Annotated in this window: 212 protein-coding genes, 15 tRNA genes, 2 rRNA genes, 3 pseudogenes, 2 riboswitches and 1 other annotated feature (2 of these 235 cut by a window edge); of the genes and pseudogenes, 179 read left to right on the forward strand and 53 right to left on the reverse strand. The window is 45.5% G+C overall.

Features of this window, described 5'->3' with window-relative positions; genetic code table 11:
- The 18 genes from cydC to ACQW03_RS15455 form a co-directional block, all read left to right on the forward strand.
- A protein-coding gene (gene cydC / locus ACQW03_RS15370; RefSeq protein ID WP_076294301.1) for a thiol reductant ABC exporter subunit CydC crosses the window boundary here: on the forward strand, nucleotides 1-365 show its 3' portion. 1,402 nt of this gene lie to the left of the window's left edge; 365 of the gene's 1,767 nt are visible here — the last part of the coding sequence; its start codon lies off the left edge, out of view; the stop codon is at nucleotides 363-365.
- 227 nt (nucleotides 366-592) lie between these two features.
- Nucleotides 593-1,009, forward strand: coding sequence for a cupredoxin domain-containing protein (locus ACQW03_RS15375; RefSeq protein ID WP_076294300.1), 417 nt, complete (start codon nucleotides 593-595; stop codon nucleotides 1,007-1,009).
- 455 nt (nucleotides 1,010-1,464) lie between these two features.
- Nucleotides 1,465-2,478, forward strand: coding sequence for an ABC transporter permease (locus ACQW03_RS15380; RefSeq protein ID WP_071643015.1), 1,014 nt, complete (start codon nucleotides 1,465-1,467; stop codon nucleotides 2,476-2,478).
- A gap of 15 nt (nucleotides 2,479-2,493) precedes the next feature.
- Nucleotides 2,494-3,396: a carbohydrate ABC transporter permease gene (locus tag ACQW03_RS15385; protein ID WP_076294299.1), complete on the forward strand. Its 903-nt coding sequence runs from the start codon at nucleotides 2,494-2,496 to the stop codon at nucleotides 3,394-3,396.
- Nucleotides 3,397-3,470: 74 nt separating this feature from the next.
- On the forward strand, nucleotides 3,471-5,165 hold the full coding sequence (locus tag ACQW03_RS15390; protein WP_076294298.1) for an ABC transporter substrate-binding protein: 1,695 nt from the start codon (nucleotides 3,471-3,473) through the stop codon (nucleotides 5,163-5,165).
- Nucleotides 5,166-5,269: 104 nt separating this feature from the next.
- Entirely contained in the window at nucleotides 5,270-7,750 is a 2,481-nt protein-coding gene (locus ACQW03_RS15395; RefSeq protein ID WP_441950462.1) for a glycoside hydrolase family 95 protein, read from the forward strand.
- Nucleotides 7,747-9,093, forward strand: a complete 1,347-nt coding sequence (locus ACQW03_RS15400) for a GH1 family beta-glucosidase (protein ID WP_441950464.1) — start codon at nucleotides 7,747-7,749, stop codon at nucleotides 9,091-9,093. Before ACQW03_RS15395 ends, ACQW03_RS15400 begins: the two co-directional genes overlap by 4 nt.
- A gap of 224 nt (nucleotides 9,094-9,317) precedes the next feature.
- Nucleotides 9,318-9,566 carry a hypothetical protein gene (locus ACQW03_RS15405; protein ID WP_441950466.1) on the forward strand — a complete coding sequence of 83 codons (249 nt, stop codon included), beginning with the start codon at nucleotides 9,318-9,320 and terminating at the stop codon, nucleotides 9,564-9,566.
- A gap of 344 nt (nucleotides 9,567-9,910) precedes the next feature.
- Entirely contained in the window at nucleotides 9,911-10,894 is a 984-nt protein-coding gene (gene cyoA / locus ACQW03_RS15410) for a ubiquinol oxidase subunit II (protein WP_071643006.1), read from the forward strand.
- Nucleotides 10,895-10,919: 25 nt separating this feature from the next.
- Nucleotides 10,920-12,896 carry a cbb3-type cytochrome c oxidase subunit I gene (locus tag ACQW03_RS15415; RefSeq protein WP_013311982.1) on the forward strand — a complete coding sequence of 659 codons (1,977 nt, stop codon included), beginning with the start codon at nucleotides 10,920-10,922 and terminating at the stop codon, nucleotides 12,894-12,896.
- Entirely contained in the window at nucleotides 12,896-13,504 is a 609-nt protein-coding gene (gene cyoC, locus ACQW03_RS15420; protein WP_071643004.1) for a cytochrome o ubiquinol oxidase subunit III, read from the forward strand. The genes ACQW03_RS15415 and cyoC overlap by 1 nt, the downstream gene beginning before the upstream one ends.
- Nucleotides 13,505-13,840 (forward strand): cytochrome o ubiquinol oxidase subunit IV, encoded by a 336-nt coding sequence (cyoD, locus tag ACQW03_RS15425; protein WP_013311980.1) that lies wholly within the window; start codon nucleotides 13,505-13,507, stop codon nucleotides 13,838-13,840. It begins immediately after the preceding gene.
- Nucleotides 13,841-14,043: 203 nt separating this feature from the next.
- Nucleotides 14,044-15,165, forward strand: coding sequence for an NADH:flavin oxidoreductase (locus ACQW03_RS15430; RefSeq protein ID WP_071643002.1), 1,122 nt, complete (start codon nucleotides 14,044-14,046; stop codon nucleotides 15,163-15,165).
- A gap of 158 nt (nucleotides 15,166-15,323) precedes the next feature.
- Complete coding sequence (locus tag ACQW03_RS15435; RefSeq protein ID WP_007432172.1) at nucleotides 15,324-15,692, forward strand: ArsR/SmtB family transcription factor; 369 nt, start codon at nucleotides 15,324-15,326, stop codon at nucleotides 15,690-15,692.
- A 188-nt stretch (nucleotides 15,693-15,880) separates the two neighbouring features.
- Nucleotides 15,881-18,322, forward strand: a complete 2,442-nt coding sequence (locus ACQW03_RS15440; protein WP_441950471.1) for a heavy metal translocating P-type ATPase — start codon at nucleotides 15,881-15,883, stop codon at nucleotides 18,320-18,322.
- A gap of 304 nt (nucleotides 18,323-18,626) precedes the next feature.
- Nucleotides 18,627-20,078 (forward strand): PEP-utilizing protein, encoded by a 1,452-nt coding sequence (locus ACQW03_RS15445; RefSeq protein ID WP_441950473.1) that lies wholly within the window; start codon nucleotides 18,627-18,629, stop codon nucleotides 20,076-20,078.
- Between the two features lie 157 nt (nucleotides 20,079-20,235).
- A complete protein-coding gene (locus ACQW03_RS15450) occupies nucleotides 20,236-20,433 on the forward strand; it encodes a hypothetical protein (protein WP_441950475.1) in 198 nt (65 codons plus the stop codon).
- Nucleotides 20,434-20,507: 74 nt separating this feature from the next.
- Complete coding sequence (locus ACQW03_RS15455; RefSeq protein WP_441952408.1) at nucleotides 20,508-22,490, forward strand: heavy metal translocating P-type ATPase; 1,983 nt, start codon at nucleotides 20,508-20,510, stop codon at nucleotides 22,488-22,490.
- Between the two features lie 146 nt (nucleotides 22,491-22,636).
- Here ACQW03_RS15455 and ACQW03_RS15460 read toward each other — a convergent pair whose 3' ends face one another.
- Together ACQW03_RS15460 and ACQW03_RS15465 are read right to left on the reverse strand one after the other, a co-directional pair.
- The gene (locus tag ACQW03_RS15460) at nucleotides 22,637-24,160 is read right to left on the reverse strand and encodes a DHA2 family efflux MFS transporter permease subunit (RefSeq protein ID WP_220030207.1); all 1,524 of its coding nucleotides are present in this window, start codon (nucleotides 24,158-24,160) and stop codon (nucleotides 22,637-22,639) included.
- A 9-nt stretch (nucleotides 24,161-24,169) separates the two neighbouring features.
- Nucleotides 24,170-24,805, reverse strand: a complete 636-nt coding sequence (locus tag ACQW03_RS15465; RefSeq protein ID WP_028541823.1) for an HlyD family efflux transporter periplasmic adaptor subunit — start codon at nucleotides 24,803-24,805, stop codon at nucleotides 24,170-24,172.
- A 133-nt stretch (nucleotides 24,806-24,938) separates the two neighbouring features.
- Between ACQW03_RS15465 and ACQW03_RS15470 the strand changes: the two genes are divergently transcribed.
- Both ACQW03_RS15470 and ACQW03_RS15475 read left to right on the forward strand, forming a co-directional pair.
- The gene (locus tag ACQW03_RS15470; protein WP_076294290.1) at nucleotides 24,939-25,493 is read left to right on the forward strand and encodes an NAD(P)H-dependent oxidoreductase; all 555 of its coding nucleotides are present in this window, start codon (nucleotides 24,939-24,941) and stop codon (nucleotides 25,491-25,493) included.
- 10 nt (nucleotides 25,494-25,503) lie between these two features.
- Nucleotides 25,504-25,965 (forward strand): hypothetical protein, encoded by a 462-nt coding sequence (locus ACQW03_RS15475; RefSeq protein ID WP_441950478.1) that lies wholly within the window; start codon nucleotides 25,504-25,506, stop codon nucleotides 25,963-25,965.
- A gap of 81 nt (nucleotides 25,966-26,046) precedes the next feature.
- Here ACQW03_RS15475 and ACQW03_RS15480 read toward each other — a convergent pair whose 3' ends face one another.
- Nucleotides 26,047-26,778, reverse strand: a complete 732-nt coding sequence (locus ACQW03_RS15480) for a ZIP family metal transporter (RefSeq protein WP_023990317.1) — start codon at nucleotides 26,776-26,778, stop codon at nucleotides 26,047-26,049.
- A 281-nt stretch (nucleotides 26,779-27,059) separates the two neighbouring features.
- Between ACQW03_RS15480 and trxB the strand changes: the two genes are divergently transcribed.
- The 5 genes from trxB (at nucleotide 27,060) to ACQW03_RS15505 (ending at nucleotide 32,901) form a co-directional block, all read left to right on the forward strand.
- Nucleotides 27,060-28,001 carry a thioredoxin-disulfide reductase gene (trxB, locus tag ACQW03_RS15485; RefSeq protein WP_023990316.1) on the forward strand — a complete coding sequence of 314 codons (942 nt, stop codon included), beginning with the start codon at nucleotides 27,060-27,062 and terminating at the stop codon, nucleotides 27,999-28,001.
- 57 nt (nucleotides 28,002-28,058) lie between these two features.
- Nucleotides 28,059-28,289 (forward strand): glutaredoxin family protein, encoded by a 231-nt coding sequence (locus ACQW03_RS15490; RefSeq protein ID WP_007432162.1) that lies wholly within the window; start codon nucleotides 28,059-28,061, stop codon nucleotides 28,287-28,289.
- 362 nt (nucleotides 28,290-28,651) lie between these two features.
- Nucleotides 28,652-30,541, forward strand: coding sequence for a beta-glucoside-specific PTS transporter subunit IIABC (locus ACQW03_RS15495; RefSeq protein WP_441950481.1), 1,890 nt, complete (start codon nucleotides 28,652-28,654; stop codon nucleotides 30,539-30,541).
- A 50-nt stretch (nucleotides 30,542-30,591) separates the two neighbouring features.
- The gene (gene licT, locus ACQW03_RS15500; protein WP_071644400.1) at nucleotides 30,592-31,428 is read left to right on the forward strand and encodes a BglG family transcription antiterminator LicT; all 837 of its coding nucleotides are present in this window, start codon (nucleotides 30,592-30,594) and stop codon (nucleotides 31,426-31,428) included.
- Between the two features lie 15 nt (nucleotides 31,429-31,443).
- A complete protein-coding gene (locus ACQW03_RS15505; RefSeq protein ID WP_220030204.1) occupies nucleotides 31,444-32,901 on the forward strand; it encodes a glycoside hydrolase family 1 protein in 1,458 nt (485 codons plus the stop codon).
- A gap of 71 nt (nucleotides 32,902-32,972) precedes the next feature.
- On the opposite strand, the gene ACQW03_RS15510 is transcribed toward ACQW03_RS15505, so the two are convergent.
- Nucleotides 32,973-34,145 carry an ROK family transcriptional regulator gene (locus tag ACQW03_RS15510; RefSeq protein WP_071642981.1) on the reverse strand — a complete coding sequence of 391 codons (1,173 nt, stop codon included), beginning with the start codon at nucleotides 34,143-34,145 and terminating at the stop codon, nucleotides 32,973-32,975.
- 134 nt (nucleotides 34,146-34,279) lie between these two features.
- Here ACQW03_RS15510 and xylA point away from each other — a divergent pair, with 134 nt between their 5' ends.
- Nucleotides 34,280-35,596 (forward strand): xylose isomerase, encoded by a 1,317-nt coding sequence (xylA, locus tag ACQW03_RS15515; RefSeq protein ID WP_071642979.1) that lies wholly within the window; start codon nucleotides 34,280-34,282, stop codon nucleotides 35,594-35,596.
- A 180-nt stretch (nucleotides 35,597-35,776) separates the two neighbouring features.
- Nucleotides 35,777-37,300: a xylulokinase gene (xylB, locus tag ACQW03_RS15520; protein WP_441950485.1), complete on the forward strand. Its 1,524-nt coding sequence runs from the start codon at nucleotides 35,777-35,779 to the stop codon at nucleotides 37,298-37,300.
- A gap of 89 nt (nucleotides 37,301-37,389) precedes the next feature.
- Here xylB and ACQW03_RS15525 read toward each other — a convergent pair whose 3' ends face one another.
- Genes ACQW03_RS15525 through ACQW03_RS15535 form a run of 3 tightly spaced genes read right to left on the reverse strand, consistent with a single transcriptional unit; the run spans nucleotide 37,390 to nucleotide 39,847 of the window.
- Entirely contained in the window at nucleotides 37,390-37,566 is a 177-nt protein-coding gene (locus tag ACQW03_RS15525) for a FeoB-associated Cys-rich membrane protein (protein WP_441950487.1), read from the reverse strand.
- 35 nt (nucleotides 37,567-37,601) lie between these two features.
- Nucleotides 37,602-39,611, reverse strand: a complete 2,010-nt coding sequence (gene feoB / locus ACQW03_RS15530) for a ferrous iron transport protein B (RefSeq protein WP_076294288.1) — start codon at nucleotides 39,609-39,611, stop codon at nucleotides 37,602-37,604.
- On the reverse strand, nucleotides 39,602-39,847 hold the full coding sequence (locus ACQW03_RS15535) for a FeoA family protein (RefSeq protein WP_016820309.1): 246 nt from the start codon (nucleotides 39,845-39,847) through the stop codon (nucleotides 39,602-39,604). Before ACQW03_RS15535 ends, feoB begins: the two co-directional genes overlap by 10 nt.
- A gap of 280 nt (nucleotides 39,848-40,127) precedes the next feature.
- Here ACQW03_RS15535 and ACQW03_RS15540 point away from each other — a divergent pair, with 280 nt between their 5' ends.
- Together ACQW03_RS15540 and ACQW03_RS15545 are read left to right on the forward strand one after the other, a co-directional pair.
- Nucleotides 40,128-41,255, forward strand: coding sequence for a transglutaminase domain-containing protein (locus tag ACQW03_RS15540; RefSeq protein ID WP_441950490.1), 1,128 nt, complete (start codon nucleotides 40,128-40,130; stop codon nucleotides 41,253-41,255).
- Between the two features lie 47 nt (nucleotides 41,256-41,302).
- Complete coding sequence (locus ACQW03_RS15545; protein ID WP_441950492.1) at nucleotides 41,303-42,670, forward strand: MFS transporter; 1,368 nt, start codon at nucleotides 41,303-41,305, stop codon at nucleotides 42,668-42,670.
- A gap of 117 nt (nucleotides 42,671-42,787) precedes the next feature.
- Here ACQW03_RS15545 and ACQW03_RS15550 read toward each other — a convergent pair whose 3' ends face one another.
- The 4 genes from ACQW03_RS15550 to ACQW03_RS15565 form a co-directional block, all read right to left on the reverse strand.
- The gene (locus tag ACQW03_RS15550) at nucleotides 42,788-44,254 is read right to left on the reverse strand and encodes an amino acid permease (RefSeq protein ID WP_071642967.1); all 1,467 of its coding nucleotides are present in this window, start codon (nucleotides 44,252-44,254) and stop codon (nucleotides 42,788-42,790) included.
- Between the two features lie 134 nt (nucleotides 44,255-44,388).
- Nucleotides 44,389-44,591: riboswitch (Lysine riboswitch) on the reverse strand.
- Nucleotides 44,592-44,712: 121 nt separating this feature from the next.
- A complete protein-coding gene (locus tag ACQW03_RS15555) occupies nucleotides 44,713-45,846 on the reverse strand; it encodes a virulence factor (protein WP_264454534.1) in 1,134 nt (377 codons plus the stop codon).
- 393 nt (nucleotides 45,847-46,239) lie between these two features.
- Nucleotides 46,240-47,460, reverse strand: a complete 1,221-nt coding sequence (locus ACQW03_RS15560; RefSeq protein WP_441950495.1) for an MFS transporter — start codon at nucleotides 47,458-47,460, stop codon at nucleotides 46,240-46,242.
- 90 nt (nucleotides 47,461-47,550) lie between these two features.
- Nucleotides 47,551-48,105 carry a MarR family winged helix-turn-helix transcriptional regulator gene (locus ACQW03_RS15565; protein ID WP_071642963.1) on the reverse strand — a complete coding sequence of 185 codons (555 nt, stop codon included), beginning with the start codon at nucleotides 48,103-48,105 and terminating at the stop codon, nucleotides 47,551-47,553.
- 351 nt (nucleotides 48,106-48,456) lie between these two features.
- On the opposite strand from ACQW03_RS15565, the gene ACQW03_RS15570 reads away from it, so the two are divergent.
- The 4 genes from ACQW03_RS15570 to ACQW03_RS15585 all read left to right on the forward strand — a co-directional run bounded on the left by ACQW03_RS15570 (nucleotide 48,457) and on the right by ACQW03_RS15585 (nucleotide 52,170).
- Nucleotides 48,457-49,803, forward strand: a complete 1,347-nt coding sequence (locus tag ACQW03_RS15570) for a cytochrome ubiquinol oxidase subunit I (RefSeq protein ID WP_071642961.1) — start codon at nucleotides 48,457-48,459, stop codon at nucleotides 49,801-49,803.
- Nucleotides 49,800-50,831 (forward strand): cytochrome d ubiquinol oxidase subunit II, encoded by a 1,032-nt coding sequence (locus tag ACQW03_RS15575; RefSeq protein WP_023990300.1) that lies wholly within the window; start codon nucleotides 49,800-49,802, stop codon nucleotides 50,829-50,831. Before ACQW03_RS15570 ends, ACQW03_RS15575 begins: the two co-directional genes overlap by 4 nt.
- A 6-nt stretch (nucleotides 50,832-50,837) precedes the next feature.
- The gene (cydS, locus tag ACQW03_RS15580) at nucleotides 50,838-50,948 is read left to right on the forward strand and encodes a cytochrome bd oxidase small subunit CydS (RefSeq protein WP_007432143.1); all 111 of its coding nucleotides are present in this window, start codon (nucleotides 50,838-50,840) and stop codon (nucleotides 50,946-50,948) included.
- A 211-nt stretch (nucleotides 50,949-51,159) separates the two neighbouring features.
- Entirely contained in the window at nucleotides 51,160-52,170 is a 1,011-nt protein-coding gene (locus tag ACQW03_RS15585) for an MBL fold metallo-hydrolase (protein ID WP_076294284.1), read from the forward strand.
- A 219-nt stretch (nucleotides 52,171-52,389) separates the two neighbouring features.
- Here the strand turns inward: ACQW03_RS15585 and isdG are convergent, their stop codons facing one another.
- From isdG to ACQW03_RS15605, 4 genes are read right to left on the reverse strand one after another with little or no spacing between them, the layout of a single operon-like run.
- Nucleotides 52,390-52,740: a heme oxygenase gene (gene isdG / locus ACQW03_RS15590; protein ID WP_023990297.1), complete on the reverse strand. Its 351-nt coding sequence runs from the start codon at nucleotides 52,738-52,740 to the stop codon at nucleotides 52,390-52,392.
- A 1-nt stretch (nucleotide 52,741) separates the two neighbouring features.
- On the reverse strand, nucleotides 52,742-53,533 hold the full coding sequence (locus ACQW03_RS15595; RefSeq protein WP_441950499.1) for an ABC transporter ATP-binding protein: 792 nt from the start codon (nucleotides 53,531-53,533) through the stop codon (nucleotides 52,742-52,744).
- Nucleotides 53,530-54,528: a FecCD family ABC transporter permease gene (locus ACQW03_RS15600; RefSeq protein ID WP_179085951.1), complete on the reverse strand. Its 999-nt coding sequence runs from the start codon at nucleotides 54,526-54,528 to the stop codon at nucleotides 53,530-53,532. The genes ACQW03_RS15595 and ACQW03_RS15600 overlap by 4 nt, the downstream gene beginning before the upstream one ends.
- A gap of 9 nt (nucleotides 54,529-54,537) precedes the next feature.
- On the reverse strand, nucleotides 54,538-55,518 hold the full coding sequence (locus tag ACQW03_RS15605; RefSeq protein ID WP_071642954.1) for an ABC transporter substrate-binding protein: 981 nt from the start codon (nucleotides 55,516-55,518) through the stop codon (nucleotides 54,538-54,540).
- A 399-nt stretch (nucleotides 55,519-55,917) separates the two neighbouring features.
- On the opposite strand from ACQW03_RS15605, the gene isdC reads away from it, so the two are divergent.
- From isdC to ACQW03_RS15645, 8 genes are all read left to right on the forward strand, one after another.
- The gene (isdC, locus tag ACQW03_RS15610; RefSeq protein ID WP_053326093.1) at nucleotides 55,918-56,433 is read left to right on the forward strand and encodes a heme uptake protein IsdC; all 516 of its coding nucleotides are present in this window, start codon (nucleotides 55,918-55,920) and stop codon (nucleotides 56,431-56,433) included.
- A gap of 72 nt (nucleotides 56,434-56,505) precedes the next feature.
- On the forward strand, nucleotides 56,506-56,973 hold the full coding sequence (locus tag ACQW03_RS15615) for an NEAT domain-containing protein (RefSeq protein ID WP_441950503.1): 468 nt from the start codon (nucleotides 56,506-56,508) through the stop codon (nucleotides 56,971-56,973).
- A gap of 32 nt (nucleotides 56,974-57,005) precedes the next feature.
- A complete protein-coding gene (locus tag ACQW03_RS15620) occupies nucleotides 57,006-57,503 on the forward strand; it encodes an NEAT domain-containing protein (RefSeq protein ID WP_441950505.1) in 498 nt (165 codons plus the stop codon).
- 98 nt (nucleotides 57,504-57,601) lie between these two features.
- A complete protein-coding gene (locus tag ACQW03_RS15625; protein WP_441950507.1) occupies nucleotides 57,602-61,585 on the forward strand; it encodes an NEAT domain-containing protein in 3,984 nt (1,327 codons plus the stop codon).
- Nucleotides 61,586-61,865: 280 nt separating this feature from the next.
- Nucleotides 61,866-62,825, forward strand: a complete 960-nt coding sequence (gene isdE, locus ACQW03_RS15630; RefSeq protein ID WP_076294279.1) for a heme ABC transporter substrate-binding protein IsdE — start codon at nucleotides 61,866-61,868, stop codon at nucleotides 62,823-62,825.
- 14 nt (nucleotides 62,826-62,839) lie between these two features.
- On the forward strand, nucleotides 62,840-63,823 hold the full coding sequence (locus tag ACQW03_RS15635; protein WP_104495658.1) for a FecCD family ABC transporter permease: 984 nt from the start codon (nucleotides 62,840-62,842) through the stop codon (nucleotides 63,821-63,823).
- A complete protein-coding gene (locus ACQW03_RS15640) occupies nucleotides 63,813-64,592 on the forward strand; it encodes an ABC transporter ATP-binding protein (protein WP_441950510.1) in 780 nt (259 codons plus the stop codon). The genes ACQW03_RS15635 and ACQW03_RS15640 overlap by 11 nt, the downstream gene beginning before the upstream one ends.
- A 279-nt stretch (nucleotides 64,593-64,871) precedes the next feature.
- Nucleotides 64,872-66,500 (forward strand): ABC-F family ATP-binding cassette domain-containing protein, encoded by a 1,629-nt coding sequence (locus tag ACQW03_RS15645; RefSeq protein WP_441950512.1) that lies wholly within the window; start codon nucleotides 64,872-64,874, stop codon nucleotides 66,498-66,500.
- A 181-nt stretch (nucleotides 66,501-66,681) separates the two neighbouring features.
- Here the strand turns inward: ACQW03_RS15645 and ACQW03_RS15650 are convergent, their stop codons facing one another.
- Nucleotides 66,682-66,867 (reverse strand): hypothetical protein, encoded by a 186-nt coding sequence (locus tag ACQW03_RS15650; RefSeq protein ID WP_013311941.1) that lies wholly within the window; start codon nucleotides 66,865-66,867, stop codon nucleotides 66,682-66,684.
- 410 nt (nucleotides 66,868-67,277) lie between these two features.
- Between ACQW03_RS15650 and ACQW03_RS15655 the strand changes: the two genes are divergently transcribed.
- Nucleotides 67,278-68,147, forward strand: a complete 870-nt coding sequence (locus ACQW03_RS15655) for a cation diffusion facilitator family transporter (protein WP_028541844.1) — start codon at nucleotides 67,278-67,280, stop codon at nucleotides 68,145-68,147.
- A 191-nt stretch (nucleotides 68,148-68,338) separates the two neighbouring features.
- Entirely contained in the window at nucleotides 68,339-69,505 is a 1,167-nt protein-coding gene (locus ACQW03_RS15660; protein ID WP_076294277.1) for a C40 family peptidase, read from the forward strand.
- Between the two features lie 121 nt (nucleotides 69,506-69,626).
- On the opposite strand, the gene ACQW03_RS15665 is transcribed toward ACQW03_RS15660, so the two are convergent.
- The gene (locus ACQW03_RS15665) at nucleotides 69,627-69,794 is read right to left on the reverse strand and encodes a DUF1328 domain-containing protein (RefSeq protein WP_023990280.1); all 168 of its coding nucleotides are present in this window, start codon (nucleotides 69,792-69,794) and stop codon (nucleotides 69,627-69,629) included.
- A gap of 260 nt (nucleotides 69,795-70,054) precedes the next feature.
- On the opposite strand from ACQW03_RS15665, the gene ACQW03_RS15670 reads away from it, so the two are divergent.
- The 11 genes from ACQW03_RS15670 (at nucleotide 70,055) to ACQW03_RS15720 (ending at nucleotide 82,101) form a co-directional block, all read left to right on the forward strand.
- Nucleotides 70,055-70,576 (forward strand): DUF948 domain-containing protein, encoded by a 522-nt coding sequence (locus ACQW03_RS15670; protein WP_071642941.1) that lies wholly within the window; start codon nucleotides 70,055-70,057, stop codon nucleotides 70,574-70,576.
- A gap of 51 nt (nucleotides 70,577-70,627) precedes the next feature.
- Complete coding sequence (locus ACQW03_RS15675; protein WP_441950516.1) at nucleotides 70,628-71,146, forward strand: hypothetical protein; 519 nt, start codon at nucleotides 70,628-70,630, stop codon at nucleotides 71,144-71,146.
- A gap of 96 nt (nucleotides 71,147-71,242) precedes the next feature.
- On the forward strand, nucleotides 71,243-71,584 hold the full coding sequence (locus tag ACQW03_RS15680) for a general stress protein (protein ID WP_023990277.1): 342 nt from the start codon (nucleotides 71,243-71,245) through the stop codon (nucleotides 71,582-71,584).
- Nucleotides 71,585-71,819: 235 nt separating this feature from the next.
- Entirely contained in the window at nucleotides 71,820-73,001 is a 1,182-nt protein-coding gene (locus ACQW03_RS15685) for a PP2C family protein-serine/threonine phosphatase (protein WP_071642937.1), read from the forward strand.
- Complete coding sequence (locus ACQW03_RS15690) at nucleotides 72,985-76,704, forward strand: response regulator (RefSeq protein ID WP_441950519.1); 3,720 nt, start codon at nucleotides 72,985-72,987, stop codon at nucleotides 76,702-76,704. Before ACQW03_RS15685 ends, ACQW03_RS15690 begins: the two co-directional genes overlap by 17 nt.
- Before the next feature lie 78 nt (nucleotides 76,705-76,782).
- A complete protein-coding gene (locus ACQW03_RS15695) occupies nucleotides 76,783-77,652 on the forward strand; it encodes a CheR family methyltransferase (RefSeq protein ID WP_023990274.1) in 870 nt (289 codons plus the stop codon).
- 19 nt (nucleotides 77,653-77,671) lie between these two features.
- A complete protein-coding gene (locus tag ACQW03_RS15700) occupies nucleotides 77,672-79,342 on the forward strand; it encodes a response regulator (protein WP_441950521.1) in 1,671 nt (556 codons plus the stop codon).
- A gap of 99 nt (nucleotides 79,343-79,441) precedes the next feature.
- A complete protein-coding gene (locus tag ACQW03_RS15705; protein WP_023990272.1) occupies nucleotides 79,442-79,780 on the forward strand; it encodes an STAS domain-containing protein in 339 nt (112 codons plus the stop codon).
- An 18-nt stretch (nucleotides 79,781-79,798) separates the two neighbouring features.
- The gene (gene rsbW / locus ACQW03_RS15710; RefSeq protein ID WP_023990271.1) at nucleotides 79,799-80,251 is read left to right on the forward strand and encodes an anti-sigma B factor RsbW; all 453 of its coding nucleotides are present in this window, start codon (nucleotides 79,799-79,801) and stop codon (nucleotides 80,249-80,251) included.
- On the forward strand, nucleotides 80,248-81,021 hold the full coding sequence (locus ACQW03_RS15715; protein WP_441950524.1) for a sigma-70 family RNA polymerase sigma factor: 774 nt from the start codon (nucleotides 80,248-80,250) through the stop codon (nucleotides 81,019-81,021). Before rsbW ends, ACQW03_RS15715 begins: the two co-directional genes overlap by 4 nt.
- A 120-nt stretch (nucleotides 81,022-81,141) precedes the next feature.
- The gene (locus ACQW03_RS15720; RefSeq protein WP_076294273.1) at nucleotides 81,142-82,101 is read left to right on the forward strand and encodes a magnesium transporter CorA family protein; all 960 of its coding nucleotides are present in this window, start codon (nucleotides 81,142-81,144) and stop codon (nucleotides 82,099-82,101) included.
- Between the two features lie 115 nt (nucleotides 82,102-82,216).
- On the opposite strand, the gene ACQW03_RS15725 is transcribed toward ACQW03_RS15720, so the two are convergent.
- From ACQW03_RS15725 to ACQW03_RS15740, 4 genes are all read right to left on the reverse strand, one after another.
- Complete coding sequence (locus ACQW03_RS15725; protein WP_071642929.1) at nucleotides 82,217-82,693, reverse strand: DUF5665 domain-containing protein; 477 nt, start codon at nucleotides 82,691-82,693, stop codon at nucleotides 82,217-82,219.
- Between the two features lie 93 nt (nucleotides 82,694-82,786).
- On the reverse strand, nucleotides 82,787-83,188 hold the full coding sequence (locus tag ACQW03_RS15730; RefSeq protein ID WP_071642928.1) for a YtxH domain-containing protein: 402 nt from the start codon (nucleotides 83,186-83,188) through the stop codon (nucleotides 82,787-82,789).
- Nucleotides 83,189-83,230: 42 nt separating this feature from the next.
- The gene (locus tag ACQW03_RS15735) at nucleotides 83,231-83,488 is read right to left on the reverse strand and encodes a GlsB/YeaQ/YmgE family stress response membrane protein (RefSeq protein WP_013311925.1); all 258 of its coding nucleotides are present in this window, start codon (nucleotides 83,486-83,488) and stop codon (nucleotides 83,231-83,233) included.
- 136 nt (nucleotides 83,489-83,624) lie between these two features.
- Nucleotides 83,625-84,329, reverse strand: coding sequence for a phosphatase PAP2 family protein (locus ACQW03_RS15740; protein ID WP_220030188.1), 705 nt, complete (start codon nucleotides 84,327-84,329; stop codon nucleotides 83,625-83,627).
- A gap of 232 nt (nucleotides 84,330-84,561) precedes the next feature.
- On the opposite strand from ACQW03_RS15740, the gene ACQW03_RS15745 reads away from it, so the two are divergent.
- On the forward strand, nucleotides 84,562-85,281 hold the full coding sequence (locus tag ACQW03_RS15745) for a pirin family protein (protein WP_071642924.1): 720 nt from the start codon (nucleotides 84,562-84,564) through the stop codon (nucleotides 85,279-85,281).
- Nucleotides 85,282-85,473: 192 nt separating this feature from the next.
- On the opposite strand, the gene ACQW03_RS15750 is transcribed toward ACQW03_RS15745, so the two are convergent.
- Nucleotides 85,474-85,701: a DUF1128 domain-containing protein gene (locus tag ACQW03_RS15750; protein ID WP_013373034.1), complete on the reverse strand. Its 228-nt coding sequence runs from the start codon at nucleotides 85,699-85,701 to the stop codon at nucleotides 85,474-85,476.
- 120 nt (nucleotides 85,702-85,821) lie between these two features.
- On the opposite strand from ACQW03_RS15750, the gene yyaC reads away from it, so the two are divergent.
- Entirely contained in the window at nucleotides 85,822-86,412 is a 591-nt protein-coding gene (yyaC, locus tag ACQW03_RS15755; RefSeq protein ID WP_076294339.1) for a spore protease YyaC, read from the forward strand.
- Between the two features lie 89 nt (nucleotides 86,413-86,501).
- Entirely contained in the window at nucleotides 86,502-87,296 is a 795-nt protein-coding gene (locus tag ACQW03_RS15760) for an alpha/beta fold hydrolase (RefSeq protein WP_076294270.1), read from the forward strand.
- Between the two features lie 96 nt (nucleotides 87,297-87,392).
- On the opposite strand, the gene ACQW03_RS15765 is transcribed toward ACQW03_RS15760, so the two are convergent.
- Nucleotides 87,393-87,959 (reverse strand): pyridoxamine 5'-phosphate oxidase family protein, encoded by a 567-nt coding sequence (locus tag ACQW03_RS15765; RefSeq protein WP_441950529.1) that lies wholly within the window; start codon nucleotides 87,957-87,959, stop codon nucleotides 87,393-87,395.
- 397 nt (nucleotides 87,960-88,356) lie between these two features.
- Between ACQW03_RS15765 and ACQW03_RS15770 the strand changes: the two genes are divergently transcribed.
- A complete protein-coding gene (locus ACQW03_RS15770; RefSeq protein ID WP_071558261.1) occupies nucleotides 88,357-89,013 on the forward strand; it encodes a DUF6483 family protein in 657 nt (218 codons plus the stop codon).
- On the forward strand, nucleotides 89,000-90,214 hold the full coding sequence (locus ACQW03_RS15775; RefSeq protein ID WP_071558262.1) for a class I SAM-dependent methyltransferase: 1,215 nt from the start codon (nucleotides 89,000-89,002) through the stop codon (nucleotides 90,212-90,214). The genes ACQW03_RS15770 and ACQW03_RS15775 overlap by 14 nt, the downstream gene beginning before the upstream one ends.
- A gap of 74 nt (nucleotides 90,215-90,288) precedes the next feature.
- On the opposite strand, the gene ACQW03_RS15780 is transcribed toward ACQW03_RS15775, so the two are convergent.
- Nucleotides 90,289-90,612: a dehydrogenase gene (locus ACQW03_RS15780; protein ID WP_441950532.1), complete on the reverse strand. Its 324-nt coding sequence runs from the start codon at nucleotides 90,610-90,612 to the stop codon at nucleotides 90,289-90,291.
- Between the two features lie 144 nt (nucleotides 90,613-90,756).
- Between ACQW03_RS15780 and ACQW03_RS15785 the strand changes: the two genes are divergently transcribed.
- The 32 genes from ACQW03_RS15785 to ACQW03_RS15940 all read left to right on the forward strand — a co-directional run bounded on the left by ACQW03_RS15785 (nucleotide 90,757) and on the right by ACQW03_RS15940 (nucleotide 110,917).
- Nucleotides 90,757-91,371, forward strand: a complete 615-nt coding sequence (locus ACQW03_RS15785; RefSeq protein ID WP_069290373.1) for a DedA family protein — start codon at nucleotides 90,757-90,759, stop codon at nucleotides 91,369-91,371.
- Between the two features lies 1 nt (nucleotide 91,372).
- Nucleotides 91,373-91,942: a thioredoxin family protein gene (locus ACQW03_RS15790; protein WP_013311914.1), complete on the forward strand. Its 570-nt coding sequence runs from the start codon at nucleotides 91,373-91,375 to the stop codon at nucleotides 91,940-91,942.
- Between the two features lie 3 nt (nucleotides 91,943-91,945).
- The gene (locus ACQW03_RS15795; RefSeq protein WP_023990259.1) at nucleotides 91,946-92,575 is read left to right on the forward strand and encodes an MBL fold metallo-hydrolase; all 630 of its coding nucleotides are present in this window, start codon (nucleotides 91,946-91,948) and stop codon (nucleotides 92,573-92,575) included.
- A gap of 243 nt (nucleotides 92,576-92,818) precedes the next feature.
- On the forward strand, nucleotides 92,819-93,028 hold the full coding sequence (locus ACQW03_RS15800; protein WP_061831453.1) for a hypothetical protein: 210 nt from the start codon (nucleotides 92,819-92,821) through the stop codon (nucleotides 93,026-93,028).
- An 80-nt stretch (nucleotides 93,029-93,108) separates the two neighbouring features.
- Entirely contained in the window at nucleotides 93,109-93,498 is a 390-nt protein-coding gene (locus tag ACQW03_RS15805; RefSeq protein ID WP_013311911.1) for a hypothetical protein, read from the forward strand.
- A gap of 368 nt (nucleotides 93,499-93,866) precedes the next feature.
- Nucleotides 93,867-94,154: an Asp-tRNA(Asn)/Glu-tRNA(Gln) amidotransferase subunit GatC gene (gene gatC, locus ACQW03_RS15810; RefSeq protein ID WP_013311910.1), complete on the forward strand. Its 288-nt coding sequence runs from the start codon at nucleotides 93,867-93,869 to the stop codon at nucleotides 94,152-94,154.
- A 27-nt stretch (nucleotides 94,155-94,181) separates the two neighbouring features.
- The gene (gatA, locus tag ACQW03_RS15815) at nucleotides 94,182-95,639 is read left to right on the forward strand and encodes an Asp-tRNA(Asn)/Glu-tRNA(Gln) amidotransferase subunit GatA (protein WP_023990257.1); all 1,458 of its coding nucleotides are present in this window, start codon (nucleotides 94,182-94,184) and stop codon (nucleotides 95,637-95,639) included.
- A 26-nt stretch (nucleotides 95,640-95,665) separates the two neighbouring features.
- Nucleotides 95,666-97,111, forward strand: coding sequence for an Asp-tRNA(Asn)/Glu-tRNA(Gln) amidotransferase subunit GatB (gatB, locus tag ACQW03_RS15820; protein WP_013311908.1), 1,446 nt, complete (start codon nucleotides 95,666-95,668; stop codon nucleotides 97,109-97,111).
- A 130-nt stretch (nucleotides 97,112-97,241) separates the two neighbouring features.
- Nucleotides 97,242-97,703: a GNAT family N-acetyltransferase gene (locus ACQW03_RS15825; protein WP_076294267.1), complete on the forward strand. Its 462-nt coding sequence runs from the start codon at nucleotides 97,242-97,244 to the stop codon at nucleotides 97,701-97,703.
- Between the two features lie 98 nt (nucleotides 97,704-97,801).
- Nucleotides 97,802-98,515: an MgtC/SapB family protein gene (locus ACQW03_RS15830; protein WP_441950537.1), complete on the forward strand. Its 714-nt coding sequence runs from the start codon at nucleotides 97,802-97,804 to the stop codon at nucleotides 98,513-98,515.
- Between the two features lie 82 nt (nucleotides 98,516-98,597).
- On the forward strand, nucleotides 98,598-99,251 hold the full coding sequence (locus ACQW03_RS15835) for a hypothetical protein (protein ID WP_441950539.1): 654 nt from the start codon (nucleotides 98,598-98,600) through the stop codon (nucleotides 99,249-99,251).
- Between the two features lie 7 nt (nucleotides 99,252-99,258).
- Nucleotides 99,259-100,662: a DUF4097 family beta strand repeat-containing protein gene (locus tag ACQW03_RS15840; protein WP_441950541.1), complete on the forward strand. Its 1,404-nt coding sequence runs from the start codon at nucleotides 99,259-99,261 to the stop codon at nucleotides 100,660-100,662.
- A 108-nt stretch (nucleotides 100,663-100,770) separates the two neighbouring features.
- Nucleotides 100,771-101,202, forward strand: a complete 432-nt coding sequence (locus ACQW03_RS15845; protein ID WP_013311903.1) for a Fur family transcriptional regulator — start codon at nucleotides 100,771-100,773, stop codon at nucleotides 101,200-101,202.
- 186 nt (nucleotides 101,203-101,388) lie between these two features.
- Nucleotides 101,389-103,107 carry a glycosyl hydrolase family 18 protein gene (locus ACQW03_RS15850; RefSeq protein ID WP_441950543.1) on the forward strand — a complete coding sequence of 573 codons (1,719 nt, stop codon included), beginning with the start codon at nucleotides 101,389-101,391 and terminating at the stop codon, nucleotides 103,105-103,107.
- A 112-nt stretch (nucleotides 103,108-103,219) separates the two neighbouring features.
- Nucleotides 103,220-104,098 (forward strand): nucleotidyltransferase-like protein, encoded by an 879-nt coding sequence (locus ACQW03_RS15855; RefSeq protein ID WP_250270198.1) that lies wholly within the window; start codon nucleotides 103,220-103,222, stop codon nucleotides 104,096-104,098.
- 455 nt (nucleotides 104,099-104,553) lie between these two features.
- Nucleotides 104,554-106,110, forward strand: a 16S ribosomal RNA gene (locus tag ACQW03_RS15860).
- A gap of 403 nt (nucleotides 106,111-106,513) precedes the next feature.
- A 23S ribosomal RNA gene (locus tag ACQW03_RS15865) occupies nucleotides 106,514-109,439 on the forward strand.
- Together the 16S and 23S rRNA genes with 15 tRNA genes alongside form the textbook arrangement of a ribosomal RNA operon.
- 67 nt (nucleotides 109,440-109,506) lie before the next feature.
- A tRNA-Asn gene (locus ACQW03_RS15870) sits at nucleotides 109,507-109,582 on the forward strand.
- Between the two features lie 3 nt (nucleotides 109,583-109,585).
- A tRNA-Ser gene (locus ACQW03_RS15875) sits at nucleotides 109,586-109,677 on the forward strand.
- Between the two features lie 17 nt (nucleotides 109,678-109,694).
- Nucleotides 109,695-109,766: transfer RNA gene (locus ACQW03_RS15880), tRNA-Glu, on the forward strand.
- Between the two features lie 68 nt (nucleotides 109,767-109,834).
- A tRNA-Val gene (locus tag ACQW03_RS15885) sits at nucleotides 109,835-109,910 on the forward strand.
- 26 nt (nucleotides 109,911-109,936) lie between these two features.
- A tRNA-Met gene (locus ACQW03_RS15890) sits at nucleotides 109,937-110,013 on the forward strand.
- Between the two features lie 15 nt (nucleotides 110,014-110,028).
- Nucleotides 110,029-110,105, forward strand: a tRNA-Asp gene (locus ACQW03_RS15895).
- A gap of 37 nt (nucleotides 110,106-110,142) precedes the next feature.
- Nucleotides 110,143-110,215 (forward strand) — tRNA-Phe (locus ACQW03_RS15900).
- Between the two features lie 22 nt (nucleotides 110,216-110,237).
- Nucleotides 110,238-110,313 (forward strand) — tRNA-Thr (locus ACQW03_RS15905).
- A 6-nt stretch (nucleotides 110,314-110,319) separates the two neighbouring features.
- A tRNA-Tyr gene (locus ACQW03_RS15910) sits at nucleotides 110,320-110,405 on the forward strand.
- A gap of 7 nt (nucleotides 110,406-110,412) precedes the next feature.
- Nucleotides 110,413-110,486: transfer RNA gene (locus ACQW03_RS15915), tRNA-Trp, on the forward strand.
- Between the two features lie 17 nt (nucleotides 110,487-110,503).
- Nucleotides 110,504-110,576: transfer RNA gene (locus ACQW03_RS15920), tRNA-His, on the forward strand.
- Between the two features lie 10 nt (nucleotides 110,577-110,586).
- Nucleotides 110,587-110,661: transfer RNA gene (locus tag ACQW03_RS15925), tRNA-Gln, on the forward strand.
- A 7-nt stretch (nucleotides 110,662-110,668) separates the two neighbouring features.
- Nucleotides 110,669-110,740 (forward strand) — tRNA-Gly (locus ACQW03_RS15930).
- Between the two features lie 12 nt (nucleotides 110,741-110,752).
- A tRNA-Cys gene (locus ACQW03_RS15935) sits at nucleotides 110,753-110,827 on the forward strand.
- 11 nt (nucleotides 110,828-110,838) lie between these two features.
- Nucleotides 110,839-110,917, forward strand: a tRNA-Leu gene (locus ACQW03_RS15940).
- A 257-nt stretch (nucleotides 110,918-111,174) separates the two neighbouring features.
- On the opposite strand, the gene ACQW03_RS15945 is transcribed toward ACQW03_RS15940, so the two are convergent.
- The gene (locus tag ACQW03_RS15945) at nucleotides 111,175-111,672 is read right to left on the reverse strand and encodes a tyrosine-type recombinase/integrase (protein ID WP_441950546.1); all 498 of its coding nucleotides are present in this window, start codon (nucleotides 111,670-111,672) and stop codon (nucleotides 111,175-111,177) included.
- Between the two features lie 668 nt (nucleotides 111,673-112,340).
- Here ACQW03_RS15945 and ACQW03_RS15950 point away from each other — a divergent pair.
- From ACQW03_RS15950 to ACQW03_RS15970, 5 genes are all read left to right on the forward strand, one after another.
- A complete protein-coding gene (locus tag ACQW03_RS15950; protein ID WP_441950548.1) occupies nucleotides 112,341-112,862 on the forward strand; it encodes a MarR family transcriptional regulator in 522 nt (173 codons plus the stop codon).
- The gene (sufC, locus tag ACQW03_RS15955; protein ID WP_023990247.1) at nucleotides 112,843-113,619 is read left to right on the forward strand and encodes a Fe-S cluster assembly ATPase SufC; all 777 of its coding nucleotides are present in this window, start codon (nucleotides 112,843-112,845) and stop codon (nucleotides 113,617-113,619) included. The genes ACQW03_RS15950 and sufC overlap by 20 nt, the downstream gene beginning before the upstream one ends.
- A gap of 23 nt (nucleotides 113,620-113,642) precedes the next feature.
- The gene (sufD, locus tag ACQW03_RS15960; protein ID WP_441950550.1) at nucleotides 113,643-114,950 is read left to right on the forward strand and encodes a Fe-S cluster assembly protein SufD; all 1,308 of its coding nucleotides are present in this window, start codon (nucleotides 113,643-113,645) and stop codon (nucleotides 114,948-114,950) included.
- Nucleotides 114,951-114,993: 43 nt separating this feature from the next.
- Complete coding sequence (sufB, locus tag ACQW03_RS15965) at nucleotides 114,994-116,391, forward strand: Fe-S cluster assembly protein SufB (RefSeq protein ID WP_441950552.1); 1,398 nt, start codon at nucleotides 114,994-114,996, stop codon at nucleotides 116,389-116,391.
- 321 nt (nucleotides 116,392-116,712) lie between these two features.
- Nucleotides 116,713-116,952, forward strand: coding sequence for a NifU family protein (locus ACQW03_RS15970; RefSeq protein ID WP_013373004.1), 240 nt, complete (start codon nucleotides 116,713-116,715; stop codon nucleotides 116,950-116,952).
- A 46-nt stretch (nucleotides 116,953-116,998) separates the two neighbouring features.
- On the opposite strand, the pseudogene ACQW03_RS15975 reads toward ACQW03_RS15970, so the two are convergent.
- Nucleotides 116,999-117,100 (reverse strand): annotated as a pseudogene (locus tag ACQW03_RS15975) (ParA family protein); the annotation flags it as partial.
- A 236-nt stretch (nucleotides 117,101-117,336) separates the two neighbouring features.
- On the opposite strand from ACQW03_RS15975, the gene ACQW03_RS15980 reads away from it, so the two are divergent.
- From ACQW03_RS15980 to ACQW03_RS16020, 9 genes are all read left to right on the forward strand, one after another.
- Nucleotides 117,337-117,888 (forward strand): TetR/AcrR family transcriptional regulator, encoded by a 552-nt coding sequence (locus ACQW03_RS15980; protein ID WP_071642898.1) that lies wholly within the window; start codon nucleotides 117,337-117,339, stop codon nucleotides 117,886-117,888.
- 151 nt (nucleotides 117,889-118,039) lie between these two features.
- Nucleotides 118,040-119,263: an MFS transporter gene (locus ACQW03_RS15985; protein WP_220030183.1), complete on the forward strand. Its 1,224-nt coding sequence runs from the start codon at nucleotides 118,040-118,042 to the stop codon at nucleotides 119,261-119,263.
- 130 nt (nucleotides 119,264-119,393) lie between these two features.
- Nucleotides 119,394-119,705: a LiaF transmembrane domain-containing protein gene (locus tag ACQW03_RS15990; protein WP_013311898.1), complete on the forward strand. Its 312-nt coding sequence runs from the start codon at nucleotides 119,394-119,396 to the stop codon at nucleotides 119,703-119,705.
- 85 nt (nucleotides 119,706-119,790) lie between these two features.
- Complete coding sequence (locus ACQW03_RS15995) at nucleotides 119,791-120,462, forward strand: PspA/IM30 family protein (RefSeq protein ID WP_076294257.1); 672 nt, start codon at nucleotides 119,791-119,793, stop codon at nucleotides 120,460-120,462.
- Between the two features lie 7 nt (nucleotides 120,463-120,469).
- The gene (locus ACQW03_RS16000; protein WP_013311896.1) at nucleotides 120,470-120,958 is read left to right on the forward strand and encodes a PspC domain-containing protein; all 489 of its coding nucleotides are present in this window, start codon (nucleotides 120,470-120,472) and stop codon (nucleotides 120,956-120,958) included.
- Nucleotides 120,958-121,662 carry a PspA/IM30 family protein gene (locus tag ACQW03_RS16005; RefSeq protein ID WP_023990238.1) on the forward strand — a complete coding sequence of 235 codons (705 nt, stop codon included), beginning with the start codon at nucleotides 120,958-120,960 and terminating at the stop codon, nucleotides 121,660-121,662. The genes ACQW03_RS16000 and ACQW03_RS16005 overlap by 1 nt, the downstream gene beginning before the upstream one ends.
- Before the next feature lie 148 nt (nucleotides 121,663-121,810).
- Entirely contained in the window at nucleotides 121,811-122,458 is a 648-nt protein-coding gene (gene liaF / locus ACQW03_RS16010) for a cell wall-active antibiotics response protein LiaF (protein WP_076294256.1), read from the forward strand.
- A 16-nt stretch (nucleotides 122,459-122,474) separates the two neighbouring features.
- A complete protein-coding gene (locus tag ACQW03_RS16015; RefSeq protein ID WP_023990236.1) occupies nucleotides 122,475-123,554 on the forward strand; it encodes a sensor histidine kinase in 1,080 nt (359 codons plus the stop codon).
- The gene (locus ACQW03_RS16020; protein WP_013372995.1) at nucleotides 123,532-124,182 is read left to right on the forward strand and encodes a response regulator; all 651 of its coding nucleotides are present in this window, start codon (nucleotides 123,532-123,534) and stop codon (nucleotides 124,180-124,182) included. The genes ACQW03_RS16015 and ACQW03_RS16020 overlap by 23 nt, the downstream gene beginning before the upstream one ends.
- A gap of 77 nt (nucleotides 124,183-124,259) precedes the next feature.
- Here the strand turns inward: ACQW03_RS16020 and ACQW03_RS16025 are convergent, their stop codons facing one another.
- Complete coding sequence (locus ACQW03_RS16025; protein WP_441950557.1) at nucleotides 124,260-124,724, reverse strand: hypothetical protein; 465 nt, start codon at nucleotides 124,722-124,724, stop codon at nucleotides 124,260-124,262.
- A 247-nt stretch (nucleotides 124,725-124,971) separates the two neighbouring features.
- Between ACQW03_RS16025 and ACQW03_RS16030 the strand changes: the two genes are divergently transcribed.
- The 3 genes from ACQW03_RS16030 to ACQW03_RS16040 all read left to right on the forward strand — a co-directional run bounded on the left by ACQW03_RS16030 (nucleotide 124,972) and on the right by ACQW03_RS16040 (nucleotide 129,369).
- On the forward strand, nucleotides 124,972-125,736 hold the full coding sequence (locus ACQW03_RS16030; protein ID WP_441950559.1) for a YwmB family TATA-box binding protein: 765 nt from the start codon (nucleotides 124,972-124,974) through the stop codon (nucleotides 125,734-125,736).
- Nucleotides 125,737-125,923: 187 nt separating this feature from the next.
- The gene (zwf, locus tag ACQW03_RS16035; RefSeq protein ID WP_220030181.1) at nucleotides 125,924-127,480 is read left to right on the forward strand and encodes a glucose-6-phosphate dehydrogenase; all 1,557 of its coding nucleotides are present in this window, start codon (nucleotides 125,924-125,926) and stop codon (nucleotides 127,478-127,480) included.
- A gap of 308 nt (nucleotides 127,481-127,788) precedes the next feature.
- Entirely contained in the window at nucleotides 127,789-129,369 is a 1,581-nt protein-coding gene (locus ACQW03_RS16040; protein ID WP_013311888.1) for a peptide chain release factor 3, read from the forward strand.
- A gap of 151 nt (nucleotides 129,370-129,520) precedes the next feature.
- On the opposite strand, the gene ACQW03_RS16045 is transcribed toward ACQW03_RS16040, so the two are convergent.
- Entirely contained in the window at nucleotides 129,521-129,754 is a 234-nt protein-coding gene (locus tag ACQW03_RS16045; protein WP_016819939.1) for a small acid-soluble spore protein SspI, read from the reverse strand.
- Between the two features lie 160 nt (nucleotides 129,755-129,914).
- Here ACQW03_RS16045 and ACQW03_RS16050 point away from each other — a divergent pair.
- From ACQW03_RS16050 to yunB, 18 genes and pseudogenes are all read left to right on the forward strand, one after another.
- Nucleotides 129,915-130,580, forward strand: a pseudogene (locus ACQW03_RS16050) (potassium channel family protein); the annotation flags it as partial.
- A 77-nt stretch (nucleotides 130,581-130,657) separates the two neighbouring features.
- Nucleotides 130,658-131,446, forward strand: a complete 789-nt coding sequence (locus ACQW03_RS16055) for a TrmH family RNA methyltransferase (RefSeq protein ID WP_441950562.1) — start codon at nucleotides 130,658-130,660, stop codon at nucleotides 131,444-131,446.
- 934 nt (nucleotides 131,447-132,380) lie between these two features.
- Nucleotides 132,381-133,817 (forward strand): 6-phospho-beta-glucosidase, encoded by a 1,437-nt coding sequence (locus ACQW03_RS16060; RefSeq protein ID WP_441950564.1) that lies wholly within the window; start codon nucleotides 132,381-132,383, stop codon nucleotides 133,815-133,817.
- Nucleotides 133,818-134,093: 276 nt separating this feature from the next.
- Nucleotides 134,094-134,924 (forward strand): BglG family transcription antiterminator LicT, encoded by an 831-nt coding sequence (licT, locus tag ACQW03_RS16065; protein ID WP_023990227.1) that lies wholly within the window; start codon nucleotides 134,094-134,096, stop codon nucleotides 134,922-134,924.
- 251 nt (nucleotides 134,925-135,175) lie between these two features.
- Entirely contained in the window at nucleotides 135,176-137,065 is a 1,890-nt protein-coding gene (locus ACQW03_RS16070; protein ID WP_441950567.1) for a beta-glucoside-specific PTS transporter subunit IIABC, read from the forward strand.
- Between the two features lie 219 nt (nucleotides 137,066-137,284).
- A complete protein-coding gene (locus tag ACQW03_RS16075) occupies nucleotides 137,285-138,775 on the forward strand; it encodes an alanine/glycine:cation symporter family protein (RefSeq protein WP_441950568.1) in 1,491 nt (496 codons plus the stop codon).
- 185 nt (nucleotides 138,776-138,960) lie between these two features.
- Nucleotides 138,961-139,566: a bifunctional transcriptional activator/DNA repair enzyme AdaA gene (locus tag ACQW03_RS16080; RefSeq protein ID WP_441950570.1), complete on the forward strand. Its 606-nt coding sequence runs from the start codon at nucleotides 138,961-138,963 to the stop codon at nucleotides 139,564-139,566.
- Nucleotides 139,547-140,089, forward strand: coding sequence for a methylated-DNA--[protein]-cysteine S-methyltransferase (locus ACQW03_RS16085; RefSeq protein WP_441950572.1), 543 nt, complete (start codon nucleotides 139,547-139,549; stop codon nucleotides 140,087-140,089). The genes ACQW03_RS16080 and ACQW03_RS16085 overlap by 20 nt, the downstream gene beginning before the upstream one ends.
- On the forward strand, nucleotides 140,079-140,894 hold the full coding sequence (locus tag ACQW03_RS16090; RefSeq protein ID WP_071642878.1) for an SPL family radical SAM protein: 816 nt from the start codon (nucleotides 140,079-140,081) through the stop codon (nucleotides 140,892-140,894). Before ACQW03_RS16085 ends, ACQW03_RS16090 begins: the two co-directional genes overlap by 11 nt.
- Nucleotides 140,895-140,956: 62 nt before the next feature.
- On the forward strand, nucleotides 140,957-141,574 hold the full coding sequence (locus ACQW03_RS16095) for a DNA-3-methyladenine glycosylase family protein (protein WP_441950575.1): 618 nt from the start codon (nucleotides 140,957-140,959) through the stop codon (nucleotides 141,572-141,574).
- 19 nt (nucleotides 141,575-141,593) lie between these two features.
- Nucleotides 141,594-142,283, forward strand: coding sequence for a DNA alkylation repair protein (locus tag ACQW03_RS16100; RefSeq protein WP_441950577.1), 690 nt, complete (start codon nucleotides 141,594-141,596; stop codon nucleotides 142,281-142,283).
- 69 nt (nucleotides 142,284-142,352) lie between these two features.
- Entirely contained in the window at nucleotides 142,353-143,945 is a 1,593-nt protein-coding gene (locus ACQW03_RS16105; RefSeq protein WP_441950579.1) for a response regulator transcription factor, read from the forward strand.
- Nucleotides 143,946-143,968: 23 nt separating this feature from the next.
- Nucleotides 143,969-145,825 (forward strand): histidine kinase, encoded by a 1,857-nt coding sequence (locus tag ACQW03_RS16110; protein WP_441950581.1) that lies wholly within the window; start codon nucleotides 143,969-143,971, stop codon nucleotides 145,823-145,825.
- Between the two features lie 99 nt (nucleotides 145,826-145,924).
- Entirely contained in the window at nucleotides 145,925-147,289 is a 1,365-nt protein-coding gene (locus tag ACQW03_RS16115; RefSeq protein WP_441950583.1) for an ABC transporter substrate-binding protein, read from the forward strand.
- Between the two features lie 32 nt (nucleotides 147,290-147,321).
- A complete protein-coding gene (locus ACQW03_RS16120; protein ID WP_028541413.1) occupies nucleotides 147,322-148,224 on the forward strand; it encodes a carbohydrate ABC transporter permease in 903 nt (300 codons plus the stop codon).
- 2 nt (nucleotides 148,225-148,226) lie between these two features.
- Nucleotides 148,227-149,063: a carbohydrate ABC transporter permease gene (locus ACQW03_RS16125; protein WP_028541414.1), complete on the forward strand. Its 837-nt coding sequence runs from the start codon at nucleotides 148,227-148,229 to the stop codon at nucleotides 149,061-149,063.
- Nucleotides 149,064-149,146: 83 nt separating this feature from the next.
- Nucleotides 149,147-150,079 carry an aldo/keto reductase gene (locus ACQW03_RS16130; protein ID WP_441950586.1) on the forward strand — a complete coding sequence of 311 codons (933 nt, stop codon included), beginning with the start codon at nucleotides 149,147-149,149 and terminating at the stop codon, nucleotides 150,077-150,079.
- Nucleotides 150,080-150,205: 126 nt separating this feature from the next.
- A complete protein-coding gene (gene yunB, locus ACQW03_RS16135; protein WP_071642865.1) occupies nucleotides 150,206-151,015 on the forward strand; it encodes a sporulation protein YunB in 810 nt (269 codons plus the stop codon).
- Between the two features lie 46 nt (nucleotides 151,016-151,061).
- Here the strand turns inward: yunB and ACQW03_RS16140 are convergent, their stop codons facing one another.
- Entirely contained in the window at nucleotides 151,062-152,168 is a 1,107-nt protein-coding gene (locus ACQW03_RS16140; protein WP_441950588.1) for a M23 family metallopeptidase, read from the reverse strand.
- Nucleotides 152,169-152,416: 248 nt separating this feature from the next.
- Here ACQW03_RS16140 and lipA point away from each other — a divergent pair, with 248 nt between their 5' ends.
- Together lipA and ACQW03_RS16150 are read left to right on the forward strand one after the other, a co-directional pair.
- A complete protein-coding gene (gene lipA, locus ACQW03_RS16145) occupies nucleotides 152,417-153,319 on the forward strand; it encodes a lipoyl synthase (RefSeq protein ID WP_023990211.1) in 903 nt (300 codons plus the stop codon).
- Nucleotides 153,320-153,343: 24 nt separating this feature from the next.
- Nucleotides 153,344-154,258 (forward strand): YutD-like domain-containing protein, encoded by a 915-nt coding sequence (locus ACQW03_RS16150; RefSeq protein ID WP_441950590.1) that lies wholly within the window; start codon nucleotides 153,344-153,346, stop codon nucleotides 154,256-154,258.
- Between the two features lie 58 nt (nucleotides 154,259-154,316).
- Here the strand turns inward: ACQW03_RS16150 and ACQW03_RS16155 are convergent, their stop codons facing one another.
- Nucleotides 154,317-155,120 carry an NAD kinase gene (locus tag ACQW03_RS16155; protein ID WP_013372943.1) on the reverse strand — a complete coding sequence of 268 codons (804 nt, stop codon included), beginning with the start codon at nucleotides 155,118-155,120 and terminating at the stop codon, nucleotides 154,317-154,319.
- A 66-nt stretch (nucleotides 155,121-155,186) separates the two neighbouring features.
- Nucleotides 155,187-156,485 (reverse strand): sporulation integral membrane protein YlbJ, encoded by a 1,299-nt coding sequence (gene ylbJ / locus ACQW03_RS16160; RefSeq protein ID WP_441950593.1) that lies wholly within the window; start codon nucleotides 156,483-156,485, stop codon nucleotides 155,187-155,189.
- A 412-nt stretch (nucleotides 156,486-156,897) separates the two neighbouring features.
- On the opposite strand from ylbJ, the gene ACQW03_RS16165 reads away from it, so the two are divergent.
- Complete coding sequence (locus ACQW03_RS16165) at nucleotides 156,898-157,275, forward strand: globin domain-containing protein (protein WP_023990208.1); 378 nt, start codon at nucleotides 156,898-156,900, stop codon at nucleotides 157,273-157,275.
- A gap of 42 nt (nucleotides 157,276-157,317) precedes the next feature.
- Nucleotides 157,318-158,028: a DUF2225 domain-containing protein gene (locus tag ACQW03_RS16170; protein ID WP_023990207.1), complete on the forward strand. Its 711-nt coding sequence runs from the start codon at nucleotides 157,318-157,320 to the stop codon at nucleotides 158,026-158,028.
- Nucleotides 158,029-158,120: 92 nt separating this feature from the next.
- Here the strand turns inward: ACQW03_RS16170 and ACQW03_RS16175 are convergent, their stop codons facing one another.
- On the reverse strand, nucleotides 158,121-158,357 hold the full coding sequence (locus tag ACQW03_RS16175) for a hypothetical protein (RefSeq protein WP_023990206.1): 237 nt from the start codon (nucleotides 158,355-158,357) through the stop codon (nucleotides 158,121-158,123).
- Entirely contained in the window at nucleotides 158,354-158,524 is a 171-nt protein-coding gene (locus tag ACQW03_RS16180) for a YycC family protein (RefSeq protein WP_014277894.1), read from the reverse strand. The genes ACQW03_RS16175 and ACQW03_RS16180 overlap by 4 nt, the downstream gene beginning before the upstream one ends.
- Before the next feature lie 97 nt (nucleotides 158,525-158,621).
- Here ACQW03_RS16180 and ACQW03_RS16185 point away from each other — a divergent pair, with 97 nt between their 5' ends.
- Nucleotides 158,622-160,409, forward strand: coding sequence for a M3 family oligoendopeptidase (locus ACQW03_RS16185; protein ID WP_441950596.1), 1,788 nt, complete (start codon nucleotides 158,622-158,624; stop codon nucleotides 160,407-160,409).
- Nucleotides 160,410-160,671: 262 nt separating this feature from the next.
- On the forward strand, nucleotides 160,672-161,073 hold the full coding sequence (locus ACQW03_RS16190) for a hypothetical protein (RefSeq protein WP_013311862.1): 402 nt from the start codon (nucleotides 160,672-160,674) through the stop codon (nucleotides 161,071-161,073).
- A 124-nt stretch (nucleotides 161,074-161,197) separates the two neighbouring features.
- On the opposite strand, the gene ACQW03_RS16195 is transcribed toward ACQW03_RS16190, so the two are convergent.
- Nucleotides 161,198-161,434 (reverse strand): alpha/beta-type small acid-soluble spore protein, encoded by a 237-nt coding sequence (locus tag ACQW03_RS16195; protein ID WP_013311861.1) that lies wholly within the window; start codon nucleotides 161,432-161,434, stop codon nucleotides 161,198-161,200.
- A gap of 90 nt (nucleotides 161,435-161,524) precedes the next feature.
- Nucleotides 161,525-162,490, reverse strand: coding sequence for an aldose 1-epimerase (locus ACQW03_RS16200; protein ID WP_441950599.1), 966 nt, complete (start codon nucleotides 162,488-162,490; stop codon nucleotides 161,525-161,527).
- A 141-nt stretch (nucleotides 162,491-162,631) separates the two neighbouring features.
- Nucleotides 162,632-162,890: a binding site (T-box leader), on the forward strand.
- 53 nt (nucleotides 162,891-162,943) lie between these two features.
- Between ACQW03_RS16200 and trpS the strand changes: the two genes are divergently transcribed.
- Entirely contained in the window at nucleotides 162,944-163,933 is a 990-nt protein-coding gene (gene trpS / locus ACQW03_RS16205; RefSeq protein ID WP_441950601.1) for a tryptophan--tRNA ligase, read from the forward strand.
- A 42-nt stretch (nucleotides 163,934-163,975) separates the two neighbouring features.
- On the opposite strand, the gene ACQW03_RS16210 is transcribed toward trpS, so the two are convergent.
- On the reverse strand, nucleotides 163,976-164,143 hold the full coding sequence (locus tag ACQW03_RS16210) for a hypothetical protein (protein ID WP_007431986.1): 168 nt from the start codon (nucleotides 164,141-164,143) through the stop codon (nucleotides 163,976-163,978).
- 121 nt (nucleotides 164,144-164,264) lie between these two features.
- Between ACQW03_RS16210 and ACQW03_RS16215 the strand changes: the two genes are divergently transcribed.
- On the forward strand, nucleotides 164,265-164,486 hold the full coding sequence (locus ACQW03_RS16215) for an alpha/beta-type small acid-soluble spore protein (protein ID WP_013311857.1): 222 nt from the start codon (nucleotides 164,265-164,267) through the stop codon (nucleotides 164,484-164,486).
- Between the two features lie 252 nt (nucleotides 164,487-164,738).
- On the opposite strand, the gene ACQW03_RS16220 is transcribed toward ACQW03_RS16215, so the two are convergent.
- Nucleotides 164,739-165,722 carry a metal-dependent hydrolase gene (locus tag ACQW03_RS16220; protein WP_071642853.1) on the reverse strand — a complete coding sequence of 328 codons (984 nt, stop codon included), beginning with the start codon at nucleotides 165,720-165,722 and terminating at the stop codon, nucleotides 164,739-164,741.
- Between the two features lie 203 nt (nucleotides 165,723-165,925).
- On the opposite strand from ACQW03_RS16220, the gene cyoE reads away from it, so the two are divergent.
- On the forward strand, nucleotides 165,926-166,870 hold the full coding sequence (gene cyoE / locus ACQW03_RS16225; protein ID WP_307353209.1) for a heme o synthase: 945 nt from the start codon (nucleotides 165,926-165,928) through the stop codon (nucleotides 166,868-166,870).
- Between the two features lie 88 nt (nucleotides 166,871-166,958).
- On the opposite strand, the gene ACQW03_RS16230 is transcribed toward cyoE, so the two are convergent.
- Both ACQW03_RS16230 and ACQW03_RS16235 read right to left on the reverse strand, forming a co-directional pair.
- Nucleotides 166,959-167,303, reverse strand: a complete 345-nt coding sequence (locus ACQW03_RS16230; protein ID WP_025723602.1) for a toprim domain-containing protein — start codon at nucleotides 167,301-167,303, stop codon at nucleotides 166,959-166,961.
- 405 nt (nucleotides 167,304-167,708) lie between these two features.
- A complete protein-coding gene (locus ACQW03_RS16235; RefSeq protein WP_441950605.1) occupies nucleotides 167,709-168,881 on the reverse strand; it encodes an MFS transporter in 1,173 nt (390 codons plus the stop codon).
- Nucleotides 168,882-169,104: 223 nt separating this feature from the next.
- Between ACQW03_RS16235 and ACQW03_RS16240 the strand changes: the two genes are divergently transcribed.
- From ACQW03_RS16240 to ACQW03_RS16270, 7 genes are all read left to right on the forward strand, one after another.
- Nucleotides 169,105-169,587: a hypothetical protein gene (locus tag ACQW03_RS16240; protein ID WP_441950607.1), complete on the forward strand. Its 483-nt coding sequence runs from the start codon at nucleotides 169,105-169,107 to the stop codon at nucleotides 169,585-169,587.
- Between the two features lie 16 nt (nucleotides 169,588-169,603).
- Entirely contained in the window at nucleotides 169,604-170,755 is a 1,152-nt protein-coding gene (locus ACQW03_RS16245; protein WP_441950609.1) for a transglutaminase domain-containing protein, read from the forward strand.
- Nucleotides 170,756-170,775: 20 nt separating this feature from the next.
- Nucleotides 170,776-172,848 (forward strand): peptidoglycan D,D-transpeptidase FtsI family protein, encoded by a 2,073-nt coding sequence (locus tag ACQW03_RS16250; RefSeq protein ID WP_441950611.1) that lies wholly within the window; start codon nucleotides 170,776-170,778, stop codon nucleotides 172,846-172,848.
- A gap of 509 nt (nucleotides 172,849-173,357) precedes the next feature.
- A complete protein-coding gene (locus tag ACQW03_RS16255) occupies nucleotides 173,358-173,807 on the forward strand; it encodes a hypothetical protein (RefSeq protein WP_340959596.1) in 450 nt (149 codons plus the stop codon).
- A 451-nt stretch (nucleotides 173,808-174,258) separates the two neighbouring features.
- Nucleotides 174,259-174,807, forward strand: a complete 549-nt coding sequence (locus ACQW03_RS16260) for a hypothetical protein (protein WP_340959595.1) — start codon at nucleotides 174,259-174,261, stop codon at nucleotides 174,805-174,807.
- A gap of 486 nt (nucleotides 174,808-175,293) precedes the next feature.
- Nucleotides 175,294-175,668 carry a hypothetical protein gene (locus tag ACQW03_RS16265; RefSeq protein ID WP_322156977.1) on the forward strand — a complete coding sequence of 125 codons (375 nt, stop codon included), beginning with the start codon at nucleotides 175,294-175,296 and terminating at the stop codon, nucleotides 175,666-175,668.
- A gap of 22 nt (nucleotides 175,669-175,690) precedes the next feature.
- Nucleotides 175,691-175,858 carry a hypothetical protein gene (locus ACQW03_RS16270; protein ID WP_322156976.1) on the forward strand — a complete coding sequence of 56 codons (168 nt, stop codon included), beginning with the start codon at nucleotides 175,691-175,693 and terminating at the stop codon, nucleotides 175,856-175,858.
- 11 nt (nucleotides 175,859-175,869) lie between these two features.
- On the opposite strand, the gene ACQW03_RS16275 is transcribed toward ACQW03_RS16270, so the two are convergent.
- The gene (locus ACQW03_RS16275) at nucleotides 175,870-176,181 is read right to left on the reverse strand and encodes a hypothetical protein (RefSeq protein ID WP_340959594.1); all 312 of its coding nucleotides are present in this window, start codon (nucleotides 176,179-176,181) and stop codon (nucleotides 175,870-175,872) included.
- An 844-nt stretch (nucleotides 176,182-177,025) separates the two neighbouring features.
- Between ACQW03_RS16275 and ACQW03_RS16280 the strand changes: the two genes are divergently transcribed.
- From ACQW03_RS16280 to ACQW03_RS16300, 5 genes are all read left to right on the forward strand, one after another.
- A complete protein-coding gene (locus ACQW03_RS16280) occupies nucleotides 177,026-179,320 on the forward strand; it encodes a glycoside hydrolase domain-containing protein (RefSeq protein WP_340959592.1) in 2,295 nt (764 codons plus the stop codon).
- Between the two features lie 202 nt (nucleotides 179,321-179,522).
- Complete coding sequence (locus ACQW03_RS16285; protein ID WP_441950616.1) at nucleotides 179,523-181,601, forward strand: peptidoglycan D,D-transpeptidase FtsI family protein; 2,079 nt, start codon at nucleotides 179,523-179,525, stop codon at nucleotides 181,599-181,601.
- Between the two features lie 82 nt (nucleotides 181,602-181,683).
- Complete coding sequence (locus ACQW03_RS16290; RefSeq protein ID WP_023990191.1) at nucleotides 181,684-182,433, forward strand: Cof-type HAD-IIB family hydrolase; 750 nt, start codon at nucleotides 181,684-181,686, stop codon at nucleotides 182,431-182,433.
- A gap of 51 nt (nucleotides 182,434-182,484) precedes the next feature.
- Complete coding sequence (locus ACQW03_RS16295) at nucleotides 182,485-182,964, forward strand: DUF456 domain-containing protein (protein ID WP_028541425.1); 480 nt, start codon at nucleotides 182,485-182,487, stop codon at nucleotides 182,962-182,964.
- A gap of 138 nt (nucleotides 182,965-183,102) precedes the next feature.
- Nucleotides 183,103-184,737, forward strand: coding sequence for a putative polysaccharide biosynthesis protein (locus ACQW03_RS16300; protein ID WP_023990189.1), 1,635 nt, complete (start codon nucleotides 183,103-183,105; stop codon nucleotides 184,735-184,737).
- 17 nt (nucleotides 184,738-184,754) lie between these two features.
- On the opposite strand, the gene ACQW03_RS16305 is transcribed toward ACQW03_RS16300, so the two are convergent.
- The gene (locus ACQW03_RS16305; protein WP_441950619.1) at nucleotides 184,755-186,044 is read right to left on the reverse strand and encodes a DUF2515 family protein; all 1,290 of its coding nucleotides are present in this window, start codon (nucleotides 186,042-186,044) and stop codon (nucleotides 184,755-184,757) included.
- 236 nt (nucleotides 186,045-186,280) lie between these two features.
- On the opposite strand from ACQW03_RS16305, the gene ACQW03_RS16310 reads away from it, so the two are divergent.
- The 8 genes from ACQW03_RS16310 (at nucleotide 186,281) to ACQW03_RS16345 (ending at nucleotide 194,317) form a co-directional block, all read left to right on the forward strand.
- Nucleotides 186,281-186,625 (forward strand): thioredoxin family protein, encoded by a 345-nt coding sequence (locus tag ACQW03_RS16310; protein ID WP_441950621.1) that lies wholly within the window; start codon nucleotides 186,281-186,283, stop codon nucleotides 186,623-186,625.
- A 173-nt stretch (nucleotides 186,626-186,798) separates the two neighbouring features.
- On the forward strand, nucleotides 186,799-187,728 hold the full coding sequence (locus ACQW03_RS16315; RefSeq protein WP_441950623.1) for a COX15/CtaA family protein: 930 nt from the start codon (nucleotides 186,799-186,801) through the stop codon (nucleotides 187,726-187,728).
- A gap of 129 nt (nucleotides 187,729-187,857) precedes the next feature.
- Nucleotides 187,858-189,624 carry a UbiD family decarboxylase gene (locus tag ACQW03_RS16320; protein WP_441950625.1) on the forward strand — a complete coding sequence of 589 codons (1,767 nt, stop codon included), beginning with the start codon at nucleotides 187,858-187,860 and terminating at the stop codon, nucleotides 189,622-189,624.
- Between the two features lie 51 nt (nucleotides 189,625-189,675).
- Nucleotides 189,676-190,401 (forward strand): Cthe_2314 family HEPN domain-containing protein, encoded by a 726-nt coding sequence (locus ACQW03_RS16325; protein ID WP_025723590.1) that lies wholly within the window; start codon nucleotides 189,676-189,678, stop codon nucleotides 190,399-190,401.
- A 125-nt stretch (nucleotides 190,402-190,526) separates the two neighbouring features.
- Nucleotides 190,527-190,666, forward strand: a riboswitch (SAM riboswitch).
- Nucleotides 190,667-190,804: 138 nt separating this feature from the next.
- Nucleotides 190,805-191,827 carry a methionine ABC transporter ATP-binding protein gene (locus ACQW03_RS16330; RefSeq protein ID WP_258297079.1) on the forward strand — a complete coding sequence of 341 codons (1,023 nt, stop codon included), beginning with the start codon at nucleotides 190,805-190,807 and terminating at the stop codon, nucleotides 191,825-191,827.
- Entirely contained in the window at nucleotides 191,824-192,492 is a 669-nt protein-coding gene (locus ACQW03_RS16335) for a methionine ABC transporter permease (protein ID WP_025723588.1), read from the forward strand. The genes ACQW03_RS16330 and ACQW03_RS16335 overlap by 4 nt, the downstream gene beginning before the upstream one ends.
- 74 nt (nucleotides 192,493-192,566) lie before the next feature.
- Entirely contained in the window at nucleotides 192,567-193,409 is an 843-nt protein-coding gene (locus tag ACQW03_RS16340; RefSeq protein WP_023990181.1) for a MetQ/NlpA family ABC transporter substrate-binding protein, read from the forward strand.
- Nucleotides 193,410-193,552: 143 nt separating this feature from the next.
- Nucleotides 193,553-194,317, forward strand: coding sequence for an SDR family oxidoreductase (locus ACQW03_RS16345; protein WP_023990180.1), 765 nt, complete (start codon nucleotides 193,553-193,555; stop codon nucleotides 194,315-194,317).
- A 92-nt stretch (nucleotides 194,318-194,409) separates the two neighbouring features.
- Here ACQW03_RS16345 and ACQW03_RS16350 read toward each other — a convergent pair whose 3' ends face one another.
- The gene (locus ACQW03_RS16350; RefSeq protein ID WP_013311836.1) at nucleotides 194,410-194,655 is read right to left on the reverse strand and encodes a NifU family protein; all 246 of its coding nucleotides are present in this window, start codon (nucleotides 194,653-194,655) and stop codon (nucleotides 194,410-194,412) included.
- 87 nt (nucleotides 194,656-194,742) lie between these two features.
- On the opposite strand from ACQW03_RS16350, the gene ACQW03_RS16355 reads away from it, so the two are divergent.
- A complete protein-coding gene (locus ACQW03_RS16355; protein WP_023990179.1) occupies nucleotides 194,743-195,000 on the forward strand; it encodes a YuzB family protein in 258 nt (85 codons plus the stop codon).
- A 118-nt stretch (nucleotides 195,001-195,118) separates the two neighbouring features.
- Here ACQW03_RS16355 and ACQW03_RS16360 read toward each other — a convergent pair whose 3' ends face one another.
- Together ACQW03_RS16360 and mqnE are read right to left on the reverse strand one after the other, a co-directional pair.
- The gene (locus tag ACQW03_RS16360; protein ID WP_023990178.1) at nucleotides 195,119-196,186 is read right to left on the reverse strand and encodes an NAD(P)/FAD-dependent oxidoreductase; all 1,068 of its coding nucleotides are present in this window, start codon (nucleotides 196,184-196,186) and stop codon (nucleotides 195,119-195,121) included.
- A 203-nt stretch (nucleotides 196,187-196,389) separates the two neighbouring features.
- Entirely contained in the window at nucleotides 196,390-197,496 is a 1,107-nt protein-coding gene (gene mqnE, locus ACQW03_RS16365; protein WP_023990177.1) for an aminofutalosine synthase MqnE, read from the reverse strand.
- Between the two features lie 372 nt (nucleotides 197,497-197,868).
- On the opposite strand from mqnE, the gene ACQW03_RS16370 reads away from it, so the two are divergent.
- From ACQW03_RS16370 to ACQW03_RS16395, 6 genes are all read left to right on the forward strand, one after another.
- Entirely contained in the window at nucleotides 197,869-198,228 is a 360-nt protein-coding gene (locus ACQW03_RS16370; protein ID WP_013311832.1) for a HesB/IscA family protein, read from the forward strand.
- A 493-nt stretch (nucleotides 198,229-198,721) separates the two neighbouring features.
- Nucleotides 198,722-200,026 carry a radical SAM/SPASM domain-containing protein gene (locus ACQW03_RS16375; protein ID WP_220030159.1) on the forward strand — a complete coding sequence of 435 codons (1,305 nt, stop codon included), beginning with the start codon at nucleotides 198,722-198,724 and terminating at the stop codon, nucleotides 200,024-200,026.
- A 258-nt stretch (nucleotides 200,027-200,284) separates the two neighbouring features.
- Entirely contained in the window at nucleotides 200,285-200,893 is a 609-nt protein-coding gene (locus tag ACQW03_RS16380) for a LuxR C-terminal-related transcriptional regulator (protein ID WP_441950632.1), read from the forward strand.
- A 76-nt stretch (nucleotides 200,894-200,969) separates the two neighbouring features.
- Nucleotides 200,970-202,706: an ABC transporter ATP-binding protein gene (locus ACQW03_RS16385; protein WP_441950634.1), complete on the forward strand. Its 1,737-nt coding sequence runs from the start codon at nucleotides 200,970-200,972 to the stop codon at nucleotides 202,704-202,706.
- Nucleotides 202,707-203,114: 408 nt separating this feature from the next.
- Nucleotides 203,115-204,689 carry a sigma-70 family RNA polymerase sigma factor gene (locus ACQW03_RS16390; protein ID WP_441950636.1) on the forward strand — a complete coding sequence of 525 codons (1,575 nt, stop codon included), beginning with the start codon at nucleotides 203,115-203,117 and terminating at the stop codon, nucleotides 204,687-204,689.
- 501 nt (nucleotides 204,690-205,190) lie between these two features.
- Nucleotides 205,191-205,634 carry a ferritin-like domain-containing protein gene (locus ACQW03_RS16395; protein ID WP_048481564.1) on the forward strand — a complete coding sequence of 148 codons (444 nt, stop codon included), beginning with the start codon at nucleotides 205,191-205,193 and terminating at the stop codon, nucleotides 205,632-205,634.
- Nucleotides 205,635-205,654: 20 nt separating this feature from the next.
- Here ACQW03_RS16395 and ACQW03_RS16400 read toward each other — a convergent pair whose 3' ends face one another.
- The 3 genes and pseudogenes from ACQW03_RS16400 to ACQW03_RS16410 all read right to left on the reverse strand — a co-directional run bounded on the left by ACQW03_RS16400 (nucleotide 205,655) and on the right by ACQW03_RS16410 (nucleotide 207,602).
- Entirely contained in the window at nucleotides 205,655-206,362 is a 708-nt protein-coding gene (locus ACQW03_RS16400; RefSeq protein WP_071642818.1) for a DUF421 domain-containing protein, read from the reverse strand.
- An 86-nt stretch (nucleotides 206,363-206,448) separates the two neighbouring features.
- Nucleotides 206,449-206,574 (reverse strand): annotated as a pseudogene (locus ACQW03_RS16405) (IS110 family transposase); the annotation flags it as partial.
- A gap of 149 nt (nucleotides 206,575-206,723) precedes the next feature.
- A complete protein-coding gene (locus tag ACQW03_RS16410; protein WP_071642816.1) occupies nucleotides 206,724-207,602 on the reverse strand; it encodes a LysR family transcriptional regulator in 879 nt (292 codons plus the stop codon).
- Between the two features lie 148 nt (nucleotides 207,603-207,750).
- On the opposite strand from ACQW03_RS16410, the gene ACQW03_RS16415 reads away from it, so the two are divergent.
- The 6 genes from ACQW03_RS16415 to ACQW03_RS16440 all read left to right on the forward strand — a co-directional run bounded on the left by ACQW03_RS16415 (nucleotide 207,751) and on the right by ACQW03_RS16440 (nucleotide 212,984).
- On the forward strand, nucleotides 207,751-208,668 hold the full coding sequence (locus tag ACQW03_RS16415; protein WP_441950638.1) for a DMT family transporter: 918 nt from the start codon (nucleotides 207,751-207,753) through the stop codon (nucleotides 208,666-208,668).
- Between the two features lie 641 nt (nucleotides 208,669-209,309).
- Nucleotides 209,310-211,076, forward strand: a complete 1,767-nt coding sequence (locus tag ACQW03_RS16420) for an RICIN domain-containing protein (protein WP_441950640.1) — start codon at nucleotides 209,310-209,312, stop codon at nucleotides 211,074-211,076.
- A gap of 263 nt (nucleotides 211,077-211,339) precedes the next feature.
- Nucleotides 211,340-211,684, forward strand: coding sequence for a YkvA family protein (locus ACQW03_RS16425; protein WP_013311822.1), 345 nt, complete (start codon nucleotides 211,340-211,342; stop codon nucleotides 211,682-211,684).
- Between the two features lie 30 nt (nucleotides 211,685-211,714).
- Nucleotides 211,715-212,041, forward strand: coding sequence for a hypothetical protein (locus ACQW03_RS16430; RefSeq protein WP_023990166.1), 327 nt, complete (start codon nucleotides 211,715-211,717; stop codon nucleotides 212,039-212,041).
- 18 nt (nucleotides 212,042-212,059) lie between these two features.
- Entirely contained in the window at nucleotides 212,060-212,350 is a 291-nt protein-coding gene (locus tag ACQW03_RS16435) for a hypothetical protein (protein WP_071642810.1), read from the forward strand.
- Between the two features lie 313 nt (nucleotides 212,351-212,663).
- Nucleotides 212,664-212,984: a hypothetical protein gene (locus tag ACQW03_RS16440; protein WP_023990165.1), complete on the forward strand. Its 321-nt coding sequence runs from the start codon at nucleotides 212,664-212,666 to the stop codon at nucleotides 212,982-212,984.
- Between the two features lie 158 nt (nucleotides 212,985-213,142).
- Here ACQW03_RS16440 and ACQW03_RS16445 read toward each other — a convergent pair whose 3' ends face one another.
- The 3 genes from ACQW03_RS16445 to ACQW03_RS16455 form a co-directional block, all read right to left on the reverse strand.
- The gene (locus ACQW03_RS16445; protein WP_441950643.1) at nucleotides 213,143-214,000 is read right to left on the reverse strand and encodes a 1,4-dihydroxy-6-naphthoate synthase; all 858 of its coding nucleotides are present in this window, start codon (nucleotides 213,998-214,000) and stop codon (nucleotides 213,143-213,145) included.
- Nucleotides 214,001-214,663, reverse strand: coding sequence for a futalosine hydrolase (locus ACQW03_RS16450; protein ID WP_104497964.1), 663 nt, complete (start codon nucleotides 214,661-214,663; stop codon nucleotides 214,001-214,003).
- A 200-nt stretch (nucleotides 214,664-214,863) separates the two neighbouring features.
- Nucleotides 214,864-215,109, reverse strand: a complete 246-nt coding sequence (locus ACQW03_RS16455; protein ID WP_007431922.1) for a hypothetical protein — start codon at nucleotides 215,107-215,109, stop codon at nucleotides 214,864-214,866.
- A gap of 307 nt (nucleotides 215,110-215,416) precedes the next feature.
- Here ACQW03_RS16455 and ppk1 point away from each other — a divergent pair, with 307 nt between their 5' ends.
- Nucleotides 215,417-217,525, forward strand: coding sequence for a polyphosphate kinase 1 (gene ppk1, locus ACQW03_RS16460; RefSeq protein ID WP_023990162.1), 2,109 nt, complete (start codon nucleotides 215,417-215,419; stop codon nucleotides 217,523-217,525).
- Here ppk1 and ACQW03_RS16465 read toward each other — a convergent pair.
- Nucleotides 217,485-219,020 (reverse strand): Ppx/GppA phosphatase family protein, encoded by a 1,536-nt coding sequence (locus ACQW03_RS16465; protein ID WP_441950646.1) that lies wholly within the window; start codon nucleotides 219,018-219,020, stop codon nucleotides 217,485-217,487. The two genes, ppk1 and ACQW03_RS16465, sit on opposite strands and share 41 nt — an antisense overlap.
- A 217-nt stretch (nucleotides 219,021-219,237) precedes the next feature.
- On the opposite strand from ACQW03_RS16465, the gene ACQW03_RS16470 reads away from it, so the two are divergent.
- Complete coding sequence (locus ACQW03_RS16470) at nucleotides 219,238-219,894, forward strand: YheC/YheD family protein (RefSeq protein WP_076294225.1); 657 nt, start codon at nucleotides 219,238-219,240, stop codon at nucleotides 219,892-219,894.
- A gap of 281 nt (nucleotides 219,895-220,175) precedes the next feature.
- Nucleotides 220,176-220,319 (forward strand): sporulation histidine kinase inhibitor Sda, encoded by a 144-nt coding sequence (locus ACQW03_RS16475; protein WP_007431918.1) that lies wholly within the window; start codon nucleotides 220,176-220,178, stop codon nucleotides 220,317-220,319.
- A gap of 160 nt (nucleotides 220,320-220,479) precedes the next feature.
- Here the strand turns inward: ACQW03_RS16475 and ACQW03_RS16480 are convergent, their stop codons facing one another.
- Nucleotides 220,480-221,484: an NAD(P)/FAD-dependent oxidoreductase gene (locus ACQW03_RS16480; RefSeq protein WP_441950649.1), complete on the reverse strand. Its 1,005-nt coding sequence runs from the start codon at nucleotides 221,482-221,484 to the stop codon at nucleotides 220,480-220,482.
- Between the two features lie 236 nt (nucleotides 221,485-221,720).
- On the opposite strand from ACQW03_RS16480, the gene ACQW03_RS16485 reads away from it, so the two are divergent.
- The 4 genes from ACQW03_RS16485 (at nucleotide 221,721) to ACQW03_RS16500 (ending at nucleotide 226,129) form a co-directional block, all read left to right on the forward strand.
- Complete coding sequence (locus ACQW03_RS16485; protein WP_025724040.1) at nucleotides 221,721-222,911, forward strand: NAD(P)/FAD-dependent oxidoreductase; 1,191 nt, start codon at nucleotides 221,721-221,723, stop codon at nucleotides 222,909-222,911.
- Between the two features lie 136 nt (nucleotides 222,912-223,047).
- On the forward strand, nucleotides 223,048-223,554 hold the full coding sequence (locus ACQW03_RS16490; protein WP_076294223.1) for a MarR family winged helix-turn-helix transcriptional regulator: 507 nt from the start codon (nucleotides 223,048-223,050) through the stop codon (nucleotides 223,552-223,554).
- A gap of 113 nt (nucleotides 223,555-223,667) precedes the next feature.
- On the forward strand, nucleotides 223,668-225,005 hold the full coding sequence (locus ACQW03_RS16495; RefSeq protein WP_076294222.1) for an HlyD family secretion protein: 1,338 nt from the start codon (nucleotides 223,668-223,670) through the stop codon (nucleotides 225,003-225,005).
- Nucleotides 225,002-226,129, forward strand: a complete 1,128-nt coding sequence (locus tag ACQW03_RS16500) for an ABC transporter permease (protein WP_441950652.1) — start codon at nucleotides 225,002-225,004, stop codon at nucleotides 226,127-226,129. The genes ACQW03_RS16495 and ACQW03_RS16500 overlap by 4 nt, the downstream gene beginning before the upstream one ends.
- Nucleotides 226,130-226,218: 89 nt before the next feature.
- Here ACQW03_RS16500 and hemQ read toward each other — a convergent pair whose 3' ends face one another.
- A complete protein-coding gene (gene hemQ / locus ACQW03_RS16505) occupies nucleotides 226,219-226,998 on the reverse strand; it encodes a hydrogen peroxide-dependent heme synthase (protein WP_023990152.1) in 780 nt (259 codons plus the stop codon).
- 344 nt (nucleotides 226,999-227,342) lie between these two features.
- Between hemQ and ACQW03_RS16510 the strand changes: the two genes are divergently transcribed.
- The 4 genes from ACQW03_RS16510 to uvrC form a co-directional block, all read left to right on the forward strand.
- Nucleotides 227,343-228,860, forward strand: a complete 1,518-nt coding sequence (locus ACQW03_RS16510; protein ID WP_441950655.1) for a helicase DnaB — start codon at nucleotides 227,343-227,345, stop codon at nucleotides 228,858-228,860.
- Nucleotides 228,861-229,105: 245 nt separating this feature from the next.
- Nucleotides 229,106-230,053, forward strand: coding sequence for a primosomal protein DnaI (dnaI, locus tag ACQW03_RS16515; RefSeq protein WP_025724035.1), 948 nt, complete (start codon nucleotides 229,106-229,108; stop codon nucleotides 230,051-230,053).
- Nucleotides 230,054-230,177: 124 nt separating this feature from the next.
- On the forward strand, nucleotides 230,178-230,495 hold the full coding sequence (gene trxA / locus ACQW03_RS16520) for a thioredoxin (RefSeq protein WP_010347861.1): 318 nt from the start codon (nucleotides 230,178-230,180) through the stop codon (nucleotides 230,493-230,495).
- 160 nt (nucleotides 230,496-230,655) lie between these two features.
- Nucleotides 230,656-230,686, forward strand: partial view of an excinuclease ABC subunit UvrC gene (gene uvrC / locus ACQW03_RS16525; protein WP_220030151.1) — the 5' end (the start) only. The gene runs 2,054 nt beyond the window's last position; only the first 31 of its 2,085 coding nucleotides appear in the window; the start codon lies at nucleotides 230,656-230,658; its stop codon lies off the right edge, out of view.

The following is a 230,686-nucleotide window of genomic DNA, read 5'->3' on the forward strand; positions in this document are numbered from 1 at the left end:
TTGATTCTTTGCCGGAGGGCTACGATACCCGAATGCAGGAGACGGGTCTTCGTTTTTCCGGTGGAGAAAAACAGCGAATTGCACTGGCGCGGATTTTGCTGCAAAATCACCCGATTGTTTTACTGGATGAGCCGACAGTGGGGCTTGACCCGCTGACAGAGCATGAACTTATGCAGACGATGTTTCGTGTGCTGGAGGGCAAAACATTGATCTGGATCACGCATCATCTGACGGGGATGGAGCATATGGACGAGGTGATCTTTATGGAACAGGGCACCATTTCCATGCGGGGCAGTCATGCACAGCTGTGGCAGGAGCAGCCCCGATACCGCAACCTGTATGAGCTGGATCATCCGAGTCTGTGAAATAGGAACAGATTGAGCCTCAATACAATAATTCTACCATCAGGGGCCGGCGCTGATTAAGCTTTTATTCCCGCATGTAAAAATAGTGATGATCCTCACCGTGTCGGATGATATGATTCATCTAATAGAAGCTTTGAAACGAGGTATTTAAAATTTTGATTAACTTTTATATACTGGTTAGAGTTGATGCGTCACATGCAGACATTCAACTGGAGAGGCTGATATGAATGAAAACACTTATCTCTAAGCATTGGCATTTGATGCTGATTGGTTTTGTAGCCCTGAGCATGGGCGGGTTTGTCTTATTTTATTTTCAGGGGAGCGTGTCGTCGTTTCCGGCCGTTCAACCTAAACAAGCTCAGGAAGAGCCAGACAAGACCAAATATGAGATTGTTACAGTGGGTGTAAAAGGGGACGGTTTCTATCCTAAAAATATTGAAGTGAAAGCCGGCGTTCCAACCAAAATCAATTTCAAGAAAATTACATCCTTTACTTGCATTGATGAAGTGCAGTCGTTGAAGATCGGAATGGACGTTTACCTGGATCACGAAAATAATTATTTTACCGTCAAGGACTTGAAGCCAGGGGTATATGAGTATAATTGTGGCATGTACATGTACTACGGGACGATCACAGTAAAATAAATCAAAATAGCTTTCTAGCACATTGATACTAGAAAGCTATTTTTTTCCCTTTAATCATTTAGGTTAATTGCGACAGTGTGCATATATACCATCATCCACCTGTGGTGCAATATGCATTATCCTTTATCCTTTACCTCTGATCAGCTTACATTGCTGATCTTTTGTTTTTTACAAGACTTCTATCAGAAAATTTACATGAGAACGGAGTAGGCGGAATGGTGTTGGACAAGCGAAGCGGTCGCCTTTGTCCCCGGATTTCTACCTTTGGTTGCTTATTCAAGAAATCCGGGGACAACAGCGATGGGAAGCACCATCCGCATGCGTAGTGGCACGAATGTAATTTTTTTCATCCCATATATCTAATTTTGAACTGATTTTTCTCCTAATTCGTCGGGTATCCGCTTCCAAGCCAGCAAAGTATGATAATAGTATCTAGAGATGAGGAGGAGCTTGTTATGGGATCTTCAACTGAAACCGCTTCCAACGATAGTGCTGTGATTCCTGAATCCAACCGGGGAAGACCACGCAAGGCTCGCGGCCCGAAGCCTGAACGTGGTGGAAAAGGCTTGTGGGACAGTGTGAAGCAGCAAAAATATCTTTATTTTATGTCCATTCCTTTCGTCATATGGGTGTTTGTTTTCAGCTATCTTCCGCTCTGGGGCTGGACGATGGCGTTTCAAAATTATAAGCCAGCCAAATCTTTTTCGGACCAGAAATGGGTAGGGCTGAATAACTTTATCGAGCTATTTCAGGATGAACGATTTTATCTGGTATTACGCAATACGCTAGCGATGAGCCTGATGGGGATTGTATTTGGTTTTGTCGTACCGATCTTCTTTGCAATTCTGTTAAATGAGCTGCGTGGTATGCTGTTCAAACGGTTTGTGCAGACAATATCCTACCTCCCGCATTTTGTATCCTGGGTAGTTGTAGCCGGTTTGGTCACCAAGATGCTGTCCATTGACGGAGGCATTGTCAACGATATATTAGTATCGCTTCATATTGTGGATGAACCAATTCAGTTCATGGCAAAGGGGAGCTGGTTCTGGTACATTGTAACCGCTTCCGATATATGGAAAGAGACGGGCTGGAATACGATTATTTATTTAGCTGCAATCACCGGAATTGATCAAGAACAGTATGAAGCATCGCGCGTGGATGGAGCGAGCCGCTGGAGACAGATGTGGCATATTACACTTCCGGGTATCCGCTCGACGATTGCGGTTCTGTTCATTATGGCGATTGGGCATCTGGTGAGCAACGGTTTTGAAAAGCAGTTTTTGCTTGGCAACAGTCTCGTGACGGATTATTCCGAGGTGCTGGATCTGTACGCGCTCAATTACGGGATTAATTTGGGTCGCTTCTCTTATGGGACGGCAATTGGTATTTTTAACTCGCTGGTTAGCATTTTGTTGTTGTTTACGGCGAACGGTATATTCAAAAAATTGACCAAAGAAAGCATCATGTAAGGAGGGAGAAGCGAAATGACGAATAAGGCATTTAATGCTACCCGGTCTGAGAAGCTGTTTGACCTGTTCAATTATATCCTCATGGCTCTGATCGTGGTGTTGACGCTGTACCCGTTTCTGAACGTACTTGCGATTTCCCTGAACAATTCAACGGACACGGTTCGCGGGGGTATTTATATATGGCCCCGCCAATTTACGCTCGAAAATTACAAAACGATTTTCCAGTACGATGGCCTTCTTCAGGGACTGCAAGTATCTATTCTTCGTACTTTGGTTGGGACGGTACTCGGGTTAATCTGTGCGTCTATGCTTGCTTTTACATTGAGTCGGGTCGAGTTTCGTGCTCGTAAGTTTATTTCTACGTTTTTGGCGTTGACGATGTACTTTTCTGGCGGGATGGTGCCCGTGTTTATTTTGATGCGGGATTTGCATCTGCTGGGTTCGTTTTGGGTGTACATTTTTCCAAGCTTAATTAGCGCATTTAACGTGTTTGTCATTCGTTCCTTTATGGACGGTTTGCCGTATGCGTTGCAGGAGTCTGCCAAACTCGATGGGGCGAATGATTTTACGATTTACTGGAAAATTATTTTGCCGCTATGCAAACCAGTATTGGCAACGATTGCTCTTTTTCTGGCAGTAGGTCAGTGGAATGCTTGGTTTGATACGTATTTGTATAATGGTGGGGCGCCGCAATGGACGACGCTGCAGTATGAGCTGATGAAGATACTGCAAAGTACGCAGCAAGGCGGCTCCAGTATGACGAATAGTAACGATATGGCTAAGCAAATGGCCCAAATTTCACCAGAGTCGATTAAAATGGCAATTACAATTACGGTTACACTTCCCATTCTGATGGTATATCCGTTCCTGCAAAAGTATTTTGTAGGCGGGATGACACTGGGGGCAGTGAAATCATAACAGCCGGGTTTCCGGTCGTAAAATAGCAGTTATTTGCAGGAGAAGTCATCATAGGAATATAGGAGGATTTATATATGAAAAAACACTGGTCTAGATTTGCACTGATTCCCTTGCTCGCGGTGTCCCTTACCGCACTCGCAGGTTGTGGAGGAAGCGATAAAACAGCGAAGGAAGGCACATCCAGCGGCACAGACCCAATTACGTTTAGCTTCTTCGGAGCAGATACAAGCCCGCAATGGAATGGAATGAAGGATGAAATAGGCAAGGAAATCACCAAGAAAACAGGTGTAACCTTGAATGCGGAATTTGATGTCAGCGGTGGAGGCGGAGATGACCGAATCGCTTTGATGGCAGCAAGTGGAGAATACCCGGACTTGGTTTCTCCTAAAGCGAATATTAACAAGCTTGTGGATGCGGGGGCCATGATTGATCTGACAGATCTGATCAACGATCATGCACCCAATCTCAAAAAGCTATATGGACCCTATATGGATCGGTTGAAATACAGTAATAAAGATCAAGCCATCTATGTCCTTCCTACGTATGCAGGGGTGGGACAGGAGAATTTTGACGCCACGGGGGGATTTGAAATCCAGCATAAGGTGCTCAAGGAATTAGGCTATCCAAAGGTAAGAACGCTACAGGATTATGAAAACGTACTCAAAACCTATGTAGCCAAGCATCCAACAATTAATGGTAAAAAAACAATCCCACTCACGTTGGATGCAGACGACTGGAGAATTATGATTACCGTAACGAATCCTGCCTTCCAGACGACTGGAGCGCCGGATGATGGTGAATATTTTATTGATCCCAAAACATTTGAAGCCAAGCTTCATTACAAACGTTCGGAGGAAAAGGAATACTTCCGTTGGTTGAACCACATGTACAATGAAGGACTGCTCGATAAAGATTCGTTTGTGCAAAAAAGTGATCAATACAAATCCAAAATTGCTAGCGGTCGTGTCCTCGGTCTGATCGACCAGGAGTGGGGGTATCAGGATGCCGAAAATGCGTTAAAGGCCTCAGGCAAGGCCGATTCCAGCTATGCGCATTTTCCAGTTACACTTTCGGAGGAATACAAGGATAGTTCCTTTCAGGATACGGGCTTCGCATCCGGTTATGGTGTAGGTATTACGGAAAATTGCAAGGACCCGGTGCGGGCCATTAAATTCCTTGATTATTTAGCTTCTGATGAAGGACAGGTGCTAGTGAACTGGGGGATCGAGGGCAAGCATTATGAGATCAAAGATGGCAAACGTGTCATTCCGGCTGATGTGCTGGAGCAAAAAACGAACAATGCAACCAACTTCAGCAAATCCACGGGTATAGATTTGTACACGCTCATCAGCGGACACTATGGTGACGGCGTGAAGGACCCTACGGGTAACTACTACACAGCCAAATTCCCAGAACAAATTATCGCGGCTTATTCGGGGCCGGAGAAAGAATCCCTTAAAGCATATGGCGTAAAAACGTGGAAAGAACTGTTCCCAGACAAAAAAGAATTTGATGTAAAGCCTTGGGGCGCAGCCTATAACCTGACAACGGACAATGAATCGAACTATAACGTTACATTCAAAAAAACGACAGACATTATCCGCAAACGTATACCGGAAGCTATTTTAGCACCAGCTTCCAATTTTGATACGGTATACGACAACATGATTAAAGAACTGGATGCCGCCGGAGCTGTCCAAATGGAACAGCAATACACGCAACTGGTGAAGGACAGAGTGGAGTTATGGAGTGGCAAGGCTTCTAAATAGCTGACTGCTTTTAACGAATTTTTGAATGCCGGAATGACAGAGCGCTTGTCCTTGTGGTCCATATGGGATTAGCGCTCTGTTGATCTTGATAGGGAGGGTTTGATATGACGAAAGGCGAAAGATCACAGTCCCTGCGTTTATGGTATCGCCAGCCTGCTGAGGTATGGGAGGAGGCATTGCCGGTCGGCAATGGACGGCTGGGAGCTATGGTATTTGGCGGAATCAGAGAGGAGCATTTGCAATTAAACGAGGATACGCTCTGGTCCGGATTTCCCAGAGACGGTGTTCAGTATGATGCATTGCGATATTTGCAGCCTGTCAGAAAGCTGATTGCAGATGGAAAATACAAGGAAGCGGAACAACTGATTAATGCGAATATGCTAGGTCGCGATACGGAAGCCTATCAGCCTTTGGGAGATTTGTGGATTACGCAGGAGGGCCTAGGGGAAATTGCGCATTATGAACGGGAACTGGATTTGCTGACCGGAACGGCAGCGGTCACTTTTCAGAGTGATGGAGTCTGCTATACCCGTGAAGTTATCGCCAGTGCGCCAGATGGAGTCATTATGGTGTCACTGACTGCGAATAAGCTTGGGAAGATCCATGCATCCGTGCGCATCACTTCCCTCCATCCTTGTGAAGACGAGGTTGGAGAGGATATACATTTTGGTGATTCATCCAAATGGGATAGCGATAAGGAGGACGATCCTTCCGAGGAGCCGTCCGGAGACTTTATTACGTTGACTGGACGAGCGCCCAGTCATGTGGAATCTAGTTATCACGGCGATCATCCACAGTCTGTCGTTTATGAAAATAATTTGGGGATGGCTTTTGCAGTTCAGGCGAGGGTTATTCCCGAGGGAGGAACCTTGACGGAGGGTGTTGATGGAGAACTGATCATCTCGGGAGCGGATAAAATCACGGTGTATTTGGCAGCAACTACCGGATTTAAGGGATTTCACGCTATGCCGAATAGTGATGCAACGGAATCAGCAGAAGCATGTCAAGTCATTTTAGACGGAGCAATTTCGCAGGGAAGTGAGCAGCTGCGGCAACGCCATGAACAGGATCATCGTAAGCTGTTTGACCGCGTTGCATTAGAACTGGGAGGTGATACTCTAACCGACGACTGCGTTCTACCGACCGATCTGCGATTAGAACGTTATCAGAAAGGTCAGGCCGACCCGGGGCTGGAGGTGCTGTTATTTCAGTATGGCCGCTATTTGCTCATGGGCAGCTCGCGTCCGGGGAGTCAGCCTGCCAATCTTCAGGGCATCTGGAATGACCAGGTGCAGCCGCCGTGGAACAGTAATTATACAACCAATATTAATACTCAGATGAACTATTGGCCCGCAGAGGTATGCAATCTTGCCGAGTGCCATGAACCATTGCTGCACATGATTGGAGAAGTTGCCCGTACAGGCCGGAGGGTAGCCTCCATCAATTATGGTACTCAAGGATGGGCAGCTCATCACAATGTAGATGTGTGGAGATACGCGGGACCTTCAGGGGGCCATGCCAGTTGGGCGTTTTGGCCGCTTGGGGGTGTATGGCTAACTGCTCACCTATGGGAGCGCTATCTGTTTACCCTGGATACAGCCTATCTGGCAGAACAAGCTTATCCCCTCATGAAGGGGGCGGCAGCCTTTTGCATGGACTGGCTCGTGGAAGGCCCGGAGGGTCAGCTTGTGACGTCCCCATCCACATCACCTGAAAATAAATTCAAAACGCCAGACGGCGAGGATTGCAGTATATCTATGGGCTCCACCATGGATATGACGCTGATTCGGGAGCTGTTGAGTAACTGTATTCAAGCTGCAGACCAGCTGGAATTAGACGATGAGTTCCGCACCCGCTGCGAGGAGACACGGGACAGGTTGATGCCCTATCAAATTGGCCGTCACGGTCAGTTACAGGAATGGTTTGTCGATTTTGAGGAAGCGGAGCCTGGACATCGACATGTTTCGCATCTATATGGGTTATATCCCGGTCGACAAATTCACATCCGTGATACCCCGGAACTGGCTGAGGCGGCCCGCATATCACTGCGTCGACGGCTTGATCACGGTGGTGGGCATACCGGATGGAGCTGTGCCTGGTTAATTAACCTGTACGCTCGGCTGGAAGATGGCGACGCCGCACATCGGTATGTTCGCACGTTGCTGTCGCGATCGACCTATCCTAATTTATTTGATGCTCACCCGCCTTTTCAGATCGACGGTAATTTTGGTGCGACGGCGGGGATCGCAGAAATGCTGCTACAAAGCCGTCCGGGAGAGCTGACGTTACTGCCTGCCCTGCCTACGGCATGGCCGGAGGGACGGGTTAGTGGATTGAAGGGACATGGCGGGATGACGGTCGGCATGGAATGGTCCGGTTCCCGGCTTGTCCGCGCTGAACTGGTCACATCCATCTCAGCAGGAAGCTGCACGATTCGGAGCGCACATCCGTTTAGTGCAGATGCTCGTCAGGCTCTGCCTGATCCTGAGCACGGAGGATTCATTTTGTCATGGATTTTTACCAAAGAGCAGGAAATAACGAACGGACATACGATTATAATTGAAGGAGAGGAAGAGACAATATGACCATTTTTCAATTTCCGCAGGACTTTATGTGGGGGACCGCGACGGCAGCCTATCAAATCGAGGGAGCATATGAGGAGGATGGGAGAGGTTTATCGATCTGGGATACCTTTGCCCATACGCCTGGCAAAGTATTCAACGGTGATAATGGCAATGTAGCTTGTGACAGCTATCATCGCTACGAGGAAGATATCCGCCTAATGAAGGAGCTGGGCATTCGTACATACCGTTTTTCAGTGTCCTGGCCGCGTATATTTCCAAATGGTGACGGTGAAGTCAATCAGGAAGGATTGGACTATTATCATCGCGTAGTCGATTTGTTGAACGAAAATGGGATTGAACCGTTTTGTACACTGTACCATTGGGATCTGCCTCAAGCGCTTCAGGATGCTGGAGGCTGGGAGAATCGTCGCACGATTCAAGCATTTGTCCAGTTTGCAGAAACGATGTTCCGCGAGTTTCACGGTAAAATACACCATTGGCTAACATTCAATGAACCGTGGTGCATCGCCTTTTTATCCAATATGCTGGGTGTTCATGCCCCGGGTCTGACAAATCTTCAGACAGCCATTGATGTAGGACATCATCTACTAGTTGCGCATGGTCTTTCTGTGCGCCGTTTCCGCGAGCTGGGCACCAGTGGTCAGATCGGTATCGCTCCCAATGTCTCCTGGGCTGTTCCTTACAGCACATCTGAGGAAGATAAAGCCGCTTGTGCGCGCACCATTTCCCTGCACAGTGACTGGTTTCTTCAACCTATTTATCAAGGCTCGTATCCTCAGTTTTTGGTAGACTGGTTTGCGGAGCAGGGAGCCACCGTGCCTATTCAGGATGGGGATATGGATATTATCGGCGAGCCTATTGATATGATCGGTATCAATTACTATGCTATGTCAGTTAATCGTTTTAATCCTGAAGCCGGTTTTCTTCAATCTGAAGAAATCAATATGGGGTTACCTGTAACGGATATCGGCTGGCCAGTGGAGTCGCGTGGGCTGTACGAGGTACTGCATTATTTGCAAAAATACGGTAACCTCGATATTTATATCACAGAGAATGGGGCTTGCATCAACGATGATGTCGTGAATGGCAAGGTTCAGGATGACCGTCGCATTTCGTATATGCAGCAGCATTTGGTGCAGGTACACCGGGCTATTCATGATGGCCTTCATGTCAAAGGATATATGGCATGGTCACTTATGGACAATTTTGAGTGGGCAGAGGGATATAATATGAGATTTGGCATGATTCATGTCGATTTCCGCACACAGGTCCGCACCCCAAAGGATAGTTACTATTGGTATCGAAATGTAGTAAGTAATAACTGGTTGGAGACCAGACGTTAAACGATAAACGAAGAGATGTTTTGTAAATAAGGCAGATTTAGGCCTGTCTCTGCTCCCTTTTGTTTGAACACTGGGTCTTTCGGGGTAATAATAGTCAAGATATGCAGAGGGTTGTTTCAGGTATGTAGAGACCAAAGGGAATAAAGAAGCAAGATATGTGCATACTGACAAAAATACCGGACGAGGGCGCTAAAAATTATTTTAGACCGAAGGGAGTGGAGGGTATGGCTGCAAATTTTAGGAAATCAGGATCAACTGACAGGCAAATGAGCCGGACGGTATCTGTTATCGCTTGGATCGCCTGTATTGCAGGTATTATCCTTATTTTGCTTGATATAGGGAATTTAACAGATCGAAATATATATTTAATGACAGGTATTGGCTGCGTTGTTGCCGGGATTTTTATTTTTCTGGTTGGGAAATCATTTGTCATTGCCCGCAAGAAGGAAGACCAGGAAAACGGCCGCAGTTAATAAATTTAAAAATGATTTAAAGCAAATATATACCGAAAACAACAATGTGGGGCTTCGAGCAGTGTAGGATGATAACTGTAAGGAGTCCCGCATTTTTCTTTAATATAACTTCTTTAAGATATACAAATAACGTTTTTATTATGTCATCTTTGTATTAATAAGAAATTTTGAATTTGCAAGAGAAATTTTATTTTTAGAGATGTTTTTCACAAAAAACGGACAAATAATCGACAATTCTGTTAACAATAAAAAAAGTGGCCACTTTTCTGCTATCTTATATAGGGGCAACATTACAGGAGTTCGTAAAGTGTTGAGTAATTTATTATTAAGGAGAGGGGAACAACATGAACAAAAAACCAAAAGCGATTATTGCGTTGGTTTTGACCGTGCTCACGGTAGCATTGCTCATTTGGACGTGTTTTTATGCTGGCGGAAAATACGTTGTTTTCGATCCGAAAGGACCCATTGGGCAAGCACAAAAAGAGCTGATCATTCTTACAACGGCATTGTCTGCGCTAATAATTGTACCGGTCATGATTTTGACTTTCTTCATCATTTGGCGGTATCGTGATACACCGACAAACAAGGTGAAGTATCAACCCCACTGGGATGACAGCAAAAAGCTGGAGACTACATGGTGGGCTATTCCAATTATCGTTATCTGTATTATTGCGGTCATTACTGCAAGATATACCTACTTGCTGGAGCCTTCCAAGCCGTTGGCAAGTACGCAAAAGCCAGTAACCATTCAAGTGACTTCACTGGACTGGAAATGGCTCTTTATGTACCCAGAGGAAGGTATAGCTACAGTTAACCAAGTTCACATTCCTAAAGGTGTTCCAGTCCGTTTTGAACTGACTGCTGACGCACCGATGAACTCGTTCTGGATTCCGCAATTGGGCGGACAAATCTACACCATGTCAGGCATGGCTATGAAACTGCATTTGCAGGCCGATCACGAAGGAACTTACTTTGGTTCGGGTGCAAACTTTAGCGGTGAGCATTTTGGACAAATGCGTTTTGATGTAGAGGTCCAGTCGGATGAAGAGTATAAAAACTGGGTCGCTGATATCAAGAAGCAGTCTAAGCCGCTGACGAAAGACGGCTATTTGGCGCTTGCAAAACCAGGTTTGTCCCAGCCTGATGAGTATTCTTCGATTCCAGATGGCTTGTTCAAAGACATTGTTAACAAGTATGTAGTGGAGGGTGCTTCTAACCCACATGCTGGGCATGGTGAAGCTACATCCACAGAAGGTTCTTCTCAGTCCGGCACAGAAGATCATGCGGCAATGGACATGAGTCATATGAATATGAGCGGACACAATTAAATGATTATAGGGAAGGAGGCCCCCAATGCTTGACAAAATAAAAGAGTTTGCATCCACTTTCTTCGTTACTGGAGACCCGATGATCTATGGAGCGGACGTCTCCATCGCATTAGCGACGATCGGGATCGTGTTTGTGCTCACTTATTTCAAAAAATGGGGCTGGCTTTGGAAAAACTGGTTGACTACTGTTGACCATAAAAAAGTCGGTATTATGTATATTCTTGCGGCCATCTTGATGTTATTCCGCGGAGGCGTGGATGCATTATTGATGCGTGTTCAACTGGCTACACCGGATGTTACACTTCTGCATCCTGAGCATTACAACCAGATTTTCACAACTCACGGCACGATCATGATCCTGTTTATGGCGATGCCGTTGATGTTTGGTTTGTTTAACATTGCCGTACCACTTCAAATTGGTGCGCGCGACGTTGCGTTCCCTTTCCTGAACGCATTGAGCTTCTGGCTTTTCTTTATGGGAGCGATGTTGTTCAACCTGTCCTTCGTTATCGGTGGTTCGCCAGATGCAGGTTGGTTGAGTTATCCACCGCTTTCAGAACTGCAATTTAGTCCCGGCGTTGGTCAGAACTTCTATATCTGGGGTATTCAGATTTCGGGTATAGGTTCATTGGCTACGGGGATCAACTTTATTGTTACTATCATTAAAATGCGTGCACCTGGTATGACTTGGATGAAAATGCCTGTCTTTACGTGGTCCGTATTTTCGTCATGTGTTATTATCATTTTCGCGTTTCCAATTCTGACGGTTACTTTAGCCTTGCTATTCCTTGACCGCTTTGGAGGAGGACACTTCTTTACGCTTGATTTTGGCGGTAACCCGATGATGTATATCAACTTGATCTGGATGTGGGGTCACCCTGAGGTATACATTGTAGTTTTGCCTGCCTTCGGTATTTATTCAGAGGTCATCAGTGTATTCTCCAAAAAGAAATTGTTTGGATACAAGTCGATGGTTTACGCCATGTTCATTATTGCGATCTTGTCCTTCTTCACCTGGGCGCATCACTTCTTCACGATGGGATCAGGCGCAGATGTTAATGCATTCTTTGCGATTTCGACGATGGTTATCGCAATACCAACAGGGGTTAAAGTATTTAACTGGTTGTTCACGATGTATCGGGGTAAGATTACGTTCAAGACCCCTATGATGTGGTCAATTGCTTTTATTCCGAACTTCTTGATTGCTGGTTTGACGGGCGTCATGTTGTCTGTAGCGCCTGCTGACTTCCAGTTCCATAACAGTTACTTCCTGATCGCTCACTTTCACTCCGCTCTGATTGGTGGTGTAGTGTTCGGTTACTTGGCAGGTCTGTACTATTGGTGGCCTAAAATGTTCGGTTTCACATTACCTGAAACGCCTGGTAAATGGGCTTTCTGGTTCTGGAACATCGGTTTCTATGTATGTTTTATTCCGCAATATTCTCTCGGTCTGATGGGGATGACGCGTCGTCTGAGCACTTATGGCTGGGATACCGGCTGGCAGCCGCTTAACCTCGTTTCGACCGTTGGGGCATTCCTGATGGGGATTGGTTTCTTGTTCCAGGTTCTTCAAATTCTTCTGGGCATCAAGAATTACCGCAAGCTGAAGGATACAACAGGCGATCCTTGGGGTGGCCATACGTTGGAATGGTCGATTCCTTCACCTGCACCGGAATACAATTTTGCTACCATTCCACAAGTAGAAGAACGTGATGACTGGTGGGCAGAAAAAGATAAACGTGCAAAAGGTATTTTCAGAAAGCAACCGCCAATTGAAGCGATTCATATGCCGAAGAACTCGGCAATTCCATTCATTATGTCGGTATTCTTTTTCATTGCAGGTTTCGGATTCGTATTCGGATGGTCGTTCTTCTATATTCCAGGGCTGATCGGTGTGGCAATTTGTATGATTTGCCGTTCGTTCTTCTCCTATGATGGCGACTACTATATCCCTGCGGATGAAGTAAAACGCACGGAAGCGGCAATAAGGGGGTCTGTATAATGGCACAAGCTACAGCACACCAAAGCCATGATCATGACCACGGGCATCACGATCCGCAAGAATTGAAGATGCTTGGTTTTTGGATCTTCCTTGTAACGGACGTAATCCTGTTCAGTACCTTGTTCGCAACCTTCGTCGTCCTTCGGAACAACACAGCCGGAGGACCGGGTGGCGCAGAGCTGTTTAACATGACGGGCGTTATTATTGAAACGTTCCTCTTGCTCACGAGCAGCTTCACAAGTGGTCTGGCTGTGTTGGCCATGAACAAAGGAAGCATGAAGGGATTAATCAACTGGTTAATCGTGACGGCGATCCTGGGTCTTGGTTTTATCGGTTTTGAGGTTTACGAGTTTGTTGAGTTGGTACACGAAGGAGCCAATTTTGGAACCAGCGCGTTCTTGTCGGCATTCTTCACTTTGGTCGGAACGCACGGACTTCACGTTTCGTTAGGTCTGGTTTGGATGATTGGACTCATGTTCCAGTTGAAAAAACGCGGGCTTACACCAGAGACGAAGGGGAAAGTTTCGGCATTGAGCTTGTACTGGCACTTTTTGGACGCTGTCTGGATCTTCTTGCTGACAGTCGTCTATTTGATGGGGGTGATGTAGATGGCACAGCATCAAACAGGAGCGGGTTCTCATGGTCATGATGATTCTCACGGTTCAGTGAAATCCTATGTTATCGGGTTTATTCTGTCCATCGTACTGACCATCATTCCTCTCGGTGTGGTTATGAATCATATGTTGAGCCGCACTTCGACCATGGTTGTTATTTTAGCCGCGGCAGTGCTGCAATTTCTGGTTCAGCTTTTCTTCTTCATGCACATTCGTGAGAGCAATGGACCACGCTGGAATGTCATGACTTTGATTTTCGGGGTAGTTATCCTGTTGACCGTTGTTGGTGGCTCTGTATGGATTATGGAATACAACATGGTAGCACACTAATAAGTCAGGATTTTTGCAAAATCACTCATGTACAAACGAATTAGGAAAGAGGAAGCGGACTTAGAGCCGCTTCTTCTTTTTTTGTGTAGCTTATTAAAATTAAAACTGTGGCTTCTTGAACTCAAGTTTACATATGTGTAAAATGGAATTGTATAACAGTAGAGTGAAAACGATAATACTAGTGGAGAGCGGAGGAAAAATTAATGAACACAGAATTACTGTTTAAACCTTTTAAGGCAGGTAATTTATCTCTTCCCAATCGGATTGTTATGGCGCCTATGACACGGAATTTTTCTCCTCAAGGTATTCCAGGGCCTGAAGTGGCCGCGTATTATCGTCGCCGTGCGGAAAATGCAGTTGGATTGATTATTACGGAGGGCACTGCTATTAATCATCCTGCAGCTGTGGAGCACACAAGTATTCCTAATTTTTATGGAGAGGGATTAGAGGGATGGGCCAAGGTAGTTGAGGAGGTTCATGCGGTAGGTGGCAAGATTATACCGCAGCTCTGGCATGTGGGTACGGCTCGTAAAATAGGTGCAGATAATCAACCGAATCCCGAGGCATTGCCTGTCGGTCCGTCCGGAATTTCTCCCGCCGGCGAAAAGGTGGTTGAGCCATTGACGGAGGCTGAGATTGCGGATATTATCTCCGCTTATGCTCAGGCCGCTGCCGATGCCCAGCGAGTGGGCTTCGACGGCATTGAGCTTCATGGAGCACATGGCTATTTAATTGATCAATTTTTCTGGGACAAAACCAATAAGCGTACCGATCAATACGGAGGCAATTTGGTCCAGCGTACTCGGTTTGCGGTGGAGGTCATTGAGGCTTGTCGTCGTGCAGTAGGGCCGAATTTCCCAATTGTATTGCGATTCTCCCAGTGGAAGATGTACCATTATGAAGAAAAGCTGGCACAGACACCACAGGAACTTGAACAGTTTCTCACTCCATTAGTGAAGGCAGGGGTGGATGTATTCCATTGCTCAAGCCGCCGTTTTTGGGAACCGGAATTTGAAGGGTCTGATCTAAATTTGGCAGCTTGGACCAAAAAGATAACAGGCAAGCCAGTGATTACTGTAGGCTCGATTGGTTTGGAGAAGGCCTTTTTGAGTGATTTGGAAAATAATAATCGTCAAACCGATCAATCCAGTAATGTAGAGGCAAGATTAGAACAACTCGTGGGGCAAGTAGAACGAGAGGAAGCTGATCTGGTTGCGGTTGGGCGTGCTTTGTTGGTTGATCCAGCGTTTGCGGTGAAGTTACGTGATCAACAAATAAATGAAATTATTCCTTACAGTGATGAAGTATTAAAAACGTTGAATTAAGCTTTATTAAGCTCTAAGTAGTGTAAAGCTAAAGCGTTAGGCAAGCATTGAGACTTGGAAGTTTTCTGTTGCAGGGCAAGCTGTAATATAAGCTATTCGTAAACTCTACGAATTTGCTATAATAGAAGCATCAAGTCGAAATACACGGGGTGAAAAGGATGAATTCTGAAACGGAAGCTTTGGATTGCGAGCCGGCTTGTCACGGTTCAGATCAGGAAATCGAGCGCATAAAATCTTCCCTTGTTGAGGATTCCATCGCATACAAAATGTCGGAGCTGTTTAAAGCACTGGGTGACCCGACACGAATCAAGTTGATTTATGCCCTGGCACAAAAAGAATTGTGTGTTCATGATCTGACCCAGGTGTTGAACATGGGGCAATCTGCGGTATCCCACCAGCTTCGTTATTTGCGCAACCTGCGTATTGTCAAACGACGCAAGGAAGGCAAGACGGTGTTTTATTCACTGGATGATAATCATGTGGAGCAGATCTTTTTGCAAACCCATCAGCACATATCACATCAATGATTTTTTGGAATAAAACAACAGTAGGGCGCCAAGTGATTGGCGCTCTTTTGACGTTTGTCCGTTAAAGGCGATTTTTTTGTTAAAAAGGGCTAGAGTCATTGACTTTTGACCCTGATCCTGAATATAATGACCTTAACAAATAATATATGAACAGTTGCTCATATATAGTTAATTGGAGGCCAATGATTATGGATGCTCTAAAAAGAACGGAACGGCATGAATGGATTTTGGAAGGTTTGGATTGCGCCAACTGTGCTCTCAAGATTGAAAATGGAGTCAGTAAAATAGAAGGGGTCCTGGATTGCTCGGTCAATTTTGTTACGAAAACGTTGACGATGACCACAAGTTCGGATCAAAAAGAAGAGGTTTTTCGCCAGACGGAACGGAAGGTTCACAGACTTGAGCCACATGTTCGGATGGTGGTAAAAAGTGCCCGTGGTCGTCTGCGTGAAGACAGCCGAAGCAATGCTGGTGCAGTACAGTCAGACAGCACAGAGGATTGTGCATGCAGTCATGAGCATGATGGTAAAGGTGAAGGGCATACACACGAGATCGGGCAACATGCGGCTCACAGCCACGCTGGTCATCATCATGGAGCACATAATAAGCAAGCCCACACGCACGATGGACACGACCACGGCGATCATGCACACGAGCATCACAACCACCATGCAGAGCACGAACATGGTGAAGCCACCCACGCTCATTCACATTCTCATGGAGATGATAGCCACGCTGGGCATACGCATGATCACGGTACGGACGGTATGCGCCGCATGATTGCGCGTTTGGCTTTTGGTGCGGTCATTGCGGCTGTTGCCTGGTGGTTACCAGTCGAAGGCGTAGGCAAGCTGGCCCTATTTTTATTGGCATATATCATCGTTGGCGGTGATGTTGTCTTGCAGGCTGCACGCAGTCTGGTGCGTGGAATGGCCTTTGACGAATACTTCCTGATGACGCTGGCTACTGTGGGTGCATTTGCGATTGGGGAATACCCGGAAGGCGTAGCTGTCATGTTCTTTTATCAAATCGGAGAGCTGTTTCAAGGCATTGCAGTTAACCGTTCACGTAAATCCATCAGTGATCTGATGGATATTAGACCAGACTATGCCAACCTGAAGACGGCTGAGTCCGTACGGAGAGTGTCCCCAGAAGACGTTCGCATTGGGGATTTGATTGTAATTAAGCCGGGCGAGAAGATCCCGCTGGACGGTAAGGTTATAGATGGTAAATCGCATGTGGATACCTCTGCGTTGACTGGTGAATCGGTGCCTCGTACTGTAGAGCCGGGAAGCAGTGTGTTGAGTGGATTTATCAATACGAACGGACTTCTAACGGTAGAGGTTAGCAAAGAATTTAGTGAATCTGCGGTCTCTAAAATTTTGGAATTAGTGCAAAATGCGAGTGCCAAAAAAGCGCCGACTGAAAAGTTTATCACGAAATTTTCCAGATACTATACTCCAGTAGTGGTTATTGTAGCGCTGTTGTTGGCGGTTGTTCCACCGCTTGCTGTGCCAGGTGCACAATTTGCAGATTGGATATATCGTGCGCTTGTTTTCCTCGTTATTTCTTGTCCTTGTGCACTAGTGGTATCCATTCCACTGGGCTTCTTTGGGGGAATCGGTGCAGCCTCCCGTTCAGGTATTCTGATCAAGGGCGGGAACTATCTTGAAGCTCTGAATCATGTGAAATACGCTGTTTTTGATAAAACAGGTACACTCACCAAGGGTGTTTTCCGTGTAACAGGGATTTATCCTGCCGGAGATTATACAAACGAAACCCTGCTCGAAACCGCCGCTTTGGCGGAGCTGCATTCCACACACCCTATTGCTACGTCTTTGCGTGAATCCTATGGTAAAGAGCTCAGAGCAGACCGGGTTCTGCAATATAGTGAAATATCCGGTCACGGGATTCAGGCACAAATAGATGGTCGTCTGGTATCGGCCGGGAACGCCAAGCTGATGGAGCGGGAGCATGTGGCTTTTAACACGGCGCAGCAAGCAGGGACGCTGGATGAAGGAACGGTCGTACATGTGGCTGTAGACGGAACGTATGCTGGGTGCATTCTGATTTCAGATGAGGTTAAGGAAGACGCAGCCCAAACGGTTGCTTCACTGAAAAAGTTGGGTGTGGTGAAAACCATCATGCTGACGGGTGACAATCGGACAGTTGCCGAGGCTGTAGGACGACAGCTGGGTATGGATGAAGTACGGGCAGAGCTGTTACCTCAGCACAAAGCTGAAGCCATCGAGCAGTTGTCCGCAAGTAAAAAAACGAGCGACAAAATTTTGTTCGTAGGCGATGGGATTAATGATACACCCGTACTGGCGCTGGCAGATGTCGGTGTAGCGATGGGCGGTTTGGGATCGGATGCTGCGATTGAGGCGGCAGATATCGTAATCATGAACGACGAGCCTTCAAGGCTGGTTACGGCGATCCATATCGCCAAGCGCACACGTCGTATCGTATGGCAAAACATTATATTTGCGCTAGGTGTCAAAACTGTGTTTCTTACGCTGGGAGCATTCGGTATTGCTACTATGTGGGAGGCTGTATTTTCCGATGTAGGTGTAACATTGCTAGCCGTATTGAATGTGATGCGTGTATTGAAGGTTCGTTCTTACGAGTAAATAATAAACACCCTCGGGTAACATCGGATGTAGGCATCCTGTGAAGACCGGGGGTGTTTATTTTATAGGTTCCTTTTTCGAGTGGTCTTGTGCCAGCAGTACAGAGATTTATTTTGGGATGTAGGGTGGTTGTGCCGAAATGTATAAATGTGTGGCGTGCCTAATACGTTAAGGTAGGGGCTTTACAGGTAAGGCCCATGTAAGATTCGGTTGCTCCATAATGAGTAAGCGTTTTCTTTGTTTGGAGGGGTACTCGAATTCGTGTGTGCCAACTTGCTGACGGAAGAAAGGATGGATTAATGGCATGGAGGCTAAACTGATGCATGTATTCGCAGAGCTGTTGGTTGGCAAAAATAGCCGGGATCTCAAAGTTCCAGAGTCGGGTACGGAGGCTGCTGCACAGAGATTGGCTATGGAGACGCTAAGGGCAGGCATCCATGAAGTATCTGCTACGCAGGAGGAAGATCCGTTGGGCTGGCTGGTTGGTTTAGCTGAGCAGGGCGTAATCAGTCGAGCGGAGGCTTTGATGGCTGCGAATCCGGCATTACTTTGGGAAACGATGCTGAATAACGGCAACGATATTGGGGAAGCAATGGGCACACTCCTAAAATGGAGCGATGAATACAGGCGCACCTCCATACGGATTTATGCCGATGCTCCTGCAAGTTTGAGTCGCATAAGTACAGAGACAGCATCAGAAATAAGCAGTTTTGACGGTTATAGTCTTCTGCATGGTCCCTTGTCACAGGCATCTGGCCGCGTGGGAGAATTATGCTATGCCTATCTGGAGGTAGCAGAGTCTGGACAGACGATTCATGCCCCTGACGGGGAGCCCGATCCCATCCTTATTCCCGGTTCACGTGCATCTGACACGTACAAAACCTTTAACCAGGCATCTGGCCTGCCTGGATTGTGTGAGCATTTGTCTCGCCGAATTATTAGTTTGCTGGAAACAGAATATGAAGGCTTATTCGAGTCTTTGAACGGATCACCACTCACTATAGCCCTAATTGAGCAGAATAATGCAGTGGGTATTGGAAGCCTGCAAGATATGCAGCTGGAGGCATTACTGCGTGCGGCGTTGCGGAGCGTGCGGCAGGGGGGAGAACCCAATCTGGAGATTATAGTGCGCAATCCGGCTGACGTGGACGAATTCCGGGCAACCCGAGACTGGATTGACGGCGTTGCGGAGCAGACCTTATGCGGACGTCTTCGGTGTATTCCATATCGGGTAGGCGTGCTTTTGACAGTTGATCCATCTTTGGTGCCTAACGTAAGCCAAACAGGGAACAGGCCAGCCGCACGGTCGGGGGAGTCAGCCAACCCCAATAACATGTCCGAAGTGGGTGCGCGACAGATCAAGCAGGTGGCTCAAGCTGCAGATCTGGCACGTTTTTCCGATACGATCATTTTAGAAGTCATACCAACTCCATCCGATGACATTAGGGCTGAGAATCAGTTGATTCCATCCGGTGTCGATGGTCATGTGAATACTAGTGATACGATAAAATGCATTATGGAGGCTGTTCGGCGTGTAAAGCCCGAGCTTCCTTTATGGGTAGCAATAGATGAAATTAACCAGTCTCTAGATGGGATTTCGATTTGGGAGAATGAGCTGACGGGGGTCATTTGCTCGGACACAGCAGTTCCCGCTGCACGCCTTGCGGCTGCGCGTTTGGAACTGCAACAGCCCGCAGATCGTCAGCACACTTCAGGAACTGCACACAACCATGCGTGGAAGTTTCCTTTAGCCTGAAGATAACCCGAATTCTTGTAATAGAGGATTTTGCAAAAATCCAATAAGCGACTTTCAATGAACAATATATAGATCTAAATGGTCTAGTTCGTCTATATCTTGCACTTTGGAGCGACGGGAATTGAATTTTGCAAATCCTGAATAGGATGCTTTAAATATGGAGGATACCTGCGGTGTTTGCGCGGGTATCTTTTTTTATTTAGGCCATTACTGGTTTACAAGTGGAAAAGAAAAGGTATATAATAAAACAAAAGTTTTGCTAAACCAAAATAATTGTATAGATGCAAAAATGATTATCATTCTCATTGCCAAACATGCTGCTTCGGGCTTCCCGAAGCAGCATGTGCTATTTTAAGGCACTTAACAATGGATATCATTCTCAATGAGATGCTAGTACAAGGAACAAAATATGGAAAGGAACGTGACATGATGCAAGCTGCTCAACGATTACAAGATACATTGTCTTCCTCTAACCGAACCCTTTCAAAAAACAGTGGCAGCGGACGACCCGGTCCGAATCGCAAGCCGCAATTTCAGCTTAAAAGCATGCTGAAAAACAAGGAGATGCAAGCTGCTCTAGGTAGTGGATTGCTAATGCTAATGGCATGGGGGATTTCACATTGGTGGCAATGGCTATCGGTCATTCTGTATGTGGTGTCTTATGCCCTTGGGGGCTGGTCCAAAGCCAGAGAAGGGGTCGAAACACTGATCCGAGAACATGATCTGGATGTTAATCTGCTCATGATCTCTGCCTCCCTAGGAGCTGCGGCCATTGGCTATTGGAATGAAGGAGCCATGCTGATCTTTATTTTTGCACTCAGCGGTGCGCTGGAGAGCTATACCACCGAGCGTAGTAGTAAGGATATTTCTGAGCTTATGGCGTTGAAGCCGGAAACGGCTTTGCGCTTGTCTCGCGAGGGGACGGAAACGGTCGGCATTGAGCAGCTGTTGCCAGGCGACCTGCTGCTGGTGAAGCCGGGCGAACTGATTCCGGCCGACGGCCGAATCTCCAAGGGCGTTTCGGCAGTGAATCAGGCATCTATTACCGGGGAATCTGTTCCGGTAAATAAGGTGGAAGGTGACGAAGTATATGCTGGCACCATTAATGGGGAAGGTGTGCTATATGTAGAGGTTAGTCAGTCCTCGGAGGACACTTTATTTTCAAAAATCATTCGTATGGTGGAAGAGGCCCAGACCGAAGTTCCCGATTCCCAGCGGTTTATTAAAACGTTCGAATCGGTGTACGCCCGAATTGTTGTTGCTGTCACGCTGATCGTCATTGCTGGTGCACCTATAGCATTAGGCTGGACGTGGGCAGCAGCGTTCTACAAGGCTATGGTGTTCCTCGTCGTGGCCTCACCCTGTGCGCTCGTGTCATCCATTATGCCAGTGATGCTATCGGCCATTTCTAACCGTGCCCGACGGGGCATCCTGTTCAAAGGTGGTGCACATGTGGAGAATATGGCATCGACTTCTGTTGTTGCTTTTGACAAAACAGGCACGTTAACGATGGGATCACCTGTCGTCACGGATTGGATTACCGCCGCAGAATACGATGCCGATGAGCTACTGCACATTGTCGCTACAATTGAAAGTTATTCTTTGCATCCGCTGGCGCGAGCAATTGTAGCCAAAGCCGAAGCTGAATTGGGACAGAGAGAGCTTCTCACAGCCGAGCAAGTGCAGGCACTCACCGGATGGGGGATGGAAGGCATCATAGGCGGGGTGAAGTGGAAAATCGGTCGTACAAATGTACTGGATGGATCTGGTCCTCTGGCAGAGCCACAGTGGATGGAGAGTCGGGCCCGACTGGAAGCTGAGGGCAAGACCGTGTCCATTATCCTCGCGGATGATCGGATTGCCGGGATGCTGGCACTACGCGACGAGCTGCGTCCGCAGGCCCAAGAGTCCGTGAAACGCCTGCAAGCTCAGGGGATCCGGGTCGTCATGCTGACCGGAGACCGCCCAGAAACGGCTGCTGTGATCGCGGAGCAGGCTGGAGTCGACGCCGTATATGCTGGCTTAATGCCGGAGGACAAAGTCAGCCATATTCGCATGCTGCGGGAGCAGTACGGGCATGTCGTCATGGTCGGCGACGGTGTGAATGACGCTCCAGCGTTGACTGCGGCAACCGTAGGACTAGGCATGGGGATGCATGGCAGCGGAGCAGCGCTAGAGGTCGCTGACGTGGTATTGATGAACGATGGAATCGAGGAGATCGCTCCGACGATAGCACTGGCGCGCAAGGCGCAGCGGGTGGTCAAACAAAATATGATCTTCGCGGTAAGTGTCATTTTGCTGCTTGTGATCAGCAACTTTGTGCAAGATATAGCCCTGCCATTTGGGGTGATTGGGCATGAAGGCAGCACATTACTTGTCATTTTGAATGGCCTGCGCTTATTGCGGTCATAGGACTAATAATCACAAGATGACAAACAGGAAGGAGCATTCATACCTCTTAAAATCCAAGGGGGTGAATGCTCCTTCTTTTACAGTACCAGCCTATCTGTCTGAAAGGCAAGTTCATCTCATACCTCTAGTTCGCCAACGCTGTACGTCTATCTTCGGCGCGGCGTAGACCGTCGCAAGAACAAGGAAAACAATAGCCCCGCTAGTGCAATCCCTGTAGCAATGATGAAGGCATCATTAATGCCATGGATCGTCGATTCCGTAACAGCACTTCGGTACACCTGTTGTAGCGCCAACGCTGAACCACTTTCTGTTGAAACGCCCGCCGTTTGCGCGAGGGTTTGTCCCAACTGTGCTACTCCTTCGGTTAAAGGGACATTGGCGGTGGTAGCGACATTCGCATAATCTGCTACATGAATCGTGGACCGGCTACTCATCACAGTTATGAGCCAAGCGGTACCGATAGACCCAGCAATTTGCCGCACTGTATTGGACATGGCTGTACCATGGCTGCCGAGATGGGGAGGCAGCTGGTTTAACCCTTCCGTCTGGACGGACATCATCAACAATGACATTCCGAAGCTGCGAATCGTATAGATGATCATAATATGTCCGTAGGTGGTGGCATCGGTCAGCAGACTGAATTCCCATGTCGTGACTGCCGTAATGATCAATCCAATGATCGCCAACGGCCTTGCGCCTATACGGTCAAATACTGCCCCTGATATCGGTGACATCACACCCATCAGCAGTGCACCCGGCAACAGCAACAGACCGGATTGCAGCGGTGTAAAACCGCGTATATTTTGCAAATAGATCGGCAGCAGCAGCATCCCGCCGAACATTGTCATGTTGACGGTAGCCCCGACTAAGGTCGATACGGTGAAAATATCATATTTAAATACACGGAACTCCAGCATCGGCTGTATCATGTTCAGCTCACGCACGATAAACATTACAATAAACACAACCCCGGCAGCGAGTGTAAGTATTACCGTATTGCTACTCCAGCCTTTGTCTCCAGCCGAACTAAAGCCATAGAGCAGAAAGCCAAACCCAAGGGTGGAGAAGATGGTTCCCAACAGGTCAAAGTTAGGTTTTGTTAGCTTGGATACATTTTTTAGCCAGCGTATGGCAAACAGAATATCAATGACCGCCAGCGGAATAACAAGTAAAAATAGCAGCCGCCAGCTGTAATGCTCCACAATATAGCCGGATAAAGTCGGTCCAATCGCCGGGGCAAACATCATGGCGATTCCCATGGTACCCATGGCAGCGCCCCGTTTTTCCGGAGGAAACACAGTCAGGAACACGTTCATGACCACAGGCATGATGATGCCCGCTCCGCTGGCCTGGATAACGCGTCCAACCAGCATAGGCGCAAAGCCGGTACTGGCAGCACAGACGACAGACCCGGCAGTAAATAACCCCATCGCGGATATGAACAGCGCACGTGTTCCGAATGACTCAATCAGAAAAGCGGTGATTGGAATCAAAATCCCGTTGGTTAGCATATATCCGGTGGATAGCCATTGAACAGTCGTTGCAGATACATTGAAATCATTCATCAAGTGTGGAATGGCCACGTTAAGCAGCGTTTGATTCAAAATCGAAATGAAGGCGCCTAGCAGCAGCACGGACAGAATACGTCCGACGGACATTTTTTGATCCATGACAGCCTCCTACTTGTGAACTCTGATGGTCGCACTCATTCCCGGGATAATACCCAGCCCCTTGTAACCTTGAATGGAAATATTGACAGGCACGACCTGTGTTACCTTGGTATAGTTGGCAGTGGTATTGGAAGTGGGCAGTAGTGAAAAAGTCGATGCGGTCGCCAGACCTATCTTTTCGAGTTTACCGCTCAGGGACGTATCCGGGTAAGCATCAATATATACATCCACGGTCTGTCCTACTTGAAGATCTTGTACAGCCGTTTCGTCTATATTGGCGGTAATCCATAAATTGTTTAGATCAAAAGCCTTCGCTAAAGGCGTGCCTGCCCCAACAATCGAGTTATTGACCGCAGATTGCTGCACGATGGTACCATCAGTTGGAATCGTAACGCTAATTCGGCTTCCGCCTCCTTCTACATTCCCAAGCGTGCTTCCAGCGGTGTAGGTTTTACCAACTTCAGCATTCCAGCCTGTGAGTTTACCCGCGCTTGGAGAGGCAACGGTAACCGCTTGTCCGCTCACTTGGGCATTATCGGTTTTTATGTAGTTTGCGGATTGATTGTAGTAATAGGCGGCGGCTCCACCTCCTGCCAGAATAATGATAATAACTAGCAGGTTGACTAATATGGCGCGTGAATTCATGTGTAACATGCCTCCCTAGTTCTTGGATTTTCAAAGTATGCGTCAAATGATTCATAATATTCAGATGGATTTTGGGCAAGGTTAAGAGCGCATGCGAAAAGGATGATTTTGCTGACAAAGGATGATGCGCATAATGACTACCAGAATCATGATTGTATATGACAGTGAAAATGGGCATACCGAACGTCTCGCTCGTTCCATCGCAGAAGGCGCGCGCCTTGAGCACACGGAAGTGTTGCTAAAGCATGTGAACGAGGCCGATGTGAATGAGCTAGTGAATGTGGACGCGATTATATGGGGTTGCCCGGGCCATTTTGGTACCATTAGCAGCGGTCTGAAAAGCTGGATTGATAAGCTGGGGTATCTGTGGGCACAGGGCAAGCTGGTGGATAAAATCGGCGCTGTGTTTTGCACAACCGCTACCGTTCATGGTGGATTGGAATCCACGCTTCTGAATTTGATTACTCCGATGCTTCATCAAGGCATGATTATTGTAGGACTGCCCGCTAATATTACGGAAAATGCGTTATACGGCTCCTATTACGGCGTAGGGATAACATGTCCGGTGGAGACAGACCCCAATGGACCGCCTAATTTTCCAACGGGTGATGATCTTGCACTAGGTCGCTCTTTGGGCAAACGGGTCGCTGAGATAGCGGGACGGTACCGTAGCGCTGAAAGAGAATAGGAGGCCGCCGATGACCATTGCTTTTATCGTAGTAGCTGCGGTTGCCTTTATTTTTTTGCTGGTATTTAATACGAAGATGACGCGCAAGTCCTCTCCCAAGACTCACCCCACCGAAGAGGATACACGGCAAAGAAGCAAACGCCCTTATCCTGTACAGGTGGAACCCGAGGTGCGTGAATTGACAGATCATACGCGAGAGATGCAGCATAAAAATCTCGACGTCGAAGAACACCATGCCGAGGAGCATCGCAATATGCCTGATATCCAGACGGATAAGAAGGTGGAAAAGGATCGCGAGAACATCAAAGATGCTTACGAAGATCAGGATTATCGTGCGGCTTTACGTGGTTTTGCTGGAAAAGACGAAGAAAAGGATGGACGTTCCCAAATATCCAATGGAGAGAAGGAGACTCACAAAAGTGAGGACGAGCAGTACCGTGAAGCACTGCGCTCCATGAACCAAAAAAAATGAGGTATCTTTATTTGAACATGCCAAAAAGGCTACTTATCTGTCTGGATTACAGGCAGAAGGCAGCCTTTTTGTGTTGCTCGGCTATAGCCATTCGGTTAGCCCAATCATCGTAATTAAGCCGAGAATAAAAGAGAATGTGGCGATCCGCTGATTGCCATCCCCGTGACTCTCGGGAATCAGTTCCTTGTAGACGATAAACATCATGGCTCCGGCGGCAAAAGCAAGCCCATAAGGTACCAGTCCGTTCACCCAGCTGCTCAAATAAAAGCCGATCAGACTCGTTATGATTTCCACGGCTCCAGTGAGGGTGGCAATGCCCAATGCCTTGAAACGGCCGATGTTTTGATTCACAAGAAATAGTGCTACGATAAAGCCTTCCGGGGCATTTTGCAGGCCGATAGAGAAGGCGATCAGATTGCCGAGATTGTGAGTCTCACTCGCATAGCTGACTCCAACGGAAAGCCCTTCTGGCAAATTGTGCAATGTAATAGCTGCGATAATGAGAAAAGATTTGGACTCCAGATGAAAGGTCTTGGAGTCTGGGTCCTCCAAATCCGCATGGGGAATGTACATTTCCATCACCAGTAATACGAGACAGCCGAGCAGGATTCCCGCAGTCAGCACGAACCAATTGGAATGCTGGATCGCTTCGGGAATCAGGTTATATACGGATGCAGAGGTCATAATTCCTGCGGCATAAGCCAACAGAACATCGCGAAGCCGATGCGTGATATTACGCATAAATAGTATGGGCACGGCGCCGAGTCCAGTGGACAGGGCAGAAATAAAGCTACCTACAAAAACGTCATTCATAATCGGGATAATCCCTCCATACCTGATTTATCTTTATGCTTCGCTTCATGAAAACTTCATTTGACTGTTTACAGCTATTTCCGCATAATGAAATTAGGATTTAGAATCAGTCTAAGTCATAAGAGGCTACAAAACAAGTGATTCGTTTTTGTAATATCCGGGTGTCCACATTTTGGGATAAGCTTCTGGCGGAATTACTTTTAGAGTATATGCATCTGCCCAGCGCCCGGTTCCGAAAACTCGTTATATAATACTTATGATATTTTAGGAGGAACCAAGATATGTACAAGTCCATTATAATAGGTACTGGCCCTGCCGGTTTGACTGCTGCAATTTATCTGGCACGCGCTAACATGAGCCCACTGGTGATCGAAGGACCACAGCCAGGCGGACAATTAACCACGACTACGGAAGTCGAAAATTTCCCAGGTTTTCCTGAAGGAATCATGGGGCCCGATTTGATGGATAATATGCGTAAGCAAGCGGAGCGTTTTGGCGCTGAATTCCGCACAGGTTGGGTAAACAAGGTAGACACAACTGCTCGTCCATTTACATTGGATGTAGAAGGTTTGGGTGAACTGGTTACCGATACACTGATTATTTCCACAGGGGCGACTGCCAAATATCTGGGTATTCCCGGTGAACAGGATAATATCGGACGTGGCGTAAGCACTTGCGCAACATGCGACGGCTTCTTTTTCCGTGGCAAAGAAATTGTTGTCATCGGCGGTGGAGACTCTGCATTGGAAGAAGCCAATTTCCTGACTCGTTTTGCTTCCAAAGTAACGTTGGTGCATCGTCGTGAAGAAATGCGCGCCTCCAAGATTATGCAGGATCGTGCTCGTGCGAACAACAAAATTGAATGGGCGCTTAATCGTACTCCTGTAGAAGTGATCGCTGACGAGAACGGAGTCACTGGCTTGAAAGTGCTGAATAATGCAACAGGCGAAGAGGAGATCATTACAGTTAGCGGCGTATTCGTGGCGATTGGTCATCATCCGAATACAGGCTTCCTCGAGGGGCAAATTACAACGGATGCGAACGGTTATATCGTCGTAAATCCGGGTACTTCTGAAACAAACGTGCCAGGCGTATTCGCTTGTGGCGACGTACAGGATACACGCTACAGACAAGCAATTACCGCAGCAGGTAGTGGCTGCATGGCTGCTATGGACAGCGAGAAATACATCGAAAGCCTGGAGCACAGCGCACTGGCCCTGTAATATTCCGTTTAAGTATGAATAAATATGATTAACAAATTAAATGATGAGGTGATATTCATGGAAAAAGCAATTGTATACACATCGACAAACTGCCCGCATTGCCGTCAAGTAAAAAGCTACTTGAGTGAAAAAGGCGTGGAGTACGAAGAACGCAACATTGAAACCAATGAAGCTTTTGCTCAAGAGGTTTGGGATATGGGCATTCGTGCCGTTCCATTGACTTTGATCGGGGAAGAACGTATTTCCGGTATGAACAAAACCAAGTTTGAAAAAGTGTTGAACGCTTAATCCAACCTAACAGCAGATGACGGTCCTATGATCGCCATATGGTTTAATAAGACCCTCATTGCAGTTACATGCTGCGATGGGGGTCTTTTTACTTCTTTTTACAAAGTGAGAATTTTGTCGAAAAGTATTGCATCTGTAGATAATCGGTGCTATATTTTAATTGTAAGCGCTTAAAACCCGGGTTGCTTTTATGTAACAATTCATCAATACCATCAATTATGACTTCTAATTAACTAAATAGCACAATATCCAATAAAGGCGTGTTACTGTTCGGCAGGCAAGACCTAGATTGGGTAGGATATTTTTCCCTACCCTTTTTAGGTCTTTTTTTGTTCCTTATTTTAAGAAGGTAGGTGTAACTCATGAATTATAAAGATATCGCACAAGCCATTTTTAACAAAGTGGGCGGGAACGATAATATTAACAGTGTCATTCATTGCTCTACTCGATTGCGGATGACGCTTCGTAAGCCGGAATTGGCACAAACAGATGAAATTAAAGCTTTGGACGGAGTTATGGGAGCCGTGAATAGCGGTGGACAATATCAGGTCATTATAGGAAATGATGTAGGCTATGTCTACAATGAGCTAGTCAAATTGCTGGACCCGAATCAATCGTCTTCCGATGAAACCGAAAAAGTGAAGATGGATCGAAGCTTTAAGGGATTGTTCAATAGTTTTGCGAGTATGATTGCAGGTATTTTCCAGCCCATTATTCCGGCCATTGCTGCATCAGGGATGTTAAAAGCACTGCTCTTGCTATGCACAGTAACCGGAATCATGAGCAAGGAAAGCCAAACATATATGATCCTAAGTGTAATCTCGGATGCGGCATTTTATTTTCTGCCTATGCTGCTGGCTTTCTCCAGCGCGCAGAAATTCAAGACTAATCCATTCGTATCCGTACTCCTAGGGGGTGTGCTAATTCATCCGAACTTAATCAGTTTGCTAGGAGGTGAGAAAGCTGTCACATTTGCGGGCCTGCCCGTAGCATCGGTACAATACGCTACTTCCGTTATTCCTATTATTTTGACCATATGGCTTATGTCATACATTGAGAAATTTGCTGATAAAATCTCTCCCGGACCTGTGAAAATATTTCTAAAACCATTAATCGTCATTCTGATTGTCGCACCTGTTTCTCTCATTGCCTTAGGACCTCTAGGTACGTATTTGGGCTTAGGTATGTCCAACGGTGTATTCTGGATTCAGGAACGAATCGGCTGGCTTACAGTCGTATTGATGTCTATCGTGATGCCGCTAATCGTCATGTTCGGCATGCACAAAGTATTCTATCCTATTATTTTTGCTGCGCTGGCTTCACCAGGATATGAAACATTGGTACTGGTTGCCATGTTGGCTTCCAATATGGCCCAAGGCGCGGGTGCATTTGCCGTCTCGCTGAAAACGAAAGATCCCAAGTTCAAACAAATTGCTTTGTCCGCAGGTATTTCAGGGGTATTCGGCATTACGGAACCCGCTTTGTATGGCGTACATTTACGCCTGAAAAAAACACTGTTCGCCTGTATGATTGGAGCCGGGGTTGCCGGGCTATTTGCAGGTCTTATGAATTTAAAAGCTTATGCAGCTGTGGGTCCAGGTTTTGCATCACTGCCGATGTTTATCAGTGAAGATCACTCTAACCTGGTATATGCGCTTATTACGATGGCCATTTCGATCATTGTGACGTTTATTGCAGTCTATGTGATCGGCTTTCAAGATACGGTTACCGAACCGGCTAAAATAGAAACTCGCCCCGAGCCTGCTAAAGCACAAAACATAAGTAAAAGCTTCAAATCTAAAACCGTTATTTTCGCACCTGTGGAGGGCACCGTAATTCCCTTACAGCAGGTCAAAGATGAAGCATTCTCTCAGGAAGCGATGGGCAAAGGGATGGCTATTCAACCAAGTAGCGGAAAAGTGGTTGCACCTTTTGACGGCATCGTAATAAATGTATTCCGTACCAAGCATTCCATAGCCTTAAAATCAGTTGAAGGCGTAGAGCTGCTCATTCACATCGGTTTGGATACCGTTAAGCTGAAAGGCCAGCATTTTACTGTGCATGTACAGGAAGGGGACGAAATTAAGCATGGACAACTTCTGATTGAATTTGAACTTGAAGCTATACAAAGGGCGGGGTATGATACGATAACTCCGATTATTGTGACCAACACGGCGGACTATCTGGAAATCATGGGTCATGAAAGTTCAGAAAAGACAGGGCCGGAGAAGCCTCTAATTACTGTACTTTAACATTGTGTTTGTTGGGGGAATCAAGCCTGGAAAGTGAGATGTCGCTGGATATGAAAGTAATTAAAGTTCTCAATACGAGTATTGTTCTTGCCAAACGTGAGGATCACAAAGAAATTATCGTGATGGGGAAAGGGATCGGCTTTAAAAGCAAACCTGGTGACTTCGTCGATGAGAACGAGATTGAAAAGATATATGTACTTGAAAATGAAAGCATGTCTTCCGATCTGACAGCGCTAATGAAGGAAACACCCAAAGAGTATTTGATTCTGGCAGACGAAATCATATCTTATGCCAAAAATGCATTATCCAGTCACTTGAGTGAGCATTTATATGTATCCCTGACAGACCATCTGTATATGGCGACCAAACGATTTAAAGAAAATATAAAGATTCAGAATCGGATGCTGTGGGAGGTCAAAAAGTTTTATCCGGAAGAGTTCGGTATCGGCTTGTATGCGCTCACCTTGATTGAAAAGCGTATCGGTCTAGATCTGCCTGAGGAAGAAGCGGCGAATATTGCCTTTCATTTGGTTAATGCTCAACAGACCGATAACAATATGAACCAGGTTTTATTGATGACCAATACGGTCAAAGACATTTTGAACATCATTAAACTGCATTACCAAATCGAACTGGATACCCACAGCATCAACTATTCGCGTTTTCTAACGCACCTTCAATTTTTTGTTCAGAGATTACTCGAACATAAAATGTTGGATTCTCAAGATCCAGAATTAATGAGCCAAATTGTGAACAAGTACCCTGAAGAAGAGAAGTGTGCGTTATCGATTCAACAATATATTGAAGCCAAATTCGAACTTTTGATCCCGGATGAAGAACTTATGTATCTGATCATTCACTTAAAACGAGTCATAAGCAGAAATTAAGAGGAGGAGCTAGAGATGACAGAAATAAAAAGAACATTTCCGAAAGGCTTTTTATGGGGAGGAGCGATAGCCGCAAATCAGGTAGAGGGCGCCTGGAATGTCGATGGTAAAGGGATATCTACAGCAGATATGGCTATTTACAAAAAGAATGTGAGCAAAGCTGATTATAAAAAACACAATTCAATGACTGAGGAACATATCCAAAAGGCGATGCAGGACACGTCAGATCATGATTATCCCAAACGTCAGGGAATTGATTTTTATCACCGCTATCCCGAAGATTTAGCATTGTTTGGTGAAATGGGATTTAAAACGTTGCGAGTTTCTATTGCTTGGACGCGTATTTTCCCCAACGGAGATGAGGACAAGCCCAACGAGGCTGGACTGCAATTTTATGATCGGCTGTTTGATGAAATGCATAAAAACGGGATAGAGCCACTTGTCACCCTGTCCCATTACGAAATGCCGATGTATCTTGTAAACCATTACGGGGGCTGGACCCAACGGAAAGTTGTAGATTTCTTTATCCATTTTTGTAAGACTGTATTTAAAAGATACCAAAACAAAGTAAAGCACTGGATCACTTTTAATGAAATAGATAGTATTGTGCGCCATCCGTTTACGAGCGGTGGTATTTTACCAGAGCGCTTTGAAAATGTAGAGCTAGCGGTTTATCAGGGTCTGCATCATCAATTTATAGCTAGTGCTCTGGCCGTAAAATACTGCCACGAAATCATTCCGGATTCTAAAATCGGCTGTATGTTAACCCGGCTAACGACGTATCCGCACACCTGTAATCCGCAGGATATTTTGGCAGCATTTAAAGATAATCAGTTCAACTATTTTTTTACGGATGTACAGGTTCGTGGAGCGTATCCCCATTATATGAAACGCTTCTTCCGTGAAAAGGAAATCGTGATTGAAAAGCTCGAGGGTGACGATGAAATTTTGAGAACGCATCCGGTGGATTTTATTTCCTTTAGTTACTATATGTCGTTGGTTGCTAGTGCGTATAGTGAAGGCATGGAAAAAGTCAGTGGCAATACGATTGGCGGCGTTAAAAATCCTTATCTGGAAACGAGTGATTGGGGCTGGCAGGTTGACCCGGTCGGCTTGAGACTCTCTCTGAATGAGCTGTACAGCCGCTATGAAGTGCCATTGTTCATTGTAGAAAATGGTTTGGGGGCATACGACAAGTTGGAGGAAGATGGTAGTATTCAGGATGATTACCGTATTGATTACTTCCGTGCACATTTTGAACAAATGCATGAAGCGATTCTAGACGGGGTTGAACTCATGGGCTACACCAGCTGGGGAGCGATCGACTTGGTCAGTTATTCCTCATCTGAAATGGAAAAAAGATACGGATTTATATATGTGGACAAAGACAATGACGGTAATGGGACACTTGAAAGAAAACGAAAAAAGAGTTTCTACTGGTATAAGGATGTTATCTCCAATAACGGGTTGTAAGAAGGGGATTTTCCAAAATCCCGAGAAAAGTGGGCGTACAGGAACCTAAGTGTTCCCGTACGCTTCTTTTCTTATAAGGATACGCGCACACGCCCGAGAAAAGGAGCGGTTGCTGCATAAGCGGCACCTAGCATCGTCGAACGGCTGCCAAGCGTGGAGAAACGAATCTGTAGTTGCCGACGGTGATAGGGCAGAGCACGTTCGTCAATCACTTCACGCATACTTTGCTCCAACCAGGGTCTGGCTTCCGCCAGTGGACCGCCGATGATAAGCATTCCGGGGTTGAGGCTGTTCACAATGTTGGTAACACCCACACCCAGATATCGCCCAATATCACCAAGGACGCTTAATGTACTCGCTTCACCTTGCTGAGCAAACGGCAGTAATTCCGCTGTATTATGTGCAGGCAGTTTCAATGTGGATGCTACATACGCCTTCTCCGAAGCATAGAGCTCCCAGCAGCCGCGACTACCGCAGGAGCAGAGCCGTCCGTTCCAATCAATGGTCATATGACCCGTCTCTCCGGCGTACCCCCAAGCTCCTTGATACGGTTTGCCGTCAATAATAATCCCGGCCCCGATCCCGGACCCTGCACTGATGTAGACCAGATCCCGCACCAGCTGTCGGTGATTACCGTCCATCCCATAGTACAACTCGCCCTGTGCGCCGACGTTGGCTTCGTTATCCACTACGACGGGCAGACCTAGCTCGGCCTCAAGTTGCTGCCGCAGCGGAACCTCTTCCCAGCCCAGATTGGGTGCGAACAAAACGGTTCCGGTTTCATCCACCATACCTGGTACCCCCAGCCCAATACCGACGATACCATGAGGGGAGGGAGGAGTGAGCTGCATGAGCTCCTGAACGAGCTTTCGAATCTGTTTCATGATAAAGGCAGGATCATGCTGGGTTAGGGCAAGGGTAAGCTCAGTTTCAATGGTACCTGCCAGATCGGTCAGGGCGCCTCTAATGTACTGTACGCTCACCTCGATACCGAATACAAAGCCTGCACGGCTGTTGAACAGCAGCATTAAAGGCTTACGCCCGCCGCTGGATTCCCCTAATCCCGTCTCATACACAAGTCCATCGGTGATGAGCTCTGCCACCAGATTGGAAACGGTGGCCTTGTTTAATCCAGTTTGACTGGATAACTGTGCCCGAGATAACGGAGCATGAAGGCGAATACGCTCCAGCACAATGGATTTATTCAGCTTTTTGACAAGCGCCTGATCGCCAGTGACATTCATGGTTAATTCACTTCCTGTTGGTGTGATTCCTGATATTATATCATAAAAACAAACTTAGTTTAAGCAATAGACAAAGTCTTTTGGCTGTGTTAGAATCATTTTTGTAAACGTTTACTACAAAGGAGGAACTTATAATGGCTTATTTCGAACAGGTATCTAAAATTAACTTTGAGGGCAAGCAATCCGACAATCCTTTTGCATTCAAATTTTATAATCCTCAGGAAATTGTAGCGGGAAAAACAATGGAGGAGCATTTGCGTTTTAGCATGGCCTATTGGCATACACTGGTTGCAGGCGGCTCCGATCCTTTTGGTTTGGAGACAGCGGAACGTCCATGGTCCAAGTTTAAAGGACTGGATTTGGCGAAGGCACGTGTGGAAGCTGCCTTTGAATTGCTGGATAAGCTGAATTTACCTTATTTTGCTTTCCACGATGTGGACATTGCACCAGAAGGCGCTTCATTGAAGGAATTTTACAACAATCTGGACACTATCGTGGACCTGATTGAGGAACAAATGAAAGCTACGGGGAAAAAATTGCTGTGGAACACAGCAAACATGTTTAGCAATCCACGCTATATGCATGGAGCTGCATCGACTTGCAATGCAGATGTGTACGCACACGCAGCTGCTCAGATTAAAAAGGGACTTGAAGTAGGTAAACGTCTGGGCGCAGATAACTATGTTTTCTGGGGAGGCCGTGAAGGTTACGAAACACTGCTGAACACGGACTTGAAGCTGGAGCAGGACAATTTGGGACGGATGTTCCATATGGCTGTAGACTATGCGCATGAAATTGGCTTTGACGCTCAATTTCTGATTGAGCCAAAACCGAAGGAGCCAACAAAACATCAGTATGATTTTGATGCGGCGACAACGATTGCCTTCCTGCAAAAATATGATCTGGATAAGCATTTCAAGCTTAATCTGGAAGCTAATCATGCAACTTTGGCGGGTCACACTTTTGATCATGAAGTACGTGTAGCACGGATTAACGGCATGCTGGGATCACTGGATGCAAATCAGGGAGATTTACTTCTGGGATGGGATACGGATGAATTCCCGCTTGATCTGTATGATGCCACACTGACTATGTATGAAGTGCTGCAAAATGAAGGCTTGGGCCGCGGTGGCATCAACTTTGATGCCAAGGTGCGCAGAGCATCATTTGAGCCAGAAGACTTGTTCCTTGCACACATCGCAGGTATGGACACGTATGCGAAGGGACTGAAGGTAGCCGCCAAACTGATCGAGGATCGTGTGTTTGAAGACTTTATTGAGAAGCGCTATAGCAGCTTTAAAGAAGGTATTGGAGCAGACATCGTATCCGGAAAAGCAACACTTGCTTCTCTGGCTGAATATGCTCTGGCGAACGAAACACCACGCAAAAACGTATCCGGTCGTCAAGAATATCTGAAAGCAACATTAAATCAATACATTTTGGCTGACTAATGCCTGAACATATATATGTGAGGATTTTGCAAAAATCCCATAAGCGACTTCCAATGAACAAGTTATAGATCGAAATGGTTTAGTTCGTCTATATCTTGCACTTCGGAGCGACTGGAATCGAATTTTGCAAAATCCTGATGTAATAAGGGCTGTGCCGATAACAGGGAAGGAGGAACTCCAATGCAGGAAAAGCTAAATCAGGAGCAGGAACGCTATGTCATCGGCGTAGATTTGGGCACGAGCGCGGTCAAGACGGTGCTGGTTAACCGCAAGGGGCAGGTAGCTTATGAAACCTCCCAGTCTTATCCGCTCCATCAGCCGAAGGCAGGGTATAGCGAACAGCATCCCGAGGACTGGGTCAGTGGCACGTTAGCAGCACTGAAACAGCTTGTGGAGAAGGCCGGAATCGGCGGTACGGATGCCGTAGACGGCATTAGCTTTTCGGGACAGATGCACGGGCTTGTGCTGACTGACAAGGAAGGCAAGGTGCTTCGTCCCGCTATTTTGTGGAATGACACACGTACAACAGCACAATGCCGTCGTATTGAAGAACAGCTTGGACCTGAGCTGCTGCGCATCGCACGTAATCGCGCACTAGAAGGTTTCACGCTGCCCAAGCTGCTGTGGGTGCAGGAGCATGAGCCAGATGTGCTGGCCCGTGCGGCCCATTTTATGCTGCCCAAGGATTATGTACGCTATTGTCTGACAGGAGAGCTGGCGATGGAGTATTCGGATGCGGCGGGCACGCTGCTGCTGGATATTGCGAACAAGCAGTGGAGCAAAGAGATCGCTGCTGCGTTTGATCTACCATTATCGCTGTTCCCACCGCTGGTGGAATCCTTTGATCAGACGGGTACACTGTTGCCGGAGATTGCGGAGCAGAGCGGACTTGCGCCTGAAACGAAGGTGTTTGCAGGTGGTGCGGACAATGCATGTGGCGCGATTGGCGCCGGTATTTTGAGTGAAGGCCGCACCCTGTGCAGCATCGGTACTTCAGGGGTTGTACTTTCTTATGAGGAACGCAAGGATATTGATGTGCAGGGACGAGCGCATTTTTTCAATCATAGTGAGCAGGATGCTTATTATATTATGGGGGTTACGCTCGCGGCCGGGTACAGCTTGACTTGGTTTAAGGATACCTTTGCACCAGAGCATTCTTTTGATGCACTGTTGGCAGATGTAAACTCTATTGAGCCGGGCAGCCAAGGGTTGCTGTTCACGCCTTATATCGTCGGCGAACGTACACCTCATCCGGATGCAACCATTCGAGGCAGCTTTATCGGGATGGATGCGGGGCATAAGCTTGCGCATTTTACACGGGCGGTACTGGAGGGAATTACGTTTTCTCTCAAGGAATCCATTGATATTCTCAGAGGAACGGGTAAAACGGTGAATGAAGTGATTTCCATCGGCGGCGGTGCGCGTAATGAGGCATGGCTGCAAATGCAGGCAGATATTTTTAACGCGGATATCATTAAGCTGGAGAGCGAGCAGGGACCTGCCTTGGGAGCGGCCATGCTGGCTGCTTATGGTAGTGGCTGGTTTGAATCTCTGCAAGCGTGTGCTGAAGCTTTTCTGCGTGAAGCAGCGAGATATTCACCGAACCCGGAACGTGTGGCACGGTATGAAGGCCTATACGAGCTATACCGTGAAGTTTACTTGCACACGCGAGAGCTAAGTGAGCATTTGGCAGTATATCGGTGAATACGGTGAGCTTTAAGCGTAAAATAAAAAGCGGCTTCGGGTGTAAGAAACCCCCGGAGCCGCTTTTTTCATGTGATGATGAGTTTGAATTAAATACTTTTCTTGATTTTTGCATGATCTTCATTCATAGAACTCCCGGCACAGCCAGGACATGACTTGCTCGACGAACACCCCGCACAGGCGCCTTGACGGCTTTTTCGCAAAAATCGTACCAGCACCCACGCACTATAACCGAGGATCAAAAGTAAAATGATGATATTGATCATGGAATCCACTTCCTTCTATTTACTGTGGGCCTGACTTAACCCCAACCTAATAATCTGCCACATTGATAGATTAAGACGGCGATGATATATGCGACGGTCAAAGGATAGATTACAGAAAATGCGGTCCAACGCCACGAAAGGGTTTCTTTACGAATGACCGCTACCGTAGCCAGACACGGAACATACAACAGAATGAACACCATAAAGCTAAAAGAAGCAAGCGGTGTAAAGGCCTGTCTGACTTGTAGTTCAAGTCCCTGCATATCAGGAACGTGGTAAATAATATTCATCGTTGATACGACAACTTCCTTGGCCATAAAGCCCGTGAGCAGGGAAGCACCTGCTTGCCAGGTGCCAAAACCGAGAGGGGCCAGTAATGGAGCGAACCAACCTCCAACGGTGGCAAGCAGGCTGTCATCCATGTCTGCCCCGAAGCCCTGCGGACCAAAATTGGACAAGAGCCAGATGCCAACGGAACCTGCAAGAATAATGGTTCCGGCTTTACGGACGAAGCCTTTGACCTTCTCCCATGTGCTGCGGAATAGTGTAAGAGCCTGCGGCACTCGATAGGGAGGAAGTTCCACGATGAAGAGGGAGGGCTCACCCGACAAAATGGATACTTTGGAAAAAATTTTGGCAAGTATAAGTGAAACGATGATTCCTAACACATACATCAGCATGATGATGCTTGCCGCATGTGTTGGGAAAAACACACCCGCAAACAACGCATATACCGGCAGGCGGGCCGAACACGACATAAAGGGCACCAGCAACGTTGTAATGAGACGTTCTCTGGGCTGTTCAATGGTGCGTGCCGCCATAATCGCAGGGACATTGCAGCCAAATCCGATGATGAAGGGAATGAAGCTTTTCCCGTTCAAGCCTACGGCTTGCATTAGGCGATCCATTAGTATCGTGACCCGTGCCATATATCCGGAGTCTTCGATCACTGAAATTATCAGAAATAAAATAGCAATTTGAGGCAGAAAAACAAGCACACCCCCGACTCCAGCAACGATGCCGTCCACGACTAGACTTTGCGTAAAAGCGGACGCGTTCAAGTGAACGAGTAACTCAGAAATCCAAGTGCTGAGTGTCCCTGAAAAAAATCCATCCAGCATATCTGAAAGGATCGTACCCGCCCAATCGAAGGTGAACTTGAAGGTAGCGTACATCAGCAGCAAAAAGATCGGAATCCCCAGATATCGGTGAGTTAATAGTGAATCCAGCCTATCCGTCAAGCTGTGCGGTCTGAGTTTGGAGGTGTCGAGTGCCTTGGTGCACAGATCAGCAATCCATGCGGTTCGTACAGAACGAATATGCTGAGCAGGGGTGATGGCATGGCCTTCACCGACAAGTTCTTCCTCGCAACGGTGGATGCGAGCAGTTACTTGTTCACGCTGTACCTCATTCGTCATCCATTCCATGACCACAGGATTGTTTTCCAGACATTGCAGTGCGGCCCACCGCAGTTGCGGCACAGGTGCATTTGGCAGCAAGTTGCAAATATCCGTAATGGCAGCTTCAACGACAGGACCGTAGTCCAATTGAAAAGCATTGGATGTACGTCTTACCTCCCGAAGAGAAGCGAGCATTTGCTTACTTCCACTGCCTGTACGCGCCACCATAGGAATGATGGGGACGTTCAATTGATCGGCTAACAATTCCTTGTTTACGCGAAGACCCGTGGCATCGGCTACGTCAGTCATGTTTAAGCCAAGTACAAGCGGACGGCCATACTCCAGTAGTTGTACGGTCAGATAGAGATTGCGCTGGAGCTGGGAGGCATCCACGATGTTGATCAGGGCCGTAGGAGGTTCTTCCAGCAAATATCGGGTTGCGACACCTTCATCCAACGAAAGAGGGAGTAAAGAATAGGCGCCCGGCAAATCCACCAATACGGCGGACTTGTCACGCAGGATTCCTGTTTTCTTTTCCACTGTGACGCCGGACCAGTTTCCTACTTCTGCATACGTACGAGTCAGCTTGTTGAATAATGAGGTTTTTCCTGTGTTGGGATTACCGAATAGAGCGATCATGTCCATGTTGGAACAACCTCCAGTTGTTTCACCTGATTTTGGCGGAGGCCGACCAGCTGGCCGTTGCATTCAATGACGATAGGACCGCCCAATAAACTGATTTTCTTTAACCGTATGATGGAACCTTCGTTGATGCCCATATCTGTTAAACGGCGGCGCAATGAGGGATGAAGAGGGGCAAGAGATTGCAAACGCACAGTCTGACCCAGTGGCGTACGAAGGAGTGAGATACATTCTGGCATGGTACTCAGCCTTTCTGATCTAGAATGAGAATCAATATCATTTACTTCCGATGCCAGTACCATATCATGAGGAAACCTAGATTGCTGTGATAAAACTCTCTGCGAACGACAAGTCTGCTCGTTGTCCCATCTGTTATATAGGCGAGTATGATGTCACAACCTGTCTTGAACTGCACCCTTACTCGTCTGCAACCGACAAAACTAGAGCGTTTGGGGCAACTGTTTTTATGGTAAGATATAGCTGTTTACAACTATGCTAAGAAGGGCAGGAACGCTCTGTATGAACAGAAAAATCGGGGTTAGGCTTGTAAAATGTCTGGTTGCGGGTGCAGCGCTGGCTGTGTTGCTGCCGCAGGCTGTGGAGTGGGGCAGCAATGTGTATGCGGCATCGACCAAGCCGGCTCCATCCGTATCATCGCAGCAGCTTCAGAACAAGCTTTTACAGGCAATGGCTACGCGGAGTGAAACGCTGACCTTTACATATCAAGGGCGAGTGAACGGTCTCAAGCAACAATTACAGACGGCCATCCAACAGGCCATGGAGAGCGATCCGTATGTGAATTATACGATCAAAAGCTACGCATTCAGCTATACAGGCACAACGACCTCCGCTCAGGTTACGATTCGTTTAAGCTACCGGGAGACGAAGGAACAGACAGCATATGTGGATAGCACAGTTAAAGCAGTGCTGGGGGATATTATTACGAAGGGAATGACGAATCATGAGAAGGTAAAGGCCATTCATGATTGGATCGTCGTTCGCCTGAAGTATGATGAAACACAGCAAAAGTACACAGCCTATGATGGCCTAAAAACGGGAAGCACGGTCTGTCAGGGTTATTCACTGCTGGCCTATAAAATGCTGGAACGTGCAGGCATTACGAACCGGATTGTGGAAGGAAGAGCAGGGGGCCAGCTGCATGCCTGGAATCTTGTTTTATTAGATGGTCGATGGTATCACATGGATACGACATGGGATGATCCAACCCCGGATCGCGCGAACGAGGTAAGCACTTCATATTATCTGTTGACGGATACCGAAATGCGGCGGGATCACTCATGGGTTAAGCCGTATCCTCAGGCGAATACATCGTATCGTGAAACCTTATCAGCACTGATGGCTACCGGAGGATCAAAGGCTGCTGTGTATCAAAAACTGTACAATACCCTCGAATATCCGCTGCAAGACGGCAAGGGTCTGGTTAAAACATCCGCCGACATTAAGGAACAGGTGCGTAAGATTGTAAATAAGGGAGGGACAACACTTACCTTTGCCTATCAGGGAACGGAGCGAAGTCTCAAGGAGGATTTACAATCCTTATATCAACTCGGTTTGAAATCGATTTCTTATCAAATTACGGATCTAGGAAGTACCGGCAATCTTCGTGTAACCCTGAAATGGACCTAATCATCTTGCTGTAAAAAGCTACATTAACAAAGGAGTATTCTATTTATATGCACAAGCGTTCCTTTACCTACTTGCTTGGCACGCAGACTATGTCCAATGCGGCCGACATTCTTTACATTATGGCACTTGTGTCTCTGGTTTTTCATGAAACGGACTCGATCTTCTCTTCGGTACTCGTCCCGTTGCTGCGAATGGGGGCACAGATGATCAGCGGCTTTTTAGCACCGCTCATTTTGGTCCGATTCCAGCTTCCTTTTATTTTATTCGTTTCTCAGTTCGGGCAATTGGCTTTCTTTGCTGTTCTGCTGGGCCACTTGTGGTCAGCGGGTACGGAGCCGATATGGGTGATGGTGTTTACGTTGGTGGCAGCCATGTCCTTTCTGGACGGATGGACCACGCCTGCGCGTAATGCGCTGATTCCCCGCCTTGCGTCTGGGGAAGGACTCATGCGGGCAAATAGTCTGGTATCGGTCAGCGATCAGACGGTGCAATTAGCGGGGTGGGGGCTTAGTGGTGTGCTCGTAGCCATGCTAGGCTCAGAAAAAACACTACTGGTGGCTGGCGGGCTGTATATGGTAGCAATGATCTTCACCAGCCTGATTCGAGATCCACTAGAGGGCAAAGCCCATTATTTGCTGCAACCTGGAACAAAGGTGCGAGGTGGAGATGTCTCAGTTACCGAAGCTGTATCTGAGTCCGGGCAAGGGCATCATGACTTGCCTCCTGCACAGTTGGAAGATACACTGTATGGCCCGGAATCAGAGAGCCCCGCACTACCTCCCAAACGTAAAAAGGAAATACTCCGTGAAGGCTGGAGCCTCATCGGAGCCAGTCGCAGACTGAAAGCTCTTATTTTTATGGATATGATTGACCTTCTAGGGGGTTCGGTTTGGGTAGGCGCGTTCACACTTGCTTTCGCTCAGCAGGTTTTGCACAAGAGCGAGGCATGGTGGGGATACATCAATGCAGCGTATTTTGCAGGAGCGATTGGCGGCGGCATCGTTGTCCTCGCTTGCGTCAAGCATTTGCAGCGCAGACTGCTGCCCGCCATGCTGGCGGGGATGGTAGGCTACGGGCTGCTGACAGCGTGGTATGCACTGAACACATTACCGCCGCTGACGCTGCTTATCGTGTTGTTGATGGGACTACCTGCGGAAATGTCCGTCGTATCCCGCCGCACGATGATGCAAATGAGTGTGTCCGTACATGATTTGCCCAAGGTGCTGTCTGCCCAGGCCACACTGACAAGTTTGACCTTTTGTATATCGCTGCTGTTAATGGGCTGGATTGCAGATCATCTGGGCATCGTTAATTTGTACTTGTTTTCTGCAGTGCTGACGCTGATTGCTGTTATATACGGTATTTTTAGTCGTCGTGCCTTATCCATGTCTTTGTCAGCTTCTTCTTCCAAATAAACAGAAAAAGCCCGTCTCCGGGCATATACAGGTGAAAATGCGGATAAACGGTCTTGGACCAGGTTTACCAGCGTGTTTTCCCTGATATGTGGAGACGGGCTTTTTTACTGTTTTCTATTATTTATCCGAAGAAGCATCCGGACTCAAATCACATTCTTTTAACGGAACGATTTTAGTACGTTTGATCCATTTGTAGCCGAGCCACAGCAGAAGGAACAGCGGCACACTCATATACGTAGCGATCATCGTTTTCCAATCAATTTCCTGTCCGGTGAAGGCATCCGCCCCTTGCCCGATAATGACAATGATACACAGAGCGAAGGCGAACAACGGCCCAAACGGGAACCAGCGGGCTTTGTATGGCAGCTCACTCAGACTGTGACCCTGTGCAGTAAAGGCACGGCGGAAACGATAATGGCTGACCGCAATCCCGACCCACGTAATAAATCCGCACATTCCGGAGGCATTCAGCAGCCAGTTATAGACTACACCGTCTCCATACAGAGAGGCGAGAAAGGCCAGCATACCGACAGCGGTCGTGATCAGCAGCGCGTTCATAGGAATACCGCGTCTATTGATACGTCCGAGGAAACGCGGGGCTTTACCTTCCCGTGCCAAAGCGTACAGTACCCGAGTCGCCGCGTACATACCCGAGTTACCTGCCGACAATACGGAAGTCAAAATAACGGCGTTCATAACAGAAGCAGCAATCGCAAGCCCTGCTTTTTCAAATACGAGCGTGAACGGGCTGACCCCGATGTCACTGATATCTCCCCGCAGCAGATTCGGATTGGTGTACGGAATGATCAATCCAATCACGAGAATCGCCAGAATATAAAAGAACAGGATGCGCCAAAAGATTTGACGGATGGCGCGCGGCACATTTTCACGCGGATTTTCGCTCTCTCCAGCGGCTACCCCAATCAGCTCCGTTCCCTGAAAGGAAAAGCCCGCTGCCATGAATACGCCCAATACAGCAAAGAATCCGCCATGGAACGGGGCGTCTCCTACCGTGAAGTTGGCAAAGCCGATCGCAGGACCACCCATAATGCCAAAGATCATCAGCACACCTACAGTCAAAAAGATGACCACGGTCACAATTTTAATCATGGCGAACCAGTATTCAGACTCACCGTAGCCTTTAACGGTCAACGCGTTGAGCGCGAAGATTACGGCTAGGAATAACAGACTCCACCAGGCAGAGTGGCTTTCCGGGAACCAATATTTGATGAGCACGGTCGCTGCTGCCAATTCGGCAGCAATCGTCACCGCCCAGTTGTACCAGAAGTTCCAGCCCATGGCGAAACCAAAAGCCGGATCGACGAAGCGACCTGCATAGGTGTTAAAAGAGCCAGATTCAGGCATAAATGTAGCCAACTCACCAAGGCTGGTCATGAGGAAGTAGACCATGAGACCAACTGCTGCATAAGCCAGCAGGGCACCACCGGGTCCAGCTTCGGCAACCGCGCCTCCACTGGCGAGGAACAGGCCTGTTCCGATAGAGCCGCCGAGGGCGATCATCGTCATATGGCGGGCTTTGAGACTTTTACGCAAGGTTGCGTCAGGTGTTGCTTTGTGTTGCACGTTCAAACACTCCTTCATGAAATTGTATTTCATGTCAGGGCAAGAGCCAGAAGGAGGGGGAGTATATAAATCAAAAAACCGCAGGGAATACGCCTGCGGTCTTGTCTATGCATTCCGCACCATACCTTCTTCTATAACAAGATAGCTCAACACACGTGTCTGTGTTAGGACAACGTGTGACAGTTCTGCTCCTTTCGGTTAGCAGCCCCAGCATTCGGAGTATTTACAAAGAGTCAGCTCCGCATACTTCGGCGGGTGTACCTTTCCACTGGAATCTCAGACGGCTCTTATCGTCTCCTCCAGTGTACTGATTACATCCGCGACCTCTACCTCATCATAAAACAGGGTTGATGAGGTGTATGACATGATATTTTATTGTATAGCGAACTACAGTATATCGTACCTGTACATCTTCTGACAATCGACAATTTTTTGAAAATCACTCGTAGAATCTTAAATTAAGAGTTCCGCTTGGCCATCTGCTGCCAAACTGTGCCCGCGGCTTGTTCGCCTGATTCGATGCGCTCCAACGCCATTTTGGCTTGCAGACTGACCTCGAATTCGGGATCATCAACAGCCTTCTCCAGCGCATCACGCGCATCCTCGGTTCCAACCTCGTATAAAAAACGTGCCGCCCGCCAGCGCACCAACTTGCTGCTATCCGACAGGGCTCCGATCATTGCGCTGGTAGCGACCGGGTCGCCGATGTCCGACAACGTGTCGCCTGCGGTGCGGCGTACTGCCGCTGAAGGATCGCGCAGCGCCTCGGCTAGCAGATCCATCGCCTCCGGTGAGCGAATATCGCCCAGATAGACGACGCCCAGCCGCCGCAGCTGCATTTTGTCGTCATGCAGCGCTTGCCGGATTAGCGGCAAATGCTCGGGCGTCGGTTCCAGCCGATCCAGCGCAGCGTAGCGTGTGCGCCAATCCTCGTGCTGCAGGGCCTGCCCCAGCTCGGCATCGCTCCACTCGCGGCGTTCCTCTACGAATTCGCTGTTGTTTGCGCCGTGGGCAATCGCCTGTTGGATAATCTGCTCCAGCCGCTCTTGTGGAAAGGCTGCCTCCAATTCCTGCTCGACCTCGCGTGCAATGTCCGGCAGTTCACCATAGCGGACGCCGTAATCACTCAGCTTGCGTTCCTTAATCAGCGTTGCACTCGCTACACGGGTAACGGCTTGCACAAAGCGATCGGACAAGGAAATTCGTTCCTCCTGCTGCCCCGTCTTGACTCGAATTTGCATAGGAATGCCGCGAAAAAATTGCACAAAGACCTGTGCCTCGCCAAATGCTTCTCCGGAGGTTTCCTCAGGCAAATCCCAATTGGCGTCAGCGCCTTCCTCGCCTAGCCGATCCCGGACTTGACCCAAAATGGTGGACCAGTCTGCATTCCCTTTGCGGTCAAGGGCAACAAAGTCGGTCGTGTGAAACACGCTTTTGACCCCTTCAATGCCCAACATGCGCCGGATAAATGGGGGAGCGGAACGCTCATTGTCCCGTGTATATGTTCTGCGGATACCCGCTTCCAGTCGCTCATCCAGATGCAGCATCATGGTGTTCGGACTGGGAGTTGGCTCGATAGATGTTATTTTCATAGCTCAGTACAGCCTCCTGTTCAAAAGTTCTCCATATATAGCTTATCTGTATTGTAACTCATTCTGCGAATGTCTCCAAAGAGAAGTTCGTGTTTCCGAGGAAAACACAATGACATATCTCACACTAATTCATGTAAACATGGCTGATGAATATGGAGGTTTTTTTAATAAAAACAGGATGCTATATTTACTGAATTGGAAAGTTACTATGACGCCACTGCGCAGTCGGATGGTGCTTCCCATCGCCACCGCCCCCGGATTTCTGGAATAAAGTCTATGATCAGGGTAGAAATCCGGGGACAAAAGCGACCGCTTCGCTTGTACAGCACCATTCCGCCTACTCCGTTTTTATGTGAATTTTAGAGTTCGTTATATATAGTTTTATGCACTCCGCTACAATGAATCATTCTGCTTTTGACGAATGAGCAGAGAGGCGATAAAGCCCACAGACAGAACAGCTGCCAGCAGCATAAATGTAGTTGTCTGATTACCGCCATTATCTATCAAGCGAATGGAAAGCACAGGAGCTAGACTTGTACCGGCAAACAGGATGAAGGTATATAGTGAGACAGCTATAGCTCTCGCTGCACCGCCGAGCTGGCCGACGATTGCTATGAGTGAAGGAACACTCAGGGCAATGCCGCTTACAAAACATACACTCAACACGACGATAGCTATGAGAGAGTGTGTCATTCCCATCAGCGCCAAACTCAGAATGGAAAGAATAAGGGCTGTACGTAATATAAGGTGCACACCATATTTCTGGGCTAGCTTTCCGGCGAATGGTGAAAGGAGCATGCCGATGATACCAGCGGATCTGACATAAAGCATCTGTCGGCTATTCAGGCCAAATTCAGGGCCGCCAAGATAGCTACCCAAAACCGTATACATGCTCACAAAGGACATCAGGAGAACAAAAGCAACCGTATAGCTTAACCATAAAGGATACGAGCGCAGAACGGTCCCTAACTGACTGAAAGCTGACCAAATACGAACACCTCGTTGAGGGGAGGGGGTTTTAGGCAGGAAAAAAAGGACGATTAGGAAGGTAATTGCATATAAAATGCCTAGCATCCGAAATACCGTATTCCACCCCATTTGTTCGCTAATGACAATACTAAATACCTGACCAGCGATGCCTGCTACTAGAAAACCGGTGCTGATAAAGCCGATAGCCGTTACCCGTTTTTCGGTCGGGAACATATCGACAGCGTATGCAAGAGCAACGGGAGAAAAGGTGGCCGCAGCTAAACCCTGAAGTAAGCGCAGTGTAACTAATACAGAATATTGACTGGTTAAGCCGATGGATAACGAAATAATCGTTAATGCGAGCAGTCCGGTGACGATAACCTGCTTTCGTCCAAAGCGGTCAGACAATCCACCATAAACAAGACATCCCACCGCAAAGCCTAAGGAAAAGATACTGCCCGGCAGGGCTCCTTCAGCAAGCGTTTTTCCAAACACTTTAGCAAAAAGAGGGACCAAAGGGATTGTCACATACAGGCTGGACATAACTGCAACCGCTGACCAGCATAGGATTACAGTCATCCATGCATAAGGGAGAGCCACATTTTCTTTCTGTATAACGGTATGATTGGTTCGTAATTTACTCATCAGTTGAACACTCCTTGATCATAAAATAAGCAGCTTGTTGATACGCGCAATTAATTATATTAGATAACCTAATTATATGTTTAAAAAAATTTATCTGCCCACCCCCAATCTGCTTTCCATATGATGATGGATTTTTTCTATAATCCGCGAAAAAACGACCTGCTCCTCTGGCTCCAAAATACTCGCTAGAGAAGCACAGGAAGACCAAAATACAGGAAGCACCTGCTGTACAAGATGAGTCCCCGCTTCTGTAATGCGTACGTGAATTTTGCGTCGATCTGTAGAATTATGTTCTCTGATAATCCATCCTCGTTGCTCTGTCCAGTCCAAGATTGATGTAACAGATGCACGACGGATTCCTAGACGGTCGGCAATCATAGAGGGGCTCATCTGAGCCTGAGATTGGTGCAGTGTCAACAGCAACAACAGATCTAGCTTACTCTCTGTGAGGCCGTAGGCAGATAGATCTAGATCGATCGCGTCCAGCACGTTATCACCCGTCCACAGCAAGAAGAGACCAATGCGGGCAAGTTGTCGGTCCGTTCCTGCAAGGGCAGTTTGATCCATTAACTCCAGATAAGGTTCTGGACCCAGACGTGGAAGGGGTTGCTGGACGGTGTCCCCCTTACTTTGTTTTGGTGGCATAAGTTCACTCTTTTCATATAATTAGGTTATCTAACTATATATCAATATAACGTATTGAAATGCATAAGACAATATCTAAAAAGAAATACGGCTACATTCAATGCAGAAGCAGGGTTAAAACTCGGAAGAATGAACCAAACTGTGAATAGGTTACCAAAATGCGCCAATAGATAAGTGAAGGAGGCGTTCCTATGTTCCGCAAGCAGGAAAGAACGCTCATTATTGTATGTATAGTAATTGCGGCCATTATGCTATATGCCGTAATTAAAAGCATAGCTCGCTTGACTCCTTAGTTGGTAATCCAGAGTGATCCGCGATGTTTAAAATGTGAAATGAAGGAGTGAAACCCATTTGTCTTCATTGGACCCTGTATTGCTAAGCCGGATGCTGACCGGAATTACCCTGTTTGTTCATATCGTATTTGCATCCATCGGCGTTGGCGTACCCTTAATGATTGCACTAGCAGAATGGCGTGGGCTGCGAACCGGTGATCCGCATTATACACTGCTGGCCCGACGGTGGGCGCGAGGGTTTGTCATTACCGTTGCCGTGGGTGTCGTTACAGGCACCTCCATTGGTCTACAGCTCAGCTTGCTTTGGCCCACCTTTATGCGGGTGGCTGGACAAGCGATTGCGCTGCCTCTGTTTTTGGAGACGTTTGCTTTTTTCATCGAAGCTATATTCCTGGGCATCTACTTGTATACCTGGGATCGGTTTAAAAGTAAATATTTTCACCTGATGCTGCTCATCCCGGTAGCGATTGCCTCATCTGCTTCAGCGGTTTTTATTACGACTGTGAACTCGTTCATGAACCAACCTCAAGGCTTTACACTCAAAAATGGAGTCATGACTGATATTCATCCCATCCAGGCCATGCTAAATCCGGCTACCCCGACCAAAGTTTCTCATGTACTGGCTTCTTCGTATACATTGAGCGCTGGGGTGCTGATGGGACTGGCTGCTTACAGTATGCTGAGGGGACGTAATCACTCTTATTTCAAAAAGGCGCTGAAGCTGACTGCCACCTGTACCATTGTGTTTGCCATCAGTACCGTGATGATTGGAGACGCATCCGGTAAATTTCTGGCGAAATATCAGCCAGAGAAGCTGGCAGCCGCCGAATGGCATTTTGATACGATGACGCACGCGCCCTTCGTATATGGCGGATATATGGATAAGAACGGTGAAATCAAGTATGCGCTGAAAGTGCCTTATGCACTTAGTGTGTTGGCCGGGAACCTGCCCAGTACGGAGGTCAAGGGCTTAAATGATTATCCCGTAGATCAGCGTCCGCCACTGTCTATCCATTATATGTTTGACCTCAAAATCACCACAGGGGTGCTGATTCTCGTCATTCCGCTGTTATATCTGATCCGCAAGCGTTTGCCAGGTCGCAAACCATACCCCAGATGGCTGCTGTTGGCGCTCATTCTGGTGGGGCCGATGGCGATGGTAGCTATTGAGCTCGGATGGATGTTTGCGGAGGTCGGTAGACAGCCGTGGATTTTACGCGGATATATGAAGGTCTCCGAAGCAGCGACCACTTCTACGAGTGTCGGGTGGATGCTGGTGTTGTTTGTTATTTTGTATCTGGTGTTGTGTTTCTCGGCCATTAAGGTACTCAGCAAGCTATTCCGCAATAAGGATGCGGTGGAAGAGATAAGGCAGCTGGGCCTGGAAGGGGCTGAAGGCAAGTGAGCTATGAGATTGTAGGTATCGCCATTTTGTGGACGTTCCTGTTCGGATATTTGCTTGTGGCATCCATTGATTTTGGTGCAGGGTTTTTCAGCTTTTACAGTGTGTTAACAGGCCACCAGAACAAAATCCACAATATCATTCAACGGTATCTGTCCCCGGTGTGGGAGGTAACAAACGTATTTCTCATCTTTTTTGTGGTGGGATTAAACGGGTTCTTCCCGGATGCGGCATATTACTATGGTACGGCGTTACTCGTTCCCGGCAGTATTGCGATTGTGCTTCTTGCCATCCGAGGAGTGTATTATGCATACAATACGTATGGGCATTCCGGTAAGAATAATATCGTCTACATGGCGTTGTACGGTGCGACAGGATTGCTGATTCCGGCGGCACTGTCCACAGTTCTCGCTATTTCGGAGGGCGGCATTATTGTAGAAAACAGCACAGGTGTTCATCTGCAATGGGGCCAGCTATTAAGCAACCCCTACACGTGGGCGGTTATTATTCTGGCGCTGGTGAGTGTATTGTATATCTCGGCGATGTTTTTGTCCTTTTATGCCAAAAGAGCGGGGGACAAGGTTGCTTTCGAAATCGTTCGAGGATACGCGTTGCTTTGGAGTGCTCCTACGATTTTGGCGAGTCTGCTCGCATTTTTTCAGATTAACAAACAAAATCCAGATCATTTTACCAATATGCTGAACATAGCCTGGATGTTTGTTGCATCCTTCATATGCTTTGCAGGAGCAGTTTATCTGGTATGGCAGCGGCGGCATCTGGGGGTTTCATTCATATTGGTGATGCTGCAATTTGCATTTGCCTGGTATGGCTACGGCCGCTCGCATCTCCCGTATGTTCTGTATCCCTACATTAATGTCTACGACAGCTTTACAAATTCTACGATGGCGTATGCATTGATTACGGCGTTTGTTGCGGGTCTGCTGGTGCTGATCCCTTCGCTGATCCTGATATTAAGATTGTTTCTGTTCGATGCAAAATATGTGCGCGGACATGAAGGGAAGAAAGGGTGAGTTAAAGTGGCTGCATTCGAGCATTTTACGATTATGTACGAGTCACCTATCATTATTGTCGTGGCGATTGTGTTTTTGTTTATTTATTCGGCACGCTTTAAAAATCCACAAGACTGACAACAACAGGTGGAACAGGCCTTCCTGATTGATCCGGGAGGTCTGTTTTTGCTGTATTATCGCAGAATTTCCTTTACAGACGTGATTGAATTATACTTTACATATATCAGGATGTTGCATCATTTTATGTTCACACTCGAGTGACAATATATAGTTAAATTGAACCGCTGCGTTTTTTGGAGAAAGGGTTCATCAGGGAGGGAGCTGCATCATGCCCAAAGTTCGTTTTAACAATATGGATCAAGTAAATACCGATAAAACAATCAAGCAATTCAGACAATGGCGGCAGGAGCGACGCAGCAAAATAAAGGATTATACGTTCGTTGTGCCAAACCATCCCCCGGAGCTGGAGTTTCTGCATAGCAATCGGGAGATGGCGACAGCCACCTGGGTGGGACATTCCACCTTTTTCATCCAGTATCTTGGGCTGAATATCGTCACCGATCCGGTATGGGCAGAGCGTATGGCTTTTGATAAAAGGTTGGCTCCGCCTGGCATTCGTATTCAGGATGTACCACCACTGGACATCATTCTGCTGTCTCATTCACATTATGATCATTTACATTTAGAATCGTTGCGGAAATTATACCGTGCAGATACGCTGATGCTCGTACCCACGGGGTTAAAGGCGAAAATGAACCGCAAAGGTTTTCGTAACTGTCATGAGCTGCAATGGTGGGAGCATTTTACGGTAGGAGGGGTACGATTTACGTTTGTTCCAGCCCAGCATTGGACACGACGCACGCCGTTTGATACGAATACTTCACATTGGGGTGGATACGTTCTGCAAAATGAGCAGCAGGTGATTGGCTCTGCCACGTCCGTCACGGAATCTCATCCTCATTCGAATACAGATTCAGAGCATACACCGACGTTGTATTTTGTGGGAGACACTGGATATTTTCGTGGGTTTAAGGAGATTGGCGAGCGCTTTGCCATTGACCTGACCTTTATGCCGATTGGTGCGTATGAACCGGAATGGTTCATGACCTCGCAGCATGTGACACCGGAGGAGGCATTGCAAGGGTTTGTAGATTGCGGCGCAGATCAGATGATTCCAATGCACTACGGAGCCTTCAAGCTAGCGGATGATACGCCAAGAGAGGCGCTGGATCGTCTCGAAGCGGAGCGTGATCGTATGGGTATTGCGAAGGAACGCATTCATGTTCTGGGGCACGGAGAGACGCTGAAAATTGGACGTCGCTGCTCAACTACAATTTGAGGAATTCGACATAATCCTTATATAAGAGGATTTTGCAAAACTCCAATAAGCAACTTCCAATGAATAAGATATAGATCGAAATGGTTTAGTTCGTCTATATCTTGTACTTCGGAGCGACTGGAATCGAATTTTGCAAAATCCTGATAAACAAAGCGACTCTGCGGACAAATGATGTTGTCTGCGGAGTCGCTTTTTTTGTTTTTAGGCTGTGATGCAGGATTAAACTGCTTCCGTATCACTCGCCAAAGAGGAATCGCTGTTGGCGATGGGATGACGAACGATTTTAACTTCATAGAACGTGATTTTATTTTCAATAATATAGTCTGGAATCTGCCGATGGCTATGGGATTCGCGGAACGCTTCGCTTTTCGTCCAGCCTTGGAAGTTCTCTTTTTCTTTCCAGCGTGTACTGATCGTTACTTCCTCATAATCCTTCGTGTTTTCAGTTAGCAACACTTCCAGACCGAGAAAACCTTCCATTTTTTCAACTTTTCCTTCTTTGTTAAATCTTTCGATGAGTAGATGTGCATTGCCCGGTGTGATTTTAGATGTATTTGTAACGATAACCATATTAAATTCCTCCTGAATGATGTGGTATGGTCGGTATAATAACCGGATAGCCATTCTCAAATTTGATGGTAGCGTTCATTTCATAAATGTCGCGAAGAAAAGCAGACGTCAAAATCTCACGGGGTTCGCCGGCAACGGCGATGCGTCCCTTTTTAAGCGCAATCATATGATGACAATAGGCCGCAGCTTGCTGCAAATCATGCAGTACCATAACAATCGTCAAACTGGACTCGTGATTGATACGCCGCAGCATATCCATAACTTCAAATTGGTGGGCGATATCCAGAAAAGTGGTCGGTTCATCGAGCAAAAGAATATTCGTTTGTTGGGCCAAGGCCATTGCAATTCGTGCTTTTTGTTGTTCACCTCCCGATAGAGTATGGAACATCCGATCTGCATAGGGCTGGATGCCCGTGATCTTCATGACATGGTCCACGATTTGCTGGTCCTGTCCGGTATGGCGTACCCTCAAGCCCTTGGCATGAGGAGATCTTCCGTAAGCGACCAGCTCGCGGACCGTCAATAACGGCAGCATATCCTTCATTTGCGGTAGCATTGTAATCGTCTGGGCAAAATCACGTCGTTTGTATTCCTGCACGGGCTTGCCCAGGACGGAAACCTGACCCTGATCCTGCTTGAGCAGCCGGGTCATAATCCGCAAAAGCGTGGACTTGCCTGAACCGTTAGGTCCGACGATCGCAGTGAGCTGACCAGCGGGCAAGGTGATATTCACATCGTCCAGCTTGAAATACCCACGTTGTAAGGAGATATGCTCACCCTGAATGGCTGTCATCCAAAATTCCCCCGTTTCTTGAGCAGGATTAAGAAGAACGGTGCCCCGATGACGGCCAGCAAAATACCGACAGGCAGTTCAATCGGGTCAAACCAGGATCGCGCCACCGTATCTGCGAGAACAACCAGTGTCCCGCCGCCCACAATGGAAAGGGGAAGGAGGAAACGATAATCTTCCCCGATTAGCAGCCGTATGACGTGGGGAACAACCAGTCCTACAAAGCCGATCAACCCGGCTACACTGACCGCCGTACCGGCGAGCAGGGCAGAGAGCAAGATAATGAGCATACGTTGAAGCTCCACTCTCTGGCCCAGCAGCTGTGCTGAATCGTCGCCCAGCAGCAGCAAATTAGCTGGTTTAATCGCAAACAGAGAGGCGATTAAGCCAATAATGGCGTAAGGCGCCATGAACTCTAAATGATGCCAGCTTCTTCCGTTTAATCCGCCGGATAGCCAAGGAAGAACGGCCTGTACGCGGTCGCTGTACATGACCATTACACCGTTGGTGAGTGCGCCCAGCAGCGCGTTGATCGCAACGCCAGCGAGCACAATTTTAACAGGCGATGCCCCTCGGTCCCAAGCCAGCAGATAAATGATGATTGCGCTCAGAAAGGCTCCCAAAAAGGCGGTTATCGGAAGAAGGTAGCTGAGCTGTGGAAGCATCACCATCGTAATGACGGCGGCAAGTCCACCTCCAGCCGATACACCAATAATGCCAGGGTCAGCCAATGGATTTTTCATGACACCTTGAAGAAGTGCTCCGGAAGCTGCGAGACAAGCTCCTACCAGTAAACCTACTAATACTCTGGGTAGCCGGAGATCCATCAGGATCGTGCGATATGTAGATTCATCATTATGTAGCAAAACATGATTAATTTCTTGAAGTGGAATCGATACCGAACCGTAGGCCAGACCGTACACAGAGACGGCCAGCAGTAGAATCGGAAGGGTGATCCAGGCGATGGTGCGTCTTCTGGCGCGCTGTAGTTTGTTCATCTCCATCGCCTATTTCGCCGGATACAGCTTTTGATGCATCAAATCCAGCGCTTTAGTGACACGTGTGCCCGGATTCGTACCGAACAGATCTGAAGGTAAAACCTCGACCTGATTGTTTTTGACTGCTCGGATCCCGTTCCAAGCTGCATTTTCCTGCATTTCCTTTATAAATGCGGCTTTAACATCTTCCGTATTGCCATGGGTCATGATAAAGATGTAGTCAGGGTCAGCCTGTATGATGCGTTCTGTGTTCAGCTGCGCATATTGCGGGAAATTCTGCAGGCCCGGAAAATCAGAGGCGATGTTAGAGCCACCCGCAGCTTCCAGAATGTTTCCACTTAGTGAATTTGGCAGTGCCGCCATATACGTAGCCGGGGCTCCGTAGACTAGCAACACCTTCGGTTTGGAGGCAGAAGCAGTTTCCTTTTGCAGCTTAGCTACTTGTTGGTCAATTTGCTGGTTCAGCTTCACGGCCTGAGCCTGCTTTTGCAGTAATTGTCCGAACAGCGTAATTTGCGACTGAATATCGTGAACTGAATTGGCTCCCGTCAGCAGCAGCTGTGAACCGACTCCTTCAATGGCTGGAATGTCTTTTTCATTCATAGGATAATTGCCTAGCACGACATCCGGTTTGAGCATCGTAATTTTCTCCAGATCGACTTCATGAGTGGAGCCTACTTGCTGAACGTTCTCAGCAGCAGGAACGACGGCAGGTCCATTGGAGTTGGGTCTGCCCACGGCAGTTCCACCCAATGCGTATATGATATCCAGATCGCCATTGCTGAGCGCAATGATATGTTGTGGGGCCTTTTGAAACGCTAACGTCCGTTTTGAAAAATCAATAACTTGAATCGCCGCACCGCTTGGCGTGCCAGAAGTGGCAGATACGGATGCACTGGTTGGTTTGTGATCTGCGGTCGAGGCACCATTACTACATCCGGTAACTGCCAATAAAAGCGCTGCGGACGACCACAACACATAAGATTTCATGTTATTCCTCCTGCAATTTTCGAGTTAAACAATAATGATAATCATTTTCATTTATGTATAAGAGAATGATAATGAATATCACTGGGGATTGTCAATTGAAAAAAGCGAATTTTTAAATAAATTTTGAACTAAAAATAAGAGGTAGCTATTCTACTTATAGAAGAAGGAACCACAAATTTTTCTTAAAAAATAGCATATATCAAGGGATTATGTACATGCAAATACATATTGACATTTTCGAAAAGTGTAAGATATATTGGTGATGGGTTTACTTTATTTTGCGAAATTCTGGAATAGAAAGGTGGGAAGACACGGCTCAAAAAGAGCTATTTTTTTTAATTATCAATTGAGAATGATAATCAATTACTTAAATTCTCGTGGGGAGGGACTGCTGTCAAAATGAAGAAGGGGTATTCTGCAATTATTGCTGTGTTTCTGCTGGTGAGTGTGCTGAGCTTTTGGCCAACTTCGTCATCTGTAGTAGCCGCTGCGGCTTCTCCAAAATTGGCGGATGGTACATACACGCTCAAATACAATATTCTCAAGGCAGAAAATGATTCAGTGTCCATGGCTAATGATTATTTTGAAAAACCAGCTAAGTTGTATGTAAAAAAAGGTCAAATGACCATGCAAATTAAGCTGAATCATAGCGAATGGACAACCGGGTTTAAAGTAGATTACAAAGGCAAAATCATCGATACAAAGGTCATCCATAAGGATGCCAAAACCGATACCCGCACCGTACAATTTCCAATTACGAGTGTGAACAGCCCGCTAATCTCTAAAATTCATGTTACTGTCCCTGCGTATAACTACGATCATGACTATACGATCCGCTTCGCTTTTGATTCCAAAAGCGTCAAAAAAGTAACAGCCGTTCAGCCCGCGAAATCAACTAAATCTTCCAAGAAGTAAATTCAAGTTATCTTTATCGTTCATAAAATCAACATAAATTCAAGCATAAAAAATTGAGGAGTGTGTGTAGATATGAATATGGTAATGAATCGCTTTGAGCAATTTTCTTTTAAGAAGGTATTCGTCGCATTGATCATGACAGCGCTTGTTTTTGCACTCGTTGCTCCATTCTCAGCTAAAGCGGCAGCAGCCGACGGCACGTATAACGTAGACTATACCGTTCTGAAGGATCAAACCAATGAGACTTCTCGATTGGATAGCTACCTGACGAAGCCTGCTCAGGTTACAGTAGCTAATGGCAAAAATGTCGTTCGTCTGACTGTGAAAAGCAGTAATCTGATTACAACGTTCAAAGTAGAGCAAAATGGCGTACTGCAAGATGCGACTGTAGTAAGCACAGATACTGCTAGCAACACTCGTGTAGTGGAATTCGAAGTTGCTGATCTGAATGCAAAAGTAAATGCTTACGCTGAAATCACAATTCCAGTAATCGGCTACACAGGCAAGTACGATGTACAACTGCGATTCGACGAAATCTAATCCAAAATAAAACGTAAAAGGAGATTAAAAACATGAACATGATTATGAATCGTATGGAAAAATTGTCTTTGAAAAAAGTAATGCTTACTGTGCTGATGGCAGCGCTTGTTTTTGTGGTACTAGCTCCATTTTCTTCCAATAAAGCGAACGCGGCTTTGCCTAATGGAACGTATCAATTGCCTTATACCGTTTATAAAGATGGAACCACTCAGCCATCTTACATGGATACAAATGGTTATGTGAAAAAACCAGCCACACTGATTGTTACGAATGGTCAATATAAAGTGAGAGTAGCTATTACCAAAAGTGCTTGGGTTACTGAATTCAAAACTCAACAAAACGGTCAGTATGTGAATGGGACTGTAGTAAGCACATCAGGGGATACAAGAATAGTCGAATTCCCTGTAACTAGCCCGTCTCAAAAATTGAACGTTAAACTGCATGTAAGTGTGCCTGCAGAATACACGGGTGGTATTCCGTACGATCACGACTATGTTGTTCAATTCCAATTCGACGACAGCGATATTTAAGACTTCTTTTTGAAAATATAATTTTGAATTGAATACTCATTTGGAGCTTAGTTTCAAAGCTCCAAATGAGTATATTTTAAGTAGGGGGATACATCACCTTGAAAAGCCGATTTAACAAATTTATAACGACATTTGCTGCTGTTCTAATGTTGTTTTCTTTATTTTCACCGTACGTAGGAGCAACACCTGAGGGTGAGTCTACATCGTCGAATTTGCCCGATTCAAGCACTACAGTCACTAGTGCTACTTATGCTACTTATGAAATTCCAGTAGAAGTACCCAGCACATATGCTGAGCCTACCAATGTTATAACCACCACCGATGCGACCTATGCAGATGGAGAATACCTGATTGATTACAAACCTTTAAGAAAGACGGTCAGCGGTAGCACCGGAGATTCGAGTTTCAAAACAAACTATACCTTTCCAGGAGACTTGATCATTAAAGATGGAAAATACCATTTTTCATTTAGGTTTGCGGAAACTCAAGGTCTATCGAAATTTTTAGTAGAACAAAACGGGGAGACAGTTCCCGCAAAAATAGAGGTGGATTCTGGAAAAACTTCCGGGACTGTAAGCTTCGATGTTTATGATTTTCATCAAAATGTAAATACGGAGTTTGGGTTTAATAGCAGTTCTCCATGGTATGTAGATACCGATCCGGACCGTTCAGTGAAGGAATGGATTGAGTTTGATCCTTCCAGTTTGAGACTTAAAAACTCAACAGAGAATCCAACGGTTCCACCTGTAACACCACCGGTAACGCCTCCTAATACAGGAGAAAAACTTTCTGATTTGGATTTTGCTCTTTTGAAAGATGGAACCAATGAAAAGTCTATGATGAATGGGTATACGGAGAAACCAGGCTCTCTAATTGAGCGTGGAGGTAAACAATATGCCCAGTTTACATTAAAGAACAGCAAACAGATTGATGGTTTCAAGGTAGAGCAAAATGGAGTGTTAACCGACACCTCTGTTGTAAGTGAAGATCAAACTGCGAATACACGTATGATCGAGTTTGAAGTAAAAGATCTGCCTGCCAAGCTCAACGCATGGGTAAGCGTCAACTGGCCTGAGCTGGGCTACGTGCATACTTATAATGTAGATCTTCAAATGGCTTCTATACCCGCTCCATCAGATTTGGCAGATGGAACGTACTCGATTAACTTTAACGCGCTGCACGCCACAAAAGATCAGCCATCAGCCATGGCACAGTATCTGTTGTCTCCGGCGACTTTGACGGTAGCGAAGGGACAAAAAGAAGTTTCCTTCACCATTAAAGACAGCACTACAGTAACGGAATTCAAAACAGAACAAAATGGAACGTTGACGGATGCGGATATTGTAAGTGAGGACAAGACAGCTAATATGCGTGTTGTGAAATTCAAAGTAGCAGATTTGGACGCTATTCTGAATGCACAGGTACATGTGAGCACGACCTATCCAGGTGGGGTTTATGAAATGGATCATAAACTTCGTCTTCAGTTCGATAAAAACAGTATCTCGGGATCAGACAATGGTTCATCTCCAGTAACGTCAAATCTGGACTTCACGCTGTTAAAAGACGGTTCGAGTGAAAAGTCCATGATGGATGGATATACGGAGAAACCAGGCGTTTTGATTGAACGTGAAGGCAAGAGGTATGTTCGTTTTACTTTGAAAAACAGCAAGCAAATTGACGGCTTTAAAGTAGAACAAAACGGAGTATTGACGAATACGACCGTAGTAAGTGAAGACAAAGCTGCGAATACACGAGTTATTGAATTTGAAGTAAAAGAAGTACCTGCCAAGCTAAACGCATGGGTAAGCATCAACTGGCCTGAGTTCAACTATGTGGAAACATATAATGTCGATCTCCAATTAGGAACGGCAACATCCCCGGTTGATCCTGAGACGCCAGGTACACCAGGTACGCCCGGAAAGGTTATAGCCGATGGAACGTATTCGATCCAGTTCAATGCACTGCACGCAACAAAAGATCAAAAATCGGCAATGGCGCAATATTTATTATCTCCGGCAACACTGACGGTATCGAAAGGCAACTATGAAGCTTCCTTCACAATCAAAGACAGCGCCACAGTGACGGAGTTCAAAACAGAACAAAACGGAACGTTAACAGATGCAGATATCGTAAGCGTGGACAAGAAAGCGGACACACGTGTTGTGAAATTCAAAGTGGCCGATTTGGACGCTATTATGAATGCACAGGTACATGTGAGCACGACCTATCCAGGTGGGGTTTATGAGATGGACCATAAGCTTCGTCTTCAATTTGACCTCAGCAGCATTGCGGCAAAAGGAACAGATGGCGGCACAACTCCCGTGACTGAAAACGGCAGATACAGCATTGATTTCTCCGTACTCAAAAATGGAAGCAATGAATTATCTGTGATGGATGGCTATATGCAGAAACCAGCCACGCTGTTAAGACAGTCCGGTAAAAATGTGATTCAGATTAAAATGGACAAGAGCAGCTGGATTAAAACGTTCAAAGTAAATGGTGCAGAGGCTCAGGTTGTCGATCAATCGAGCTCCGCAGATACAAGAACAGTACAATTCGAAGTACCAAATCTGTCGGATAAAGTGACAGTGAATACGCATGTTATCGTACCTGGATTGGATTTGGGTGGCATCCCTTATGACCACGTATATGATGTGCAGTATCAATTCGAGCCTGCTACCATTCGCAGCTTTGTCGAGCCTTCCTCTTCGGGTGCAGCTGATCCCATTGTTAAATTGGATTTCGACAAGCTTGCCAATGGTAAATATGCTTTGAAATTCAGTATCATTTTGTCTGATGGTTCCACAGGAGTGGATTCTCCGGCTCAACGCTTCATCACTGACGAATCGGCGCAATTGGTCGTGGAAGGCGACAAACGGTTTGTAGGTCTAAAGCTGCAAAACAGTAATGAAGTGAAGGCGCTACGCATTTGGGACAACGCAAGCGGGGACTATCGAGACGCAGAAGTGACCCAGGAAGATGCAGCAAGCAATACGAAGCACGTTCGGTTTAGTGTGAATGACTTTAAAAACAATGTAAAAGGCCAATTGGTTGTCTATGAAGCCCCTAAAGTGGCAACTGCCACTCCGATGGTCTTTAAGACTGAGGATCGGGTGGAGAAGGTCTACGATTTTGAATTTAAATTTAACACCAGTGATGTTTCTTACTACAACGAAACTAAAGCAGACGAAGTAGAGCAAGGGAAAAACAACTTAGCGGATGGAGAGTACAGTGCGAACTTCCGTGTGCTGGCGAACGGAACGGACAAGGATTCTCTAGTGGCTCCTTTTGTACAGAGTCTAGCGAAATTGATTGTGAAAAATGGGAAGGTTCAGGCTCATGTAACCGTTACGGACAACCAGGCTTTGAAGCTATTCCAAACGGATTTTGAAGGCCGTTATGCCAATCCGACGATTATGGGTTCGGACACCAAAGGTGACACGCACACTATTGCATTCGAAGTGCCTGATCTGGATAAAAAGTTGAGCGTGTACACACAGGTATATCTGCCTGAGAAATACATTCTAAATGAGAAATTCGGCGGACAGATTCAATTTGACCGTGCATCGCTAAAAGGTGAGGGAGTCAATGCGGCTACAACTGCAACCGCAACTGAACCGATAGTAGCTTCTACGGACAAGGTAGCAGAACCGACCACACCTGTGGCAGAAAAAAAATCAGTAGTTGAGCAACCGGCTCAAACGGCTTCCGAGAAGCAATACACGATTAATTACAACGTATTTAAAGACAAAACGAGTGAAGCTTCCGTTATGGACGGTTATCTCGACAAACCAGCTACACTGATTGAAAAGGGAGACAAGCGCTATATTCAAGTGACTTTGAAAAATAGCTCCTGGATGCCAGCCCTCCAAGTGGAGCAAAACGGTACCCTGAAAGATGTAGAAGTGATCTCGACATCCGGCGATACACGTGTCGTTCAATTCGAGGTAGGGGACTTGTCCCAGAAAATCAGTGCTTACACACACGTCATTGTGCCTGGCTTGGTCCTTGGCGGAGTGCCGTATGATCACTGGTATACAGTTCAGTTTCAATTTGATGAAGCAAGCCTGAAAGCGAAGTAGCCTCAGGTTGTGACATTCATGAAGCACGAATAACAGCAAAGTTTGTATGCGAGCAAGTCTTGGTGCCCCGGCGTCAAGACTTGTCAGCATTTACATACCCGAGGAATTTGCAAAAATCCAATAAGCGACTTCTAATGAACAATATGTAGATCGAAATGGTCTAATTCGTCTAGATATTGCACCTTGGAGCGACTGGAATCGAATTTTGCAAAATAAGGATCCCGAAAAGTTGGGGTTCCTAATGTTGTTCTATATTTTGAATTGAGGTGACTGGATTTCCATGAAACGGTATATAGCATGGGCTCAAGGAAGATCGTTTTGTTTGTATATGTTAATCGGCATCGTGATCTTGTTGCTGGCTGGGTGTTCGGGAGGAGCACAGGCTGGACAGAATCAGAGCGATGGTTCGAAATCAGCGGCAACATCTAATACAACCGGAAAGTCGTCTGATGGTAAAGCTCAAGCTCCTCGTATTGTGGCAACTACGGTAGCCATTGCGGAAATCACGGATGCGCTGGGCCTGGATTTGGCAGGCAAGCCGACAAGCACAAAAGTGCTGCCTGACCGTTACAAGGATGTGCCTGATGTGGGTAATCCGATGAGTCCTGATATGGAAAAAGTGATGTCACTGAAGCCGACGGACGTACTGTCGGTAACGACACTGAAATATGATCTGGAGCCTAAATTTAAAGATTTGAAAATTAATGCCGAATTTTTGAATTTTGAAAGTCTCACGAATATGCAAAAAGAGATTCAAAAGCTGGGAGACACGTTTGGCAAAGCCGATAAGGCCAAAGAGATTAATGGAGCTTTGGATGCCAAAGTAGCTGAGATTCAACAAAAAATCAAAGGGAAGAAATCCCCTAAAGTATTGATTTTGCTGGGAGTACCGGGAAGCTATCTGGTGGCTACCGAGCATTCCTATATCGGGGATCTGGTCAAAATTGCAGGAGGAACAAATGTGGTTCAGGGCGAGAAGGTGGAGTTCATTGCCCACAATACCGAAGCCTTGCAGCAATCCAACCCCGATATCATTTTGCGCGCTGCACACGGGATGCCGGATGAAGTAGTGAAAATGTTCGATGAAGAGTTTAAAACTAACGATATCTGGAAGCATTTCAACGCTGTGAAAAATGGGCATGTCTATGATCTGCCTGAACCGTTGTTTGGCACAACAGGGAATTTAGCGGCAAACTCGGCGCTGGATGAGCTGATGAAAATGCTGTATCCTTCGAATTAAAGGAAGCTGATGACATGTCCAAAAAAGTATGGAGCCTTATTGTTGTAATTGTCTTGCTCGTCGGCGTTATGCTGTATTCAGCGATGACAGGCAGTCTCAAGGTGAATTTGAGTCAGTTGGTGGCCGGATTGTGGACAGGTGTAGATGATCAGGTGAATGTGGTCAAGGACCTGAGACTACCGAGAATTTTCGTGTCCGTGATGGCAGGTGCAGCACTTGCAGTAGCGGGTGTTTTGCTGCAAGCCGTCATGAAAAACCCACTGGCGGATGCAGGGGTTATCGGCATTTCTTCGGGAGCGGCATTGATCTCGCTGATTGCGGTGACGGTCTTTCCTGCGCTTTATTTCTGGATGCCATTCTTTTCATTTATTGGCGGGGCGTTAGCCTGTCTAATGGTTTATGGTTTTTCATGGAAATCCGGCTTGCATCCGATTCGTCTCATTCTGATCGGGGTGGCTGTGAACGCCATTTTTTCTGGACTAGGTCAGTCGTTTAACTATCGAGGCAGTTATGCAGTCACTAGCATTAATCAGGTTACCACTTCAACCTTGTCTATGAAAAAATGGGTAGATGTCGAGGTTATTGTGACCTATGGCGGGATTGGGCTAATTTTAGCCATGCTCGTGTTCTCTTGGTGCAATTTCTTGTCCCTTCAAGATAAAACAGCTAAAAATCTGGGATTCAATGTAACGCGTGCACGACTTTTGATTTCTGTGATTGCAGTGCTGCTTGCAGCAACGGCTACAGCCATCGCGGGAGTGATTGCCTTTATCGGCCTGCTCGTTCCGCATTGTGCCCGCTACCTAGTTGGCTCGGATCATAAGTGGTTGATTCCATTTTCCGCCTTATGCGGCGGCTTGCTGCTGCTGCTCGCGGATACACTGGGGCGGACGGTGCTTGCTCCCAATGAAATCCCAGCTTCTATTATTATGGCCGTCATTGGCGGGCCGTTCCTGATATTCCTGATCAGAAAGGCGGATCGCACCTATGGACATTAAGGATATAACCTTCTCATATGATCGGAAAACAGATCGTCTGCATGCTATTAATGCTGTTATTGAGTCGGGACGGATTACGACCATTATTGGTCCCAACGGATGCGGCAAATCGACGCTGCTCAGCGTGATGTCCAACAATGCTGTTCCCCGCTTGGGCCAGGTGATTCTGGACGGCAAGGGGATAGCCCACTACAAGCCCAAGGAACTGGCCCGTCAACTGGCGGTAGTCCATCAGCAGAACGAGGCACCTTCCGACTTGACAGTAGAAAAGCTCGTCAGCTTCGGCAGGTTGCCGCATAAGAACATGTTCACAGCGAGACGTGACGAGGATGAGGAGGCGATTGAGTGGGCAATAGCCTGCACTAACCTGAACGAACGTAGAACTCGCACGTTGGATCAGCTCTCAGGAGGAGAACGGCAGCGTGTATGGATTGCAATGGCCTTGGCACAGCGGACGCCAATTTTATTTTTGGATGAGCCGACCACCTATTTGGATATGTACTACCAGCTTGAAATTTTAGAACTCATTCGGCAGTTAAACCAGGAACATGGACTGACAATTGTGATGGTGTTGCATGATATCAACCAGGCTATTCGGTATAGCGATGTGATGATTGCCATGAAGGAAGGGCGTATTATAGCGAACGGCCCACCTACAGAGGTCGTTACATCTGAACTGATCCAGGCGGTCTATGACGTGGAGGTCGTAATCAAACAGGATGATGAAGCCGGCATGTACCTCATTCCGATAGGTGTCGGGGTTTCCTGACATTTACAAGCGTGCAGAACGTCAATGCTGCGACTTAACACGTCTTTCCTCGTGGTATCTTAACGAATTTAAAACATGAAAATGGTTCTGGTCCATGTGTTTGTCAGGTGACAATGGTGGAGACAGAAGCATTTTTTATTTTATTTATAAGATATTGGATGAGATTCAGGGGCGGTTATACTTATACTACGGTTCGAATCCGATCTTTTGTGTGTTATACTATTGCCGTCGGTAATTTTGTGTTTAGCACTTTACTAATGATAAGGATGGTATGCTTATATGATCAGTACAAGCGGCGTAACGCTTCGTTATGGTAAACGCCCACTTTTTGAAGACGTAAATATCAAATTTACTCCTGGGAACTGCTACGGCCTGATTGGGGCGAATGGCGCGGGTAAATCCACCTTTTTGAAAATTCTTTCCGGTGAAATCGAAGCCAATTCAGGCGAGGTTCACATGACACCGGGCGAACGGATGGCAGTGCTCAAGCAGAACCATTATGAATACGATGAATTCCCAGTTCTGGAAACCGTTATTATGGGCCATACGCGTCTGTATGAAATCATGAAGGAAAAAGATACTTTGTATGCCAAAACGGAATTTACCGAAGCGGACGGCCTACGTGCTGGGGAGCTTGAAGGTGAATTTGCGGAGCTGAACGGATGGGATGCCGAGCCGGATGCAGCTTCCTTGCTGATCGGTCTTGGTATTTCCCGCGACCTGCATGACAAGAACATGTCTGAGCTGAGTGGTAATGACAAGGTACGTGTTCTCCTGGCTCAAGCGTTGTTTGGTCGTCCGAACAATTTGCTGCTCGATGAGCCTACCAACCATTTGGACCTCGAATCCATTCAATGGCTGGAAAATTTCTTGATGGACTATGAAGGCACCGTCATCGTCGTATCCCATGATCGTCACTTCCTGAACAAGGTATGTACGCATATTGCGGATATTGATTTTGGCAAAATCCAGATGTACGTCGGCAACTACGACTTCTGGTACGAGTCCAGCCAGCTTGCGCTTGCCTTGACTCGTGATGCCAACAAGAAAAAGGAAGAGAAGATCAAGGAACTGCAAGCCTTTATTCAGCGCTTTTCCGCGAATGCTTCCAAGTCCAAACAGGCTACTTCACGTAAAAAACAACTGGATAAAATTACGTTGGATGACATCCGTCCATCGAACCGTAAATATCCTTTCCTGAACTTCAAGCCTGAACGCGAAGCAGGCAAACAACTCCTGACAGTAGACCGCCTCAGTAAAACCGTTGAAGGCGAGCAAGTGCTGAATGAGTTCAGTCTGGTTGTGAACAAAGGCGATAAAATCGCGTTTGTTGGCCCGAACGGCATGCCTAAATCGACGCTCTTCCAGGTGTTGATGAACGAGATCGAAGCAGATAGCGGAGAATTCTCTTGGGGGATTACAACTAGCCAGGCTTATTTCCCGAAAGATAATTCCACCTATTTTGAAGGTGTGGATATGAATCTTGTGGAATGGCTGCGTCAATATTCCAAGGATCAGGACGAAACGTTCCTGCGCGGCTTCTTGGGACGTATGCTTTTTTCTGGAGAAGAAGCGCTTAAGAAAGCAAGTGTGCTGTCCGGGGGCGAAAAGGTTCGCTGTATGCTGGCGAAAATGATGCTGAACGGTGCCAATGTGCTGTTGCTGGAAGAACCGACCAATCACTTGGATCTGGAGTCCATCACAGCGCTGAACAATGGTCTGATTGATTTTGACGGTACTATATTGTTCACATCCCATGACCACCAGTTTATTCAAACTATTGCAAATCGAATCGTGGAAATTACACCAAACGGCGTAATCGACCGTACGATGAGCTATGATGAATACTTGGAAAATGAAGAAATCGCGAAATTGCGTGAACGTATGTATCCGGTAGAAATCGGCTAGAATCCAAACCGGCTAACTTCAACAACTAGATAAACGAAAGAGGAGCTCCTTTAGGCCATTGATATGGTCGGGAGACTCCTCTTTTTTCGTTTGTGCCATGACCCATAGCTTACTCGGTTCCGGAGTGAGGTAAGATAGACCTCGTCCGATTTTGCGTACTATATATATACTATGGGGTGGCTTATGATCCGCCTGTACGACGGCGTTGGTTGTTCGGCTTCTTCGTATTTTGGCTTTTCAGTGTTTTGGCGGAACCGCCTTGAAAGCCGCCCTGCTGTGAAGCGCCGGACTGCTGTTTTTTTTGTGCCAGCTTTTCCCGAATGGCATCTGCGAGATTAACTTTACGTGGTTCATTAGCATCGCTCATGAATAAATTCCTCCTGTTGCCGCCAGATTCATGTCAATCATGCTGGATTGAATAAAAACGCGGCTGTGTCCTCATTTTATACGTTTTTAAAAGAAGGGACAAGGGCAACAATGATAACACACATCTGGGGTGGGGTGGAAGAGAAAACCTCTGTTTTTTGCGTGAAGGAAAAAATGTTTTGTATAACCTACAGGAATGGGGCCTGGCAATACTTTTTCGTTGTTACTACAGCGATGCAGAGCGGAAAGACTGTTTCTCTAGACCCACACAAAGTTCGTCTGCTATCCTGAAAATAACAGTTAACCAAAGAAAATTGTTATTATTCAGGGCAGCAACGCTGCTATTTTTATTTTTGGGCCCGGTAAGATCGTTCTGCTGGGAACTATATATTTGAAGGAGTGTCCTGCGTTGTGGTAAATGTCTATGAAGAGATACGAAAAGGTGAGCGCGGGGCGTGGGTGAGCATTGCTGCTTATCTCTTGCTGTCCGCCTTTAAGCTGATTAGCGGATATATATTTGCTTCTAGCGCGTTGCGGGCAGATGGCTTCAATAATGTCACCGATATTGTAGTGTCGGTTGCTGTACTGGTTGGACTGAGAATTTCCCAAAAGCCACCGGACTCTGACCATGCCTATGGACATTTTCGGGCAGAAACGATCGCGGCGCTGCTGGCGTCCTTTATTATGGCTGTCGTCGGTTTGCAGGTGCTTATTGATGGGATCGGGAGCATTTTCAAGGGCGGAAAGCAAATACCGGATATCACCTCCGCGGGTGTAGCTGTGATTTGTGCAGTGATTATGCTGGGAGTGTACCTTTACAATAACAGACTGGCACGGCAAATTAACAATAAGGCTTTGCTGGCAGCGGCCAAGGATAATCTATCGGATGCACTTGTCAGTGTTGGGGCAGCAGTTGGCATTATCGGCGCACAGTTCGGCCTACCCTGGCTGGATACTGTAGCTGCGATTGCGGTAGGATTTATCATTTGTAAAACAGCGTGGGATATTTTTAAGGATTCCACGCACAGCTTGACCGATGGATTTGATGAGCAAGAGCTGTCTGACTTACGGAGTACGATTGCCTGTATACCTGGAGTAGAGGGGATTCGGGACGTTAAGGCACGTGTACACGGCAATCATGCGCTGGTGGATGTGGTCATTGAGGTCAATCCGCAACTCAGCCTGATTGAAGGGCATCGAATCAGCGACCGGATTGAGGAACGTCTGCAAGAGGTTCATAATACGATGCATGTCCATGTCCATGTAGAACCCAAATTATAGATTAATTATTGAATAATTAGTGTTAAAAGTGACTTTAGACCTATATGCAAAAGGCGTATACGCTTCCTTTTGTGACGTTTGGATTATATCTCTCTTCCTGCTGCTTTTACTATAATGAAGGCATGTCCGGCTATATTCGTCGGAATTGGATATGCTCTTCAAATTCGTAAAAACAGCCAGGAGGTGCAACATTGAGAAGACGCGTGATGGGAATGCTCATGACGTCAGCCGCGCTGTTGGCAGCAATTCATGTAGCGCCGGGTCAGGTTGACGCAGCGGCATCAACAGCATCCACAGGACAGAAGGCAGTTATTCAGGCGGCTGTAAAGCTTAGGTCCGGTCCTTCGACTACAGGGGATGTAGTCAGCTTTATGAAGCAGGGAGAGGCCGTAACGGTATTGGAGAAAACAAACAGCTATTGGTATAAGATCAAGACTTCTGATGGAGTAACCGGATATACTAGCAGCTCCGACAAGTACATAAAAGTTGGCGCTACCAGCGTCGCTGCTGCTGTCACCTCATCTGCCAGCCGTAAACCGGAAGCCGCAGAGTCAGTTAAAAATGTTTCAGCTAAAGAGGCTGTAGCCTCAGTGAATAGTTCTGCCGGTCAAACGAAAGCCACGATTCAAACGTCCGTTCGTTTGCGGGCGGAGGCATCCACTTCTTCCGAGGTTTTGGGCTATTTGAATGCAGGGGATGTCGTTACGATTACCGATCCAAGTAATGCCTATTGGTTCAAGGTTACCAATGCTGATGGTACGATAGGCTACGTCAGCTCGTCTCCACAGTATATTCGTATTGGTGAGGGCGTCGTTGTGCAGCAGCCTGTGTCTGCTCCGGTGACAACCACTCCTGATACTACCGCAATACCTGTGACAGCATCTCCTGCGTCAACTATGAACATGTTTTCCGGTGATGCAGCGGCTGCAATAGAGCAGGTTATTAACACGGGGATGACTTATCTCGGAACTCCATATGAATATGGTTCGGATCGTAACAGTACGGCTACTTTTGATTGCTCGGCATTTACCCGTCAAATTTTCCGTCAGGCTGTAGGTATCCAGCTTCCGGCAGATTCTCGTTCACAGGGTGAGTGGATCAAGCAAAATAGTCAGCCGAATACGGACATGACTACGCTGAAGCGTGGCGACTTACTCTTCTTTACAAATTATAATGCATCTTCCGGGGCGTACACGTCCTTGGATAATTCCTCCCAAACGATTACACACGTAGCTGTATATTTGGGAGACAACAAGCTTCTCCATACGTTTTCTGTAGCGGGTGGCGGTGTAAAAGTTACGGATTTCAGCAAGCCTTGGCAGGACCGTTTCCTGTTTGGGGGTAGCGTGATTCAATAAAAGCGCCGTTAACCGTAAAAAAACTGCATCAAAAAAGGATGTTCCACAGCCCTGTTGACCAGGGTGGGAACATCCTTTTTTGATAAACATTTATTGCTTTTGTACAGCTATCATCCGATAACTATGAAACCCGTCTTCTTCCGGTAAAGAGTGAAATGACGAACAACACCAGAAATATCACAAATAATATTTTAGCAATTGTAGCAGCTATGGACACGACGATACCAAAAAAACCTAAGATTCCGGCGATCACAGCAAAAATTAAGAATAAAGCGGACCATTTTAGCATGTTCTGTATCCTCCTTTAATTGTATATAATGTGGCATACTCACGCCCCGATAGAGCGTGGTTGCAGATGACGGTGACTTCTATAGATTACTCGTGGCTGTGCCATCGTTATATGTTGTTTTAAACGGTGCGAGAGTCCGTGAATCATAACGTTTGGAGCGGAGAAGAAGCCAGCCTGGACGTTGTTTCGTGTCTGAATCTAAAGGGTAACTATGCAGTAATCATAAACATCATCGTGAAAGACGAAAGAGAGGTTACGCCATGTTAACACAGGTCAGCATTTTTATTATTGCTATCGCATTTGCAGTTCTCGTTATTTTCCTCATTAAAACGTTAAAAGCAGCACAAGGCTCACTGGATAAGGTGACTCAAACCTTACAGGATGTACAAAAAACGGTAGATGAACTGAGTTATGAAGTAAAACAAACGGTTCGACATGCGAATGACATCACCGCAGATGTTGATCATAAATTGAAACAAGTGGAGCCAGTGATGGAATCGGTTAGAAACTTGGGAGAGGTACTCAGCGAAGTGACGCTGGCTGCCAAGCAAGCTTCAACAGCGTTAATGACACGGTTTCAGAAATCGCAAAGCGCTGCGAGTAATACTTCCAGAACGGATAACGCGATTAACGCAACGACACCGAATAGACCTTTGACCGCAACGGAGCGGACGGTTCAGAGCTACAATGCGACTTATGAGGAGCCAGCGACCAAGCCGGGTAAAAACTGGTTGGGTTATGTAGACATCGCTGCTGGGGTGTGGCAGAAAATGCGTCAGTAGCATAGTGGCTGAACCGTAAACTACAGGAAATTCATTGAAAGGGTGAGATTTATGATGAAGACGTTATTACTAGCTGCTGGTTTGCTCACTCCCTTTTCCGGACAGGATATGGTTCAGCAAACCGTTTCCCCGCAAACAGCGGGGCATATGGTTAGGACTGTGCAGACGATACCCGCTCCACATGCTGTACCAGCAGATTTTCATACCTTAAACGGCATATCTTTGGATGATACACGTGCCGATGTATTGAAAAAGCTGGGCAGGCCACTACGAGTCAAAAAGGATACGCTGCTGCTTTCTACAGAATACCAATATCCAGATGTTGTAGTTGGTATGCGTGAGGACGTCGTTTCTTATGTGCATGTAGACCCTGCTGCCGGTCGAATCAAGGTAAATGATGAGTGGTTGCCGCTGCAACGGAAAACGCTGGATCAGGCGCTGGGTGGCTCGCAATTCACGGCGGAAGACGGAGAGGTCTATGTACGCGGACAACGTGCAATCAAAGTATTTATGGATGAGACGTCTGATAAACCTAAGTATGTCGAGTTTTTTGATGAAACGGAATGGTAATTGATATTTCCGAGGCGTGACATAACATGGAAGTTTCAAATGGATGTGTGAAGTGTAATAGTCAGAGAAGTCAATCCTTAAAGGAGCGTGAGAAACATGAATCAGACCAATCATAAATCTTATGCCAAAGTGGTAGATAACGGTGTACAAGCCGTTGAAGCAGTAAATGAGTTGCGTAACACGGGCTATCGTTATGAGGATGTGTTCGTGCTCGCTCATGATCAGGATCGGACAGATCGTATTGCTGATACGGTGGATGCTAAGGAAATCGGGATTAAGGAAGAGGGCGTTTTCGACTCATTAGCCAACTTGTTCCGTTCCCGCGGCGATGAGCTTCGCGCTAAAATTACTTCCTTGGGATTTACAGATACCGAAGCTGACTTTTATGAAAAAGAACTGGATCAGGGTAAAGTGCTGGTCATTGCTAAAAAAGCGTGATATTGCTGTTCGCCATAAAAGCAGAGTGGCATTAGATTCGAAAAAGAGGATGTTGACCGCAGCACAAGTGTTTCGCGGGTCCTCCAAAAACATAGATAAGGAATGGGGTTCCAGCCTCATTCCTTATCTATGTTTTTGGAATGCCTTCTTACGGAAACACTACTTCTAATGAACAAGGGTGTTGCCGTTTAAGCAGGTATAGTATAATACATGAGTTACAGATAAGGAGAGGCCAATGAGAATTCTAATTGTTGACGATAACCCGACGAATGTCATTATTATTCGTGAAATACTGAAAAAAGAAAATTATCGGGATGTGATCTCTGCTAGCTCGGCCGCAGAAATGTTGGAGCATCTGGGAATCGGTGATCGTACCATTAGTCTTCGACCCCGTCCTTCAGACATTGATTTGGTGCTGCTGGACATGATGATGCCTGAAATGGACGGCATTGAAGCTTGCAGTATTGTGCAGGAATATGAGCATTTAAAAGATATCCCGATTATTATGGTAACGGCAGTAGGCGATTCCAAAAAATTGGCCGAAGCTCTGGATGTGGGAGCCGTCGATTATGTCACGAAGCCGATCAACAAGGTAGAGCTAATGGCGCGAATCCGGTCTGCTTTGCGTCTCAAACAGGAGAAGGACTGGCATAAGGATCGGGATCAGCGAATTCAGGATGAGTTGAAGCTGGCCGCGATGGTACAGCAGGCGGTGCTTAGTCCTGCCATTCAGGACCCGGTGCTGCAAGTGAATGCGCTCTATCAGCCTTCCTTTGAACTGGCAGGGGATTTATATTCATGGTATCCGTTAGGGGAGGGAAGATATGCCATCATTTTGCTTGATATGATGGGGCATGGCATTTCTTCCTCGTTGTTCTGCATGTTCATTGCGTCTGTACTTAAGGATACGGTGACCACATATGTGGAGCCTGAGAAAGTCATACAAGAGCTGAATCGTCGTTTTAATCAACTGGATCTGGGCAAGCAGCTGGTACAGTATTATTTTACGGCGATTTATATGGTGATTGATACCCGTTCACGGCGAATTGACTATGTAAATGCGGGACATCCTCCCGGTTTGCTGTTCAACCAGGATGGAAGCATTACCAAATTTGACCGTGCATGTAGCCCGGTTGGTTTGTTTGATAAGATTGATGCAGAAATGCACACAATTTATTATGAAGGAACTGGACATATCGCTTTGTATACGGATGGCTTGCTGGAAGCGGTGGAAGGTGAATATGAGGAGCAGTTGGAGTATCTGACTGAGTGTCTACGTAAGTATGAGGATTGGAATGAAGAAGCGATGCTGGATGCATTTTTTCGTAATGAAGCGCCACAGGATCGCGATGATGATAAGTGCTTGATCTGGATTTCATTGAAAGAGGGAGAGAGCTTGCATGAAAATCAGAAATAAACTGCTGATCGGCTTTGGATCGCTTATGGCGATCCTCCTTGTGCTGACGCTAATCAGCTATGACCGTATGGGGAGCCTGAATGAGCAGCTGAATCAGGTTTACCAGGACCGATATGTGAAGGTCCGGAAAACAACGGCTATTCGTGGTCAGGTGAATGATATGGCCAAAGTTATGGCCAACCTGCTTTTAAATCCGGGCTCCTCTGTCGGCGAGGCCAAACGTGAGCTCGATGATATTTCCGCTACTGGAACGAAAGTGCTGGCAAGTCTGCAAACAAACTCAGGCACCAGTGAAGAGCAGCAGCAGGTTGATCGGGTAGCCGTCGCCTGGAATGAATTTCTAAGTTACGAACAAAGGTTAGTTTCCTTGTTGGGACAAGATCGTATTGATGAGGCTAACGCTTTCCGAAACAGTACTGGTTTGCCTGCTCAAGAGGAGGCAATGGACAGCATTAATGCCCTTGCCGTTTTTCAGGATCGGGAGATTGATAACGACATGAAGCAAGCCAATCAGGCCTATGAGGAATCTGTGCAGATTACCACAATTCTGATGGCCGCCGGTCTGATCATGGGCTTACTGGTTATTTTGTGGGTGCTCCCAAGCATTGCCAAAGGTCTAAATATCGTTAATCTCATGATTAATGGTTTTGGCAAGGGAAAGTACAGGGCCATCAGCCGAATGAGTGTTGCCTCCAAAGATGAAATCGGTGAAGTCGCTCGTGTATTTCAACAAATGGCCGGAGACTTGGAAGAAAAGCGGAAATTCGAGCATTCCGTCCTTCAAACGCAGAAGGATCAAACTTGGCTTAATGCCAATACTGCTCGGGTGACTGAGCTGTTCCGCGGTGTGAATTCACTGGAGCAGGTTGCTCAGATGTTCATTAGTGAGTTTACGCCCATCTTGGGAGGCAGCTATGGAGCTATCTATTTGCAAGGAAAAGATGTAGAAGACAACCGTTTTAAGTTATACGGCTCCTATGCAAAGGTGACTGGCGAAAATTCGATTAGGGACGTTATCCATGTGGGCGAAGGATTACTCGGACAATGTGTTCTGGATCGTAAGCCGATCTTGATTACAGAGGCTCCTGACGGATATTTGTCCATAGGCTCTGCCTTAGGAGAAAGTAAGCCAGTGGGAATTATGATCTTCCCTATTTTGTTCGAGGATGAGTGCATCGGTGCTATAGAAATAGCGTCACTGGATCGCTTCAGTGATCTGGAAACGAAGCTGTTTGCTCAATTAGTAGAGAGCTTGGGAATCATTCTGAACAATATCAAGGGACGGATGCGTGTAGAGCAATTGTTGCGCGAATCCCAGGCACTTACTGAGGAATTGCAATGCCAGTCCGAGGAGCTACAAACTCAGCAAGAGGAACTCAAGCGCTCCAACGAAAATTTGGAGGAGCAAACAGAGGAGCTCAAGCGTTCAGAGGAATTGTTACAGCGTCAACAGGAAGAATTGGAGCATTTTAATACTGAACTGATTGCCAAAACTAGAGCGCTAGAAGAACAAGTTCGAGAAGTGGAAGAAAAGAACGACGAGATTGAACATGCACGAGCTCAGTTGGAACAACAGGCAATGCAGCTAGGAATTACTAGCAAATACAAATCCGAGTTTTTGGCTAATATGTCTCATGAGCTGCGTACTCCGCTAAATAGCTTGCTTATTCTTTCTCAGCTCTTGTCTGAGAACAAGGAAGGCAATCTCAAGCCAAAGCAGGTGGAATATGCACAAACCATTTATATGTCAGGCGCGGATTTGTTGAAAATGATTGATGAAATTCTGGATTTATCCAAAGTGGACGCTGGAAAAATGGATATTAACCATGAAGCGGTCCATTTGAAGGAACTGCAACTGTTTGTGGAGCAGAATTTTGCTCCGGTCGCAGCCAAACGTGAGCTTCACCTGCATACCGAAATCGAAGAGAACTTGCCAGATGCCATTATCAGTGACGGTTATCGTCTCAAACAAATTTTACGTAATTTGCTGTCTAATGCCTTCAAGTTCACCATGGAAGGTTCTATTCGTTTCATTGTATCTCGGGCAAACGGAGAGCAGCTTCCTGGTCTGCTAAATCCACGAAGATCCTATCTGGCTTTATCTGTGCGTGATACGGGCATTGGGATTGCTTCCGATAAAACGGATCTGATCTTCGAGGCCTTCCAGCAGGTAGATGGTACAACCAGCCGGAAATACGGGGGGACAGGACTAGGTCTGTCGATCAGCCGCGAGCTTTCCAGATTGTTGGGCGGCGTTATTACGGTGGAATCCGAGCAGGGACAGGGCAGTTGCTTCACACTGTATTTGCCGGAACAAACGCCAACGGCTGAGGATATGGATTCTCATTCGAGAGAGGAATTTAACGGTGCGGATGTGAATTCGGATTTTGAAAATGTCGCAGCCTCGGTAGAAACGGACCTTCCCATGATTATGCCTGCTAAACGGTTGCCATTATATCAGATGCCTTCGAAAAACAAAGTGGAGGACATTATACATCCGGGGGACGACCGAAACGAGATTACCTCGCAGGATAAAGTGTTGCTGATTATTGAGGATGATATTAATTTTGCTAATATTTTGTACGATATGGCCCGTAGCCGGGGCTTTAAGGCACTGATCGCTCTCCAAGGAGACGATGGGCTCAACATGGCTCAGTCTTATTTGCCGGACGCTATTATACTAGATATTCAATTACCTGTAATGGATGGCTGGTCCATTTTGGGTGAGCTAAAAGGAAATTCATCGACACGTCATATTCCAGTGCATGTTATTTCGGTCATAGATGATGTGAAGCAGGGCTTAATGATGGGCGCGATTGCCTATCTCAAAAAGCCTTCCTCGAAGGAAAGTCTGGATAAGGCATTTTCACATATTAAATCGTATACGGACCAAATGGTCAAACGTCTCCTTGTGGTTGAAGATGATGATAATCAGCGTAAATCCATTATTGAGCTGATCGATCATGATGATGTTGCTATTACGGCGGTATCGACAGGTCAGGAAGCACTGCATGAGCTGGCTATCCAGCGGTATGACTGCATGGTACTGGATCTGATGCTGAGCGACATGACTGGTTTTGAACTGCTGGATCGTATTCGAGAGAACGAGCAGCTAACTGACCTGCCGATTATTATTTATACAGGCAAAGATCTGGATAACAAAGAAGAAACGCAACTTCGCAAATATGCAGAGTCTATTATTATTAAGGATGTTAAATCGCCGGAACGGCTTTTAGACGAAACAACGTTGTTCTTGCATCGTGTAGAGGCGAATCTTCCTGAGGATAAACGCAAAATTTTGCAGAAGCTATACAACAAGGAAGAGCTGTTTGAAGGTAAAAAAATACTGTTGGTAGACGATGATATTCGCAATGTATTTGCTCTGTCCAGTGTGCTGGAAAGCTATCGTATGGAGGTTACCTTTGCGGAAAATGGAAGAGAAGCACTGGAACTGCTGGAACAGACACCTGATTTTGATCTGGTGCTGATGGATATGATGATGCCAGAAATGGATGGATATGAAGCGATGCGACGTATCCGGCTAATGCCACAATTCGAGAAGTTGCCTATTATTGCCCTGACAGCCAAGGCCATGAAGGATGATCGTTCCAAGTGTATTGAGGCAGGCGCTTCCGATTATGTAAAAAAACCGATTCAAACCGAACAGCTTTTATCATTAATGCGGGTGTGGTTGTATTCGTAACCCAAAAAATGGGTAATATAAATCGACACATGATTGGAGCGGCACAGGCAAAACCTATTTAGGAATTGGAGAGAGATTATGACATCTAAGGATATGGCGGATAATGCTGCTAATGAAGTGAAATCGAATGATACTGAGCGGGAATTGATTGAGATTGAGCTGTTGCTGGAAGGCATACATCGGCTGTACGGCTACGATTTTCGTAACTACGCTCTGCCATCGATTAAGCGGCGTGTTTATTATCATGCGCAGTCCGAGAATGTAAGCACGATATCAGGACTTCAGGAGAAGGTGCTGCATGATCGCAGCGCCTTCGATAGACTGGTACAAAGCCTTTCTATTCCGGTGACCGAGATGTTCCGTGACCCGGAGCTGTTTCTGAATTTCAGGCAGAAAATCATTCCTATTTTGCGAACGTATCCGTACATTCGAATATGGCATGCAGGTTGCTCCACTGGTGAGGAAGTATATTCTATGGCGATCTTGCTGCATGAAGAAGGCTTATATGATAAGGCCCGCATTTATGCGACGGATATGAATAACCTGTCTTTACAGCAGGCGAAGGAAGGCGTATACGGGATCGACCGAATGAAGCTGTATACCAAAAATTATTTGGAGTCCGGGGGCACACAATCGTTCTCTGAATATTATACAGCCAAGTATGATTCAGTGATGTTTCATCCTTTTTTACGGAAAAATATTATTTTTGCGGAGCACAACTTAGCGACGGACCGGTCCTTTAACGAGTTCAATGTTATTTTTTGCCGGAATGTCATGATCTATTTTAACGACGAACTTCGCAACCACGTACATGGGTTGTTTTATGATAGCTTGAGTCATTTTGGTGTGTTGGTGCTTGGGGCCAAGGAATCCATACATTTTACCGATTATAGTGATTCCTACGAGCCGCTGGACCGGATAGAAAAAATTTACCGGAAGATTAAATAGAGATGCTTAGGAGGATTCCATGGGGCTTCATGAACCGATTCATATATTGCTGGTAGATGACAGACCTGAGAACCTGCTCGCTCTTGAGGCGGTGCTGGAGAGTGAACAATATAATTTGGTAAAGGCCACATCCGGGGAAGAAGCGCTGCGATGTCTATTAAAAGATGAATTTGCAATCGTAGTCCTGGATGTACAGATGCCGGGTATGGATGGAATTGAGACCGCAAAGTTAATCAAGGCCAGAGAGAAAACGAAGGATATTCCAATTATCTTTATTTCAGCTAACAGCAAGGAAGCGGAGCATTTATTTGCGGGGTATTCAGCGGGTGGTATTGATTATATGGTGAAGCCGTTCATCCCTCAAATTCTCAAGTCCAAAATTGAAGGCTTTGTACAAATGTATCTGACAAACAAGCGCTTGAAGACACAGTCCATGCTGCTTCATCAGAAGACCCAGCAGCTGGAGAAGATGAACAGCGAACTGATTGCCGCCAAGGAGGCAGCAGAGATTGCTGCCAATGCCAAAACGGAATTTCTGGCGATGATGAGCCATGAAATCCGCACACCTATGAACGGCGTCATTGGCATGATTGATTTGCTGATGGAGACGGAGCTGCAAAGTGACCAACAGGAATATGCCGATATTATCCGTCGTAGTGCAGACGCGCTGGTGGCAGTCATTAATGATATTCTGGACTTCACTAAGCTGGAGTCAGGCAAAATGGAGGTAGAGGAATATCCTTTTGATCTGGTTTCCTGTATCAAGGAAGTTTTCAGCCTATTTACGGTAGAGGTGAACCGAAAGAACTTGGAACTGGTTTATTTTCTCGATGAACAGATGCCTCCTGTGTTATATGGAGATATGGGGAGATTGCGTCAAGTACTGATTAACCTGGTATCCAATGCCGTCAAATTTACAGACCAGGGTGGGGTGTATGTCTTCGCATCTGTGAAAGAGCGTAGAGATAACGGACTTACCGTTGAGTTTTCTGTGAAGGATACAGGCATTGGTATTGATCCTGCTAAGGTTGGAAGACTGTTTCAGCCCTTTTCCCAACTGGATTCTTCAATGACGCGTAAATATGGTGGTACCGGGTTAGGACTCGCCATTTGTAAAACCTTGGTGAATATGATGGGCGGAGATATCCGTGTAGATACGAGCGGAGAACAGGGTGTGACGTTTCATTTTACAATGAAGCTTGGCTTTGCTCACGAGAATGAACTGGAGGGGGAGTCCAACCACGATTGGGAAATTCCACATCAGGAATCTCCAAGCCGTAAACCTGTACTGGTCGTAGATGATCATCCGATTAACCAGAAGCTGATGGTAAATATACTGGATAAGCTCGGTTTAGCTTCAGATGTGGCAGCAGATGGGCAACAGGCGCTTGATATGGTCATGGCGAATCAGGACTATGATTATATCTTTATGGACTTACAGATGCCTGTGATGGACGGTCTAGAGTGTACGGGTAGAGTGCGTGAGCAATTGGCGGGAAGATCCCAACCTGCCATTATTGCCATGACGGCTAACGTCATGGAGGGTATTCAGCCTCGATGTATTGAAGCTGGGATGAACGATTATATTAGTAAGCCCGTTAAAATCAGCAGTGTAAAACAGGCGTTGCTACGGCATTCTCCAGACCATTTTCCAATGCAGTCGGGTAAAGATCAAATCAATGAAGCTTAGATGGTGGTATTTGGTAGTGTTTAAAAAGTTATACCGTGATTCAAATGCTCGTATAATGGGTTAGTATGTAGGGAAATCTTTTTTCGGGAGAGTAGGCCTATGAATACAAATAAAAATGAGAAGTTTAATGCAATTACAGAAACAACCGATGGCGTAAATACCGTTTATCTGAGTGGAGAGTTGGATCTTTCGGTAGCACCTGATTTTCGTCTGGTGATGGAGCCTTTGGTGGGGGAGTCCAGCCAAGATTTGATTATTAACTTGAGAGACCTTAAATACATTGACAGCACGGGTATTGGTATCTTGTTATCCATTTTAAAAGCAAGGCATGGGATGGAGTCCCGCTTTGCTGTTCAAGAGGTACCGCCTCAAATTCAAAAGCTGTTTGATATGACTGGTATTGCCAAATTCTTTGTCCCCCAGGAGAATTCCCAATAGGAAAGGAAAGAAAAAGAAATGAATGCTCAAATTCAAAAAGTAGTTCTTAATTTGCCGGCAACTGCTGACTTTGTTGATATTGTAAGATTAAATTTATACGGTATTGCCGCGAAAATGGGATTCTCTTATGAGGATATTGAAGACATGAAAGTGGCTGTATCGGAAGCCTGTAATAACTCTGTCCTTTATGCATATGGTCATGAGGGGGGAGTCGTGGAAGTAATATTCGAATTTGATGAAGTTTCGTTGTCCATTCGTGTCAAAGATGAAGGGGAGAGCTTTGAACGTGTGGAGGACCCGTCCCGCATCGCATCCTTGCATGACAAGGAGTTGAATGATGCACAGATAGGCGGATTAGGCTTTTATCTCATGCAGGCGCTTATGGACGATGTCCATATCTTGAATGAGACAGGAAAAGGCACCGAAGTGGTGCTTGTAAAGCGACTGACCAGAAGTGAGGAAAGAGTATGAATGAAAAGGTAACTCCCCCGGAGTCGATGGATGAAGCCGTTGGTCTAATCTGGGAGTACCAGCAAACAAAAGATAACGAGATTGCTACCGTGCTGATCCGTAAGTATGAGCCGATGGTCAAGATGGCTGCCGGGAAGATCTCCCGTAACCGTCCGGACTTATACGAGGATTTATATCAGACCGGTCAGATGGCTTTGATACGTCTGCTTCAGCAATACGATATCAGCTTGGGTATCCCATTTGAACCGTACGCTATGAAAAGTATGCTGGGACATATGAAAAATTATTTGCGCGACAAATCCTGGTACATCCAGGTTCCTCGCCGCATTAAAGAAAAGGGTGCGCTTGTTCAACATGCTATTGATGAACTGACCGTTAAATTGGAACGCTCACCCAATGTGGACGAGATTGCGACCTATTTGGATCTTACCGTGGAAGAAACGGTTGAGGTGCTTGCTGGTCGTGAGTGCTATCACTATGTTTCACTGGACTCGCCTTTATCCCAGGAAGAGAGTGCAGCTACGTTAGGCGAGCTCATTAGCTCGGATGCTAACGATTATGACACTGTGGAAAAACGAATGGATTTGCAGCAGGCTTTAAGCCAACTGAAGGAGCAGGAACAAAAGGTGCTTCTTCTGGCATTTCAGGACGGTCAATCTCAACGTGCGATTGCACAGACGTTGGGCGTATCGCAGATGAGCGTTTCCCGTATTCAGAAGCGGGCAACGGAAAAGCTGAAGCAGATTATGTCTAATTCCTCTATTTCATGAGTAGATGGCAGATTATATGGCTTAAAATATTTGACGTCACATCGTAAGGACACGTTATTCCGATATAGGAAGCGTGTCCTTTTTATAAAGCGAAAAAGGTTGGGAGGAAGGTTGGAATCCATGACTGCATTTGAACAGATTTCTTCCTTTCGTGGAGGATGGGAATGGTGGGACATCAGTGCTGAGAATTGGCAAGATTCGGTCATACAGCACTTGAAGGAGAAGCTCCCAGAAGTCTCAGAATGGCTGGACAAGGTAGAGGACATTCCATCCAGCTTTATATCTGTGCGTTTTCCAGATGGCAATCAGCCCTTAATGTACGGGTCGCTGATCTACTCCGTTCAGGAGGAGATCGACAGTCAGCGCAATTGCAACAAGTTTTATTTTCTGGTCCTAAATCAGAAGTTAGTGACGTTAAATTTGGATCAAAATACCCGTGAAATTATGCACACAGCGGAACGTCAAAAAATGCTGGAACAGTGTGAGGATGCAGCTGACGGCATGTTTGTATTGGCGAGAGCCGTGCTTCATTATTTTCATACAGGTATGGATAAGTTCGAGATCAACCTGAGAAAACTGGAAGAGGACATGGAAATAAGGAATGCTCGGACGCTGATGGATTCTATATTGAATGCACGTTTCGAGCTGTTGTATTGGAGCAATATGTTCATTCCTTTTTCAGAGCTGGTAACGGCTTCTCGGGAGGCATATCTGGATAAACTGGAGGAGAATCGCTTTTTTAAGCAGTTACTTTACCGTGTTACTCGGATGGAAGGACTTTTCCTGCATTATGAAAAGGAAATCGACACATTGATCTCCATTGACGACGCCATTTCTGCATTTAGGGGGAATGAGATTACAAAGACGCTCACCATTGTCACCGCCGTATTTACACCAGCAACTGTAGTGGGCGCTATATGGGGCATGAACTTTGAAAATCTGCCTTGGATTAAAACAGGCTGGGGTTTTACCACCGTGATTATTGCCACATTGCTAAGTATGGCGGGAATGTACGGCTGGCTGATGATGAAGGGGTGGACAGGAGACTTATTGAAAGCTAACAAGCGCAACAAATTGTAGCGGCTGACTACATCTGTTTTATTTTACAAATAAAAAACGATCCATCGTAACTGGAGGCTCTTTGAGGAGTCTATTACCGGTTACGATGGATCGTTTTTAAATGAGATAGGGACAATTACTTAGTACCTTGGCTCATTTTGATATATCCTAATAATTCGGCGATGAAATCTCCGATGACCGGAAGATTTAATTGTACCAGGAAACTGAGCAACCAAGCGAGCAAGGCGAGTATGACCACTGTACCCAGCGTAAGGCCGAGACCACGTGCAATCCCTGCGGTCAGATTGCTCATAATTCTTCTTTTAGTGCTGGAGTAGTTCTCCAGAATATCTTTAAACTCTGCTCTTTCAAGCGTATCTGCTATTTGATCTAAGCGTTTGTTAAGCCGCTTAACCTCATGGCGCAGCTCAAAAGGATGCTCATTTACATCAAAGTCTCTCTCCTGATCATGCGTTTTAACATGATCAGGAGTGGAAGAAGCCTGCTTGGATGAAACCTCATCTGGCTGATCTTGAGCCTGTAGGGGATGAAAGGTTCTTTTGTTGTTCGCGGAAAGATCATCTCCATAGGAGTTTGGCTTGCTCATTGTCATCCCAGCCTTTCTATCATTTAAAAACAGCCAGCTTCTTGCATGCTGGCTGTTCAGTGTCTAGGGCTTATTTTTTTTCATCTGAATGTGTAACTATTAGGAATTAGCATTCAATTGTTTCTGTGTATCCTTGGCCGCCTGAGCCGTTGCATCCATAACTTCTTTATCCGCTTTGGCCGCTTCATTAGCGACATCGGCAGAAGCTTTGGTAACGCTGGAAACGATATTGTCTTTGCTCTCAGCTACCGTTTTGGCTACATCTGCTGTTTTGGTGGAAACGGTTTTGGCCAAATCTGTCGCTTTGCTGCTAACTACAGATGCCACATCCTTTGTTTTATCGGAGACAACTGTAATTTTATCAGACAGATCACTACGCAAATCACGACCCGGCTTCGGCGCGAACAGCAGGGCTGCGGCAGCACCAATCAAACCTCCAATAAATAAACCTTTTGCAAAACCTGAAGTACCTGCCATATTTTGATTGTCAATGTTACTCATGTTATATCACTCCTCTTATAGAATAAAAAATATATATAAATGTTAGGTAGCCCTTCTTAATAGCCTGGACACAAGTCCGAGCAAGAACACGAACAATGCGGTTCCGAGTATGGCTGGAATGACTGCAAAATCTCCGATGACCGGGCCCCAGTCTCCCAATAGCATGACACCTAGCCAAGCTCCTACAAATCCAGCAATCATAGAGCCCGCAATGCCGCCAGGCATTTCATGACCAGCCAGTGCATCGCCAATCAATCCGATAATAATAGCCATTACAATACTTAGTACAATTCCCCACACAAGGATCGCCTCCCTTATCCTAAGTTCACAAAATCATAACGTTTTTGATGATACTGAGCTTCGATATTGCTGTGCCTTGCTTACTTCGTATATAAACGTCGTGACCCGGAGTGAAACAAAAAGCCGTCTCGGACATTTACCGGTGGGGAGTGGAAGGATGCTGCATACGCGCTCGCCAATAGATCACAGGAACGGTAAACACCAGCCAAATAATACCTGCAATATAGCCACCCACAATATCTGTAGGAAAGTGAACACCTAGATATACGCGGCTTAGTCCAATCAGGAGAATCAGTAGTGCACCAAGAACGCACGGAAGAAAGAGCGAGCGCCCACGAATCTTTCGTTCTATGGCCCAAATGGCAAATATCATTCCGTAAAATCCCATGGAAATCATCGCATGACCGCTGGGAAAACTGTAGCCCCCGGCTTCAACCAAATGTTGAAGTGACGGGCGTTCCCGTTGCAAAATTTCTTTAATTAGCGTATTCAGCACCCACATCGCCGTAAAGCTGCTTAGGATCGCAAAGGAATAAGCTTTTGAGCGAAGACTGACCCAACACAAGGTGGCAGCACCGAGGGCGATGATCAACGACATGCGGAATGAACCGAAAGATGTAATGAATACAGCGATGGTTAACAGTTGGTAACGAGCAGCTGCTGTGTCTGGAAAAACGACATTCTGTATGCGTTCATCCCAATATAGAAAAGGAGCTGTGCCAATCCATTTCACAGAGTAGGCGATGAGAAGCAACACAGCGATCATGATAATAGATGCATACAGACTACGACGCAAATAGCTTGGTAGGAACCGGGATGATTGGGGTTCATGGGATAGCATATGTAATAAATCTCCTCCTTATGGCTGTGATAGACTCAATTTTTCGTACTATTAACTTAACTAATAATGAACTTAAGAGCAAAACCCGACGGAGACGACAGGCTGATTGAGGCATTTAAGCCCGGGGTAAAGGGATCGTATCACAGCGTTTGTAAATGCCAGGGCCGGAAGTGGGATAGTCATTACAAAGCAAGGCTGCTTTACGGAACTGGAATCCATGGAGGTGTTAAGGATGATTAAAATAGTGACATCGGCAGAAAGACATACCTCAAATAAAGGATGGATTCATAGTGAGTTTAGCTTTTCGTTTGCCGATTATGAAGATCCGAGCAATGCTCATTTTGGTTGTATGCTAGCCCATAATGATAACGAGCTTGAACCGCAGCAAGGCTTCAAAAGACATCCGCATCACGATTTGGAAATCGTCACCTATGTAATTGAAGGCCAACTGCATCATAGCGACAGCTTGGGACATGAGCAGGATTTGAAAAGCGGCTCGATACAGGTTCTGAGTGCAGGCACGGGAATTGAGCATGAAGAGCGAAATACTGGGGATGAAAGACCGGTTCGCTTTTTGCAAATGTGGTTTTTACCTGAGAGCCCTGACATTCAGCCTTCTTATCAGGTGCAAAGATTCAAGCACAGTGAACGTCTAAATCGGCTTCAGCCTGTTGTGTCTGGTTCAGAAGTGGAGGGGGCGTTATCCATCGCGCAGGATATAAATCTGTATCTGAGCAGATTGGAAAAAGGACAGCAGCTTGAATATCCGCAGCAAGAGGAGCGCCGCACCCACATTTATGTAGTTAGCGGTCATGTAGAAGTTACATGCCAGGATGGGGATTTTCAGTTAGGGCCTGGTGATGCCGCGCGAATTCAAAAAAGCTGTACATTAAAGATACTAGCTACAGGTAATGAGGATATATCTGAACTGGTGTTAGCGGATTTGCCTTGAAGCATCCTTAAGTGAAGAAGTGTATGAAAATGCATATATGCAATCGAAAAAATAAAGCTCGTATCCCGTTGCACGTCTGTTGAGACGACCGGAGATACGAGCTTTATTTATGCTGACAGGGCCACTATCATGAAGGCTGTTGCTCATGATGATAGGTTGTAATACAGCTAAGCTGTCTTCCTATAAGCTAATTCAGGAGGATTTTCGCAATCTGCCCAGTTCAGAAACAATAGCTTCAACTTCTGAAATGCTCAGGTTAGGCTTGCTTATCACCATATCATAGACATCATGAATGTCCTCGTATTGCTCCAGCGAGAAAGCAGAAGCCTGCATAGCAGCACCACTTGCCATACGGAGCTTGGTTTTAATACCTTCAATCATATACTCAATGTTGGCATGAGACGGTACAGACAAATCCATCGTTAATTTTCCATCCTTTCATAACAGGGGAAGTTGCCTGTATTGTATCATGTTTTTGTTGTAGAATGTACTGAAAGCCAGATTACCGATATACAACCGAATCAAGGAGGATGGACAAAGTTGTCTTTGTATAATCGAGCTTCCGCACCCGGTCGCTTGTCCTTAGAACATAATGTAAAGAAAACAGATCGCGATGGACTCGCGCCGTTTTTTCGAGAAATTCATCATCAGCATGCTATAGATAAGTTGACTTTTGTTTGCATCGGTACAGATCGTTCGTCGGGTGATTCACTTGGGCCACTAGTAGGCACCATGCTCAAGGAGCAAGGCTTTCCGCACGTGATTGGCACAATGACGGAGCCCTGTGACGCAGATCATCTGGTTTCATACTTGGAGTGCATTCCCCAAGATCATCATGTGATCGCCATAGATGCTTGTCTTGGACAGCACGGCTCAACGGGAATGTTTCTTGTTGCGCGTGAACCGCTAACTCCTGCGCGATCGGTGGGGCTGTCTCTGCCGTCTGTTGGTCATTATAGTGTTGCAGCGATTGTGAATGAGCGCAGCCCCAAACCCTATTGGACACTCCAAATGACGTCGCTTCACTTGGTCATGACAATGGCTGCGTATATTGCTAATGCGGCGGCTTATGAATTTGGTTTGAAAACAGCTTCGCAAGATTTTCCAGAGGGTTACCGTTTCAGATATTGATGGTCTGCTTAATAATATACATCAGCATTGTTCTACTTAATAATATATTCAGCTCCAATAGATTATATACAGAGAAGGAAGGGTTCCATATGGAAAAGGTATTATGCGAAGGAACGACGATCTGCTATGCCGAACAGGGAAAAGGAGATCCGATCATTTTATTGCACGGATTTTGCGGAAGCTCCTCCTACTGGGATGAGGTTGTTCCATTGCTATCCCCAAGCTATCGTTGTATTGTTCCAGACTTGCGTGGACACGGACGCAGCGATGCTCCACTAGGAGCCTATACTATTGATCAAATGGCGGATGATGTGCTTAAACTTCAAGAACAATTGGACATCCCTCAGGCTGCCTGGTTTGGTCACTCCCTAGGAGGCTATCTAGCCCTTTCGGCAGTGCAGAGACATGCAGAGCGCCTTACAGCCTTTGGACTGATTCATTCCACAGCTTATGCAGATACGGACGAAGGTAAAGAAAAGCGGAATAAGGCTGTATCCACCATCCAAACGGAGGGGATTACGACCTTTGTAGATGGACTTGTACCGGGGCTATTTGCTCCTGATCATGTGGAGTCGATGTCCACCCAATTACTGAAAGTCAAAGAAATTGGCTACAAAACACCACCACAAGGAGCCGTAGGAGCATCACTGGCTATGCGCGAGCGTACTGATCGTCGGGATGTATTGTCGGCTTCTGCATTGCCAGCCCTTTTAGTAGCGGGTGAGCAGGATCAGGCGGTTCCTCCAGCGCGGACGTTTACAACAGATCGGGCCGGAGTAACTCAGGTTACCCTACCGGAAGCAGGTCACATGAGCCTGTTCGAAGCACCGGAGTTATTAGCGAACGCTATCTTGACATTTTTAGAGCAGAACTTGAAAAAATAGACTAAGGGAAGCCCAAAAAACCGGAACCGTCTGAGGCGATAATCAGAAGGTCCCGGTTTTTTTGTGTAGTCAATTATTTTAAGGTGTGTAAGGTGTCTAATTTATGTTGCTTTTGTTAAAGGCAAACGCTGTCGGCAAACCGTCAATACTCTCCAAATTTTTCTCATAGGCATACTTTTTAAGTGCTTCTTCTCCCATCTGAATCGAGACTTCCTTCAGCTTTTCCCGTTCGTTCTCGTATGTCATGAAGGGAACCGCAAAACCACATGAATTCTGCACCATGTGAACGTCCACAACCATGATTTGTCTTGCACCGGGAAGCGGATTGAAGAGTGGGTACAGCTCATTCCATTGCTTAGTATCAGGCAGCGCGACTGTACCAGTGCCATAGAGCTTTAATACACTGGGAGCGCCCTCAAATGCACAAAACATGATTGTTACCCGTCCGTTCTCGATAATGTGGGCGCTTGTCTCGTTGCCGCTTCCCGCCAAGTCGAGATAGGCTACCCTCTGGGCCGATAGAATACGAAAGGAATCATATCCCTTGGGGGAAAGGTTAACATGCCCTGTCTTGGATAGCGGTGCTGATCCTACAAAGAAAATGTACTGCCGCTGTATAAACTCTTGATGTTCCGGTAATATCGAGCTAAATTGTTTACCCAAACTCCATCATCCTTTCTCACAAAAACATTCATATAAATTTTGTTTCTAAGGAAAATAACTACTATGAATTCTTTTATGAAATGTTTAAATATACTGATTATATTTTTGTTTCGTATGAAACAAAAATATCACGACACTAACAAAGAAGCAATATTGATTTTAAAAAAAGTCGTCATTCGCTATTCACATGATTTGCTACAAAGTACTGTACCGTAGGAATTTCACTGCCATACATGAGCATTCTGACTACCTGATCATTGAGGTTATTAACTGAGGGTGAAGGTTACAAGTGGTATTTCTGCATGGTGGGGCATTTGGCTTTTAGACAAGGATGTCATACAATCAGAAGACAGAGTTTCTGGTTGTCTAGGCATTGGGATGAAAGGAAGGGAACGGCTTGCTTAGAAAAGATTATTTGCTCAGTATGATGGAAGAATTGACATCCGCAGTAGCATCGGTGCTCGGTCTAAGGCGTGAAAATAAACACGTCGAAGCGCTACAACAGCTAGATGACCTGCTCAACAAGCAGTTTCGTCTTCGTTCAGATCTGCTCAGACGATTGCCGCCGGAACAAATTATTGAGCTTTTCCGATTGGGCCCTGGAATTGAAGCAGACAAGCTCCAACAGGTGGCTCGCATTTTAGAGGAAGAAGCCGTGATTTACCTGGAAACCAGTAGAACAGACGAGGGCATACGAATCTTGATGAAATCTCTTCATTTATATTTGTACAGCGATTTGAATGGCGCGACTCGTAATCTGCAGGTCCTGCCTGAACGAATAGCGTGTATCGTGCAACTGGTGCATGAATATGAGCTTCCCCCTGAAACCAGCAAGCTGTTGGCTGTTCATTACGAGCGGGAAAACAGGCTGGACGAAGCCGCCGATGTCTGGTTTGGATTGGCATGGGAGCAGCCAGAGCTGCTAGCGGAAGCGGAGACGTTTTATAGTCAATTACTGGATAAGACCAATGCAGAGCTGGAGCTGGGTGGAATTTCACGCCAGGAAGTCACCGAGGGTTTGACTGAGATCACCCAATTACATGAAAGAAAGTGAGATGTACCTTTTGGATTCACTGCGCGAACTTATATACCAATTGACCACGGGAGGATCCCTCATAACAGCGACGCTGAGTCAGCTTCGCAAACGGGAGGATGCTTCTTTTACTAAAGTGCAAATCAAACCTGTAGAATTGAAAAACAAGCTGCATTACCAGTTTGCTTTTCATTATAGCAACAAAGTCATTCATGAAAATCTGACCCCTGACGAAGCTAATGAGCGTATGACTGCCTTGTTTGAGGATACGTTCCGCCAAGGACTTTTATGCGCCAAGGATGCAGACTACCAAGTGCTGATCAGTAAAAAATATAAAGTATCCATTCTGACAAAGTCACCGAGCAAAAGTAAAGCCGACCTGTCTCATAATCGCAAAAAGCAATATGTGCTCGAAGAAGGGGAACGAATTCCTTTCCTGATTGAGCTGGGGATAATGAATGAGGATGGTAAGGTACTGGCCCGCAAGTATGATAAGTTTCGTCAAATTAATCGGTTTCTCGAAATGGTGCAGGATGTATTGCCTAGCCTTCCGGTAGGCCGCCCATTGACGATTGTGGATTTTGGCTGTGGCAAATCGTATTTGACCTTTGCGCTGTATCACTATTTGGCTGTACAGCAAAAGCGACCATTGCAGATCGTTGGTTTGGACTTGAAGGCAGATGTCATTGAAACCTGTAATGTTCTGGCTCAAAAGCTGCAATATCGACAGTTGGAGTTTCTGGTCGGTGATATCGCAGACTATAACGAACTGGAACAGGTGGATATGGTTGTTACCTTGCACGCTTGTGATACAGCAACGGATGCGGCGCTGGAAAAGGCCGTCCGCTGGGGAGCTTCCGTCATTTTGTCGGTTCCGTGTTGCCAGCATGAGCTGTTCAGCCAACTGGAAAATCCGGTATTGGAGCCGTTGCTTTCCCATGGTATTTTAAAGGAGCGTTTTTCAGCACTGGCAACGGATGGAATCCGGGCCAAACTGCTGGATATGATGGGATATCGGACACAGCTGTTGGAATTTATCGACATGGAGCATACACCTAAAAATATTCTGATTCGTGCCGTCAAAGGGCAAGCGGGAGAACAATCCGTTCTGTGGCGTGAATATACAGCATTTCGGGATTTTATTCATGCTAATCCTTATTTAGAACGCGCTTGTGCGGATTTGCTTCCCGAAGGAGCGGGGAAGAAGCAGACACACAGCTAGGAATATAGTAAAAGTGGAGCCACTGCGGGGTGGCTCCACTTTTTTTGTAGTTCACAGTTGCAGTACGCAAACATCTATCCGCCATAGGCACTTCTAAAAGCGGTGCACAAAACATCGCGATCCACCTTCCACAATGCCGCGAGTTCCTCGCTGACATCTTCGTCCCACCAGTCACATAGTAGTTTGCGGTTACTATGGTTTTCCGCAATCCAGATAAGGTGTCCGACGACCTTGCGGCAGTATAGGTCCTCGCCCTGCTTGACCAGATCAGGAGCAATGTGAACAGGCAGACGTTTGCAGGTTCGATACAACTCTTTGATACATGCGCGGCGGATACCACGAGCTGTGGGTAAACGGGATTGTGAATTGTCATGTTTGGGGAATTTGCCGGGAGGCATATTGTACCCCCTCCTCTCTCTCTCAACTTATGCGGGCAGAGGGGGCGGGGTCACTGACCTCCCTATTTGGGCGAAGTGGCGACTTGTTCTGCCGCTGTGATACACTAATGAAAATAGAGAAGCAGGCAGGGAGTGGGAAGAGAGATGGACCAAATATCTAGTATCATTAATTATTTGTTTGAGATCATTCGTAGTCTTGGGTATTTTGGTATTATGCTAGGCTTGATGGTTGAGGTCATTCCAAGCGAAATTGTCCTCGCTTATGGTGGCTTTTTGGTATCCTCGGGTCATATTAATTTTTTTGGCGCAGTCGTTTTTGGAACGATTGGCGGGGTGCTGGCCCAGTTGTTCATTTACTGGATTGGGCGCTATGGCGGCAGACCGGTATTAGATAAGTATGGGAAATACATACTTATCAAAAAAAGTCATGTCGACCATGCTGAAGCCTGGTTTAACAAATACGGCACAGGGGTCATTTTCACAGCTCGCTTTATTCCTGTTGTGCGTCATGCCATCTCAATCCCTGCCGGGTTGGCTCGAATGAACGTATGGCGCTTTATTATTTTGACAACGCTAGCGATTATACCTTGGTCTGTTTTGTTTATATATTTAGGTATGCTGCTAGGAGACAAGTGGGAGCAAATTGACGAAGTGGCAGCGCCTTACATCAAACCGATTTTGCTGGTTGCCCTTGCACTCTTGATCATTTATTTTGTTATCAAATGGATTTTGTCCAAAAACAAAAAAGGAAGTGTATAACATGAGCCGTACTAATGTATCGCAATACTTCGGAAAGGGCTTAAGCCCTGAACAGTTTATGGAGGGCATGGAAAAGAACAAAGAAGCCTTCCGCTCTGGGTACGATCAGTTTGTGTGGAATCGCGAAGAGGATCGAGAGTATTTTGAAAGCTTGAACCATCGGGATGATCTGCGTGTGCTTATTTTGGCTGCCGACTGGTGTGGGGATGTGGTGCGCAATGTGCCAGTTGTGTTCCGCGCGCTGGAGAATAGCGGGATTCCGACCGAAGTATTAATCTTGGAAAACCATCAGGCGCTGATGGATGACTTCCTGACAATGGGCGGACGTGCTGTTCCGATTGTGATTTTTGCGGATACAGGAGGTCACGTACTTGGCCACTGGGGACCACGCCCTGCACATGTCCAACAAATTATGATCGGATTCAAACGTGAAAACCCAGATCGGGAAGCTGATGATTATCAAGAAAAAATCGCAGTTGCTCGTAAAGAAATGGCTGAAAAATATGGGGAGGGAACCGAGGTCCATCCTGTGATTGTTCAGGAATTACGCGAGCTGATCTCAGGATTTTAACTTATGACGTTATCTATTCGCAGCTTTAATCTCGGTCCTCTCCAAACAAATGCTTATTTGCTTCAAGGGGATGATCCGCAGCGCGCCGTTATTATTGATCCGGGGATGAATCCGGGTCCTTTGCTTAGAGCTATCGAGCCACTGACCATTGAAGCTATCCTGCTGACTCATGCCCATTTTGACCATATCGGTGGAGTAGAGGAGATTCGCAATACCAAAGGCTGCCCGGTTTATCTGCACGCCTTGGAGCAAGACTGGCTCACATCTCCTAAGCTGAATGGTTCCTTGATGTGGCCAGAGGCATCCCCTCCGATCTCGACAGAACCCGCCGAATATGATTTGGCAGAAGGTCAGCAATTGAACCTGATCGGGCACACGTTCCGGGTTTTCCATACACCGGGCCATTCACCCGGAAGTGTCAGCTTTTTGTGCGGCAAAGATCTTTTTTCCGGGGACGTGCTATTCCGTCAGGGCGTCGGACGCACGGATCTGACGGGTGGCCGGGAACGGGATCTATACGATTCTATTCAGAACAAATTGTTTCCGCTCGGAGATGACGTTACAGTCTATTCCGGTCACGGTCCCAAAACGTCCATCGGTTATGAGAAAGCTAATAATCCGTATATCCGGTAAATGTGATAAACGTTTTCTGTAGGGGCAAAATCAAAGGTATGACAGGTTTTGCCCCATTTCGACAACAAATTATAAATTATGTATAGACAAAGGTTTTTATTTTTGTTAACATAAATTTATTAAAGTTACATACTAAACTCGCGAAGCACGCAAGCTGTGGATGAATCCCGGTTTGCGTTCTTTTTTTTGCCCATTAAGAGGATAAAGAGGCATGAGGCCGTCAGATCACAAGGGGGAGCAAGAATGAAAAGAAAACATATATACGGGGTACAACGTGAGATTGGAGGTAGTTTCCGTGTTCCCAATATAATAGATATTGAAGATTCTGTGGTAGGTTCCGAGCCGAAGATCATAACTTGGAAAAAGGTGAAACGACGGGGCGGAATCCCTTCACAAAACTGGCATGTGAGGCTGAATGAACACAGGCTGGGACGTGGAGACGGTCGATTATGAAGATACATAGATGATATAGACAAGCTACTTTTTTTTTAGTAGACTTAGCAGATAAGTTCAGACAAACGGGGGGGCTAACGATGCATCATTTAGGAGCTAGAATTATGATCGTCGCGGATGCTTTTGAGCAGAATCTTCCTGTGGGCGAACATGGTTATATCATTGCTTACGACCGTAATGCGGACAATGCTTTTGACTATGTCATTCGCGTACCGAAGGTGAACCGCAATTTTTTTGTACCATCCGGGGACATCGAGCTGGAAGAGAGTATTCTCAAGCTGGAAGCCGAGCGGATTGAGCGTGAAGCGCTGATAGATTACGCCCTTGCTACTCATAATGAGAAACTGTTCAAGCATGTAATGAACGGTGGTCTTGATTCGGTAGAGACTGAAGAGGAAGAAGAAACCGCGGCAGAGTTGTTGTCACAGGCTGATTTTATCAGACAAGTCAATTTGCGTGCTTGGATATAGGAGTCGGCTACTGCCGACTCTTTTTAAAAATATATAATGGGCACAATCTCAGCTCCTATAGTTTTCTCGAAAGAGCACCGAGAGGTGCTTTTTTTATATTCTTTTAGCAACATTTACCTCATTGATGTACAGTTTGCTTCTGTACCGCGTCAAAGATTGAATTGTAAAGGGTTCTATCCTATAATTAAAAACGTTATTTCGAAGTTCGGTGCAGCATTTTTTAATATCAGGATTTTGCAAAATTCGATTCCAGTTGCTCCGAAGTGCAAGATATAGATGAACTAAACCATTTTGATCTATATCTTGCTCATTGGAGGTCGCTTATTGGATTTTTTGCAAAATCCTCATATACATGAGGAGGGTTTTGTATGAACATTTCTACGGAAGATGTCCGTCACGTAGCCAAGCTGTCCAGGTTGAATCTGACCGCGGCTGAGGAAGAAACGATGACAGGACAATTAAACGCCATTCTCCATTATGCGGAGAAGCTGAATGAGCTGGATACGGAGCAGGTAAAACCGACCACTCATGTGCTGCACGTCAGCAATGTCATGCGAGACGACGAAGTTCGCGAAAGTTTGACACATGAGCAAGTGATGCGCAATGCACCTGAAGAAGAAGACGGACAGTTTAAGGTTCCTGCTGTTCTGGAATAGATCTCATATTTGAAAGGAGGATGCAAATTGAGCTTGTTCAATAACACATTGCCCGAGATACATAACAAGCTGCATCAAAAGGAAATTTCCGTGAGTGATCTGGTGGGACACGCTCTGGAGACAATTGGTGCGCGGGAAGACAAGATCAGAGCTTATATTACCGTTGACGAGGAACAGGCCCGTGCATCCGCACGTCAGCTGGATGATCAGCTGATTTCCGGAGAGGAAAGAGGGTTGTTGTTTGGTCTGCCGGTTGGTATTAAGGATAATATTGTGACAGAAGGGCTGCGTACAACATGTGGCAGTCAGTTTTTGAAAAATTTTGATCCCGTTTACGATGCCACAGTTGTTAGCAAGTTGCGCGCAGCGCAAACTGTGACACTCGGTAAAATGAACATGGACGAATTCGCCATGGGCGGCTCTAACGAGAACTCCAGCTTTTTCCCTGCACGTAACCCTTGGGATTTAGAACGTGTTCCCGGCGGTTCCAGTGGCGGCTCGGCTGCGGCTGTTGCAGCGGGTGAGGCTTATTTCACGCTTGGTTCGGATACAGGTGGTTCCATTCGCCAGCCCGCTTCTTACTGCGGTGTAGTTGGCCTGAAACCAACCTATGGTCTAGTATCCCGTTTTGGACTGGTGGCTTTTGCCTCCTCTTTAGACCAAATTGGACCCATTACTAAAAATGTTCAGGATTCGGCCTATGTCCTGCAAGCCATTGCAGGTTATGACCAGAAGGACTCCACTTCTGCAAAGGTAGACATTCCTGATTATTTGAACGCTTTAACCGGGGATGTAAAAGGACTTCGTATCGCTGTGCCTAAAGAGTATCTTGGTGAGGGCGTCGATCCTCAGGTCAAGGAAAAGGTGCTGGATGCACTGAAAACGCTGGAAGGACTGGGTGCTGTATGGGAAGAAGTGTCTCTCCCTCACACAGAATATGCGGTAGCTACATATTATCTGCTGGCTTCATCCGAAGCGTCATCCAATCTGGCCCGTTTTGACGGCGTGCGCTATGGTGTGCGTTCTGACAATCCGGACAACCTGCTTGATCTATACCATCAGTCCCGCACGCAGGGTTTTGGTCCCGAGGTGAAGCGTCGAATTATGCTGGGTACCTATGCACTCAGCTCCGGGTACTACGATGCTTATTATTTGAAAGCTCAAAAAGTGCGCACACTGATTAAACAGGATTTTGATCGTGTATTTGAACAATATGATGTGATTATCGGACCTACTGCACCGACAACTGCTTTCAAAATCGGCTCGCAAGTGGACGATCCATTAACAATGTATTTGAACGATATTTTGACGATTCCGGTAAGTTTGGCTGGTGTGCCAGCCATCAGCATTCCGTGTGGTCTTGCGGATGGAATGCCAGTCGGACTACAAATTATCGGAAAAGCCTTTGACGAGTCTTCCGTGCTACGCGTAGCTCATGCTTTTGAACAAAATACCGAATTTCACAAGCAGCGTCCGCAGCTGTAATTTGCCAAAAAGGAGGGAACCTATTCATGTCTACAACTACATCCAAGTATGAGACGGTCATCGGACTTGAAGTGCACGTGGAATTGCACACGAAGTCTAAAATATTTTGTGGATGCTCAACTTCCTTCGGAGCACCACCCAACTCTCATACATGTCCGGTCTGTCTCGGTCATCCAGGGGTGCTGCCGGTATTGAACCGTCAGGCCGTTGATTATGCGATGAAAGCAGCAATGGCGCTGAATTGCACCATTGCTGATGTGAGCAAGTTTGACCGCAAGAACTATTTTTACCCCGATTCACCTAAGGCTTACCAAATCTCACAATACGATCAACCCATTGGCGAAAATGGCTGGATTGATATTGAAGTGAATGGTGAGACAAAGCGTATCGGTATTACCCGACTGCATCTGGAAGAGGACGCAGGGAAATTAACCCATGTTGATGGTGGCTATGCGTCTTTGGTCGATTTTAACCGGGTCGGTACACCATTGGTCGAAATCGTTTCGGAGCCGGAAATATCTTCGCCGGAAGAAGCCAAGGCCTATCTGGAAAAAATACGTGCCATTATGCAGTATTGTGACGTATCCGATGTGAAGATGGAGGAAGGATCACTCCGCTGCGACGCGAATATCAGTCTTCGTCCGCATGGACAAAAAGAGCTGGGAACTAAAGCGGAACTGAAAAATATGAACTCCTTCCGTGGCGTACAGCGTGGACTGGAATATGAACAGTTCCGGCAGGAACAGACGCTGGACGAAGGCGGAACGATTGTACAGGAGACACGTCGTTGGGATGAAGCGCAAGGTAAAACTTTATCCATGCGTGGTAAGGAACAGGCTCATGACTATCGTTATTTCCCGGACCCGGATCTTGTTACACTGCATATAGATGAGGAATGGAAAGAACGCATCCGTGCTTCGATTCCTGAATTGCCTGACCAGCGTAAAGCACGCTACACTTCGGAATATGGATTACCTGAGTATGATGCCCAGGTGATTACGTCCTCCAAGCCATTGGCCGATTTGTTCGAGGATAGCCTTCAATTCACTAAGGATGCCAAAGCAGTATCCAACTGGATTATGGGGGATTTACTCGGTTATTTGAACAGTGCCGGTGTGGAGCTATCGCAGGTTAAATTGACCGGACGGGGCTTGGGTGAAATGATCGGACTGCTGGAGAAGGGAACGATCAATAGCAAAATCGCTAAAACGGTCTTCAAGGAAATGCTGGAAAGTGATAAACTGCCACAGCAAATTGTTGAAGAAAAAGGGCTTGTACAAATCAGTGATGAGGGTGCAATCCTGACGATTGTCGAACAAGTTGTAGCAGCTAACCCGCAATCGGTCGAAGATTACAAAGCTGGCAAGCAAAAGGCCATCGGCTTCCTAGTCGGTCAAGTGATGAAGGAGAGCAAGGGGAAGGCAAACCCTGGCCTTGCTAATAAGTTGCTGACGGAAGTGCTGAACCGCTAATGGCATAGATTTGACAGGGGCTTGTCTTTTAGGGACAGGCCCCTTTTGCATAGACGCTGAGAACGGTTAGCGCGAACAAGCTTTAGAATCCTGATGGCATTTTATGAGTTTCCTTAGGAGGGAAAACAGCATGGTTACCCTATGTTCATTGCAAGATGATGATATCGTCAGTCAGATATGGCGTCTACAGCACGTTGCCTATAGGTTGGAGGCAGAGCTGATTGGGTTTGATGAGATTCCTCCACTGATGGATACATTGGATACGCTGAGAAGCTGTGGAGAGTCTTTTTATGGGTGGCTGGAGGACGGTGAATTGCTAGGAGCACTGGCTGTGCAGTCTGAGTCGCCCGATTCGCTTACCCTTACACGCATGATGGTTCACCCGGATCATTTTCGTAAAGGCATTGGAGACTCTTTAATGAAGCATGTTTTGAATGAATATCAAAATATCCCTTTGTTTATCGTCTCTACAGGAACTTTAAATACTCCTGCGGTGACATTATATCGAAAACATGGCTTTCGCCCCGTATCTGCGGCCGAAGTCGCTCCAGGCGTGGAATTAACCACCTACCATCTGCATAAGGTGGAATAGCATTGAGATATCATTAAATTGTCATTGAAAATGCACATAAGCCCACAAATCGCATACCCGGAGTGGGAAATACGACATAACCGGGAGGAGAGACTCGAATGAATAATCCGTGGATTATAGACGATTCACATATCATTTTACGGCTTTTACTGTCCTTGCTTCTCGGTGGATTCATTGGCTTTGAACGCGAACGTTCCAATCACGCAGCTGGTTTGAGGACTCATATTATGGTCAGCCTTGGCTCGACGCTGATTATGCTACTCTCCATTTACGGCTTTGCCGATTTTATTAAAGAAGCTAATGTACGCATAGATCCCGCTCGTTTGGCTACGGCTGTGATCACTGGCGTAGGCTTTTTGGGTGCAGGGACGATTATGTTCACAGGTAAATCCATTACCGGCCTAACGACTGCGGCTTCCATTTGGGTCGTGGCTGCTATTGGCCTTGGGGTGGGAGCAGGCTTTTATTTCCCGTCTATAGCGGCGACAGTGCTCGTATTTTTAAATTTATGGGTGTTTAACAAAGTTGAACTTCGGTATATGCGTGGACGCAAGCGTCATCTTATTACATTGTACGGATTGTCCTCTCACGGACTGCTAGAGCAGATTTCGACTTATTTAGAGCAAGAAAAAGTGGAAATACGTAAAATAATGATTAAAGAACATGAAAATGTCCCATTTCACGAATTACACCCAGATCGGCAGAGTATGGAGGTTTCCCTAGAGGTGCTGGCCCGTCATGATTTTAATCCCGTACGTATTGCAGCTGATTTACGACAATGGGAAGATATAGCTGCTGTCTCCGTTGAGTAATGGTCTACCTTTTTTTAACAGTTACTCTTAAATCCGATTGGGGTACTATGTAAGCATCGAAGTATTTTCAGCGGAGCCACGCATGGGATTCAAAGGGGAGGATGGCATGAACTCGGAACAACCGTTACCGTCTGGAGAGGCTGGACAGCTACAAGCATCGGAACAGCGGGAACAGCCCAGACAGGGGAAACGTCTAAAATACGCTAAATTTCGCAAAGTGATTGCTATTATCATGGCGGCATTGTTACCCGGACTGGGACATCTTTTTTTAGGGCTGTTTATTAGGGGGCTTAGTTTTATTGTATTGCTCCTGCTAGATATTTTTGCGATGTTGTATGTTTCCTCTGACGGCTTGAGGATCAACATTCCATTACTTATTTTGCTTGGATTGTTCATACCCGTTTTATATTTTTATAATGTATATGATGTCTTACAGTCAGCAGATTACATGGTTCGTTATCGGCGTAAGCCAGATCGTTATGCACGAATGGATGCTAGAGGCCAGCAAAGTAGTCCTTTTTATGCATGGGAGAGAGGCTTTGCTTTTGCTGTGCTGATGGTGGCTGGCGGTGGGCTTATGATTTTGTTTCGCATGAAACCTCGCTGGTTGAGTAATTTCTTTGAGGATTATGGATTCCTTACGCTGGCCATTTTATTAATGATGATCGGTTTATTCCTTTTTCTAAGGGAAGCCCTTCTGACCTTTAAGCGTAAAAAGTTGAAAGAAAGAGGGTGAAGCTGGCGTGCACCGCAAAATAAGAGTCGGGCGCTACACCTCTTCGCTTCTGTTGATGGCTGTAGGCATTTTGCTTATTGTAGATGTGTTTCAAAATACTGAATATATGCTTCAGCTCCTCGTTTGGTGGCCCGTAATCTTTGTGCTTTGGGGACTGGAGTATCTGATTTTTTTTGCCGTGTACTATCGGAAAGAAGGCAAGTCTGACAACGGAAGGCGATTCAGACCTGACTTAAAGGGGATTCTGTCCGCTTTGGTAGTGGCAGCCTCGGTTTTTATCGTGACCCAGCAAAATCATTATATGTATCTGTGGAACCGGGTCAGTCTCAATCTGACGTCAGCCTCTATGGATTTTAGCCAGGCTAAAGAGAATCGGTATGATATGGGTGGTATGCTGGTACCTGTAACTATGCAGACGTCCGATTTAGTAGTTGATTCGGTTAATGGTGATGTAACACTGATCAGACGGCCTGTGTCCAATATAGAGGTACGAGGGACTCTATGGGTGGATCAAGCGCCTGCTGCCGAAGCGGACAAGATTGCTCAAGCTTCTTCACTGACTTCTACCGACGGCAAGACTATCCAGATTCGTCCGGAGGCAAAGTCGTACGGAGCATCAAGCAAACGTCAGCCCCGTGTGAACATGCTGATCACCGTGCCGGAGGACCGGCGGTTCAATGTGCAGATTAGAACCTCCAACGGGAATATTTCCTTGAATGGAGTTGATGCTATTGACAGCATTCGGCTCGAGAGCGGTAATGGAAATCTCACCGTTAATGACGCTATCGGCAATGTCAAGGGAGGCACGCTGAACGGTCAGGTTAAATTGCATCGGATTTCTGGAGATGTGGATGTGCGCACGAACCGTGGCGACATGCAAGCAGGCGATATTGAAGGAGCTGTGACACTGCACACTATGGTAGGTGATATTCAGCTCGCTCGTTCGGAAGGGGACATCACCGTAGATACTCAGAATGGCGACATGAATGTGCTGAATTCTACAGCCAAGCTGAATGCAAATTCGCTTAATGGCTCTATCAAAGTGCATAGCGAGCAGATAGGCGGAGATTGGAAAATATACAGTGCTGTCGGTGATATCGTATTGGATCTTCCGTCGAATGGAGATTTTCAGTTAGAGGGTTCAAGCAGTTATGGTAATCTTCAATCCGATTTTCCATTTAAAATAGACAGTAAAAGTATTTCAGGCCAAAACGGGACAGGCAAGTATGCGATCAACGTAGAGGGCAACAGTAATTTAACCATTAAAAAGTTACTGTTGCCGTCGTTACCCGACTTGGATGATTCCGGGGGTACGACTGCGCCCGATACATCTGAAAGCTCTCCGGCTGAACCCGGAGCTTCTGAGACAGATACCTCTATAGGAACATCCGGTGACAATGCGGCGCGTTGACAAGAAACTTGAGTAGACCGTACAATGTGAGTAGGTTTAGAAGTGAATTGTAAATAGATGCGTGGTAATTGATAGGATCGTAAGTAAGGGATAAGGCGGTGGACATATATGGCAGCACGCGTCCAGCATGCTTTGGAACTTCTGAAGAAGACAGGTGTACGCATAACACCCCAGCGTCATGCCATATTAAACTATTTAATGGAAACTATGGGGCACCCGACTGCAGATGAAATATATCGAGCGCTTGAGTCCAAGTTTCCAAGTATGAGTGTGGCTACGGTTTATAATAACTTAAAGATGTTTATAGAAGCGGGTATGGTACATGAGTTGACCTATGGAGATAACGCCAGTCGTTATGATGCCAATATTTCGGAGCACTATCACATCATTTGCGAAAAATGCGGAAAGATTGAAGATTTCAGTTATCCGTATTTGGCCGATGTGGAACGCCATGCCGCGTTGGAAACAGGCTTCGAGGTGCATGGACATCGTATGGAGTTACACGGAGTATGCAAAGCTTGTAGTAACAAACAAACGTAACGAAACAAGGAATAGAAGTTTTTTTGTGCGGTATGTATATATTGTAATGGATTGGAAACGTGAGGAATTCCCCATAAGCGGGGATTTACCGCGTTTTTTTGTTTAAATCACTTTATTTTTGTTTTAAGTAATCTGTTGAGGTTACAAAATACGGAAATTCAAAGTTCATACAATGGAGGTTCAATATTGGCCAGAAATCATTCCAGACGCCGCCGTAAACGTTCACGATTCAAAGGAGCGGCAAGCTTGCTATTATTTGCAGCGATTATATGTGCAATTACTGTCGTATGGTTTGGTAATCCCCTTCACGAGAAACCCGATTGGCAGGGCAGTGTCCGTCCTATTTTTATGCAGGGAAAGTTGACTGGGTATGAAGCTCAGAGCTCCGGCAAGAACATGCTGATGCCGCTTAAATTGGTACAAAGTAAAATTGATCCTACGGTTCGCTACGAGGATGACAGCCAAACCGTCATTATGGCGACGAGACAAAACCTGCTCCATATGAAGGTTTCGAAGGCACAAGGGGAACTGAATGGTAAAACATATGCGCTGAGCGCAACCCCTCAGGTAATCAGTGGAGAGGTATATATCCCGATAGAGGCTGTACGTGAAGTATACGGCGTTTCTATACACGAAGACCCTGTGACTGGTGCTGTCATCCTAATGAAGGCTGGAGAGAAGGTCAGGCTGGGGAGTGTGGAAAAGAAGGATGGCTCACAGGATGCTAGAATCGCCTTACGTAAAGAAGCCTCTAGCCTATCTTTCATTTTGACAGATATATCTCAACGGACGAAGGTGCGTATTTGGTCCAAACAGGGCGATTGGTATTTTGTTCAGTTAGACAATGGTTATGCGGGATACATTAAGTCAGACCATGTTGCTGAAGGAGAAGAGCTTGTGATCCCTTCGGTTAAGGACGATTTGTCCATCTCGGAAAAACATTGGGAGGATAGATCGGTAAACCTCGCTTGGGAAGCTGTCTATAATCGCAAGCCCGATCCTTCCAAGTTTGATCCTATGCCTGGAGTAAACGTGGTGAGCCCTACGTGGTTCAGTGTCGTCGATCATGAAGGCACTGTAGAAAGCAAGGCAGATCCTGCCTATGTCAGTTGGGCACATCGCAAGGGGATGGAGGTTTGGGGCTTGTTGAGCAACAGCTTTAATCCCGAATTAACAACAGAAGCTTTGTCCACCTTTGAACGTCGAAAGTCGATTGTAGATCAGATGATTTCACTAGCCCTAGAAAATGATCTGGACGGTATTAATATTGACTTTGAAAATGTTCATACGAAGGATGGCCCAAATGTCACCCAATTTTTGCGGGAACTTAAACCGATGGCTCGGGAACACGATTTGATACTGTCCATTGATGTAACGCCTAAATCTCAAAGTGAGATGTGGTCAGCTTTTTTAGATCGAAAATCATTAGGCACCATCACAGATTACCTCATGGTAATGGCATATGATGAACATTGGGCGGCTAGTCCAAAGGCTGGTTCTGTCGCCTCGCTACCATGGACGGAAGCGTCAATTAAGCGAATTATTCAGGAAGATGAAGTGCCGCCTCAAAAAGTGGTTTTAGGTATTCCATTATATACTCGCGTGTGGTCCGAGACTCCCAAAGAAGGGAAGATTAAAGTCACCTCCAAATCACTTGGTATGGAGGCAGCAGCGGATATCATAGACAAATTTAAGTTGAAGCCTAAGTTTAGAGCTTCCGAAGGTCAAAATTATGTTGAGTATACAGAAGATGGTGTGGTCAAAAAGATTTGGCTGGAGGATCAGGTATCTCTGGAGGCAAGAGTAGAACTTGCCAAATCGCTGAAGCTCGGAGGAATTGGTGTGTGGAATCGAACTTTTGCTGATGCACACGCTTGGGTAATACTGAAAAAAATAAGTGAATAAGATAAAAATTTATACAATTGAAGAAGGAAGTCTCTTATTTATGTAGAAATGATCACATGTATCCAAATATCCAATTTGCGGTCATAGCCGCCTTGCAGATATGGAGGGAGAAGTGCAGCTAACCAAATTAAACCTGATGTATGATGAATTGTTGCAGGAAGATTCGATAGGTGTTATTTCGTACAGAAAGCCGGGAGAGTATTTTCACGGTTCGATGTTGTATGACTTTGATGAACTCATTCTAATTATTGGAGAAGGCACCAAGCCAGTTCGTTCTATTCAACACTTATTTATGAATGGATTAAGATGCCAAGTGTTGTACGCAACGCTCAGTTGTCTGAAGGAATGGATTATCGCTGGTGAACAAGCCAACATTATAGATTATGTGCTAGAAGGTCGTATTGTCTGGGAACGGGATGACAGGGTCCGTCTTTTAAGACAGGAAATTGTTGATTTTAACGATCCACTGCGGGAGCAGAAGCGATTTCATGAGTTCTCCCGCTTTCTGGTCAATTACGTTCATGGTAAAAGAGCGGTGCGAGAAGGGCGGATCATTGATGCTTATCAAAGTGTTCTGAAAGCATTGGATCATTGGGCATCTATTGAACTCATTGAACGGGGGATTTATCCAAAGATTCACTTATGGGTTCAGGTACAGCCACTGGATCGAACGATTGACAAATTGTATAACGAACTCACATTAAGTACGGAAACCTTGGAACAACGGGTTGAACTAGTACTGCTTGCTTGTGAATTTTCAGTTATGTCAAAAATGGAGGAGTGCTCATCTCCGCTATTCCGTATATTAGGCAGCAGACGGGAACCTTGGTCTATAAATGAACTTATTAACCATCCTGAGCTAAAGAATCTCCAATTGGATCTTACCGTCGTGCTCCGTAAACTGGTATATCGTTCACTTATTAGAGAAACAGCCGCAGGGGATTTTAGGGAGCGTGGACAAAATCGTGAACTGCGTTACTCCCTTATTTGATGTGCAGGGGTTGATTTGTCCGGAAGAAAGGTTGTTAAACCGACTTTTCTTCCTTTTTTTTGTAGGTGATTTAGTATTTATAGATAGTTAAAAAATATAAACTATCAATTTAGGTTGACGAGTATATAAAATATGTGATAAGTTATATCTCGCCCCATTAAGCAGCATGAATAATTTTGAACTGTTTAAAGCAGGATAAACGTGTTGCATCAAGCGGAAAAATGAATTTTCAAAAAAAAGCTTGACGAAAAATGAGGTTATGTGTTACATTATTTAAGTCGCCGCTGAGACGCGGTGGTGAAACAAAGCGAGACATTATGCAGGTTTGATCTTTGAAAACTGAACAACGAGTGAGTAAAACGATTTTGTTCGCAAAATCAAACAAGAGATATTTTTATCTCGTCAGTTTCAAAATGAGCTTATCGCTCTTTCTATAAACCAACTTCGGTTGGTCTTTAATGGAGAGTTTGATCCTGGCTCAGGACGAACGCTGGCGGCGTGCCTAATACATGCAAGTCGAGCGGGGTTGATTAGAAGCTTGCTTCTAATCAACCTAGCGGCGGACGGGTGAGTAACACGTAGGCAACCTGCCCACAAGACAGGGATAACTACCGGAAACGGTAGCTAATACCCGATACATCCTTTTCCTGCATGGGAGAAGGAGGAAAGACGGAGCAATCTGTCACTTGTGGATGGGCCTGCGGCGCATTAGCTAGTTGGTGGGGTAAAGGCCTACCAAGGCGACGATGCGTAGCCGACCTGAGAGGGTGATCGGCCACACTGGGACTGAGACACGGCCCAGACTCCTACGGGAGGCAGCAGTAGGGAATCTTCCGCAATGGGCGAAAGCCTGACGGAGCAACGCCGCGTGAGTGATGAAGGTTTTCGGATCGTAAAGCTCTGTTGCCAGGGAAGAACGTCTTGTAGAGTAACTGCTACAAGAGTGACGGTACCTGAGAAGAAAGCCCCGGCTAACTACGTGCCAGCAGCCGCGGTAATACGTAGGGGGCAAGCGTTGTCCGGAATTATTGGGCGTAAAGCGCGCGCAGGCGGCTCTTTAAGTCTGGTGTTTAATCCCGAGGCTCAACTTCGGGTCGCACTGGAAACTGGGGAGCTTGAGTGCAGAAGAGGAGAGTGGAATTCCACGTGTAGCGGTGAAATGCGTAGATATGTGGAGGAACACCAGTGGCGAAGGCGACTCTCTGGGCTGTAACTGACGCTGAGGCGCGAAAGCGTGGGGAGCAAACAGGATTAGATACCCTGGTAGTCCACGCCGTAAACGATGAATGCTAGGTGTTAGGGGTTTCGATACCCTTGGTGCCGAAGTTAACACATTAAGCATTCCGCCTGGGGAGTACGGTCGCAAGACTGAAACTCAAAGGAATTGACGGGGACCCGCACAAGCAGTGGAGTATGTGGTTTAATTCGAAGCAACGCGAAGAACCTTACCAGGTCTTGACATCCCTCTGACCGGTCTAGAGATAGACCCTTTCCTTCGGGACAGAGGAGACAGGTGGTGCATGGTTGTCGTCAGCTCGTGTCGTGAGATGTTGGGTTAAGTCCCGCAACGAGCGCAACCCTTATGCTTAGTTGCCAGCAGGTCAAGCTGGGCACTCTAAGCAGACTGCCGGTGACAAACCGGAGGAAGGTGGGGATGACGTCAAATCATCATGCCCCTTATGACCTGGGCTACACACGTACTACAATGGCCGGTACAACGGGAAGCGAAATCGCGAGGTGGAGCCAATCCTAGAAAAGCCGGTCTCAGTTCGGATTGTAGGCTGCAACTCGCCTACATGAAGTCGGAATTGCTAGTAATCGCGGATCAGCATGCCGCGGTGAATACGTTCCCGGGTCTTGTACACACCGCCCGTCACACCACGAGAGTTTACAACACCCGAAGTCGGTGGGGTAACCCGCAAGGGAGCCAGCCGCCGAAGGTGGGGTAGATGATTGGGGTGAAGTCGTAACAAGGTAGCCGTATCGGAAGGTGCGGCTGGATCACCTCCTTTCTATGGAGAATCGTTTCCTGCAACGGAAACATTCAAATAAGCAGGTACATGTACCTGCGACCGGATATTCAATTCGGTTCATCACGTTCGTGTGAATGAAATGAATATCCTTAACTTACTCACTCGTTGCTCAGTTTTGAGAGCTCAAACTCTCAAGCTTCGACGAATGTTTCATTCACACATCCGTGTGGAACCGAAATATTCATCGGGTTTCGCTTCGAAGAAGCGAATTGTACCTTGAAAACTGGATACCGAAACGAAATTGCGTTTTAGAATATTCCTTTAAGCTGATCTTGTGTAAACAAGTGAAATAAAGGTAGCAGGTAAGGAAAGATATTTTGCCTTTAGCAAAAATCATTCTTTATCGAACATCGACATTTTCTTTCTTTGAAAGAAAAGTCTAGGTTAAGCTACAAAGAGCACACGGAGGATGCCTAGGCGCCAGGAGCCGACGAAGGACGTGGCGAACAACGATAAGGCCTCGGGGAGCTGTAAGCAAGCTTTGATCCGGGGATGTCCGAATGGGGAAACCCGGCTGTCTTCATCGACAGTCACTTTCTGCTGAATACATAGGCAGAATAGAGGCAGACCAGGGGAACTGAAACATCTAAGTACCCTGAGGAAGAGAAAACAATAGTGATTCCGTCAGTAGCGGCGAGCGAACGCGGATTAGCCCAAACCAAGGAGCTTGCTCCTTGGGGTTGTGGGACGTCTCACATGGAGTTACAAAGGAACCGGTTAGATGAAGAGGTCTGGAAAGGCCCGCCAGAGAAGGTAAAAGCCCTGTAATTCAAAACTTGTTCTCTCCGAGACGGATCCCGAGTAGTGCGGGGCACGTGAAACCCCGTATGAATCCGGCAGGACCATCTGCCAAGGCTAAATACTCCCTGGCGACCGATAGTGAAGCAGTACCGTGAGGGAAAGGTGAAAAGCACCCCGGAAGGGGAGTGAAATAGATCCTGAAACCGTGTGCTTACAAGAAGTCAGAGCCCGATCTATGGGTGATGGCGTGCCTTTTGTAGAATGAACCGGCGAGTTACGTTCCCGTGCAAGGTTAAGGTGAAGAGCTGAAGCCGCAGCGAAAGCGAGTCTGAATAGGGCGAATGAGTACGTGGACGTAGACCCGAAACCGGGTGATCTACCCCTGTCCAGGGTGAAGGTGCGGTAACACGCACTGGAGGCCCGAACCCACGCATGTTGAAAAATGCGGGGATGAGGTGGGGGTAGCGGAGAAATTCCAATCGAACCCGGAGATAGCTGGTTCTCCCCGAAATAGCTTTAGGGCTAGCCTCGGAAAAAAGAATCGTGGAGGTAGAGCACTGATTGGGTGCGGGGCCCGCAAGGGTTACCAAGCTCAGTCAAACTCCGAATGCCATGGATTTAGTTCCGGGAGTCAGACAGTGAGTGCTAAGATCCATTGTCGAAAGGGAAACAGCCCAGACCATCAGCTAAGGTCCCCAAGTGTGTGTTAAGTGGGAAAGGATGTGGAGTTGCACAGACAACCAGGATGTTGGCTTAGAAGCAGCCACCATTGAAAGAGTGCGTAATAGCTCACTGGTCGAGTGACTCTGCGCCGAAAATGTAACGGGGCTAAACACACCACCGAAGCTATGGCTTGATGCTTGCATCAGGGGTAGGGGAGCGTTGAATGCGGGTTGAAGGTGTACCGTAAGGAGCGCTGGACTGCATTCAAGTGAGAATGCCGGTATGAGTAACGAAAAGATCTGTGAGAATCAGATCCGCCGAAAGCCTAAGGGTTCCTGAGGAAGGTTCGTCCGCTCAGGGTAAGTCGGGACCTAAGGCGAGGCCGATAGGCGTAGTCGAAGGACAACAGGTCGAAATTCCTGTACCACCGTAATCCGTTATGAGCGATGGGGTGACGCAGTAGGGTAGTGACGCGGACTGATGGATGTCCGTCTAAGCAGTGAGGCTGGTGTGTAGGCAAATCCGCACATCGTAAGGCTGGGCTGTGATGGGGAGCGAAAATTGTAGTAGCGAAGGTCATGATCTCAGACTGCCAAGAAAAGCCTCTAGCCAGGAGAAGGTGCCCGTACCGCAAACCGACACAGGTAGGCGAGAAGAGAATTCTAAGGCGCGCGGAAGAACTCTCGTTAAGGAACTCGGCAAAATGACCCCGTAACTTCGGGAGAAGGGGTGCCTCGGTAGGGTGAATAGCCCGAGGGGGCCGCAGTGAAAAGGCCCAAGCGACTGTTTAGCAAAAACACAGGTCTGTGCGAAGCCGCAAGGCGAAGTATACGGGCTGACGCCTGCCCGGTGCTGGAAGGTTAAGGGGAGTGGTAAGCCCTTCGGGCGAAGCTATGAACCGAAGCCCCAGTAAACGGCGGCCGTAACTATAACGGTCCTAAGGTAGCGAAATTCCTTGTCAGGTAAATTCTGACCCGCACGAATGGCGTAACGACTTGGGCGCTGTCTCAACGAGAGATCCGGTGAAATTTTAATACCTGTGAAGATGCAGGTTACCCGCGACAAGACGGAAAGACCCCATGGAGCTTTACTGCAGCTTGATATTGAATTTGGGTACGATCTGTACAGGATAGGTGGGAGCCGTTGAATCTTGAGCGCCAGCTTGAGAGGAGGCATCCTTGGGATACCACCCTGATCGTATCTAGGTTCTAACTTGGTACCGTAATCCGGTGCGAGGACAGTGTCAGGTGGGCAGTTTGACTGGGGCGGTCGCCTCCTAAAGAGTAACGGAGGCGCCCCAAGGTTCCCTCAGAATGGTTGGAAATCATTCGAAGAGTGCAAAGGCAGAAGGGAGCTTGACTGCGAGACCTACAAGTCGAGCAGGGACGAAAGTCGGGCTTAGTGATCCGGTGGTACCGCATGGAAGGGCCATCGCTCAACGGATAAAAGCTACCCTGGGGATAACAGGCTTATCTCCCCCAAGAGTCCACATCGACGGGGAGGTTTGGCACCTCGATGTCGGCTCATCGCATCCTGGGGCTGAAGTAGGTCCCAAGGGTTGGGCTGTTCGCCCATTAAAGCGGTACGCGAGCTGGGTTCAGAACGTCGTGAGACAGTTCGGTCCCTATCTGTCGTGGGCGTAGGAAATTTGAGAGGAGCTGTCCTTAGTACGAGAGGACCGGGATGGACGTACCGCTGGTGTACCAGTTGTTCCGCCAGGAGCACCGCTGGGTAGCTATGTACGGAAGGGATAAGCGCTGAAAGCATCTAAGCGTGAAGCCCCCCTCAAGATGAGATTTCCCAATTAGTAAGACCCCTTGAAGACGACGAGGTAGATAGGTTGGGGGTGGAAGTGCAGTAATGCATGGAGCTGACCAATACTAATCGGTCGAGGGCTTATCCTAAAAATAAAACGCAAATGAGTTTCGGATCCAGTTTTCAGGGTGTAACCTTGAAACAAATGCTTAATATTCCCTGATAGCTCAGTTGGTAGAGCACTCGACTGTTAATCGAGTTGTCACAGGTTCGAGTCCTGTTCGGGGAGCCATATGGAGAGGTGTCCGAGTTGGCCGAAGGAGCACGATTGGAAATCGTGTAGGCGCCAAAAGCGTCTCGAGGGTTCGAATCCCTCTCTCTCCGCCATAATTATTTTATTGCATGGCCCGTTGGTCAAGGGGTTAAGACACCTCCCTTTCACGGAGGTAACAGGGGTTCGAATCCCCTACGGGTCATAAAAATATCACAAAAGAACTTGCAATAAAAAGTTCGTTATGGTATAATATGAGAAGTGCTTAATTGTGGAGGCTTAGCTCAGCTGGGAGAGCATCTGCCTTACAAGCAGAGGGTCGGGGGTTCGAGCCCCTCAGCCTCCACCATTTGAAAATTAAATATTTATTATTGTCGCGGGGTGGAGCAGTTCGGTAGCTCGTCGGGCTCATAACCCGAAGGTCGCAGGTTCAAATCCTGCCCCCGCAACCAATTAAAATTTATTATGGAACTGTGGTGTAGAGGCCTAACATGCCTGCCTGTCACGCAGGAGATCGCGGGTTCGAATCCCGTCAGTTCCGCCATTAGTAATACAATGTTTAATGAAGAGCCTTATAATAAGGCTCGGTAGCTCAGTCGGTAGAGCAGAGGACTGAAAATCCTCGTGTCGGCGGTTCGATTCCGTCCCGAGCCACTTTTAATTGAATATTTTATGTGCCGGTGTAGCTCAACTGGTAGAGCAACTGACTTGTAATCAGTAGGTTGGGGGTTCAAGTCCTCTCGCCGGCACCATTTTTTGGAGGATTAGCGAAGTGGCCAAACGCATCAGACTGTAAATCTGCTCCCTTACGGGTTCGGTGGTTCGAATCCATCATCCTCCACCAGTTTTATAGGGGCATAGTTTAAAGGTAGAACAACGGTCTCCAAAACCGTTGGTGTGGGTTCAATTCCTGCTGCCCCTGCCAATTATTCATTACTTGCGGCGGTCGTGGCGAAGTGGTTAACGCACCGGACTGTGACTCCGGCATTCGTGGGTTCAAGCCCCATCGGCCGCCCTTTACTTATTGGGGATTAGCCAAGCGGTAAGGCAACGGACTTTGACTCCGTCATGCATAGGTTCAAATCCTATATCCCCAGCCATCTTTATGCGGACGTGGCTCAGCGGTAGAGCATCGCCTTGCCAAGGCGAGGGTCGCGGGTTCGATTCCCGTCGTCCGCTTTGTTACACTCTGGCGCCATAGCCAAGTGGTAAGGCAAAGCTCTGCAAAAGCTTTATTCCCCAGTTCAAATCTGGGTGGCGCCTCCATAATTGAATACGCCGGCGTGGCGGAATGGCAGACGCGCTCGACTCAAAATCGAGTGGGAAACCGTGGAGGTTCGAGTCCTCTCGCCGGTATTAACTAAAAGAGTTCATTAGAGACATTCTCTAGTGAGCTTTTTTTATTCGAGTTTTAGTACCTCACTCATTGTTTGAGCTGAAGATACTTTCGAGTTGTACTCCAAATGCGAATAAATATTGGCTATTATTGCGTAATCACTGTGACCCAGCCATTCCTGAACTTCTTTCATGCTTACCCCTAATACATCTACATAAATATACTCCAGGTATTCAAGACAATAAGAATTGTCAGAAGATAAGCGATAGGATTCCTGTTATTCCTTCATACGAATCAGAAGCTCATAGAACGTGTCCACCAGTGGCAGTATACGGCGACTGGCTTTATTCATGGTTCGGTCCTTTTCAATTTCAATATATCTACCATTCAAATTGCCCGATGTGGCGGTATGTTTAATATTAATAGTCCAATTCAATAAATCAATAGCCGACCATTTTAATCCTACGACCTCGCTTCGGCTTAACCCATAAAAGGCAGCCAGGATAACGGAAAGCTCAATTCTTTCGCCTCGGATTACTGCGAGGAGTTGATCCAGCTCCTCGGCATTGTAAAAGCTCACGACGTAATTGTTCTTTTTTGGGCTTTCAACTAAGTCAGGGGGATTCGCTACAATCAGCTTTATTTTCACGGCATACTGAAGGGCTCTGCAAATGTTCGCGTGGTAATGAATAACGGTATTGGCGCTGACACCTTGCACATTCATTTCATGGGTATACAAGGTCTGAAAATCCTCTGTAGTTAAATCATCAAGCAATACATCCCTTTCTTTCGGAAAAAGGATCTACGCGGCCTTTTACAGTGTCGGAATAGGAGATAAGCCCGATACTGTTTTTCATCATCTCTAGCCATTGAAGCATAAAGTCTGCGAACAGCCTTTTGCTATTACTGGATGGGTAGCCGCTTTTACTCTTACAGCATATCTTCGTTTTCAACCGCGAGTGCTTGTCCTTCCATATGATAATTCTTCCTGGCTTCCTGAAGCAAGATTTCGGCTCTTTTCTTGGTTCCTTTTATCTTAAGCCCCGTAGGGATCCATTTTGGTTATCGTTTACCATTCTCATCTTTACAGTTAGGCGGATGTCCCGTTGCGCTTTCTCCTCTTTCAATAACTCCAGAGGGTGAACCCGATCCTTTTTCAAATACCGGTTGATCTTCGGAATGGATTTTCAAAGCAGGATTGATCAGAGGTAGGCAAAACCATTTCCGGGACGTGCCCTAGTCAAAACACAGCATGAGGCCGATGACAATGACAACAAACCCATGAAAAGCGCCTCCAAAATTGCGTCACATTTAACATAATTGATATTGATTATCAATATCAATTATGTTATTATAATTTTGTTTACTAGTGAACAAAATTATAATCTAATGGTGACACTGAACTTGGTCTGCAACTACTACAAGAGAGGGGAGATTGGGAAATTGGAGTTTCAAAATCATTTTAAAGGTCATCTTTACGAGCAATATATTAAAATGCTACATCTGAATGAGCTGTATACTGAACAAGAATTTAACTCGTTTCGGCAACAGGCTAGAAAGTACCAGATTGACATGCTCTCCAACAATATTACTAGTGTACACGTTATTGATTGCATAGGTGATTATGAACCGATAAATCATACCGGGATTGTGGAGAAGATGGGGTTGTCCAAAGCTAGCATTACTAAAATTAGTGCAAGGCTGCTGGAAATGGGCTTCATTATGAGAAGTCAACTGAACAGCAATCGTAAGGAGATTTACTTTAGTTTAACGGATAAGGGAAGACACGTTTATCATTTGCATAAAGAACTGCACAAAGAAAAAGAAGAAAGGTTTTACCAATTCATTGAATCCTATTCAGAGGTTGAGCTGCAGACTATTGGAAAATTTATGAGTGATTTGGTGGCGCGTGCCGAAGAATACTCCGAAGGGAAGTTTACGATAAATGACGACATTAAAGATTGAGGAATTAAGATCCAAGATTGAAGGGAAAGAAATTTTAAAAGGGCTCACACTGGAGATTCATGGCGGAGAGATTCATGCGATTATGGGGCCTAATGGGACGGGAAAAAGTACATTGGCTTCAGCTTTAATGGGCCATCCCAAATATGAGGTTACTGGCGGTAAGGTGACATTGGACAATGAAGACCTTCTGGAGATGGAGGTGGATGAGCGAGCCCAGGCAGGCTTGTTCCTCGCTATGCAATACCCAAGTGAAATTGCTGGCGTGACCAACTCGGACTTTCTCAGAAGTGCCATCAATGCACGGCGTGAAGAAGGCGATGAGATATCCTTAATCCGTTTTATCCGTGAAATGGAGAGCAAAATGAAGGGGCTGGAGATGAACCCGGAATTTGTGCATCGTTATTTGAATGAGGGATTCTCTGGAGGTGAAAAAAAGCGGAATGAGATTCTGCAAATGATGCTACTTGAACCCAAGTTTGTGATCCTGGATGAAGTGGACTCAGGGCTTGATATTGATGCACTGCGTATTGTGGCCAATGGCGTAAATGAGATGCGCAGCCCGGATAGAGGCTTTTTAATCATCACCCATTATCAACGACTGTTGAATTATATTACCCCGGATTTTGTGCATGTCATGATGCAAGGCCGGATAGTTAAATCTGGCGGTCCGGAGCTTGCCCACCGTTTGGAGGCTGAAGGATACGATTGGGTGAAGGAGGAACTTGGGATTACGGATGAGACGGTAAGGGAAGCTTAAAAGCCGGAGAGGAGGAACAGCACGTGGATATACAAGCTAGAGTTTCAATGAATGTGGACGATTTACGCGCATGGTCAAGCGCTAAGGATGAACCTCGTTGGCTGATTGAACGCCGCGTTCACGCACTCGAACTGGCAGGGACGCTGGAGTTGCCTAAAGTGGAGAAAATCAATCTTGAAAAATGGGATATCTACGAAAGTGGAGATTACAAAGCTGAGAATGCGTGGTCTAGTTTGGAGGAACTGCCGGAGGTTGTTCGAGGTTTGGTTGCTTCTCCGGTGAAAGGCGGACTAATCGTTCAGTTCAACTCGGATGTAGTGTATACGAAATTGTCCGAGAGCTTAGCCGCCCAGGGAGTCATTTTAACGGATCTGCATACTGCGGCAAAAGAGCATGAGGAGCTGGTTCAACGTTATCTCTTTCAGGCAGTAAAGCCAGAAGAACATCGTTTATCTGCTGCACACAGTGCCTTATGGAGTGGTGGCGTTTTTCTATATGTCCCAGACGGTGTAGAGGTTGAAGCACCTATTCAAGCGATCTTTCTTAACGATACAAGCGGTGTGTGTTTTGCTCCTCACATCTTAATTGTGGCAGGGAGCAACAGCAAGATCACTTATGTGGATAATTGTGTATCGAGTGGTGATGATGTCAAGGTATTGCATAACGGTGTGACGGAGGTCTTCGCGGGGGCGGGCTCAAAGGTGCAAGTAGCTTCGGTTCATCAGCTTGCTGCAACTACAACAGATTTCACCCAGCGACGGGCGGTCGTTCTTGCTGATGGGGGTGTGGAATGGATTATCGGTGAGATGAACAATGGTTATACCGCCAGCGATACCAAGACTTTGCTACAAGGCAACGGGGCGGTCTCCGACAATAAGGTGATTGCTATTGGCACGGGCAATCAAAAATCGAGCTATACAACTCAAGCTCAGCATTTTGGCAGAAGCTCGGTAAGCCAGATGATTACGCGTGCAGTCATGCTTGAAGAAGCTACGGCCATTATCAACGGCATTACAAAGATTGAAAAAGGTGCAACCCATTGTGATGGTCAGCAAACAGAACGCGTGCTTATGCTAAGTCCTAAAGCTCGCGGTGATGCCAATCCGATCCTGCTGATAGATGAGGATGATGTAACCGCGGGTCATGCTGCATCCGTGGGGCAAGTAAATGCAGAGCAAATCTATTATCTGATGTCGCGCGGGATATCACGGAGTGAAGCCGAACATCTTGTTATTTTCGGATTTCTCGCTCCTGTCATTTCGGAGATCCCACTGGAAGGTGTTCGCAGTCGCCTAAAAGATTTAGTGGAAAGCAAGCTCGGCAGATCATAGCAAATCAAAATGAATCTTGAAAGGTTAAAAAGGAGTGATACTAATGGCTAAAAAAGCACCAGATATGGGCGAATATAAATATGGGTTTCGCGACAAGCACCAGTCTATTTTTCAATCTGGAAAAGGTCTGACGGAAGAGATTGTCCGGGAAATTTCCCGAATCAAGGAAGAACCGGAGTGGATGCTCAATTTTCGGTTGAAAGCTTTGAATCAATTCTACAAAATGCCGATGCCTGAATGGGGAGCGGATTTGACCGGGCTAAATCTTGATGACATCCAGTATTACGTTCGCCCTTCTGAAAAACAGGGAAAGACCTGGGAGGAGGTTCCTTCCGAGATCAAAGCAACCTTTGACAAGCTGGGAATCCCTGAAGCGGAGCAAAAATTCCTGGCGGGCGTATCCGCTCAATATGAGTCGGAAGTAGTTTATCACAGCATGCGGAAAGAACTGGAGGATCAGGGCGTTATTTTCCTTGATACGGATAGTGCATTAAAGCAATACCCCGAAGTGTTTAAGCAACATTTTGGGACGATCATCCCTCCTGCCGACAATAAATTTGCGGCGCTTAATAGTGCGGTTTGGTCAGGAGGTAGCTTTGTATACATTCCGAAGGGTGTTCAGTGCGAGGTTCCTATACAAGGTTATTTCCGTATTAATTCTGAAAATATAGGTCAATTCGAGCGGACATTAATTATTGCCGAAGAGGGCAGCTTTGTCCATTATGTTGAAGGATGTACAGCACCTATTTATAGTACCAGTTCTCTGCATAGTGGAGTTATTGAAATTATTTGCCGGAAAGATTCCCGTGTCCGTTACACGACCATTCAGAATTGGGCTCCTAATATCTACAACTTGGTAACCCAAAGGGCTGTGGCAGAAGAAAATGCCACAATGGAATGGGTGGACGGCAACATCGGCTCCAAGGTAACAATGAAGTATCCGGCAGTATTATTGAAAGGACGGGGAGCCAAGGGGTCCATCCTGTCTATTGCCGTAGCCGGTAAAGATCAGCATCAAGATGCTGGCGCGAAGGTAATTCACCTTGCTCCCGAGACAACATCTACGATTATATCCAAATCCATCAGCAAGCAGGGCGGAAAAGTAAACTACCGAGGGTTGTCCAGCTTCAGCCGCGATTCCGCAGGGTCCAAGTCCAATATTAAGTGCGATACGTTGATATTGGACAACATGTCAACATCAGATACGATTCCGTACAATGAAATTAAAAACGATCAGATTACTTTGGAGCACGAGGCAACAGTATCCAAAGTGTCCGAGGAACAATTGTTTTACTTAATGAGCCGCGGGCTTACAGAACAAGATGCTACACAAATGATTGTAATGGGCTTTATTGAACCGTTTACCAAAGAATTGCCAATGGAATATGCCGTTGAAATGAATCGGTTGATTCAATTTGAGATGGAAGGAAGCATCGGTTGATTCATTAATTTAATAGATCAAACCTTTATCATTCTTTAAAGAAGTGCGAGGTGCTAGTAATGAAGAAAAATAATTCGGACGATTCAGAACTAGCTCAAATTACCCGAGAGATACGAAAACTTCAGTTCTGCTTCAATATGCTGTCAGGATTGAGCGCAAGTTGTGGTGTGATGATACCTTTAGACTCTATTCATACGCTTATAAGGGAACTTTCGGATCAAGAGGTCACTCTTAGGCAAAAAGCAAAGGATCACTCAGACGATCTAGGGTGAAAAAAGGTCTGAATTGACGGTTGGTAAAACAATGGGAGGAGTTGACATAATGGATGAAAATGGAGTTTTATTCGATGAAGTATCGGAAGTTCTTCTCAAACTACGTCCTTTCTTACTGCGTGACGGTGGAGATGCTGAACTGGTCGAGGTTGAGAACGGTATAGCAAAACTAAGATTCTTGGGAGCTTGCAATGGTTGCCCAAGTGCTACGATTACGTTAAAAGTTGCTATTGAGCGCGCAATTCTTGAGGAAATTGATGATATTAAAGAAGTTGTACAAGTATTCTAAATTCCTTGATACTGAGCAACTGAGTTAGTCCTGTCGCAGACCATAGCTACGGAAGTTGATCCCGCTGCTCAATACCAAAGTACATCGACAGATTACCTTGCGGGTCGAAATCGACGAGCAACACTTTTTTCACTTCATCAAACAAAGCATTATCAAGATTTTATTCGATATCGAGTGGGAAACCGTGGAGGTTCGAGCCCTCTCGCCGGTATACACAAAAGGATGATAAATGCTTAAAGGCATTTTATCATCCTTTTTATTATATATTCATGATTTTGGCAACAAGGTTAACATGGATTTGACCAGCGCTTTGATCTTATCGTAAGATGATGGTACTGAAAAAACTTTTCTAGTTTACTGAGAGCGAAAGAAATGAGGACGAATATGCAGGAAAGAATTTTGGAGGCTTTTGTAGAGGAAGTTCATGAAAATGGTTTGAAATTTACGATGGATGATCTTGCGAAAAGACTCGCCATTAGTAAGCGTACGTTGTATGAACATTTTTCGTCTAAGACGCTTATTTTAGAAACACTTATTGAGCGTACTAATGATGATATGATTCGGAAAACAGATCAAATTATTGGGAATAATGAATTATCTTTGTTAGACAAGATTAAGCAGTCGATTAGGGTCATGCCTCTGTATTATAAGTTTTACGATTTAAGAATATTGGACCAGATGAAAAAATATTATCCTGAGCAATGGAAAAGAGTACATGCCGATTTAAACGATTGGTCTCCGATTAGAACATTAATTCAGGAAGGCATCCGAGAAGGAATTATTGTGAATAAAAATGAGGCTCTGATCATGAAGCTTATTATTGAATCTGTAAATTTAACGCTTGATCAGCGTTTCTTTCTGGACAACAGTGTGACGGTAGAGGAAGCAACTTATTCTATTGTAGATATTTTGTTGTTCGGATTGGTCGAAAAATAAAAAATAGCCTCAACAATATACTGCAAATTTGAAGAGGCCATTTTTGTATATGAAAACTAAGAAAACAATTTTAGTTTCAATTGTTTTTGAAAAAGAATAATGAAGTTTACCTGATGTTGAATAAAGAGATACGAAAAGGAAGGGTGGAAATATGTCTATACTCACAAGAAATCGAGGAGCAATGCTGTTATTGATGCTTAACATTTTTTTGGCATTCATGGGGATTGGCTTAGTTGTCCCTGTGTTACCTAAGTTTATAAGTGAGCTAGGGATGAATGGTTCCTCGATGGGACTGATGGTTGCAGCTTTTGCGTTGACACAGCTTTTGTTATCACCATTGTCAGGAAAGTTGTCTGATCGTTATGGACGTAAAAAGTTAATTGTTTCTGGGATGTTCATCTTCATGTTATCAGAGCTTGTTTTCGGACTGGCGAGTTCCATACCTACTCTGTTCATAGCACGAATCATGGGTGGAGCAGGGGCAGCGTTGCTTACTCCTTCTATTATGGCCTATGTCGCTGACGTGACCTCGTTTGAGGAAAGAGGCAAGGGAATGGGCATGATCAATGCAGCGATCAACACAGGCTTCATAATCGGGCCAGGGATTGGCGGATTGCTTGCCACATATGGAATACGTATTCCCTTTTTTGCGGCAGCAGGAGCTGCGGGAATAGCAGCTATCTTGTCTCTGTTAGTGCTGCCTGAGTCTTTAAGCAAGGAAAAGCAACAATATAATAGAGAACTTCCACGTCAAAAAGAAAATCTTTTGCAGCAATTTGCCAAGTCATATCAATCTCCATATTTCATGGGTTTACTCATTGTATTTGTCGTTGCTTTTGGGTTAGCGAACTTTGAAACAGTGTTTGGACTGTTTGTTGACCATAAATATGGTTTTACACCAATGGATATTGCCATCATTATAACGACAGGCTCCATTTTGGGAGCAGTTGTCCAAGCGACTATATTTGGATGGATTATTAATCGTTTTGGAGAGAAAAAAGTAATTCACCTCTGTTTGGCTATTGGGGGCCTGTTCATCTTTCTAACCCTATTTGCTGAACAGTACGTGATGATTATGCTGACGACCTTCATCATTTTTCTGGCCATGGATATCCTTCGCCCGGCAGTAAGCACTTCTCTATCGCGGCAGGCCGGAGATGAGCAAGGCTTTGTGGCAGGCATGAACTCGTCCTATACAAGCTTGGGTAATGTGATTGGACCATTAATTGCAGGACTGTTATTCGATGTTCATATTAATCTGCCTTATATGGTTGCAGCTATAGCGTTACTGGCTTGTCTCGTCCTTTCACTACGTTCCAAGCAAGCGGGTGAGCAACACTCGATAGCCCGTGCAGCAGAACAGCATAGAGAGTGATAGCCGCAGGTCTATACTCATCCCCGACTTAGGTCTAGGTTCAAAAACCGTCTGGGGTCCGTTTTGTCGAACGCTAGGTCAGCGTACAATAAGAACATAAGCAAGACACAGTGAAAGGCGGTGAGAGATGATGAGAGTTAACAAAGGGAATGGGTTAGCGATTGTACTGATCGTGTTGGGTTCGATTATGCTGCTCGGTAAGTTTACTCCGTTTTTCGGTCACTTTTTAGGACATCTGATTGGTTACTTAATTCCGATAGCTATGGTCATGCTAGGCTACTACGGTGTGAAAAAAGGAAATGCGCTCTTCGGCTGGATCGTACTTGTACTCGGGGTACTGATTTTGCTTGGCAAACTGTCCTGGCTTCTGGGACCGCTACTGGCAATCGGGTTGATCATATTTGGTGTTTCCCTGCTGAGTGACCGCAGAAGACGTTACTAATTTTAGCAGTTTGGCGAATGAAAAAAGATTGTAGCAACGAAGTGGTGAATTATGGGAATACGAATTGTGAAAGGAGCAGACGCAAATGAGTGTTTTTCGAAGAATGCGTGATATCACGGTAGCGACCTTCAATGAGCATTTGGAACAAAGCCAAGACCCGGTGCAACTGATTGACCAGTTCTTGTATAATACCCGTCAGGAAATTGCCGAAGCGGAAAAACTCCATCAACAGTATGCCATGCATACAAGACAGATGAAGCAGCAGTTGGATCATGCATTGTCCATGCAGACCAAACGGGAGGAACAGGCGCTACTGGCTTTGAAGGCTGATGAAGAACATATCGCGAAGCTGGCCCTTCAGGAGAAAATGCTATATGCAGAAAAAGAAGATCAGTATAGAGAACTGTGGGAGCAGAGCCGTGAATCACTACGTGAGCTAGAACAACAGCTAGATACGTTAAAGACAGAATATCAAACGGTACACAGCAAGCGTCAGTACTATGCGGCACGTGTACAGACGTTGAGACTCCAGCAGCAAATGAACGAACGGGCTGGTACATACGGTGGACGAAATGTTCCCCGAATGTTCAACCGCTTGGAAGATCGGGTAGCCGATATGGAAGCAGAAACGATGAGTCTGCGTGATTTACGTCGGGGTGAGGGCGACCATGCACAGGATGCTCAAGGCGGTGGATCGCTGCTCGAACAAGAGTGGGCGAGACTGAAAAGCAAGCTGAACAACAGCGGGAAGGAGTAAATTGATAATGACCCGAATTTACAGATCAAGCCGGGATAGAGTAATAACAGGTGTATGTGGCGGTCTTTCTGACGCAACAGGAATGGACTCAACATGGATTCGTATTCTGGTTGTGATCAGTTTCTTTATTACAGCAGGAACCACATTTATGATTTATGTGATTGCGGCACTGGTTATCTCCAAGGAGCCGAGATCTCCTTTTGATGGAGGATTTGGCCCTGACAGCGGACCCTACAATCAACAGGATCCACGCTATTATGGCAGTAACAATACAAGATCGCAGTATGGGCAAGGAACTGGTTACAACCAGGGCGGTGCATATGGCAATTCGAACCCGTTTTTTGGGCAAGATGCCCGCAACTCATCTAAATTTAACACAGGTCAGAACAGTGACCTGGATTCCATGATGGAAGATATCGAGAAAAAGGCAATGAAAAAAGAATTAGCAGAGTTACGCAAAAAAGTAGAGCAATTTGAGAAGGGAGATCGTAAATAATGGGGATCTTTAAAAGAATGAAGGATATGACAAGAGCATCGGTGAATGAAGTGTTGGATAAAGTGGAAGATCCGATTATTATGTTGAATCAATATTTGCGCGATATGGAGGCGGAAATTCACGAGGCTGAGGTAACGGTTGCCAAGCAAATGGCGAATGAACGTCGTATGAAACAGCGTTTGGAGGAAGCGGTGCGTGTATCCAATGAGCGTGAGAAGCAAGCTGAATCCGCATTACGAAATGGTCAGGAAGAAGTAGCGCGCAAGCTGTTGGGAGAGAAGATTTATTTTGTGCAGAAGCAGGACGAATACCGCGACTTGCATACACAAGCTGAGCTTCAAGCAAAAGAATTGGTACAGCAGCTTCACGACATGAAAGATGAATTCTATAAAATGCGCAACAAGCGCAATGAGTTGGTATCCCGTGCTCAAATGGCGAAAGCCAAAAAGCAAATGTCTCAAATCAATAGTTTGCACACGATTGAAAGTGGGTCTGCTTCATTGGGCTTCCACCGTATGGAAGAAAAAATCATGCAAATGGAAGCTGAAGCTGACGTACTGCGTGCTCCTTACCGTCAAGCCCCAGGAGAAGCATATATTAATCCAGCTGAGGCTGAAAAACAGTTTAAAGTGGATGAGCAGCTTCAACAGCTTAAGTCCAAAATTCAGACAGGTGCTAAACCAGTCGATATGAAGAAGGACTGACTACTCGGAAACAAGACATTATGATATGCTGTATGGAATGGACATTGGTCGATGATCGTGCTCAATCTGTATGGTCCGGGAAAGCCATATGGCGGAATGTCGCGCCACTATGGCTTTTCCGTCCTGTATAAACAAAAGGGGGTGCAGCATGGAGAGAAAAAAATCAGCCTTGGCACTGGCAGGGATTGGCATCGGGATTATCATTTTATTCGGTCAGTGGATTGGGTTCCTCTCCGTGGTTGCACTGATCCTAATGTTGGCCGGAATATATAAGATCCGCAATTCCAAAATCAAAAAGGGTTACACGATGCTCGCGATTGGTGCTGGATTGTTAGTGCTGGATCATTTGTTCCTGTTTGTGGTAGTTACACTAGCATCATTAGCTGTATTCTATTCACGTTCAAGGAAGCTGCATAAAGGTCAAAGCTCCATATTCAAGCACAATTTTATATCCAATCATAAATGGGATGAAGTGCCTTGGAGCCTGCGCAGCACAAGCATATGGCATGTGGTTGGGGACGTGGATGCCGACCTGACGTTGGCTCTCCCAGAGGAACGTGAACCCGTCATATTTTTGCAGGGGATCTTCGGTGATATTGACATCACGCTACCGGATAATTACGGTGTAGAGGTGGAGATGTTCATATTGTTCGGACAGATTCAGTTTGACCGGGATCATGAGGCGGGGATGCTCAATCGACTGGTTTGGAAGTCTCCCCATTTTGAGCAGAGTGAGTACAAAGTGAAGTTTGTCGTTTCTTACTTGGCGGGCGATGTCCGCGTCCGATTTTATTGAATCAGGAGGAGCCGGGATGAATCATAAAAAAACGTCCAACATGGTAACCCGCAGTATGGGTGAAGGTATCCTCCTGTGTGTTGTTGTGGGCGTAGTTGTCTTTTATATGCTGTATACATATGGATATGTGAAGTCGTTCCCAACCTGGGGAATGATATTGAAAGTTGCAGGAGCCGTTATACTGGTGTTGATTGGTACAGGGGCAATGTACGGATTTTATGAAAGCTACCGCTTTAAAAGCAGACTGGAAATGTTGAGAGAGACGTTGCTGATGTGGGAAAAGGGAACCCCTGCACGTGAGTTGCCGCCCCTAGGGCATGATGAGCTTGGCAGGCTGGGAGAGCAGCTGGAACGGATTGGGCGTAAATGGCAGGAACAAGTTACGTCTTTACAACGCTTATCCACGGATAATGCTCAGTTGGCAGAACAGGCACGGATGACTGCGATTGTGGAGGAGCGGCAGCGGCTGGCCAGAGAGTTGCATGACGCCGTATCACAGCAATTATTTGCTATTTCAATGACGGCGACGGCTGTGGGGAGGACGCTGGATAAGGATTTTGATAAAGCGCAGCGTCAAGTTGCGCTAATTGAAGAAATGTCTTCCGTGGCACAATCCGAAATGCGGGCGTTACTACTTCATCTGCGGCCTGTCTATCTGGAAGGAAAACGGCTTGAGCAGGGTTTGCGTGATCTGGTACAGGAGTTGCAGGCAAAGGTACCGATGGAGATTGATTTTGAGATTGAAAGCGGAGTACAGTTGGTTAAAGGCATTGAGAACCACTTGTTTCGTATTGTTCAGGAAGCGATGTCTAATACATTGCGCCATGCTAAAGCAACCCGCATGGAAATTCGTATCGTGCAACGCCCGGATTCCATCAGACTGACGATTCGGGATAACGGTATTGGTTTTGAACTGGATGAGAAAAAGCAGACTTCATATGGATTATCTACGATGCAGGAGCGGGTCAGTGAAATTGGGGGAGCTATTCAGTATATAACCGCTCCAGGAAAAGGAACACGGATCGAGGTGTCCGTGCCAGTTATTAATGATGAAAGCGGAAGGAACGATGATCATGGAAACGGAATTACCGATTAGCGTACTGCTGGTAGACGACCATGAAATGGTACGGATTGGTCTTGCGGCGGTGCTGGGGACGGAAGAAGGTATTGAAGTGGTCGGCGAGGCCGGAAGCGGAGAAGAAGGCATACGGTTGGCTTCTGAATACAAGCCAAATGTGATTTTGATGGATCTGGTCATGGATGGCATGGATGGCATCGAAACGACACGCCAAGTGACTCGCCTGCTTCCAGAGACCAAGGTGATTGTGCTGACGAGTTATTTGGACGATGAGAAAATGTATCCGGTCATTGAGGCAGGGGCATTCAGCTATTTGCTCAAAACGTCTCGTGCTTCCGAGATAGCGGATGCGATCCGTGCAGCTGCACGCGGACAGTCCGTACTAGAGTCACAGGTGGCCTCCAAGATGATGAATCGATTCCGCCAGCCACAGGCTGAGGCACCCGCGCATACGGAGCTGACTGATCGCGAGATGGAGGTGCTTCGCCTGTTGGCACAAGGGAAGTCTAACCAGGATATCGCAGATGAGCTGATTATCGGGATTAAGACGGTAAAATTCCATGTCACGAACCTTCTCGCTAAATTAGGAGTAGAAGACCGTACACAGGCGGCGATCTATGCTTATAAGAACGGATTAGCAGAGTAGAATGTAGAATAAACGAATACAAAAAAACCGGAGACGACAATAGTCCTCCGGTTTTTTTGTGTTCCATAACAAGGTGTTTAGATCAGGAGGAATAAAAAGGCGATTAAAGCCAGATCTAGTGCAAGCCCTGCCCCGTATCCATATCCCCCGTACCCACTGCGATAGCCTGCTCTGCCATTTCCATAACTACTATAGCCATTTCCAGCAAATCCGCCTGAGTCATAAGGGAAGGATGGACTCAGAGGTGTGTTGGGCGGCTTAATTAAGGCATTTAGTTTGGCAGAGGTATGAACTTTGTTTTTAGGGTTCCTTTTTTTCTTTTTAGAGGAAATCTTTTTTGGGGCTTGTTTTCCTTTGTTACTGTAGCTCCCGGCATAGAGACTGCCAGGAAAGGAGGGTGGATATCCGTTCAACATCAGCTTGCCTTTGCTACACCCACTTAAGATGCCGATGTGTCGTGTACCATCACGCATAACGGCACAGACCAGACGTCCACCATGAGGTGCCACATTGGCTTCATTTACAGGATAAATCGGAAACATGATTTCACCTCTTTTGGTGTAAGATGCATTGTGATCATAGTCTATTCTTACGGTGCCTACGATGTATGGTCGAATACCCAGTAGGCAGATGAATATTTTAGAAGGGCTTTGCCGTATTGCTGTGTGTATAAAACCTCTGACAACGGGAATGCTATTGATAGATTCATAGATTTCAATCCAGCTGAAAAAGAAAGTAACCAGAGCGTAGGTGTGGGAATCGGATGGTTGTGGAGCGGGGGGAACGATAATGTTAAAAGCAGAGCTGATTAAAAAGGGGATTATTGCAATTTTGGTATTAGGAACGGTGTTGGTACTGACTGGCTGGCGCTACGAAACCTCTCAGACAAACCGATATGATTCCCGCGAAGCAGAAACGGCTTTACGTTCATTGTTAATCATCTCGGACCAGGCCCCGGGTACGTTGGATAAGCTAGTTGTGAAGTGGCAAGGCGATTGGATTTCTAACCATGAAGAGCCAGCAGATGTGGCGGCACAGATAGCTGATCAGCTGAATATACCCACAGTAAACAAACTCGTAGAAAATGGACACACGGTTTATCGTTCTGTTCGTCATAGTGAGGATCTAAGAATCCGCTTAAATGTGATGGAACGTCAAACTGGACAATGGTATGTAGTTGTTCAACTGGAGAGCAACAATGCAGGACGTGAGCGGTTGATTCAGCTTCATAAGCTTTGTGCTGAGCAATTAAAATCTATGGGGATTCAAGCGCAGTGGAACACAGCCCTTCAGCGTTCGCTGCATACAAAGGAATCCAAAGATCAACTGTTGAAACTGACAGAGGCGAGCTTAGCAGAGAACATCTTCATGCAGGCCAAAGAAAGGTATACTGATGCGACTACTGTGGCTATATCCTATGAAGCTCCAGAGCTGCCGTTAATGATTCAAAGCGGTGAGCATCAGGTCCAGATGCAGATGGCTGTACATGAAGATAGGGAGCAGCAGGATACACGTATAACGCTCGGTTTCCCGCTCATCACGATTGAATACTGACTTATAAGGTAAATTTATGATTCATCGGATAGCTTATCCATGTAGGATATGATAAAATATCATCAAATCTTTAGTTCCATGTTTTTCGAAAATCAAGTATGATCTTGTATAAATATACACAATACTACATGCGGATTTCGGGGATTGTGGATTGCGGAATCTTGACATGGGAAGAATGAGGTACTTCATGGCTGACATACCTGCTAAAGAATCTGTTGTGACGCAAGGCGCAGTTCTGTTTATTTTTGGCGCTACGGGCGATTTGGCTCGTCGTAAGCTTTTTCCTGCTATTTACAGCTTGTACCGCGAAGGCAAGCTTGCTGAAGATTTTGCCGTTATTGGTGTAGCAAGGCGTCCTCGCACTGAGGAAGAATTCCGTAATGACCTATACGCTTCTATACAGGAGTTTAGTCGCTACAAAGCAGAAAATGATCAAGAATGGCAGGCATTTGCCGAGCATTTTGAATATAAATCGCTGGATATCAACAATGTCGAAGGGTTCCATGAGCTGAGACAGCAGACGGAGTCTATAGAAAGCAAGTTTAACATACCGGGAAATCGGTTGTTTTATTTGGCCTTGGCTCCTGAATTATTCGGAAGCGTGTCGAAGAGCTTGAAAGATGGCGGCATGATGGATGGAAAAGGATGGAATCGCCTAGTAATTGAGAAGCCATTCGGTTATAACCTCGAATCTGCACAAGAATTGAACGTTGAAATACGAGAGGTATTTGCCGAAGAAGAAATTTATCGGATTGATCACTATCTTGGCAAGGAAATGGTACAAAATATTGAGGTAATCCGCTTCGCGAACGCCTTCTTTGAACCACTGTGGAATAATAAGCATATTGCCAATGTGCAAATTACGCTTAGTGAAACGGTAGGGGTGGAGGAACGCGGAGGTTACTACGATCATTCCGGCGCCTTGCGGGATATGGGACAGAACCATATGTTGCAAATGCTAACGATGATTGCGATGGAACCACCTAGTCGTTTGTTGCCTGAGGATATCCGTGATGAAAAGGTAAAAGTGCTGCGTTCGCTGCGCCCTTTTGAAAAGTCTGAGGATGTGAAAACCAATGTGGTGCGTGGTCAATACACCGAAGGCAGTTATCGCGGACAGCAGTTGCCGGGGTATCGCCAAGAAGACAAGGTTGATCCACAGTCGAACACAGAGACTTATTTTGCTTCACGCGTGTTTGTTGATAATTTCCGTTGGGCTGGCGTACCGTTCTATATTCGTACGGGCAAACGTCTCCCTGTAAAAACAACGGAGATTGTTGTGGAATTTAAGAGCATGCCAACGAACGTGTACCTCGGTCAAAAGCATAAGCTGGAGCCGAACTTGCTCGTGATTCGGGTCAATCCAATGGAGGGCATTTACATTAAAATCAATGCCAAGAAACCTGGTTCCGAATCAGATATTGAGCCACTGGCTATGGATTTTTGCCAAAGTTGTATGGTAGGTATCAACTCACCGGAGGCTTATGAACGATTGCTGATGGATGCGATTGAGGGTGATTCGACATACTTCACGCGTTGGGATGAGGTTGCCACGGCATGGGGATTCGTCGATCGAATCGCCAAGGCATGGCAGCAGACCCCGGATACGCTGGAAACCTATGCTGCAGGCTCATGGGGACCGGAAGGTGCTCACAAGCTATTGGAGCAGGATGGCTTCAAGTGGTGGCCGGTTAGCGGTCAGGATGAAGATAATGTCATCTGGCGAGTAGGCGGCGTTCAGTAATCCCGATTTGTCCTGCATCCCCCTATGTCCTGTTCAGGACGTAAGGGGATGCTTTGCGTTCGGAGTGTGCTATAATAGCTTAGTCTCAGGTTTTCAGTTTGCAACTGATTATAAGTTAAAGGCAGGCTAAAACATGTAAATAGATCGTATTTATAATGAATATGGTAACGGAGTACGCCGAATACTGGAGCTAACGGCAATATAGCTGATAGAGCCGATGAACTTATGAAAACAGGCGTGCGTCATGGCCTTTTTATGAATAGCTTGAGCAGTAATGCAATGGATTTGATCATGAAGGGATATGTGAAATGAGTAAAACAACAGATATACTTCAACAGGAAGTCGACAAACGGCGTACGTTTGCGATTATTTCTCACCCGGATGCGGGTAAAACGACACTGACGGAAAAGCTGCTGCTGTTCGGGGGCGCGATTCGTCTTGCTGGTTCAGTTAAAGCGCGTAAAGCAAGCAAACACGCCACGAGTGACTGGATGGAGATTGAAAAACAGCGGGGGATCTCTGTAACATCCTCAGTAATGCAATTTGATTATAATGGTCACCGCATCAATATTCTGGACACCCCAGGTCACCAGGATTTCAGTGAAGACACGTATCGTACATTAACAGCAGCAGATAGTGCTGTCATGCTGATTGACGTAGCGAAAGGTGTGGAAGCGCAAACGATTAAGCTGTTTCAAGTTTGCGCGAAGCGTGGAATTCCGATTTTCACCTTCATTAACAAACTGGATCGTGAGGGACGCAGTCCTTTTGATTTGATGGAGGAGCTGGAGCAGGTGCTTGGCATCCGTTCGGTGCCTATGAATTGGCCGATTGGTACAGGACGCGAGCTGTGCGGTGTCTATGACCGTGTCAAAAATCAGGTCGAGCTGTTTCAGGGAGATGACCATTCCACGATCAAAGTACAAAAAGTGGAAGATTACAATGATCCGATCATTCGTGAGATGGCGGGCGAATATTTGCATGACCAGTTATGCCAAGACTTGGAGTTGCTTGACGTCGCGGGTGACCCTTTTGATATGGAAAAAGTACAACGCGGAGAATTAACACCTGTATTCTTCGGCAGTGCGATTAATAATTTTGGTGTACAAACATTTTTGGAAAACTTCCTTCAGCTTGCTCCTAAGCCGGAGCCGCGCCGTAGTACAGCTGGGGAAATTGAGCCAACAAACGAAAAGTTTACCGGTTATGTATTTAAAATTCAAGCGAACATGAACCCGGCTCACCGTGACCGTATTGCATTTTTGCGTATTGTCTCCGGTAAGTTTCAACGCGGGATGAGTGTTAAGCATGTACGGATGGGCAAGGAAATTAAGCTGTCCCAGCCACAACAGTTTCTGGCACAGGACCGTGATATTGTCGAGGAGGCTTTTCCTGGCGATATTATAGGATTGTTTGACCCGGGTATTTTCCGTATTGGTGATTCACTCAGCCAAGGTAGCGAGGTTGTGTTTGATGAATTGCCGACCTTTTCGCCTGAGATTTTTGCCAAGGTAACGGTGAAAAATGCCTTGAAGCACAAGCAGTATCTGAAGGGTATTGACCAGTTGACCGAGGAAGGTATGATTCAGGTGTTCCGTACGGTAAGCTTTGACGATACGTTACTAGGTGTTGTCGGTCAACTGCAATTTGAAGTATTTGAGTATCGCATGAAGGGTGAATATGGAGTTGATGTACAGCTTCAGCGTATGCCATTCCAATTTGCACGTTGGATTGTGGATGATCAGATTGATCCGAGCAAGTTCCGTATTAACTCTACGCTGGTAAAGGATAAGAAGGGCAATTATGTTGCCTTGTTCGAAAACGAGTATGCCATGCGTACGGCTATGGAGAAAAATCCGACAGCTAAGTTTTTGGAAATGGCTCCATAAGATTGAGTATGCAGAACTGTTTGATCTCAGTCATTTAGTGTATACAACGAATAGTCCACTCGATGTTAATGCGAGTGGACTATTCTCATTTTCGAATACGGGTAAAATAATGAGCACAATTAAATCGGAACAAAAAGTTAAATAGCTAGAGCTAGGTTAAGGGTACGGGTTTGATTTTATCGATTTGTTCATGTGCCAAATGGACGAAATCGTGCTGCTGGTTTGGACTCATATGCTTCCAAGCAATTTCAAGAATGACACCCAATCCAGGCAAAGCGGCCTCCGGTCCGTCCACTGACCCAATAATCATGTCCGTAAGATCAGCTTCTGATTTGCCGTGTACTTTGTGAACAATTGCTTGTCGTAAATCCATTGTAATGGGCATGTGTACCTCCCGTATGTTGTAGTAGTGGTCGAATGTATTATGGCTTGGGCTGTTGTCCAGTATACATGGAGAAGCATTTGGCATAAGTATGTCAAAATTTATGTTTGCAGCATGATATGCTATACTATGACGGACAGTATGGTGATCGGGAGGTAAAGAAGGAATGGCAAAAAAACAGTATGCGGTCATTGGCATGGGCCGTTTTGGTTCCAGTGTTGCCAGTGCGCTGAGTGAGATGGGTTTTGATGTGCTGGCTATTGACTCGGACGAGCAGCGTACACAGGAAATGTCGAATATTGTGACGCATGCGGTGTCTGCCGACTCGACGGATGAGGAAGCGTTGCGAGCGCTGGGTATCCGTAATTTTGACGTCATCGTAGTTGCGATTGGCGAAGATATACAGGCCAGTATTCTGACGACATTGATTCTCAAGGACATGGGCGTACCAGCCCTTGTGGTCAAGGCACAAAATGAATTGCACGGGAAAGTGCTGCAAAAAATAGGTGCGGATAAAGTCGTTTATCCTGAACGGGATATGGGGCTACGGGTAGCCCATCATTTGACATCTCCTAACATTTTGGATTATATCGAACTGTCCAAGGACTACAGTATTTTGGAGATGAGAGCCGCCGATTCCATGATTGGCAAAAATCTGAAGGAGCTAGACATACGTGCACGCTTCGGGTGCAATGTGATGGCGATTCGCAGAAATCAGGAAATGAACATTTCGCCTTATGCCGAAGATCGTCTGGAGCCGGGTGATATACTGGTCATTGTGGGCCACAAGGATGATCTGACCAAGCTGGAGCTGGCATTTGCAGCCTAATGAAGGCTGATGTTCAAGTACAAGTGAAACATCATTTATTTTTATAGAAACGGACACAGAAACGGAAGGTTAAACGAATGGAAATCATTTCACCAAATAATGCGCGTGTAAAAGAGTGGGCGCAACTGCTGGAGAAAAAGCATCGCACACGGCAGCATAAATATATAGTCGAGGGTATTCATCTGGTGCAGGAAGCGCTGCGTTCGGACGCGGCTATCGAAACCGTCGCCTATGATTTGGACAAGGGCATTCCCGCCGAGCTGAATGGCCTGGATCCAGCCGACCAGCCAGTGGAATGGGTTCCCGTGTCAGCGGCGGTCATTGCAAAATGCACCGATACGAAGACGCCGCAGTCGGTCTTTGCCATCGTGCGTAAGGAGGAGCGCAGCGCATTCTCGGCATTGCTGGAGCAGCCGGATGCACTGGTGATGGTGCTGGACGGGGTGCAAGACCCCGGCAATGTAGGCACCATCATCCGCAGCGCGGACGCTGCTGGAGCCGCAGGCGTAATATTAGGTCATGGCTGCGCCGACCTGTACAATCCCAAAACGATCCGCTCCACGATGGGATCGTTGTTTCACCTGCCAGTGGTTGAAGGCAGTCTGGAGGAGCTTTTACCACAGGCCAAAAGCAAAGGTGCCCGACTGATCAGCACCTCGCTGGATGCGAGCTTGTCATGCTATACCATAGATTTGCGTGTTTCCACTTGGCTTGTGATCGGAAACGAAGGCCAAGGTATTTCTGCTGCTACCGCGCGCATGGTGGATGAGTCGGTATTCATTCCGATGCAGGGGCAAGCGGAATCACTGAACGCAGCGATGGCTTCTACGGTGCTATTATTTGAGGCGATGAGACAACGAAACTAAGAGAATGAACACGGGGCTATGGCTGTGACTTAAATCCAATGCGGTGGTTAACGTGTTTTTTAAGAAGTTTAAGATTAAGTTCATGCCGGCCGGTTTATGAAACGAATCAATGAACAACCGCTAGAAACAATTGGTCGGCTACTGGTTAGGTTGTGATCTTAATTGCGGTTTATGTAGTAACCAATAGAAAGGTATTTGACTATGATATTCATTAACAAAAAAACTATGGATAAGTTAACTGAACCACATAGAGAGTCTAACATGCATATCTGCTATTCAACTCCTCAAAGTCTTTCGGCTTGTACAAGTCGAGCTATATTACTCCTAAATAATGATAGGATTGTCATCCTTTTCCTCAATCTATTTTCATCTAAAGTAGTAGAAAAAGTTGAATTTGAAGTAGCTGATTTACAAGAACAAAAATATCATTCCATATATCTGTCTTCTGCAATATGGTCATTTAACATTAAAGGACAGCACTGGAGGTTCAAGATAATCAAAAAAATTATTCCTCTTGGCTCTATGCAAAGGGATTTTCTAAATTTCTTGCAACAAAATATCTTAAATTAGCGACTGAGTAGATCACCAATCTTTGAAAACGTGTGCCCTTCCAGACAAAGACGAACAGCCAGGTATCTTTCGTAAAGGCGTTTATCTGGTTTTTTCATGGTTCTATTCATTACTCAATAGACGATTGAAATAATGCTGTTGGTTTGTTAATTGCGTGCTATTAAATCAAATGAATTTGACAGGTTGCCAAATCTTTGTTAGAGTTTCAATCAAATACGTATAACCTTTTCATGGGATGTTACCGATAGGGCATAACCTGAATTGGCTTGTTTACACTGTAAGTGTATACAGGCCGGTTTGGGTTTTTTTATTATCTGTTACCCTCGGATATCCCTTTTATCACACATTTGGAAGGAGAATGTTTATGTCTTATATTTTTCCTAAAGATTTTCTATGGGGGGGTGCTCTTGCTGCAAATCAGGCCGAGGGTGCTTATTTGGAAGACGGTAAAGGATTGAGTCTGGTAGATCTGCTGCCTACCGGAGAGAAGAGAAGAAACATAATGAAAGGGAATGTTCCTTCGCTGACTCCACTTGAAAGCGAATTCTATCCTTCCCACGAAGCCATTGATTTTTATCACCACTATCGCGAGGATATTGAGCTATTTGCAGAAATGGGATTTAAGGCGCTGCGTGTTTCCATTGCCTGGGCTCGTATTTTTCCAACAGGAGAAGACGCTACTCCAAATGAAGCAGGTTTGCAATTCTACGATGATTTGTTCGACGAGTTGCATAAACATGGCATTCAGCCAGTCGTTACCCTCGCTCATTTTGACGTGCCAGTGGATCTGGTCGAGAAATATGGAAGCTGGCGGAGCCGGAAGCTGGTAGGCCTGTTTGAAACCTATGCTAAAACAGTATTCACCCGCTACAAGGATAAAGTGAAATACTGGATGACGTTCAACGAGATTAACATGCTTCTCCATTTGCCGTTTCTCGGCGCCGGTCTTGTTTTTCAAGAAGGTGAAAACGTTAAACAAATTCAGTATCAGGCTGCACATCATCAGCTTGTGGCAAGCGCGCTGGCTGTAAAAGCGTGTCACGAGATTATCCCGGATGCCAAGATTGGTTGTATGCTTGCTGCCGGCAGCTTCTATCCGTATACGTGTAATCCCGAAGATGTGTATCAGGGCATGGAAAAAGACCGCGAGTCCTACTTCTTCATTGATGTACAGTCACGCGGCGAATATCCTGGTTATGCGAAGCGCTTCTTCAAGGATCATGGATTAAACATTGAGATGGAATCAGGCGACGCAGCCATTCTGAAAGATCATACCGTTGACTATATCGGATTCAGCTATTATTCAAGCCGGACGACCAGCACAGACCCGGAAATCGTCAAGAACATGACCAGCGGCAATGTGTTTGGCTCTGTGGCCAATCCATATCTGGACAAGTCCGAATGGGGTTGGACGATCGATCCAAAAGGATTCCGCATCACAGCCAACCAATTGCATGATCGTTACCAAAAGCCTCTGTTCGTAGTGGAAAACGGTTTTGGTGCCAATGATGTGGTTTCGCCCGAAGGAGAAGTTAACGACGATTACCGGATCGACTATCTCAAGCGGCATATTGCCGAAATGGGTGAGGCTCTTCAAGACGGAGTCGAAATTATCGGTTACACAAGTTGGGGACCTATTGACATTGTCAGCGCTTCCTCAGGAGAAATGAAAAAACGCTACGGTTATATTTATGTGGACCGTGACAATGAAGGCAACGGTTCGTTGAAACGTATTAAAAAGAAAAGCTTCCACTGGTACAAAAACGTAATTCATTCCGACGGCGAAAATCTGGGCGAATAATCGTACCATAAGTAAATAGGATCGGACGTCCCGGGCTCACGGGGATTTCCGATCTTCGTTTCTTCATTGAAAGCGTTGACAATCGTTCCTCTTCGGGCTATACTTGACGCAATTCCATCATTTTTAGGATTGTTACTGCGTAGCAGGCAAAACCTAAGCCACAAATAAGAAGATGTAACAGTCTTGTTTATTTGGCGTGCTTCGGTTTTTTTCTGTTTACAATAAAGAGGATGGAGCATGTGTGGCTCTTGCTGGCATATGGAACGGGGGATCGAGATGAACATAGCAAAGGTCATTAACAACAATGTAATCAGCGTCTACCAGACGGACGGTACCGAACTCGTGGTAATGGGTCGGGGGATTGCTTTTAAGAAAAAGCCTGGAGACAAAGTAGACGAAACCAGAATTCAGAAGGTATTTGCTCTGAAAAACAAGCAGACGTCCGATAACTTTAAAATGTTGTTGCGTGAGGTACCGCTTGATTTGATCGTGATTGTGGAGGAAGTCATTAATGATGCCAAGCATAATCTGAACAGAAAGCTGAACGAAAATATTTATGTTTCGCTGACCGATCATATCAATTTCGCTGTTGAAAGATACCGGGAAGGATTGGAAATCAAAAACGCGTTATTGTGGGAAGTCAAGCAGCTGTATAAAGAAGAATTCGCGATTGGTCTGAAAACGTTGGAGCAAATCAAACAAAGGCTCGGTATTGAACTGCCTGTGGACGAAGCGGCTTATATTGCGATTCACATCGTGAATGCTGAAATGAACGAGGAAGTCATTACGACCATGAGTATCACGAAGTTTATCCAACAAATTATCAATATCGCAAAATATCATTTTAAGGTCGATTTTGACGAGGACTCTCTGAGCTATTTCCGCTTTATTACGCATCTGAAATTTTTCGCCCAGCGCGTATTTAAGGGAAATCACTATGAAAATAACTATGATCATTTGTATGACATGATTAAGGAAAAGCACAAGGAAGCAGCTGCTTGCACAGAGAAAATCGGTGCTTTTGTGCAAAAAGAATACAACCACGAATTGACGAACGAAGAAAAGCTGTATCTGACCGTGCATATTGAACGGGTGGTGAATAGATAAGTCGAACTTTTTTCGACGAAAAAGGATCAAAAATATACGTTTAAAAGTTTTTGTTGACAAATATGGTAGATTAATTATATTATGATAGTAACAGGAATTTAATAAGTTTTAACTGGGATTGTTACTGGTTATGCAGGCAAAACCTAAGTCATGAAAAATTGCGGGAATAAAGTGCCCACCATTTTTCAAGGCTTAGGTTTTTTGTGTGCCTAAATATGTAAAAAGCCCCTTAGAACATGGAGGTGTCCATCATGAGTTATGAAAAACTGGCTAAGGAAATTGTACACCTGGTAGGTGGCGAAAAAAATGTAATATCACTCGTTCACTGTGCTACTCGCCTGCGTTTTGTGCTAAAAGATGAGGCAAAAGCAGACAAGGGAAAGCTGGAAAAAACCGATGGAATTATCACGGTAAAGCAGAGCGGTGGTCAGTTCCAGGTTGTAGTCGGCAACAAAGTACCAGAGGTATATAATGAAATCGGCAAAGTATCCAATATTTTGAATGAAACTGGAAAAGAAGATCATTCAGCTAAAGGCAACAAAGGATTTGGCGCCGTAATCGACGTAATTTCCAGCATTTTTGCACCGTTGCTCGGAGTTATGGCGGGGTCCGGTATTCTGAAAGGTCTGCTGCTGATTGCGAGCAACCTCGGCTGGTTGCTACCGAAAGACACTACCTATATGATTTTGTATGCTGCGGCCGACAGTTTGTTTTATTTTCTTCCTCTCTTGTTAGCGGTTACAACGGCACGGAAATTCGGAGGTAATATCTTCGTTGCCCTGACCATTGCCGGAGGGTTGCTTTACCCGACCATTGTCACGCTAAAAACGGAAGGTACACCTACGGACTTTTTCGGTATTCCTATTGTTATGATGAGTTATTCATCTACCGTTATTCCGATCATTTTAGCCGTCATCGTCATGAGTAAGCTGGAAAAATGGTGCAATCGAGTGATCCATGAGAGCGTCAAAAACTTTATTACACCTTTGATTCTACTCGTAATTATGCTTCCTCTAACCCTGATCGTGTTTGGTCCAGTCGGGGTGTATGTGGGCAACGCGATCGCTACTGCACTCGTTGCTGCATTTAGCTTTAGTCCGTTGCTGGCTGGAGCAATCCTTGGTGCTTGCTGGCAGCTGCTCGTTATTTTCGGTGTTCACTGGGGTCTTGTACCTGTATTCATTAATAATATTGCTGTGAATGGCAGAGACGGAATCAAACCTTCCGCTGCGGCTTCCATCTTTGCTCAAACCGGCGCTTCGTTTGGTGTTATGCTGAAAACCAAAAATAAGAAGCTGAAAACTTTGGCGGGTTCCGCCACACTGACCGCTTTATTCGGCATCACGGAGCCAGCAGTTTATGGGGTTACGCTGCCACTGAAACGTCCGTTTATTGCAGGTATTATCGGCGGTGCCGTCGGTGGTGCCATTATCGGTCAAGCAGGAACGCAAGCATTTGCCTCCGGCGCACCTGGATTGCTGACCTTGCCGATCTTTTACGGCCCCGGTGGACAAGGATTCCCGGGATTGATTTTAGGGATTACGGTTTCATTCCTGGTGTCGGCAATTTTGACCTATATTTTAGGATTTGAGGACCCGGTCGAAGCGGAAGAAACCACCGACAATTCGGCTAATGAATCAACCTCACCAACCGATGTTTCTAATGAAGAGGTACTTAGCCCGATTGAAGGAACTGTGGTAGCTCTAACAGAAGTTCCAGATCCTGCATTTGCTTCAGAGGCTATGGGCAAAGGTATTGCCATCCAACCGACAACGGGCAGAGTCGTAGCCCCATTCGACGGAACCATTACCGTGGCGTTCAAGAAAAAACATGCGCTTGCGATTGTTTCACCCCATGGCGCAGAAGTTTTGATTCATGTTGGAGTAGATACAGTCAAGCTTGACGGTAAATATTTTACTTCCCATATCAAAGAAGGCGACGAGGTAAAAGCTGGGGATCTACTGCTTGAGTTTGATGTTGAGCAAATCAGGGCAGAGGGTTATCCTACGATTACGCCAGTTATCATTACAAACTCTTCCCAATATGTTGAGATCCTACCAATCGCTCAAGGAGAGGTAACGGAGCAGTCCCCACTATTGAAATTGTCTAGTGCTTTAAATGAGAAAGAGGGCATCGCCTGATGTCTTAAGAATAGAGCTCTGATGGTCCACATTCCCGGATCATCAGAGCTTTTTTGTCGTCATTTTATGTTGCCAGTAAGCTCGCTTGTAATTGACAATATGTCAATTAAATTAACTTGTACGGGGGTAAAAACTAATCTATAATTTTTTGTAATTATGCAAATTTTCTGAAAACATAGACTAGAAAATCAATTGATTGATCAGGGGGAAATACAAGGAATGTTAGAGCAGTGGGCAGAGGCAATAAACGGCGTCATTTGGAGCAATCCTGTGGTATATGTCTGTTTGGGTGTGGGGCTATTATTTTCGATCATGACTCGATTCCTACAAATCAGGCATTTCAAAGAGATGATCCGTCTAGTATTTAAAGGGAAAAGTTCAGAGGCAGGTGTATCCTCTTTTCAGGCCTTTACGATGGCGCTATCGGGGCGTGTAGGGACGGGGAATATTGCTGGGATTGCATTGGCAGTCGGTATGGGTGGACCCGGGGCGATATTTTGGATGTGGGTCATGGCTTTTATCGGATCGGCTACTGCGTTTGTTGAATCCACACTGGCTCAGGTATATAAGGTAAAGCGCGATGGTCAGTACCGTGGCGGCCCGGCCTTTTATATTGAAAAAGGGACAGGCTTTAAATGGTTTGCCGTCATTTTTGCGGTTGCTGCGTTGGTCGCGATGTGTTTACTGATGCCGGGAACTCAATCGAACTCTATTGCCGTAGCTTTTCATAGCTCGTTTGGCATGGATATGAAGGTTTCCGGGATAGTAGTAGTCGTGTTGCTGGCGCTTATCATTTTTGGAGGTGTAAAAAGGATTGCCAATGTGGCTCAGGTTGTCATACCGTTTATGGCACTTGGCTACATCCTTGTCTCTTTTTATATTATGATGACGAATATTACTGCGCTTCCCGATGTATTTTCGCTGATTTTTCGCAGTGCCTTTGGCGTGGATTCTGTGTTTGGCGGTATGGCAGGGACGGCGATTGCCTGGGGCGTAAAACGGGGCATTTACTCCAACGAAGCCGGGCAAGGCTCAGGTGCGCATCCGGCAGCAGCCGCGGAAGTGTCTCATCCCGCAAAACAGGGGCTAGTTCAGGCATTTTCCGTGTATGTGGATACCTTTTTAGTCTGTACGTCTACGGCTTTTATGGTCTTATTCACAGGTATGTACAACGTGAAGGGACCTGGTGGCGATTTTATTGTGCAGCATCTCCCGGGTGTTGAAGAGGGAACTCAATATACACAGGCTGCTATTGAATCAGTATTTCCGGGTTTTGGCTCGAGTCTGCTGTCAATTACCTTGTTCTTTTTCGCTTTTACGACCATTATCGCCTATTATTACATCGCAGAAACGAATATGGCCTACCTGGTTGCCGACCGTAAAGCCAAATGGCCCATGTTCGTTCTAAAGCTGGTTATCCTGGGTTCGACGTTCTATGGAACGGTCGTCAAGGAATCGGCGTTGGCGTGGACACTGGGGGATATGGGGGTCGGTATTATGCTCTGGGTGAATCTGATTGCTATGATTCTGTTAGCCAAGCCTGCTCTTCTTGTACTTAAGGATTATGAACAGCAGCAGAGGCAAGGGCTGGACCCGGTGTTTGACCCGGAGAAGGCAGGTATTTCAAATGCCGAGTATTGGTCAAAGGAATATCAGCCTCCCTCAGATGAGTTGACGATTACCGCCAAACCGAGCAAGCTGCAAGCCTAAATAAGATAGATAAGTAAGATCAAAGGTGGCTCCGCGAGGAGTCATCTTTTTTTCGTTATCTTGCCTTTACATTCCAAGAGGGGTACATACGTTCACTATTTAGTCTATAATTTAGACAGACGGATTTAGAAAAATTCTGCCATAGATATGTGGGGAGGCCACATTGCACAAGAGAGGTGATTTGAATGAGCACATCCGATTTATCCATAACTGACGACAAGTGGAGAGCTATTGTAGAAAACGACAAGTCATATGACGGGGTATTTTTGTACGCTGTGAAGACAACGGGAATATTTTGTCGCCCCTCCTGCAAATCCCGACCTCCCAAAAGAGAGAACATCCGTATTTTTAAAACAGCAGAGCAGGCATTGGCCCAGCATTTTCGTCCATGCAAAAGATGTAAACCGACAGGACAACGATTGCCTGATCATGAATGGATCGCACTGGTTACAGAATACGTGAATTCTAACTATATGAAGGACTTAACATTGCACATCCTGGCTGAGATAAGTCATGGAAGTCCGTATCATTTACATCGTACCTTCAAGCGGATTATGCATCTAACTCCAATGGAATATATACAGCAGACCAGGTTGGAACAAGCGAAGAAGCTGCTCATTTGCTCAGCTATATCTGTTGCGGAAGTGGGGGAGAACGTAGGTCTGTCCAATGCACCTTACTTTATTACGTTATTTAAAAAGAATACAGGCTACACCCCATTGCAATATCGCCAACTCAAATTGAAAGCAACACGAAATGGAGGTACACAGCATGGCACAGCAAATAAATAAAACGATCTATTGGTCATTGTTGACACATGAGGATTGGAATCTATATATTGCAGCTACATCGGAAGGACTATGTTATGTAGGTTCGCCCAATCAACCTGTAGAGGAATTGTTTTCATGGGCGGGAAGGCGATTTCCCGGCAGTCCTTTAGTTGAAGAGGATGCTGCTTTACAGCCCTATGCTAAGGAGCTGATTGAATATCTCCAAGGGAAGCGCACCCAATTTACATTGCCCTTTGATTTTCATGGGACTGCGTTCCAGATGGCGGTTTGGAATGCGTTGTGTGATATTCCGTATGGGGAAACACTATCCTATTCAGACATTGCCAACGCTATTCAAAAGCCAGCCTCTGTTCGTGCGGTGGGGTCTGCCATCGGTGCTAATCCAATTTTGGTCACGGTCCCTTGTCATCGGGTCATTGGTAAAAATGGAGCTATGACCGGATATCGTGGTGGTTTGGACATGAAGGTGAAGCTTTTGCAGCTCGAAAAGGAAAGTGTGGCATCGGTTCAGTATGAAAAATGAGTATTACAAATCCCCCAAGACTCTTTTGAATAAAGGGACAGGTTTCTTGTCAGGGTATACACACTCGTTGAACCCGTATACAGGTTGTACCTTTGGTTGCTCATATTGCTATGTACGTCAATTGCCAGTCTCCACGTTTCGTAAGGAAGCGTGGGGGACATGGGTTGATATTAAAAGTCAGGCGGCAGATATTCTTCGCAAGGAGCTTCGTAGAGCCAAATCCAAAGGTAAAGTCACGATTTTCATGTCGTCAAGCACAGATCCTTATCAGCCTGCCGAGTATAAGGAAGAGGTGACCCGGTCTCTGCTGGAGGTGATGGTGGAGGATCCACCGGATTTTCTCTTTTTACAGACGCGCAGTCCACTGGTACGGCGGGATACTGATTTACTGCTCCGATTGGGGGATCGTGTACGTGTGAGTATGACTGTAGAAACAGATCGAGAAGATATACGCAAACATTTTACCCCGGAAGCTCCTCCCATCCAGGCTCGTCTCCAAACGCTACATCTCTTAAAGGAGGCAGGTGTATCGACGCAAGCTACCATTGCTCCGATGCTTCCAAGCAGTGAACATTTTGCAGACAAGCTTTTGCCTCTGGTCAACCGTGTCTGTATTGATGATTATTTTATGGGAGATGGCAGTGGGGGGAGACGAACGCGTAGCTTAAAAATTGGTGCGTTGTACGAGTCATTGGGGCTGGAAGAATGGTATCATCCTGCTGCCTATAAGGCGGTTTATGAACGTTTTCTCCATGTTTTCCCGAAAGAGCAGCTCTATGTGAGCAAAGAAGGATTCGAACCCTGATGTAAAAGCAGTCCATGCCATTGAATCAAGAGTGACCATATAAGGGGGCAGCGTGAGAACGAATGCAAACCGTAATGATCAAAAACTTTGATTATGGGGAAAAGGAAATCGATTATCTAAAAAACGTAGACACCGTACTTGGTGCAGCGATGACGCAAATGGGCAAGGTAGAACGGATCATCATTCCCGACCTGTTCGCGGCGCTCGTTCATGCGATTGTGGGACAGCTTATATCGGCCAAGGCGGTTCAAACCATATGGGCAAGGATGCAGGAGAAGTTAGGGGCGATTACTCCACAAAATATAGCCGTTCAGACGGCTTTAGAAATTCAAAGCTGTGGCATCACCATGAAAAAGGCCACATGTATCCTTAATATAGCCCAAACGATCGAGCAGGGCTTGTTGGATTTACAGGAATTATATGAGCTTTCCGATGCACAGGTGATCCAGAAATTGTCCTCGCTGCAAGGGATAGGACCTTGGACGGCTGAAATGATGCTGATTAATTGTATGGAGCGTCCAGATGTCGTCAGTTGGGGCGATATGGCTATTCGACGGGGAATGATGAAGCTGTACCATCTAGATACATTGACCAAGCAGCAATTTGAGGAGTACCGCCGAGTTTATTCACCTTATGGTTCGGTGGCCTCCATTTATTTGTGGAGTATTTCATTTCGTTAAGAATCAGGGAGTGGAAACGATGGAGAAAACAATCAGAGAACAGATACTGTCATACGTGGATGCGGATTTTCAGAAATTTACGGCTGCATTGCTTCCGACGATTAATAATGTGCTGGGTGTACGTCTGCCGGTACTGCGTAAGCTAGCTCAAGATATTGCCAAAGGGGATTGGCGTCTCTACCTGGAGACCGCTGAAAGTGAACACTTCGAAGAAGCAATGCTGCAAGGTATGGTGATTGGTTCTGTAAAAACAGATATAGAGGAAGTTTTGAGTTATACCGCCAAGTTTGTTCCTAAAATTGATAATTGGTCCGTATGTGACAGTTTCTGTGCCGGATTGAAAATCACGAAACATCATAAAGAACAGGTATGGGAGTTTATTCAGCCCTATCTATTCTCCAAGAAAGAATATGAAATTCGGTTTGGTGTGGTTATGCTTCTAAATTTTTATATTGAGGAACAGTATATGAATCGGGTGTTTACTTTACTGGATCAGACCCATCGTGAGGATTATTATGTACAAATGGCAGTAGCATGGGCGATATCGATCTGTTATATCAAGCTGCCCGAGATAACAATGGCGTATTTAAGTCATAATACATTGGATGATTTTACCTTCAACAAAGCACTGCAAAAAATCACAGAATCATATCGGGTGGATCAGGCAACGAAAACGACCATTCGCGGTATGAAGCGAAAAAGAAAATAGGATCGGCTCCCACCTGTAAGTGTTATACTGAAAAAAAATGCGTGTATGAAAACGACAGGAGGGGAGTCAGTGAATTCGATCCCGCTGGGAGTACTTGTTGTGGATGATGAAACTAGACAGCGTCGAGGTTTAGCTGCCATGGTCAGGGATCTACGTCCCGAATACGAGGTATGGGAAGCCAAGAACGGGAAAGATGCTCTGACCATTACGTTATCCAAACCGATCCAAATCGTTTTTACAGATATTCAAATGCCGATCATGAATGGACTTGAGTATCTTCAACAATTGAGAACATCCGGTCAACATGAGACCAAAGTTATTTTAGTGACAGTCTACCAGGAATTTAGCTATGCACAGCAGGCGGTGAGGTACGGGGCGAATGATTATTTGGTGAAACCGGTGCAATCGCAGCAGCTCATTGAAGTGATTCAACACATGGAGAAGATTATTGTAGAGGAACAGGAAGCACTGATTGGGAATCAAACAGCGTTGAATCAGATCGAGCAGAGTATGCCTGCATTTGTGGAGCATTTGTTTAGCAGATGCGTGACAGACAAATTACAGCCTAATGAGAAAATCCTATTAAAGAGTCACTTTGGATGGCATGGGGTAGGAGAAGTTCTCGCGTTGGGAGCATCGGCGGCCCACCCGGAGGATATACATATGTGGGATTCTCAGCTCCGTAATACGGTTGTTGAAATATTGCGACCTTGGGCGTCTTCTGTCGTGTTTCCACTCGAATCCCGTAAAGACCATGTTGCAGTAGTGAATTGGAAGGATAGGGCTGAAAGCAAAGAGGCCAAAAGTGCCCTGCAAGCTGGGCTGAAAAAGTTGGAGCAACAGCAAGCTATTTCAATCTGGTTTGCTTGGGGGCAGTTTTTTAATTTTGATGAAATGCAAATAAGCCAATCTCACGAAAAGGCCGTTGGCCTGATCTCCATGCGTTTTTATACACCTCACATCAGATGTTTGAACCTTGTCGTTTCAGATGATGAGCAGCCAGTACAGGAAATGAGCGCACACGAACAAATGGCATTTTTTAAATTTATTGAAAGCGCTATCTCTAATGGAAAGCCCGATCAGCTATTGGGTCGGGTGCAAAATTTCATTGGACAAATGACACAAGGGTATCCTGCACCTGAAGCGCTTAAAGCAAAATTGGTACACCTTCTGTTGGTTAGTTTACAACGGTTAAATATAGGGTGGAGTGAGGAAGTCTACTCACGTTTCTCGGAACGTTTGAACAAAGCTGTCGAAAAGGCCACCTGTCTTCGGAATCTTGAGGATCGTGTTGCAACATGGTTAAAAGAGCTGATTCTTGAGCTTCATAGCGGCTCCAAAGGCGAACCCATTATGAACAAGTGCAAGGAATTTCTAGATGCACATCTACATGAAGACCTAAGTCTGGAGATCGTCTCCCGGCGCTTCCACTATAATGCGTCCTATTTTAGCATTCTGTTCAAAAATTATTTCGGGCTCTCGTTCACGGAATATATGGTGAAGCTCAGAATGCAAAAGGCTCAGCACTTACTGCTGCATACAGACGCCAAGGTCGCAGAAATTAGTAGACAGGTTGGTTATAAAGATATCAAATACTTTTTTAAAGTGTTCAAAAAAAATGTAATGCACACGCCGGAAGAATTTCGTAGGAAATTCAACTGATTGTTAGGTGAAAGGAAGATACGATGCGCCAAGTTAAATATATGTATCAAAAATTTTTGGACAGTAGCTTTCGTACGAAATTGATGCTGTCCTATTTTTTGTTGTCTGGTTTTATCGTTTTGATTCTAGGTTTCGTTTACTTTGAAACGAGCGCACGGAATATTACTACAAATGTAACAGATAGCGTTACAAGCGTTCTGCGTAGTAATAACCAGCTGCTGGATAACAAGCTGACAGCTATTCAAAAAACCGTAGATATGATTCCGATCGACCATGATCTTCTTCAGAACATTACGAACGTGGATACTACGGATTCTTCATCGCTGTTACGAGCAGATCGCAGCATTACAAAAATTTTGTACAGATACTTTGGCAATATGGAGGAAGTGTACGCTTCCCAAATTATGACGCAAAATTATGCATATGGAAGCACTGATCGGATGTATATTCCCGTTCAGCCGTTCTATTCTTCTCCGTTGGCAACAACGGCGGTGGAAGCAGAAGGGGCTACCAAGTGGATTCCGGCTTATTCGTATGCCGATACATTCCATCAGCAAGATTTAAAACGAGGCTCCTATGAGTTTAGTTCTTTATTTGCTGTGGTAAAGCAGCTTCATTTGACTGCATTAGATGATGCAGGAACCTTTCATACGCTTCCGGAGGGAAAGGAAAAACCTATACTTATACTGAATTTTCGTCCTGACTTGTTAAAAGGGGGTTTTGAAGATTATGCAGCCCGCAGCGGATTTGCACATCTATCCTATGGCATGATTCATGATAAAAATGGGATGGTCATGAGTTCGGATAGACAGCAACAAGTGGGGGAGCCCGTGGCGGATTGGCTTAAGGATGCCATTAATTCGGAACAAGGGATGAAAATGGTAAACGTTAAAGGTCAAAGCATATTACTGGTTTACGAAGCGATGAAGACGACGGGCTGGGTATCTTATATAGCCATTCCCATGGAAGATGTATTGGGACATCTATCAACGATTCGCACCTACACGGTGTTTTTTTTAGGTTTTATGATGCTCGTTGCTGTTATTCTTGCTTATTTACTGTCTGTTTATATCAGTAAGCCCATCACAGATATGAAACAAGCGATGAAAGTAATGGAGAAAGGGCATTTTGATATTCGAATTCCTGTGCGTGGCTATGATGAATTGGGAGACCTGGTGATTCGGTTTAATCAAATGAATGAAAAAATTAAAGATTTAATCGAGGAAAATTACAAGTCACGTCTACGAGCCAAAGAGTCGGAGTTAATGGCACTTAATTTACAGCTGAATCCCCATTTTTTGTATAACACTTTAACGACCATGTATTGGATCGCGTTAGAACATAAACAGCAGGAGCTAGGCCAATTGATCATTAGTCTGGCAGAAATGCTGCAAATTACTACTCGAAACAAAAACGATACATGGAGCTTGGAAACCGATCTGAATTGGCTGGAGAAATACATTTTTATTATGCAGAATCGCTTTGAGGACAAGTTCACGGTGGAATATGATATTGATCCCATTTTGCTTCAGATGGAGGTTCCCAAACTTTTCTTACAGCCTTTTGTAGAGAATTCAATTATTCACGGCTTCGCCGAAATGGAATCAGGGGGTCTGATTAAGATCACAGCCTGGATCGAGAAGCAATTGGTGTGTTTTAAAGTGGAGGATAATGGATTAGGAATTCAAGAAGAACATATACGCCGAATTCAAGCTGGAGAAATCAGATCAACGGGTATTAAAAATGTAGACAGAAGAGTACGGCTATTATATGGAATGGATTATGGCGTTACGCTCCATTCGCCAGCAGGTAAAGGGACATTCGTCCTGATTCGCATCGGAGAAATTCATAGATCTAATCAAATGACACCAATCCAATGAGAGTACGACTTTTATAAATGTAAGCGTTTGCTAAAATGAGTTTAGTGACGAAGCAACAAACGAAAAGGTAAAAAAATAAACGGTTTGGGGGCGTTACTCATGTTAAAACGAAAGTTATGGATCGTCTGCATGTGCTTGATCGTTGGGCTTATGTCAGCCTGTAGTTCAAATGAGAGCAGCAGCAAACCAGTTGATTTGCAGGGTCACGAGCAAGTGACACTGACCTATGCCAGTTGGGGTAGCACCAATGAAAAGAAGGTTCAGCAGGAAATCGCTAAAAAATTTACAGAGAAATATCCGTGGATCAAAATCAACTATATGCATATCCCCGGGGATTACGTAACCAAATTAACGACGATGTTTGCCGCCAATCAGGCACCCGATGTATTTCCCATTTATAAAGCACAGGCTCTGCAATGGGCTGAACAAGGCAAACTATATAATTTAAATGAATTTTTGAAGGAGGATAAGGAGCTAACGAAGGAAAGTCTTATTCCTAATTCAGTCATCTATTGGGATAAGGACAAAGTGGCTGGGGTCAAGGTAACTGAGGAAGCTTTCGCGCTTTATTACAATAAAGATTTGTTTGATGAGGCTGGTGTTGCTTTGCCGCCAGTAAAGGCTGAGGAGGCTTGGACATGGGAGCAGTTTTTAGAGACAGCACAAAAGCTCACCATTGATAAAGCGGGAAATAATGCGCTCAGTCCCAATTTCGATGCAAGTAACATTAAACAGTATGGAGTTCGGTTTGATACATGGATGTGGCATTTGCTTGTGCCTTCCAATAACGCAAGTGTCATTTCAGACAAAGGGGACTCGCTTAATCTTGAGAGCCCTGATGTGATTGAAGCTGTTCAGAAAATGGCTGATCTGATCAACGTTTACCATGTGGCACCGTCGCCAACGCAGTCCAAAAATATACCTTCCCCGGCCGTAGCACTACAAAGTAAGCGTGTAGCGATGGATCTGGATGGACAGTGGGTTCAATTGGATCTTGGAGAATCGAAGGTGAATTTTGGTGTAGGCGTGTTACCCAAGTTGAAGAGCAGCAAAACGATCCTGTTTGGCGAACCGGAAGTGATTTCTGCCAAAACCAAACATCCTAAAGAAGCATGGATGTTTTATAAATTCTTGCTGGATGCTGAAAGCGGACTTGACATGCATTCCAGCGGATTGTGGATGCCTGTCATGAAAAAGTGGTACACCGAACCAGACTTGATTAGCAAATGGGCCGATGTCAAACCAGGTCATGCCGATGGTTACCGTGATGCTGTCATGAACCAAACGCTGCATAACGGTGTCAATTCTTACGACTATTATCTGAAAAACTCGGAAAAAATCAATGCTATCATTAACCCGGCGCTGGATCAGGTATGGCTGGGCAAGAAAACGGTGGAGCAAGCATTCAAGGAGGTTTCCGTAAAGGCTAACGCGGAATTTAAAGGGACGTATCCAAAAGAATAGGGTGAGTGTTTTGACAGAAAGAGAGGGATAGAATGCAATCATTATCTTCTATTCGTAAGAAGGAAAATTGGTTGGGGTGGCTTTTTGCCGCCCCTGCTATTCTCGGCTTTGTCATTTTTGTTCTGGGACCGATGATCGCTAGTCTCTGGTTCAGTCTTACCGATTACAAGGTTGCTTCACAGGCCCATTTTATCGGTCTGGATAATTACGTCCACTTATTTGACGGTACGGATCAATTTTTTTATAAATCACTCGGGGTTACGTTTTATTATGTGTTTCTGAGTGTGCCCTTGCAAATTATTGTAGCTTTCTTTTTGGCAATATTACTTAATCAAAAGGTAAAAGGTCTGGCTTTTTTCAGGACTGTTTTCTATCTCCCTACCATTGTGCCACTCATAGCATCGTCTATGATCTGGATGTGGCTGTTTGATCCGGATCTTGGCTTGCTAAATGTGGTGCTGCGTGCGCTGCATTTGCCTGAAAGTCAGTGGATCTATAGCGAAGGGTCGGTAGTTCCTACTCTGGTTTTAATGAGTTTGTGGACCGTTGGAGGAACCATGATTATTTTTCTGGCAGGCTTGCAAGATATACCTAGACATTATTATGAAGCCATTGAAATTGACGGTGGAAACGCTCTTCATAAGCTTTTGTATATTACAATTCCATTGACATCGCCCACTATTTTTTTTAATACGATTATGGGCTTCATCGGTGGGTTTCAAGTGTTTGTTCAACCTTACGTCATGACTCAGGGTGGACCCAATAACTCCAGCTTGTTTTATACCTTTTATTTGTTCCGCGAGGCATTTACTTTTTCGAATATGGGTTATGCCTGTGCTATTGCTTGGGTGCTCTTTATTGTCGTTTTGGTATTCACTGCCTTTCTGTTCAAGACGGCCCGAAAATGGGTGTATTACGAAGGCGGGGGGGCATGAACATGAAAAAACGCGGTTGGAGTTGGAGCAGGGTTTTGCTCTACGCAGTTCTCATAGTGGGCTCACTGTTTTGTATGTTTCCTTTTTACTGGCTGGTGCGAAGCTCCATGATGGATTTAAGTCAGATTTTTTTGATCCCGCCGAAATGGATTCCAGAGCCTTTTGTATTCGAGAATTTTTTACAGCCGTTTGAAGAGTTATCCTTTGGGCGCTATTTTGTGAATACATTTATCGTCGTAGCGGGCACTTTGGCGGGTGTACTTCTGTCGAGTACCATTTCTGCCTATAGCTTTGCGCGAATGAGATGGAAGGGAAGAGATAAGGTATTTGCCTTGTTATTAAGCAGCATGATGCTGCCGTTTGCAGTCACGCTGATTCCGTCATTTATTGGTTGGCAGGCATTAGGCATGGTTAATTCGTACGTTCCATTGGTATTACCTTCGTTTTTTGGTGGAGGCGTTTTTAATATTTTTTTGCTAAGACAATTCTACATGACTCTACCGCGAGAACTGGATGAAGCTGTATTTGTGGATGGAGGCAATCATTTTACGATTTTCACCCGTATTATTTTGCCTTTGTCGAGGTCGGCGATTTTGGTCATTGGATTGTTTACGTTTTTGAATACATGGAATGATTTTATGGGGCCGCTGGTTTACCTTAATGATGAGAGCAAATTTACGTTGGCGATTGGGCTGCAGCAATTTCAGGGAATATATTCGGCTCAATGGGGTGTTTTGATGGCCGCATCTTTAATTGTAGTCTTGCCTGCTATTATTCTTTTTGCCATAGGACAGAAGTATTTTATGGAAGGGATTGCTTTGACGGGGATTAAAGGATGAGAACAACTGCCAGGTACGCACTTTGATTTTTTTGGAATTTAATATTAAAATGGAAGTAACTTTCGAAAAGGAGATGACGTGAATTGGCAGAGCAAGTGCGTATTGGAAAAACAGATCTATATGTAAAACCAATCGGTTTGGGTGCAAATAAGGTGGGAGGACATAATCTCTTTTCCGGTTTGAATGATGAAACAGGTAAAGAAGTTGTTCGCACAGCTTTAGATAACGGCATCAATTTTCTGGATACGGCTTTTATTTATGGACCTGAGCACTCAGAGCGGTTGATCGGTGAGGTGCTGAAGGAGCGGGGCAAACGTGAGGAAGCGGTCATTGCGACCAAGGGGGCACACAAATTTGTGAACGGAGAGGTTGTTTTTGACAACTCGCCTGCTTTTTTACGTGAATCTGTTGAATCCAGCCTGAAAAGATTGCAGACCGATTATATCGATCTGTTTTATATCCATTTCCCGGACGAAGCTACGCCGAAGGCAGAAGCAGTTGGAGAATTGAAGAAGCTTAAGGACGAAGGCAAAATCAAGGCTATTGGCGTATCTAACTTTTCCATTGAACAACTTAAGGATGCGAATAGCGACGGTTATGTAGATGTGCTCCAATCCCACTATAATTTGTTTCAACGGGAAGCTGAGAAGGATCTGCTGCCTTATACCAAGGAAAATGGCATTTCGTTTGTGCCTTATTTCCCGCTAGCTTCAGGATTGCTGGGTGGTAAGTATACGAAAGACATGACCTTCACAGACATTAGAGCAAAAAATCCATTGTTTCAGGGAGATGCATTTGCTCGTAATTTGGACAAAGTGGAGCAGGTACGGGAGATTGCCAATGCGTTGAATGCAGAGGTTGCTCATGTTGTGCTCGCATGGTATTTGACCCGCGATTCGATTGATGCCCTCATTCCAGGGGCAAAGGGGCCGGAGCAGGTGCTGGCGAACCTGAAGACGCTAAATGTCCAATTGAGTCAGGCTGATATCGAAAAGATTGACCACATTTTCAAATAATAAGTGTACCTGAAATTTGCAATTGTATATGTATTCCACCTAGAGAAGCTGCCGGACGGGCGGCTTCTTTTTCGTCCCTCCCTTGCATATCCTTGTAGGGTAAGTCCAACGCTGCGGGGGGATCGGATGATGAGAAGACCGCAATGGCACAGCGCACCCAATAGAAGGCGACGCGGCAGACGTAGAGTATTTTTGATTGTGGTACTGGCGCTGCTGGTAGGAATCATACAGGTGGCTGCTTATGTGGAGCAGCATTTGAAGCCGCCTATGATGCACCTGGCAAAAGTGCGGGTCAAACAAATGGCGACGGAGGCTATTAATTCAGCAATTACAGCACAGGTAGAGCAGGGGAAGACGGCTGATAATTTGATCGAATGGAGAACGGATGCACAAGGAAGAACCTCTGGCTTTGTTCTGAATTACGCAGAGCATATGAGAATTACGTCAGACACGCTCAAAGCAGTCAAGGCAACGATGGACAGCATGAGCCATTTTGATGAGAGTGTTCCGATTGGTCAGGCATTGGGCAGTCCACTGTTGGCAGCTTATGGACCAACGGTCCCTCTAAAGGTGGAGCCGCATGGAGCGATCAAGGTGGATTTAAATACGCGTCAACAGGATGCGGGCATAAACATGATTTTGGTGGAAGTGTATATTCGGATTACGACGGAAGTGTCTGTGGTTATACCGTTTGAGATGCAACCCCAGATTGTGGAGACGGAAATCCCAGTTTCGTATTTGCTGGTGGTGGGCAACGTTCCGATGTACTACTATGACAATCAGGGGAAACCAGTGGGTAAAAATGGTGCAGCCGCTCCGCAGTTGGCGTTGCCTCCCCATTCCATAGAGAGTAGCGGCGCTATAGATTCCAGCATAGAAAGTGTTCCAGAGGTAGAGGAAAACCAAAACACCTCTAGCCAGTCCCCAACGCCATAGAGCCGAGGGGAGTGACGTGAGCTGCCCAGGAAAAACAAAAGGGACCCTATGAGGAGGTCCCTTTTGTTTTTCCTGTTTTGAGCGCTTTGCGTTCGGACTGCTCCCACTGTCTTAATAACGGATACGGGTCAAAGGACCAATCTGCCCAGCCATTGTCCCGATATATACCATAGTGCAGATGCGGTGGAAACTTACCTTGGGTACCGGTTTTTCCATAGCCCGAGCTTCCGACCCAGCCAACCGTCTGACCGGGTGTAACGATGTCTCCGTTGTGGACAGTTTTGTCAAAGCCGGAAAGATGCGCATAGTAGTGATAGCGGTTGTTGAGATCTCGGATTCCGATTCGCCATCCTCCGAAGGGATTCCAGCCCTTCATTTCAACTACACCGTAGCAGGTACTGCGAACTGGAACTCCATAGCCAGCAAACAGATCAGTTCCTTCATGTATACGGTAACCGCCCCAGCTGCGACGGCTTCCCCATGTGCTGCGGTAGCTATAAATGCTGCCTAAAGGAAGGGGGAAGGCTTGACTGACCAGATCCAGCTTGCCATACGTCCGATACAGCTTGGCAAACTGCTGAACTCTTTGAACTGCGCGGCTGTTATGGTAATATTCCCAAACGGCAATACCAAATTCATCCTCGTTGTTTCCATACTTTCCGAGATAAGATGCGATGCTGAATAGCAGATCCTTGTCATTATTACGGTCAGCGATTCCATCACCTGAACCGTCTTGTCCCAGCCCGGAAAATAGTTCAATGGAACGCGGATTTTGATCCTCCGAATCAGGGTTCATCAGGCCGGACCAGACTGGTCCCGTGATGAAAATACCTATGATCCGTTCCGCATGCTTCCGATCCCTGGGATGGGCCACTGTAAGTGTGCGTTCATACTGGTCGATGGCGGCCAGCCTGTACCAAGGAACTCCAGTCAAGGCTTCGATGGAATGATATAGAGCCAGCCTGGACGTATACGACGAGGACTGAACATGTGAAGCATCTACATTTGCGGTCAGGCTGCTTCTGGCGGACGAGGACTGTAAGTGATGTGCAAAGGCATGGGCAGGAAGCGGACAGGCCGTTGCCAGTGTAGTAGCACATAACAGCAGCGATAACAAACGAACAGCTCGGGCTGTCCGCGTAGGGTAAGGCACGTGAACCGACCTCCTATAGAAGGGCTTAATCGCCCGGTAAATTCTAGGCCCCGTATTCAATAGTGTGAGTAGGGCGCTTTTGTTTAGATTGAGCCATATCCGCCGCTTTTATCCATGTACAGAGTTTACTTTTTCCGGCATCAATGTCATATCAAAAAGGGAACAATGAATGGAGGTTTTTCCATGGCTTTCATGTTATAATGTATGGCAATGACAGCTTAAGCTTATCAGAAAGAAGGTCTATGCCATTGTCTAGAAAAGTGAAGGAAGCTAAGCCCGACTGGATTCGTATTAAACTTACGACAGGCGATAACTATCAGGAAATCAAGAGCATGATGCGTTCCAAGACATTACATACCGTATGTGAGGAGGCACGATGCCCTAATATATATGAATGCTGGGCCAATAGGACAGCTACATTTATGATTTTGGGTGATACTTGTACGCGTGCGTGTCGTTTTTGCGCAGTAAATACGGGAATGCCTACGGAACTGGACTTGCAGGAGCCTGAACGCGTCGCTGAAGCGGCTGAAAACATGAATTTGAAGCACTGTGTCGTAACCAGTGTGGCTCGCGACGATTTGAAAGATGGGGGTGCTACTATATTTGCAGAAACGGTTCGTGCGATTCGCCGCCGATTACCTTTTTGCAGTGTAGAAGTATTGATTCCCGATTTTATGGGCGATATTGAATCGCTACGAATCGTCATGGATGCCAAACCAGATATTCTGAATCATAATATTGAAACGGTGGAGCGCATGTCCGACAAGGTTCGGGCTAAAGCGAAATACCGTCGCTCTCTGGAGCTGCTTCAACGTGCGAAGCAATTAAATCCGGCTATTCCAACGAAATCAAGCATCATGCTAGGTGTCGGGGAAGAGTGGGACGAGATCTTACAAACCATGGATGATCTGCGTAAAGTCGATTGTGACATTATGACAATTGGTCAATATTTGCAGCCGTCCGAGAAACATTTATATGTGCAAAAATATTATCCACCGGAAGATTTTGCGAAGTTAAAGGAAGAGGGATTACAGCGGGGATTCAGCCACGTCGAATCCGGACCGTTGGTCCGCAGCTCCTACCAAGCGCATGAGCAGGTGAAGTCAGCCGCTCAGCATAAGGAAGAAGGCGCCCTTTCGCAGGCTTGATCCGGGAAAGGCGGTCAGAATAGCTTGTTTCAAATCGGTGGTAAAAACTATGAATTGTTGCAGGATCACAAGAACGGGTGGAATCCCGAAGCGTTTCGTGATCGGTATAGTGAAGTGCTGGATCGCTATGATTACATTATTGGTGATTGGGGTTACAATCAGCTACGTCTGAAGGGCTTTTATCGAGACGGTCATCCCAAAGCAAATAAGGATACATCTATAGTGGTACTGGACGATTACATTAATGAATACTGCAATTTTGGCTGTGCCTATTTTGTGTTGCAAAAAAGCCGTGAAGTAGTTAATAAAAACGGGGTCAATGATGAAATCATTGCTCCAGATATTCAGCAGTTGGTAGATGCTCAAAGGGAACAAGCGGGAACGCTAGAACCCGAAGAGCAGCAAGAAGTATTGCAACATACAGCTGGAGAACAGGAGTGGCCGCAACCACAGCAGGATTCCACAGCTACGGAGGAATCGCGAGTGGAGCAGCCTCGGGAATCCCGGGAACCACGCGAGTTGCAACGTCGGGAACCGAAGGATGCCCAGGAAGTACGTGAACGACAGCCGCGTGAAGCTCGCGAAAGTCGTCCATCCAGAGAAGGACGTGAAGGAAATCGGCAGCGTGAGCCACGTGAAGCACGCGATTCGCGCCAGCCAAGAGAACCACGTGAAGCAAAGGATGGACGTAATCCGGGTGAAGGGCAGCAAGCCCGGGAACCACGTAGACAGCGCAATCAGCAAGGGAGTTTCGATAAAAAGGAATCGCGTGGACCACGCTATGAGCGTCAACCAAAGGAAAATCGGGAGGGACGGCAAGTTCGTGTCTCACGTGAACCTGAGGGCCAGCAGCAGACCCAGCCAGCTGCTAAAGCCGAAAGAGCTGAGGGTAGTAAAAAGAATAAATCATATACAGCTCCACAACAAAACGGTTCCTGAATTTTCAGGGGCCGTTTTGTTTATAAAAAAAGAGCCATAGGCGGCTCTTTTGCAGATGCTAATTAAGAAAAGCGTTGCGTACTCGATCCCAAAATGGGAAAGGACGATAACGAGCGAAGCTGATCTTCTGACTTGCGACCTGACATCGAACAGAGATTAAGTCATCCACAGGAAAGTTGAGGTGATCTACTGTCAATAAGAGACGCTGATCTTTCCGTGAAAAAATATCACAATGATGGTGTTTGGGCAGTAGCAATGGCGATCCCAGTGTCCGATACACGCGGTTATTAATGGAAGCGATCTCAGTCAATTGCAATGCTTCAATGGTGGGGTGAACCATAGCTCCGCCAAGTGCTTTATTATATGCGGTCGTTCCTGAGGGGGTAGAAACACATATACCGTCACCGCGAAACATTTCAAAGGTGATATCATTAATATCTACTTGGGCAACGACAGTGCCATCCACCCCTTTTAACGTAAACTCATTCAAGGCAATAAACGAAGCATTGCCTGACTTCTTGTGAATTTCCAACTCAATTAGTGGATACTTAACGATTCTCGGGTTAAGCGGTCCTTCAGATCCGCTTTGGCTCATCAGGTGGATTAGCTCCTCCAGCTCGTCCGCACGCCAATCAGCGTAAAAGCCTAGATGACCGGTATGTACACCAACAAAGGCAATATCCGGAATGCGGTCGATGAAGGTATGAAACGCATGAAGCATCGTACCATCGCCTCCAATAGACACGACGATTTCCGGCGATTCGGCATCCAGCTTGAAATTCTTTTCTTGGGCAAGACGGTGAAATTGCTGACTCAGGTCCATGGAGTGCTGATCCCCGCGATCCAGAACATAATATCTCAAGATGAAAAGCTCCTTTGTCATGGGTATATATCGATCATAATCAATTATGAGCAAGAACACAATCGTTCATTGCCTGTGTGTTCTTCTCAAACGTACATATAAGCGACTTGTACCCACACTCAACCATGAGAGACTAAGCATTCCAGCCAGTATAAAGGCAAGAAACAGCAGACTTTGCAACAACATGACGGACGAGAAGCCAGGAGACCACGCGATGTCGTATATCGGAGAAAAGACTGGAGAGCTTCCCTGTCCCATAAGAGGCCGCCATAACACGAGAGCTAGCAGTGCTGAGATGATGCCGTGCGCAGCCCGGGCCAACAAAAATGGCATATAACGAAGATCCGTCATATTTAAAATACTTGCAACCTGCGCATGAACCGACAGCCCGCCCCAGGAGAGAACAAAAGCAGCTGCGGCTACCTTGAATGGTAACGCCGCTGCCGTGGCTTTACCTGCGGCTTGCGCTCCTAAAGTGACTTCGAAAATACCACCCACAATGGACTCCGTTAACGTAGGAGGAAGACCACATGCAGTCAATAGGCTTGCCGTAAGCAGATGAAGCCCGCTCATTAAACCGGAGTTCGTCAAAGCTTCTAAAATGACGCAGAAGAATACAACTAGCCCTCCTACGACAATAATAAGGCGTAGGGAGGAAGTAATCGCCTGACGAAGTAACTCACCCAATGGGCGACCATCTTCCAAACGAGCTGTATGCATGGCATATAATGCTTGGCGTAGGGGTCCAGGCTGCCTATTGCGATCTGCTACTTTTGTATTCTTGGACTTCGACCAGGCTTTTTGAGTAGGTTGAGGGCGGTCGTTGCGAGTATCTGTTTCTCCTGAACGGGAACCGTGGAAGCGCATAAGCAGTCCGATGATGAGCACGCCACCATAATGGGCCGTGCCCAGTACGAGTGCAATTTCTGGTTGATGGAAGAAGCCAACGGAAACCGCACCGATCAAAAATATCGGATCAGAGGAAGTGGTAAACGCGACCAAACGCTCTCCTTCAATGCGTGTGATCCATTTTTGCTCCCACAGCTTGGCTGTTAGTTTAGCTCCAATCGGGTAACCGGATGCACAGCTGACCGCAGCGACAAAACCTCCACAGCCAGGTACACGGAATAGAGGCTGCATCAGCGGATCCAACAGCGCGCCTATGAAATGAACAATTCCGAAACCGAGGAGAAGCTCGGAAATAACGAAAAACGGGAATAAAGACGGAAACAGCACGTCCCACCAGATGGCAAGCCCCCGAAGCCCGGCATTCAGAGAAGATTGCGGGTATACAGCCATAAGCATAAATAGGAATAGCAGTGTAAGGATGAGCAGAGGAAGCGAGTAACGACGGTATAGCGACATAGAGGCCCCTCCTTTGGAGTTGTACTAATATACCTATGTCGGGGATGGACAAAGAGTACAAAAAAATCAAAGAAAACGGTTACATCTAATGCTGTATTTTTGTAAATAGTATGTTAAAATAGGAAAACAACGATCCATAACCTTAAGGATGGAGTGATCAGGATGAGTATCGTTGCCGGTCTGTTCGTATGTGCTTTTGTGTATGTTATTCGTGCCTCTCTCGTCCATCCCGGTGAAGAGGATTGGCGGAGTTATTAGTTGTATTTATAGAATGACGAAGCTGTGTGCAATGAAGCACACCCTCTTCATATGTTAAATTGATAAAATGACGCTTATTTTTAGCGTCATTTTTTGTTTTTTGTTATAATACGGGTGTATATTTATTACCATAGCACAGAAAGTTGGAGGAAAAGTGAATCCTAGCCTGAGCATTTATGACAACCTTGGGGGTGCGGAAGGTGTTCGTGCTATTATTGAGGCCTTCTACCCGAGAGTTTATAAAGATCCGTTGTTAAGTCCCCTGTTTCCTAAAGACATGGAACCGGTTAAGGAAAAGCAGTATATGTTCCTGAGTCAGTTTTTTGGAGGACCGTCCCTTTTTTCTGATGCATATGGTCATCCGATGTTACGTGCCAGACATATGAAGTTTCCCGTAACGGAGGAGCGAGCAGAGGCATGGTTGTCTTGTATGGCAGGTGCGTTAACGGATACGGGCATTGAGGAGCCGCTTCGTTCAATCATACTTAACCGTTTGTCTGGTCCTGCGCATCATTTTGTAAATACCCCGTAAGCTTTCGGGGATTGCCGAATTTTGGAGAGGGTTGTAAAAACATTGGAACTTGAACCGTTATATCAGATCAAAATCATTTGCCCACATTGCGAAGAAGAATTTCAGACATCCCGTGTCAGACCAAGCCTAAAGAAGGCCATTCGTACGGATTCAGATTTTTGTGCTTATTATAAGAATGAAAATCCGGATTTTTATGTCGTAAGGGTCTGTCCTCATTGTGGATTTACCTCGACAGAGCATTCTACCGTTCAGTTAAGCGAACAGCAAACCAAGATATTCAAGGATAAAATCGGTAATCGTTGGCAGTCTCGCGAATATGGCGGTCATCGTAGCTGGGAAGAGGCATTAGAAACGTATAAACTGGGTTTACTCTGTGCACAGGTCATCGGAGAAAAGGAACGCGTAGTAGCTAGTCTATTACAGCATATCGCTTGGATGTACAGATACCAGGGAAATGAGGAGCAGGAGCTTCGCTTTCTCAAATTTAGTCTGGATTCTTATGTTCGGGTCTATGAGCTGGAGGGTGTCGGGGCGAATAATGCCAAACTGCTTTATCTGATTGGTGAATTGCATCGACGTACAGGTAACTTTAACGAAGCGGTACGCTGGTTTTCGCGTGTCATTAATGACAAAAAGATTATGGATGCAGCCATGATCCGGGCTTCCCGTGAACAGTGGTCTGTACTGCGAGAACAAATGCTGGCTAAAAATTACCAACTGCCGGAGGAAATGCAAGACGCAAGCTCCTCCTGAAGAAATAAAGGTGTGCACTATGGCCGATTTAGGCTCATGGTTCACACCTTGTTTGTAAAACGGGTTATCTTATCTTACAACTGCCTCATGAATTAATGATGACGCAATGTGGTATCTGACAGCAAATAATCGTCATCACAATCCACTAAAGTAACCTTGTTATGGCAGCATGGAAACACAAGCAGCTTTTTCATACCTTCGTGTATGAGCTTAAGTTCTTTTGGCTTCAGGGGCAGCAAAACATTATCATGGTCGCAAAACGGACAAGACTGTACATAAACGTCTCCCATGACGATGTCATAAGGCCAGGTTTTATGAAAAGGGATCATGATTTGTCCGATTCTCCGCCGTTCGGGTCAGCGGTTTCTTCTTTAGCCAGTTCGGCCAGCTTTTGCATCAAAATGTGCTGGGGTGTATGCATAAGGTGTTCCAGCGGAATGCCGAGCTTTTCGGATAATTTCACAGCCGTTTCCGGCGAAATTTGTAAGGGTCTCATCCTGTTTTCCTCCCAATTGTAGTGATTTACTATCACGATGTAGCTTTATTGTATATGAAACCACATGAATTCGCCAAAAAAGAAAGGTGGAACTATTATGAAAACACCGTTAAAGCAAACATGGGATCTGGAATCTATTTTTAGCGGAGGATCTTCCTCTGCCTCATTTCATGCATTTTTGGAAGAAATGGAGAGCAAGGTTCAACAGCTGCAATCCCAGCTTAAAGCAGCCAAAGTACCACAAACGGTATTGGATACCGAGCGTCTCGATAGTGTACTGAATAGCATACAGGAGCTGTTTAATGGCGCGTCGCAGGCGGGTTCCTTTGTCTCTTGTCTAACTGCTCAAAACCAGCACGACAAGCTAGCTGTTCAACTGGGGGCGCGTGTCAATACGCTGTATGCCCAAGGGAAAAGTGCTTTAGTATCTTTCCAGAACTTGCTGGCACAAACCAGTGAAGACATTTGGCAGAAGTGGATGGAGCGCGAAGCTATCAAGCCGATTTCTTTTGTCCTGACCGAATATCGGAACGAAGCACGTGAAAAAATGGCTCCTGAGCTGGAAAGCCTTGCATTGGATCTGGCAGTGGATGGCTATCATGGCTGGGGCGACTTTTATGATACCATTGTCAAAAATATGACTATTCCTGTGCCAGAAAATGGCGAGATCGTAAACCTGTCTGTAGGTCAGGCTGCTAATAAACTGGATGAAGCAGATCGCAGCGTACGTAAAGACGTGTTTGCACGTTGGGAAGAGGCATGGACTCAGGTAGAGGACTATTGCGCGGATACATTGAATCATTTGGCAGGCTTTCGTCTGAAGCTATATGAAAAACGAGGCTGGACAGATGTGCTTAAGGAACCGCTGGAAATCAGCCGCATGTCTGCACAAACGCTGGATACGATGTGGCAGGTTATTAATGAAACCAAGCCTATTGTAGTCAAATACTTGGAGCGGAAAGCAAAGCTGCTGGGCTTAGAGAAGCTGTCCTGGCATGACGTTGAAGCTCCGCTGGGGACGTCAACCACTAAAATCCCTTACGACGATGCTGCTGTAACGATTGTTGAGCAATTTGGTAAATTTAGCTCGAGAATGGCTGACTTTGCCCAAATGGCTTTTGAGAAAAGCTGGATTGAAGCAGAAGATCGTCCAGGCAAACGTCCGGGTGGTTTCTGTACATCTCTGCGTCTGAGCAAAGAGACCCGTATTTTTATGACCTATGCCGGATCACCATCCAATGTTTCGACACTGGCCCATGAGCTCGGACACGGTTATCATCAGCATGTGATGAATGAATTGCATCCATTGAATCAGAATTATGCCATGAACGTGGCTGAGACGGCATCGACGCTGGCAGAACTTATTGTATCAGATGCTTTGCTGGAAGCTGCCGAGGGTCAGGACAAGGTAGCTTTACTGGAAGATAAAATTCAGCGTGGTGTAGCCTTCTTTATGAACATTCATGCCCGTTTCCTGTTTGAAACCCGTTTTTACGAGCTGCGGAAAAAAGGAGTCGTAGGAGCACAACAATTAAGCGAGTTGATGGAACAAGCGCAGCGTGAAGCGTTTAGCGGTATTCTGGATGAGGCTCATCCTCATTTTTGGGCATCCAAGCTGCATTTCTATATTACGAACACTCCTTTCTACAACTTCCCGTACACATTCGGGTATATGTTCAGTGCAGGAATTTACGCTTTTGCGAAGGAAAATCCTGACGGCTTCGCCGACCAATATGATGCTTTGCTGCGTGATACAGGTCGCATGACAGTCGAAGAATTGGCTTCCAAGCACTTAGGTACCGATTTAACACAGGCTGACTTCTGGCGTAATGCTGCGCAAGTTACTGTTCAGGATATTGAGCAATTTTTACAAATGACAAAATAACAGTTTTACACTTTTGAAAGGTCTCCCATAAGGGAGGCCTTTTTTGTGATTTTTGCAGAAGATGATGAACAAAGTCGCAAAATGTCGAAGTGTAATTAACATTACCTGTTGGCGAAATTTAAAATGATGGATATACTTAGAAAATAGTTATAAATACCCAATTATGTTGGTTTTGATTGTAAGGTTAAAAATCTTCGCATGTAATTGAGCCGTAAGACCTATTAAATATTTTTGTATAAGGTATATAGGAGGGTTTTTTGTAATGGATGAAGTAGGTCAATTGTCGTTGGCAAGGCAGATGGATATCGTTTTAAAAGAACTGGATAATGAACTGGCGGGCTTGTCGTCAGGTATCGTATTTGTACAAATACGTAACAATGTAGTTGGAAAATTTGGGATTCGTCATAATCCGCTTGCAGGTAAAGGTGGCACATTTGCAGCAGTAGAACCGGGGTTATCAGCAAAGCATCGGGAGGATTTTCGGCGTATGGCCCTAGAAACGCTAAATCATAAGCGTAGCTGGACTCATGGTGAGATTGCTTTCGATTTTGCCATTAGACAAGGAACGATTTTGGTAGATGCAACACTGGAGTCCAACTACAACATGGCGAATCTTATGATCCGCTACAACAAGCCTACATACCGAGCGGCTAATTCGGAATAATCATTTATAAAAAAAGAGTAAAGAAAAGGCGGCCTTCCTAGGGAAGACCGCCTTTGTTATATGCCCGTTATAACGCATTTTGGTAAATTACGATGAACGGAATGCTCATGTGGAATAATGACGCTTATTGACCTGAACGACCTGATAATTGCTGTTCGGCCAGCTGTACCAAGCGTTTAGTGATATAGCCTCCCAGAGAACCAGCTTCACGGGATGGCATGTCACCGTAGTAACCATCTGCCGGAATGGTGATGCCCAGCTCTTGTGCAGCTTCATATTTCAATTGTTGCAATGCGTTGTTGGCTTGAGGAACAACTAGGTTGTTACTGCGACGGCTTCTGCCTTGATTAGCTTCATTCATGTGTAGTCACCTCCTTCGGCTGTGATGAGGTTAGTATGCGACAGAGTTATGAAAATATGCGCCGAAGGAAGAAAAGTGACTAGAGGAAAATTACGGATATATGATATGGATCTGAGTTTTAAGGTCGATGGATTGTTGAGGCTCCAGACGGATCAGTCCGCCTCCCTCAATAGGATCAGGCAAATTGGGAGCATCCGACAGCCATGTATAAGGCTCAATGCAAAGATACTGATCGCATTCACCTTTGGTATATAACACCCAATACTTAAAGTATTGCTCATCTGCTGTGTAGCGGATTTGATAACCGTCGTCACGAGTCAAAACAGCTTCAGCAGGGCCTTCCGTCGCCCGCAACAGCGTATCTAGATTTGTTCCTTTCAGAGAAAGACCCGAAGAGAGCTGATCCAAGTCATTCAACGAAGTAATGATACCTGTAGGTAGCTGTTCAGCATCCTGCTCATAGACGCCGTTCACAGGCAGCTTTAGGCGCCAGCGCTCAGGTTCTCCGTCCACCATAAACCAAGTGTGATATCCCAAGCCAAATGGGGCTGCTTTTTCACCCGAATTCGTTACGCGCAGCGTTTGACTTAATACAGCACCCTGCAAGCGATACGTCATCTCCAGACGCAAGGGAATGGGGAACTGTTCCATCCAGTGCGGATCACTTTCTGTCAAAAGCTCGGTAGTAACACTGCAACCTTCTTCATCCTCTTCAATATCACTGCAGCGCCAGGACTGATTACGATGCAGACCGTGTATATGATTGTCATTGGCTGTATTTCGGTCAAACTGATAAGGAATACCGTCAAACTCAAATTGTCCCTTGCGAATTCGACCTGGAGGAATCAAAATGGGCAAGCCAAAATGATAAGGCTTTTGTAAATAGAAAGCCAATTCTTCCTCACCAGGCCGACGTACGATATCCCGGTCGAGCTTCAGATCACGCACTGAGATAATATTATTCCCGAGGCGAGGGATCATCGTAACTTCCAGTTCACCACTATGTAAAACATACGTGTCGTAACCGTTCCAGTGTTCTTTGGTCACTTGTTTCATATTCATGCTCCTTTGTCCACTATAATCGGTTGAAGCTTCGTGTCATTATGATAACAGATTTTTGATCGTAGGGCACAATCGTCATTTGACAATAACATTATGCGGAATTATCATTAATGTAGTTTAGAAAGTAATGACATGGATAACACGATGATGAGGACAAGTAAGCTTTCGCATAAGCTCTTCAGAAAGCCGGTGGTGGATGGGAACCGGTGAGCCTGCACTGCTGAATGGACCTTGGAGTGCCGCACAGAACAGGATTCTACTGTCCTCAGTATGACGGCCGATTGCTCCCCGTTAACGGAGCTTTAAGATTGCAGGCAGCCACGGAGCATAGCTCCGACAAGTAATAGGCTGACGGCAATGAATAAGGGTGGTACCACGGTCTCGCGTCCCTTGAGGATGCGGGGCCTTTTTGCGTTCTAATTTTGAAATAAACGGAGGAGGAAGAATATGAAAACTGTACTTTCAGGTATTCAGCCTAGTGGACAACTTACTTTGGGCAATTACATTGGTGCAATGAAAAACTTTGTCAAATTGCAAGAGGATCATCAATGTTACTTTATGGTCGTAGACCTTCATGCAATTACCGTACCGCAGGAACCGGCCCATTTACGTGAGCAGTCGGAGGCGGTAGCGGCATTATTTATCGCAGCAGGTATTAACCCGGAGAAATCCAATGTCTTTTTACAATCCCATGTTCCTCAGCACGCTGAGCTGGGATGGTTGATGACAACACTGACGAATATGGGCGAATTGGAACGTATGACTCAGTTTAAGGACAAAGCGGCAGGTAAGGACTCCGTAGGAGCAGGGCTGTTCGTATATCCGTCGTTGATGGCAGCTGACATTTTGCTCTACAACGCCGATCTCGTCCCGGTAGGCGACGATCAGAAACAGCATCTGGAGCTGACACGCGATTTGGCGGGTCGCTTTAATCACCGTTATGGAGATTATTTTACTGTTCCCGAACCGTATATCCCTGAAGTAGGGGCGAGAATTATGTCCCTGGATGATGTATCTAAAAAAATGAGTAAGAGCAATCCGAATGCAGGCAGCTTTATTGCCCTGCTGGACGAACCGAAAGTCATACGCAAGAAAATTAGCCGCGCTACAACCGATTCTGGTAGTGAGGTTAGATATGATCCAGCCAATAAACCGGAAATTAGTAATCTGATGGGCATCTACAGCCAGTGTTCCGGTTTGTCGCTCCAAGAAGTGCAGGATCGCTATGAAGGTCAAATGTACGGAACATTTAAAAAGGAACTGGCAGAGACCGTTGTAGCTATGCTTGAACCGATTCAGCAGCGCTATCGCGACATCCGGGAATCTGGTGAAATTGGACGTATTTTGGCCCTTTCCGCTGAGCGCGCACAAGAAGCGGCTGAAGTCACGTTGTCTGCGGTCAAAGAGCGCATGGGCTTTCTGCCACGTCTACGCTAAAGCATATTGCTGGCAAAACTGATTAGGCCCTATAGGATTGGCTTAGGAGCGGCGTTGTCGGGCTTTGACCACGAAACCCCAGCCGATATTGCCGACAGATAATAGCCCCAGCAGAATGGCAAGCCATGCGGAATAACTGATGGATATAGCGGCTGCGGTCAGCAGGACAATGGATGAAACGGCGAACCATAGGGATAGACCTTTGCTCATTGGTAAAAACCTCCAGAGTTCGAATGTTGAATTTCAGGAATAAGTAGTTGTAAGCGAGCCATAATAATCTTGCAAGCTTGCAATGAACCTCACTCACAAAGAACTGAAAGGAGATTCAAATATGAGCAGACGTCGTTCAAACAACCTGCAAGTACCGCAGGCCAACGCCGCTTTACAACAATTAAAATATGAGGCAGCTCAAGAACTTGGCATCACTATCCCTCAGGACGGTTACTTCGGTAATGTTGTTTCCCGCGAAACAGGTTCGCTTGGGGGATATATCACGAAAAAGCTGGTCCAACAAGCAGAACAATCCTTGTCGGGCAGCAGCCGTTTGCAGTAATACACATAGACACTCCATCTTGGAAGCTGTATTATGAGCAACTGTGATGAAGAAAATCCGGAGCGATCATGCTCCGGATTTTTTTACGCATGGCTTATGACCATTGTGAATCACACAAGTCCGCTTCGTCAAGAGGGCGCTTTCATGAGATCTGATTTTTTGCGGGAGTGACCAAAAAAAGCAAGCTCCCAGATTAAGGGGAACTTGCTGTCTGTTGTTTCATACGGCTTGTTGTTAGCTTGTAAGCAGGTTTTAATTCGTATGCAGGGAAAGGCGTTTTTGCATCTTTTCGTCACTGAGCCATCCAATATAGCTGTTAATCAGTCCGAACTGCTTATCCATCGCGACCACGGCCACGAATGGATATTGTTTTCGGTGTCGATACCTTACGTCTCCCCATCGCACAATGTAGCCCCATTCCAGTTCCTCCACCTCGGCAACGGCGAAGGAGGAAAAATAGCGAAATGCCTGCACATCGCGATAGGATTTGGATGCTTCTACGGCAGGATGTGTGGATGGAATCGCATGTTTCGTCCAAAATAAGTGTTTGCCATTTAATCCGCCAATGTCATAACTTCCATTCTGATGAGCTTTTACCACATGCCACCGGTTCCATGATACGGTGGGAATGATATAATAGATGTCGCCTTCCTGACGCTCGTTGTCCATATCACGTACCGCTTTTCTGGTTATAAAATGACTCCAGGTTCGCCAAATGTAATATAGGCCAATAATAACGTACAGCGTAATAAATAAGGGAGCGGGTGGAATCAATCCGGTGATCCACAGCATAATCGCAGCAACATGGGTGCCAAAAATAAAGGGATCGAAAATATGGATGATATTCCAAGATATCCACTTGTTCGTAAACGGCCGGAATGCCTGTGTTCCGTACGTATTAAATAAATCTGTGAATACATGCAGGCAGACAGCAATCGTTACCCATAATGCTACATGACCTGGGGGCACATCTCTGAAGATCAGGCAAATCAGTCCTGTTATGGACAAGATCCATATCAACCAGAAGGGAATTGAATGCGACAGTCCACGGTGATTGCGAATGTAGGCTGCATTATTTTTCAACCGAAGCAAAGTGTCAAAATCCGGAGCTTGTGACGCTACGACTGTAGCGAGCAGTACGACTGCGGCCAACTTTGGATCTCCGGCGACGACAGGATCAGTGTAGGCCAGCCCGGCCAATCCGATTCCCATGACAAAGTGTGTGGCTGTATCCATATCTGTCGCTCCTTTTGTATTGTTTCCTGTACTTATTACTACCCAAATTTACTGTAAACGATCAGCAGGGACGATTTGCCATCGGAATTGTGAACGTTTTGTGCGTTTTCTGTCAAACTTTTCGGGGTAGGTATATGATAAAATTTATATCGGAGTTCAACTTACTCCCGAATTCATACATCTCTAAGGGGGAGTTACTCACAATGGATAATATAAGTTATAAGACTTCTTCGGATGCGGCTACCTATTCTGTAAAATCTAAACCACCCGGTAAAGCGGGCACTTGGAAAGATTTTATTACAGTTACCAAGCCAGGCATCCTTCGTACCAATCTGGTTGCAGCCTTTGGTGGTTTTTGGTTAGCATCGCAATGGGACGTTGACTATATAAAGCTAATTCTTACACTTTTAGGTACAATGCTGGTTATGGCGTCTTCTTGTGTTTTTAACAACTATTTTGACCGTGAGCTGGATTTGAAAATGGAACGTACACGTAATCGCTCACTGCCAACAGGGCGTCTGACCCCTACAACGGTGCTGTCATACGCTATTATTTTGGGCATTGTCGGGTTAGCTGTTCTATTCTCCTTCTCTGGTGTAAAGGCAGGATTACTGGGATTACTTGGTATGTTCGTCTACGTCGGTATTTATACACTTTGGTTAAAACGTTCGTCTACATGGAGCACATCCATCGGCGGTATTTCTGGTGCAATGCCTCCTGTGATTGGTTATGTGGCCGCTTCGGGGCGTATTGATATGGGCGCTTGGCTCTTATTTGCTCTCCTATTCTTATGGCAGCCTCCTCACTTTTGGGCACTTGCTATTCGCAGAGTTGAGGAATATCGCGCAGCAGGATTTCCGTTGTTGCCAGTCGTAAAAGGTATCCATCGGACCAAAATTCAGATGATTCCTTATATTGTATTGCTGATTCCGGTACCCATCCTTATGTATGCTTATGGATATGCCGGTATGATTTTTATGATCGTGTCCGTGTTACTGTCCGTGCTGTGGGCATTCTATGCCTTTAAAGGTTTTACGATTAAGGAAGAAGAAACGGATTCCTGGGCAAAAAAAGTATTTTTCTTTTCCATTAACCATCTGACACTCAGCTTCTTGCTGATGATCGTCGATACGGTTCATAAGTTCTAATGTCATTTTAGAGGCTTTTATAGTGCACCATATAGCTGTCCAACAGGCATGAAAGCGGCCTGAGGACAGCTTTTTGTTATTTTAAAGACTAAAGAACAGGTGGAGGGTATATAATGTATTCTTCCAATCCTGCTTTTTCCAATTGAGCGATCACATATTCGTCTGGAGTGCCTTCTACGCCAGCGTATCCTTTACGGGTATACATATGGTAGGCATCCGGAAAAGAGTCTGCAAGCACACCCCTTATTTTTTTCCCTGAGCTGTCATTGTCCATAAATAAATATATTTCGTCGTGCTTGACCCGCTTGTGGAGGGATTCCAGTTTTATAGAGTTTAGTGTGCCGAAGGTGCATAAAATGTGGACCTCCGGGTCAAGTAATCGGCGAAGTTTGCTGCGGTCATTTTTCCCTTCGACGATCACGGTTATCGCCATGTAAGCTCACCCCTTGTCTGATACATATGCTCGAAATTCCCCGGGAAATGAAGAATATGTGTATAGTGTAGCTCCAAATAGGGTTCTCATGCAAAAAATAACAAAACAGCCTGCCAGAAGTGGCAGGCATGGGCACAAGGGGCAACATGTTAGGGCGATTCAGACATTAAATCCAGCAAGTACGGAGAATGATGACGAGCAGAATATAAAGAACAAGAATGGTGCCAGTTGAAGTTCCAATAGGGCAAGGATGACAGTGGCTCACGGGCTGCACCTCCCTTTGTTAGTGAATGTTCAGTCAAAATATTCTATGTGGATAGGGGTATAGTGTACTGTGCATTTGCCCTCTGGAACGGCATTTTGGGCTTTATAGGTAGGACAATAGCAACCGCTGTCTCAGACTAGCTAGGAATGATAAGGTCCTGAGGCGGACAGTGGCGGTGTCGGAGATAAGCGTTTAACGGGAACGAATAGCAGGCCGGCCATCAGAATCAGAAATGCGATAAAAAAAGGAGAAATGTGATCGGGTAACTGACCTGCCAGTACAGGTCCGGCAAAGGAGCCGATAGATGTTGCAATAGACTGTAGTGCAAAGGTTTTGCCCAGTCGCGCACCTCCAATTCGTATGAAAAGAGAGGCCAGCGCTGGAAAAATGATGCCTTTGGCTGTTCCCAAAATAAAAAGTATGATGCCAATCGCCGCTTCGGGCGTGGTGGCGAGTGCGTAAAAACTTAGAGACATCAAAATAATGCCACAAAGTAGTCGCACCATTGGTGAATATTTGTTCAGAAACAGCAGGCTGAGCGTGCAAAGTGCTCCCAAACTGATGATGGAAAAGAGCAATCCGGTGGACATCATGGACGCAGACCCGTTATTCCGTAATGGAATTTCGTAAAATAAAATGCCTTGTGCACACGCCAAAACAAAAGGAAGGAGCAGGTAGCGCCAATTGAATGGTAAACGCGTCTTCTGTACTCCGGATAGTGGAGCAGGTGTCGCATGACCATCTGATAATTGGGCCTGTGGAGCGGGTGCTGTTTTGGGCAAGGTGAAATAAGCCATGAGTCCCGTGACTACGAGAATGATGCCAAGGGAACTAAACGTCTCACTAAAGCCGAAACTGGCTACGATAAATGCGCCGGCAGCTGGAGACAGGACAGAGGCCAATGTGTGAACGACACCATGTCCTGACATATATTTGCCCTGCGTAACTGGATGATCGGATAGCTGTGCCAACATGGCCAGACAGGCTGGAGATAAAAAGGCCAACACAAAACCGCTAATCGCCCGAAGAAAAAGTAATTCCCACGGTGTGTGGATGTACGATTGAATGATAAGAATGATGCCTGCGGCTGTTAGGCTGAACATAATATATCGGCGGCTGCCGTGTTTGTCGACCTTGGGGCCGGCCATCAAATTACCAGGCAGGTGAGTTAGAGAGTAAATCCCCATCATCCAGCCAATAAAAGTAGGTGCTGCACCCAGGGAGATAGCGAATGGTGTCAAAATAGGATATTGTGCATGCAGATCGAAAAAGGCAATGAATAAAAAAAGATACAGCCAGAGGGCTGTTTTCATGGGATGACCCCCTTCCCTAATGTAAACTTTCATGTTGCACTACGTATCGGCCCTTCCTAAGTTGTACGCTGGAGTGGACGAACATAGACCACTTTGTATGGACAAGAATTGAATAACAAGGTGTGTAAAAGAGCTAAGCTGACAGGGCATCACGTAATCATGTATAATTACAGAGACAATTTTGTGATTTGAATGATGTAGTTGAAAACGGGAGTGTAGCGAAATGGATAAGGGCGTCTGGACAGAGTTTTTGGAACATAATTGGCAGATTGTTCAGGATAACTGGCTGTATATATTAATTGGGCTTGTCCTATTGTTAGTCATATTGAAGGTTGTAAGAACTCTCATAAAATGGCTGATTGTCATTGTCGTAATTGCAGGCTTTCTTATCTACAGTGGCATTTCCTTTGAACAGGTCGGCAAGGTCGTTACTCAGGCAAAGGATGATGCGATTAACAAGGTTCAGAGCGAGGCTTTGAACATGATGATCAAGGAGGGACGGGATGCCAAATACACATCCAACGCGGATGGTACGTTTTCGGTAACCAGCTCCAACCTGGAAGTGAAAGGTCCATTTGATGGTGACAAGGTCAAGGTATGGTTTCAGGGAATGTCGCTGGGCGAGTGGAGTATGGGCGATACCGTTAAGAAATATATCGAAAGTGCGAAAGGCTCGGCTGTAACACAGTCGCCACAGTCGCCGTAGAGACAGGAGGAACACAATGAAACCATCCTGGCTGGAGCCTATTCTTCATTGGAATGGCGTGACGGTGTTTTTGATTGTCATTGTACTGCTGTCGTTGATTCAGGGCTGGAGACGAGGAGCTTCCAGATCTGTAGGGGCGCTGTTCAGTCTCATTGTGGATGGCATACTGACTGTGGCGGGTATTTTGTGCTCGCTCGGGTTAGCCATGTGGCTTTCACCGAAAGTACAACAATGGCTGGCGGCTTACATGGAACATTTGCCTCAGCGGGAACTAAGCGGGATTGAACAATTTTATTATACGTTGGTGGCGGGGTTAGAAGGTTTTCCGCTGCTGCGGTTCGCCGTATTGTTCGTGCTCAGTTATGCTATCGCCCAATTTGTACTACGTGCAATTTATGTGCTGATGGTAGGTGGCAAGTCAGATTCTCATCTCCGTGAGCATGAAAAAAAATCAGGCTTTCTCAGTAGGGTGGCAGGGGCTGGAATAGGTACTCTTATCGGTGGAGCACGCGCTATCATGGTTATAGCCCTGCTATTCATTGGCGTAAGTCTGTACCCAGACAGCGGGTTTAGCAGCTACGTCCAAGCTTCACCGATTTATAAGCAGGGAGCGCAATCGGTCATAGAGCCGTTATCCGGTACACTGATAAAGGATAAATTGCCCGTATTTACGCAGGCCGTTACCAAGGAATTAAATGGTATCCTGCAGCGGAAATACGAAATGATTGACCGGGAAATTCCGAACGATATCGGTCAGGCTGCGGCCAAGATTACACAGGGGATGAGCGGTGATGAGCAAAAAGCCAGAGCGTTGTATGAATGGGTAGGTACCCGTATTAGCTATGATTTCAGTAAGGTAGAAGCCTATGAGCAGCGTGGTGACTGGCATGAACAGACCCCTAGAGATACGTTTGATACACGTAAAGGAGTCTGCATTGATTATGCTCGCCTGTATGCGATGATGGCTCGGTCGCAGGGACTACAGGTCAAGGTGGTGACAGGGCTTGGTTATAACGGACAGGGAGGATACGGTTCCCATGCATGGAATGAAGTGTATTTGAGCGCGCAGGATCAGTGGGTACCGTTAGACCCGACCTGGGCGCAAAGTGGGGACTGGTTTAATCCGCCTGGTTTTGCCCAAACACATATCAAGGATAAAGTGATTTAATAAGGAGTGGAAAAGGGCACATGAGAAAGATAGACAACGAGCAGGGAAAAGACAATGAGATGTCTGATCGAAAAAGATTCAGCTTTCGGATCAATCTGTTCTTTTTCAGCTCGTTCATTATATTTACAGTCATTATTGTAAGACTGGCGATACTTCAATTCGTAGATGGACCTCAGCTCAAGCAACAGGAGGCCAGTAATGTTACCAAAAATGTACCGCTTACGCCGATTCGCGGAACGATTTACGATTCCACCGGGCAGAACAGACTGGCGTATTCTACACCTGTACAATCGCTGTATATCACGCTCTCCAAAAACTATAGTGACAGCATGGAAAATTTGCGTAATCCTGATAAAAAATTGTTGCCTGAGCTGGAGAATATGACACAGAAGCTGGCAAATCGGTTTGCTCAATATGGTAGTAAAGATGAGCCGAAAATGACGGCAGAACAAATTATGGACGCTATGGACCGGAACTACCAGAGATTTAGCGGTTTTACGCCGCGTCTGATTAAAACCAATCTAAATAAAGATGAAGTTGCCTATTTTATGCAGCATAAGAGTGAGTTCCCGGGCGTAGATGTCGTAGAGGAAACGGTACGTCATTATGATCCCGATACGGTAGCTGTCCAAACGGTTGGCTACATTAAAAGCTATAAAAGTGCGCGTGAAACGTTGGATAAATATAAAAATATTCAAAAATCCATGTCAGCTGAAAATGATCCGGGTCTCATCTATATGGATAACGAGTCTGTAGGCTTTGATGGATTGGAATTTCAATATCAGGAACAGTTGCGAGGGAAAAATGGTTATAAAACGGTACCGATTGATCCGCGTAATATGCCGGAAGGTGTAGATTCAGTTACTCCTCCGCAAAAAGGGAATAATGTATATTCCACGATTAACAAAGAAATTCAGGTTAAGACTGAAGATGCCATTATGGATCAATTGAGATGGCTCCATACACACGCTGTATCTGGCAAGACTCATCCTTATGCCAAAACAGGCTTTGCTGTGGCTATGGAAGTGGACACAGGAAATGTGGTAGCGATGGCTAGTATGCCGGATTATGATGCTAATTACTGGCAGACCGGAAATATATCTAGCGATAATTATAAGAAAATACAAAATGTATACTTGAATGGTACTATTCGCTCCTTTGGATCGGGCCAATCAGGTCAACATCCAGAGTCGGTTGTCCTACTTGGCTCCACCATTAAGCCGCTTTCTGTGTTAATAGGACTGGAGGAAAATCTATTCAGTACCTCATCGTATTACCAGGATACAGGAGCGGCTTACTTTGGGCGTAATAATTCGTCACGAGTTCGGAATTCCTCGGGTCATGTGTACGGCGGGTTGGACCCAGCTTCTGCCATTCGGCATTCCTCCAATGCATTTATGGTCGATATGGTGGGCAAAAGATTGTACAACAAATACATTAATAATGCCAAGGAAGATCAAGGTGTGAATGTATGGGACCGCTACATGAAGGAATTTGGACTAGGTGTTTCTACGGGTGTAGATTTACCAAGTGAATGGTCTGGACGCAGAGAGTATGCTCATAATTCGAAAGAGTCCTCATTATCTAAACTTGCATATGCTTCTTTTGGTCAGCAGGGTAAATATACAACGCTTCAGCTTGCACAATATACAGCAGTATTGGCTAGCAAGGGGAAACGGATGGAGCCGCATTTGGTCAGTCAAATTAAAGACACTAACGGCAATATAGTACAAACGATCAAGCCGAAGGTGTTGAATGAAGTGAAATTCCCGGATGCTTACTGGAATGAAGTTATACGCGGGATGGCAACAGATGTTAGCGCATTTAAAGGTTTCCCTTACGACTTTGCTCGCAAAACGGGGACATCGCAGCAAAGTGTAGGCAGAGAATTGAAAGATAATGGAGTATTTATAGCCTTTGCACCACGTCAGAATCCCAAACTTGCAGTAGCGGTTGTTATTCCTGAAGGGGGCTTCGGGGCCTGGAGTGCCGGGCCTGTGGCGCGTAAAATCTTTGATGCTTACGATGAAGTGTACGGTCTGGATGGTGTTCCAAAGAAAAAAATAGATTCAACCGATAATGATGGAAAGTAATACTGTAGAAGTGAATTAAGTAATTCGTGGCTGTGCGTATAGATTGAATGAAAGTCATCGTATCTAAGTATCCCAATGAGCATTAGTTCAACAGTCGTTAGGGTTTGTCTGATGAAAAGTGGAAGGAAAATCTGGAGAAAAACAATAAGCGTGAGATTTGATCAATAAAGCAGATAGCTTAGTTCTTTCATTAATGGCGGCCCATCATTTGTTTCAAAATGATGGGCCCCTGGATATTTTAAAGAAAGCTATATACTATATCACATGTGCTATTCCTGACAAGTAGACTTATAGAGCTGAAAATATATATAGTAATATTTTCTTGAAATTTTTAAGTCGAATCTTAAGATTCGTTACTTCTGATCTGGAAGGAAAATTTATATTTAGTGATTAATGGGGAAAAATATTGAAATGATAATATTAACAGAAAATGATATATATACATAAATCCTTTTTGTGGCATTGAGTTATAAAATCAGGTTGTAGTTAATAAACAAGGAGGTTTTTATATGCTAAATAAAAAAATGAAAGTCTCAGGAGTGTCGTGTCTCTTATTTTTAACAATAACATCTTCAGCTTATGCCGATGTTTCCGCAACATCTTCAGCTCATGCGGATGCTTCTGTAACATCTTCAACTTATGGGGATGCCTTTGCCCATGAAAATAGTTTAATCAGTACATCGGGAACTTCAAAATCATATAATTGGGGAGACAGTAGTGCTGCAATTTATTGTAATGGTAGAATAACTGTGCATACTTTTCCAAGTGGACATTATTCTGATGTACTTACTGTAGCACTTTACCAACCAGGAGATCCTAGGTCCTGGGATAGTTATACCTTACAAGACGGTGGTAAATACAATAATAATGTTTCTTTTAAAGGGCTTTATGGATATTTTTATGTAAGAGTTGTCCCGAATGATGATTCTGCAAAAGGAACCTTCTATGTTGAATACTAACAAGTTTTGAAATATTGGAATTAGAAGATGGTGACACTTTTTTGCAGATTATCAAGTTAAGTGCAAGAGAGCTTCTGTAGATGATTTATGAGCCGTTTTTCATTACTAAACAATTTCGTGGATGGTTTTGATCAGAAGTTCCTAATTCCACTTTTGATTTTGGCACCCCCCTTACCATTAGGTAAAATTGCGTAAGGGATCATTTGAATTCTCATTGTCGCCTTTCTGCCAAAAGAAGAGTAAGGTGGATATTAAAAATAAAAAAATTAATTAAGCGGCGATCTTTTCCCGGAATTCAATTGGGGAGAGGTCGCCGAGTTTGTTGTGAAAACTCTCTGTAAAACGAAATATAGTCTTCAATCTTAATAAAACAAAAGTTTGTTGTAACAATTTAAATATTATTATCTCTACATAAAAATTAAATTTAGCTATAAGTGATGGAGCTGACTTTATGACTGCCAAGTATAAAAAGATAATATACTATCTGGTTTTTATCGTGTTATTTGTGAACTTGTTCTTATTATTTCTGTATTCCATTAATTATGATGTGTTACTTTTCAAAAAAGGTAGTTATCTAATACCTATCTTCATTAATATCATTGCTTTAATTTTACTTTCTACTATAAGTAGCGGAAAATCCCTGGTAACTTTAGTAATAATAATAGGATTACTTTTGTTGTTACTACTTAAGTCTATATTTACCCAATTATTTCATCCTTACAGCTATGAACAAGTAACATCCCCTATAAATAACAAGGTTATTCTTACTGAATATCGAAAATCCCTTCTTGATGGAAAGGTTTCGTTTTACAGGATCTATCAAGTAAAATTTGTTGTATTTACAAAACAACTTACTAAAAAAGAGATAGTTATTGATTATCCATATACCCTTGATCCTTCTCAAAAAGAAGTATTTGATTACGGAGCACCAGAATGGAGGGGAGAAAATACAGTAATATTCCATACAATAGAGGGGCCAAGAAGATTTATCATGGATTAGTCGGAGAAAGTAGTTACGTGATGCTAAAACTAAGAAAGTTGGATGGAGAATCGAGAAAAATATTGTAAAAAAATTAGGGTAAAGGAGTTTAACATAAGTAGTGTAGAATCCAAGAGAAGGGAAGTCACTCAACATTAAAAATAACCTCTCCAGTCAGAAACGTTCAAAATTTTTCTCCCCGTTAACCGTGAGGGATATAAAAAAATTTAGAATCATAGAATGTGAAAGATATAAAGATCAGTGGCAGACTGACGTCTTCTTTCGTTGGATTAAGCAATATTTGATTATTCCAACGCTGTTTGGTACAACCGAAAATACAGAATACGGGTAACTCTTTCGGACTTTTATCGTCTTCTTCTTAAACCCTTACTTCTTTTTACTTAATCAAGAAGTGTGTTAATAAATTATATAAAATATTGCGTAACCTAACGAAACAAATTATAGTATAAGAACAAAACTCTAATCTTTAGAAAAAGGAGTGTAATTGTGAAATATAATATTAATCTATTTGGAAATAACTTTGATTGCGAACTGCATGTACAAGATAATGACTTGTCCATTACATTGGATGAGGACAATCAAAAGGCAATCAAATCGTATTTATCCAGGGTGCTTCAGAAATACACGGAAGTCAATATATCAGAGAAAAATTCATTAGAATTAATGGTCACTAAAGCTATCCAAGTTGAAAAAAATATAGGTAGTCGAATGTCCGAGCCAAAGCTTAAATTGCCATATGAATTTGCACCCGAAACGAAAGAAAAACTTATTGAATGTGCGAATATACAGGAAACTTCAGCGACCCAGTTGTTAATTCGCTTAATTGACCAGAAGTATCATGAAGTGATGAATAACAACTAAGGGAAATAAGGAGAAAAGTAACATGGCTTATGGGAATAAAGTGAAATTCCATTATGATGTACCTGCTTATATTAAGAAGGAGTTAGCGGAGGCGGCAAAAAAGCTGGGGCTTACCGCTACCGAGTTGCTTATTAGAATTATAGAAGAGGAATATCAAAGAGTGAAAGGGACAGGGCAGGACTCTAAATGAGTCCTGCTTCTCTATGCTTTAAATAGTCTAGTAAAACAGTTATGTAGGTGAAGGCTCTCGGTGATAGAAAAAGAATGATAGCGATATTGGTCGTTATTTCTCTCGACTTGGTCCATATAAAAAAGGTGCATATCCCAATAATCTTCTTTTGCATTAGATATTATTAGAAGTAAGCTGAAAAGCTCCGGCTCATCTAAAATTTCTAATACAATTTTGGAATCTGATTGCTCAGTACTAATAATTTCACGGACATGTGCCAAAAGTGGAGTAGCCATCAAATTTTGAAGTATAAGAAAGCTTTCTTTGAGCGTAATATATTCCATTTCTAATTTCAAACCCCCAATCATTACCTTTTATTTGATGTATTCCATTGCATAGATTTATACAACATGCTAAAAAATCCTATTTATTTAATTATATACGAACATGTGTTTGACATCAAGAAAAGTGGTGTGTAATTTTTTAGCAAGTTTTATTACAGTAGCTGCATGTAAAGGAATATATGGGTCAATTCAATCAATAGTAAGTGAATGAATTTAGTATTATCTCTTAATTATTTTCTCTGTTTTCTGGGAAAGTGTAATAATAGCAATTTTGTAGGGCTTCTAAAATCATGTTGGTGCACTTGTGCCTTCCTAAGCTATATTCTTGAGTAATATTATTGAAGGCTAAGTAACTAGCTTTATCTTATGTTGTTGTGTTTCCGTAATGTATAAAAAAATAATTTGTAAAGTGGAATATATTATATTGCGTAACGATACGCTATATAATATAATATTGATGAATAGATTATTTGTTTTCAATAATTAGATGCCAGATACATCTAGTTATAGGATATCTGAGCGAATAATCTATAACTAAAATGAAAGTATCTAAAAGGAGGTTAACAAGAAATTATTCTGATGGATATTTCTTTTAGATATTAGCTGCGAATCAACTTTTATTTTCGACTATGACTGTTATACAAAAATTATGCCAACCTTAAAATTTAGAATGTAAGTCGTTGTGTTAGGGTAAATTCCTATGATCTTTAGTTTCGATAGACAGGTTATTATAACCTACTAGAAGCAGGAGGTAGTCATTAAGATTAAATCCTATTTATAGACAGTCTATTAGAAGATGAATTGCTGTGTTTACATTAGTAAAATAAATGGGAGGTTTTTATACATGGATGAAATGGTGAGGAAAGTTCAAAATTTTGTTAATGTAACATACTCTACAAAGCCAGGATACAAAATGGTTACTGCGGACGGAAACACAGGATGGGGGACTATTAAGGCTCTCATTCAAGGTTTACAATTTGAACTTGGAGTATCCCCTGCAGATGGTGATTTTGGTCCTGCGACATTGGCTGCTTGCCCAACTCTATCTTCTAGTTCTCCAGTTGGCAATTTAGTACTTATTCTTCAAGGAGCATTATATTGCAAAGGATACAGTACAAATGGTATGGACGGGCAATACGGTAATGGTACTCGCTTGGCAGTCTCCAGGCTTCAGGCTGATGCAGGGCTACCGAATCCAGATGGCATTGCTACACCTATAATCATGAAAGCCTTATTAAATATGGATGCATTCGTAAATGTAGGGGATTCCAATATTCGCGCAATGCAGCAAGTTCTAAATAGTAAATACTATAAATATATAACTCCAAAGCTTGGATTGATTCCTTGTGATGGTTTGTATTCAAGTAAAACTAATCGCGCTTTAATTTATGGACTGCAAGTAGAACAGGGGAACACCAATCCAGACGGTGTATTTGGGACCACAACATTGTCTCTTTGCCCCACGCTTAATGTAGGGAATACCAAATCGAATTTCATCTCTCTTTTGAAATATGCACTGTATGTGAATGATTTTAAAAGTATAGCTCTGAATGGTGTATATGATACTCAAACGAAAAGTGTTGTTGCTGAGTTCCAACGCTTCTGTGCGTTATCATCTGACGGTATTGCAGGCAAACAAACTTGGGCCTCTCTCCTTGTTAGTACAGGTGACCGGAATAGAAAAGGAACAGCGTGTGACTGTGTAACTGAGATTACACCTGCAAGGGCGAAGGCGCTCAAAACTAATGGGTATACGACTGTTGGCAGATACATTGTTGGGGGAGATTGGAAGAGGCTTAAGCAGGAGGAGCTTAATGTTATTTTATCTTCTGGGTTGAGGGTATTCCCAATTTATCAAACATCAGGTAACGGGGTAGACTACTTCAAACCAGGGCAGGGCATGAAGGATGCCATTGAGGCACATCATGCTGCTAATAAATTTGGATTTAAAGACGATACTATAATTTATTTTTCTGTGGACTTTGATGCAGTTGACTATCAAGTAACGAGCAATATTCTACCACATTTTAAAGCCATACATGACAAATTAACTTCACTTGGCTCTAAATATAAAGTAGGGATTTATGGGCCGCGTAATGTTTGTAGTCGTGTTGCTGCAGCTGGATATTCAGTAAGTAGTTTTATATGTGATATGTCCACAGGTTTTAGTGGTAATTTAGGTTATCCTCTGCCGAAAGACTGGGCCTTTGACCAAATTTCTACTGTTTATGTTGGAAATGAATCAGAAAATAGAATTGAGATAGATAATAATATTGCTTCGGGAAGAGATCAAGGTGTTAGTTCCATTAATACCGGGATTAATAATACGTTAGTAACTCAAAATAATTTGTTTTTTAAACAGATGGATGAGATTTATAAATATGCTCTTGAATATACTTCAAATGATATCTATCAAGCTAACCAAAGAGTTCTTGAGTACTATAGAAGCCGTATATACGATGGCATTCTCTGGGATATAACTGCAAATCCAGTTGATGAAAAATTTGTGAAACTTATAAATGAGAAAATACCTGATTTTAGAATGGAAGTACTTTACGATCTTGGAACAGAGAATATGATGGATGTTCCCCATATGCTTGCTACAGTTAACTCATATACTACTTTAGCAGATAATTCGGTTATCGCAGAGTTAGGAGGATGGGCTGGGGATCTTCTTACTGCAGCTGGTGACGTGAGTGGCTCAGTAAAACGGAATGTGTACCCTACTGCCTATTCTGCTTCTCTTGAAATTATAGGTACTGCGAAAAACAAGTCAACGTTTGACCTAATGGATTTAGTTGCTGATGTAGATGCAGTTTATCTCGTTTCAAAATTAATTAAGGGTTCCTCCTACTCTAAATTAAATGAAGAGATGCGTAATCGATACTCAACAGCAGTACAATTAAAAGATAAAATCTCTTTCTTTGTAAAAAGTAAATTCGGGACATTAGAAAATGCTCAGACCCAAGCAGAGAACATTCTAATTAGTGAGTTCCCTTTGACTTTTAGTGCAACTAGAAAGTTATTTAAAATTAAGTTTATGAATATATACAAGGAACCAATTAGTTATACTGATGAAGAAGGTAAAGAAATTGCACGTGGATTTAAGGATGCTCTAGCATCTATGATGAATGCTTAACTATCTTTATTCAACCATAATATTGTAATACGTATAATTTCATGAAAGCTTTCCTTAGCCTTTGGGCTGAGGGAAGCTTTTTTAATACTTTTTCTACGTTTTCTTACAAAATTGTCATCTTAGAATTCATCGTTTATTGCCTTGGATATGGTAGGATCAGGAATGTGAAACCCTAACTTGGAAGGAGTAATGACCAGCTAATATGGACAGAGGAAGTTTGGATAAAAAGTTTTCATTTAAAAAGAAAAATGTTGAAGAGAATGAAGAGTTACGAAAAAAACGGACGGTTTTACGAACCAACCTACTGTTTTTTAGTGCTTTTGTGCTGTTTGCCCTGATCATTACCAGACTAGCTGTATTGCAGTTTGTACAATCGGAGGAGCTGAAGGGCCAGCAGCAATCCGTAAATACGAAAAATGTCCCGTTAGCCCCGAGTCGCGGCACGATTTATGACTCCACAGGTACGGTTAAGCTGGCGTATTCGACTCCAGTACAGTCCTTGTATGTAACTTTATCTAAGGATTATAGCAAACGTACGGAGAAAGATCGCAAGCCGGGGGAAAAGCTGCTCCCTGAGCTCAATGCTTTTGCTGCCAAGCTTGCTGCCAAATTAAACGAACTGGGTCGTACCGAAGGAGAGCAGCTTAATGCAGAGGAAATAAAAAAGCGACTTGACCCGGACTATAATCAATATAGGGGATTTACCCCACGTTTGGTCAAATCCGACCTGAGTCGGGAGGAAATCGCTTATTTTCTGGAGCATCGGACAGAGTTCCCTGGTGTAGAGATTGTAGAAGAAAGTGTACGCCATTATGACCCGGATCGGGTGGCGGTACAAACGATTGGATATATGTACAAGTTCAAAGGAGCTCGAACGAACCGGCCCAAATATAAAGAGCTCTATGAAGCTAATTCAGAGGTTTTAAAACCGGCACAGGTGTATTCGGAAAGTGAAACGGTCGGATATGATGGCTTGGAGCTTCAGTACCAGGACGAGCTGAGAGGAAAAAACGGGTATAAAACGGTAGAGGTCAATCCGCGCAGCATGCCGGAGGGCATTGAATCCATTACTCCTCCTGAAAAAGGACATCATTTATATTCCACCATCAACAAGGAAATTCAGCAGAAAACCGAACAGGCCATTATGGATCAGCTTCGCTGGCTTCATACTCATGCCGTATCGGGGAAGCTTCATCAAGACGCAACCACTGGCTTCGCTGTAGCGATGGAGGTAGAGACCGGAAATATCGTGGCAATGGCCAGTATGCCGGATTATGACTCTAATGTATGGAAAAGTGGAAGTACCTCACCTTCGGTATATGACGAAATTCAGCATAAAATGGGAAATGGAACAATTAAATCCGTGCCTAGCGGAAAAGCGGGTCCACATCCAGAATCCTCGGTGCTTCTGGGTTCAACCATTAAACCGCTATCCGTGCTGATCGGGTTGAAGGAAAACCTGTTTTCTCCCGGACAAACTTATCTGGATACGGGAAGTGCGTACTACGGCAAAAATCGCTCCAGCCGGGTTGGAAATTCTAGCGGACATGTGTATGGTTCTTTGACACCTAGCAGGGCAATTGAGGTCTCGTCGAATACGTTTATGGTGGATATGATCGGCAAGCCGCTGTATGCCAAATACGGAAGTAATGCAGGGGTGCATCAGGGAATTGATGTATGGGACAAGTATATGAAGGAATTTGGATTAGGCGTTCCGACAGAAGTAGATCTGCCGGGCGAGTGGGCAGGCAGACTTGAGTATACGAGCAAGCATGAAAGTGCGCTGACACGTTTGGTACAGGCATCCTTTGGTCAGCAGGGAAAGTATACGGCCATGCAGCTGGCCCAATATACGACTGTGCTGGCAACAAAGGGTAAGCGCATGCAGCCTCATTTGGTCAACAAAATTGTAGATGATCAGGGGAATCTTGTACGTGAATTTAAGCCGAAGGTGCTGAATGAGGTCGCTTTTTCAGATACGTACTGGAATACAGTGATTCGGGGTATGGCTACCGATGTTAAAGCCTTTAACGGATTTCCTTATGACTATGCCCGTAAAACAGGGACTTCTGAGCAGGTGGTGGGACGTACGGTTAAAGATAATGGGGTGTTCATCGCTTTTGCTCCACGTCAAAATCCGAAGCTGGCGGTAGCGGTCATCATTCCTGAAGGGGGCTTTGGTGCGACGAGCGCGGGACCGGTTGCGCGTAAAATATTTGATGCGTATGACGAAGTTTACGGGCTAGATGGTACTCCTAAAAAGCCTCTGGCAGCAAAGTGAGGACTTGAATACTTTTGTGGGCTTCTCTTTTTCATGGTAAAATGTCGTTGGACATAAGGGACATACAGGAGGAAGAGAGACTATGGGAGAAAACCAATATAAATACAAACTGCTTGCGCTCGACATGGATGGAACTTTACTGAATGATAATCATGAAATTTCCTTGGAAACGATTAACTGGATTAACAAGGCGATTCAGGAAGGGATTCATGTATGCTTGTCCACCGGACGTGCAGCGATGCATGCTCTGCCTTACGGTCAGCAACTCGGCCTGGAGACGCCAATGGTAACCGTAAACGGCAGTGAGGTATGGAAATCACCCCACGAGTTGTGGCGCCGTTATTTACTTGATAAGGAGCTCGTTCGTAAGATGCACCAAATTGCTGTAGAAACAGGCTCTTGGTTCTGGGCTTACTCAACGGAGGAATTATATAATAGGGATCGTTGGCCGGATACATTGGACACACAGGAGTGGCTCAAATTCGGTTATAATACGGAAAATGACGAAATTCGCCACCAAATTTTACTTAAGCTTCAGGATATGGGTGGACTTGAAATTTCCAATTCTTCGATGACAAATCTGGAAATTAACCCAGCTGGTATATCCAAAGCCAGTGGAATCGCTGAAGTGTGCGATCTGCTTGGCATTACTCTGGAGCAGGTGGTTGCCGTTGGCGACAGTCTGAATGACCTGGCTGTGATTCAAGCGGTTGGACTGGGCGTAGCAATGGGGAATGCTCAGGATACGGTTAAAGAAGCCGCTGATTTGGTCGTGGCTTCGAATAATGACGACGGCATTGTAGAAGTGATCCGTGATTATGTGCTTGTGTAATAAAATGAATAATGCAGCAGGCCGGATGAATGGACGAGAAGGAGGAGGCCCATGGACGTTGTAGGCTGGATTGTTGTTATTGTGCTGTTCATTGTGGGCATGGCCGGGGCGGTATATCCCGTATTGCCGGGGGCGCTCGCCATCTATTTTGCATTTTTTGTATACGGCTGGTTTTTCTCGTTTGCTCCATACAATGCATTGTTTTGGATTATACAAACACTAATCGTCGTTGCCCTTTTTGTTGCGGATTATGCTGTGAATGCGTGGGGTGTCAAGCGATTTGGCGGCTCGCGTCTGTCGGCGATACTGAGTACCATCGGGATTATTATCGGCCCCTTCGTTATTCCGGCATTTGGCCTGATTTTGGGACCATTTATCGGCGCTGTGCTGGGTGAACTAATTGGCAAAGCCCCGCTGGACCGAGCTATTAAAGTGGGCTTTGGCTCTGTATTAGGCCTTTTTACCAGCACCGTGATGAAAGTGATTTTGCAGCTTGCCATGATTATTGTATTCTTGATTTGGGTGTTATGACCCGAGATTCGTTTTGGTTTATTATGATTTGCAGAGACAGAATCGACATGCGGCTCCGCACCGGTGATGGCTCAGGCCATGACTGTTTGTGCGGGGCTTTTGCATGCGTGTGAACAGCAAGAAAGAAGGGAACGCATTTTGTCCAATAAAGAAACATTCCTTAAAGGTACGCTTATTTTAGCCGCTGCCGCCTTGGTGGCCAGAGTACTTGGTCTGGTACAGCGTGTTCCATTGGAGCATTTGCTCGGTTCCGTCGGGAACGCCTCGTTTACCATTGCGAACAACGCTTATTTGATGCTGCTCACAGTGGCTACGGCCGGCATCCCAAGCACGTTGAGCAAAATGGTTTCAGAACGCTATGCGCTGGATCGGCCTTCGGAAGCGCGACGTGTGTATCGTGCGGCTTTGATATTCGCGGCCGCGGCAGGCATTATCATTACAGCGCTGCTGTATTTTGGAGCACCTTACTTTGCCGAGCATGTAGCAGGGGTTCCGCAATCCGCTTTGGCCATTCAGGCTTTGGCACCAGCATTACTGCTGTTCCCTGCCATTGCCATGATGCGTGGATACTTCCAAGGGCGCGGTAATATGACCGCAGGCGGTATTTCACAAATTGTGGAGCAGGTTGCACGGGTAGCGACCGCTATTGTACTCGCTTTTATTATTTTGAAGCTAGGTTATGGAGATCGCGAGGTTGCGGCTGGGGCTTCCTTTGGAGGTGTCATGGGAAGTCTTGGCGCTCTAGCGGTTATGTTGTACTACACGGTGAAATTGCGTCGCCAGGATCGACAGGATCGTCAAGATCAATTCCAAGAGGAAAGCTCCGCGCTACCGATGATGCGCATTTACAAAGATATTTTCAAGCTTTCCATTCCCATTGTATTGTCGTCTCTGACGGTTCCGGCGGTCAACTTTATTGATACGTCGATTGTGGTGAGACTGCTGTCTGGTCAAGTGGGATTGGATCAGGCGACTACTCAGTTGGGTTATCTAGGCTCTCGGGCACAGAGTGTGGCGGGAATTCCGCCGATTTTGGCCATTGCGCTCAGCCAATCGCTCATTCCGATCATTTCAGCGGCATTTGCCCGTAAGGATGAGCAGCATTTACAAAATCAGATGACGTTGGCTTTGCGTATCTCTATTTTGACTGGAATGCCGATTGTGCTGGCTTTATGTGTAACCGCCTATTCTATTAATGGTTTACTGTTTAGCTCGCTTGGAGGCAGTGGTATCATTGCTGTTCTGACACTCGGAACGATATTCCAGATTACGATGATGACTTCTAATTCGATATTGATCGGTATGGGCAAGCCGCGTATTTCAATGGTTAATGTCATGGTCGGTATCGTCGTCAAGTTTGCAGCGAGCTGGCTGCTGGCTGGTTGGCTTGGGATTTATGGGATCATTGCCGCAACCGGATTATGTTTCCTCGTGATCACGTTGCTGAATTTGCGTGTGCTTAAAGGGATCGTCTCCTTCTCCATCATGGGCCGTCGCTGGGCAGGGTTCTTAACCGCGGTCGTCGTCTCGGGAGCTATCGGATACGGTGTAAATGAAGCCTGTATTCTGCTGGTGCATCTGATGCCTGCGCGTGTGGCCTTCTTGATCGCGTGCTGCATTGCCGGGGCAGCTGTACTGGTATGCTACTTGTTGTTGCTGGTTGTACTGCGCGTATTGCGCAGGGACGAGCTTGGCAACTATCCGCGTATGTTGCAAAAGGTACTGCGCCCGTTAATGCGTCTACAGCGTGAGTCCACAGGACAACGAGGCTAAAAGAGTCCCCCAGTCTTTCAGTGGAAAGGTTGCAAGCTGTTATGGGCAACGTGGGCCATTGCTGTTTTTTGAATGCCATGACGATGCTCATGGCGCATGGCAAATAACAGCGGTCGCCTTGGTTCGCTGAGATGTCCAAGTGTGGAGCCGTCCTGAAACCAATCATAACGGGGGATTGGATCATAAGCTGTATCGGACCAGACGGCGTTCAGCTCCGGACTGTACAGACGTTGTCCTGGCGGTAGCCATTCATGTGCTAAAAGCGTTGCACTTTCATCTGGAGAGTGCAGCGCTTTTTGTTCATTCTGGGTGAACAATCCGGGCCAATAGTCGCTGCGTGAACCTGTATGCGGCACACTGTTAGCGAATGCTGATACCTGGTCCAGCACCTGCTGATGGCCGAAGAGCATAGCATACAGACTTTTGCCAAAGCCGATCCGCTCGTCCAAATGGCCGAAACGCTCCATTACTAGTCCAGCAAGTCCACCGTTTAGTCCAAGTGGAAATATAACCTGATTAAGCTGGAGCCAGTCATGCAAATAAAAGCCCGGCTTGTGTGTCACAAATTTTTGAAAATACGGATCTTTTACCACACGTCCTTCAATATAGTTTTGTTCATTAATGATGAGCGCCACAGTCAACAGAGAGCTATCCCGCCAAGCCCAGAAGCGTTCCCAAAAGGGCTTCATGAATGGTGAAACGTGAAAATAAGGCAACAAGTGAAAGCAACTCCGACCCAAATGACGGCTGTGCATGTAAAGTTGCAACTGCGGATAAGCGTCTTGAAAAATAAGGGCGTTACAACGCTCCAGTAGCCGATACAGCCATTCCTTTTCCTGTTCGCCGAACAGGTTGCCAATCAGTCCCCCTTTCAAATCGGTCATATTATAGCCGCCATTACGAGAAACCAGGTGGGCCAGTAATGCCCAGTGTAACTCCGGGTAGCCACGATAGCATTCAAGGTAAGCGGCAGTGCGGGTGACGTTGCTGCGATTCTCCTGTGCTGTATCGTTCTTGATCCGTTCCAGTAGCTCACAGTCTGTTTCACATAAGGGCATATTCAGAGTAGAGGGACGAGTAGCGGGTCCGTTCACCAGCATTATCGCTTCAGCTTCATTCATAACGGCCTGTGCCGTATGATAATCCCACGCTAGTTCACGCAAGGGGGAGCGTAATTTGCGGGATTCGGTCCAAGCCGCTCGTTTGCCCTCCCAAGCTTCCTCTGCAACACGGGGAACGGAACCCAGTAACTTTAGTCCTCCTTGAAGCTGTCGAGATGCTGTATGGAGCCATTCGCTAAGAGACATGACTAAATAACCTCCTTTCCAACTGCAAGCATCCCCGTATCCTGCCAAGTATGTTGGGTATGCTGTTAGGATGTCGTCGCTTATGTGGATTCTTAAGTATATCTTTAGTATGCCTCAATGAGAGGGCTTCCAATCGGCATGTGAGCAGAATGGGGGAGTGTGCAAAAGCTTCACTTGGCGTTACAATAGAAAGTGCAATCTTTTCAGCACAAAAAGAATTTAAGGAGGAATCATCCATGCAAAAAATCGTCTCTCATGAAGACTTTAATAAGGCAATATTTACTCCGGGCGTAACGGTGGCTGTGTTTAAGGCGGACTGGTGTAAGGATTGTCATTTCATCGATCCGTTCATGCCTGATGTGGAGCATCAATATGCAGATAAGCTTACATTAATTGAGATTGATGTAGAACAGGCCGAAAGCGTCAGTCAAGAGCAAAATGTATTGGGGATTCCTAGCTTTATCGCTTACAGTGAAGGGCGAGAACTGGTACGTCTGGTGAACAGACTGCGCAAATCCCGCGAGGAGATTGAGCAATTTTTGGATCGGGCTGTTGAAGTCCACGCGAGCTTGGCAAAATAACATCAAGACATTCAGAAAGCCGCTTCCTTCTAAGGGGGCGGCTTTCTCACGGACACGTTCACATTTTGTCAACAAAGCTCGTATGTCAAGGAACGATATATCAGTTATAATTACTTTAAGTGATCATTTCACAACATATAAAGTGAATAAATATTATATTTGGAAGGATACGGGTGAATTTGAATAACAAAATTGGAATATTAAAATGGCTGGCACTCGTAACATGTATTGTCATGTTTTTGGCTACCTTCGGTGGAGGTGTCGTGACGCGGACGGATTCGGGTCTCGGCTGTGGCCGGGAATTCCCGCTTTGCAATGGTAAGCTGGTTCCGGCACATACGATTGCATCCCTTATTGAGTTCTCTCATCGCTCCGTCAGTGCCATGGCCGGGATTCTTTCTATCGCCTCATTTGTTGGCTTTTTGCTGTTTATGAAGCATCGGAAGGATTTGCAGCTATTCTCGCTGCTCACGCTCATGTTTGTCATCATACAAGGTGCAATGGGGGCGTTGGCTGTCGTCTTCTCCCAATCGGCTGCAGTCATGGGACTGCATTTTGGCTTTGCGCTTATCGCCTTTGCCAGTGCGACTATGATGACGCTGGGGGCCTGGCAGGAGCATGCAGATTCACGCCACACCCCGCGTCTGATTCCTGGGCCTGTCAGTCGGGGCTTTCGTAACTTTATATGGTTATCGACGGTCTATACCTATATTGCTGTCTATTCAGGGGCGTTGCTTAGTCACTCGGTCATCCAGAAGGTTGTAAATATTGGGGGCTTCATATCTCCACTGCTGCTTCATCAGATTTCAGCTGGTCTGCTGTTCGTCATTATCTTGGCTGTGGGTCATTACTCATACCGTTATCACCCGAATCACCGGGATATCCGTATATTGGGTGTCGTATCGGTCTTGTTAATCTTGCTTCAAGTAGTGATTGGAATTATCTTGTTGTACGTCAACAAACCTGAAATCTACATGTTTATCGTGCTGGGACATATGCTGGTGATTGCATCGTTATTCTCGATTTTGGCTTATCTGAGCTACCGTGTATGGCAATTGTCACCGGACCGCAAGTTTGTTTCGACCCAAGCACAACGTACCTAAGCATTTCATGAATCGTAGTGAAGCGGATTTTTGCCCAAGAGGCGTTTAAACACGTATAATAGCATATAAGAAACAAACCAGGCCCACGAGTTTCTCGAGGGCTTGATTTGCTTAGGAGGAGTCGTCCAGTTGATCTACCAGAATTTGCGCCAATTTATTGAAGCGCTGCGTAAAGAAAATCATCTTAAAATTATAGAGGCACCTGTCGATCCTTATCTGGAGCTGGCTGAGATTCATCGAAGAGTCATTGAGGAAGAAGGGCCGGCACTGCTGTTCACGAATGTAAAAGGAACCCCGTTTCCTGTAGCCAGTAATCTGTTTGGCACGAATCGCCGTGTGGACATGGCTTTTGGCCCGCGACCAGAGCAGCTGATGGATGCGATTGTAGGAGCGACCAAAACATTGTTTCCACCTACACCCAAAGCATTGTGGAATGAACGTGGCCTGATTAAGGACATGCTAAAAGTAGGGCTAAAAACAGTATCTCATAGCGAGGCCCCGGTATTGGGAGTTCGCCGTACAGAGGCTCCGCTGGCACCACTGCCTAAAGTGACCAGTTGGCATGAGGATGGAGGGCCGTTTATTACGCTTCCACTCGTGTATACCGAGAAGCCAGGTCAGCCCAAGGATCATAATCTGGGGATGTACCGCATTCAGATTTATGATGATCAGACGACGGGCATTCACTGGCAAATTCATAAAGGCGGCGGTTTCCATTATCATGAAGCGGAGCAGCGTAATGAGCCGTTGCCTACAACGATTATTATTGGTGGCCCGCCTGCCCTGATTGCGTCTGCCATTGCGCCAGCACCGGAAAACTTGCCTGAGCTGTTGCTGGCTTCGCTTATTATGGGAGGCAAGCTGCCCATGACAGAAGACCCGCTTGGAGGTCACCGGATTCCAGCAGAAGCAGAATTTGCAATCAGCGGTTATGTACCGCCACATGAACGCCGTCCGGAAGGCCCGTTTGGTGATCATTTTGGATATTATTCATTACAGCATGATTTCCCTGTATTTCATGTCAAACATATGCATCACCGCAAGGATGCCATTTATCCGGCAACCATAGTGGGTAAGCCACGGCAAGAAGACTACTATCTCGGTGAGTTCTTGCAACGTTTGCTGTCGCCTGCCTATCCGCTTGTGATGCCTTCCGTCAAGTCTCTGTGGGCGTATGCGGAAACGGGCGTACATGCACTGGCAGCGGCAGTGGTACGTGAAAGCTACTCCCGCGAAGCACTTGTATCCGGTTTTACCATTTTGGGTCAAGGTCAATTGTCGTTGACCAAGTTCCTGATGCTGACGGATCGAGTAATTGATTTATCTGACTTTAACCTACTGCTGGAAACCATTCTGGAGCGATTTAATCCGGCAAGGGATTTATTTATTTTCAATCACACGTCACACGATACACTCGATTACACAGGCCGCAAACTGAATCATGGCAGTAAGGCCATCCTGATGGGGATAGGTGAGCCTGTACGTGAATTGCCTCGTGCTTATGAGGGAGGCGATCTGCCGGGAATTTGTGAAATTGAGCCATATTGCGGAGGTTGCCTCGTCGTATCGGGTGCATCCTTTGAGCAAGAGCCTGAGCTGGCCGCACGTGTTTTGGAGCGATTAGCAGCGGGTGAGCAAGAGTGGCCGCTCGTTTTCATTGTGGATGATGCCAAAGAAGTCGTTCGCTCTCAAGCCTCGTTCCTGTGGACGGTATTCACACGCTTTAACCCGGCTACAGATATGTACGCGGACAGCGAAGTGCGTTTGCATCATCTGAATTATAAGCTGCCGATTATAGTGGATGCGCGTATGAAGCCGGGGTATCCGGATGAGGTGTTACCGCGTGAGGATATTGTTAAGCTTGTAGATCAACGATGGACGAGTTATTTCGCTTGACGCCCTAATTAAACCTACAGCCGAATTTTACATTTATAAGGAGGCGTAAGCATGATACGCAAGCTACTGGGTGAGCCACCACGTGTGAACAAAGGCATCCTGCTAGATGCCATGAATAGCATGTCAGCTATGTTGAACCTGCTGGAGCGGCAAATTCAGGCTGGTGGAGATCCGACCCACGATTTTCGGAAGGCGGATATTTTAACACGCGGTCTAATGTCATCTCTGGATGAACTGGAGCAGAGCCATCATGCTTCCGCCTTTTTCCGTATGAAAGTAAAAGCCGGATATGCTGAAGATATGAGTGAGGATGAAAAATCCGATTATGCATTATATGTTTTCTTTTATAAAGATGGGTTTGTTCGGGTTTTCTCTATTTTGGATAAGCTGGGCAACTGGCTGAATGATCTGTATGATTTAAAAACAGGGCAGTATAAGGCGCATTATTCGTATTTTACCGTGTTGCGGCAGCTCAAGTATCTCAAAATGCATCCTGTATTGACCGATAATTTAAATGATATCAAGGATACTTACAACGATGCCATCAATCGGCTGCGTAAGCGTCGGAATACGGAGATACACTATATGAATACGGAAATGCAGGATGATCTCTGGCAACGACACCGAGCTTTGTATGGAAAAATCCAACTGGAGGACCTCGATCACCATTTGGAAGATTTGCAACAGGGCTTGGAAATGGTATGTCGGTCGCTGTCAAACGCCTTTACTTATACTGCGAAACAATGGGAGAACCGGGCAGTACGCCCAAAAATATGATAGAAAATATCCTTTGACAAAGCAATGTAAACTATCTATACTGAAACCTAGTTTCAGAAAAATGCTTGAATTATGTTTTTTTATATAAACTTAACGGACAGCTAAAGCTGGAGTTTAACATATTTTTCTTATCCAGAGAGGTGGAGGGACTGGCCCGATGAAGCCCGGCAACCCGTTCTTTCCCGGTGTAATACACTGGGAGGGAACATGATGGTGCTAATTCCTACAAAACCGCTAGAGTTATAGCGATTTTGGCAGATGAGAAAAGGTTCGCAAGGTGGGGCCCTTTTCATTCTGTGAAAGGGGCTCTTTTTTGTATAAATAAATAGCGAGATTTTATACAATTCTAAGAGATGACAACTGGTTAAAAGGGTAAGGAAGAAGTGAAGGGGGTCGCAGCACGTTGATAGAGCTTAAGCAGTTAACCAAGCATTATGGCAAAGGCAACCGACGCGTTAATGCGCTGTCTGGGTTGAATCTTTCTATAAAGCGTGGAGAAATATTCGGAGTGATTGGTCACTCCGGGGCGGGGAAAAGTACATTGATCCGCTGTATTAATTTATTGGAACGCCCTACTTCAGGTGAAGTATGGGTAGATGGGGTAAACCTCGCTACTGTGAGTCAATCCCAGTTACAGAAGCAACGTCGAAAAATCGGAATGATTTTTCAGCATTTTAATTTGTTGTCTTCGGCGACGGTGTATGACAATATTGCATTTCCATTGCGGTTGGTAAACACCCCCAAACAAAAGGTAGACATGAAAGTTCGTGAGCTGCTGGAATTGGTGGGTCTGGAAGAACACAGTGGAAAGTATCCGTCACAGCTCTCAGGTGGACAGAAACAGCGGGTAGGAATTGCACGGGCGCTGGCTAGTGATCCTCATGTATTGCTGTGTGACGAAGCGACTTCTGCGCTTGATCCGCAAACGACGGGGTCTATCCTGAAATTGCTGTTGGATATTAATCAGCGTTTTAATTTAACCATCGTGCTGATTACACATGAAATGCATGTCATTCAAAGCATTTGTGATCGAGTTGGCGTCATTCATCAGGGCGACATCGTGGAGCAAGGCCCAGTGGCGGAAGTATTTTTGAAGCCACAGCACCAGGTAACCAAGGACTTTATCCAACGGGAGTCAGAACATCCCGAGGAGTTGCAAGCAGCGATTGCGGCAGCAGGTGGCGGCGAGTCGGCGCAGGTGGTACGTATCTCCTTCTTGGGCAGTAAAACATATGATGCGATTTTGTCGCGTACGGCTCGAAGCACTGGTGTTGATTTTGCGATCTTGCAGGGAACCATATCTACGATTAAAAATGTACCCTATGGACAGCTGATCGTTCGTTTTGAAGGAAACCATGAAGATATAGAGCATACGTTGCGCGAAGTGTCTGGGCAAGGACTTGATGTGGAGGTGATCGGACAATGAGCGAACTTGATTTTTCACAAGTGAGTTGGGAAGAGCTAGGAAATTCTACTCTGGAAACCCTTCAGATGCTCGGGGCGTCCGCATTGTTCACCCTCATTATTGGTTTACCGCTCGGTATATTATTGTTTCTGGCGAGCCGCTCCTCGTTGACTCTGATGAAGGTGATATACATTGTATTATCATTCATCGTTAACATTTTACGTTCCGTACCATTTATCATTTTGATCGTTGCACTTATTCCTTTTACACGATCGCTGGTAGGTACCTCGACCGGGGTGCTGGGAACCATTCCACCATTGGTTATCGGGGCTGCCCCATTCTTCGCACGTCTTGTCGAAACGTCTCTGCGTGAAGTGGACAAGGGTGTCATTGAAGCCGCACAAGCGATGGGTGCCTCGACAGGACAAATTATCCGGCGTGTGCTGTTACGTGAGGCACTTCCGGGTCTGCTCGCTGCATTAACCATTACCGTCGTTACACTCGTATCCTACACGGCAATGTCCGGGATGATCGGGGGCGGTGGACTGGGTACACTGGCTATCAACTACGGCTATTATCGTTATGAAACGGCTGTCATGATCGTTGCGGTCGTGCTGATGGTCGTATTGGTACAATTGCTGCAAATGGCGGGAGATCGCCTCGTGCGGCATTATACTCGAAAATAGGGAAAACATATAGATATCCTTATTGATCAGGACGTCTGCTCCTGAATATTACAAATTATTGGAGGGGTAATAACATGAAGAAATGGGTATTGGCTGTATTAAGCTTGACATTAATTGCGGTGCTGGCGGCTTGCGGTACAAAGAGCACAACATCGGATACAAACAATGCGACCGAAAATACAGGCGGATCACCACGTGAAGTGGAGCTGAAAATTGGAGCTTCTCCTGTGCCGCATGCGGAAATTTTGGAAGCGATCAAGCCTCAGTTGGAAAAAGAAGGGGTTCGTCTCCAAGTCGTTCAGTTTAACGACTATGTACAGCCGAACGTACAATTGTTTGACAAGCAACTGGATGCTAACTTCTTTCAACATGTACCTTACTTGGATGTGATGAACAAAGAGCGCAAAATGGATCTGGTTTCTGTGGGCGCAGTTCATTTGGAGCCATTCGGTATCTACTCCCAAAAATATAAAAAGCTTGATGAAATCCCAGATGGCGCAACTGTAGCCATTCCGAACGATGCGACAAACGGAGGCCGTGCTTTGCTGTTGTTGGAGAAACAAGGTCTGATCAAGCTGAAAGACGCAAGCAACATTGAAGCTACGGTAAAAGATATTACTGAAAACAAGAAAAACCTGAAATTCAAGGAGCTGGAAGCGGCTATGCTGCCACGTCAGTTGCCTGAAGTGGATATTGCGTTGATCAACACGAACTACGCTCTGGAAGCGAAGCTGAACCCAACGAAGGATGCACTGGCACTGGAAGATAAAGATTCTCCTTATGCTAACGTTCTGGTAGCACGTCCTGATAATAAAGATTCCGAAGCGATTCAGAAGCTGATCAAAGCTTTGCAATCTCCAGAAACTAAAAAATTCATCGAAGATAAATACCAAGGCGCGATTATTCCAGCATTTTAAGCAGGGAACGAGAACGCATTGCACGCAAACCCCAAATTCTCTTGAACAAGAGGACTGGGGTTTCTTTTTGGATGGAGTTGTAGGGGAAGCTTAAATATTTTATACTTGGGGGTGACCGTTCTCTGTGAACAGGAGGAAAATTGTTGAGAGATAAAGTCGCATTCATAACCGGCAGTGCCAAAGGTTTAGGTAAAACGACCGCTTTGCGTCTGGCGGATGAAGGCTGTAATATTGCGCTAAATTATGTGCATAGCCAAGCAGAAGCCGAAGCGCTTAAGCGGGTGATTGAGTCTAAGGGAGTACGCTGCCTGTCTTTACAAGGGGATATCTCTGTTCAGGAAGATATCACGAGGCTGATTGGTGAAGTACAGGATCGGCTGGGTGGAGTCGATATTATGGTGAACAATGCCGGACCGTTCATCCGGGAACGCCGTCTGTTTGCGGATTACAGTGTAGCTGAGATTCATGCCATGATACAAGGAAATCTGGTTGGTACCATGCTGCTGGATCATTTGGTATTGCCCCACATGCGTAGCCAGCATTGGGGACGTATTATTCATTTTGGCTTTGGTCATGCTGGAGAAGCAAGGGCTTGGCCGCATCGTGCCGTCTACGCAGCCGCCAAGGTGGGGCTGGTGTCTTTTACGAAGTCACTGGCTGTGGAGGAAGCTCCTTATGGCATTACGGTCAATATGATCTGTCCAGGGGACATCCGAGGAGCAAATAAGGAAATGTCAATCGCCGATGTCATCGGCATGCAGGATAAAGAGACACCGCGTGGACGTCCGGGGAGCGGAGAGGACATTGCACGAGTGATCGCCTATTTATGTGAGGAGCATTCGGATTTTATAACAGGCAATATTATGGATGTATCGGGAGGTTTAGATCCCATTCGGCCAACCATATAAGCTTAAGTGATCCTTCAGACGCTGTAATACAAAAAAGAGTCTTGAGCTTCGTTACCGAAGTCAAGACTCTCATGATCATTATGCATCAAGCATTAGAATACTTGTACCACTTCTTGGACGCCGTCGACTTCTTCGAGAAGAGCGCGTTCAATCCCTGCTTTCAGCGTGATTGTGGAACTTGGGCAACTGCCGCAAGCGCCTACCAGCTTCAGCTTAACGATGCCGTCTTCAACGTCAACCAGCTCAACGTCGCCACCATCGCGTTGCAGGAACGGACGGAGCTTATCCAGTACATCTGCTACTTCGTCATACATTTGAACGCTTTGTGTTTCGCTCATTAGAATTCAACTCCTTTCCTATACCTTTATTATTATATTACAAAGCGGGCCAAATTAAAATGCCCGTCATCCAAAGCAGGTGAAAAAATGTTAAGGCCTATTATTGAGTTTTGCACCAGTAATATGCATTGGGGTACCGATGAAATCATGTCCAAGCTGGAGCAGAATCCAGATTATGATGTGATTGAATACGGATGCCTAAGCAATTGTGGTCAGTGCAACGCCGAACCCTATGCGATGGTCAACGGTGAGATTGTATCCGCAGATTCAGCAGAGCTTCTGTACGAAGTGATTATGAACAAAATTAAGGAAGCTGAAGCATGGGATAACCTAGATTTGGATTGAAATAGAATGGTCCGTTTAACCTGCTTCCTTTTGTATAGGAAATATACATCATCATACACTCAACAAACAAAGAAGACCTGCTCTGGGAGCGGGTCTTCTTTGTTTGTTGAGCATGCGGTTAGCCAAAATGGCGTTTCGACTTCCAGAGCACGCCGCTTTTAAGCAGGCGTGGTACTCGTCCGCGCAATGAGGTACTGCCCATAAAGCCATAGCCGAACCCGGCCTTCTTGCCAAGTGCGCCTAATGTACCGCGCAGCTTTAAAGGATGCGGGTGAGGCGTTTGGCCTTTCCACAGGTCGCGTACAATGTGTGCGATTTGCTCCCCTTGCACTTCTGCCGCCTGAGCGCTTGGAGAGTAGGGAAGGCTCGCACAGTCTCCGACCACATACACCTCAGGATGATCTGGTATTTGATAATACTCGTTGAGCACGATACGACCCTGAGGGTCTTTAGGGACGGCTAAATCCTGCACGATTTTTACCGGCTGAATCCCAGCCGTCCATACCACTGCATCCGTTACAATTTGCTCGTCACGGTTATAAATAGCCCCCGGCTCAATACGGGAAACCGCAACATGATTCAGCGCATTTACCTGATGCTCCTTGAACCAAGCATGTACATAGGCAGACAAACGTTGCGGGAATGCCGACAGCACCCGCTCGCCCCGATCCATAATGGTAATATTCAAATCCGTGCGGCTTTCACGTAACTCCGCAGCAATCTCAACACCGCTAAGACCGCCGCCTACAATATGGACATGTCCATATGGCTTGATTTCGTTCAAGCGCAGATAGGTTTGGCGGGTATGGTTAAACGACTGGATCGTACAGCTGTGTTCTTCAGCCCCTGGTGTATTGTGAAAGCGGTCGGTACAACCCAACGCAATGACAAGCTGGTCATAGGGCAAGGGTTCACCGTCTTGAAAATGGACAATCTTATTCTCCAGATCCATCGAGGTGACTTCTCCGTATTTGCGAATAAGACGTTGTTCATCTGGAAAATGCACCCGCAAATCAAAATCAGATACCGTACCTGCCGCGAGGGCATAGTACTCTGTTTTCAACCCCTGAAAGGGCATTCGATCCACTAAAATAACTTGAACATCGTCGGGAATGTGTTTATCCAGCAATTCTTTGGCAATGGTAAGGCCGCCATAGCCGCCCCCCAGAATAACGAAATTTTTCATCAAAATCCGCCTTCCTTTCGCTACCGTGTCCCCGGCAAATGGTCTGGTGTCTCGTCGATCTAACACAAGTTTTTGTTGTTATAAAACCCGAGAATCAGGCCTGCCTTTGTCAGGCAGACCAGCGTATTCCGAGGCAGCAGATGCTGCATGGTGTGAGTAATGGGGATGAAATGCTCGCGGGAAATTTGAATCCGATATTACATTTATTCGAAAACTTCGATTTCGTTATAGAAGGTGTCCCGTTCAACAGGTATACGTCCGGCACCTTTGACCAGCCAGATTAGCTCTTTACGGGTCAATCCGGCAGGGGTTAACGCACCTGCGGCATGGCTGATCTGCTCACGCACAATCGTGCCATGGACGTCTGATGCGCCAAAGGTGAGAGCGACCTGCGTCAATTGCGGTCCAATATTAATGAAGTAAGCTTTGACATGGTCGATATTGTCCAGCATCAGGCGGCTGATCGCAATGGTTTTGAGATCCTCGTAAGCGGAGTTACGACGCATGATGTTGGCGTTTTTGCTTTTCGGCTGCATGGACAATGGAATAAATACCATAAATCCGTTCGTTTCGTCCTGCAATTCGCGAATTTGCAGCATATGTTCAATACGATCCTGATACGATTCGACCGAACCATACAGCATAGTCGTATGAGTTTTCATGCCGAGATTGTGGGCCGTGCGATGTACTTCGAGATAGCGGTCCACGTTGGCTTTCGTAACACGCATCTTCTTCCGATATTCGTCGGACAAGATTTCCGCGCCACCACCAGTCAGGGATTGAAGTCCAGCCTTTTGCAGCTCCTGAAGCACTTCTTTAATACTCAAGCCGCTTATGCGTGTGAAAAAGTCAATTTCCGCTGCAGTGTAAGCTTTCAGTGTAACGTGGGGATACTTTTCATTTAGTGCCTTCAATGAGTCTACATAGTATTGGAAAGGCACATGATTATTATGACCACCGACGATATGAAATTCTCTTACCCCCGGATGGATGTGTTGCTCTACATAATCAATCATTTCCTGCCCGGACAACGTATAAGAGCCGTCCTCCCCCTGATCCTTGCGGAAATTGCAGAACGCGCAGCGCGCTTCGCATACATTGGTGAAGTACAGGCTCATGTTTTCGATAAAATAAACCTTTTTTCCGTTCTTGCGTAAATTAGCTTCGTTAGCCAACTGACCCAGTGTGAGGATATCGTCAGTTTCATACAAATATATACCGTCTTCAAGGTTCAAACGAATACCGTTCTGTACCTTTTCTACAATTTCCGCCATTCTGCGGTCTGTAAAAGGTGTAACTAATGTGGACATGCCTATTCCTCCTTCAAGTTGCTCTGTGCGAGGCTGTCCGCCAAATCAGCGGCACAAGCGCTAGGTGCGCACAGGATGTCCCGTTCCGTCGGTAAGAATCCGGCAGCGCGGATATACGATATGTGAAAAATGTTACAATGCCAGGCTACAATGATGAATGTCTCAAAATATCGCCTTTGAAATGACAAATTTCCGACAGTTTCTTTTACACACTCTTCACCTATTATAAACCTCACACCACCGGTGTTCAATACAAACGAATAGAAAAACAGGTCTTTAAGCCTGTAAGGGAAGGACATTCCATGACTTGAGCACCTGCTAATAGTGGAGTATACTGAAGGAGAACATGAAGTAAAAGAGGAGGATGGAGCTATGATTAACATCACCGATTCCGCTGCTGAGCGTTTGAAAGATATGCTGGAGCAGCAGGAAACGCCGAATATGTTTTTACGTCTGGGTGTTACGCCGGGTGGTTGCACTGGATTCTCGTATGCAATGGGCTTTGACGACAACGAGACGGATCAGGATATATATATGAACGTACAGGATATGAAGATTGTAGTGGAAAAGGAAAGCATCCGCTACCTAGACGGTCTGGAAATCGACTTTGAAGAGTCTGGAATGTCAGGCGGGTTCACGATTCATAACCCGAATGCTGTAGCGACATGTGGCTGTGGTTCAAGCTTCCGTACGGCTACAGATGCCGGGAAACCGAACGAAGAGCCTTGTTAATTCAGGTTTTTCGAGTGGTGGTATGAAAATAAATCTGAACGATAATTAATACAAAGAATTGCAGATTATGTGTGGTTATTGAGTGTGCTTGAGCGCGTACAATCTTGCATGATGAACGCTAACAATTACGAAATGTAAATATTTATTTTAGGTTTGTGAGTTAAGACCTCCAGCGGTATAGTCGCGTACTATATCGTTATGGAGGTTTTTTGTGTTTTCGTTTCTGCCAGTGGGTAGAAACAGGGGAACTAGGGGGCCACTTTTGTTAAATAGTCTGTCTTACACTCTATGATTTTATCTTTGCTTTATTTATAATTTGCGGTTAATTTGCGGTGATTTTTAAGAAAGATAATGGTAAAATATAATTAAATAGATGAATGAATGGTTATTGATTATCCACATGTAAAATGATCTAATAAATAGTTATTTGGTTTAGTTCATTGTGGAATTAGATCAATCTAGTACTTAATAATAAATGATAGAAGGGGTACACATGAAAATTTCTTCTTACAACGAGTACTTGAAACTAGATGAGGAAGGAGATGGGAAATACTTAATATATAACAGTCTGACTAACGGGTTAGGAGAAATAAAAAAGGATTTATACGATGCCCTCGTTAATGAAGATTTTTCCTATCTAACGAGTTGTGAAGAGTTAGAACATTTGATACAAGGACGATTTTTATATCTGAATCCTGTTAATGAATTAGAGATAATGGAGAATTCATTCACTACAACTAGATATCAAAAAAGCACATTACACCTTACCATTTTACCTACGTTTAATTGTAATTTCAGATGCTCTTATTGTTATGAGAATTTAACTGAGAAAACAGGTAATCATTCTTTTACTGACCAAGTTCAGCAAGATATTTTGAACTATATAGAAACTGCAATGGAAGATACAAATTTGAAACATATTACTGTCAATTGGACAGGCGGAGAACCATTGCTTGAATTTAAAAAAGTTACTCGGCTCATGGATCAAATGAATACTATGGCAGCCCTAAAACATATTGAAATAGCGCATTACATGGTTAGCAACGGATATTTACTAACTAAAAGTCGTGCTGTTATTTTACGAGATTTAGGTTTGAGAAGTATTCAAATTACGATCGATGGTAATAAGGTAAATCATGATAAGAGAAGGGTTTTGGCGAACCAACAAGGGACATTTGATCAAATAATAAATAATATTAGAGAATCATGTGATTTTATTCACATAAATATACGCTCAAATGTAGATTTGAACAACGTAGCTTCAATGGAAGATTATATGGATTATTTAGGGCAGCAAGACTTTAGGGGAAAAGTGAATATTTATTTTTCTGCCACCACTGATTATGTGGCAGGAGGTTGTTCAAGTAGTAATAGCTGCTTTGCCAATCAAGAATTCTCTGGAGTTATTCTGAGCTTGTATGAGAAAGCATTGGAAAAAGGGCTTAATATTTCTTATTACCCTCAATATGTACCTGTTGTTTGTGCTGCTATTGCAGATAATTCAATTGTAGTGCAGCCAGATGGCTGGATTCAAAAATGTTGGAATACGGTAGGAAACGCAAATTATGCGATAGGTCATATTAGTAATGGTATAAATTCTAATGAACGTACGGAGAAGTGGCTTAATTATTCCCCATATAAAATTGAAAAATGCCGAAGTTGCTCAGTGCTGCCGTTATGTGGCGGAGGTTGTGCCCAGCAAGCGTTTGAAAGTATCGACAAACAGCCTGTTTGTTGTGAGTACAAGTACAATTTAGGTGAAATGCTTAAATTTAATTATCACCGACTTGAAGTATAAGTATTAACTTTCTATTATTTCGCTCTTTTGTAGTTTTGAAAGGAGGTGAGAAATATGCGTTGGATTGTAGAGCCAAAAGCAGCCCAAAGTTCTGTTGAACCTGCCAGTACTTGTTGGTATTATCATGGTTGTATTATTTTCTCCTGGTAATCTTCTTTATTATGAAACCGCCTGTTTATCTTTAGTAGACAGGCGGTTATTTAGCTACTTTGTCGAGAATTATATTAGTAAGTATAAAATACGCAGGAGGTTAGTCAAATGTACAGCATTTTACTTATTGATGATCATCCTGAATTAGGAGAGGTTACCAAGTCGTGGATTGAACAAGATCAATATATACATGTCACACTTATCAGAACTATTTTGGAAGCAAAAGAGAACTTAACTAAATATAATTTTAATCTATGTATCTATCATTTGAATAAAATGCTTCCTGTAGATTTGGAATGTATCCATCTAATTCAGGATATACCCATACTATTTATTGGACAGGTTCATACATATACAATGATGGATAAACTCTTAAACCTGGGCGTTATAGCATTTATTGAAAATGATCCTTCGCACGATCAACTAATTTGGACTATAAGAAACGTGTTAAACGGTATTTCCGTTTTACCCGTAACCTTACTGAAACAGCTTCATCACCGTAAAGGAGTAATGGACTATGTAGTGCTTAACAACAAGGAACGATCTATTTTGGAATGCGTCGCAGAGGGGAAAAGCAATAAGGAACTGGCAGTCATTTTCTGTGTTAGTCAAAGGACTGTGGAATATTATTTAACTAATATTTTCAATAAATTTGAGGTGCATTCGAGATTAGAAGCTGTAGTTGCTGCTAAAAATAGAGGGATGATTAATGTGTGAAAATTATAAATTAAAATATACAAGAAAAATCTCGCAGTCAATGATCAGCAAAAATATATTCTAATGGGGGTTAGTGATGAAGCTTTTTTTGTTTAAGTATAGATTTCAGTTAATATTACTTATCATTTGCATCACTTTATCAAGCCTCATGAATATGTATATGGCTTTTATCTTTAAGAAATTGGTAGACACTGCTACAACCGGAAGTGAACAAGAATTTGTTAAATCAGCTTTTTTGGCTGTATTTTTAATCATTCTGGGTGCAATACTTCGATTACTAACGAATTTATCTCATGCTTCTTATATGAGGAAGACCATGCTTAATCTAAAAGAAATTGTATTTGGGCATATTTTAAATAAAAGTCTAACACAATTTTCTTCAAATCATAGCGCCAAGTATATTTCTATTTTTAGTAATGATATAAAGATGATTGAAGATGATTATTTTAAAAATATATTCTCGTTAATTGGGACATTTATATCTTTTTCAGCATCTTTGTTAGCGATGTTTTTACTCAGTCCTACAATTGTCATAGCCCTTGTCTTATTAACACTGTCATCTATGTTTATCCCTCGAATGTTTGAAAAGAAACTTGTAAATTGTAAGAGAAAAGTAGTTGAAGCTTTAGAAAAATTTATGATTCATACGAATGATATGTATTCAGGATTTGCAGTTATTAAAAGCTTTGGTATTGAGGGACATGTACAAGGGCAATTTGATGGTATTAATCAGGAGACGGAAAATCAAAAATATAGATTTCAGAAATTGAGTGCTTGGGTTACCTCTATTAGTGAAGTATTTGGTGGATTTATGTTTATTTCAGTATTTATTATTGGGAGTTTCCTTACTTTACGGCAGCTTATCACGTTGGGAACTATGATTGCTTGTGTTCAACTAACTAATAGCATCGTTAATCCGATACAAATGAGTATTCAATATATAACTCAAATCAAGTCGTTACGTGATATATCGGCAAAGATTACACAACTTTTACATACAGAGCCACAGGACAAGATTTACATTCGCAAACCGACTATCCAGGATAAAGTATCGTTAAAAGAAGTATCTTTTGGTTATAAAGAAGACTGCTATAATGTACATGGATTAAATATGGATTTGGAGTTAGGGAAGAAGTATGCCTTAGTCGGGCCGAGCGGGTCAGGAAAATCAACGGTATTACGGCTTTTAATGAAGCAATATGAGAACTACAAAGGCAGGATCAGTATTGATGAAGTAGATTTAAAGGAAATCAATATGGAGGATTGGTGCAGACTGGAGTCTGTCCTGCATCAGGATGTTTTTTTATTTGATAGTAGCATTAAGGAAAATATTGTATTACACCAGATGTTTTCTGATAAGGAAATTGAAGATGCTATTCAAAAATCTGGTCTGAGTATGCTAATTAATAAGCTGCCCAATGGAATGGAGACACAGGTTGGAGAGAAAGGAAGTTTTTTGTCTGGAGGTGAAAAGCAAAGAATAGCCATTGCAAGGACGTTAATACGTCGCACTCCCCTATTGTTAATGGATGAGCCGACTTCGTCACTTGATCAGGAAACAGCAAATGCTGTTGAAGAAACAGTTCTAAATTTAGAGAATACTACATGTGTGATGGTTACTCATCGGTTATCAAAACCAATATTAGAGCGCTATGATATGATATTTGTATTCGCTGATGGAGCAATTATAGAGAGAGGGACATTTTGTGAATTAATGGAGCTTCAGGGTTGCTTCTATCATATGTATGGATTGGCAGAGGAGTCGACAATGACACAACATAAAGACAGCCCAATCTCTTACGTGGTAAATTAATTAGTTTTTAAATTGACTCACTAAATGAGTGTTTGGCCAATTAAAGGCGGACACCTTTTAGTGTTTTTTTATGGCTGTACATTTAATCAGCATTTGTTATTGCATAACTTCTTATAGTGATAATTTATCTTCTCTATAATTTTAGTATGCGCTTTTAAATGCAGAAGGATAGGGATAATGGAATTGAGCTTAACCTCGTGAAAAATAAAGGATGATATATTTCTGTTGAAAACCAACAGCCTGTAACTACATTATGCTTCTATTGAGAAGGAATCTGTTAATATGGTTGCTGTGTTCAGTGACGCTCTTTATCAATCATTTCATTTTTCCATCAACATGATTTGTAACCTTTCCCCACTGAGCCGGCACTTAAGATTAAGAACACGAAAGAAAAGAGGCTAGGAACGTATGAGGGAGTGGGTTGAAAAGGCGCGGCAAGGGAACGCGGAAGCGTTCGGGCAGCTGATGCTGCATTTTCGCGGGATGGCCTATGCGGTGTCCTATGACATGCTGAAGGATGTTCATCTCGCGGAAGATGCCGTGCAGGATGCGTTCATAGAGGCTTATCAGAATCTGGAGAAGCTACAGAACCCGTCCGCTTTTCCAGGCTGGTTCAAGACCATTGTCGTAAGACAGTGCCAGCGGATGCTGCGGCGTAAGCATCATTCGATGCTTCCACTGGATGAGGCTGCGCAGGTTTCCGGAGGAGTACCGGGTGTAGCAGAAATTGCGGAGCGTAGGGAGGAGAGCCAAGTTCTGCAACAATCGGTGAAGGCACTGTCTGCCAAGCTGCGCGTGCCTCTGCGATTGTTTTATTTTTACGGCTACTCTCTGCAGGAAATTTCCGATTATCTGGGCACTCCGGTCCCGACGCTTAAGAAGCGGCTACACGATGCCCGCCGAAAGTTGAAAGGTACACTCCCGGTAGCTGACCTCGTTTCCGTGTTCAATCATTTGTATGAGGGAGGGCAAAACATGCTACATATTGTTAACGGTGATGTTGTAGGCGAGATGTTGAAGCAGGGGGTTGTACAGGGTGATGTGCTTGTATGGAGAGAGGTATATCCGGCAGGACCGATATTTGCAAATCCAGCGGGGGCGGAAGAACGGGCATTGCGGGCCCGGGTCTTGGAAGAAACGATGGGTATTCCGACCAACGAATATATTACGGGTTGTGAGGAACAAGAGCAGAAACTTCGTGAATTTATTAAGTATGATGAAGTCGTGTTGTGGTTTGAGCATGACCTGTTTGATCAGAGCATGCTCACCTATCTACTCCACTGGTTCAAAAGACAGAAACTGGGCCGCACGAAGCTGAGCCTGCTCTGTATTGGGGAGTTTCCGGGAATCGAACGGTTTCATGGTCTGGGACAGCTCACTCCGGCACAGCTTCAGACATTATCCGGGACCTGGCGAACTATTGGGCGGCAAGAAATGGAACTCGGAAGCGAGCTTTGGCAGGCGTATGCTTCTCCTGATCCTGTTCAAATGGCTAATCTGCTGGAAGACAAGAAGGCAGAACTGGCAGCATCCGGCCTGCCTTTTGCCTATGAAGCTTTCACAGCGCATCTCAAGCGGCTGCCCTCGGAGCAGAATGGTCTTGGCATTGTGGAACAGACCACGCTTCAGGCCGTTCATAATGGAGTGAATACGGCATTGGAATTGTTTCGTCAGGTAACTGACGTTCTGCATGTGCTTGGTATGGGTGATCTCGAATACTGGAAATTTATTTCTGCTTTGGCGCAAGGCGAACATCCTTTGCTGATCATTGACGGGGATGAGGTCGGCTTGGATTTCAGACAAATTCCGGATTTTCTGAACCGAAAGGTAATTCTTACAGAGTTGGGTAATGAGGTACTGAATGGATCAGTGGACCGCATTGCAGTTCAAGGAATCGACGAGTGGTTTGGGGGGCTACATCTCCATGGACATGAGGTTTCTTGGCGATGGGATGATTTGGCTGGTGGATTGGTCCGACATTGAAGAAAGTATAGAAGCAGATTGTTTAAAGTGCGAAAGAGTTTTCCGTTTATGGAAAACTCATTTTTATTTTTTTAGTAGACCATATTAAGACAAGAAAACCAGCTAATGTTTGTCAAGGAGTCCCTCGTCTATTTCTCTGTAGCTTATAGCTTGCGTACCCGTATCACCTCGAAACAAGCAGTATGGACATTAATAGGTGCTTTTGATTATCTGGAAGCAATAGAAGTAGCGCTTTCAACTATGACACAAATCGTAATTAATTTTTTAGTGAGTTCTTCCCTGGTGTTAGCTATCATCAGTATAATCAACCCAGTATGTTGGTAAGTCAAATAGCCGCCAGCATTACTTCACTAGAAAAGGGCGACTAGGAGTGTGCGAAACAGTCATTTTTCCTAATGTTAGGAACCGACATGGGCAGATGTGCATATACTTTCTAAAAACTAACATCGGGAGGAGATAAACTTGTATCAAGTACCTTCTTACTGGGGAAATTCATACTATATGCGTACCAATTTTGTACCTATCTGGAACACAGGATTTCCGAAAGCAGTACAAATGATAAAGGAAGCGGTACAAGGGGAGCGTAACGATGAGTTGTTCTACGATGAATTGATCAATTTGGCACCCTCACAAGAGCAGGTGGCTATTATTGAAAGCATCCGTAATGATGAGCGCGGTCACAATAAAATGTTCAGAGAGATGTATCGTGCTTTGACAGGACAGGAAATTTCAGGAATCAGTAGTGAGCAATATGAGAGGGTGCAATCCTATACAGAAGGTCTACAGCGCGCCTTGATGGGAGAGTTGGGTGCGGTGGAACGATATCGCAACATCTGGTTTGGTTTGCCTGCTGGCATCTATAAGGACACGGTGTACGGTATCATATTGGATGAGCTTAAGCACGCTGCCAAATACAATTATCTGATTACGTTGAATCTCAGGTAACTATTGACCGGAAGTCAATACTACTCCACATCAATTGGATGCTGGATTTTATCCTTATATTCATCCACATAGAGTTGGCCGTTGCTGCCTTTAACGGCATAGAATACGTCCTCTAACTTTTTGTCGCGGGCCTTCAGTTGAGACAGCAGCCATGATTCGGGAATATGATTGGAGTTTAAATTGCCATGCAAAAGCTGTCCGTCGATTACAAGCTCAATTGGGAACTGTGTGGCATTACCTGCATTCAACTGCAGGTCTTTTAATGTCACGGCTTGCAGTTCCTTTTTCTTTTGAACAGATAGTTTTCCGTTAATCTCAAGGAGGGCGTACTCCACTTCTTCTATATTAAAAATTTCTTTCTGGCGAAGCTGTTGATTTAAGGAATCTAATGTCATATTATTTTTTTTTAAGTTATCCTCGAGAATGAACCCCCCTTCTATGAGAACGGTGGGTGCTCCCTCTGTCCACATCTTAAAGTTTCTGAATTTCAAAAAAAACTTGGATAAAACATAAGAAGTAATTGTAAAAACAGACAGGGCTATTAATAGGTGGACAACTTCTATTTTTTCGTTAAAGGCAAAGTTGGCTGCTATAGCCCCTAATATGACTGCCGTCACGAATTCGTGAAAGTTCATATTGGAGAGGGTTTGCTTCCCCAGTATTCTCCCAATTAGCATGAGGATAACGAATGCAGAAAAACTTCTGATCAAAATAACGAGATGGTCCATGCAAAACCCTCCTAGTTTAAAAATTGCAGGTAATCAGCATATAGGTTACCCGCCCACTAGAATAATATACCAGTGGAATTAATGTATTATATGTGATGTATAAGCTTGTTGGCGCAGGCGATCCCAGCTACCTTGTAAGGCTTGCCTTCTTTCTTTTTCTTTTCTTATATGATATAGACCTTTAATTTTTGATTTGCTCTTTGTCGTAGTCCAGCATAGGCAACCAATTGTTTCGGCCCCACAAATTGTTTCCGTTTTTCCCTAAAACCACCTGAAATGGGTTAGAAATTTAGCTATTTGGTCGAATGATTTGATTTCTCTGCATATGAATAGACCTCCTTATGATCATGATCCAATGCTTCTACTGCTTCGAATCCGTAAATAGCTCCTGCGCGGTTCGCACAAATAACTGTACAGCAAGTGAAGCATTATGCAGGGATGGTACAGCGATACCGATTTGGCGTGTGATCAGAGGTGAAGTCTCCTTGACGGTCAGATCATGGGGGAACGTGGACAAGGCGAGTGAAGAGACAATGCCCATACCCAGTCCTTGTCGAACCATGCTGACCAAGGTGCTGATATTATGAGTAATGAATTGTGCCTGCAACTGACTTTGTTCGCGTTCAAAACCTTCCATAATGGCGACCTCATGTCCACCTTTACAAAAGATCATATCCTGCTCATTCAAGTCTCGAATGGCGATTTTGTTGTGCGATTGCAGAGGGTGACCGTCTGGCAGGAGAATAACCATGTCATCCTGACATAAAGGGATGACATCTACCTGAGGGTCTGGTAACAGGATGATACCCGCTTCGATTTCTCTGGTATGAACCCACTCCTTGACTTCATTCGTGGAGCCTTCATGTAGGTCGAAAACAAGGTTCGGATAATGCTGACGAATATGATGAATAATCGGGGGCAGAAAATAGGCTGAGGCAGAAGGAAAGGCACCGATCGTGATCGTGCCCACGTCTAGACCTTTTTCAGCAGCCACCTGCTGCTGTACCTTTTCCATGCTTTGCAGCATCATACGGAATTGCAGCAGTACCTTGTTCCCGATATCTGTCAGCAGCACTCCTTTTTTTCGGTCGCGCAGCAATAGCTGGACATCCAGCTCGTTTTCGATGCTGGCGATGGCATGGCTGACCGCGGGCTGCGTCATATGCAGCTCATGGGCAGTTTGGGTGAAGCTTAGCGTTTCAGCTACGCGAACGAAGATCATAATTTGAGTAATGGTCATAAGTGAAAAGTTATCTCCCTTATTGAAAACATTCATTTTATTTATTAGTGATCACAGTATACGCTAGTAAAGCAAAACTTTGCAAACGGCTATTCAGATTTTAGTCGGTAGCAATGAACGATGAAAATCTAAGGGAGAGAAGATATCTATGAAAAAATTAACACCTAAAGCTACACTGTGGCTTGTCTTGATATTAGTGATGGTATGGGGGATCAACTGGCCGTTGACCAAGCTGGCTTTGCCAGATACACCGCCGATATTTTTTTCAGGAATCCGTACCCTACTGGGTGGTGTGATTCTGCTATTGTTCGCTATGCGTCACCGGGAAACCTTGCGCTTTAGACAGAATGCGTGGACTTATCTTGTGCTGGCCATATTTAATATTGCAGGCTACTATGGCTTGCAGACGGTAGGGCTACGTTATTTGCCTGCTGGGTTATTTTCCACTTTAGTGTTCCTTCAGCCGATCTTGTTGGGATTATTCTCTTGGATGTGGTTGGGGGAGCGTATGTTTCCCCTGAAGGTCATTGGACTGGTACTGGGTTTTGGCGGGGTGATCGTGATTAGCTCTGGTGGGATGGCAGGGCATTTGTCGGTACTGGGCATTGTGTTGGGGCTAGCTTCAGGACTGTGCTGGGCGCTCGGAACGATTTATATGAAGAAAAAAAGCAATCAATTGGACTCCATTTGGGCGGTGACGATGCAGCTCATTTTTGGGGGGATCATACTCAATGGGATTGGATTTACGACCGAGAAATGGAGCGATATTCACTGGACTACCTCCTTTATCGCGATTTTATTGTTTATTTCGATATTCGTGATTGCGATGGGCTGGATGATTTATTTTAAACTGATCGATAACGGAGATGCAGGAACCGTCGGCTCCTATACGTTTATGATACCCGTGTTGTCCACGATTTTTAGTATGATAATGCTCAAGGAATCACTTACTTTGACGTTTGTTGTGGGGCTGGTGCTGATTGCAGGCAGTGTATATCTGGTAAATATTAAAGAAAGAATAGAGTTATCCACCAAGTATCAGAACGGTGAGACATTTGAGGATTAACGGGGGCGATGGATCAAGAAGAACTTCAATAACTTCTTTCATGCACGCATATTGGAAGCACCAATATAGCGTGCTTTTTTTGACTATGATTTTCAAAGAGGTTTGTCGTACCAAATTAGCTAACAAGATGTACTGTTATAAAAAACATTAAACTAACAAAATGACGTTAAAGTTTTTTTGTTTTTTTTCTAGTTTTCGTTCTTATGTAAAGAATTCAATGAATATAATATTTTAGAGCAAAAAAAGAGTATATAAAAGAAGATCGGTACTCAATATCACTAATATGTTATGTTTATAGGATGTTTGTTTTTTATGATGATTGTATTTTACGAATTTTTGTTATGCTAACAATTGACATTTAGTATAACGTAAACTAGAATGAGTAAGAATTCATTTCCCAATCACATAATTAGTTTGGAATAATTGAAAGCGTTTACCTAATATTAGGAAAGAGCTCTTTTTGGTTCTTTTTTCTTTTCCGAATTATGGCCGGAAGGGAGAGATCGTAGTACTTGCCTAAGGGATGGAAATTTGAATATATAAGCTAAGGGAGAGGGGTAAGTCGAGATGCAGTTAAATAGAAATGTTGGAAACTTCGAGCAAACGGTGAATTGTAACGCTGGTTACCTGGAGGTTATAAAATGAAGAAGTTATTGTCGTGTTTGATCTCGTTGAGTATGCTTGTTTATATATTGCCGACCATGATTGTAAGCGCTGACAATAATGGAGTTACTAATCTAGCGCTTGATTCAACACCGTCTGCCCAATCGGATATTATTTCAGATGCTGTTTACAGAATTACTGCACAGCATAGCGGAAAAAGCCTGGAAGTTGAAGGGGGATCAAAGGATGACGGAGCGAATGTTCAACAATGGACCGATAACGGAAAGGAGCAACAGAAGTGGAGAGTGGTTGTCGTCGGTGGTGGATATTATAAGCTGATCTCGCAATCTAGTGGCAAAGCATTGGATGTAGCCGGTGGTAATACCCATGACGGAGCGAACGTTCAACAATGGACAGACAATGGGAACGCTCAGCAAAAATGGAAAATCATTGACGTTGGTGGTGGATATTATAAGCTGATCTCGCAATCTAGTGGTAAAGCATTGGATGTTGTCGGTGGTTATACCCATGACGGTGCAAACGTTCAACAATGGGCCGACAACGGTAGCGCTCAGCAAAGGTGGAGATTCACACAGATTGATACGACAACAGATACGACACCTCCAACCGCCCCAACAAACCTCCAAAGCTCATCCAAGACGAGCACATCTGTCACTCTTACATGGACGACCTCAATAGACAATGTAGGTGTAACTGGCTACGTTATTTATAACGGAACAGATCTGGTAGGTACGAGCACCACAACAAGTTATACAGTGACGGGTCTCACTGCGAACACATCCTACAACTTCACTGTAAAAGCGAAAGATGCAGCAGGCAATATTTCGGAACCAAGTAATGTCTTAAAAGTAACAACAAGTTCCGACTCCTCTCAAAATACAGGATTTTATGTTAAAGGTACGACGCTTTATGATGGCAACGGAAATCCCTTTGTCATGAGAGGAGTTAATCACGCTTACACTTGGTACAAAAGTCAAGAGTCGGTTGCGATACCTGCAATTGCCAAAACCGGAGCGAACACGATTAGAATCGTGCTGTCTGACGGTCAACAATGGACGAAAGATGATTTGTCAGCGTTGCAAAACCTGATCACTTTATCAGAACAAAACAAATTGGTTGTTATCCTTGAAGTACATGATGGTACGGGAAATGATAATGCTGCTGTGTTGAATAAAATCGCAGATTACTGGATTGAAATGAAAAGTGCACTGATTGGAAAAGAAAATACAGTCATTCTCAACATCGCGAATGAATGGTTTGGTACTTGGGATGGGAACGGCTGGGCACAGGGGTATAAATCAGTTATTCCAAAGCTAAGAAATGCTGGCATCAAAAATACCATTATGGTTGACGCCGCTGGGTGGGGGCAATATCCGAAGTCGATTTTTGACTACGGAACGCAAGTGTTTGATGCCGATCCGCTTAAAAATACGATGTTCTCCATTCATATGTACGAATACGCTGGGGGAAATGCCGAAACAGTAAAAAGCAATATTGACAATGTATTAAACAAAAATCTAGCTCTCATCATTGGAGAATTCGGAATCAAGCATACAAATGGTGATGTTGACGAGGCCACCATTATGAGTTATGCCCAACAAAAAGGTGTAGGTTATCTCGGATGGTCTTGGAAAGGAAATGGATCAGGTCTAGAATATTTGGATATGTCAAACGACTGGGCAGGATCGAGCTATACTGAACAAGGACGTGCCATTATTGAAGGTCCGAATGGCATCAGAGCAACATCCAAGTTAAGCACGATTTATAGCAACGGTAAACAGTAAAAGATTCATATTGTTTTAGTAACGGCCTTTTCTCGAAATTCTAATGGGAAAGGTCGTTTAGTTTGTTCTGGAATCGTAAGCAAAAGCATGTACAAATACATAGGAGCAAGGAATAGGAAAAATATACTAGAATATCAAAGGAGGTCATAGTAAAATATGACTATAAGTCTGTTGAGTTAGTGAAAATGACGGTTCAAAATTATCCGCTTGGTAAGCGGGAAGGTGGCACTTTCAAACTCACCGGTCAGCAATAGGAGGAACCTATGAAGGATTTTGACGTAACCAAAGCCAAGTATGATCCAAAACAGGAAGAACAGGTGAAAAAGGGATTTTTCAACAAGGTAAAGTCCACGGCTGGAAAAGTTCCCTTTGTGAAGGATGCGGTGGCTATGTACTATTGTGCGATAGATCCTGAAACGCCTCTGTATGCCAAAGGGGTAGCATTCGGAGCCTTGGCATATTTTATTTCTCCATTAGATGCTATATCAGATGTTATTCCGATGTTGGGTTTTACAGATGATGCGGGGGTTGTGCTAGCAGCTTTGAAAGTGTTGGACATGCATATCAAGCCTGTCCATCGGGAGAAGGCGAGCGAATTTTTGTCTTAAGGAATGCAAGTGGAGCGGGGGAGCTAAGGAATGGACAGATATACACCTACAGCGAGGGAACGCTGGCAGATGAAACAGAGTGAGCCACAGCCGCAGGGCTGGGTGCTCGCTCTATTTGGTTGGATTTTTGCAGGTTTGGGGTTCGTATTTAGTTTTTTTGTCGTTGGAGGCTTGTTGGGGATCATAGGTCTTGTTTTCGGAATTTTGACTAAAAAGATGGAACAAAGAGACACGCAGGGTATCTTCATTATCGTAATCAGCTCCGTAGCTATTGGTATTGGACTATTGATTTTTATGATTTTTTTTGCACAAGGTTTTGTAGAAGGTCTGAGAGAAGGGTATAATGAGCATTATTAGGTCAGGGAGGTAACAGCATTGAGCGTCATTATTTCACAGCAGATCTCGGCAACGGGCGTGAAGGAATATACGAAGGTGATGAGAACATTTGATTCCCAGTTTACACCTTTGGTTGGACAGAAAATCAGGGATACGGCATTTGGCGATATGCAATATTACGATGTCGAGGACGTATTTATTGATCTAGCGGAGAATGAATATTGGGTAATTCTACCTGCCGTTTTGCTGCATTCTGATGATATTGAGGATATACGAGACGCTGTGCGTGAGTATCGTTCACACGGTTGGGAATGTACGAAGCCTCTGTAAATGCATACCACTTAGGCATCTATACGGAAACGTCTTTCTTTTGCGAGATAGGCGTTTTTTTGTGTATTTGTGTATAAACTATTTCTAATGATTGGCATGAAAAGAAAGAATTTATGCTGAAAATGCGCAAATTGTATCATTTTTTATCATAAAACGACAAGTTGGGAAATGAAAACGGCCTTAATGTGTTATACTTAGTATATCAAAGGACAAGAGTCTAAAACGACCGGTAAGGCCCTTTCTTTGAAGAGCCTCTGAAAGGTTCAACGTTTATCCAAAATAAATGGTCAAAAGGAAAAGGGGAAATGCTAACGTGAGAGTGAATTTGAAATTTACCAACAAAGGGCAAGTTGCAGTTGAGAAGTTCAACAATGAGGAGCTTATCGAAATCTTTACCCGCTACATTAAAACGTTAAGCAAGAAGTATGATATCTCGGTTACCGTACCGGAGGATCTGAATGAGCAGATCTTGGAAGAGGGTACCGTGAAGGTCGTGTTGGATAAGATTAATTGTGACATGGACGCTTTTTTCAAGGAGCTGAGCCGGGATATCAAGGTGCCGCTGGTCAAAAGATTGGGTACCAAACTGGATAACGTATTTAAGACCGAGGTTGTGGAGCAGGAACAGAACTAAGAATGAGGATCAAGCGAGTTCCAAATGAGGATTCGCCATACGAAATGATAAAACCTCCCGAATGGGGCGCACGGCTAGGCCATGTGCTCGTTCGGGAGGTTTTATATGTTTAAACTACTCTATTCCGAAGGAAAACATGCATGGCATGTCTACCCCTTTTAACGTGTTGTTGTGGAAGTAGGGCGCAGAAGGGCTAAATCAAACGAAGGTACCAGCCCTTCCTGCGCAGCACGACCGAGCAAAGCTTCGATGGCGGCATATCCGCTGTCGCCCAGATTGGCGGTAAAATCGTTTACGTACAGGTCGATATGCGATTGGGCGACATCGGGTGAAAGCTCCTGCGCATGAGACAATACATATTCACACGAAGCTTCGGGATGCTTCCAAGCGTATTCGACAGAGGCGCGTATCCAGTTTGTGATCGCATCCAGATCCAGCGTACGGCGGGCAATAATAGCTCCGAGCGGGATCGGCAGCCCTGTATCTTCTTCCCACCAGTTCCCCAAATCGACTTGCTTACTAAGTCCGTAGGACGGATACGTGAACCGTGCTTCATGAATAACCAGTCCGGCATCTATCTCCCCGTCACGGACAGCAGGCATGATTTGGTCGAACGGCATCACGACGATCTCGCCGACACCCCCAGGCACATGCTTGGCTGCCCACAGGCGGAACAGCAGATAGGCAGTGGAACGTTCACTCGGAACGGCTACACGCTTGCCGGACAGGGCTTCCGGGCCTTCGACGGTGGAACCTTCCTTGGTCAGCACGAGCGGTCCACAACCTCGGCCCAATGCGCCCCCGCAAGGCAGCAGGGCATATTTATCCAGCACCCAAGGGAGTGCAGCATACGAAATTTTCATGATATCCAGTCCGTCTGGTGTGATCGCCAAATTGTTGGTGATGTCGATATCGGCAAATGTAATGTCCAGCGCGGGTGCGCCCGGAATCAATCCATGCGCCAGGGCATGGAAGACAAAAGTGTCGTTAGGACAAGGTGAAAAAGCAATTTGCATCTATATAACCTCCGTTAATGTAGAAAATGCGGCTTCCAACGCTTGCAAAGCCTCTTTGACGCGCCAGGCTGCACGGTCACGTGGACCAACAGCATTGGAAATCGTGCGGATTTCCATCGTCGGCAGTTCCAGCCTATTTGCCGCCACGGCTACGCCGTAGCCTTCCATCGCTTCCGCAGCGGCTCCGGGAACGCGCTTGGTCAGCCGTTCCGCTGTTGCCGCCGTGCCGGTGGCTGTTGAGACAGTCAGGATCGGCCCCGCGACAGCAGCCTGTCCGGCGGCGCGCAACGCCAGAACGAATCGCTGCGCGGTGGCAACGTTCACGGCAATTCGGCTTGAGCCGAAACCCAGCTCGTCCACGCTACTGAAGCCCTCTGCCGTCTCGGCCCCCAGGTCGGCGGCAATGATCTCATTAGCAACAACGACGCTCTCCAGTGCAGCGACCTCCGCGAAGCCGCCACCAATTCCGGCGCTGATAATCAGGCGGTAGTCACCAGCCGCCGCCAGTGCTAGCGCGGTTGAAGCCGCTGCGGACGGAGCGCCCACGCCAGCCAGCTCGACCACAAAACGGGTATCGCCTTTCAGGCCCCGCAGTACAGCTTCCCGTTCGCCTTCAACCGCGGTCATAACCAGGATGCGTCCATCTGATGTTGTATGCTCCATCGGTTGATTCCCCTTTAAATTTAGGTAATATGCTACCTTATCATACTGCTTTTCGAAACGATGTTCAAAAAAAGCCGACAAAAAAAGCGCTCTGAGGCGCTTTTTGGAAAAACTGCAAGATTCAGCAGATATGAAAATCGGTAAATGTAACATAAAACAATTCTAATCTGGAAGAACAGCGCAGGCATAGCATATAATAATTATATCGGCTGATCCTTCGTGATTAACTGAAACATGGTAATATTGCGGTCATAATGGCTTGGGGTTCCATCTTGATTGCGCACCCGAATCATCTCGCTACTGAATAACTCGATATATCCACAGCCAATCTCACAGTATACACCTGTAGGGTCCTCTTGCCAGACCGAAACGAGGTGTTGAGATAGCGCCGCGGTGAAAAATTCGATGTTTTTTTGCAGTACGCGTGGCGTTTTCTTGGGTTCCATAACGTAAATCCTCCCTATATCATGCCATTTGAAAATCAGCAATTGAACGTGGCTTCTAAATGGTTACTACACATCATAATGAACATAAACAACTGAAAAAGGAACGGTTCGTCAATCTACTCTATGAAACAGACGTAAACACTGTACCGCTTAATGCTATTTTTGTAAAGCATCCGATTGACCTTTTCAAACATCCAGTTTGTGTTTACACACATTTTACATTGCGTTTACACTGCTGTGATGCTAGTGCGTTTCATCTAATAGTACAATAAAGGGTAACTATACTGCATGAATTGATGGAGGCCATATGTTGATAGAGAGTCAGAATAAGGATAAAGCCGGGTCAGAACGTTACTTTAACCGAGATTTAAGCTGGATTGAATTTAATCGCCGTGTGCTTCAGGAAGCTCAGGATGCAGATACACCGTTGCTGGAGAGAGCCAAATTTTTGGCGATTGTATCTAGCAATTTGGATGAGTTTATGGCTGTACGTGTTGCAGAGACGCGCGAGAAGATCAAGGCGGGTTTTATGCAAAAGGATTTTACGGGATATACCCCCTCCGGTTTGTACAAACGCCTGATCAAGCGTACCGTCTCGATGGTATCGGAACAATACCGGACCTATCGTGATATTTCTCGCCTCTTGACGAAAAAGGGTCTTTTACTGCTCGAATATGAAGGCTTAAATACGACACAGCGCAAGTCGCTGGATGCATATTTTCATGAAATTATATTTCCGGTGCTCACGCCGATGGCGGTCGATCAGAGCCGTCCTTTTCCACTCGTTCACAATAAATACGTATATTTAGCGGTCGTCTTGAGACGTCCCGGGGATACGGAGGAGGATAAACCGCTTTTTGCCATTGTGCAGGTGCCTTCGAATATTCCACGTGTTGTTACGGTGCCTTTGCGGTCGAACAGCAAGAAGAAATCATTTATTTTAATTGAGGAACTAATCAAGCATCACATCCAAACGCTGTTCACCGGATATGTTCCGGAGGCGGTTCATGCCTTTCGTGTTACGCGTAACTCCGATTTGTCCATTAATGAAGAAGAGATCGAAGATTTGCTCGAAGAGATTGAAAAAGAGCTGCGTCGAAGACGACGGGGGGCGCCGGTAAGACTGGAAGTAGAAAAAGGGATTCATCCCTATGCCCTGATGGAGCTTCAACGCGAATTCAAGCTGTTCGATCATGTGTTTGAGATGGACGGGCCGTTGGATCTGACGTTTTTGTCGTCTTTTGCCGATCATTTGGAGGGGTATTCACATTTGAAATTTCCGGCAATCAAACCACTGTATCCGGAAGAACTGCCCCCGCAAGAGGATATTTTCAACGTACTTCGCAAACGGGACGTGCTCGTGTACCATCCGTATGAATCATTCGATGCGGTAACTGATTTTATCATTGAGGCATCAGAGGACCCGGATGTGATGGCAATCAAAATGACCCTGTACCGTGTCAACGGGGAATCGAAGCTGATTCCGGCATTGGCACGTGCGGCTGAATCGGGCAAGCAGGTAACGGTAGTGGTGGAGCTGAAAGCCCGTTTTGACGAGGAACGTAATATTGCCTGGGCGCGTACGCTTGAAAAAGCAGGCTGTCACGTAGTGTATGGGCTGGTTGGCTTGAAGACGCACGCCAAAATCATTCTTGTAATACGCCATGAGCGTAACGCACTCAAACGATATGTGCACGTAGGCACAGGCAATTATAATGAAAGCACGGCGCGCGTGTATACGGATATCGGATTGTTTACGTCGGATCCGGTACTTGGCGAGGATGCCTCCGAACTGTTTAATGAAATTACGGGATTCTCTGCGCTCAAGACTTTGCAAGCTTTTACGGTGGCTCCAACGGGAATGAAGAACAAGCTGTTTGAACTCATCCGTAGAGAAGCTGAGCAAGCATTAGCAGGTAAGCCCGCCCGGATTATTGCCAAGATCAACTCCTTATCCAATCAGGAGATGATCGATGAACTATATGCGGCTTCCCAAGCAGGTGTGAAGATTGATCTTATCATTAGAGGGGTCTGCTGTTTGCGTCCGGGTGTGGAAGGATTCAGCGAGAACATACGTGTCATCAGTATTGTAGACCGCTTCCTGGAACATTCCAGATTGTTTTATTTTGAAAATGGAGGCAATTCCGAGTTGTTTCTGTCCAGTGCGGATTGGATGACGCGAAATTTGACCCGCCGAATTGAACTGATGTGCCCGATTTATGATGACGGAATCAAAGAAATGCTGGCAGATATTCTGCATTTATCGTTAAGAGATAATGTGAAGGCACGCCAGCTTATGCCTAACGGCAGCTATCAATTTGTGTCCAGAAACGACAAAGAGGCTCCCATCAGAAGCCAATCTGAAGCGATGAAGGTTAGAAATTGGAAGAAGGTAGAATGGACCACGACAATGTAAGATTCCATGCCCTTTGGAAATCTTTGGCAACTGATTCTAGCTCCCGTTGTTCTAATATGGGTTCACTCTTGCTTTCCAGACGAAGATGCAGTGCATCATCCCCTGTAGTGGGATTGATGCTGCTAATCATTCCGGACTCACTCCGATCCATGCCAATCGCGAGCTGGAGCAGCGAGCCGAGCCGATGTACACGTTCCTCGTCGGAAGGCTCCAAAATATCTGCATGTGTGCGTAGCAAACGGGGTGTTCGGTTCTTGGGATGGTAATCCGCGATCAACGCGGCTAGTACCGTTTCCCTATGGGATAAACCGCCAATGCCTGCATGTAAGATCCAGAACACGGAATTCTGGCGGAAATGATAGTAATTCAAGGCAGCTCCCGTTTTGTAAAGAGTTGCTGCGGTCAGTAACAAGCGTTTGTCCATAGCCGCTGAGGTTCCGCTAGCTAATGTGTCATAGAGCCGGACGGCGTACTCGTTAACCCGCTTGACATGCGCTTCGCTAACCGGGACAGCAAACGAAAGGATATTGCGAATGGATGTGATAAGCGGATTAGCTACCACGGGCTGTTCAGCGTTGACCAGCTCATGAAATAGGCCGTCTCGCAGACCCGCTCCACTGACCAAATACGCGGAGCCTTGAGCAGCTTCAAATATCGTTTTCAATATAATAAGACCCGGTACAATGATGTCGGCTCTGTCCTTGGACAGGCCGGCTGTTTTTTTGCGTTTTTCATAGGGAAGATGGGGCAGACTGCCATAGAAGTAATCGACATCTTCTATCTTCATTTCGTAATGGTGCGTCACAGGAAGTGAGTAATCCAGTCGTTTCTGATTGATTTTAGCCAAAGTACGCAGGGTTCCACCTAGCCCGATGAATGGCAGACCTGGATTGGAGAAGATCCAATCATGATTTTGCAGTGAAGAACGGACAAAGCTCTCCATTTCCTCAATCTGCTGAGGAGACCATTCGCCATTCCTGACCTCACGTCCAAAGCGCCAATTCATATTGACGGCGCCAAAGGGAAATGAAACGGTATGCAGTCGCTTTCGATCACGGAACAGCGTAATTTCGGTACTGCCACCCCCGATGTCAATAATGATTCCGTCACTTACATTCATAGTGTTCACTACGCCCAGAAAACCGGCATAGCCTTCTTGCTCTCCGCTCAGTATTTCCAGTGTTAAATTTGTCTCCTCCGCGATCCATTGGACGATTTCGTCCGAATTCGTGGCATTGCGGATGGCTGCTGTTGCTGCTGCACGCATACGGACAACCCCGTGCATATGGCATACCGCCATAAATTGGCGCAGCAATGGAGCGATGCTTCGAATCGCCTCCCGTTCCATACGGCCGTTGGCCCCAACCTTTTCGCTCAGTCGGGCAGCTTCTTTGCATTCCTGCACAATTCGATAGGCTCCTGTCTCTGTCATTTCATAGATCACCAGACGTATGGAGTTTGAGCCAATGTCCATGATGCCAATTTTGCTATTCATGAGTTGACCTCCTTGTTGAACAAACGATTTGCCGGTAATTTCCGCTGCTCCGTGCAAATGGTAGTAGATTATTGTCATTGTACCAGTGATGTTCGGTGCATGCTACCGTTCGCCATGATCTTGTCGAAATAGACACATGCCGCGGACAATCATCCAAGAATAGAACATTCCTGTTGAGTATGTATAAGTATACCTGACGGCGAAAGGAGAGGGTTAGATGAGGCAACTTGCAAGCAAATGGCTCAAGACGAAGGCGCTGCTGCACCATCCACATACCGCCGTTTATATACCGGAAACCTGTCTATATAGTGAAGATCAATTGCGCATGATGCTACGGCGGCATGCTTTTGTATTTATAAAACCTGTAAAAGGAGGCGGAGGAATCGGAGTCATGCGTGTGGCAAAGGAGCGTAGGGGATACACTTGTACGCGTATGGAGCATACACACCGGTTCAGTCATTTTAGAGCACTTGTATTCGGAATCAATAAGCTCCGAATCCAACGCCCATATCTCATTCAACAAGGCATCCAACTGGCAAGTATACAAGGTAGACCTGTCGACTATCGAGTCAAAGTTGTGAAGGAAGGGCAGAGATGGGATTTCCGTGCGGTAGTTGCACGTCATGCTCGTCCCGGGCTGGTCATTACGAATCTGTGCAGAGGGGGAACTTTGCTGAAGGGAACAGAGGCGCTTCGGATGATATATCCCCGGCGGCTTGCTACTCAAAAGCGGCGAGAGATCATTCAACTTACACAACGCTGTATTCCTGTACTGGAAAGAAGCTTTCCCGGGATCGGACAACTGGGATTTGATTACGGGCTTGATCAGAATGGACGGGTATGGATTTTAGAGGTTAATACAAGACCTCAATAATTTCTGTTTTCTTTAAAAAAATTCCAATTTAATCTATTAACAAGGCGCTAAATATAATATATTTATATAAATAATAAAAATATTTTTTTTGTGTTCAAGCGTCAAAATTCTGTGTATAAATATTGTCCACATAATCCCCTGTCACATATATGGGTTAACGACACTTACCAACAATTTATACACAGGATTTCCACAATTGACTGTGGATAACAGAACGCTTGTTCCGTTTTTGGTATTTTGATAGAATAGATTTTGAAATAAAAGGAAAGGTTGTGTCGAGGATGGCTATGCTGACGGATGAAATGCTTTTGGATTCCTATCAGATGGCAATCGAGCTTAAACTTGAATGTGACTTCATTGCACTGTTGCTGGCTGAGATTCACAAAAGAAATCTAGAGATGAATACAGCCGTAGTCCTTCATTAGACCGGACAAGCTCTCGTACTGCGACTGTAAAGTCATTCAGGGTTCGAATGATTTTACGGACAATCACTGCAACGAATAGGCACACCGTAAAAAAGGGTATTTCACTCCAAAGATTCAAATTTGGAGTAAAATACCCTTTTTTGTCATAGTCTAAACTAGACTACAATTTCATGTTACTGCTGTGACCGGGAGACAACTTGGCATCTGGATCTACATAGACCTTGGCGTTGTTGACTGCCGTAGGAGCTTCACCAAAGCCGACCGCAATCAGCTTGAGCTTGCCTGGATAGGTCGTAATGTCCCCAGCGGCGAAAATGCCGGGCATATTTGTTTCCTGGCGAGAATCGACCACGATAGAGTTACTTTCGATTTCAATTCCCCATTCAGCAATCGGGCCAAGTGTGGATACAAATCCAAAGTTAACGATCACATCGTCCACTTCGATTTCCTGTGTTTCTTTGGTTTTTACATGAGCAAGAGTGACTTTCGTAATCGTGTCTTCTCCATGCAACTCTGTAATTTCCGTTGGTGTAATAACGTTTACTTTGGAAGCGAGGAGGTTTTCGACACTGTGTTCATGCGCACGGAATTTGTCACGGCGGTGAATCAATGTAACCTGTTCTGCAATCGGTTCCAGCATAAGTGCCCAGTCTACAGCAGAGTCACCACCACCGCTGATTAGCACTTTTCGGCCTGCAAATTTGCTCAAGTCGCTGACAAAGTAATGCAGGTTCGTTTTTTCAAAACGTTCGGCACCTGGAAGCTCCAGTCTGCGCGGCTCGAAAGCACCCACACCAGCGGTAATAATAACCGCTTTACCATGATACTCGCCACCTTTGTCTGTTTTCACGATGAAGTGGCGTTCTTCCTTTTTCTCTAACGATACGACTTTCTCTTCTAGCTGCACCTCTGGATTAAAGTGGTTCATTTGTTGAACCAAATTGTTAACCAGTTCTTGTGCAGTCACTTTAGGAAAGCCAGCGACGTCATAAATATATTTTTCAGGATAAAGGGCTGCAAGCTGGCCGCCCAGTTGGGGCATACTTTCAATTAAGGTGACGGATGCCTGACGCATTCCCCCATAAAAAGCGGCGAAAATACCGGCTGGACCGCCTCCGATAATGATCAGATCGCGGATCTCCGCACCTGTAGATTGATCTGTCACTCTAAAAACACCTCCGAAAGGGATAGTATGGGATTTGTAGATATTGAATCAGCCGCATAGAGGTTCAGATAGCCGCCGAACGCATGATTCACTGTTTATCATTATAAACTGCTGGGTTCCGCTTGCAAAGTTAAAGCGATTAATATTTGATGAAGACTTTTCTGTGTATAAATTAACCGTTTTGAGAGAACAGCTTTGAATAATTAATGATTATGTATATCGGAAGGGGTAGAAGCATGAGCAGTATTCCCAAAATTGTCATTGTGGGCGCTGGATATGGCGGTATATTGACGGCTCAGCAATTGCAAAAGGAGCTCAAGCACAATGAGGCGGATGTCACGCTGATCAATCGACATGATTACCACTATATTACGACACATCTTCATATGCCTGCGGCAGGTACGGATACGATCGAGCATTCAAGGATTCCGATTGCCCAGCTAATCGATGAGTTCAAGGTGGATTTAGTCAAAGGAACGGTTAAGGAAATCATACCAAAGGAGAAAAAAATCGTGCTGGAGGATGGCTCGCTGTCCTACGATTATTTGGTCATCGGACTAGGCGGGGAACCAGAAACATTCGGTATTCCAGGGATGGATAAGTTCGCGCTGACGATTCGCAGTATTAACTCGGTTCGCCTAATTCGTGAGCATATTGAATACCAGCTGGCCCTGTATAAAAATGACGGTAAACCAGGTCGCCTCAATTTCGTCGTAGGAGGCGCTGGTTTTAGTGGCATTGAGTTTGTAGCGGAGTTGGCGGATCGATTGCCACAGCTGGCCAGAGCCTATGACATCGATTTTAACCGGATTCAAATCATTAACGTCGAGGCAGCTCCTACGGCGCTGCCAGGGTTCGATCCTGAACTGGTGGAGTATGCGATGGATGTCCTTAAGCGTAAAGGTGTCACCTTCCGCATTGGAATTCCGATTAAGGAATGCTTGCAGGATGGTGTAATCGTTGGTGAGGGTGAGAAAATCGAAGCCTGCACGGTGGTTTGGACGGGAGGGATCCGTGGGAACGGATTGATCGAGAAAGCCGGATTCGAAGTGATGCGCGGAAGGGTGAAAATCGACGATTTTCTGCGTGCACCGGGCCACGATGATATTTTTATTATTGGGGACAGCTCCCTGATGTTTAATCCTGAAGGACGCCCTTATCCACCGACTGCCCAAATTGCGATGCAGCAAGGGGTCCTTTGTGCCAAAAATCTAGCCGCTACCCTTCGCAAAAAGGAGCTGCACAAGTTCGTATTTTCCAACAAAGGGACGGTTGCATCTCTTGGAAAAGGCGAAGCCGTCGCCGTGGTGGGCAAACGCAAAATAAAAGGTTGGGTGGCCGCACAATTGAAAAAAATTGTGGATCTCCGCTATCTGTTCATCATTGGTGGAATTCCGCTGGTACTGAAAAAGGGACGGTTTTTCTAAAGGTAGAAAGGTTTCCTTGACTCCTAAAAAGGAGCATGGAGACCTTTTTTATTTAGGGGAACAAAAAAAGGGTATTGACTCATAACTATTTGACGACGTATAGTATGGTTACTAATTACAGAGGGGGAGCTTCAGATTGAATTCTGATTTTAATATCAATGCTGATCCCAAGAGAATAAATTTATTGGCAGAAAAGTTTCCAAATGCGGACTCCCAATCGTTGAATACGTTGGTACTTTTCGTGCAGGCAGCGCATGAAGTATACAATGGAGTGTCTTCCAGACTGTCGGAATATGGGCTATCTGTAGGCAACCTGAAAATTTTAATGCCATTGTTTCTTCATGAACGTGCATTGACTCCATCCGAGCTGGCTGAATATTCAGGAGTTACTCGTTCAACAGTAACCAGTGTAATTGATAAGCTGGAACGAGACGGCATCATCCGGAGAAGTACGCTGACGGATCGACGTATGACTGCAATCTCCTTGACTAATGAAGGTAAACAGTTAATGACGGAAAGAATTCCGTTGTTTATGCAGCTTTTTTCTGATTTGATGAATGAATTTACGAAGGAAGATCATATTCTATTTGCTACGTTATTAAATAAGCTTTCCTCAGGACTTGAACAGATAAAACGGGAATAAAAAAATTTCCCAACTCAAATAGTTAGACGTCGTACTATCAGGTTTCTTATTAGTTTTCGACTATTAATTTTTAACTATCATTGCTAAATCATCATGAAGGAGAGTTTATTGTAATGAACAAAAAGATCATTGTGTACGTATTACTTGTTGTCGCGTTAGGTACCGGGGGTACGCTAATGGCAATGAGCGGCAAGGATGCTGTGAGTATGGCAGCCCAACAAAAAAATACACTGCTTACGGCAGATACCGTGAATGTTGCTTTTCAGGGCGTAGGGGGAAGAGTAAACACGATTGAGGTGAAGGAAGAACAACAGGTGAAAAAAGGGGATGTGCTCATGACCCTCGATCCTGTAGACCTTGATTTGCAAATTGAGAAATTAAAAACGGATATCGCACAGGCTGATGTGAAAATAAAACAGGCTAAAGACGGGCTGCAAAATCAGTCGGAGAAAATTTCGAATTCAGAAAAACAGGGGCAATTGGACATTCAAGCCGCGCAAGCGGGAGAGTCCTTATTAAACCAAGGCACACGTGCGGAGGATATTGTAAGACAAAAGCTGGCTATTGAAGCAGCACAGCAATCGTTGGACGCAGCTCTGACAGGAGTAGAGACAGCCAAAAGAAATGCGGAAATCGCGCAAAAAACAGTAGCATCCAGACAACAGGCTCTGGACTTGGCTAAAGTGAATTACAACCGTATCCAAGCGTTATATGATGCCGGAGCTGGAACCAAAGCAGAACTGGATAACGCCAAAAACCAACTGGATAATGCCCAAATCGCGTTAGATACAGCTAAGGATCAGGTTGAAATTGCCAATAACCAGATTACAGCGGCTAGCAAACAATCGGACATTGCTAAAAATGGGATCGCTCAGCAGCAAACCGCTTTGGACAAAATGGAGGCTGGCGCAACTGCTGAGGAACGCCAGCAGGCTCGTATCAAAACAGAAAAAGCCAAGGAAGCCCTGACTCAAACCTCGCAAACACGAAAAGATGTTAAGAATAGCGAATACAATGTGGATCTTCTGGCTCAACAAAAGCAGGCATTGAGTGTTCAACTTAAAACTTTGGAATTGCAGCGCGGACGTATGGTGCTGAAGGCATCTACAGATGGTAAGGTGGCACGTATTGTACCTAAAATGGGAGAGATCGTTTCTACGGGGGCAACGGGCGCCGTTATTGAAACCAATCAGCTATACTACGATATTTATGTGGGCGAGGATTCCATATCACAGTTTAAAGTTGGGGGAAATGTGACTTCGCACGTTGTAGCTTTAGATAAAGGTGTCCAAGGCAAGGTGAGGTACATTACTTCTGCCCCTCTGTATACCAACATGAGAATGAGTCGGGACAAAGGTCTGTCGGATATAAGCTCCTTCCAAGTACGGGTGGATGTCCAGCGAACATCTGAATTATTGCCTGGAATGACGGTAGAGGTTGTGACGAAATGAAGGCGTTTATAGAAGAATGGAAGCTGATGATCAGCGACAAGATGGTTTTTATTATGCTGCTCGTTCCTATCGTGGTAGCTGTTGCCTTTGGATTTGTTTTTAAAAATAATCAGCTTAACGATGCCTCTGTAGCTGTAGTTGATTTAGATCATAGCAGTTATAGCCGACAGCTTATTAATAAATTAGATGCATCGCAGTATATTGATGTACGCCATGTGCAAGAGAACGAAACCGATCCGAATTTACTTTTATATAATGAAAAGTTTTTTGCGGTGATTTACCTTCCAGCTGGGTTGGAGGAAAATAGGATTAAAGGGGTTCAGAGCAACATCGGTTTTTATGTAGATAATACGGTAGGTCAGGCTACTGGAAATCTACGCTCGGCAGTCACAGAGATCATGGCGACGGAAAATGCGATGCTGGCTGGTGGTGGATTAAAGGGTATGGGAATGAGTGACAGTCAGGTTACAGGGCTTACTTCCAATATGCTGCTTCAGCAGCGCCTGTTATATAATCCTACCAATGCTACTTTGATGACCTCGGTTATGGGGTTCATTAATACGGTCATGATTTCACTGATTGGTGCTACTGTACTGACAATTGTCCCGCGATTGCGGGAGCAAGGAAGATTAAAAGAGGAGCTTCAGCATTCGTATGGCTTGATTCTTAGGGTGTTGCCGTATGCGTTAGTAGGATGTGTGTCCTTTTACCTGTCTATTGGTTTACTTAAGCAAATTGGCGGACTACGCTTTGAAGCGAATGTATGGCAGCTCAGTATTCCATTTCTCCTGTACACGATTACGTTGGGTTTGTTTGCGATGGCTTTAGGATGGAATGCGGCCAATCCTGGAAAAGCCTCCCCACGCCTCATGCTAATTATACTGCCTTCGTTTTTACTGAGCGGCGCTCAATTGCCAGTGGCTATGCTGCCTCCATCGCTGCAATATGTAAGTAACATCCTCCCATTAACCTGGCATTTCAAGTTTTTGAGAGGTATGGGCTTCAAAGGTGGGAGCTTAAAATATTTTATTCCCGAGTTGGGAGGCTTTTTGATCTTACTAAGTGGTTTGCTGCTTATTATCTTTATTCTGATTGCTCTGGAGAAAAGAAAGCTGGTGCATTGAGGTATATAAAAAAGGATTCCGTCGTCCCGAAAGTGGGAGTTCACGAAATCCTTGATTGTATGTTGCGACATAGTTCCGACGCTTATGGTTTACAGCTTCAACATGTCTTCAAATGTTTCTTCATTCAACACGCTGCCGACATAGAAGGAGCCGAATTCACCGTAACGGGCACTGACTTCATCAAAACGCATTTCGTAGATTAGCTTCTTGAACTGAAGTGCGTCATCGGAGAACAGTGTTACGCCCCATTCCCAATCGTCAAAGCCGACGGAACCGGAAATGATTTGCTTTACTTTGCCAGCATAGCTGCGTCCAATTAAGCCGTGGCTGCGCATCAAGGTGCGACGCTCGTCCATCGAAAGCATGTACCAGTTATCGTCCAGGTCACGTTTTTTGTTCATTGGATAGAAGCAAATATAACGGGCCTTGTTTAGTACAGGCTTCAAGCGTGCGACAATTTGTGGATTTTGCATGGGATCTTCATCTTTGCTCAAATAATTACTTAGTTCCACCACACTCACATAAGAATAGGTTTTGGTTGTATATTTGGCGAAGGTTGTTTTGTTAAAGTCATTTTCCAGCTTATTGAGGTCTTCCAGCGTTTCGCGCAGGTGCATCATGACAAAATCAGCCTTTTGTCCGACAACAGTATAGACAGCTGAACTGCCCAGACCCGCTTCCTCGGTAACGTTCCATTCCTTCATAAACTCTTGAAGCTCGTCCAGTGCTCCGGCGCGCTCTTCATCGTCTGCGGTCTTCCATGCTGTCCAGTTAATGGACCGGAAATCGTGAAGCGCATACCAGCCTTCCAGTGTGGAGGCTACTTCGTTGGGAGTTGCTGGGGTTTGTTGAGGTTGATGTTGACTCACGATCTACACTCCTTTGCGTCTGTAAATGATAATCGGCTTAGCCGAAATATGTGTACTTCCTTATATCATTCCTGTATCCAATACGTGATGCTTAACCATTATATTGTAGCTCAAAGTAAAGCTTTTCACCAATGAAAGAAGTGTGAAGAATTTTATTTTTACCATGATACAGGTCACAAAGTCTTAAAATAGTTAGTATTCTCGAAAAAAGTAGAACTCAGACGAATACGGCTGCCAAAAAGGAGAACAATTGCCCTTATTTTGTTGGTCCCACGAGAAGGCAAGTATGATAGAATAGAAAAACATCTTGGAGACCGTTATGTCAGGAAAGGAAGAATGTTGGAATGCGGATGAAAAACCTGCTGCACTATACTGAGAACCACCGCTACTGCGTTTATCGGGAATTTGGCTTGAGCGCACTGGATGAATTGATGCTAGGAAGCGTCTATCAGCCGATGGTAGGCGCATTTGCGGTCAGTCTGTATCGACTGTTGTTCCAGCATGTGCCAGTCGGACAAATCGGTTATTCGCCGTTGGAACAGCAGCGTCGCCTTTTTCTGACACTGGGACTGGAGCCGAGTGAGAAGGGACGCAAGTATTTGATTGAACAGACCTCCAAGCTGGAGGCCGTCGGTCTGTTACAGACGTCCAGGCTGTATGCACCCGAAACGGACGACTATATGTATGAATATGAGATGCAGCCGCCGCTCGCACCTGCTGAATTTTTCAGAACACAGCATCTCACCCTTTTGTTGAGAGACAAGATCGGTAAGTTTGCAGTGCTCTCTCTGAGAGAATCGTTGTGGAGCAGGGAATCTAGCGAATGGTCGCAATCTTCCTATAATAAAGAGAATATTTCGATTCCTTTCTACGAGTTATTTGAATTGAATACCCATGTTATAGATTATGAACTGGAACAGGCGCTGTCCGAGGTGTCCACTAGCCGTCAGACTGGACCACTAGCGTCAGAATCGGAGGAAGCATTGAATTATGCAGATATTATTCTCCGTTTTCCGCGTGAATCTGCCAATCGCAAGCATGTCGAGCGTCTCCGGTTTGAACACGAGCAGTTAGGCATGGTCAATTACGTTGTTCGCAAATTTGACCTTTCTGTACAGGATATTAGTCGCTTGCTGGATGAGGATGGTATTTTTACCGAAGCAGGCGATTTGTTGCTTGACGAGCTTCAGCTTCGGGCTAGTCAGCACTCCAGACAGGATCGGAAGCGTCAGGAGGAACAGCAGGTACAGGCCGCCAAAGTGGTCGCCTTGCGCCAGAGGGAAACTTCCACATCTGAAGAGCCGCCTGCAGAACAGGCTGTGGAAATGGAATTTTATGTGGAGGTTCCACCACAATTCACAGCCAAGTGTGACATTCACCAATATAATATGATGTTGCGCAACGAGCCTTATCGCCGTTTGCTGCAAACCTTTTTCCCCGGCACGGTTCCCGGTAACCTGCTGGATATATTCGAGAAAATTGATATCAGCTATAAGCTGCCCGGTGAAGTCATCAATGTGCTGATCCATTATTTGATGTCACTGCTCGTATCTGGGAGCGATCAGCGGATTAACCGCAACTTTGTCGAGGCCGTTGCTTCCAACATGCTGCTTAAGCAGGTAAACACTTACGAAAAAGCCGTTCAATATATAAGGGATCAAGCCAAGGTAAAAGGAAAACAGTCCTCTGCTTCTCCTTCCGGCGGCCGATCCCGCGCATATACCAAAAATAACGGTCCAGCCAAGCCATCCATTCCAATCGTTCAGGATCACCCTTCTGAGGAGTCTGTATCTGAGGAAGAATTGGATGAACTGCTGCGTCTGGCCGAACGAATGCAATCCGGAAAACAGAAAAAAGTCTAGTGAATTTTAGGTTTTATAAAACTATTAAGCGAAGCCAATTCAAATAGATGTCGACTTTATGGCGGTCGGCAGCGGAGCGGGCAGAATTGTTCTGAAGAAGCGAAGCGTTTACCTTTATCCCCGGATTTCAACTTTTGAAAATTATCATTCAGAAATCCAGAGATAACAGCAATCGGAAGAACAATCTGCACGCGTAGCGTCGTCTCCCTCCATAACTCTGCACATTTTAGAAAGGAGGAGCGTTCTTGGAATCACTGGGCGATTTGCTACAGCAGATGCAGAACCCTTCGTTTCGCCAGCGCACTCGCAATGTAGCCGATCAAGTTCTAAATGATCCGCTCGTGCAGGAATTTTGTGCTGCGCATCCTGATGTGGACGAAACACAATTGCGACTCAACATGAGCATGCTCTTTCAGTATGCCCGGGATCGTCGAAATTGCGACAATTGTCCGGGGCTGGAACGGTGTCCTAACGATTTTCAGGGCCACTTTTGTAAGCTGGGCGTGGAATATCCGAATGGAACAGCTGAAATCGTGGACATTCGGACCCCATGTGCGAAGCTGGTTGCCTCCCAACATGAACAACGGGTGCGTCAGAGAATTAAAAGCTTTTATGTGGATGAACGCGCACTTCTGGAGGGATATAACGCTCTTGAAATTGCACGCAAAGATTCACAACGTATGCCTGCCGTCACACAGCTATTCCGTTACATTGAAGAAACGAAAAGTCAGGGTCTATCCAAAAAAGGACTGTATCTGGAAGGTACGTTTGGTACGGGTAAAACTTTTTTGATGGGCTATCTATTGCATGAGTTGGCTCTGTCAGGTCTGAACGGTGTGATCGTGTATATGCCTGATTTTGTGGAGGACTTAAAGTCCATGATTCAGGACGGGCAGAAGCTGAAGGAAACGACCGAAATGCTCAAAAATTGTGATCTGCTCGTATTTGACGATATTGGTGCCGAAAATTTAAGCCCGTGGGTACGGGACCATGTGATGGGCTCCATACTGAATTACCGAATGAATCGCAAACCTACCTTTTATACTTCCAATTACTCATTGCAGGGGCTGGAGAAGCATCTTAGCTTTACGAGCAAGGACGGAGAGGAAATGTACAAAGGACAACGCTTGATGGACCGGATTCGTCCTTTTGTAGATGTCATTACCGTAAAGGGAAAAAATCAGCGGGGGTAGCGTTTTTCCGTCTGCTATTTTGATATCTTACAATTAAAAGACTATTGTGATATAATTAAAAGGTGTCGAAACAGACATTACAGGTTATAATAATCTTGACTTTTCTATAAAGGAGGAACATACAATGGCAATTGTTAACGTGTCCGATCAATCCTTCAACGCAGAAGTCGAAGGCACAGGAACCGTTTTGGTTGATTTTTGGGCGCCATGGTGCGGTCCTTGCAAAATGATCGCTCCTATTCTGGAGGATTTGTCCACAGAAGTTGGCGACAGCGTCAAAATCGCGAAGGTGAACGTGGATGAAAATCCAGAGTCTGCTTCCCGTTTCGGCGTGATGAGTATTCCTACCCTGATCGTTTTCAAAGACGGACAGCCTGTTGATAAAGTGGTAGGTCTGAACTCCAAAGAAGCGCTGAAAAGCATGCTTACTAAACACCAATAATCATCGCATGTGACCCATGCTCCTGCGGGGGCTTGGTGGAGCGGCCATGAAAGGTCAATGCCTCCGGTTGTAAATACCGGGGGCGTTTTTGTGTATTATTCCTATATATTATAAGTAGTTAGTTGAGTAATCATTAAGAATGGAAGGAGGAACCGGGCGAATGAAACCTTATGCGGAGGACTTGCAGAATC

This window comes from Paenibacillus sp. DRB1-1, from assembly GCF_052119485.1.
GTDB lineage: Bacteria > Bacillota > Bacilli > Paenibacillales > Paenibacillaceae > Paenibacillus > Paenibacillus polymyxa_B.

Coding starts and splice junctions, on each gene's coding strand:
- ACQW03_RS15455 (WP_441952408.1), top strand. CDS start 20,508: ATGCAAGCTGCTCAACGATTACAAGATACATTGTCTTCCTCTAACCGA.
- ACQW03_RS15675 (WP_441950516.1), top strand. CDS start 70,628: ATGATGAAGACGTTATTACTAGCTGCTGGTTTGCTCACTCCCTTTTCC.
- ACQW03_RS15645 (WP_441950512.1), top strand. CDS start 64,872: ATGATCAGTACAAGCGGCGTAACGCTTCGTTATGGTAAACGCCCACTT.
- ACQW03_RS16005 (WP_023990238.1), top strand. CDS start 120,958: ATGGGGATCTTTAAAAGAATGAAGGATATGACAAGAGCATCGGTGAAT.
- ACQW03_RS15995 (WP_076294257.1), top strand. CDS start 119,791: ATGAGTGTTTTTCGAAGAATGCGTGATATCACGGTAGCGACCTTCAAT.
- ACQW03_RS15540 (WP_441950490.1), top strand. CDS start 40,128: ATGAACAGAAAAATCGGGGTTAGGCTTGTAAAATGTCTGGTTGCGGGT.
- ACQW03_RS15725 (WP_071642929.1), bottom strand. CDS start 82,693: ATGACAATGAGCAAGCCAAACTCCTATGGAGATGATCTTTCCGCGAAC.
- ACQW03_RS16070 (WP_441950567.1), top strand. CDS start 135,176: ATGAGTTATGAAAAACTGGCTAAGGAAATTGTACACCTGGTAGGTGGC.
- ACQW03_RS15715 (WP_441950524.1), top strand. CDS start 80,248: ATGAATGAAAAGGTAACTCCCCCGGAGTCGATGGATGAAGCCGTTGGT.
- feoB (WP_076294288.1), bottom strand. CDS start 39,611: ATGGACATGATCGCTCTATTCGGTAATCCCAACACAGGAAAAACCTCA.
- ACQW03_RS16415 (WP_441950638.1), top strand. CDS start 207,751: ATGAAAAAATTAACACCTAAAGCTACACTGTGGCTTGTCTTGATATTA.
- ACQW03_RS15805 (WP_013311911.1), top strand. CDS start 93,109: ATGCATCATTTAGGAGCTAGAATTATGATCGTCGCGGATGCTTTTGAG.
- ACQW03_RS16040 (WP_013311888.1), top strand. CDS start 127,789: ATGAGTAAAACAACAGATATACTTCAACAGGAAGTCGACAAACGGCGT.
- ACQW03_RS15510 (WP_071642981.1), bottom strand. CDS start 34,145: ATGAATGTCACTGGCGATCAGGCGCTTGTCAAAAAGCTGAATAAATCC.
- ACQW03_RS16030 (WP_441950559.1), top strand. CDS start 124,972: ATGTTAAAAGCAGAGCTGATTAAAAAGGGGATTATTGCAATTTTGGTA.
- ACQW03_RS16195 (WP_013311861.1), bottom strand. CDS start 161,434: ATGAATGAAGCTAATCAAGGCAGAAGCCGTCGCAGTAACAACCTAGTT.
- ACQW03_RS15635 (WP_104495658.1), top strand. CDS start 62,840: ATGTCCAAAAAAGTATGGAGCCTTATTGTTGTAATTGTCTTGCTCGTC.
- ACQW03_RS16390 (WP_441950636.1), top strand. CDS start 203,115: ATGAGGGAGTGGGTTGAAAAGGCGCGGCAAGGGAACGCGGAAGCGTTC.
- ACQW03_RS16000 (WP_013311896.1), top strand. CDS start 120,470: ATGACCCGAATTTACAGATCAAGCCGGGATAGAGTAATAACAGGTGTA.
- ACQW03_RS16080 (WP_441950570.1), top strand. CDS start 138,961: ATGAGCACATCCGATTTATCCATAACTGACGACAAGTGGAGAGCTATT.
- ACQW03_RS15490 (WP_007432162.1), top strand. CDS start 28,059: ATGGAAAAAGCAATTGTATACACATCGACAAACTGCCCGCATTGCCGT.
- ACQW03_RS15760 (WP_076294270.1), top strand. CDS start 86,502: ATGGAAAAGGTATTATGCGAAGGAACGACGATCTGCTATGCCGAACAG.
- ACQW03_RS15730 (WP_071642928.1), bottom strand. CDS start 83,188: ATGAGTAACATTGACAATCAAAATATGGCAGGTACTTCAGGTTTTGCA.
- ACQW03_RS15640 (WP_441950510.1), top strand. CDS start 63,813: ATGGACATTAAGGATATAACCTTCTCATATGATCGGAAAACAGATCGT.
- ACQW03_RS16190 (WP_013311862.1), top strand. CDS start 160,672: ATGGATGAAGTAGGTCAATTGTCGTTGGCAAGGCAGATGGATATCGTT.
- ACQW03_RS15390 (WP_076294298.1), top strand. CDS start 3,471: ATGAAAAAACACTGGTCTAGATTTGCACTGATTCCCTTGCTCGCGGTG.
- ACQW03_RS16125 (WP_028541414.1), top strand. CDS start 148,227: ATGAAAAAACGCGGTTGGAGTTGGAGCAGGGTTTTGCTCTACGCAGTT.
- ACQW03_RS16015 (WP_023990236.1), top strand. CDS start 122,475: ATGAATCATAAAAAAACGTCCAACATGGTAACCCGCAGTATGGGTGAA.
- ACQW03_RS15600 (WP_179085951.1), bottom strand. CDS start 54,528: ATGAACAAACTACAGCGCGCCAGAAGACGCACCATCGCCTGGATCACC.
- ACQW03_RS15545 (WP_441950492.1), top strand. CDS start 41,303: ATGCACAAGCGTTCCTTTACCTACTTGCTTGGCACGCAGACTATGTCC.
- ACQW03_RS16200 (WP_441950599.1), bottom strand. CDS start 162,490: ATGAAACAAGTGACCAAAGAACACTGGAACGGTTACGACACGTATGTT.
- licT (WP_071644400.1), top strand. CDS start 30,592: ATGAAAGTAATTAAAGTTCTCAATACGAGTATTGTTCTTGCCAAACGT.
- ACQW03_RS16090 (WP_071642878.1), top strand. CDS start 140,079: ATGAAAAATGAGTATTACAAATCCCCCAAGACTCTTTTGAATAAAGGG.
- ACQW03_RS16495 (WP_076294222.1), top strand. CDS start 223,668: ATGAACAAAAAGATCATTGTGTACGTATTACTTGTTGTCGCGTTAGGT.
- ylbJ (WP_441950593.1), bottom strand. CDS start 156,485: ATGTCGCTATACCGTCGTTACTCGCTTCCTCTGCTCATCCTTACACTG.
- ACQW03_RS15985 (WP_220030183.1), top strand. CDS start 118,040: ATGTCTATACTCACAAGAAATCGAGGAGCAATGCTGTTATTGATGCTT.
- ACQW03_RS16370 (WP_013311832.1), top strand. CDS start 197,869: ATGATTAACATCACCGATTCCGCTGCTGAGCGTTTGAAAGATATGCTG.
- ACQW03_RS16340 (WP_023990181.1), top strand. CDS start 192,567: ATGAAGAAATGGGTATTGGCTGTATTAAGCTTGACATTAATTGCGGTG.
- ACQW03_RS15790 (WP_013311914.1), top strand. CDS start 91,373: ATGAGCCGTACTAATGTATCGCAATACTTCGGAAAGGGCTTAAGCCCT.
- ACQW03_RS15785 (WP_069290373.1), top strand. CDS start 90,757: ATGGACCAAATATCTAGTATCATTAATTATTTGTTTGAGATCATTCGT.
- ACQW03_RS16335 (WP_025723588.1), top strand. CDS start 191,824: ATGAGCGAACTTGATTTTTCACAAGTGAGTTGGGAAGAGCTAGGAAAT.
- ACQW03_RS15495 (WP_441950481.1), top strand. CDS start 28,652: ATGAATTATAAAGATATCGCACAAGCCATTTTTAACAAAGTGGGCGGG.
- ACQW03_RS16470 (WP_076294225.1), top strand. CDS start 219,238: ATGAGGCAACTTGCAAGCAAATGGCTCAAGACGAAGGCGCTGCTGCAC.
- ACQW03_RS15615 (WP_441950503.1), top strand. CDS start 56,506: ATGAATATGGTAATGAATCGCTTTGAGCAATTTTCTTTTAAGAAGGTA.
- isdE (WP_076294279.1), top strand. CDS start 61,866: ATGAAACGGTATATAGCATGGGCTCAAGGAAGATCGTTTTGTTTGTAT.
- isdG (WP_023990297.1), bottom strand. CDS start 52,740: ATGGTTATCGTTACAAATACATCTAAAATCACACCGGGCAATGCACAT.
- ACQW03_RS15470 (WP_076294290.1), top strand. CDS start 24,939: ATGACTACCAGAATCATGATTGTATATGACAGTGAAAATGGGCATACC.
- ACQW03_RS15385 (WP_076294299.1), top strand. CDS start 2,494: ATGACGAATAAGGCATTTAATGCTACCCGGTCTGAGAAGCTGTTTGAC.
- ACQW03_RS15795 (WP_023990259.1), top strand. CDS start 91,946: ATGACGTTATCTATTCGCAGCTTTAATCTCGGTCCTCTCCAAACAAAT.
- ACQW03_RS16450 (WP_104497964.1), bottom strand. CDS start 214,663: ATGGAGCATACAACATCAGATGGACGCATCCTGGTTATGACCGCGGTT.
- ACQW03_RS15740 (WP_220030188.1), bottom strand. CDS start 84,329: ATGCTATCCCATGAACCCCAATCATCCCGGTTCCTACCAAGCTATTTG.
- trpS (WP_441950601.1), top strand. CDS start 162,944: ATGAAAACTGTACTTTCAGGTATTCAGCCTAGTGGACAACTTACTTTG.
- ppk1 (WP_023990162.1), top strand. CDS start 215,417: ATGTTGATAGAGAGTCAGAATAAGGATAAAGCCGGGTCAGAACGTTAC.
- ACQW03_RS16240 (WP_441950607.1), top strand. CDS start 169,105: ATGGATAAGGGCGTCTGGACAGAGTTTTTGGAACATAATTGGCAGATT.
- ACQW03_RS15380 (WP_071643015.1), top strand. CDS start 1,465: ATGGGATCTTCAACTGAAACCGCTTCCAACGATAGTGCTGTGATTCCT.
- ACQW03_RS16180 (WP_014277894.1), bottom strand. CDS start 158,524: ATGAGACCCTTACAAATTTCGCCGGAAACGGCTGTGAAATTATCCGAA.
- ACQW03_RS16215 (WP_013311857.1), top strand. CDS start 164,265: ATGAGCAGACGTCGTTCAAACAACCTGCAAGTACCGCAGGCCAACGCC.
- ACQW03_RS16270 (WP_322156976.1), top strand. CDS start 175,691: ATGGCTTATGGGAATAAAGTGAAATTCCATTATGATGTACCTGCTTAT.
- ACQW03_RS16260 (WP_340959595.1), top strand. CDS start 174,259: ATGACTGCCAAGTATAAAAAGATAATATACTATCTGGTTTTTATCGTG.
- ACQW03_RS16085 (WP_441950572.1), top strand. CDS start 139,547: ATGGCACAGCAAATAAATAAAACGATCTATTGGTCATTGTTGACACAT.
- ACQW03_RS16485 (WP_025724040.1), top strand. CDS start 221,721: ATGAGCAGTATTCCCAAAATTGTCATTGTGGGCGCTGGATATGGCGGT.
- ACQW03_RS16025 (WP_441950557.1), bottom strand. CDS start 124,724: ATGTTTCCGATTTATCCTGTAAATGAAGCCAATGTGGCACCTCATGGT.
- ACQW03_RS15705 (WP_023990272.1), top strand. CDS start 79,442: ATGAATACAAATAAAAATGAGAAGTTTAATGCAATTACAGAAACAACC.
- ACQW03_RS15990 (WP_013311898.1), top strand. CDS start 119,394: ATGAGAGTTAACAAAGGGAATGGGTTAGCGATTGTACTGATCGTGTTG.
- ACQW03_RS15395 (WP_441950462.1), top strand. CDS start 5,270: ATGACGAAAGGCGAAAGATCACAGTCCCTGCGTTTATGGTATCGCCAG.
- ACQW03_RS15595 (WP_441950499.1), bottom strand. CDS start 53,533: ATGACAGCCATTCAGGGTGAGCATATCTCCTTACAACGTGGGTATTTC.
- ACQW03_RS15745 (WP_071642924.1), top strand. CDS start 84,562: ATGATTAAAATAGTGACATCGGCAGAAAGACATACCTCAAATAAAGGA.
- ACQW03_RS16115 (WP_441950583.1), top strand. CDS start 145,925: ATGTTAAAACGAAAGTTATGGATCGTCTGCATGTGCTTGATCGTTGGG.
- ACQW03_RS16290 (WP_023990191.1), top strand. CDS start 181,684: ATGGGAGAAAACCAATATAAATACAAACTGCTTGCGCTCGACATGGAT.
- ACQW03_RS16255 (WP_340959596.1), top strand. CDS start 173,358: ATGCTAAATAAAAAAATGAAAGTCTCAGGAGTGTCGTGTCTCTTATTT.
- ACQW03_RS16325 (WP_025723590.1), top strand. CDS start 189,676: ATGATACGCAAGCTACTGGGTGAGCCACCACGTGTGAACAAAGGCATC.
- gatB (WP_013311908.1), top strand. CDS start 95,666: ATGTCTACAACTACATCCAAGTATGAGACGGTCATCGGACTTGAAGTG.
- ACQW03_RS16045 (WP_016819939.1), bottom strand. CDS start 129,754: ATGCCCATTACAATGGATTTACGACAAGCAATTGTTCACAAAGTACAC.
- cyoE (WP_307353209.1), top strand. CDS start 165,926: ATGGATAATATAAGTTATAAGACTTCTTCGGATGCGGCTACCTATTCT.
- ACQW03_RS16400 (WP_071642818.1), bottom strand. CDS start 206,362: ATGGACCATCTCGTTATTTTGATCAGAAGTTTTTCTGCATTCGTTATC.
- ACQW03_RS15400 (WP_441950464.1), top strand. CDS start 7,747: ATGACCATTTTTCAATTTCCGCAGGACTTTATGTGGGGGACCGCGACG.
- ACQW03_RS16245 (WP_441950609.1), top strand. CDS start 169,604: ATGAAACCATCCTGGCTGGAGCCTATTCTTCATTGGAATGGCGTGACG.
- ACQW03_RS15535 (WP_016820309.1), bottom strand. CDS start 39,847: ATGCCAGAATGTATCTCACTCCTTCGTACGCCACTGGGTCAGACTGTG.
- ACQW03_RS16295 (WP_028541425.1), top strand. CDS start 182,485: ATGGACGTTGTAGGCTGGATTGTTGTTATTGTGCTGTTCATTGTGGGC.
- ACQW03_RS15555 (WP_264454534.1), bottom strand. CDS start 45,846: ATGAAAATAACATCTATCGAGCCAACTCCCAGTCCGAACACCATGATG.
- ACQW03_RS15565 (WP_071642963.1), bottom strand. CDS start 48,105: ATGCCACCAAAACAAAGTAAGGGGGACACCGTCCAGCAACCCCTTCCA.
- ACQW03_RS16395 (WP_048481564.1), top strand. CDS start 205,191: ATGCGTACCAATTTTGTACCTATCTGGAACACAGGATTTCCGAAAGCA.
- ACQW03_RS15445 (WP_441950473.1), top strand. CDS start 18,627: ATGGAGGCTAAACTGATGCATGTATTCGCAGAGCTGTTGGTTGGCAAA.
- ACQW03_RS15465 (WP_028541823.1), bottom strand. CDS start 24,805: ATGAATTCACGCGCCATATTAGTCAACCTGCTAGTTATTATCATTATT.
- ACQW03_RS15695 (WP_023990274.1), top strand. CDS start 76,783: ATGACATCTAAGGATATGGCGGATAATGCTGCTAATGAAGTGAAATCG.
- ACQW03_RS15665 (WP_023990280.1), bottom strand. CDS start 69,794: ATGCTAAAATGGTCCGCTTTATTCTTAATTTTTGCTGTGATCGCCGGA.
- sufC (WP_023990247.1), top strand. CDS start 112,843: ATGACGACATTAAAGATTGAGGAATTAAGATCCAAGATTGAAGGGAAA.
- ACQW03_RS16230 (WP_025723602.1), bottom strand. CDS start 167,303: ATGGCGATAACCGTGATCGTCGAAGGGAAAAATGACCGCAGCAAACTT.
- cyoD (WP_013311980.1), top strand. CDS start 13,505: ATGGCACAGCATCAAACAGGAGCGGGTTCTCATGGTCATGATGATTCT.
- ACQW03_RS15680 (WP_023990277.1), top strand. CDS start 71,243: ATGAATCAGACCAATCATAAATCTTATGCCAAAGTGGTAGATAACGGT.
- ACQW03_RS15450 (WP_441950475.1), top strand. CDS start 20,236: ATGGAGGATACCTGCGGTGTTTGCGCGGGTATCTTTTTTTATTTAGGC.
- xylB (WP_441950485.1), top strand. CDS start 35,777: ATGCAGGAAAAGCTAAATCAGGAGCAGGAACGCTATGTCATCGGCGTA.
- ACQW03_RS15830 (WP_441950537.1), top strand. CDS start 97,802: ATGAATAATCCGTGGATTATAGACGATTCACATATCATTTTACGGCTT.
- ACQW03_RS15720 (WP_076294273.1), top strand. CDS start 81,142: ATGACTGCATTTGAACAGATTTCTTCCTTTCGTGGAGGATGGGAATGG.
- ACQW03_RS15460 (WP_220030207.1), bottom strand. CDS start 24,160: ATGGATCAAAAAATGTCCGTCGGACGTATTCTGTCCGTGCTGCTGCTA.
- ACQW03_RS15750 (WP_013373034.1), bottom strand. CDS start 85,701: ATGGATTTGTCTGTACCGTCTCATGCCAACATTGAGTATATGATTGAA.
- ACQW03_RS15475 (WP_441950478.1), top strand. CDS start 25,504: ATGACCATTGCTTTTATCGTAGTAGCTGCGGTTGCCTTTATTTTTTTG.
- ACQW03_RS16350 (WP_013311836.1), bottom strand. CDS start 194,655: ATGAGCGAAACACAAAGCGTTCAAATGTATGACGAAGTAGCAGATGTA.
- cyoC (WP_071643004.1), top strand. CDS start 12,896: ATGGCACAAGCTACAGCACACCAAAGCCATGATCATGACCACGGGCAT.
- ACQW03_RS16055 (WP_441950562.1), top strand. CDS start 130,658: ATGGAAATCATTTCACCAAATAATGCGCGTGTAAAAGAGTGGGCGCAA.
- ACQW03_RS15690 (WP_441950519.1), top strand. CDS start 72,985: ATGAAAATCAGAAATAAACTGCTGATCGGCTTTGGATCGCTTATGGCG.
- isdC (WP_053326093.1), top strand. CDS start 55,918: ATGAAGAAGGGGTATTCTGCAATTATTGCTGTGTTTCTGCTGGTGAGT.
- ACQW03_RS15405 (WP_441950466.1), top strand. CDS start 9,318: ATGGCTGCAAATTTTAGGAAATCAGGATCAACTGACAGGCAAATGAGC.
- sufB (WP_441950552.1), top strand. CDS start 114,994: ATGGCTAAAAAAGCACCAGATATGGGCGAATATAAATATGGGTTTCGC.
- ACQW03_RS16355 (WP_023990179.1), top strand. CDS start 194,743: ATGTTAAGGCCTATTATTGAGTTTTGCACCAGTAATATGCATTGGGGT.
- cyoA (WP_071643006.1), top strand. CDS start 9,911: ATGAACAAAAAACCAAAAGCGATTATTGCGTTGGTTTTGACCGTGCTC.
- ACQW03_RS15670 (WP_071642941.1), top strand. CDS start 70,055: ATGTTAACACAGGTCAGCATTTTTATTATTGCTATCGCATTTGCAGTT.
- liaF (WP_076294256.1), top strand. CDS start 121,811: ATGGAGAGAAAAAAATCAGCCTTGGCACTGGCAGGGATTGGCATCGGG.
- ACQW03_RS16455 (WP_007431922.1), bottom strand. CDS start 215,109: ATGGAACCCAAGAAAACGCCACGCGTACTGCAAAAAAACATCGAATTT.
- ACQW03_RS16280 (WP_340959592.1), top strand. CDS start 177,026: ATGGATGAAATGGTGAGGAAAGTTCAAAATTTTGTTAATGTAACATAC.
- ACQW03_RS15845 (WP_013311903.1), top strand. CDS start 100,771: ATGGCAGCACGCGTCCAGCATGCTTTGGAACTTCTGAAGAAGACAGGT.
- ACQW03_RS15430 (WP_071643002.1), top strand. CDS start 14,044: ATGAACACAGAATTACTGTTTAAACCTTTTAAGGCAGGTAATTTATCT.
- ACQW03_RS16510 (WP_441950655.1), top strand. CDS start 227,343: ATGCGGATGAAAAACCTGCTGCACTATACTGAGAACCACCGCTACTGC.
- ACQW03_RS16445 (WP_441950643.1), bottom strand. CDS start 214,000: ATGCAAATTGCTTTTTCACCTTGTCCTAACGACACTTTTGTCTTCCAT.
- ACQW03_RS16210 (WP_007431986.1), bottom strand. CDS start 164,143: ATGAGCAAAGGTCTATCCCTATGGTTCGCCGTTTCATCCATTGTCCTG.
- ACQW03_RS15585 (WP_076294284.1), top strand. CDS start 51,160: ATGCCCAAAGTTCGTTTTAACAATATGGATCAAGTAAATACCGATAAA.
- ACQW03_RS15605 (WP_071642954.1), bottom strand. CDS start 55,518: ATGAAATCTTATGTGTTGTGGTCGTCCGCAGCGCTTTTATTGGCAGTT.
- ACQW03_RS16385 (WP_441950634.1), top strand. CDS start 200,970: ATGAAGCTTTTTTTGTTTAAGTATAGATTTCAGTTAATATTACTTATC.
- ACQW03_RS16425 (WP_013311822.1), top strand. CDS start 211,340: ATGAAGGATTTTGACGTAACCAAAGCCAAGTATGATCCAAAACAGGAA.
- gatC (WP_013311910.1), top strand. CDS start 93,867: ATGAACATTTCTACGGAAGATGTCCGTCACGTAGCCAAGCTGTCCAGG.
- ACQW03_RS16075 (WP_441950568.1), top strand. CDS start 137,285: ATGTTAGAGCAGTGGGCAGAGGCAATAAACGGCGTCATTTGGAGCAAT.
- xylA (WP_071642979.1), top strand. CDS start 34,280: ATGGCTTATTTCGAACAGGTATCTAAAATTAACTTTGAGGGCAAGCAA.
- ACQW03_RS15375 (WP_076294300.1), top strand. CDS start 593: ATGAAAACACTTATCTCTAAGCATTGGCATTTGATGCTGATTGGTTTT.
- ACQW03_RS16250 (WP_441950611.1), top strand. CDS start 170,776: ATGAGAAAGATAGACAACGAGCAGGGAAAAGACAATGAGATGTCTGAT.
- ACQW03_RS15980 (WP_071642898.1), top strand. CDS start 117,337: ATGCAGGAAAGAATTTTGGAGGCTTTTGTAGAGGAAGTTCATGAAAAT.
- ACQW03_RS15480 (WP_023990317.1), bottom strand. CDS start 26,778: ATGAATGACGTTTTTGTAGGTAGCTTTATTTCTGCCCTGTCCACTGGA.
- ACQW03_RS15435 (WP_007432172.1), top strand. CDS start 15,324: ATGAATTCTGAAACGGAAGCTTTGGATTGCGAGCCGGCTTGTCACGGT.
- ACQW03_RS15505 (WP_220030204.1), top strand. CDS start 31,444: ATGACAGAAATAAAAAGAACATTTCCGAAAGGCTTTTTATGGGGAGGA.
- ACQW03_RS16305 (WP_441950619.1), bottom strand. CDS start 186,044: ATGTCTCTTAGCGAATGGCTCCATACAGCATCTCGACAGCTTCAAGGA.
- trxA (WP_010347861.1), top strand. CDS start 230,178: ATGGCAATTGTTAACGTGTCCGATCAATCCTTCAACGCAGAAGTCGAA.
- ACQW03_RS15800 (WP_061831453.1), top strand. CDS start 92,819: ATGAAAAGAAAACATATATACGGGGTACAACGTGAGATTGGAGGTAGT.
- ACQW03_RS16120 (WP_028541413.1), top strand. CDS start 147,322: ATGCAATCATTATCTTCTATTCGTAAGAAGGAAAATTGGTTGGGGTGG.
- ACQW03_RS15700 (WP_441950521.1), top strand. CDS start 77,672: ATGGGGCTTCATGAACCGATTCATATATTGCTGGTAGATGACAGACCT.
- ACQW03_RS15440 (WP_441950471.1), top strand. CDS start 15,881: ATGGATGCTCTAAAAAGAACGGAACGGCATGAATGGATTTTGGAAGGT.
- rsbW (WP_023990271.1), top strand. CDS start 79,799: ATGAATGCTCAAATTCAAAAAGTAGTTCTTAATTTGCCGGCAACTGCT.
- ACQW03_RS16095 (WP_441950575.1), top strand. CDS start 140,957: ATGCAAACCGTAATGATCAAAAACTTTGATTATGGGGAAAAGGAAATC.
- ACQW03_RS16420 (WP_441950640.1), top strand. CDS start 209,310: ATGAAGAAGTTATTGTCGTGTTTGATCTCGTTGAGTATGCTTGTTTAT.
- mqnE (WP_023990177.1), bottom strand. CDS start 197,496: ATGTCCACATTAGTTACACCTTTTACAGACCGCAGAATGGCGGAAATT.
- ACQW03_RS16220 (WP_071642853.1), bottom strand. CDS start 165,722: ATGGATACAGCCACACACTTTGTCATGGGAATCGGATTGGCCGGGCTG.
- ACQW03_RS16175 (WP_023990206.1), bottom strand. CDS start 158,357: ATGATCCCTTTTCATAAAACCTGGCCTTATGACATCGTCATGGGAGAC.
- ACQW03_RS15620 (WP_441950505.1), top strand. CDS start 57,006: ATGAACATGATTATGAATCGTATGGAAAAATTGTCTTTGAAAAAAGTA.
- ACQW03_RS15835 (WP_441950539.1), top strand. CDS start 98,598: ATGGGATTCAAAGGGGAGGATGGCATGAACTCGGAACAACCGTTACCG.
- ACQW03_RS16380 (WP_441950632.1), top strand. CDS start 200,285: ATGTACAGCATTTTACTTATTGATGATCATCCTGAATTAGGAGAGGTT.
- ACQW03_RS16500 (WP_441950652.1), top strand. CDS start 225,002: ATGAAGGCGTTTATAGAAGAATGGAAGCTGATGATCAGCGACAAGATG.
- zwf (WP_220030181.1), top strand. CDS start 125,924: ATGGCTGACATACCTGCTAAAGAATCTGTTGTGACGCAAGGCGCAGTT.
- ACQW03_RS15525 (WP_441950487.1), bottom strand. CDS start 37,566: ATGATCAATATCATCATTTTACTTTTGATCCTCGGTTATAGTGCGTGG.
- ACQW03_RS16020 (WP_013372995.1), top strand. CDS start 123,532: ATGGAAACGGAATTACCGATTAGCGTACTGCTGGTAGACGACCATGAA.
- ACQW03_RS16185 (WP_441950596.1), top strand. CDS start 158,622: ATGAAAACACCGTTAAAGCAAACATGGGATCTGGAATCTATTTTTAGC.
- ACQW03_RS16285 (WP_441950616.1), top strand. CDS start 179,523: ATGGACAGAGGAAGTTTGGATAAAAAGTTTTCATTTAAAAAGAAAAAT.
- ACQW03_RS16060 (WP_441950564.1), top strand. CDS start 132,381: ATGTCTTATATTTTTCCTAAAGATTTTCTATGGGGGGGTGCTCTTGCT.
- trxB (WP_023990316.1), top strand. CDS start 27,060: ATGTACAAGTCCATTATAATAGGTACTGGCCCTGCCGGTTTGACTGCT.
- ACQW03_RS16410 (WP_071642816.1), bottom strand. CDS start 207,602: ATGACCATTACTCAAATTATGATCTTCGTTCGCGTAGCTGAAACGCTA.
- ACQW03_RS15560 (WP_441950495.1), bottom strand. CDS start 47,460: ATGAGTAAATTACGAACCAATCATACCGTTATACAGAAAGAAAATGTG.
- licT (WP_023990227.1), top strand. CDS start 134,094: ATGAACATAGCAAAGGTCATTAACAACAATGTAATCAGCGTCTACCAG.
- ACQW03_RS16475 (WP_007431918.1), top strand. CDS start 220,176: ATGGCTATGCTGACGGATGAAATGCTTTTGGATTCCTATCAGATGGCA.
- ACQW03_RS15825 (WP_076294267.1), top strand. CDS start 97,242: ATGGTTACCCTATGTTCATTGCAAGATGATGATATCGTCAGTCAGATA.
- ACQW03_RS16235 (WP_441950605.1), bottom strand. CDS start 168,881: ATGAAAACAGCCCTCTGGCTGTATCTTTTTTTATTCATTGCCTTTTTC.
- ACQW03_RS16375 (WP_220030159.1), top strand. CDS start 198,722: ATGAAAATTTCTTCTTACAACGAGTACTTGAAACTAGATGAGGAAGGA.
- ACQW03_RS16430 (WP_023990166.1), top strand. CDS start 211,715: ATGGACAGATATACACCTACAGCGAGGGAACGCTGGCAGATGAAACAG.
- ACQW03_RS16360 (WP_023990178.1), bottom strand. CDS start 196,186: ATGAAAAATTTCGTTATTCTGGGGGGCGGCTATGGCGGCCTTACCATT.
- ACQW03_RS15775 (WP_071558262.1), top strand. CDS start 89,000: ATGAAAGAAAGTGAGATGTACCTTTTGGATTCACTGCGCGAACTTATA.
- ACQW03_RS16310 (WP_441950621.1), top strand. CDS start 186,281: ATGCAAAAAATCGTCTCTCATGAAGACTTTAATAAGGCAATATTTACT.
- ACQW03_RS15780 (WP_441950532.1), bottom strand. CDS start 90,612: ATGCCTCCCGGCAAATTCCCCAAACATGACAATTCACAATCCCGTTTA.
- ACQW03_RS16100 (WP_441950577.1), top strand. CDS start 141,594: ATGGAGAAAACAATCAGAGAACAGATACTGTCATACGTGGATGCGGAT.
- ACQW03_RS15970 (WP_013373004.1), top strand. CDS start 116,713: ATGGATGAAAATGGAGTTTTATTCGATGAAGTATCGGAAGTTCTTCTC.
- yunB (WP_071642865.1), top strand. CDS start 150,206: ATGATGAGAAGACCGCAATGGCACAGCGCACCCAATAGAAGGCGACGC.
- ACQW03_RS15685 (WP_071642937.1), top strand. CDS start 71,820: ATGAGAATTCTAATTGTTGACGATAACCCGACGAATGTCATTATTATT.
- ACQW03_RS16275 (WP_340959594.1), bottom strand. CDS start 176,181: ATGGAATATATTACGCTCAAAGAAAGCTTTCTTATACTTCAAAATTTG.
- ACQW03_RS15650 (WP_013311941.1), bottom strand. CDS start 66,867: ATGAGCGATGCTAATGAACCACGTAAAGTTAATCTCGCAGATGCCATT.
- ACQW03_RS16110 (WP_441950581.1), top strand. CDS start 143,969: ATGCGCCAAGTTAAATATATGTATCAAAAATTTTTGGACAGTAGCTTT.
- ACQW03_RS16465 (WP_441950646.1), bottom strand. CDS start 219,020: ATGAATAGCAAAATTGGCATCATGGACATTGGCTCAAACTCCATACGT.
- ACQW03_RS15415 (WP_013311982.1), top strand. CDS start 10,920: ATGCTTGACAAAATAAAAGAGTTTGCATCCACTTTCTTCGTTACTGGA.